The 230,686-nt window shown below is 62.5% G+C and carries 183 protein-coding genes, 2 pseudogenes and 3 riboswitches (2 of these 188 running past the window's edge); of the genes and pseudogenes, 76 read left to right on the forward strand and 109 right to left on the reverse strand.

Annotation, left to right across the window (positions count from 1 at the left end; genetic code table 11):
* The 3 genes in view from EKO19_RS30210 to EKO19_RS30220 are tightly spaced (at most 57 nt apart) and all read left to right on the forward strand, a layout consistent with a single transcriptional unit that may run on beyond the window.
* Positions 1-360: the 3' portion of a response regulator transcription factor gene (locus tag EKO19_RS30210; protein ID WP_217705704.1), read on the forward strand. It extends 60 nt beyond the left edge of the window; the window shows 360 of its 420 coding nt (coding positions 61-420); its start codon lies beyond the left edge, outside the window; its stop codon occupies positions 358-360.
* On the forward strand, positions 350-799 hold the full coding sequence (locus tag EKO19_RS30215; protein ID WP_116807827.1) for a chemotaxis protein CheX: 450 nt from the start codon (positions 350-352) through the stop codon (positions 797-799). The genes EKO19_RS30210 and EKO19_RS30215 overlap by 11 nt, the downstream gene beginning before the upstream one ends.
* A 57-nt stretch (positions 800-856) precedes the next feature.
* Positions 857-2,791 carry a TonB family protein gene (locus EKO19_RS30220; RefSeq protein ID WP_129781142.1) on the forward strand — a complete coding sequence of 645 codons (1,935 nt, stop codon included), beginning with the start codon at positions 857-859 and terminating at the stop codon, positions 2,789-2,791.
* Positions 2,792-2,910: 119 nt separating this feature from the next.
* Here EKO19_RS30220 and EKO19_RS30225 read toward each other — a convergent pair whose 3' ends face one another.
* From EKO19_RS30225 to EKO19_RS30265, 9 genes are all read right to left on the reverse strand, one after another.
* Positions 2,911-4,095, reverse strand: coding sequence for a hypothetical protein (locus tag EKO19_RS30225; RefSeq protein ID WP_129781143.1), 1,185 nt, complete (start codon positions 4,093-4,095; stop codon positions 2,911-2,913).
* A gap of 119 nt (positions 4,096-4,214) precedes the next feature.
* Positions 4,215-5,537 (reverse strand): NTP/NDP exchange transporter, encoded by a 1,323-nt coding sequence (locus tag EKO19_RS30230; protein ID WP_129781144.1) that lies wholly within the window; start codon positions 5,535-5,537, stop codon positions 4,215-4,217.
* A gap of 23 nt (positions 5,538-5,560) precedes the next feature.
* Positions 5,561-7,027 (reverse strand): M16 family metallopeptidase, encoded by a 1,467-nt coding sequence (locus EKO19_RS30235; RefSeq protein ID WP_129781145.1) that lies wholly within the window; start codon positions 7,025-7,027, stop codon positions 5,561-5,563.
* 11 nt (positions 7,028-7,038) lie between these two features.
* Complete coding sequence (locus EKO19_RS30240; RefSeq protein WP_175597249.1) at positions 7,039-8,397, reverse strand: M16 family metallopeptidase; 1,359 nt, start codon at positions 8,395-8,397, stop codon at positions 7,039-7,041.
* Positions 8,398-8,667: 270 nt separating this feature from the next.
* Positions 8,668-10,518 (reverse strand): putative Ig domain-containing protein, encoded by a 1,851-nt coding sequence (locus EKO19_RS30245; RefSeq protein WP_129781147.1) that lies wholly within the window; start codon positions 10,516-10,518, stop codon positions 8,668-8,670.
* A gap of 226 nt (positions 10,519-10,744) precedes the next feature.
* Positions 10,745-10,848, reverse strand: a riboswitch (cyclic di-GMP riboswitch).
* A 120-nt stretch (positions 10,849-10,968) separates the two neighbouring features.
* Positions 10,969-11,053: riboswitch (cyclic di-GMP riboswitch) on the reverse strand.
* A 342-nt stretch (positions 11,054-11,395) separates the two neighbouring features.
* A complete protein-coding gene (locus EKO19_RS30250) occupies positions 11,396-12,568 on the reverse strand; it encodes a fibronectin type III domain-containing protein (protein WP_129781148.1) in 1,173 nt (390 codons plus the stop codon).
* 179 nt (positions 12,569-12,747) lie between these two features.
* Positions 12,748-12,849: riboswitch (cyclic di-GMP riboswitch) on the reverse strand.
* 179 nt (positions 12,850-13,028) lie between these two features.
* Positions 13,029-15,650: an HD domain-containing phosphohydrolase gene (locus tag EKO19_RS30255; protein ID WP_129781149.1), complete on the reverse strand. Its 2,622-nt coding sequence runs from the start codon at positions 15,648-15,650 to the stop codon at positions 13,029-13,031.
* Positions 15,651-15,795: 145 nt separating this feature from the next.
* Complete coding sequence (locus EKO19_RS30260) at positions 15,796-16,230, reverse strand: response regulator (RefSeq protein ID WP_129781150.1); 435 nt, start codon at positions 16,228-16,230, stop codon at positions 15,796-15,798.
* The gene (locus EKO19_RS30265; protein ID WP_129781151.1) at positions 16,227-18,266 is read right to left on the reverse strand and encodes a S9 family peptidase; all 2,040 of its coding nucleotides are present in this window, start codon (positions 18,264-18,266) and stop codon (positions 16,227-16,229) included. Before EKO19_RS30265 ends, EKO19_RS30260 begins: the two co-directional genes overlap by 4 nt.
* Positions 18,267-18,667: 401 nt before the next feature.
* On the opposite strand from EKO19_RS30265, the gene EKO19_RS30270 reads away from it, so the two are divergent.
* The 3 genes from EKO19_RS30270 to EKO19_RS30280 all read left to right on the forward strand — a co-directional run bounded on the left by EKO19_RS30270 (position 18,668) and on the right by EKO19_RS30280 (position 23,217).
* Positions 18,668-20,716 (forward strand): energy transducer TonB, encoded by a 2,049-nt coding sequence (locus EKO19_RS30270; RefSeq protein WP_129781152.1) that lies wholly within the window; start codon positions 18,668-18,670, stop codon positions 20,714-20,716.
* 270 nt (positions 20,717-20,986) lie between these two features.
* Positions 20,987-22,426: an MATE family efflux transporter gene (locus EKO19_RS30275; protein WP_129781153.1), complete on the forward strand. Its 1,440-nt coding sequence runs from the start codon at positions 20,987-20,989 to the stop codon at positions 22,424-22,426.
* Positions 22,427-22,554: 128 nt separating this feature from the next.
* Positions 22,555-23,217, forward strand: coding sequence for a cytochrome b/b6 domain-containing protein (locus EKO19_RS30280; RefSeq protein ID WP_217705705.1), 663 nt, complete (start codon positions 22,555-22,557; stop codon positions 23,215-23,217).
* A gap of 127 nt (positions 23,218-23,344) precedes the next feature.
* On the opposite strand, the gene EKO19_RS38465 is transcribed toward EKO19_RS30280, so the two are convergent.
* From EKO19_RS38465 to EKO19_RS30315, 8 genes are all read right to left on the reverse strand, one after another.
* Entirely contained in the window at positions 23,345-23,515 is a 171-nt protein-coding gene (locus EKO19_RS38465; protein ID WP_157995506.1) for a hypothetical protein, read from the reverse strand.
* A gap of 119 nt (positions 23,516-23,634) precedes the next feature.
* Positions 23,635-24,015 (reverse strand): VOC family protein, encoded by a 381-nt coding sequence (locus EKO19_RS30285; protein ID WP_129781154.1) that lies wholly within the window; start codon positions 24,013-24,015, stop codon positions 23,635-23,637.
* Between the two features lie 104 nt (positions 24,016-24,119).
* Positions 24,120-26,312 (reverse strand): 4-alpha-glucanotransferase, encoded by a 2,193-nt coding sequence (malQ, locus tag EKO19_RS30290; RefSeq protein WP_129781155.1) that lies wholly within the window; start codon positions 26,310-26,312, stop codon positions 24,120-24,122.
* Entirely contained in the window at positions 26,313-28,478 is a 2,166-nt protein-coding gene (gene glgX, locus EKO19_RS30295) for a glycogen debranching protein GlgX (protein ID WP_129781156.1), read from the reverse strand.
* Positions 28,479-28,548: 70 nt separating this feature from the next.
* The gene (glgB, locus tag EKO19_RS30300; protein WP_129781157.1) at positions 28,549-30,447 is read right to left on the reverse strand and encodes a 1,4-alpha-glucan branching protein GlgB; all 1,899 of its coding nucleotides are present in this window, start codon (positions 30,445-30,447) and stop codon (positions 28,549-28,551) included.
* 69 nt (positions 30,448-30,516) lie between these two features.
* Positions 30,517-32,988: a glycogen/starch/alpha-glucan phosphorylase gene (locus EKO19_RS30305; protein WP_129781158.1), complete on the reverse strand. Its 2,472-nt coding sequence runs from the start codon at positions 32,986-32,988 to the stop codon at positions 30,517-30,519.
* 12 nt (positions 32,989-33,000) lie between these two features.
* Positions 33,001-33,597 (reverse strand): Cif family virulence factor, encoded by a 597-nt coding sequence (locus EKO19_RS30310; RefSeq protein ID WP_129781159.1) that lies wholly within the window; start codon positions 33,595-33,597, stop codon positions 33,001-33,003.
* 87 nt (positions 33,598-33,684) lie between these two features.
* Entirely contained in the window at positions 33,685-34,146 is a 462-nt protein-coding gene (locus tag EKO19_RS30315; protein ID WP_129781160.1) for an OsmC family protein, read from the reverse strand.
* Between the two features lie 157 nt (positions 34,147-34,303).
* Between EKO19_RS30315 and EKO19_RS30320 the strand changes: the two genes are divergently transcribed.
* From EKO19_RS30320 to ybaL, 3 genes are all read left to right on the forward strand, one after another.
* Positions 34,304-40,180 carry an alpha-2-macroglobulin gene (locus tag EKO19_RS30320; RefSeq protein ID WP_129781161.1) on the forward strand — a complete coding sequence of 1,959 codons (5,877 nt, stop codon included), beginning with the start codon at positions 34,304-34,306 and terminating at the stop codon, positions 40,178-40,180.
* 100 nt (positions 40,181-40,280) lie between these two features.
* Positions 40,281-42,599: a penicillin-binding protein 1C gene (gene pbpC, locus EKO19_RS30325; RefSeq protein WP_129781162.1), complete on the forward strand. Its 2,319-nt coding sequence runs from the start codon at positions 40,281-40,283 to the stop codon at positions 42,597-42,599.
* Between the two features lie 110 nt (positions 42,600-42,709).
* The gene (ybaL, locus tag EKO19_RS30330; protein WP_129781163.1) at positions 42,710-44,464 is read left to right on the forward strand and encodes a cation:proton antiporter domain-containing protein; all 1,755 of its coding nucleotides are present in this window, start codon (positions 42,710-42,712) and stop codon (positions 44,462-44,464) included.
* A 222-nt stretch (positions 44,465-44,686) separates the two neighbouring features.
* Here the strand turns inward: ybaL and EKO19_RS30340 are convergent, their stop codons facing one another.
* The 10 genes from EKO19_RS30340 to EKO19_RS30385 all read right to left on the reverse strand — a co-directional run bounded on the left by EKO19_RS30340 (position 44,687) and on the right by EKO19_RS30385 (position 57,245).
* Positions 44,687-45,064, reverse strand: coding sequence for a type II toxin-antitoxin system VapC family toxin (locus tag EKO19_RS30340; RefSeq protein WP_129781165.1), 378 nt, complete (start codon positions 45,062-45,064; stop codon positions 44,687-44,689).
* Positions 45,061-45,267, reverse strand: a complete 207-nt coding sequence (locus EKO19_RS30345; protein WP_129781166.1) for an AbrB/MazE/SpoVT family DNA-binding domain-containing protein — start codon at positions 45,265-45,267, stop codon at positions 45,061-45,063. The genes EKO19_RS30340 and EKO19_RS30345 overlap by 4 nt, the downstream gene beginning before the upstream one ends.
* A 228-nt stretch (positions 45,268-45,495) precedes the next feature.
* Entirely contained in the window at positions 45,496-46,275 is a 780-nt protein-coding gene (locus tag EKO19_RS30350; RefSeq protein ID WP_129781167.1) for a DUF4261 domain-containing protein, read from the reverse strand.
* 56 nt (positions 46,276-46,331) lie between these two features.
* A complete protein-coding gene (locus tag EKO19_RS30355; RefSeq protein WP_129781168.1) occupies positions 46,332-47,741 on the reverse strand; it encodes a M48 family metalloprotease in 1,410 nt (469 codons plus the stop codon).
* Between the two features lies 1 nt (position 47,742).
* Positions 47,743-49,242 carry a glycerol kinase GlpK gene (gene glpK / locus EKO19_RS30360; protein ID WP_129781169.1) on the reverse strand — a complete coding sequence of 500 codons (1,500 nt, stop codon included), beginning with the start codon at positions 49,240-49,242 and terminating at the stop codon, positions 47,743-47,745.
* A gap of 8 nt (positions 49,243-49,250) precedes the next feature.
* The gene (locus tag EKO19_RS30365; RefSeq protein WP_129781170.1) at positions 49,251-49,670 is read right to left on the reverse strand and encodes a hypothetical protein; all 420 of its coding nucleotides are present in this window, start codon (positions 49,668-49,670) and stop codon (positions 49,251-49,253) included.
* Entirely contained in the window at positions 49,667-49,987 is a 321-nt protein-coding gene (locus EKO19_RS30370) for a hypothetical protein (protein WP_217705707.1), read from the reverse strand. Before EKO19_RS30370 ends, EKO19_RS30365 begins: the two co-directional genes overlap by 4 nt.
* A gap of 70 nt (positions 49,988-50,057) precedes the next feature.
* Positions 50,058-52,124, reverse strand: a complete 2,067-nt coding sequence (locus EKO19_RS30375; protein WP_217705708.1) for a putative bifunctional diguanylate cyclase/phosphodiesterase — start codon at positions 52,122-52,124, stop codon at positions 50,058-50,060.
* 326 nt (positions 52,125-52,450) lie between these two features.
* Positions 52,451-54,346, reverse strand: coding sequence for a gamma-glutamyltransferase family protein (locus tag EKO19_RS30380; protein ID WP_129781172.1), 1,896 nt, complete (start codon positions 54,344-54,346; stop codon positions 52,451-52,453).
* 109 nt (positions 54,347-54,455) lie between these two features.
* Positions 54,456-57,245, reverse strand: a complete 2,790-nt coding sequence (locus EKO19_RS30385; protein WP_217705709.1) for a TonB-dependent receptor — start codon at positions 57,243-57,245, stop codon at positions 54,456-54,458.
* Between the two features lie 303 nt (positions 57,246-57,548).
* On the opposite strand from EKO19_RS30385, the gene EKO19_RS30390 reads away from it, so the two are divergent.
* Complete coding sequence (locus tag EKO19_RS30390) at positions 57,549-58,328, forward strand: FadR/GntR family transcriptional regulator (protein WP_129781174.1); 780 nt, start codon at positions 57,549-57,551, stop codon at positions 58,326-58,328.
* 57 nt (positions 58,329-58,385) lie between these two features.
* Here the strand turns inward: EKO19_RS30390 and EKO19_RS30395 are convergent, their stop codons facing one another.
* Entirely contained in the window at positions 58,386-60,128 is a 1,743-nt protein-coding gene (locus EKO19_RS30395; RefSeq protein ID WP_129781175.1) for a M28 family peptidase, read from the reverse strand.
* Positions 60,129-60,187: 59 nt separating this feature from the next.
* Here EKO19_RS30395 and EKO19_RS30400 point away from each other — a divergent pair, with 59 nt between their 5' ends.
* The 12 genes and pseudogenes from EKO19_RS30400 to EKO19_RS30455 all read left to right on the forward strand — a co-directional run.
* Positions 60,188-60,664, forward strand: coding sequence for a flavodoxin family protein (locus EKO19_RS30400; protein WP_129781176.1), 477 nt, complete (start codon positions 60,188-60,190; stop codon positions 60,662-60,664).
* 260 nt (positions 60,665-60,924) lie between these two features.
* Entirely contained in the window at positions 60,925-61,992 is a 1,068-nt protein-coding gene (locus EKO19_RS30405; RefSeq protein ID WP_129781177.1) for a hypothetical protein, read from the forward strand.
* Entirely contained in the window at positions 61,989-62,543 is a 555-nt protein-coding gene (locus EKO19_RS30410) for a GTP-binding protein (protein WP_129781178.1), read from the forward strand. Before EKO19_RS30405 ends, EKO19_RS30410 begins: the two co-directional genes overlap by 4 nt.
* Positions 62,540-62,944, forward strand: coding sequence for a roadblock/LC7 domain-containing protein (locus tag EKO19_RS30415; RefSeq protein ID WP_129781179.1), 405 nt, complete (start codon positions 62,540-62,542; stop codon positions 62,942-62,944). The genes EKO19_RS30410 and EKO19_RS30415 overlap by 4 nt, the downstream gene beginning before the upstream one ends.
* 43 nt (positions 62,945-62,987) lie before the next feature.
* Positions 62,988-63,347, forward strand: a complete 360-nt coding sequence (locus tag EKO19_RS30420; protein WP_129781180.1) for a hypothetical protein — start codon at positions 62,988-62,990, stop codon at positions 63,345-63,347.
* 97 nt (positions 63,348-63,444) lie between these two features.
* On the forward strand, positions 63,445-63,798 hold the full coding sequence (locus EKO19_RS30425; protein WP_129781345.1) for a hypothetical protein: 354 nt from the start codon (positions 63,445-63,447) through the stop codon (positions 63,796-63,798).
* A 13-nt stretch (positions 63,799-63,811) separates the two neighbouring features.
* Positions 63,812-65,422, forward strand: a complete 1,611-nt coding sequence (locus EKO19_RS30430) for a GTPase domain-containing protein (RefSeq protein ID WP_129781181.1) — start codon at positions 63,812-63,814, stop codon at positions 65,420-65,422.
* Positions 65,423-65,589: 167 nt separating this feature from the next.
* Positions 65,590-66,159 carry a hypothetical protein gene (locus EKO19_RS30435; protein WP_129781182.1) on the forward strand — a complete coding sequence of 190 codons (570 nt, stop codon included), beginning with the start codon at positions 65,590-65,592 and terminating at the stop codon, positions 66,157-66,159.
* Between the two features lie 130 nt (positions 66,160-66,289).
* On the forward strand, positions 66,290-68,665 hold the full coding sequence (locus tag EKO19_RS30440; protein ID WP_129781183.1) for an Ig domain-containing protein: 2,376 nt from the start codon (positions 66,290-66,292) through the stop codon (positions 68,663-68,665).
* A gap of 42 nt (positions 68,666-68,707) precedes the next feature.
* On the forward strand, positions 68,708-71,131 hold the full coding sequence (locus EKO19_RS30445; RefSeq protein ID WP_157995507.1) for an Ig domain-containing protein: 2,424 nt from the start codon (positions 68,708-68,710) through the stop codon (positions 71,129-71,131).
* 95 nt (positions 71,132-71,226) lie between these two features.
* A complete protein-coding gene (locus EKO19_RS30450) occupies positions 71,227-71,850 on the forward strand; it encodes a DNA-3-methyladenine glycosylase (RefSeq protein WP_129781346.1) in 624 nt (207 codons plus the stop codon).
* A gap of 68 nt (positions 71,851-71,918) precedes the next feature.
* Positions 71,919-74,321: pseudogene (locus EKO19_RS30455) on the forward strand (YgiQ family radical SAM protein); the annotation flags it as partial.
* Between the two features lie 427 nt (positions 74,322-74,748).
* On the opposite strand, the gene EKO19_RS30460 reads toward EKO19_RS30455, so the two are convergent.
* The gene (locus EKO19_RS30460) at positions 74,749-75,936 is read right to left on the reverse strand and encodes a lipid A deacylase LpxR family protein (RefSeq protein WP_157995508.1); all 1,188 of its coding nucleotides are present in this window, start codon (positions 75,934-75,936) and stop codon (positions 74,749-74,751) included.
* Between the two features lie 405 nt (positions 75,937-76,341).
* Between EKO19_RS30460 and EKO19_RS30465 the strand changes: the two genes are divergently transcribed.
* Positions 76,342-77,271, forward strand: coding sequence for a LysR family transcriptional regulator (locus EKO19_RS30465; protein WP_175597250.1), 930 nt, complete (start codon positions 76,342-76,344; stop codon positions 77,269-77,271).
* A gap of 47 nt (positions 77,272-77,318) precedes the next feature.
* Here the strand turns inward: EKO19_RS30465 and EKO19_RS30470 are convergent, their stop codons facing one another.
* Positions 77,319-77,915: a class I SAM-dependent methyltransferase gene (locus EKO19_RS30470; protein ID WP_129781188.1), complete on the reverse strand. Its 597-nt coding sequence runs from the start codon at positions 77,913-77,915 to the stop codon at positions 77,319-77,321.
* A gap of 112 nt (positions 77,916-78,027) precedes the next feature.
* Between EKO19_RS30470 and EKO19_RS30475 the strand changes: the two genes are divergently transcribed.
* The 5 genes from EKO19_RS30475 to EKO19_RS30495 all read left to right on the forward strand — a co-directional run bounded on the left by EKO19_RS30475 (position 78,028) and on the right by EKO19_RS30495 (position 86,218).
* Entirely contained in the window at positions 78,028-78,432 is a 405-nt protein-coding gene (locus EKO19_RS30475) for an Hsp20/alpha crystallin family protein (protein ID WP_129781189.1), read from the forward strand.
* Positions 78,433-78,565: 133 nt separating this feature from the next.
* Complete coding sequence (gene lon, locus EKO19_RS30480) at positions 78,566-80,968, forward strand: endopeptidase La (protein WP_129781190.1); 2,403 nt, start codon at positions 78,566-78,568, stop codon at positions 80,966-80,968.
* Between the two features lie 552 nt (positions 80,969-81,520).
* Entirely contained in the window at positions 81,521-83,518 is a 1,998-nt protein-coding gene (locus EKO19_RS30485) for a PrkA family serine protein kinase (protein WP_129781191.1), read from the forward strand.
* A gap of 104 nt (positions 83,519-83,622) precedes the next feature.
* Complete coding sequence (locus EKO19_RS30490) at positions 83,623-84,804, forward strand: DUF444 family protein (protein WP_129781192.1); 1,182 nt, start codon at positions 83,623-83,625, stop codon at positions 84,802-84,804.
* Positions 84,805-84,811: 7 nt separating this feature from the next.
* Positions 84,812-86,218, forward strand: coding sequence for a SpoVR family protein (locus tag EKO19_RS30495; protein WP_217705711.1), 1,407 nt, complete (start codon positions 84,812-84,814; stop codon positions 86,216-86,218).
* Between the two features lie 8 nt (positions 86,219-86,226).
* On the opposite strand, the gene EKO19_RS30500 is transcribed toward EKO19_RS30495, so the two are convergent.
* Positions 86,227-87,102: an NmrA family NAD(P)-binding protein gene (locus EKO19_RS30500; protein ID WP_129781193.1), complete on the reverse strand. Its 876-nt coding sequence runs from the start codon at positions 87,100-87,102 to the stop codon at positions 86,227-86,229.
* Between the two features lie 181 nt (positions 87,103-87,283).
* Between EKO19_RS30500 and EKO19_RS30505 the strand changes: the two genes are divergently transcribed.
* Genes EKO19_RS30505 through EKO19_RS30515 form a run of 3 tightly spaced genes read left to right on the forward strand, consistent with a single transcriptional unit; the run spans position 87,284 to position 89,760 of the window.
* Complete coding sequence (locus EKO19_RS30505) at positions 87,284-88,270, forward strand: LysR family transcriptional regulator (protein WP_129781194.1); 987 nt, start codon at positions 87,284-87,286, stop codon at positions 88,268-88,270.
* Between the two features lie 13 nt (positions 88,271-88,283).
* Entirely contained in the window at positions 88,284-89,198 is a 915-nt protein-coding gene (locus EKO19_RS30510) for a hypothetical protein (protein WP_129781195.1), read from the forward strand.
* Between the two features lie 52 nt (positions 89,199-89,250).
* A complete protein-coding gene (locus EKO19_RS30515; protein WP_129781196.1) occupies positions 89,251-89,760 on the forward strand; it encodes a hypothetical protein in 510 nt (169 codons plus the stop codon).
* Positions 89,761-89,769: 9 nt separating this feature from the next.
* On the opposite strand, the gene EKO19_RS30520 is transcribed toward EKO19_RS30515, so the two are convergent.
* Positions 89,770-90,447: a glutathione S-transferase gene (locus tag EKO19_RS30520; protein WP_129781197.1), complete on the reverse strand. Its 678-nt coding sequence runs from the start codon at positions 90,445-90,447 to the stop codon at positions 89,770-89,772.
* A gap of 243 nt (positions 90,448-90,690) precedes the next feature.
* On the opposite strand from EKO19_RS30520, the gene EKO19_RS30525 reads away from it, so the two are divergent.
* From EKO19_RS30525 to EKO19_RS30545, 6 genes are all read left to right on the forward strand, one after another.
* Positions 90,691-91,911 carry an efflux RND transporter periplasmic adaptor subunit gene (locus tag EKO19_RS30525; protein ID WP_129781198.1) on the forward strand — a complete coding sequence of 407 codons (1,221 nt, stop codon included), beginning with the start codon at positions 90,691-90,693 and terminating at the stop codon, positions 91,909-91,911.
* Between the two features lie 126 nt (positions 91,912-92,037).
* Entirely contained in the window at positions 92,038-95,220 is a 3,183-nt protein-coding gene (locus tag EKO19_RS30530) for an efflux RND transporter permease subunit (RefSeq protein ID WP_129781199.1), read from the forward strand.
* Complete coding sequence (locus EKO19_RS30535; RefSeq protein ID WP_129781200.1) at positions 95,213-96,655, forward strand: efflux transporter outer membrane subunit; 1,443 nt, start codon at positions 95,213-95,215, stop codon at positions 96,653-96,655. Before EKO19_RS30530 ends, EKO19_RS30535 begins: the two co-directional genes overlap by 8 nt.
* A 90-nt stretch (positions 96,656-96,745) precedes the next feature.
* Complete coding sequence (locus EKO19_RS38470; protein ID WP_157995509.1) at positions 96,746-96,922, forward strand: hypothetical protein; 177 nt, start codon at positions 96,746-96,748, stop codon at positions 96,920-96,922.
* Positions 96,923-96,966: 44 nt separating this feature from the next.
* Positions 96,967-98,376 (forward strand): dGTP triphosphohydrolase, encoded by a 1,410-nt coding sequence (gene dgt, locus EKO19_RS30540; RefSeq protein WP_129781201.1) that lies wholly within the window; start codon positions 96,967-96,969, stop codon positions 98,374-98,376.
* A gap of 126 nt (positions 98,377-98,502) precedes the next feature.
* On the forward strand, positions 98,503-102,888 hold the full coding sequence (locus EKO19_RS30545) for a DEAD/DEAH box helicase (protein WP_129781202.1): 4,386 nt from the start codon (positions 98,503-98,505) through the stop codon (positions 102,886-102,888).
* On the opposite strand, the gene EKO19_RS30550 is transcribed toward EKO19_RS30545, so the two are convergent.
* Positions 102,885-103,688: a GIN domain-containing protein gene (locus tag EKO19_RS30550; RefSeq protein WP_129781203.1), complete on the reverse strand. Its 804-nt coding sequence runs from the start codon at positions 103,686-103,688 to the stop codon at positions 102,885-102,887. The two genes, EKO19_RS30545 and EKO19_RS30550, sit on opposite strands and share 4 nt — an antisense overlap.
* A 381-nt stretch (positions 103,689-104,069) precedes the next feature.
* Between EKO19_RS30550 and EKO19_RS30555 the strand changes: the two genes are divergently transcribed.
* The 4 genes from EKO19_RS30555 (at position 104,070) to EKO19_RS30570 (ending at position 110,072) form a co-directional block, all read left to right on the forward strand.
* Entirely contained in the window at positions 104,070-105,314 is a 1,245-nt protein-coding gene (locus tag EKO19_RS30555) for a diguanylate cyclase (protein WP_129781204.1), read from the forward strand.
* Between the two features lie 175 nt (positions 105,315-105,489).
* Complete coding sequence (gene fbp, locus EKO19_RS30560; protein WP_217705713.1) at positions 105,490-106,506, forward strand: class 1 fructose-bisphosphatase; 1,017 nt, start codon at positions 105,490-105,492, stop codon at positions 106,504-106,506.
* A 182-nt stretch (positions 106,507-106,688) separates the two neighbouring features.
* Positions 106,689-108,536, forward strand: a complete 1,848-nt coding sequence (locus tag EKO19_RS30565; protein ID WP_129781205.1) for a beta-ketoacyl-[acyl-carrier-protein] synthase family protein — start codon at positions 106,689-106,691, stop codon at positions 108,534-108,536.
* 321 nt (positions 108,537-108,857) lie between these two features.
* Positions 108,858-110,072 (forward strand): GGDEF domain-containing protein, encoded by a 1,215-nt coding sequence (locus EKO19_RS30570; RefSeq protein WP_129781206.1) that lies wholly within the window; start codon positions 108,858-108,860, stop codon positions 110,070-110,072.
* A gap of 55 nt (positions 110,073-110,127) precedes the next feature.
* On the opposite strand, the gene EKO19_RS30575 is transcribed toward EKO19_RS30570, so the two are convergent.
* The 3 genes from EKO19_RS30575 to EKO19_RS30585 all read right to left on the reverse strand — a co-directional run bounded on the left by EKO19_RS30575 (position 110,128) and on the right by EKO19_RS30585 (position 112,568).
* Positions 110,128-111,279: an ATP-binding response regulator gene (locus tag EKO19_RS30575; RefSeq protein ID WP_129781207.1), complete on the reverse strand. Its 1,152-nt coding sequence runs from the start codon at positions 111,277-111,279 to the stop codon at positions 110,128-110,130.
* A 205-nt stretch (positions 111,280-111,484) separates the two neighbouring features.
* Entirely contained in the window at positions 111,485-112,366 is an 882-nt protein-coding gene (locus EKO19_RS30580) for a LysR family transcriptional regulator (protein ID WP_129781208.1), read from the reverse strand.
* Positions 112,367-112,370: 4 nt separating this feature from the next.
* On the reverse strand, positions 112,371-112,568 hold the full coding sequence (locus EKO19_RS30585; protein WP_129781209.1) for a hypothetical protein: 198 nt from the start codon (positions 112,566-112,568) through the stop codon (positions 112,371-112,373).
* On the opposite strand from EKO19_RS30585, the gene EKO19_RS30590 reads away from it, so the two are divergent.
* The 4 genes from EKO19_RS30590 (at position 112,567) to EKO19_RS30605 (ending at position 116,975) form a co-directional block, all read left to right on the forward strand.
* Positions 112,567-113,700 (forward strand): citrate/2-methylcitrate synthase, encoded by a 1,134-nt coding sequence (locus tag EKO19_RS30590; RefSeq protein WP_129781210.1) that lies wholly within the window; start codon positions 112,567-112,569, stop codon positions 113,698-113,700. The two genes, EKO19_RS30585 and EKO19_RS30590, sit on opposite strands and share 2 nt — an antisense overlap.
* Before the next feature lie 281 nt (positions 113,701-113,981).
* On the forward strand, positions 113,982-115,694 hold the full coding sequence (gene ilvB, locus EKO19_RS30595) for a biosynthetic-type acetolactate synthase large subunit (protein ID WP_129781211.1): 1,713 nt from the start codon (positions 113,982-113,984) through the stop codon (positions 115,692-115,694).
* Positions 115,694-116,050 (forward strand): tRNA-binding protein, encoded by a 357-nt coding sequence (locus EKO19_RS30600; RefSeq protein WP_129781212.1) that lies wholly within the window; start codon positions 115,694-115,696, stop codon positions 116,048-116,050. The genes ilvB and EKO19_RS30600 overlap by 1 nt, the downstream gene beginning before the upstream one ends.
* A 136-nt stretch (positions 116,051-116,186) precedes the next feature.
* Positions 116,187-116,975 (forward strand): acyl-CoA thioesterase, encoded by a 789-nt coding sequence (locus EKO19_RS30605; RefSeq protein ID WP_157995510.1) that lies wholly within the window; start codon positions 116,187-116,189, stop codon positions 116,973-116,975.
* 64 nt (positions 116,976-117,039) lie between these two features.
* On the opposite strand, the gene EKO19_RS30610 is transcribed toward EKO19_RS30605, so the two are convergent.
* On the reverse strand, positions 117,040-117,696 hold the full coding sequence (locus EKO19_RS30610) for a MarC family NAAT transporter (RefSeq protein WP_129781214.1): 657 nt from the start codon (positions 117,694-117,696) through the stop codon (positions 117,040-117,042).
* Between the two features lie 31 nt (positions 117,697-117,727).
* The gene (locus tag EKO19_RS30615) at positions 117,728-118,441 is read right to left on the reverse strand and encodes a TetR/AcrR family transcriptional regulator (protein WP_129781215.1); all 714 of its coding nucleotides are present in this window, start codon (positions 118,439-118,441) and stop codon (positions 117,728-117,730) included.
* Positions 118,442-118,744: 303 nt separating this feature from the next.
* On the opposite strand from EKO19_RS30615, the gene EKO19_RS30620 reads away from it, so the two are divergent.
* The gene (locus EKO19_RS30620; RefSeq protein WP_129781216.1) at positions 118,745-121,054 is read left to right on the forward strand and encodes a TonB-dependent receptor; all 2,310 of its coding nucleotides are present in this window, start codon (positions 118,745-118,747) and stop codon (positions 121,052-121,054) included.
* Between the two features lie 81 nt (positions 121,055-121,135).
* Positions 121,136-121,894 carry a 3-hydroxybutyrate dehydrogenase gene (locus tag EKO19_RS30625; RefSeq protein ID WP_129781217.1) on the forward strand — a complete coding sequence of 253 codons (759 nt, stop codon included), beginning with the start codon at positions 121,136-121,138 and terminating at the stop codon, positions 121,892-121,894.
* 160 nt (positions 121,895-122,054) lie between these two features.
* On the opposite strand, the gene EKO19_RS30630 is transcribed toward EKO19_RS30625, so the two are convergent.
* Entirely contained in the window at positions 122,055-122,330 is a 276-nt protein-coding gene (locus tag EKO19_RS30630; protein ID WP_129781218.1) for a hypothetical protein, read from the reverse strand.
* 475 nt (positions 122,331-122,805) lie between these two features.
* Here EKO19_RS30630 and EKO19_RS40055 point away from each other — a divergent pair, with 475 nt between their 5' ends.
* The gene (locus EKO19_RS40055; RefSeq protein ID WP_129781219.1) at positions 122,806-122,910 is read left to right on the forward strand and encodes a SymE family type I addiction module toxin; all 105 of its coding nucleotides are present in this window, start codon (positions 122,806-122,808) and stop codon (positions 122,908-122,910) included.
* Between the two features lie 134 nt (positions 122,911-123,044).
* Here the strand turns inward: EKO19_RS40055 and EKO19_RS30640 are convergent, their stop codons facing one another.
* A complete protein-coding gene (locus tag EKO19_RS30640) occupies positions 123,045-123,224 on the reverse strand; it encodes a hypothetical protein (RefSeq protein WP_129781220.1) in 180 nt (59 codons plus the stop codon).
* A gap of 265 nt (positions 123,225-123,489) precedes the next feature.
* Between EKO19_RS30640 and EKO19_RS30645 the strand changes: the two genes are divergently transcribed.
* Positions 123,490-124,719: an MFS transporter gene (locus EKO19_RS30645; RefSeq protein ID WP_129781221.1), complete on the forward strand. Its 1,230-nt coding sequence runs from the start codon at positions 123,490-123,492 to the stop codon at positions 124,717-124,719.
* Here EKO19_RS30645 and EKO19_RS30650 read toward each other — a convergent pair.
* The 10 genes from EKO19_RS30650 to EKO19_RS30695 are packed head-to-tail and all read right to left on the reverse strand — an operon-like array spanning position 124,716 to position 140,792.
* The gene (locus tag EKO19_RS30650) at positions 124,716-126,539 is read right to left on the reverse strand and encodes a sensor histidine kinase (RefSeq protein WP_129781222.1); all 1,824 of its coding nucleotides are present in this window, start codon (positions 126,537-126,539) and stop codon (positions 124,716-124,718) included. The genes EKO19_RS30645 and EKO19_RS30650 overlap by 4 nt on opposite strands.
* 27 nt (positions 126,540-126,566) lie before the next feature.
* The gene (locus EKO19_RS30655; protein ID WP_129781223.1) at positions 126,567-126,749 is read right to left on the reverse strand and encodes a hypothetical protein; all 183 of its coding nucleotides are present in this window, start codon (positions 126,747-126,749) and stop codon (positions 126,567-126,569) included.
* Positions 126,750-126,762: 13 nt separating this feature from the next.
* Positions 126,763-127,599 (reverse strand): DUF4159 domain-containing protein, encoded by an 837-nt coding sequence (locus EKO19_RS30660; protein WP_129781224.1) that lies wholly within the window; start codon positions 127,597-127,599, stop codon positions 126,763-126,765.
* A gap of 25 nt (positions 127,600-127,624) precedes the next feature.
* Positions 127,625-131,377: a coiled-coil domain-containing protein gene (locus tag EKO19_RS30665; protein ID WP_129781225.1), complete on the reverse strand. Its 3,753-nt coding sequence runs from the start codon at positions 131,375-131,377 to the stop codon at positions 127,625-127,627.
* A complete protein-coding gene (locus EKO19_RS30670; RefSeq protein ID WP_129781226.1) occupies positions 131,374-133,452 on the reverse strand; it encodes a vWA domain-containing protein in 2,079 nt (692 codons plus the stop codon). The genes EKO19_RS30665 and EKO19_RS30670 overlap by 4 nt, the downstream gene beginning before the upstream one ends.
* A gap of 3 nt (positions 133,453-133,455) precedes the next feature.
* Positions 133,456-134,355 carry a DUF58 domain-containing protein gene (locus EKO19_RS30675; RefSeq protein WP_129781227.1) on the reverse strand — a complete coding sequence of 300 codons (900 nt, stop codon included), beginning with the start codon at positions 134,353-134,355 and terminating at the stop codon, positions 133,456-133,458.
* Positions 134,352-135,353, reverse strand: coding sequence for an AAA family ATPase (locus tag EKO19_RS30680; RefSeq protein WP_129781228.1), 1,002 nt, complete (start codon positions 135,351-135,353; stop codon positions 134,352-134,354). Before EKO19_RS30680 ends, EKO19_RS30675 begins: the two co-directional genes overlap by 4 nt.
* Positions 135,353-137,608: a tetratricopeptide repeat protein gene (locus EKO19_RS30685; protein ID WP_129781229.1), complete on the reverse strand. Its 2,256-nt coding sequence runs from the start codon at positions 137,606-137,608 to the stop codon at positions 135,353-135,355. Before EKO19_RS30685 ends, EKO19_RS30680 begins: the two co-directional genes overlap by 1 nt.
* Positions 137,605-138,549 carry a caspase family protein gene (locus EKO19_RS30690; protein ID WP_129781230.1) on the reverse strand — a complete coding sequence of 315 codons (945 nt, stop codon included), beginning with the start codon at positions 138,547-138,549 and terminating at the stop codon, positions 137,605-137,607. The genes EKO19_RS30685 and EKO19_RS30690 overlap by 4 nt, the downstream gene beginning before the upstream one ends.
* Positions 138,516-140,792 carry a hypothetical protein gene (locus tag EKO19_RS30695; RefSeq protein ID WP_129781231.1) on the reverse strand — a complete coding sequence of 759 codons (2,277 nt, stop codon included), beginning with the start codon at positions 140,790-140,792 and terminating at the stop codon, positions 138,516-138,518. The genes EKO19_RS30690 and EKO19_RS30695 overlap by 34 nt, the downstream gene beginning before the upstream one ends.
* A gap of 117 nt (positions 140,793-140,909) precedes the next feature.
* On the opposite strand from EKO19_RS30695, the gene EKO19_RS30700 reads away from it, so the two are divergent.
* The 5 genes from EKO19_RS30700 (at position 140,910) to EKO19_RS30720 (ending at position 144,629) form a co-directional block, all read left to right on the forward strand.
* A complete protein-coding gene (locus EKO19_RS30700) occupies positions 140,910-141,335 on the forward strand; it encodes an encapsulin-associated ferritin-like protein (RefSeq protein WP_129781232.1) in 426 nt (141 codons plus the stop codon).
* Positions 141,332-142,159: a family 1 encapsulin nanocompartment shell protein gene (locus EKO19_RS30705; protein WP_129781233.1), complete on the forward strand. Its 828-nt coding sequence runs from the start codon at positions 141,332-141,334 to the stop codon at positions 142,157-142,159. Before EKO19_RS30700 ends, EKO19_RS30705 begins: the two co-directional genes overlap by 4 nt.
* A 192-nt stretch (positions 142,160-142,351) precedes the next feature.
* Positions 142,352-143,287, forward strand: a complete 936-nt coding sequence (locus EKO19_RS30710; RefSeq protein ID WP_129781234.1) for a LysR substrate-binding domain-containing protein — start codon at positions 142,352-142,354, stop codon at positions 143,285-143,287.
* Positions 143,288-143,583: 296 nt separating this feature from the next.
* Positions 143,584-143,934, forward strand: coding sequence for a hypothetical protein (locus EKO19_RS30715; RefSeq protein WP_129781235.1), 351 nt, complete (start codon positions 143,584-143,586; stop codon positions 143,932-143,934).
* A gap of 230 nt (positions 143,935-144,164) precedes the next feature.
* Positions 144,165-144,629: a DUF5658 family protein gene (locus EKO19_RS30720; protein WP_129781236.1), complete on the forward strand. Its 465-nt coding sequence runs from the start codon at positions 144,165-144,167 to the stop codon at positions 144,627-144,629.
* On the opposite strand, the gene EKO19_RS30725 is transcribed toward EKO19_RS30720, so the two are convergent.
* Positions 144,630-145,034: a hypothetical protein gene (locus tag EKO19_RS30725; RefSeq protein WP_129781237.1), complete on the reverse strand. Its 405-nt coding sequence runs from the start codon at positions 145,032-145,034 to the stop codon at positions 144,630-144,632.
* Between the two features lie 217 nt (positions 145,035-145,251).
* On the opposite strand from EKO19_RS30725, the gene EKO19_RS30730 reads away from it, so the two are divergent.
* The 3 genes from EKO19_RS30730 to EKO19_RS30740 all read left to right on the forward strand — a co-directional run bounded on the left by EKO19_RS30730 (position 145,252) and on the right by EKO19_RS30740 (position 148,217).
* A complete protein-coding gene (locus tag EKO19_RS30730) occupies positions 145,252-147,309 on the forward strand; it encodes a response regulator (RefSeq protein WP_129781238.1) in 2,058 nt (685 codons plus the stop codon).
* A 15-nt stretch (positions 147,310-147,324) separates the two neighbouring features.
* Complete coding sequence (locus tag EKO19_RS30735) at positions 147,325-148,005, forward strand: alpha/beta hydrolase (protein WP_129781239.1); 681 nt, start codon at positions 147,325-147,327, stop codon at positions 148,003-148,005.
* 74 nt (positions 148,006-148,079) lie between these two features.
* A complete protein-coding gene (locus EKO19_RS30740; protein WP_129781240.1) occupies positions 148,080-148,217 on the forward strand; it encodes a DUF3096 domain-containing protein in 138 nt (45 codons plus the stop codon).
* A gap of 73 nt (positions 148,218-148,290) precedes the next feature.
* Here the strand turns inward: EKO19_RS30740 and EKO19_RS30745 are convergent, their stop codons facing one another.
* Positions 148,291-148,683, reverse strand: a complete 393-nt coding sequence (locus EKO19_RS30745; protein WP_129781241.1) for a UrcA family protein — start codon at positions 148,681-148,683, stop codon at positions 148,291-148,293.
* Between the two features lie 299 nt (positions 148,684-148,982).
* On the opposite strand from EKO19_RS30745, the gene EKO19_RS30750 reads away from it, so the two are divergent.
* Together EKO19_RS30750 and EKO19_RS30755 are read left to right on the forward strand one after the other, a co-directional pair.
* A complete protein-coding gene (locus tag EKO19_RS30750; RefSeq protein ID WP_129781242.1) occupies positions 148,983-150,053 on the forward strand; it encodes a sensor histidine kinase in 1,071 nt (356 codons plus the stop codon).
* Between the two features lie 24 nt (positions 150,054-150,077).
* Positions 150,078-150,902 carry a LytR/AlgR family response regulator transcription factor gene (locus EKO19_RS30755; RefSeq protein ID WP_129781243.1) on the forward strand — a complete coding sequence of 275 codons (825 nt, stop codon included), beginning with the start codon at positions 150,078-150,080 and terminating at the stop codon, positions 150,900-150,902.
* Here the strand turns inward: EKO19_RS30755 and EKO19_RS30760 are convergent.
* Entirely contained in the window at positions 150,853-151,767 is a 915-nt protein-coding gene (locus EKO19_RS30760) for a DMT family transporter (RefSeq protein WP_129781244.1), read from the reverse strand. The genes EKO19_RS30755 and EKO19_RS30760 overlap by 50 nt on opposite strands.
* A 113-nt stretch (positions 151,768-151,880) precedes the next feature.
* Positions 151,881-153,452: a proline--tRNA ligase gene (gene proS / locus EKO19_RS30765; RefSeq protein WP_129781245.1), complete on the reverse strand. Its 1,572-nt coding sequence runs from the start codon at positions 153,450-153,452 to the stop codon at positions 151,881-151,883.
* Positions 153,453-153,609: 157 nt separating this feature from the next.
* Between proS and EKO19_RS38965 the strand changes: the two genes are divergently transcribed.
* The gene (locus EKO19_RS38965; RefSeq protein WP_217705714.1) at positions 153,610-153,852 is read left to right on the forward strand and encodes a helix-turn-helix domain-containing protein; all 243 of its coding nucleotides are present in this window, start codon (positions 153,610-153,612) and stop codon (positions 153,850-153,852) included.
* A 3-nt stretch (positions 153,853-153,855) separates the two neighbouring features.
* Here the strand turns inward: EKO19_RS38965 and EKO19_RS30775 are convergent, their stop codons facing one another.
* From EKO19_RS30775 to tagH, 3 genes are read right to left on the reverse strand one after another with little or no spacing between them, the layout of a single operon-like run.
* Positions 153,856-155,562: a serine/threonine-protein kinase gene (locus EKO19_RS30775; protein WP_129781247.1), complete on the reverse strand. Its 1,707-nt coding sequence runs from the start codon at positions 155,560-155,562 to the stop codon at positions 153,856-153,858.
* 42 nt (positions 155,563-155,604) lie between these two features.
* Positions 155,605-156,330, reverse strand: coding sequence for a PP2C family protein-serine/threonine phosphatase (locus EKO19_RS30780; protein ID WP_217705715.1), 726 nt, complete (start codon positions 156,328-156,330; stop codon positions 155,605-155,607).
* A 5-nt stretch (positions 156,331-156,335) separates the two neighbouring features.
* Entirely contained in the window at positions 156,336-157,709 is a 1,374-nt protein-coding gene (tagH, locus tag EKO19_RS30785) for a type VI secretion system-associated FHA domain protein TagH (RefSeq protein WP_157995511.1), read from the reverse strand.
* A gap of 206 nt (positions 157,710-157,915) precedes the next feature.
* Between tagH and EKO19_RS30790 the strand changes: the two genes are divergently transcribed.
* Complete coding sequence (locus EKO19_RS30790) at positions 157,916-158,485, forward strand: SRPBCC family protein (RefSeq protein ID WP_217705716.1); 570 nt, start codon at positions 157,916-157,918, stop codon at positions 158,483-158,485.
* 117 nt (positions 158,486-158,602) lie between these two features.
* Positions 158,603-159,379 (forward strand): hypothetical protein, encoded by a 777-nt coding sequence (locus EKO19_RS30795; RefSeq protein WP_129781250.1) that lies wholly within the window; start codon positions 158,603-158,605, stop codon positions 159,377-159,379.
* 2 nt (positions 159,380-159,381) lie between these two features.
* Here the strand turns inward: EKO19_RS30795 and EKO19_RS30800 are convergent, their stop codons facing one another.
* The gene (locus EKO19_RS30800; RefSeq protein ID WP_157995512.1) at positions 159,382-161,871 is read right to left on the reverse strand and encodes an ABC transporter permease; all 2,490 of its coding nucleotides are present in this window, start codon (positions 161,869-161,871) and stop codon (positions 159,382-159,384) included.
* On the reverse strand, positions 161,868-162,545 hold the full coding sequence (locus EKO19_RS30805; RefSeq protein WP_129781252.1) for an ABC transporter ATP-binding protein: 678 nt from the start codon (positions 162,543-162,545) through the stop codon (positions 161,868-161,870). Before EKO19_RS30805 ends, EKO19_RS30800 begins: the two co-directional genes overlap by 4 nt.
* On the opposite strand from EKO19_RS30805, the gene EKO19_RS30810 reads away from it, so the two are divergent.
* Positions 162,544-163,275 carry an arylesterase gene (locus EKO19_RS30810; RefSeq protein WP_217705717.1) on the forward strand — a complete coding sequence of 244 codons (732 nt, stop codon included), beginning with the start codon at positions 162,544-162,546 and terminating at the stop codon, positions 163,273-163,275. The two genes, EKO19_RS30805 and EKO19_RS30810, sit on opposite strands and share 2 nt — an antisense overlap.
* Positions 163,276-163,298: 23 nt before the next feature.
* Complete coding sequence (locus EKO19_RS30815; RefSeq protein WP_129781253.1) at positions 163,299-164,993, forward strand: AMP-binding protein; 1,695 nt, start codon at positions 163,299-163,301, stop codon at positions 164,991-164,993.
* A 60-nt stretch (positions 164,994-165,053) separates the two neighbouring features.
* Here EKO19_RS30815 and hemE read toward each other — a convergent pair whose 3' ends face one another.
* From hemE to EKO19_RS30870, 11 genes are all read right to left on the reverse strand, one after another.
* The gene (hemE, locus tag EKO19_RS30820; RefSeq protein WP_129781254.1) at positions 165,054-166,139 is read right to left on the reverse strand and encodes a uroporphyrinogen decarboxylase; all 1,086 of its coding nucleotides are present in this window, start codon (positions 166,137-166,139) and stop codon (positions 165,054-165,056) included.
* 367 nt (positions 166,140-166,506) lie between these two features.
* Entirely contained in the window at positions 166,507-166,692 is a 186-nt protein-coding gene (locus tag EKO19_RS30825) for a hypothetical protein (protein WP_129781255.1), read from the reverse strand.
* Complete coding sequence (locus EKO19_RS30830) at positions 166,689-168,374, reverse strand: anti-phage dCTP deaminase (protein WP_129781256.1); 1,686 nt, start codon at positions 168,372-168,374, stop codon at positions 166,689-166,691. The genes EKO19_RS30825 and EKO19_RS30830 overlap by 4 nt, the downstream gene beginning before the upstream one ends.
* Positions 168,375-168,431: 57 nt before the next feature.
* Positions 168,432-169,595, reverse strand: coding sequence for a deoxyguanosinetriphosphate triphosphohydrolase (locus tag EKO19_RS30835; protein WP_129781257.1), 1,164 nt, complete (start codon positions 169,593-169,595; stop codon positions 168,432-168,434).
* A complete protein-coding gene (aroB, locus tag EKO19_RS30840; protein ID WP_129781258.1) occupies positions 169,592-170,692 on the reverse strand; it encodes a 3-dehydroquinate synthase in 1,101 nt (366 codons plus the stop codon). The genes EKO19_RS30835 and aroB overlap by 4 nt, the downstream gene beginning before the upstream one ends.
* Complete coding sequence (gene aroK, locus EKO19_RS39605) at positions 170,689-171,237, reverse strand: shikimate kinase AroK (RefSeq protein WP_129781259.1); 549 nt, start codon at positions 171,235-171,237, stop codon at positions 170,689-170,691. Before aroK ends, aroB begins: the two co-directional genes overlap by 4 nt.
* Before the next feature lie 180 nt (positions 171,238-171,417).
* Positions 171,418-173,619, reverse strand: a complete 2,202-nt coding sequence (gene pilQ, locus EKO19_RS30850) for a type IV pilus secretin PilQ (RefSeq protein WP_217705718.1) — start codon at positions 173,617-173,619, stop codon at positions 171,418-171,420.
* Between the two features lie 20 nt (positions 173,620-173,639).
* On the reverse strand, positions 173,640-174,161 hold the full coding sequence (locus tag EKO19_RS30855) for a pilus assembly protein PilP (protein ID WP_129781261.1): 522 nt from the start codon (positions 174,159-174,161) through the stop codon (positions 173,640-173,642).
* A gap of 15 nt (positions 174,162-174,176) precedes the next feature.
* A complete protein-coding gene (locus tag EKO19_RS30860; RefSeq protein ID WP_129781262.1) occupies positions 174,177-174,845 on the reverse strand; it encodes a type IV pilus inner membrane component PilO in 669 nt (222 codons plus the stop codon).
* The gene (locus EKO19_RS30865; protein ID WP_129781263.1) at positions 174,842-175,468 is read right to left on the reverse strand and encodes a PilN domain-containing protein; all 627 of its coding nucleotides are present in this window, start codon (positions 175,466-175,468) and stop codon (positions 174,842-174,844) included. Before EKO19_RS30865 ends, EKO19_RS30860 begins: the two co-directional genes overlap by 4 nt.
* A gap of 1 nt (position 175,469) precedes the next feature.
* Entirely contained in the window at positions 175,470-176,531 is a 1,062-nt protein-coding gene (locus EKO19_RS30870; RefSeq protein ID WP_206606496.1) for a pilus assembly protein PilM, read from the reverse strand.
* 501 nt (positions 176,532-177,032) lie between these two features.
* On the opposite strand from EKO19_RS30870, the gene EKO19_RS30875 reads away from it, so the two are divergent.
* Together EKO19_RS30875 and EKO19_RS30880 are read left to right on the forward strand one after the other, a co-directional pair.
* Positions 177,033-179,510: a penicillin-binding protein 1A gene (locus EKO19_RS30875; protein WP_129781264.1), complete on the forward strand. Its 2,478-nt coding sequence runs from the start codon at positions 177,033-177,035 to the stop codon at positions 179,508-179,510.
* A gap of 33 nt (positions 179,511-179,543) precedes the next feature.
* Positions 179,544-180,167 carry a hypothetical protein gene (locus tag EKO19_RS30880; protein WP_129781265.1) on the forward strand — a complete coding sequence of 208 codons (624 nt, stop codon included), beginning with the start codon at positions 179,544-179,546 and terminating at the stop codon, positions 180,165-180,167.
* A 23-nt stretch (positions 180,168-180,190) separates the two neighbouring features.
* Here the strand turns inward: EKO19_RS30880 and EKO19_RS30885 are convergent, their stop codons facing one another.
* The 7 genes from EKO19_RS30885 to EKO19_RS30915 all read right to left on the reverse strand — a co-directional run bounded on the left by EKO19_RS30885 (position 180,191) and on the right by EKO19_RS30915 (position 187,731).
* The gene (locus tag EKO19_RS30885; RefSeq protein ID WP_129781266.1) at positions 180,191-181,486 is read right to left on the reverse strand and encodes a citrate synthase; all 1,296 of its coding nucleotides are present in this window, start codon (positions 181,484-181,486) and stop codon (positions 180,191-180,193) included.
* Positions 181,487-181,810: 324 nt separating this feature from the next.
* Positions 181,811-183,334, reverse strand: coding sequence for a M48 family metalloprotease (locus EKO19_RS30890; protein ID WP_129781267.1), 1,524 nt, complete (start codon positions 183,332-183,334; stop codon positions 181,811-181,813).
* A gap of 214 nt (positions 183,335-183,548) precedes the next feature.
* The gene (rpmE, locus tag EKO19_RS30895; protein WP_129781268.1) at positions 183,549-183,749 is read right to left on the reverse strand and encodes a 50S ribosomal protein L31; all 201 of its coding nucleotides are present in this window, start codon (positions 183,747-183,749) and stop codon (positions 183,549-183,551) included.
* Positions 183,750-184,211: 462 nt separating this feature from the next.
* Positions 184,212-185,456 carry a radical SAM family heme chaperone HemW gene (gene hemW / locus EKO19_RS30900; protein WP_407676672.1) on the reverse strand — a complete coding sequence of 415 codons (1,245 nt, stop codon included), beginning with the start codon at positions 185,454-185,456 and terminating at the stop codon, positions 184,212-184,214.
* Positions 185,413-186,036, reverse strand: coding sequence for an RdgB/HAM1 family non-canonical purine NTP pyrophosphatase (rdgB, locus tag EKO19_RS30905; protein ID WP_129781270.1), 624 nt, complete (start codon positions 186,034-186,036; stop codon positions 185,413-185,415). The genes hemW and rdgB overlap by 44 nt, the downstream gene beginning before the upstream one ends.
* 2 nt (positions 186,037-186,038) lie before the next feature.
* Complete coding sequence (gene rph / locus EKO19_RS30910; protein ID WP_217705720.1) at positions 186,039-186,764, reverse strand: ribonuclease PH; 726 nt, start codon at positions 186,762-186,764, stop codon at positions 186,039-186,041.
* A 220-nt stretch (positions 186,765-186,984) separates the two neighbouring features.
* Positions 186,985-187,731, reverse strand: coding sequence for a PP2C family protein-serine/threonine phosphatase (locus tag EKO19_RS30915; protein ID WP_157995514.1), 747 nt, complete (start codon positions 187,729-187,731; stop codon positions 186,985-186,987).
* Positions 187,732-187,871: 140 nt separating this feature from the next.
* On the opposite strand from EKO19_RS30915, the gene EKO19_RS30920 reads away from it, so the two are divergent.
* The 4 genes from EKO19_RS30920 (at position 187,872) to EKO19_RS30935 (ending at position 191,519) form a co-directional block, all read left to right on the forward strand.
* Complete coding sequence (locus EKO19_RS30920) at positions 187,872-188,726, forward strand: YicC/YloC family endoribonuclease (protein ID WP_217705721.1); 855 nt, start codon at positions 187,872-187,874, stop codon at positions 188,724-188,726.
* An 11-nt stretch (positions 188,727-188,737) separates the two neighbouring features.
* Positions 188,738-189,352 (forward strand): guanylate kinase, encoded by a 615-nt coding sequence (gene gmk, locus EKO19_RS30925; RefSeq protein ID WP_129781351.1) that lies wholly within the window; start codon positions 188,738-188,740, stop codon positions 189,350-189,352.
* A gap of 109 nt (positions 189,353-189,461) precedes the next feature.
* Complete coding sequence (locus tag EKO19_RS30930; protein ID WP_129781274.1) at positions 189,462-190,205, forward strand: SIMPL domain-containing protein; 744 nt, start codon at positions 189,462-189,464, stop codon at positions 190,203-190,205.
* Positions 190,206-190,376: 171 nt separating this feature from the next.
* On the forward strand, positions 190,377-191,519 hold the full coding sequence (locus EKO19_RS30935) for an SEL1-like repeat protein (protein ID WP_129781275.1): 1,143 nt from the start codon (positions 190,377-190,379) through the stop codon (positions 191,517-191,519).
* A gap of 38 nt (positions 191,520-191,557) precedes the next feature.
* Here the strand turns inward: EKO19_RS30935 and EKO19_RS30940 are convergent, their stop codons facing one another.
* The 6 genes from EKO19_RS30940 to EKO19_RS38475 all read right to left on the reverse strand — a co-directional run bounded on the left by EKO19_RS30940 (position 191,558) and on the right by EKO19_RS38475 (position 199,522).
* On the reverse strand, positions 191,558-191,845 hold the full coding sequence (locus EKO19_RS30940; protein ID WP_129781276.1) for an NfeD family protein: 288 nt from the start codon (positions 191,843-191,845) through the stop codon (positions 191,558-191,560).
* Positions 191,846-192,045: 200 nt separating this feature from the next.
* Positions 192,046-193,971 carry a tRNA uridine-5-carboxymethylaminomethyl(34) synthesis enzyme MnmG gene (gene mnmG / locus EKO19_RS30945; RefSeq protein ID WP_129781277.1) on the reverse strand — a complete coding sequence of 642 codons (1,926 nt, stop codon included), beginning with the start codon at positions 193,969-193,971 and terminating at the stop codon, positions 192,046-192,048.
* 66 nt (positions 193,972-194,037) lie between these two features.
* Entirely contained in the window at positions 194,038-195,402 is a 1,365-nt protein-coding gene (locus EKO19_RS30950; protein WP_157995516.1) for a DUF3999 domain-containing protein, read from the reverse strand.
* Between the two features lie 11 nt (positions 195,403-195,413).
* Positions 195,414-198,176: a DUF2339 domain-containing protein gene (locus EKO19_RS30955; RefSeq protein ID WP_129781279.1), complete on the reverse strand. Its 2,763-nt coding sequence runs from the start codon at positions 198,174-198,176 to the stop codon at positions 195,414-195,416.
* Between the two features lie 84 nt (positions 198,177-198,260).
* Positions 198,261-199,337, reverse strand: a complete 1,077-nt coding sequence (locus EKO19_RS30960; RefSeq protein ID WP_129781280.1) for a DNA topoisomerase IB — start codon at positions 199,335-199,337, stop codon at positions 198,261-198,263.
* A 20-nt stretch (positions 199,338-199,357) separates the two neighbouring features.
* Positions 199,358-199,522 (reverse strand): hypothetical protein, encoded by a 165-nt coding sequence (locus EKO19_RS38475; RefSeq protein ID WP_157995517.1) that lies wholly within the window; start codon positions 199,520-199,522, stop codon positions 199,358-199,360.
* 136 nt (positions 199,523-199,658) lie between these two features.
* Between EKO19_RS38475 and EKO19_RS30965 the strand changes: the two genes are divergently transcribed.
* Positions 199,659-201,692, forward strand: a complete 2,034-nt coding sequence (locus EKO19_RS30965) for a S9 family peptidase (RefSeq protein ID WP_217705723.1) — start codon at positions 199,659-199,661, stop codon at positions 201,690-201,692.
* A gap of 174 nt (positions 201,693-201,866) precedes the next feature.
* Here EKO19_RS30965 and EKO19_RS30970 read toward each other — a convergent pair whose 3' ends face one another.
* Both EKO19_RS30970 and EKO19_RS30975 read right to left on the reverse strand, forming a co-directional pair.
* On the reverse strand, positions 201,867-202,763 hold the full coding sequence (locus EKO19_RS30970; RefSeq protein WP_129781281.1) for a hypothetical protein: 897 nt from the start codon (positions 202,761-202,763) through the stop codon (positions 201,867-201,869).
* Positions 202,760-204,154, reverse strand: a complete 1,395-nt coding sequence (locus EKO19_RS30975; RefSeq protein WP_129781282.1) for an alkaline phosphatase D family protein — start codon at positions 204,152-204,154, stop codon at positions 202,760-202,762. Before EKO19_RS30975 ends, EKO19_RS30970 begins: the two co-directional genes overlap by 4 nt.
* Here EKO19_RS30975 and EKO19_RS30980 point away from each other — a divergent pair.
* Both EKO19_RS30980 and EKO19_RS30985 read left to right on the forward strand, forming a co-directional pair.
* Positions 204,136-206,331 carry an ATP-dependent helicase gene (locus EKO19_RS30980; protein ID WP_217705724.1) on the forward strand — a complete coding sequence of 732 codons (2,196 nt, stop codon included), beginning with the start codon at positions 204,136-204,138 and terminating at the stop codon, positions 206,329-206,331. The two genes, EKO19_RS30975 and EKO19_RS30980, sit on opposite strands and share 19 nt — an antisense overlap.
* Before the next feature lie 34 nt (positions 206,332-206,365).
* Entirely contained in the window at positions 206,366-208,369 is a 2,004-nt protein-coding gene (locus tag EKO19_RS30985; RefSeq protein WP_129781283.1) for a C1 family peptidase, read from the forward strand.
* On the opposite strand, the gene EKO19_RS30990 is transcribed toward EKO19_RS30985, so the two are convergent.
* The 8 genes from EKO19_RS30990 to EKO19_RS31025 all read right to left on the reverse strand — a co-directional run bounded on the left by EKO19_RS30990 (position 208,299) and on the right by EKO19_RS31025 (position 215,478).
* Positions 208,299-208,823, reverse strand: coding sequence for a DUF192 domain-containing protein (locus EKO19_RS30990; protein WP_129781284.1), 525 nt, complete (start codon positions 208,821-208,823; stop codon positions 208,299-208,301). The two genes, EKO19_RS30985 and EKO19_RS30990, sit on opposite strands and share 71 nt — an antisense overlap.
* A 21-nt stretch (positions 208,824-208,844) precedes the next feature.
* Positions 208,845-209,738, reverse strand: a complete 894-nt coding sequence (locus EKO19_RS30995) for a type II secretion system F family protein (RefSeq protein WP_129781285.1) — start codon at positions 209,736-209,738, stop codon at positions 208,845-208,847.
* A gap of 10 nt (positions 209,739-209,748) precedes the next feature.
* Positions 209,749-210,588 (reverse strand): type II secretion system F family protein, encoded by an 840-nt coding sequence (locus EKO19_RS31000; protein ID WP_129781286.1) that lies wholly within the window; start codon positions 210,586-210,588, stop codon positions 209,749-209,751.
* Positions 210,589-210,591: 3 nt separating this feature from the next.
* The gene (locus tag EKO19_RS31005) at positions 210,592-211,893 is read right to left on the reverse strand and encodes a CpaF family protein (RefSeq protein ID WP_129781287.1); all 1,302 of its coding nucleotides are present in this window, start codon (positions 211,891-211,893) and stop codon (positions 210,592-210,594) included.
* A gap of 7 nt (positions 211,894-211,900) precedes the next feature.
* Positions 211,901-212,449 carry a hypothetical protein gene (locus EKO19_RS31010; RefSeq protein ID WP_129781288.1) on the reverse strand — a complete coding sequence of 183 codons (549 nt, stop codon included), beginning with the start codon at positions 212,447-212,449 and terminating at the stop codon, positions 211,901-211,903.
* The gene (locus EKO19_RS31015; RefSeq protein ID WP_129781289.1) at positions 212,446-212,649 is read right to left on the reverse strand and encodes a hypothetical protein; all 204 of its coding nucleotides are present in this window, start codon (positions 212,647-212,649) and stop codon (positions 212,446-212,448) included. Before EKO19_RS31015 ends, EKO19_RS31010 begins: the two co-directional genes overlap by 4 nt.
* A gap of 63 nt (positions 212,650-212,712) precedes the next feature.
* Positions 212,713-213,870 carry a Tox-REase-5 domain-containing protein gene (locus EKO19_RS31020; RefSeq protein WP_129781290.1) on the reverse strand — a complete coding sequence of 386 codons (1,158 nt, stop codon included), beginning with the start codon at positions 213,868-213,870 and terminating at the stop codon, positions 212,713-212,715.
* Positions 213,871-213,873: 3 nt separating this feature from the next.
* Entirely contained in the window at positions 213,874-215,478 is a 1,605-nt protein-coding gene (locus EKO19_RS31025; RefSeq protein ID WP_246038999.1) for a Tox-REase-5 domain-containing protein, read from the reverse strand.
* Between the two features lie 54 nt (positions 215,479-215,532).
* On the opposite strand from EKO19_RS31025, the gene EKO19_RS39340 reads away from it, so the two are divergent.
* On the forward strand, positions 215,533-215,841 hold the full coding sequence (locus tag EKO19_RS39340) for a hypothetical protein (protein WP_246039000.1): 309 nt from the start codon (positions 215,533-215,535) through the stop codon (positions 215,839-215,841).
* Between the two features lie 147 nt (positions 215,842-215,988).
* Here the strand turns inward: EKO19_RS39340 and EKO19_RS40060 are convergent.
* The 8 genes and pseudogenes from EKO19_RS40060 to EKO19_RS31055 form a co-directional block, all read right to left on the reverse strand.
* A pseudogene (locus EKO19_RS40060) lies at positions 215,989-216,096 on the reverse strand (TadE/TadG family type IV pilus assembly protein); the annotation flags it as partial.
* A gap of 36 nt (positions 216,097-216,132) precedes the next feature.
* Positions 216,133-217,182, reverse strand: coding sequence for a type II and III secretion system protein family protein (locus tag EKO19_RS31030; RefSeq protein WP_129781292.1), 1,050 nt, complete (start codon positions 217,180-217,182; stop codon positions 216,133-216,135).
* Positions 217,179-217,982 carry a Flp pilus assembly protein CpaB gene (gene cpaB / locus EKO19_RS31035; RefSeq protein ID WP_129781293.1) on the reverse strand — a complete coding sequence of 268 codons (804 nt, stop codon included), beginning with the start codon at positions 217,980-217,982 and terminating at the stop codon, positions 217,179-217,181. The genes EKO19_RS31030 and cpaB overlap by 4 nt, the downstream gene beginning before the upstream one ends.
* Positions 217,983-218,008: 26 nt before the next feature.
* The gene (locus EKO19_RS38480; RefSeq protein ID WP_157995518.1) at positions 218,009-218,161 is read right to left on the reverse strand and encodes a hypothetical protein; all 153 of its coding nucleotides are present in this window, start codon (positions 218,159-218,161) and stop codon (positions 218,009-218,011) included.
* Positions 218,158-218,868, reverse strand: coding sequence for a hypothetical protein (locus tag EKO19_RS31040; RefSeq protein ID WP_129781294.1), 711 nt, complete (start codon positions 218,866-218,868; stop codon positions 218,158-218,160). Before EKO19_RS31040 ends, EKO19_RS38480 begins: the two co-directional genes overlap by 4 nt.
* A gap of 3 nt (positions 218,869-218,871) precedes the next feature.
* Positions 218,872-219,657 (reverse strand): hypothetical protein, encoded by a 786-nt coding sequence (locus tag EKO19_RS31045; RefSeq protein ID WP_129781295.1) that lies wholly within the window; start codon positions 219,655-219,657, stop codon positions 218,872-218,874.
* A 2-nt stretch (positions 219,658-219,659) separates the two neighbouring features.
* Positions 219,660-220,856, reverse strand: a complete 1,197-nt coding sequence (locus EKO19_RS31050) for a pilus assembly protein TadG-related protein (RefSeq protein WP_157995519.1) — start codon at positions 220,854-220,856, stop codon at positions 219,660-219,662.
* Entirely contained in the window at positions 220,843-221,136 is a 294-nt protein-coding gene (locus tag EKO19_RS31055; RefSeq protein ID WP_217705725.1) for a Flp family type IVb pilin, read from the reverse strand. The genes EKO19_RS31050 and EKO19_RS31055 overlap by 14 nt, the downstream gene beginning before the upstream one ends.
* 152 nt (positions 221,137-221,288) lie before the next feature.
* Here EKO19_RS31055 and EKO19_RS31060 point away from each other — a divergent pair, with 152 nt between their 5' ends.
* Complete coding sequence (locus EKO19_RS31060; RefSeq protein WP_129781297.1) at positions 221,289-222,578, forward strand: metal-dependent hydrolase family protein; 1,290 nt, start codon at positions 221,289-221,291, stop codon at positions 222,576-222,578.
* Between the two features lie 5 nt (positions 222,579-222,583).
* Here the strand turns inward: EKO19_RS31060 and EKO19_RS31065 are convergent, their stop codons facing one another.
* Both EKO19_RS31065 and ada read right to left on the reverse strand, forming a co-directional pair.
* Positions 222,584-223,432: a dienelactone hydrolase family protein gene (locus EKO19_RS31065; protein WP_129781298.1), complete on the reverse strand. Its 849-nt coding sequence runs from the start codon at positions 223,430-223,432 to the stop codon at positions 222,584-222,586.
* A gap of 93 nt (positions 223,433-223,525) precedes the next feature.
* Positions 223,526-224,602: a bifunctional DNA-binding transcriptional regulator/O6-methylguanine-DNA methyltransferase Ada gene (gene ada / locus EKO19_RS31070; protein ID WP_129781299.1), complete on the reverse strand. Its 1,077-nt coding sequence runs from the start codon at positions 224,600-224,602 to the stop codon at positions 223,526-223,528.
* A 221-nt stretch (positions 224,603-224,823) separates the two neighbouring features.
* Between ada and EKO19_RS31075 the strand changes: the two genes are divergently transcribed.
* Entirely contained in the window at positions 224,824-225,729 is a 906-nt protein-coding gene (locus EKO19_RS31075) for a c-type cytochrome (RefSeq protein WP_217705726.1), read from the forward strand.
* Between the two features lie 10 nt (positions 225,730-225,739).
* Here EKO19_RS31075 and EKO19_RS31080 read toward each other — a convergent pair whose 3' ends face one another.
* The 6 genes in view from EKO19_RS31080 to rnpA are tightly spaced (at most 54 nt apart) and all read right to left on the reverse strand, a layout consistent with a single transcriptional unit that may run on beyond the window.
* On the reverse strand, positions 225,740-226,828 hold the full coding sequence (locus tag EKO19_RS31080; protein ID WP_129781300.1) for a hypothetical protein: 1,089 nt from the start codon (positions 226,826-226,828) through the stop codon (positions 225,740-225,742).
* Positions 226,829-226,882: 54 nt separating this feature from the next.
* Entirely contained in the window at positions 226,883-227,263 is a 381-nt protein-coding gene (locus tag EKO19_RS31085) for an eCIS core domain-containing protein (RefSeq protein ID WP_129781301.1), read from the reverse strand.
* A 14-nt stretch (positions 227,264-227,277) separates the two neighbouring features.
* A complete protein-coding gene (mnmE, locus tag EKO19_RS31090; RefSeq protein WP_129781302.1) occupies positions 227,278-228,639 on the reverse strand; it encodes a tRNA uridine-5-carboxymethylaminomethyl(34) synthesis GTPase MnmE in 1,362 nt (453 codons plus the stop codon).
* Between the two features lie 17 nt (positions 228,640-228,656).
* Positions 228,657-230,372 carry a membrane protein insertase YidC gene (gene yidC, locus EKO19_RS31095; protein ID WP_129781303.1) on the reverse strand — a complete coding sequence of 572 codons (1,716 nt, stop codon included), beginning with the start codon at positions 230,370-230,372 and terminating at the stop codon, positions 228,657-228,659.
* Entirely contained in the window at positions 230,365-230,607 is a 243-nt protein-coding gene (gene yidD, locus EKO19_RS31100; RefSeq protein WP_217705727.1) for a membrane protein insertion efficiency factor YidD, read from the reverse strand. Before yidD ends, yidC begins: the two co-directional genes overlap by 8 nt.
* Positions 230,592-230,686: the final stretch of a ribonuclease P protein component gene (gene rnpA / locus EKO19_RS31105; protein ID WP_157995520.1), read on the reverse strand. The gene runs 271 nt beyond the window's last position; 95 of the gene's 366 nt are visible here — the last part of the coding sequence; its start codon lies beyond the right edge, outside the window; the stop codon is at positions 230,592-230,594. The genes yidD and rnpA overlap by 16 nt, the downstream gene beginning before the upstream one ends.

Below are 230,686 nucleotides of genomic sequence, written 5' to 3' on the forward strand. Positions count from 1 at the left end.
TGTGACGATTCGAACATCATTCGCCGCAAGATCGAGCGGGAGCTGCAGATCGAGAGGCTGCAAGTCATCGCCACCGCGGCGAATGGCAAGCTGGCCGTCGAAGCATTCCGCAAGGACCCCGCGGATGTCGTCACCATGGACATCACGATGCCCGAGATGGACGGCATCGAGTGCGTCGAAAACCTGGTGAAGATCAAACCGGATGTTCTCATCCTGATCATATCGGCGCTTTCGGACAAGGCTACCGCCATCGAAGCATTGAAGAAGGGCGCCAATGGCTTTCTCTGCAAACCATTCACAGATCGCCAGCTTACGGAAGCGCTGGAAGAGCTGTTGAGGGGCGCCGGCAATGATGACTAAAGTTGAATTGGAAACGTTCGTCGAGGGAACGACGCACTACTTCGCGACCGCGGCCAACCAGCCGGCGTCGGTCGGCTCGCCCTATATCGTGCAGGAAGGCAAGCCCACGATTCAGGAATTCACCGGCATGATCTCCATCGCCGGCAAGCGTCGCGGCATCGTCTATTTCACGGCGTCGCGGCCGATGCTCACGGTCATGCTGATGCGCATGGGCGAAACCGAGCTCACCCAGGAAAACATGTGCGACCTGGTGGGCGAAGTCGCCAACACGATTTCCGGCAACGCCCGTCGCGATTTCGGCAAGGACTTCATGATCTCGGTGCCGACCGTCGTGGCTGGCGAACCCGAGAAGATCGTCACTCCCGACAACATCCGCTCGTTCGTCATTCCGATCAATTGGCGCAGTCATAGCGCGCAGCTGGTCGTGTGTCTCGAATGATCGGTCTTGTCAGATGATCGAAAGCGGCCCGGAGGGCCCTTTCGATTCGAGAATGATGTGCACAGTACGAAGTCCGAAGATTTCCTCAACACGGTCCGCACCACTGCGGCGCGGCCGGGTCAGGTCGTCGATGTCGTCGTAGTCACGTCAGATGCAAGTCTGCTCGAGGCCCTGCGGTCCTCCGCGGGGTCCGAGCACGCTCTCTGGGATGCTCCTTCCGCCGATGCTGCCGTCGACTATCTGATCGGCGGCCGCTGCGACGTGCTCATAGCCGACCTCGGCTCGCTTCACGGCGACGTTGGGCCATTGCTGGAGCGTTTGCAGGCGCAGTTTCCCGAGCTGATCTTCATGGCGATCGGCCGGCGCGAAGACGAAGGCACGGTCGCGTCGTTGCTCAGCACCGGTCGTATCTATCGTTATCTGCACAAGCCCATCTCGCCGGGCCGTGCCTTTCAATTCTTGAATGCAGCCACGCGTCGCTATAACGAGCTGCGCGATGGCACACCCGTCGCGTTGCAGACGGTGCGCACGATGGCTCGCAAACGGCCGTATCTCGGCAAGGCCATCGCGGCCGGCAGCGGAGTCGTCGCGGCGGTGGTGGCATTCGCGATCTGGTGGCAGTCACGCGAGCAAGGCTTGCCCGCGACGTTGCAGACCACGCATGTCGCTGAAACTTCAGTTGTAGATCAGGTGAAGTCCAAGCTGGGCAGCGCGCAGATCGCGTATCTGAGCGGCCGTCTCATCGATCCTCGCGGCGACAACGCGCTCCAGTATTACCGGGACGTGCTGACGCTCGATGCGAAGAACGCCGAGGCGAAGGCCGGTATGCAGAAGGTCTTCGATACGCTCGAGCAGCGGGTCGTCAAAGCGCTGGATGAGCGGAATGCTGCTCGCGGCGTGACTGCCTGGACGGCATTGCAACGAGCCACCCCGAATCATCCGCGACTCGATGCTCTGCGAGCGCAATTGTTGGCGCTGTCGCGGACGGCGCCGAAGACGCAGGCGGCGGTTGCGAGCAATGCCCGGCCGCTGACCGACCCGGGCACTCAGCCTGGCGCGGTCGGCACGACAGGGGCCGCCAACGCTGGGTCGGCTGCATTAATCGCCGCCGGCAACGCGTCGTCTGCTGCGTCAACTGCCGTCTCTCGCGATGCAAGCACCTCTGCGAGTTCTTCCGAGGCCGAGCGCCTCGCTGCGGCCGCCGCCGAGCGCGAGCTGGCGGACGCGATTGCGCGTGAGCTTGCCGATCAGGAGGCGGCGGCCAACGCGCCGCAGACCGAGCAGGCCGCCAGAACGACCGCCGCGACAGATGCGACCGGCCAGCAGGTCGCTGACGCCAATGGTACCGGCACGCCGGGCATCGCTACGTCGGAGGCCGAGCCGCAGGGTCCTTCGCTGGCCGAACAAGTCGCCGCCGTCAGCTCGCTTCGCGAGCGCGGCTCTTTGATCTCCCCTGCTGGCAACAACGCATTCGACAGCGTGATCTCACTTCGCGAACGTTATCCGGATGCGGAGGAAGTGCGCAGCGAACAGCAACGCCTGGCCTTCGTTCTGTTGGATCGCGCTCGTACCGCACTGGCTGCCAACAACGTCGACGAAGCCGCAACACTGATCGACCGCGCCAACACGCTGATCCCGGGCATGCAGGCCGTTCGCACGCTGCAGGAACAACTGTTCATCGCTCAGGAACAGCGTGACTTCGCCAAGAACGTCGCGCAGGCCGCTTCGTTGAAGCGCGTACGTGAAGTGGCGCCGGTTTATCCAAGAGACGCGCAACGCACCGGTACGGAAGGCTGGGTGCAAGTTGAATTCACCATCTCCGCCGACGGCAGCACTCAAGACCTGCAGGTTCGCGACTCCGCGCCCAAGGAAGTCTTCGACAAAGCCGCGCTCGACTCGGTGAGCAAGTGGCGCTTCGAGCCCATTCGCAAAAACGGCACGCCGGTGGCTCAGCGCGCCGTGTTGCAACTCAAGTTCGTGCTCAACAACTGAACCACCCGTTTGCTCGAACAGCGCCCGCTCGCATGCGAGTCAGCCCTGTCTTTGATAGCTGGTCGGGTCGGTTTACCCGAGCAGCCCGGACTGCTCATCGTTTCGGTTGATCTCGTCGCCTACGGCGCGACGTCCGGCTCACGCAACGCGGGCAGATTCACCACCGTCGGGAACGTGCCGAATCGCGTGCCGATCACGTCGACCATCACCGTGTTCCCTGAGATCTCCGTGCCCATGCCGTCGCCGGCCAGCGAGCCGCGCGCGACCCAAGCCGACTCGCGCAAGCCGCGTTCGAACAGGAAGCCTTTGGGTCCTTCGAAGAACGGATAGCTGTTGTGAGCACTGACCACGAGGCGACGGTCGCGCAAGGCCAGCGACGTGCCGAAGTTGCTGTCGCTGCCCAGCGGCTCCGCGATCTCCTGGCTGACCGCCCAGTTCTCACCGACGCCGGTGTACATGTAGACGAGGCCACGCCCCGTGCCTGACGAAGGCACCGCGCCCGGCGCGCCGATCGCAACGTTGTACTCATAAGCACCGACCGCCGTGCCGAAGCCCGTGCCCGCCCCTGCCCCGTCTGGCACCAGCGTCTTCGACAGCGACCACTCACCCTCGCTACGCTGGAATATATAGGCCGCGCCGACGCCTGAGTTCTCTTGCGGCTTGCCAACCACCAGCGTCCAGTTATTCAGCGCCAGCGACTTCGTCGCATTGAAGAATCCCTCGCTCGGTGGCAGCACGCGACTCTCTTCCGTATAGAGACCGTTGCTGCCTCGTACGTAGATGGGCATCGCTGCATTCGTGCCGAACAAGACGCGATTGCCATCCTTCGCGAATTGATTCGCGCAAGCGGGGATGATCTGTCGCACGGTCCAGCGCGTCCCCGAATGAGTGAGCAGATGAGTGACACAGGTGGTCGGCACCGAAGGGCCGGATTGATAAGCCGTCGCAAGAATTTCATCGCCGACCACGGCGATCGGCCATCGATAGCCTTCGCTGTCGTACCCCGCCGGCAGCGGCGTGATATTTCTCAGCACGGCCGCCTCATACCAGGGCCCGGCCTTGATACGAAGAAACACATAAACGTGCGGCAACTGCGCGCCCAGGGCCGCGAGCATGTTGGCGTCGTAGGACGAGCGATTGAAACAGGCGAATTCGAAACAAGGGCTGGGCTCGACCGAGTTTCGCGCGACCATGGTCGTGCGAATGCTGGGCAGAGTCTGAGCGAACGCAGCGGGCGCGCTGGTAAAAATTGCCAGCACGCCGACCCAAGCACGAACCAAACCGGCAAACCGATGGGGCGCCATGGCTCTCACTCCCTGATTTAACAAACGAAGTGGGCCCGGACCTCTCCCATCGAATGTGAGTTGTCGATCCGGCCGCGATGCGCAGTGAAGCGCTCGCGGCCGTCGGTTGCCATCGTGGTTTATCGCTGCGCGACTGGCGCGGCTTCGACTTGTAACTTTTCTTTGTCTTCGAAGCGACGACCCAACCAATAGCCGAGCAGCCCCCACAGCGCGGCGACCGCGGCGCCCAGCCAGGCCACGGCGGCGATGCCGAAGCCCGCGCCCGCGACCCAGTTGTTCAATTGAGCGGACAACGCATCGGCGCCCCGATACACCGGTACGTCGACGGTGTTCTTGGCCTTGTACTTTGTTTCTTTGTCCAGCGGGCTCCACAACATCTCGCGGCCGGGGCGCACGAACGCATATTCCATGGCCCGACGACCGATCACGACCATGGTCAGCACCGCGAACGAGCCGGACAACGCCAGGCCAGCGAACGCGAACACCATGATCACCGGCACGAAGGTGATCAGCGCCTTCACACCGAACTTCTCGGCGATGCGCCCGGTCAGGAAAATCTGCGACGCCACCGTCAGCGCCTGCACGACCCAATCGAAGCGCGCGAAGATCTGAGTGCGATTCTTCAGGTCCGGAAAATGCTCCTCGACCAGGCGCAGCTGTTCGAAGTACAGCAGCGTGTTCACGCAGGAAATGCCGACGACGAACAGTGCGATGCCGAGCACGTAAGGAGAGCGCAGGATGATGGTCACGCCCGCGAACGGATTGCCACCGATGGGACGATCGTCCGCCTTGTTCGTGGCGTCGGTGCGGCCGGACCAGACGTTGAGCAGGATGCGCTGACAGAAGATGGCCGCGACGAACAGCGCCGCGCCGAAGAACAACACGCCGCTGTTGCCGATGTGAGGCACAGCGAGATCCGAGATGAACGGCCCCATCAGTGCGCCCGCGCTGCCGCCCGCGGCGATGACGCCGAACAGCCGCTTGGTCTGGTTCCGATCGAACAGCTCGAGCAGGAAACTCCAGAACACCGACAACAGGAACAAGTTGACCACGCTGATGAACACGTAGAAGAACTTGCCGGCGTTCATGTTGATTTCATCGCCGCGCAACGACAGCCCGGTGATCACCAGCACGATTGCGACGATGCCATACGCGGCCGGCAGGAACACGCTGCGACGGAAGCGCGCGACCACTTCACCGTAGACGGGAATGATCAGGATCGACACGATGGAGGTGACGATCCAGATATCGGCCAGCTTGTCGCGGCCGATGATGGTGCCGATGGTCTCGCGCACCGGACGCACCGAGAAATAGCCGCTCCACATGAAAAAGAACAGGAAGAACGCGGCCACCACCGCGCCGGTCTCCGCCGGCTGAATCGGCGCCAGACGTGACAGGAAGCGACCGAACGGCGACGGCGGCGGGTGGGCGGGTGTGTTCATGGCGGTTGGTTATAGTTGTGACGTTACATCGGGGTGGCGGGCTCGACGGTGCCGTATTTCTTCAGCACTTCATTGACTTGCCTGGCATCGCCCACGGCGACGATCTGCAAGCGGCCGGGGGCGTAATATTTCTTGGCGACGCGCTGGATGTCGGCGGGCGTGATGGCAGCCACGCGTTGCGGATAGGTGTCCCAGTAGTCCGCCGGCAACTTATAGATCTTCTGGGTCGCCAGATTGCCCATGAGCGACGCCGGCGAATCCAGCGACAACGCAAACCGGCCGATCAACGCGCGCCGTGCATTGGTCAGCTCGACGTCCGAGACGGGCTCATTCGAAATCCGTTGCAGCTCCAGATCGAGCTCATGCATCGCGCCCTCGGTCACCTCCGTGCGCACATCGGTGGTCGCGACCACCACGCCGGGGAACGTGGTCCCGGTGAATGAACTATAGACTCCGTACGTATAGCCCTTGTCCTCTCTCAAGTTCATGAAAAGTCGCGAAGCGGGACCACCGCCGAGGATGTGATTCATCACAAGCACGGCGAAATAATCGTCGCTGTTTCTTTCGATGCCGATCGAACCCACCCACAGCGACGTTTGCACCGACCCGGGCCGGTCGACCAGCAGCACGCGTGCCTTTTCCGGCCCCTTCGGCTGCGCCAGCGACACCTTGCTCAGATCCGCCTTGGCCCAGTCGCCGAAATGACTTTCGAGTTTCTGGACCAGATCCTTCAACGAGATGTCGCCATGGGCGATCAGAAACGCGTTGTTCGGTCGATAGCGTGCGGCATGGAAGGTCGCGAGATCGGCGCTGGTCAGTCCTTTGATAACTGCCTCGCTCGGCACCACCAGCGCGCCGGGATGCTCGCCGTAGATGGCGCGCATGAACTGTTCCTGCGCTTGAAAGCCCGGGTTGGCGCGCTGGATCTGCAGCTGAGCCAGGAAACGGGCGCGAAACTTATCGAGCTCGGCGGCCGGGAACGAGGGATTGCGAATGACGTCGGACGCAATCTCCAGCAGGGGCTCGACGTTATCGCTCAGCCCCGTGATCGAAACGGTGCTCTCACCCGAAGCCGGCCCGGCACTCGATGACAGGCCGGCGCCCAACGTCGCGAGCTGTTCGGCGATCTCACGGCTGGAGCGCTTTTTCGTTCCTTCACGCAACAGGCTCGCCGTGACCATCGCGAGACCGCGCTTGTCCGCCGGATCGGCGAGACCGCCGCCGTTGAAGTACAGCTGCATCGAGAACGTCGGCAGTTTGTGATCTTCCAGCAGCGACACGCGCAGGCCGTTCTTCAGCACGGCTTCCTGCGGCTTCGGCAGCTGGACTTTCAATGTCTGCGGATTGACGGGCACCTTGCCTTTCAACTCGACGCCCTTGGTAGACGCGCCGGCCGGAGCTTGTTGCGTAGGCGCCTGCGCGGACGCCTGCATGAACAGCAGCGCCGACAGCAGCGCGAGCACGGTTTTCTTGTGAGTGAGTTTGTTCATGGCGTGCTCGCTTACGGACCCGGTGCAGTCGGTGCGGCCGGCGCAGGCAGCGTCGTCAGCACAGTGCGCCCCGTGGGGATCAGATATTTCTTCGCGACCCGCTGCACGTCGGCGCGCGTCACTCCATCGATCTTCTGCAGCCGCGTGTTGATCAAGTTTGGATCCTTGAACAGGATCGTGTAGCTGCCGAGGATGTTGGCGCGATTCTGCGCACTGCGAATGCTCTGCAGATAACCGAGGCGGGTGGCATTACGCGCCTTCTGCAATTCCCAATCGGCGATGGGCTGTTCGCTGATGCGCTCGATCTCTTCATAGATTGCCGCTTCGACGACTTCCGGCTTCTGGTCGGGCCGCACGGTGGCGGTGATATAGAAACCGCCGGTGCCGATGCGCTCTTCGACGTAACCGCCGATGCCCGAGACCAGCTCTTTTTCCTTGCTGATGCTTTGATACAGCCGCGAGCTGTCGCCGCCCTGGAGCACCGACGACAACACCTGCAACGCCGCCTGATCCACGTCGTTGCCGACGCCGACCTTGTAACCGATGAGAATCTGCGGCGCGCGTGCCAGCGGATCGGTCAGGTTCTCGCGACGCTCCGCGGTTTGTGGAGCCTCGACCAGATCGACCGGCGGCGGCGCGGGCTGACTGGGAATGTCCTCGAAATTCTTGCCGATCAGCGCCAGCGCGTCGTCGCGCTTGAAGTCGCCGACCACGGTCAGCACCGCGTTGTTGGGCGCGTAATAGATGCGGAAGAACTCGGCCACGTCGTGCACGCTGGCCGCGTTCAGATCTGCCATCGAGCCGATGGTCGAATGTTTGTAGCCGAACTTGTCGTAGAACACTTCGTCGAAGCGCTCATAGGAACGGCCGTAGGGCTGATTGTCGACCCGCATGCGACGCTCCTCCTGCACGGCCTTGCGCTGGTTGTCGAGCTTGGCCTGGGTGATCTCCAGCGAGCGCATGCGGTCGGCTTCGAGGAACAGCGCCATCTCCAGCTGATTCGCCGGCAGCGCTTCGTAGTACACCGTGATGTCGGAGTTGGTGGTGCCGTTCATGGCGCCGCCATTGGTGAACACTTGATAGAAATGTTCGCCGTCGCCGACGTTCTTCGAGCCCTTGAACATCATGTGCTCGAACAAGTGCGCGAAGCCGGTGAGGCCGGGCCGCTCATTGCGTGAACCAACGTCGTAAGTGACGTTCACCGCGATCACGGGCGTGGTGTGATCTTCGACGAGCTGAACGCGCAGGCCGTTCTTCAACGTGTGCTCAGAAAAATCTACACGCACCGCCGCGGGTGTCGCAGCAGTTGCTCCGGCTATCGGGAGCACGGCGAAAGCAAGACCGAGGCAGACGCCGACAGCACGACGCATAGTGACCACTCCGTTATCGCGGCGAGGCAGGACCGATCCGGCCGAGAATACAACATTGGCCGATCCGAAAGGCTGCGCGACGCAAGGAGCGCGGCCGTCGAAATCCCGCGGGAGACCGGTCGGACATCCTGTCAGAGCCGTAAGTTGCCGCTGCTCTGACACGCGCCGGACCCGCGCAAAGAAAAGGCCCGCGCGAGGGCGGGCCTTAGAAGAAATTCGCGGCAGCTCATGCGTGCTGCCTGCGGGCATCCTGCCCGCCGCGGAACGACGTTACGGGATGGTCTTCTGCCCGCCGTTCGACACGGCGCTCTCTGCGCCGCTCGAGTTGTACGCCTTCACCGCGAAGTACCACGTGCCGGAGGTCAGGCCGGTGACGGTGTAGGTCGAGATGCCGGCGTTCGCAATCTGCACCGTCTGATCGAGGGTCGAGGAGCTGCGGCCGTACACCACGCGATAGCCCGCCAGGTTGGTCAGCGACGAACCGTCGGTGTTGGCGGTGGGCGGCGTCCAGGACAGCGTCGCGCTGCCGTTGGTCGCCTGCAGGACCGTGATCGCGAACGACGGCAGCGACGCAGTCAACGTGCCATCGCTCACCGAGATCACGATATTCGAGTAGCTGCCCGCGTTCGCCGAGGTCGGCGTGCCGGACAGACGGCCCGTCGAGGTGTTGAACGTCGCCCAGCTCGGACGATTCGCGATGGTGTAGGTCAGCGTGTTGCCATCCGGATCGCTCGCGGTCGGCTGGAAGCTGTAGGTCGCGCCCGAGGACACCGTCGTCGCCGGCGTGCCGCTGATGGTCGGCGCGCGATTGCTCGCACCGGTGACCGTGATCGCGAAAGCCGGCAGCGTCGCGGTGAGATTGCCGTCCGTCACGCTGATGCGAATGTTCGAGAACGTGCCCGCCGCGGTCGGCGTGCCGCTCAAGCGACCCGTCGAGGTGCTGAAGGTCGCCCAGGCCGGCGCGTTCTGAACCGTGAAGCCCAGCGTGTTGCCATCCGGATCGCTCGCGGTCGGCGTGAAGGAATACGCGGCACCGACGCTGGCGCTGGTCGCCGGCGTGCCGGAAATCGTCGGCGCGCGATTCGGCGCGGCGCTGACCACGATCGTGAAGGCCCGCAGCGCCGTCGTCGTGCGACCGTCGCTGACGCTGATGATCAGGTTCGAATACGTGCCGATATCGGTGGTGCCCGGCGTGCCCGCCAGGCGGCCGCTGGCGGTGCTGAAGGTCGCCCAGCGCGGCAGATTGTTGATGCGGAAGACCAGCGTATCGCCGTCAGCATCGCTGGCGCTCGGCACGAACGTATACGTCTGCATCGCCTGCACGCTCGTTCCCGGCGTGCCGCTGATGGTCGGCGCACGATTGGTCAGACCCTGCACCTGGATGGAGAACGCCGGCAGCATCACGGTGCTGGTGCCGTCGTTGACGCTGATGATGATGTTCGAATACGTCGCGACGTTGGCCGTGCCCGGCGTGCCCGTCAACGCGCCGGTCGAGGTGCTGAAGCTGGCCCACGACGGACGATTGGAGATCGAGAAGCGCAGCCGATCGTTTTCCGGATCGGTCGCGGTCGGACGGAACGAGTAAGCCTGATCCACGATCACCGACGTGGCCGGCGTGCCGGAGATGGTCGGCGGGCTGTTGACCGGCGTCGGCCGGTTGCGCGGGTTCACCTTGATGGTGAACGGACCGATCGAGCGCGTGTCGCGGCCGTCGGTGACGCTGATGGTGATGTCGCCGCTGTCGCCGACGTTCGTGTCCTGCGGAATGCCGGTCAGCGTCCCGGTCTCGGTGTCGAAGTTCGCCCAGCTCGGCTGGTTGGTGATGAAGTATTCGAGGAAGTCGTTGTCGGCGTCGACCGCGTCGGGTTTGAACGAATACGTCTCGCCCGCGACGATGACCGCGGCCGGAGTGCCACTGACTTCGGGAGGCTGGTTCGCCGGAGTCGGCAAGTCATCCGCTTGGTCGGAGCCAGTGCCGCCGCCCGCGGGTTGCTCGCTGACCGCGCCGCCCGTCAGGCCGCCGCTATCGTCATCGCCGCCACCGCATGCGCTCAACGACGCCGCAATCAACGCCAGCAGCGCTCGCTGCAGGAAGGTCTTCCCGAAAAGTGTTGGAATCATTGCTCGTACCTTGGCTTCGCACGCGCCAACGACGATCCGAGGACCGGCGTTGAATGGCGTTGCTGTGTTCCGGAAGTAATGCAGCCAGCGCGTTGGCGACGCGAGGCTCGAAGCGCAGGGAAAGGTGTGTGCGCGCACAGTGGTGCGCGATCGGCAGCTCGTTCTTTACACCCTCGCTCGTGCACGCGCTCGCAAGGGGCCTTGCGAAGCTCGTGTCGGTGGCGAAAGTGGCAACCCCGCTGTCATGGGAGCGCGGCGCATCGCACGCTGCGTTCCAGTAGACCGGAGGCTTTGCGTCCCCGCCTTTCGACGGGTTTGCCGATATCACTTTCTGCTGCTCCCAATATTCTGATCGACTCGAGGTCGACCCCGGAGCCGCAAGGCTTAAGTCAAACAGCAGCAAGGAAGGCGGGAAGGATGACAGCTAGCTCGGTGACGCAAGAAGAGCTGGCCGGCAACCCCGCTATCCCCAGCACATGCTGTAGGACCGGAGGCTTTGCGTCGCCGTCTTTCGACGGTTATGCCCTGGTGAAGTGTTGTTCTTCCGACTTCTGCGTCGGCACCGCTCCCGCTGCCGTGAGGCCGCGTCCAGTGAAGCGAGTGCGCTTCGACAAATTTCGATTGAACAAAACTTCGTGGTCGGAGCGGAGTTAATCGTAGGAAATTTGTTTTTGCAATTGTCGGTAGTGGCCGACAGCGCGGCGGTGGATTTGTCACCGCGAATTCACATAACCACGTCAGAATCCGGACGGGCATGAAACAAACCGCGCATGCGCATGCAGCGTCCGCAACCGCCCATTCAACAGTCCAGAAAACGCAAAACGGCGGCTGGATCGCTCCAGCCGCCGCTGTTTCATCGACGCTCCGCCAGGATCAGTTACTGAATCACCTTGGTCGAGACGTTGGAGTTGTTGCTCTCCGTGCCGTTGCTCGTGTAAGCGCGCACCGCGAAGTAGTACGTGCCCGGCGAGAGGTTGCTCAGCGAGTACGTGGTGACGCTCGGGTTGGAGATCTGCACCGTCTGCGTCAGCGCACTCGCGTTCGTGCCGTAGGAGATGCGATAGCCAGCCAGGTTGCTCAGCGTGCTGCCGTCCGTGTTCGAAGTCGGAGCAGTCCAGGTCAGCGCCGCACCACCGTTGGACACATCGACCACGGCGATCGCGAACGCCGCCAGCGAAGTGGTCGCACGACCGTCGCTCACGCTGATGGTGATGTTGCCGTACGAGCCGACCTGCGACGCGCTCGGCGTGCCGGTCAACGCACCGGTGCTGGTGTTGAACGCGGCCCAGCTCGGACGATTCGCGATCGAATACGTCAGCGCGTTGCCATCCGGATCGCTCGCGGTCGGACGGAAGCTATAGGCGCTGCCCGCGTTGACCGAGCGAGTCGGCGTGCCGCTGATGACCGGCGCGCGGTTCGAAGAGTTGGCGACGGCGATCGAGAACGCCGGTAGCGAAGTGGTCACACGACCGTCGCTCACGCCGATCACGATGTTCGAGAACGTGCCGGTCGCGGTCGGCGTGCCGGTCAGACGGCCCGTGGTGGTGCTGAAAGTCGCCCAGCTCGGACGATTCGTGATCGTGTAGCCGAGCGTGTTGCCATCGGCATCGTTCGCGGACGGCTGGAAGCTATAAGCAGTGCCGACCTGGGCGGTGGTCGCCGGCGAGCCGCTGATCGTCGGCGCGCGGTTCGCGGTGGACGTGCCAGTGGCATTCGCAGTGATGGAGAACGCCGGCAGCGACACGGTGTTCACGCCGTCGCTCACGCGCAGCTGAATGTTGCTCCAGGTGCCCGCCGACTTCGGGTAGCCCATGAGGCGGCCGCTGTTCGGGCTCACCGCCATCCAGCCCGGCTTGTTGACGACGGTGAACTTCAGCGCACTACCTTCCGGATCACGGGCGGTCGGGAGGAAGTTGTAAGTGGTGTTGATCTTGATGACCGTCGGCGGCGTGCCGCTGATGGTCGGCGGCTGATTGACGGTCTGAGCGGACGCGATACCGGCGAACGAAGCGAGGGCCACGACCGCGGCGAAAGAAGAAGAAAAGCGCATGAATTAACTCCAGCAAAGCACTTGTGTTCCGATGCCAGCTCGCGCGTCCGACCCATGTGTGTCGGTGCGAGCACCTTTGTCTGGCAAGGGAAGCTGGCTTTGCTGGGCCGGCGCTAAAGTGCGCGGGCGGCATGCCGAAAAACTTCACGAGACAACCCAAGAGTTCAGGCTCAGGCTGAAACGGCAACCCCGCTATCTTTGGTGCGGCTGCTGGAACAGCGGCATCAGAGGACCGGAGGCTTTGCGTCACCGTCTTTCGAACGGCTTTGCCCTTACAGACGAGGCACATTGTGCCGAAGCGGAGGGTTGCGACCTATCGGGCTGGCCCCCAAACGAGTTCAGGAAAACCTGCAAGCCCGAGCCGGGAAGTTTCAGCGACGCTTAATAGCGACGCTCATCGGCGACCCAGGTACGGCCTTAGGCGGAGTTACAAAAGGCCGGTTTTTCCCGGGAAATACTGTTATGCGGGCAGGGTGAAGCCGTGCTGCCGGATGAGCCGGGTGCATGCGGCCACTAAGTGTTCGTCGTAGCGTTTGCCGGCCCCGCGGTTGATCTCGTCGAGGGCCGCGTCCATGCCGGCGGCCGGGCGATACGGACGTGGCGAGCACATCGCTTCGACCGTGTCCGCGATCGCGAGAATGCGCGCTTCGATCATGATCTCCTCGCCTTTCAAGCCGCGCGGATAACCGCTGCCATCGAAACGTTCGTGCGACTGGTAAACGATGTCGGCCACCGGCGCGCCGAGATCGATATCGGCGAGCAACTGGCAGCCCTCTTCGACGTGAGTGCGCATCAGCGCGGTCTCCGCCTCGGTCAACGGCGCGGGCTTGCTTAGAATGGAAGCCGGCACGGCGACGTTGCCGATGTCGTGTAACAGAGCTGCAACACGCAGGCCGTGCTGACGTTCGCCATCGAGCCCCGCCTCGCGCCCGATCGCAACTGCCAACGCCGCCAGGCGACGCGACGAGCCGGCGGTGTACGGATCGTGCCGCTCGCTCATGCGAACGTACGAATCGATCATGCCCTGGAGCGCCACATCGGTACGCTGAAGGGCGCTCAGCGTCACGGCATGCGCACGCTTGGAGTGCAATACACGCCATACGCCCTCGGACAACGCAGCGAGCGCACGCTGTTCCTCGTCGCCATAGTTCGCCTCGCGATTGCCGACGCCGAGGACGGCGACCACTTCGTCACCGGACAGCATGGGCACGGCCATGAAACGCATCAGGTCTGGCAGGCCATCGTTCTGCGGCTTGCGGGCAATGTCGTTGGTCCAGGTCGCGTGCTTACCGCGCACGCATTCGCTGAGCATCATGGCGCGGCCAATGGGCTGCGGCTCCGAATCGGCCATCACCACTTGCGGCCGACTGCCATCGCGCCAGGCGGCAAGCGTCATGGTCTTGTGGGTGTTATCGACGAAATACAGATAGGCCAGCGGACTGCGGGTCACTTCGAGCGCCTGCTCGATGACCCGGCGCACGATCGCGGACTCGTCGAGCGAGTCGGCTTGCTTGAACAGATCGACCAGGAAATCGGCCTGGCGCTGGAACAGCCGGTTGACGATCGAGTCGCGACGGCGCTGCGCGGTATCGCGAATCAGCACGATGCTGTCGCCGCGCGTGTTCTCCAGCAACCCGACGCTCACTTCGACGTCGAACAGCGTGCCGTCCTTGCGACGATGCTTGGTCTCGTAACGGCCGCCACCGCGCACGCGACCCAGCTGCAATCGCAGCGTGGTCTCGCCGGAAGACGGATCCTCGATGTCCGCGGCGTTCATGCCCAACAGCTCGTCCTTGCTGTAGCCGGACATGCGGCAGTAGGTCGCGTTCACGTCCTGAATCTGGCCGTCGCTGCCGAGCAGCCACGAACCATCGGCCGCCTGGTCGAGCAATGCGTTGCCGGCCTTCGCCTGTTCCTGCAACTGGCGCTCGCCCTCGACTCGCTGCGTCAGATCGAACGCGGCGACCAGGTCGGCGTTGCGACCGTCGAATTCGATCTGCTGCGAGGAGATCGACAACGCGAGGCCACTTCCGTCCTTGCGCTGATGCATGCGAACCGCCGCGTCGCGCGACTCGACGCCCGACAGCTCCAACGCAGCGGCTTTCAAACCGAGGAATTCGGCGCGCGAATAACCATACATGGCCAGCGCCGTGTCGTTGACGGCAATAAAGCCACCGGTGGCATGGTCGGCAATCCACATCGGCTGCGGATTGTTTTCGAAGACGCGACGGAACCGCGCTTCGCCGGCAGCCAGTCGCTGATTGCTCGCCTCGAGCTCGCTGACGTGCGAGCGCAGACGCGCATGACCTTGAGTCGCCCGTTCCAGCGCTTCGGCCTGAGCTTCCGCCTGTTGAGCTTTCTCAGCGGCTTCGACCTGCAATCGATCGGCACGCTCGACCGCTTCGATCTGTGCGCGCTGTGCCTTTTCCAATGCTTCAGCTTGAGCGGTCTGCGTGCGTTGTACGCGCTCCAGCGCCTCGGCTTGCGCGGCTTGCAGACGTTGCGCCTTGTCGAGCTCCGCCGCCTGCACCGCTTGCACGCGCTGTGCGGCCTGCGCTTTCTCGAGCGCTTCAGCCTGGTTTTTTTCGAGCACGGCGAAACGCTGCATGGCTGCCGTGTCGAGCATGTTCATGGGACGGGTGTTGCCACTCGCACCGTTACCGTGACCGTTGGCCGGAGCAGGCTGCGCACCCGCGCGCGCACCGTTCCCGTGACCCGGCGGCAGCAACTCATCGAGCGCGCTCAGCAGTTTTTCCGGCGGCGTCGAGCGGGCGAGAAAGCGTTCCGCGCCGAGCTCCAGGGCAAAGCGTTCGTACTTGGGGTCGTCGTGCCGGCGGGTATAGAACAGGAAAGGGATGTTTTGCAGGCGCTCGTCCTGCTTCCATTTGCGGCACAGGGCGAAGCCGTCCATGCGGGGCAAGACAATGTCCGACACAATGGCCTGAGGCGCCTCGCGACGCGCAACGTCCAGGGCCGCGAGCCCGTTGGCGGACTTCAGAACCCGATGACCGCGACCCGACAGCAGAGTCTCGAGCGCGCTTTGCTCGGACTCGCGCTCGAATGCGATCAGGATGACACCCATGCCTAGTCTCCCGGCGCGAGCGCGCCAGCCTTAGTACTGTCCTTCGGAGCCCCCGAAGTATGCCCGGCGCCCCCGGGGATTAGCACGACTAGGGGGAACTCCGAGCCGCAAAGGGAGACACAGAGCACATTCTGTGTCCGGACGTTCAGGGACCGGCGCGATTGATCCGGGTCCAGTACTGGCCGAGCAGCGACACCTGGTCGGTGAACTGTTTGAAGTCCACCGGCTTGACGATGTAGCTGTTGGCGTGCGCTTCGTAGCTGCGCATCATGTCCGACTCCTGATCGGAGGACGACATGATCACCACCGGGGTCGAGCGCGTCTTGGGATCGGCCTTGATCTGCGCCAGCACGTCCAGGCCGTCGATCTTCGGCATGTGCAGGTCGAGCAGCATCAGTTTCGGATTGCCGGACAGGCGCTGCGCGTAGACGCCCTGACGAAACACATAGTGAAGCGCCGCCTCGCCATCCTGCACCCACACCACCTGTTGTGAAACGCCGCCGATCTCCAGCGCGCGAATGGTCAGCTCCGCATCCGTTGGATTGTCATCCGCCAGCAGAATGTAGCCGGTATGGCTCATGGCGCGGCTCCAATGCTGGCACCTTCCGCCAGAGCGATGACGAATCCGTATTCTCGCGCCACTTCTCGCATGTGTTCATATCTCCCCGACTTGCCGCCGTGACCCGCTTCCAGGTTCACGTGCAACAGCAACGCGCGGCTGCCGGTATTGTGCCGTCTCAATTTCGCGACCCATTTTGCGGGCTCGTAATACTGCACCTGACTATCCCATAGTCCGGTGGTGACCAGCATGGCTGGATAAGGCTGGGAGCGGATATTGTCGTACGGCGAATAGGAAAGCATATAGGCGTAGGCAGCGGCTTCGTTCGGATCGCCCCACTCGTCGTATTCGAGTGTGGTCAAGGGAATGCTGGTATCGAGCATGGTGGTGACGATGTCGACGAACGGCACGTGCGCCACCAGCGCGGCATATCGATCGGCCGCGACGTTGGCGATCACGCCCATCAGCAGTCCGCCGGCGCTGCCGCCCGCCGCGAATACTTTGTCCGGTGCGCAGTAACCGCGCGCCACCAGATGATCGGTCACATCGACAAAATCGTTGAACGTGTTCCACTTCTGTTCCAGACGTCCGGCGTCGTACCAGCGCCGGCCGAGTTCCTGACCGCCGCGGACGTGCGCCATCGCATACACGAAGCCGCGATCGAGAATCGACAGCCGCGAGGAGCTGAACGCCGGCTCCATGCTCAGCCCGTACGAGCCGTAGCCGTATTGATATAACGGCGCCGTGCCGTTCAGCGGCGTGCCTTTGCGATACACGATCGAGACTGGAATGCGCTCGCCATCGCGAGCAGGCGCCCAGACGAACTCGCTGACGTAGTTGGCTGGATCGAAATCGCCGAGCACCGGCTCACGTTTCAACACGACACGCGAGCCGTCGGCAAGATGGTATTGATACGTGGTGCCGGGCGTGGTCAGCGACGTATACACGTAACGAAGCTGCGTGGTGTCGAGCTCGGGATTCGAGCCGAGCGCCATGGTGTACGTCGGATCGTCCGCGGTCAGATGAAACGGCGCTTCGCCCCAGCGCTGCACGCGAATGTTCATCAGGCCACGCGAACGTTCGCTGACCGCGACGAAGGTGCGGAACAATTCGAAGTCCTGAATGAACACTTCCGGATCGTGCGCCATCACGTCGCGCCACTGAGTACGATCCGCGGCCTGCGTCACCGGCACGGCGACCAGGCGGAAATTCAGCGCCTGCCAGTTGGTGCGGATGATGAAGCGCTCGTCGAGATGATCGAGCTGATATTCGTGATCTTCCTCGCGGGGCACCACCACTTTGAAATCGAACGTAAGGTCATCGGTGCGCGTGTACCGCCACTCCGACGACGTGGTGCTCTCGGAGGCGATCAACAGATAACGTTCCGACTTGCTGCGCTCGACGGTGAGATCGAAGCTTTCGTCGGGCTCTTCGTAGATGAGCGCATCGGCGCCGGTGTCGCCCAGGCGATGACTGCGGATGCGCCGGCCGAGCAGCGTCACCGGATCCTTCTCGACATACAGCAACGTGCGATTGTCGTCGGCCCAGGCGATGCCGCCGTCGACGTTCTCGATCACATCGGGCAGCAAGGTGCCGGTGGCCAGATCCTTGATCCTGAGCCGGTACTGCCGACGACCCACCGTGTCCTCGGTGTAAGCCAGCAGCCGATTGTCGGGACTGATCTCATATCCGCCCAATTGATAGAACGGCAGCCCGGAGGCGAGCGCGTTGCCGTCGAGCAGGATCTCCTCCTCCGCCGTCGCGCTGTCTGCCCGGCGCACCACGATGGGATATTCCTGCCCGGTCGCGAACCGGATCGAATACCAGTAGCCGCGGTAACGCACCGGCACGGTCGAGTCGTCCTGCTTCAGCCGCGCGACGATCTCGGTGTAGAGCCGATCGATCAGCGGCTGGATCGGCGCCAGCTGCGTCTCGGTGTATTGGTTCTCGGCTTTCAGATAGCTGAGGACGTCCGGATCGGTGCGCGTGTCGTCGCGCAGCCAATAATAAACGTCGTCGCGTGCGCCATTGGGAGAGGCGACGCGATGTGATCGCATCGATGCGAGCGGCGGCTTGGACACGTTGCTGGGAGTCGAAAAAATAACTGAACAAAAACGGTTAACTGAACGGATCGTGCAGCGCCGGCGGCGGCGTGGCAACTGTGGCCCTCATCCATTCCCCTATTCGCACCACAAACCGGTCGCGTAGCCACTTGCCAACAACTTTCGCGCTGGCAGCCGACGCACAAAGGGGTAGGATCACGCCCGCCACCCGATCCGGAGCAGCGGCATCGTACAGGGCATCAAACCGGGGGCGGCATCAGACATTGGATGAACGGCGCATGGCAATTTTGCGCGTCAGTTCACGCGAGCGAGCCGGAAAAGACAGATACAGTTCTCAGCTGTTCCATCTTGCATAAGTAGTATTACGCGACAAGCAAAAACCCCCGGAGGGGTCTATGGCCAACGCGCAACAGGGTCGTTCGTCGGGACACGGCAATACTCAGGACGAGGTCAACTTGGAGATCGACGATTCACAAGCCTTGCGGCAGCTGGAAGAAGGCACGTCGCCGCCCATCCTGGTCCTGAGCCGTGACGCCAATCTGGTCGAAACGGTCAAAAAGGCCGCCCCCCGGGGCGTTTCGGTGGCATTCGCGCCCGACCTGGACCATGTCGCGGAGAAGCTTTCCAACCTGAAGCCAGGCGTGCTGGTCGCGGACACCGCGAGCACCGCCGACGTGGCTTCGATGGTGGCGCAGCTGACTCAGCATTTCCCTGAGCTGGTCGTCGTGGTCGCGGGCAAGCGCGAGGACAGCTCCGCGCTGATGCAGCTCACCGCCGCCGGCCGGATCTTCCGATTCCTGCTCACACCGTTGTCACATGGCCAGACGCGCCTCGCGCTGGAAGCCGCGGTCAAACAGCATCTGGATCTCTCGGCCGCCGGTCAGCGCCTCAGCACCGCCGGCGCGTCCGGCGAAGGCGGCAGCAAGAATTACGTGATGACCTACGGCGCACTGGCCGCGGGTCTGCTGGTCGTCATCGGCGGTATCTGGTTCGGCGTCAGCCGTTTCACCGGTGAGCCCGAAGTGCCGCCGGTCGTGAATGTGCCAGTCGCACCGGGGGCGCAGCAGCCGGGCGGCGTGCCGGAACGTCCGGATCCGGTCAAAGCCGAGCTGGCGTTGGCCAAGGACGCGTTCGATCAGAACAAGTTCATCGAGCCGCAGGGCGAAAGCGCACTGGATCTGTATCGAAGCGCGCTGGCGCTGGATCCGACCAGCCAGGCCGCGAAGGACGGCATTCGTTCGGTCGTCGACAAGATTCTGGAACGCGCCGAAGCCGCGCTGCTCGCCGAACGTTTGGAAGAAGCCATTCGCACGATCGAAACCGCGCGCGATATCGATTCGACTCATCCGCGCCTGGCGTTCCTGGATACGCAGGTCGCGCGCGAACGTGAACGTTTGAAGCTGTCGCAGGCTCAGGAAGTCGGCAATCGCGTGCGCTCGCTGGTCAACAGCGCGAACGATCGCATGGCCAACGGCCGCCTGCTGACACCGACCAATGGCAGCGCGAAGGACGCGCTGTTGGAAGCGCGCCGCCTCGATCCGACGGATCCGACGGTGCTGTCCACGATTCGTGAGTTCAGCGCACAGCTGACCGAGGAAGCTCGCAAGGCACTGGCCAGCGGCAACGTCGAGGCGGCCACTGCATACGTGCAGGGCGCGCGTCAGATGGGTTCCGCGGGTAGCGCGCTGGCTGCTGTCGAACGCTCGCTTGTCGAAGCCACTCGTACTGCAGGTCCGGGCGCGGGTCCGAACACCGCTGCGGGCTCCACGGCGCAGTCGGCTAGCGCACGCCGTCCGGCGACCAATGCGCCGGCCGCGGGCGCAGGCCCGAACGTCGACGCCATGGTGGCTGACGTTCGTACACGCCTGACCGAAGGCAAGCTGATCGATCCGCCGGGCGACAGCGCTCGCGATCTGTTGGCGAATCTGCGGACCACCGCGCCGAATCGTCCGGAAGTGGACGAGCTGTCGCGCACACTCTCGCAGCGTCTGCTCGACTCCGGTCGTCAGGCCATGAATGCGAAAGCGTACGAGCGCTCAGCGCAGCTGATCGCCGCGGCCAAGGATGTTGGTCAGCGCTTCAACGGCGCGGCCATCTCGCAGGCTGAAGCGGATCTCACCGCGGCCCGCGACGCGAACTCTCAGCAGACGAACGTCGTGTCCGCCGCTTCGCTGAAGCGCGTGCGCATGGTGTCGCCGGCGTATCCGGATGCGGCCCGTAAACGCGGCATCGAAGGCTGGGTGGAACTGGCCTTCACCGTGCAGACCAACGGCACGGTCGATCAGGTGGAAGTGCGCAACGCCAGCCCGGCCGATGTGTTCGACGACGCGGCGATCCGCGCCGTGCGCCAGTGGCGCTTCGAGCCGGTCGAACGTAACGGCGAGCGCATCGAACAGCGCGCCATGGTGCGTCTGAAGTTCTCGCAGCAGGCGTCGCAGAACTAAGCCAGACAGCTGCTCTGTTCCGTTACCAAGGCGGCCCCATCGGGCCGCCTTTTTATTTGCCTCCTCCAGCCGGCCCGGCACGCCATGTGGCCACTGCAAACGTCGAACCGAGCCGGTACGCCCGCATGGCCACGGCACTTGCTCGTGCTGCCGAGTACATTCGAGCACTCGCCTCGGCACCGCCTCGACCGAGCCAAGTCGTGTCAACTTCAGGCGGGTGACGTGGCCGCGAGTTGACGCTACGCTGCGCGTCCTTTTTGGCCTGGTGCCATGGATACCGCAACTCCCGCCGTCGCTTCTCCGACCTCGTCCTTGCCCGCGCAGCGGCTGGACGCGTCGGGTCGTGCGCACGTGGATGTGCGGGCCATCGTCGCGCTCGCCGTGCCGTTCGCGGCGAACAGTGCGATTCAAGCGATCCTGAATCTCACGGACACCTGGTTCATCGGGCGCATCTCCACCAGCGCGCTCGCCGCCATTGCCTCGATTCACTGGCCGGTGATCGCTTGTATCGCGTTGTTTGGTGGCGTCGGTCTGGCGGGACAAACATTGGTCGCGCAAGCCTTCGGCGGCCGACGCCTCAAACGCGCGGCGCAAGCCGGCTGGATTTCGATGTGGGCGGCGCTGCTGGTCGCACCGCTATTCTGGTTCATCGCCATGAACGGCGACGCCGTGCTCGATCCGTTCGGCCTCGCGCCCGATGTGCAAGCGTTGGCGGTTCAATTCTGGCAGCCGCGAATGTTTGGTGCGCCGCTGGGCGTGGCGCTGTGGGGCATGCTCGGATTCTTCAACGGCATCGGCCGGCCGAAGATTTCCTTCATGGTCGACGCGCTGGTCTGTATCAGCAACGCCTGCTTCGCGCAGTTGTTTATTTTCGAGTGGGGCTGGGGCATCGCCGGCGCCGCGTGGGCCACCAACTGCGCGCAGGCGCTGGGCCTGCTGGTGGGGTTGAGTATCTTCGCCGGCCCCAGCATGAATCGCATGTTTCATTCGCGCTTGATGTGGCGGCCGCGCGCTCACAAGATCGCCGCGCAATGGAAGCTCGGCATGCCGATGGGCATGCTGATCGCCGCCGACGTGCTCGGCTTCGCGATGTTTCAACTCATGCAAGTGCATCTGAGCACGGTGGACGGCGCCGCGACTCAGATCGTCATGATGCTCACGTCGATCTCGTTCATGCCGGCCATCGGCATCGCGATGGCGGGCACGACCCTGGTCGGTCAGTCGATCGGCATGGGCGATCGCGGCTGGGCCCGGCGCATCGGCAACAGCATCATCGTGATGTGCACGACCTATATGGGCACGGTCGGCCTGTTGCTGGGACTGGCCGCGCCCTGGCTGATCCCGACCTTCGTCGCCGACAACGATCCGCAGGCGCTGGCGGTGATTCAGCTGGGCGCGACGCTGATGTGGGTGGCGGCGGCTTATCAGTTGTTCGACGGCTTGAACTTCGCCTGCTCCTTCAGCCTGCGCGGCGCGGGTGACGCGACGGTGCCGGCGGCCTGCGTGCTGGTGCTGTCCTGGCTGGTGTTCGTACCGCTGGCACACAGCCTGTCGTTCAAACCCGGCGGCGGCTGGGTCGAATGGCTGCCGCAATTCGGCCTGGGTGCGCTCGGCGGCTGGCTGGCGGCGCTCACCTACATCATCCTCATTTCGGTCGTCCTGTTGCTTCGCTGGCGCTCGGGCGCGTGGCAGAAGATCCGGCTTCGCTGACCTGACCGGGAGGCTGTGCGCCCCTGGGAGCACGGCCGAGGATATCCCGCGGGAGACAGACGAGTAAGCCATGACGAGGCCGGCGATGCTATGGTCTGCATTCGACGCCGGGCTGACGGGACCACACTGTGAACGACACTGCTTCAAACGAGACATCTGCGATTCGCATCTGGGACTGGCCGGTGCGGCTCACGCACTGGTTGTTTGTTTTCTGTATCACGCTGTCGTGGTGGACCGCCGAACAGAACGCGATGGACTGGCATCGCTACAGCGGCTACGCGCTGCTGGGCCTGCTGGTGTTTCGTATCTATTGGGGCTTCGCGGGCAGTTCGAGCGCGCGCTTCGCCAATTTCCTGCGCGGGCCGAGCGGCGTCATGACTTATCTCCGCGAATCGCGAGAAGCACATCGCGACGCCGGCCACAATCCGCTCGGCGGCTGGAGCGTCGCGTTGCTGTTGACGCTGATGCTGTCGCAAGTGGCGATCGGTTTGTTTGTCAGCGACGTGGACGGCATCGAGTCCGGTCCGCTGTCGCATCTGGTGAGCTTCGATGCCAGCCGCACCCTGGCCGAGATTCACGAAGTCGTGTTCAACGTGATCCTGACCTTTGTCGGCCTGCACATCGCGGCCATTCTGTTTTATCTGCTGGTGAAAAAAGACAACCTGGTGATCGCCATGCTCACCGGCCATCGCCGCAATGTGCGCGTCAAGCCGATGCAGCCCGTGCCGGCGTGGCGCATTCTGCCAGGCATCGTGCTCGCCAGTGGCGTGGTGTGGTGGATTGCAAACTGAGTTGAGGCCGGCTCGTGAGTACGGTCGCCGTCGCTATCGCGACGGCTCCGGCATAGAAAAATAAAAGGGGCGATCGACCTCGATGGATCGATCGCCCCGTTGTCTCGTCGTATGCGCTGTAGTTGTTCTACTTCACCAGTCGCAGAGCAGGCCGCTCAGCCTTCCCCTGCAGTCGGTCGCGATGAAACCCGATCTCGGGCCGGTACTGAAGCGCCTCCATGCGGCGCTGCAATTCGGCGGCTCGCTCGGGATCCGGAGTGACTCGCGGACGCACCGGCAAAGAATCGGTCTTGGTCATTCTGAACATCACATTACCTCCCAGGCGGTGTTCCCTTTTCGCGCGGCGGTGTAACGCACCACAAAGCGAAATGGATCCACCGACAATCGAAACTCTTGCATCCCCTAATACGGATGGCGCTATGTCCAATGATTCGCAGTGTCCGCGAAGTTCTTGTTTTGTGGCCGGACTATACAGAATCGCTGGCCTGTAGGTGCTTCCATGACGATCCAGGTATGCACCTTCTCGATGCGCCGGGCGCCAAGCGCCTCGAGCCGTTGGGCTTCCGCCTCGATGTCATCGGACTCGATGTCCAGGTGCACGCGACTGTCATGCTCGACGGTTTGCACTTCGACGTGCAGACCGAGCTCGTCGGTGAGCATGCAGCGGTACAGGGGGCTGGGCTCTTCGCTCTTGGCGCGCAGCTCGTACCCGAGCGCGGCGGACCAGAATTGCGCGGCCTGTTCGAGATCGTCGGTCTTGCAATCGATGATGAATCCAGCGAGACGGCTGCGATGCATGGCTTCCCCCACTATCAATGATAGCCCCGGCGTCCATTCAATTTGACGATCGCTAAGACGACATCAATGTGGTGGCGCGCACGATACCAAAAGCGGCGTGCGACTCACGCGTTCGGGTTCACACCTTTGCGAGCCGCATCCATCGCCGCGAGAATATCTTTAGTCTCGGGGCTGGAGAATATGTCAGTTAGTGACGCGGAAACCTTGCGTTGCCAGTTGGCATGCTCGGTGTCCGTGCCTGGCACGTTGACCGGATCCGTCATACCGATCAGATCCTCGATCTGCAGCAGTGCAATGTTCGAACTGGACAAACCAATGAAAGCATGCACCGCTCGCGACAACGCAGCTGAGTACTGCGGCAGCGGCTCACCCTCGTTCCACCGCCACAAGTCCGCCGCCACCAACGCGCGCAACAAGCTCACTCGATCTCGAACACGCGAGTCGTGTGCTTGCAGACGCAGCTCATCCGACGGATATAGATCGAGTTGCGCGCGCAACGTCACATCGCTGCCTTCCCACCAGCCCCGCAACGTCGGCAAGTCGTGCGTCGTGACGACTGCCATCGCATGCGGAACGTATTCATCCGGTCGCTTGAACGTGCCGTCGGGCCGCTGTTCGAACATCAACACCTTGTAGTGATAGGCGTGATAGTGCTCCATTGCCCCGGTCATCGCTTCCGGCACGGTGCCCAGATCTTCGCCGATCACGATGCAATGATGGCGCTGACTTTCCAACGCCAGAATGGCAATCAAGTCGGCCAACGGATAGTGGACATAGGTCCCGTCCTTCGACAGCAGGCCGCGCGGCACCCACCACAATCGATACAGCGTCATCACGTGATCGAAGCGCAGCGCTGCCACGTAACGCATCATGTTACGGACCAGCCCGACGAACGGCTGGTACTGTTGTGCTCTCAGTTCGACCGGATCCTGCGGCGGAATGCCCCAGTCCTGGCCTTTCAGCGCCAGCGCATCGGGAGGCGCCCCCACTGAAGCGCCCTGCAGATACAAATGGCGGTTGGACCAGGTTTCCGATCCCGCCGTATTCGCGCCGACAGCCACGTCGCCGTAAATGCCGATCGCCATGCCGACTTCGCGAGCGGTGCTCTGAGCCGCGGCCAGTTGTTCGGCGGCGAGCCATTGCAGATATTGAAAGTATTCGACGTCCTCAGTGCGCTCGCGTGCGAAACGCTGCACGGCCGGCGACGCTGGATCGCGATATTCCTCGGGCCAGCTCGGCCAGCCCCAGTACTGCGGACCTTGCAGACGGAAGTGTCCGTCGAGCGCATCGTAGATCGCGTGCAGCTTCAGTGGCTCGCCCTGGATCTCCTGGAACTGTCGGAATGCCTGACCGCGCGGCGTGTGCTCTTTGAGATGGCGCGTGCGGAAGCTCGCGTACAGCAACGAGAGGATTTCAAACTTGGCCGCCGCCACTTTCACGTAGTCGACGTTGCGAGTCGCGCGCGCTTCCTCGAGCGTCGCCTGGAATTTCGGCTCGGCAACCCGCTTGTGCGCCGGCTCGCACTCGGTGAAGTCGGGCACATCCTCGACGCTGATATACAGCACATTCAAGAACTGTCGATTCGACGGCGAATACGGGCTGATGTGCGCCGGATTGGCCGGCATCAACGCGTGCAGCGGATTCAAGCCGATGATGTCGCAGCCCAGCGGCGCGGACAGACGAATCAGATTGCGCAGATCGCGAAAGTCACCGACGCCCCAATTGTCATCGGCCCGTAGCGAATACAGCTGGACCGCGATGCCCCAGAGTTTCTTGCCCTCGGCAATCGCGTGCGCTTCGAAACATTGCTCGGGAGTAACGACGACGCGAAGGGTGCCTTGCAGCCCGGTGTCCAGAGCGAACGACGCGGTGTGATAACCCAGCGGCAGCGCGGGCAGCTCCACCGTCAGGCGTCGATAGGAAAGGTCATCGATCTTGGCTTCCTCGACGGCTTTCAGCTTCGACAGCGGCACGCTGCCGGAGCGCGGCTCGCCACTCTCGAGCGTGACGCTCCAATCGACCTTCTTTGCCGCCAGATCCACCGGCACGGCCACCGGCACCGTAACCGGCAGCCCTTCGCTCGCGACCACGACCGGCGGCACGAAGCCCGTCCACCGGCGCGTCTCATATTCATGAATGGACTTCTCGGCGGCCGTGTCGTCGGCGGCTGCGACACCCAGCGCCGCCAGGATGGCGACCTGCGATTCGACCGACACCGTGGTGGGCCGGCCACGAAAATCCAAATAGGAATCCGCGATTCCGTACAACCGGGCGAGTTGGCGGATCGGTTGTTCCATTTAAGTCTTCAGCGTAAATCCACTGCGAACGACTCCCGGCGCAGCGCCATCGGCGAGCAATACGCAGGAATGGGGCGCGACCACGCAATTCTCACCGGCGCCAAGCCGGTCACCGAGATCGTTCGCCCGCCACCGCGACGTGTCGAACACGATCTGCCACACCACACCGGTGGTCGGCGCGGGCAAACGGAAGTCGCAAGGTTGATCGCCGGCATTGCACAGAAACAGCAGATGTCCGTTCGGTGTTCCATACGGATCGGTGAAAGCATGGCCGATCAGCACGCCGATGGCGCGAGCGTTGGCATCGTGCCAGTCCGCGGCGTTCAACTCGTGCCCGAGCGGATGCCGCCAGCTGATGTCCTTGTGCTCGCGATCCAACTGGCGTGCACCTTTGAGGAAGGTATCGCGCCTGAGCCCGGCCGCGTACCGGCGCAAGGTGAGCAGTTGCCGGACGAATGCGGTCAACCAGCTGCGGCGCTCGGCGAGCGACCAATCCACCCAGCTGAGCTCGTTGTCCTGGCAGTAGGCGTTGTTGTTACCGCGTTGCGTGCGGCCGAACTCATCGCCGGCCAGCAGCATCGGCACGCCCTGCGACAGCAACAAGGTCGCGAGCAGATTCCGGATCTGCCGTTCGCGCAGCTCGATCACCGTCGGATCGTCGGTCGGCCCTTCGACGCCGCCGTTCCAGCTCAAGTTGTGATTGTGACCGTCGCGGTTGTCTTCGAGATTGGCTTCGTTGTGTTTCTGTTCGTACGCCGTGGCGTCATACGCAGTAAAGCCGTCGTGACAGGCAATGTAATTGATGCTCGCCGTCGGCCGGCGGCCGCTGGCACGAAACAAATCGCTGGAACCGGCGAAGCGCTCGGCGAAGTTGCCAAGAATGCCGGGGTTGCCGCGCCAGAAACCGCGCACGGTGTCGCGATACAAATCGTTCCATTCCGACCAGCCGGCCGGGAAGCGTCCGAGTTGATAGCCTTCCGGACCCACATCCCACGGCTCGGCGATCAGCTTCACGTAACGCAACGACGGCTCGTTCGCGACCGCTTTGAAAAATGCGGCGTCGGTGCGGAACGGCGCGTTGTCTCGACCCAGCACGGCGGCCAGATCGAAACGGAAGCCGTCGACGTGCATTTCCTCCACCCAGTACTTCATGCAATCGATGACCAGATTGCGGGCGGCGGCATGGCCAATGGACAGCGTGTTGCCGGTACCGGAACGATCGACGTAACGGCTCAGATTGGTGCTGTCGAGTTTGTAGTAGGCAACATTGTCCAGGCCGCGCAGGCTCAGCGTCGGCCCCTTCTCGGTGCCTTCGACGGTGTGATTGAACACCACGTCGAGGATCACTTCGATGCCGGCCGCATGCAGCGTCTTCACCATGGTGCGGAATTCGGCGACCGGATCCTCGACGCCGAAGTCCGGATGGGGCGCGAACCAGGCGAGCGAGCTGTAGCCCCAGTAGTTCACCAGGCCTTTTTTGGCCAGGAACTCCTCGGGAACGAACGCTTGCACCGGCAGCAGCTCGACGGCGGTGATGCCCAGCTGCTTCAGGTAATTCACCACCGCCGGCTGGGCCAGGCCGAGAAACTTGCCCCGCTCGCGCTCGGGCACGCCGGGATGCAGCTTCGTGAATCCTTTGACGTGCAATTCATAAATGACGGTGTCACGCCACGGCACGGCCGGCGGACAGTCCTCGCTCCATGCGAATTCAGAGTGCACGACCCGCGCCTTGTACATGTATGGCGCACTGTCGGCGGTGTTTATTTGCTCGGTCGGTTGATCCGGCAGATGACCGAACAGCGCGGGATTCCACTCGAACTTGCCCGCCACCGCGCGTGCATACGGATCGAGCAGCAACTTGTTCGGGTTGTAGCGCAGGCCGTACGAAGGATCGTACGGGCCATGGGCACGATAGCCATACACCACGCCCGGCACGCCATGCGGCGCGGGCAGAAAGCCGTGCCAAACATTTTCAGTGCGCTCAGGCAACGTGAGACGGACCAGCTCGTGCTCGCCGCTGTCATCGAACAGACAAAGCTCGACTCGCGCGGCGCCGCTGGCATGGACGGCGAAGTTCACGCCGGCGCCGGTCCAGGTTGCGCCCAACGGCGAGGGGGACCCGGCTTGCAGGTTGGCGGCGGAGAAGTCAGCTGGTACGGCGTTCATCGGGGGAATGGTGACCGATTCGGGGGCCGTGTGAAAAGTAGCGAATCGCGAAAGCGACGATTGATCGGCCTCAATCGCGCGCCCAGATGACGACCCCCAGGGGCGGCAGGTTCAAAGTGATCCGCGCCGGGAAGTCGCGCCACGGCTCGTCATACGCCTGCGTTTCAGTCTGCGGTGCATAGCCTGAACCGCCGAACGCCGCGTCGTCGCTGTCGAGCAGTTTTCGATAGCGGCCGCCGGCCGGCGCACCAAAAGTGTAATTGTCGCGTGGCACGGGCGTGGCGTTGAAGACGATGAGCAATTGCGTGCCGCCCTCGCCCTGCAAGCGCTGTCGCATGAACGCGAACACGCTTTCGTTGGCATTGTCCGCTTCCAGCCAGCGAAACCCTTCCCAGCTGTGGTCGCTGCCATGGAGCTCGGGATAGTCGCGATACAAACGATTCAAGGCGCGCACCCAGGCCTGCAGCTGCCGATGATGCGGGTGTTGAAGCGCGGCCCAGGCCAGATCTTCATAGTCGCGCCATTCGTGCCATTGCCCGAACTCGCCGCCCATGAACAACAGCTTCTTGCCCGGGTGCATCATCATGTAGCCCATCAGGAAGCGATGATTGGCCAGCTTCTGCCATTCATCGCCCGGCATCTTGTCCAGCAGCGAACGCTTGCCGTGCACCACTTCGTCATGCGACAGCGGCAGGATGAAGTGCTCCGAGAACGCGTACACGAACGAGAACGTGATCAGGTTGTGATTGTGCCGGCGGAAGATCGGATCGAGCGCCATGTAGCGCAGCGTGTCGTTCATCCAGCCCATGTTCCATTTGAAATGAAAGCCGAGCCCGCCCAGATGCACCGGCCGCGTCACACCGGCGAATGAAGTCGACTCTTCCGCCATGGTGACCACACCCTGGTGGTAATGGCCGACCGTCCAGTTCAGCTGCTTCAGGAAATCGATGGCTTCGAGATTCTCGCGGCCGCCATATTGATTCGGTGTCCACTCGCCCTGCTTGCGCGCGTAGTCGAGATAGATCATGGACGCGACCGCATCCACGCGCAGCCCGTCGATGTGATATTGCTCGATCCAGAAGAGCGCGTTGGCGATCAGAAAATTACGCACCTCGTGGCGGCCGTAATTGAAAATCTTCGTGCCCCATTCCATGTGCTCGCCACGATGCGGATCGGAGTGTTCGTACAACGCCGTGCCGTCGAAATCCGCCAGGCCGTGACCGTCGCGAGGAAAGTGCGCCGGCACCCAGTCCATGAACACGCCGATGCCGGCCTGATGCAGGCGATCGACGAAGCGCATGAAATCCTGCGGCGTGCCGTGCCGCGCAGTGGGCGCGAAGTGGCCCAGCACTTGATAGCCCCACGAGCCATCGAACGGATGTTCCGCGACGCCGACCAGCTCGACGTGCGTGTAGCCCATGTCGACGACATAGGGAATCAGCTGGTCGGCCAGCTCATCCCAGGTCAGGAATGCCGGCTTGCGATGCCACGAGCGGCGCCACGAGCCGGGATGCAATTCATAGATGGCGATGGGCGCGCGCAACGGATCCCAGTTGCGGCGGCGGTCGAGCCATTCGGCATCGCCCCAGTTGTAACCGCTGAGGTCGGCGATCACTGAAGCACTGTCGGGGCGCAGCTGCATCTGGAATGCATACGGGTCCGCTTTCATCAGGTGCTGTCCGTGCGCACCGACGATATCGAACTTGTACAGCGAGCCGACGGCGGCGCCGGCAACAAAGGTCTCCCACACGCCCGACTGACCGCGACGCTGTAACACGTTGCGATTGCTGTCCCAGTGGTTGAAGTCGCCGACCACACTGACCCGCTGCGCATTCGGCGCCCACACCGCGAAGCGCGTGCCGGCGACGCCGTCGTGCAGTTCGAGATGCGCACCCAGCTTCTGCTGAATGTGGTGATGGTTGCCCTCACCGAACAGGTGCAAGTCGAGATCGGAAAGACCGGACGTCATAGCGATACGAATACTAGTTCGGTTGCCAGCTGTTCCTTCACAACACCGCCCGGCCGCCCGGGTTCCCGATCACAGCACCGGTTTGATGGACCAGATATTGTCCGCGTACTCGCGAATACTGCGATCGCTGGAGAACGGGCCCATGCTCAGCGCGTTGATCACCGACTTGCGGGTCCATTCTTCCGAGTTCAGGAACAGCTCGTCGACGCGCGCCTGCGCGGCCATGTATTCATGGAAATCCGCCAGCACCATGAAATGCTCGCCGTGGCCGAGCAGCCGGTCGCTGACCACCTTCGAGTCGAAGATGTTGTCCGGCGTGAAATGGCCGGAATCGAGCAGCTCGATGGCCCGTTTCAGAGCTGGATTCCTGGCCACTTCGTCCGCGGGCGAGTAACCATGGGCGCGGCGCTCGACCACTTCTTCGGTGGTCATGCCGAAAATGAAAATATTATCGTCGCCCACCGCATCCTTGATTTCGATGTTGGCGCCGTCGAGCGTGCCGATGGTGAGCGCGCCGTTCAGCGACAGCTTCATGTTGCCGGTGCCCGACGCTTCCATGCCGGCCGTGGAAATCTGCTCCGACAGATCGGCGGCCGGCATGATCTCCTGGGCCAGCGACACGTCGTAGTCCGGCAGGAAACACACTTTCAGCTTGTCGCCGATGCGCGCGTCGTTGTTGATGACGTGCGCCACGTTGTTGATGAGCTTGATGATGGCTTTCGCCATGTGATACCCGGGCGCCGCCTTGCCGGCGAACATCACGACGCGCGCGGGCATCGGGTCGTTCGGGTTGTCCAGCAACTGCTGGTAACGGCAAATGACGTGCAGCAGGTTCAACAGCTGCCGTTTGTATTCGTGAATGCGTTTGACCTGGACGTCGAACATCGCATCGACGCTCACCGTCACACCGAGCAGCTGATGAATGGTCTTGGCCAGCCGCTCCTTGTTGGCGCGTTTGATCTCGCGGAACCGACGGCGGAAATCGGCATCGTCCGCGGCCCATTTCAAGCGCTCCAGATCCTCCAGATCGTTCTCCCACGCCTGGCCGAGCTTCTCGGTCAGCAGCGTGGACAACAGGGGATTCGCCTGCTTCAACCAGCGGCGCACGGCGATGCCATTGGTCACATTGGTGAAGCGCTCCGGCCACAGCTGGGCGAAGTCGGCAAAGATGGTCTCGCGCATCAGCCGCGAATGCAGCTTCGCCACGCCGTTGACTCGATGGCTGCCGACCACCGACAGATACGCCATGCGCACGCGACGATCGCCATCCTCGTTGATGAGCGACATGCGACGACGGCGATCCAGATCCTGCGGAAACCTGGCGCTGACCTCTTCGAGGAAATCGCGGTTGATCTGATAGACGATCTGCAAATGACGCGGCAGCAGTCGCTCGAAGAACGACACCGGCCAAGTCTCCAAAGCCTCGGGCAGCAGCGTGTGATTCGTGTAGCTGCAGATCTCACGCGTGAGCTTCCACGCGGGCGCCCACTCCATATCATAAGTATCGGTCAGCAGACGCATCAGCTCGACGACAGTCAACGCCGGGTGCGTGTCGTTGAGCTGCACGGCGATGGCGTTCGACAAATCCTTCCACGGCCGGCGCTCGGCCAGATGTTGGCAGAGCAGATCCTGCAACGAGGCGCTGACGAAGAAGTACTGCTGCTTGAAGCGCAGCTCCTTGCCTTGCGGCGTCGAGTCGTCCGGATACAGCACGCGCGTGAGATTCTTCGCGTCGACCTGCTCGGCGACGGCGGCCGCGTAGTTGCCGTGATTGAACGCTTCGATACGGAATGGCGTGATCGCGCGCCCCGACCACAAGCGCAAATGGTTCACGGTGGGACTGCGGTTGCCCGGAATCAGCAAGTCATAACCGACCGCCCACACATCCTGGGTATCGACCCACTCGTAACGCACTCGACCGTTCTCATCGCGAGCCGCGCGACACTGACCGCCGAATCGCACACGGTGGCGCACGGAGCCCTGACTGTTTTCCCAGAAGTTATGAAAGCCGAGCCAGGAGCTGGCGATTTCGCGTTGCGCGCCGTCTTTCTCGATGACCTGAGTAAAGATGCCGTAGTCGTAGCGAATGCCATAACCGGTGGCGGCATAGCCCAGCGTCGCCAGCGAATCCAGAAAACACGCGGCGAGACGACCGAGGCCGCCGTTGCCCAGACCGGGATCTTCTTCCTCGGCGGCGATGTGATCCAGATCCTGACCGAACGACTGCACGGTCTCGCGCACTTCAGTGAGCAACTCATCCTCGAACGAGGACAGCGCGTTGACGAGGCTGCGACCGAGCAGAAACTCCATCGACAGATAGCAGATGCGCTTTACGCGGGCACGGGCGACCCGCTGGCCGGTGGCGATCCACCGCTCGGTAAGTTCTTCACGGACGGCAATGGACAAGGCGTCGTAGATGTCGCGGCGGGTCGCATTCTCGGTCGACTTGCCGAGCACTCGCTCGAGGCGATCGACGATCGCCTCACGGACGGCACCGAGGCGCAACGGCACCGCCGAACGAATCGCAGAAGTCTGCGCCATGAAAATCCTCGCTTACTTAACGTCGGCCACCTTCTCGGAGACGATGCGCCACGAAGCGCCCTCGCGCACCAGGGTCAACTCCTTACGCAACGAGTTGGTGCCGAACTTCTGCACGAACCGCACGACGCGCTTGTCGGCGCCATCGGGCTCGACACGCAGGCCTTCGACGACTGGATCGGGCACCGGGCCGGTGGCCACCTGCTCACGACGCTGTTCCAGCCAGGCCGAACTGCCGGCCGAATCCGTCGGCGCGGTGAAGCTGCCAGAATAAAGCGCAACCACCGCATCCGCTTCGCGGTTTGCCCAAGCCTGGGCCCAGCTCGCGACCACTTCCTCGGGTGTGCGCGCCGTGGTGCCGCTGGAGCGGAAATACGAGGGTGGCTCATCCAGGCAACCCGTGCCGCTATGCCGGCCCGCGGTCGGTTCCGGAATCGCCAGCGCCTCGGCCCGGTTCGGCTGGGTCATGCCGTCCGGCACTTTTAGCTGGGGATTATTACGGGACGCCATATAAGGCTGCTCCTTTTCGACGCACACCGTCGCCTTCTCGCCGCCACCACAGGCGGTCAGCAACGGCAGCAGCAGGGCACAGCACGCGAAAATCTTGTTCATGCAGCCAATCCAACCCGTAATGTTTATGGTCGAGGGCGACCCCGCGCCTCCCGACGGCGAACGGGGCATGCTACGCGGCGGAAGGATTTACGCAACCGGCTCGCAACGCACGTCGGTTTTGACCGACGAGGCGATGAAACATTCATCGTGCGAGCGATGGTGCAATTGGGCCAGCTGCCCGGCGCTCGGCACCTTCCCGGAAAACACCACTTTGGGCCGCAAGGTAACGACCGTCATGGCCATCCTGCCGGCCTCGTTCCTGGCCAACACACCCACAGCCTGGTCTTCATAAGTGTCCACGACAAAGCCCTCGGCCGCGGCAAAGGACAGGAAGAACAGCATGTGGCAGCTCGATAACGACGCAATGAATGCCTCTTCCGGATCGACCGCGCTCGGATCGGACAGCGGCACGCGGACAACGTGCGGCGAACTCGAGCCCGGCACAGTCACGCCGCCGTCGAAACGCCATTCGTGGGCCCGGGAATACTTGTTGTCAGTGAACACGGCGCCGAGGCGCTGCCAATAAACGGTCGCGGTGTACTCGCTCATGCGCGGATCCAGTAGCGGCGGGGAGCCATTGTCCCGCGCCTGCCACGGCTTTGCCACATTCCTGTCTGCGTTCGGGCAGAATCGCCGCCCAACATGCCGGTTAACGCCGCGATCTGGCTGATTCTGGCGCAAATACGTCTCGCCATGAGGTTGTGAAATGGACCGCTTTCGGAGCGCTTTACGGACGATCTTCGGAGAGCTGAACTGGCAGCCGCCGGGGTGGGTCACCGCATCCAGTGGCGCAGTCCGCCAGGGCGCGGGCCGGCTCAACACCTCGGCGCGAGCCAATCCCCGTGGCGCGGCCCTCGTGGTCGCGGGAATTGCGGCTCTGATCGCCGCGGCTTGGTTCGGCTGGCACTGGTACAAGAACCGTCCGCAACCTGTGCTCACCGAGTTCGCGGTGACCGCGCCTGGCCTCACCTGCTATGCCTGCGAGCCGCCCGGTCCGCCGAATCCGCTCGTCGTGAACTTCTCGGCATCGACCGCGACCTTGGAACGCGCCGGCCATCCCATCGACCCGATGCAAGCCGGCATCGATATCAGCCCGGCGGTGGCGGGCCAATGGTTCTGGGACGACGACCGCACGCTGCGCTTCCAGCCGGCCGCCGACTGGCCCATCGGCCAGCGCTACAAAGTCGAGCTGTCGCGCAAGCACTTCGCGGCCGCGCACGTCACGCTCAAGGACTACCAGTTCGAGTTCGAGTCGCCGGCGTTCGTCGCCAGGCTGGCCAATACCGAGTTCCATCAAGACCCGGTGGTCGCGGGCAACAAGAAAGTCGTCGCCAGCATCAGCTTCAGCCATCCGGTCGATCCGGAAAGTTTCGAGAAGCGGGTCAAGCTGAAGATGTTCAACAAGGTGACCGACACCATCGAGAAGGAACTGACCGCGCCGGCTTTCACCGTCATCTATGACAAGCTGAAGTTGAACGCCTTCGTGCACTCCGCGCAGCTGGAAGTGCCGCCCAAGGCCGGTCGCCTGCAAATCACCATCGAGCCCGGCACGCGCGCCGCACGCGGTGGCAACGAATCGAAGGACACCCTGAATGCGAGCGTCGAAGTCCCCGGCCTGAACAGTTTGAAGATTTCCAACCTGGGCCTGGACATCGTTCGCGACGAGCGCAACGAGCCCGATCAGGTGATCCTGATCAACACCTCGTTCTCGGTGCTGGAAAAGGAACTGCCGCCGAAGGTCCACGTGTGGCTGCTGCCGGAGAAACATCCGGATCCGAAGGTGCAGGGGCAGTTCAGTGGCAACAGGCCGTTCCCGTGGACCAACACCACATTCCGTCCCGAAGTGCTGACGGCGCAGACCGCGCTGAAAGTCGAACAGATTCCGGGCGAGCAGGAACACTACGAGCTGCACAGCCTGCGCTATCAAGCGGCGCCGGGCCGGTATCTCTATATCAAGATCGATGCGGGCCTGAAGTCGTTCGGCGGCTACGCGCTCGGCGATAGCGTCGAACGCATCATTCAAGTGCCGGAGTTCCCGCGCGAGCTGAGCATCCTGCACTCCGGCTCGTTGCTGTCGATGTCGGGCGAGAAGACGGTGAGTCTGTTCGCTCGCAACGTGCCGGCCATTCGGGTCGAGATCGGCCGGTTGTTGCCGCGTCAGTTACAGCATCTGGTGACGCAGACAAGCGGTAACTTCGGTACGCCGCAATTCAACAACTGGGCATTCGAATCCGCCAACATCACCGAGCGCTTCTACGAAGTCATCCGGTTGGAGACGACTGATCCAGGTAAAGCCCAGTACGAATCGGTCGACCTCGGCAAATATCTGGACGACAACGCCGGCGACCGCCGCGGCGTGTTCCTGTTCCGCGTGCAGGCGTGGAATCCGGAGAACAATCAAGCGCTGGACTACGCGCCGGAGGCTTGGAATCAATCGCTCGGCACGCAGCTGGCGGACGCGCGCCTGATCGTCGTCACCGATCTCGGCCTGGTCGTGAAGCGGTCGGTCGATGGCTCGCAAGATGTGTTCGTGCAATCCATCGCGACCGGCGCGCCGATCAGTGGCGCGTCGGTGGAAATCATCGGCCGCAACGGCTTGCCCGTGCTCACTGAGACCAGCGATACCGACGGCCACGTGCGCTTCCCCGAATTGAGAAGCTTCCAGCGTGAGAAAGCGCCGGTGCTGTATCTCGCACGGCGTGGCGGTGACAGTTCATTCCTGCCGCTCGACTATCGGGGTCGGTCGCTCGATCTGTCGCGCTTCGATATCGGAGGTGTCGAGAGCAATGCCGATCGCGCGGCGCTGTCGGCTTACATTTTCTCGGATCGCGGTATCTATCGGCCCGGCGAAGAAATTCGCGCCGGCGCGCTGGTTCGCAAGCAGGATTGGAGTCGCGGGCTGTCCGGCTTGCCGCTGCGCCTGGAAGTGACCGATCCGCAAGGCACCGTGATCCGACGCGAGACGTTCAAGCCGGGCGCGGCAGGCTTCGGCGAGATTCTGCAGCCGACCAAAGAAACATCGCCGACCGGCACGTACACGTTGGCACTGTCCATCGTGCGCGATCAATACAACGCCGATCTGATTGGCTCGACGACCGTACAGGTGCGCGACTTCCAACCGGACCGTCTGCGCATGAAGGCAACGTTCTCCGCGACATCGGCGGACGGCTGGGTGCCACCGGACAATCTCGAAGCGACCGTGCAACTGGAGAATCTGTTCGGCACGCCGGCGGAAAACCGGCGCATCGTGTCGAATCTGACACTCACGCCGAGTATTCCTTCGTTCCGCGCTTATCCGGACTATCAGTTCCACGATCCCCAGTACGCACGCGAAGGCTTCAGTGAACAGCTCGCGGACACGACGACGGATGCGCAAGGCAAGGCGACACTGTCGCTGAATCTGCAGCGCTTCGCGAAGGCGACGTATCGCGTGCACCTGGTATCGCAGGGCTTCGAGGCGGATGGCGGTCGTGGCGTCACGACCGAAGCCGCGCAACTCGTGTCGAACATGCCCTACCTCGTCGGCTACAAGGCCGATGGCGAGCTCGGTTATCTGTCGCGTAACGGCGAGCGTAACGTGCACTTCATCGCGATCGATCCGAAGGCTCAACGCACGGAGGTCAGCGGCCTGGTGCTGACTCGCTTGGAAACGCGCTTCGTCTCGGTGCTGATGCGTCAGGCGAACGGCACTTATAAATACGAGTCGCGCCGCAAGGAAACCTCGCTCGGCGACACGCCGCTGACGATCGCCGCGACCGGCTATTCGCTGAAACTTGCCACGGATGCGCCGGGCAACTTCGCCTACGTGGTGAAAGACGCGTCGGGCCAGCAGCTGGCCCGCCTCGACTATCAAGTGGCGGGTGAAGGCAATGTCACGCGCACGTTGGAAAAGAACGCCGAGCTGCAGCTGACTTTGTCGAAACGCGACTACGCGCCGGGCGAAGAAGTCGAAGTTTCGATTCGCGCTCCGTACGAAGGCGCCGGCTTGATCACTATCGAGCGCGAGCGTGTGTATGCGTGGAAGTGGTTCAAGACTTCGACCACCAGCTCGGTGCAGAAGATCACATTGCCCGCGGGGCTGGAAGGCAATGCCTATGTGTCGGTCACCTTCGTGCGCGACTCGGCGTCGTCCGAGATCTACACCAGCCCGATGTCCTACGGCGTGCAGCCGTTCTCCATCGCGGTGGATGCGCGGCGCAATCCGGTCACCGTTGAAGCGCCTACGCTGGTGAAGCCGGGTCAGGATGTGACATTCCGCTATCGCACCGAGAAGCCGTCGCGGCTGGTGTTGTTCGCGGTCGACGAAGGCATCCTGCAGGTCGCCGCGTACAAGACGCCCGATCCGCTGGGGTATTTCTTCCAGAAGCGCGCGCTCGAAGTGTCGACCACCCAGATCCTGGATCTGATCCTGCCCGAGTTCCGCCAGCTGGGTCTGGCTGCGGCGCCAGGTGGCGATGCGGAAGGTCTGCTCGGTAAGCATCTCAATCCGTTCCGTCGCAAGGGCGAGAAGCCGGTGGCATATTGGTCGGGTATTGTCGATGCGGACTCGACGACGCGCGAACTGAAGTACACGGTGCCGGACTACTTCAACGGCACGCTGCGCGTGATGGCGGTGGCGGTGACCGATGATCGCGTCGGTGTACATGAGAGTCGTACGCTGGTTCGCGGCGACTTCGTGTTGTCGCCGAACGCACCGACGACGGTGTCTCCGGGCGACGAGTTTGATGTGAGCGTCGGCGTGTCGAATAACGTCGAAGGCTCGGGCGCGAGCGCCACGGTGACAGTGACGTTGGAAACGGATGCCGGCCTCGAAGTCGTCGGCGAACCGAAGCAGGACGCAAGCATTGCCGAAGGACGCGAAGGCTCGGTGCGATTCCGGCTGCGAGCGAAAGACGTGCCGGGAGCGGCGAACATGAGCTTCACCGCTCGCACGGGCAACGCGAGCGGCAAGCGTCGCATCGATCTCAGCGTGCGGCCTGCGACGCCGTTCATGACGCAGCTGAGCGCGGGTGTCCTGCAGACGGGCGAGAAAGAGATTCGCGTCGAGCGGCAGATGTATCCGCATCACCGCACGCTGGACACCGGCGCATCGATGCTGCCGCTGCAATTCGCGCATGGGTTCGTCGCGTATCTCTCGAACTATCCGTATGCGTGCACGGAGCAGATCGTCAGCATGTCGATGCCGGCGGTATTGCTGACGTCGCGGCCGGAGTTTGGCTACGTGAAGACGCGTGACGGCTCCGACGTTTCGGCGCTGATCGGCGAATTACGTTCGCGTCAGACCGAGACCGGTGCCTACAAACTCTGGCCGGGCGGCAACGAGGTGGTCGAGTTCGTGTCGCTGTATGCCCAGCAGTTGCTGCTCGAGGCCGGCGAGCGAGGCCAGGCGATTCCGGGCGACCTGGTCGCGAATGGCAATAACTATTTGCATGAGGTCGCTCAGCGCGATGGCAACAACCTCACCGATGAGCGGCAGAGCGCGTATGCGATTTATCTGCTGACGCGTCAGGGACAGCGCATGGCGGCGGAGATCACCGCGGCTCGCAAGCGGCTGGCCGAACGCTATCGCGGGCAATGGGAGAAAGATCTGACCGCGGCGTGGCTGGCCGCTTCGCTGGATCTGATGCGGCAGGATCGTGACGCCGAGAGCCTGATCTCCGGCACTCGCTTCGATGCGACAGGCGATGAGCTGTACAACGATCCGATGACCCGCGACGCGTTGCTGCTGTTCATAATCTCGCGTCACTTTCCGGAACGGTTGAAGACCGTGCCGGGCGAAGTGTTCACGACGATGGCGAAGCGCGTGACTGACGGTTACTACCATTCGTTGTCGGCGGGCACGACGTTGCTGGCGCTGGACGCGTATGCGTCGGCGACTGAAGGCGCGGCTCGCAATCTGGCGATTGCGGAAGTGCTGAAGAACAAGAGCGTGCGTGCGCTGACGTTGCCGGAGGGCTTGTTCCCGACGGTGAAGTTCACGGATCAGGCGGCGGCGCTGAGATTCACGAACAACACCAACCTCAATGCGTACTACTTGATCGAACAGTCCGGCTTCGATCGCAAGCCTCCGACGCAGGCGATCAAGCAGGGGCTGGAAGTGTTGCGTGAATACACGGATGGCAGCGGCAAGCCGATCACGTCGATCAAGATGGGACAGCAGATCGATGTGCACCTGAAGTTCCGGGGCTTGAAGGAAGGCGCATATTCGAACATCGCGCTGGTCGACCTGTTGCCCGGTGGCTTCGAGCTGGTGGTACCGACGGAAGCGGCGCAGGCGCCGTTCAGTGAGGCTTCTTCTGCTTCTGAAGGTGAAGGCGATGGTGAGTACGACCCGTCCTATGAGGGGTGGCAGTGCCAGGTGTGCGTAGGCAACGTGAAGGCGGCCCTGCAGTACGCCGATATGCGCGAGGATCGTGTGGTGTTCTACGCGAATGCGAGCGGCGAGGTGTCCGAGATCGTTTATCGGATCAAGGCGACGAACGTCGGCTCGTATGTCACGCCGCCTGCGTATGGCGAGGCGATGTATGACCGGAGCGTCGTTGGCCGGTCGGCCGCCGGTCGCATTGAGGTATCGCGGCCGTGAGAGAAGAAGGGAGCGTCAGTGGCTCGCAGCGGGAGGGGCCGGTAGGTCCTCCCGCTGCCGATAGCGCCGTGGAACCGGTCAGGCCGGGAGCTATCTGATCATGCGCTGGCGGCGAGCACTCGGCGTAGCTGTCTTGGTCGTGATCGTAGCGGCGACGCTCGTCACGATCCGGCTGTGGCCGCGCGAGCCGCTCGCCGCCAAGATTGCTTCTTCGACGGCGATCTTCGATCGGCAAGGCCGGCTGCTGAGACTCACATTGGCGAGCGATCACCAGTATCGCTTGTGGACGCCGATCGAAGACATCTCGCCCGAACTGGTCGATGCCCTGCTGCTCCACGAAGACCAGCATTTCTACTGGCATCCCGGCGTCAACGTCGCCTCGTTGGTACGCGCGGCGACGTCGACGTACTCCGGCGGCCCGCGCGTGGGCGGCTCGACGATCACGATGCAGCTCGCCCGGCTGATGTACGGACTGAACACCAAGAGCATCAGCGGCAAACTCCAGCAGATCGTCCGCGCCGTGCAACTGGAGCTCTGCTATTCCAAGCGGGAGCTGCTCGAAGCGCATCTTAACCTGATGCCCTACGGAGGAAACATTCAAGGCGTCGGCGCCGCCAGCCTGATCTATTTCGACAAGTCGGCGAAACGGCTCGGCTTGGCTGAGTCACTGACGCTCGTACTCATCCCGCAATCCCCCGCGCGTCGTGCGCCCACCCTCGACGAACCCGCCGACCTCCGCGACGCGCGCTTGCGCCTCTTTGCCCGTTGGGTCGAGGAACATCCGGACGCGGCCAGCTCAGCCGACCACATCGCTACGCCGCTGCGTTACGCCTCCCTGCGTGACCTCCCCTTCGCCGCACCTCACTTCACGAACGCCATCCTGCAGCGACCCCGACCGGCGTCGGTTCATTCAGTAAACACGACGCTCGATCTTCGAACCCAACGAACGCTCGAACGAGTCATCACGACCTACGTCCGCGAACACAGCAACATCGGCATTCACAACGCCGCTGCCATGCTGGTCGACTATCGAGACCTTTCCGTAAAGGCGATGATCGGTTCGGCCGATTTCTTCGCGGCCGACATCGAAGGCCAGGTGAACGGCACCCTGGCCAAGCGCTCGCCCGGCTCGGCGCTGAAACCGTTCATCTACGCGCTGGCCATCGATCAGGGCGTGATCCATCCGCAAACGGTGTTGAAAGATACGCCGACCGCCTTCGGCCCCTTCAACCCGGAAAACTTCGACGGCCGTTTCGTGGGCCCGATCACCGCGCGTGAGGCGTTGATCCGCTCACGCAACGTCCCGGCGATGACACTCTCATCGCAACTCTCGACGCCCTCGCTCTATCAGTTCCTGCGCAGTGCCGGCATCACCAAGATGGCGAGTGAGAAACATTACGGCCTCGCGCTCACCCTGGGCGGCGGCGAAATCACGATAGAAGAGGCCGCGACGCTGTATGCGATGCTGGCGAATCGCGGCCGTCTCGCGCCCTTGCGCTATCTCACCGCCGAACCCCGAGCCGACGGGCTCCGCATGCTGTCGGAAGAAGCGAGCTTCATGACGCTGGACATGCTCCGCTCGGCGCCGCGTCCCGAAGATTCATTCGCTCGTCGTCGCAGCGGCGTGCAGGCTGCGTGGAAAACCGGCACGTCGTGGGGCTTCCGCGATGCCTGGACCGCCGGCACATTCGGCCCTTACGTTCTGGTCGTGTGGGTCGGCAACTTCGACGGTCGAGGCAATCCCGCATTCGTTGGGGTGCAGGCAGCCGCGCCGCTGTTCTTTCGCCTGCTCGATGCGCTCGCGGCTCAGGAAAAACTCATCGAGCCGATCTATCGACAGCCGCCGCGCATGGAACGAGTGGAAGTCTGCAGCGCATCGGGCGATCTGCCGAATTCGGAGTGCCCGCAGGTGGTGAGCACCTGGTACATCCCCGGCGTGTCACCGATTCGTGTGAGTCAGATTCACCGGCGCGTCTGGATCGATACCCGAACCGGCGAGCAAGCCTGTCCGCCGTACGATCCATCGCATACACGCAGCGAGGTTTATGAATTCTGGCCTACGGACCTGTTGCAACTGTTCGCGCAGGCCGGCATGCCGCGTCGACGGCCGCCGCCGCCGGCGGATTGCCAGCGGGATGTCCCGAGTGGTACGCCACCCCAGATCACATCGCCTGTCATCGCTGTGACATACAGCGTGCGCAGTGGACGCGTCGGCAGCGAAACCATCCCACTGGCCGCCAATGCGGACAGCGAAGTGCGACGACTGCATTGGTTCGTCGATGAAAGCTACGTCGGCACGGGCACGCCCGGCGTGGCGATCGGCTGGCACCCGCAGCGCGCGGGACATTACATGGTACGCACAGTGGACGATCGGGGTCGCGCCGACAGCCGGGCGCTGGCGGTCGAGATCGTTCGCTAGCCCGGTCCATATAAAGGAACGATTAACCTCGCGAGCGGAGCGGTTACTATGGAGTGCCTCGCGGGTGCCGCTGCGCTCGCGTTCACTCGATCCCAGGTGACCCCTAGCGCATGCCACATCAATCCGACCTGATTGCACTCATCGCCATCGGCTTCGTGCTGGCCTTGGGCTTCGGCTTCCTCGCCGCCAGACTGCGCATGCCGCCGCTGGTGGGCTATCTGGTCGCCGGAATTGCAATCGGGCCGTTCACGCCGGGCTTCGTCGCGGACGCGGGTCTCGCCGGGCAACTGGCGGAAATCGGCGTCATCCTGTTGATGTTCGGCGTCGGTCTGCACTTCTCCATCGGCACCTTGCTCAAGGTCCGTAACATCGCGCTGCCCGGCGCGATCGTGCAGATCGCAGTGGCAACCATCATTGGCCTCGGCCTGGCGCGGCTGTGGAATTGGAGCACGACCTCGGGAATCGTGTTCGGCCTGGCGCTGTCGGTCGCCAGCACCGTCGTGTTGTTACGAGCGCTCGAACAACGTAACGAGCTGGATACCGAACAGGGTCGCATCGCTGTGGGCTGGCTGGTGGTCGAGGACCTGGCGATGGTCGTGGCACTGGTGTTCCTGCCCGCCCTCGCGCACACCGGCGACAGTGCTGGTCAGAGCAGCTTGTTTGTGAGCCTCGGCGTGACGTCTTTGAAGGTCGCGATATTCGTGGCGCTCATGATGGTTGGCGGCCGACGCATCGTGCCTTGGCTACTGCTGCAGGTCGCACGCACTGGGTCGCGTGAGCTGTTCACTCTGGCCGTGCTGGGAATTGCGTTGGGCATCGCTTACGGATCGGCCATGTTGTTCGACGTGTCCTTCGCGCTCGGCGCATTCTTCGCGGGTGTGATGCTGGCCGAGTCGGACCTGAGTCATCAGGCGGCGGAGAATTCGTTGCCGCTACAGGATGCGTTCGCGGTGATGTTCTTCGTGTCGGTCGGCATGTTGTTCGACCCCGCGGTGATCCTGCGGCAGCCGCTGGAGTTGCTGGGCGTGCTGTTCGTCATTCTGGTGGGCAAGTCGCTCGCGGCCTTCGCCATCGTGCTCGCGTTCGGTTACGCCGTGCGCACGGCACTGACGATTTCGGCGAGCCTGGCACAGATCGGTGAGTTCTCCTTCATTCTCGCCGGCCTCGGCGTCGGCCTCGGTCTGCTGCCGCCCGAAGGGCGCGATTTGATCCTGGCTGGTGCGCTGTTATCCATTACTTTGAATCCCTTCGCCTTCGCGACCATTGCGCCGATCGCGCGTTGGCTGAATGAGCGGCCGAAGCTGCTGGCGTTTTTCACTCGGAAGGATGGCAAGCTCTCGTCACTGCCGCCTGATCAGCAAGTTTCGCGGCTGCGAAATCATGCGGTGATCGTTGGTTACGGACGCGTCGGCAGCGTCGTCGGTTATGGATTGCAGGCGCAGGGGCTCGAGTATGTCGTGATTGAGATGAGCCGTCGGGTCGTCGATCAGCTGCGTGAGGACAAGATCACGGCGGTGTATGGCGATGCGACTGCGCATGGCGTGATGGAGCTTGCGCAGATCGAACATGCGCGGTTGTTGGTGATCGCTTCACCCGATGGCTTTCACGCCCGCCGGATTCTCGAACTCGCTCGCGCCAAGAATCCCAAGATTGCGGTGGTCGTGCGGACCCACAGCTCGTCGGAGCTGAAGTATTTGATCCGCCAAGGCGTCGACCGCGCCGTCATGGGCGAGCTCGAGCTTGCATTGGAAATGACCGACTACGCGCTACGCAGCCTCGGCGTGTCGGAGGAGCGATGCAAGATATTGACGCAGTGGTTGAGGAACGAAGGGGTCGCGGGGTCGCCGAAAGATCCAGGGGCGTAACGAGCCGGAGGTCCTGGATGTCGCTGTTCAACTTCTGGCGCAAGCGCCGGCCCCGAAAGAAGCCCTCCGTAAGCGGCTTCGCCTGGGCCCTGCTCTTTCTAAGCGGCGGCCGCATGCCCCCGCCGCCGCCTCAGTCGCAGATCGAACAGGAGGCGGGAGAAAGGAAGAATCGAGCGGTGGGGCGGGACAAGGAATAGGACTCAGCCCACGTTCTCTTGTGAGCTACTTTTCTTTGGCGATGTATTTGATACCGGGAATGGGCGCGAAGTCCGCATCCTGAGTCCAGAGAGTCGCATCACGCAACGTCGCGGTAGCCAACATGATGCTATCCGCCATGGGTAGAGCCAAGGTTCGAGAGAGTCGTGCCGCGTTCAGTGCCAGTGGCGCAGTCAAGCTCACGATCTCGCCTTGATGCATCAGCGCAACCGCGTGCAAGGCAGCAGCTTCGTCCCGCTGCTGCAGAATGCGCTTGAAGACCTCATAAATGGAAATCGTGGGAACGACGAGTTCTTCGATCTTCTCGACCGCCGGTGCGAAGAAGCTGGCGTTCGGACCATCCGCGAAGTATTCCAGCCAGCCTGAGGAATCAACCACATTCATGCGCGATCGTGTTCTCGCTTCACCGTGGTATCGATTCCCTTGAGCATGCCGCGTGCCTTGCGCATGGGGCGCAGCGGGATGAGTTCGATTCGATCCTGATACTGCAGAGCCTGAATGCGTTGCCCCGGCTTTATGCCGAGGGCATTGCGGATGACCTGAGGGATGACCACCTGGAATCTGGGCGAAACGGTAACTGTCGTCATATGACTTCCTCGACGCGGTGAACGTTTTGCGGTCATGGTAGGAAGCCCTTCATCTGATTGTCTAGCATCTCTAAGCTCGACGCTCCGCGGCACTTGCCGCGCGTCTCTCCGCGGACACAGTACGACGAATTGCGACGAGCACAAAGAGAAGGATTCGCGCAAGCAGTGACCAGCGCCATCGAGGTGCATGAGAAACTCAGCGACGAAACGCTTCAGCGGAAACGCCCTTCACCACAGCTTCCACCAAGGCTTCGCCGCCGTTTCATATTGAAGTTGCATGACCCGTTTGTCGCTGCCGAACGCCGAGTCCGAATAGACGATGCGGATCTTCTCCCTCGCATTCTGGCCGATGGTGTGTCCGTCGCGGATCACCGGGCCGTTCTCCAGGAGATATCCGGCCAGGCCATGCAGGCGTTGACGCAGGTCGCTGGGTTTCTCGGGCGATTCCTGAGTTTCCAGTTCCATGTGCCCGAGCGCCTCCATGCCCTGGGTGAAACCGCCGCTGGAGGCCTTGGTTTGCCAGCCGACGCGGAAGTCGATCCAGATATCGAGCGGCGGGCCGTGAGGCAGCACCTCCGTGCAGAAATCGAGGAACAGGTTTTTAGGAACGACCAGAGTGGCGTTGCCCCAGTACACGCCGATCGCGCCCTCGCAGGCGGCGAGCACGGCGGCGGTTGCCTTGGTGAGCAGGATCGCTTGCTCGACTTTGGTGAGATCGCTCATCACCGTCACGATCAGATGAGCCTGGTGACCCTGGACCTCCGCGGCGGCGTCCTTCCAAAGCAAACTGGTGGTGCAGGGTCCTTCCAGATCGGACCAGGGAATGGGGGCGTCGATATTCCCAAGCACGAGCGTGCCATCCTTCAGCTGGAACGCCCGCGCGCCGCTTTCATCCGTCTCCGAGACCAGGCCGAGCTCGGGATAACGACTCTTGAGCTCGCGCTCGATCGCGGCCGAGGGCACCTCGATCGGCTGACGCAGCAGGATCATCGAGATCATCACGGACATTTATTGTTAACCCGCCCATCGACCGCCCGGGTGAATACTATGTCCGCAGCAGGAAGTCACCGCAACAGAGCATGCAAAAGGACGGTGGGCAGCAGGGTAAACAGCCCGGACAGCGCGATCGACACCATCACCAGCAAATAAATCGCGACGCTCAACAACGAAACAACCACCACGCCCAGCACTCCGACGAGGAGCTGAGCCCACAGCGGCATGCGACGCGGAGCAGACAGAACGACCGTCGCGCCCATTCGCGCCAACGCCTTCAGACGTTTGTCATGCGCGGGATACATGGGCACGCTCGAGCCACTGAGCAATCCGCCGCGACGGGCGCCGCCGGCGACGAGCATGTGAGAGCACCAAGCGGGGAAGCCGCCGCCATTACCGACGTCACCGAGTGCATCGCTGAGGGCTTGGGGATCGCGAGTCAGCTGGACCGCGATGGCGTCAGCGAGATATTTGCGACGACGCCAGATCAGGGCGAGCAGCGGCTCGAGCAGGAAGGTGCTGACCATGCCGCCGAAGAAACCGCTGATCACGACGGGCCCGAACAGCGGCATGCGAATCCATTCACGCCACGTCATCTGATTCGACGTATTCCCGCCGGCGGAGCGCGAGCTCTGAGCATTACCAAATGGATTGGTGAGCTCCAGAATCAATCGGGAATCCGCACTCGACGCGCCGGGTTTCAAGGCCACGCGCAACGTCTGCCAAAGTCGCGACCAGGCGGGCGGGTCGACGATGCCGTCGCTCAAGCGCGCGACGAAGCCGAACAGACTCAGCGTCTGCGCCACTCGCATCCCTTGCACGACATCGCCGTTGGCGATGAGCCCGACGAGATGCCCGGCGACCGCCTGCATTCGCGCGCGATCCAGTTTTTCGAGCAGCCCCGTGGACACCAGCACAGTCACCGTCTCATCGTCGGGCCCATACACGGCCGCGTTGACGACCGGAGTGTCGATGATGGCGACCTTCGGCATCTTGATGTTGGCGGCGAGGGCCATTTCGGCAACGACGTTCGCGAGCCGCTGCTCCGAAAGCACCGAGAGATTTGGCGCTCGCAAGGCCAGTTCCTGCGCGCCGCCCTCTTCCGCTTCGCGCACGATACGTCGCAACGTCAACAGAACGATGAACACCGCCACCAAGCCTGGCAGCGCGGCGATGATCGCAAGCTGCAGCCAGCTGCCGACCGATTGGGTCTCGATGTTATCGACGGCGTGGCTCAGCATCGCGCCGACCGTGCCGAGCAGATCGGGCATCGGCACGACCAGATTGATCACGTCGAGCAGCAGCCCGATCACCGCATAGAACAGCGGCGACGTGAGCGTCGCAACGACGAACGCGAGAATTGCGACGCAAACACCGGCGACCGCGCTGACCTGCCACGCCGCGCGACGATGACGCGCGATGGCGGCGAAAAAACTCTCGCGTTCTTCCGCGGTCCACAGGGGGAGCTCGGCCGCCGACATGTCACTCCATCCAATTGAACGAGCGCGTCACCGCTTTCTGCCAGGACGAATACAAATGCCCGCGATCTTCCTTGCTCATACGCGGCCGCCAGGTGTGCGACACACCCCAGTTGCGACGCAGATCGTCGGTGCTCTGCCAATAACCTGTCGCCAGGCCCGCGGCATATGCCGCGCCCAATGCCGTCGTTTCGGTCACTCTCGGGCGCACCACACTCGCGTCCAGAATGTCCGATTGAAACTGCATCAACAGCTCGTTCACGACCATGCCGCCATCCACACGCAGTTCCTGCAATTGAATGCGGGAGTCCTGCTCCATCGCCGCGACCACATCGCGCGTTTGATAGGCCGTCGCTTCGAGCGCCGCGCGAGCGATGTGCCCACGATTGGCATAACGAGTCAGTCCCGTGATCACACCACGCGCGTGATCCTTCCAATACGGCGCATACAGCCCCGAGAACGCCGGCACGATGTAAACGTCGCCATTGTCCTTCACGCTCGCCGCGAGGGCTTCGATCTCGCCGCTGTCGCGGATCAGACCCAAGTTGTCGCGCAGCCACTGCACCAGTGCGCCGGAAATCGCTATCGATCCTTCTAACGCAAAGCAGGCGGGATTCCTGCCAAATTGATAGGCGACGGTAGTCACCAGGCCGGCGGCCGACGATACCGGCTTGGGTCCGGTGTTCATGAGCAGGAAGCAACCGGTGCCATACGTGTTCTTGGCTTCGCCGGGCTCGAAGCAGGTCTGGCCCACCAAGGCGGCTTGCTGATCGCCAAGGATGCCGGCGATGGGCACGCCTTTGAGCGGGCCGTCGGCGACCTGACCGTAGACTTCACTGGATGACTTGATCGTCGGTAGCACACTGCGTGGAATCGAGAACGTTCGCAGCAGCTCGTCATCCCATTGCAGTGAGTCCAGCCGCATCAGCTGCGTGCGACTCGCGTTGGTCACGTCGGTGAGATGCAAACCGCCCTTCGCCCCGCCCGTGAGATTCCATAGCACCCAGGTATCCATCGTGCCGAACAGCAGATGGCCGGCGTCGGCGAGCGACCGCGCATTCGGCACGTTGTCGAGCAGCCACTTCAATTTCAGACCGCTGAAGTAGCTCGCGAGCGGCAGGCCAGTGGCCGCACGGAAGCGATCCTTGCCGCCTTGTCCGGAGAAATACGCGACGAGCGGATCGACACGAGTGTCCTGCCACACCAACGCGTTGTGTAGCGGCTCACCCGTGCGGCGATCCCAGATCATCGTTGTCTCGCGCTGATTGGTGATGCCAATGGCGACGATGTCTTTCGCCGTGAGCTTCGCGGATCGCAAGGCTTCGGCGATCACCGCGTCGGTGTTGCGAGCGATATCGACTGGCGAGTGCTCGACCCAGCCGGGCTGCGGAAAGATCTGCGGATGTTCCTGTTGAGCGCTGGCGACGATGTTGCCTGCCTGATCGAACACGATGAAGCGCGAGCTGGTCGTCCCTTGATCGACGGCACCTACGAAGGAGCTCATGGCGAACCTCACTCAGTGGCGGGCAACATGAACACGCACCGAGCCTCGGGCGAGTCGAGCTGCGATTTGCGGTAGCTCCGGGCGATCGGCCCGTTGCGATGATCCAGCAGCTCGGGGCGCCGTTGAATCATCGCATCGAACGACTCGCCGGCCGGCGACCGCAGACACAGCTCCTCGTTCAACAACACCAGGTAAGCCCAGGTGATGGTCTCGTGATACTTGCCCTCGGCGCCGACCTTGGCAACGTAGTTTTGCAAATGCCGGCGAAACTGCAGCGCGCCTTCGGGAAAGCCGTCCCGCTGCAGATAGCTCCAGGCAACCGACAAGTGCTGGCGATGGCTGAACCGCGCCGGATCGAGCGAGCCGTTCTCGAACGCGACCAGGATTTCGTCCACGGGCGTCGGCTGACGCGCTGGCTGAGCACTCATGTGCGATTCCTCCCACTGCGATGTTTGCTGGCCGCGCCCACGCGCTTCGCCGTCGCACGGGTGACGGCGCGTTCGGACTCGACCAATTGGTGGCTGTCGGCGGCGGTCAGATCCAGTCCGTAAATCTTCTTCAGCTCGGCGATCTGCGCCAGGGTCGGCGCGCTGAATGCCTGCTCGCCTTCGAAGGCATGCAACACGATGCCTTCCAGCAGATCGCCCAGCGAGGTGTTCTTCAGGGCCGCCAAGGCCTTGAGCACATTGAGCAAACGAGCTTCCAGACGAACGCCGGTCTGGACCCGGGTGACGGTGGTGGTCATGGCGGGTACCTTGGTAACTTGGTACCAAGGTAGCAGTCGGACGGAGGCGCCGCAAGCCGCGGCGAGGAAGCTAGAAGCCGCTGCTCGGGAAGTGCAGGAACTCGCGCATGAATTCGTCGCCGGGCAGCGGGCGGCCGAAGTAGAAGCCCTGCAGTTCGTCGCACTGATTGGCGCGCAGGAAGTCGAGCTGTTGCTCGGTCTCGACGCCTTCGGCCACGACTTTCAGGCCGAGGTTGTGACCGAGCGCGATGATGGTTTTGACGATGGTCATGTCGTCCAGGTCGCTGCCGATGTCCTGCACGAAGGAGCGATCCACTTTCAACCGGTCGACCGGGAACCGTTTCAGATAGCTCAGGCTGGAATAGCCCGTGCCGAAATCGTCGAGCGCGATCTGCACGCCCAGGTCGTTGAGCTGACCGAGCATGGCGATGAACTGATCGGCGTCGTGCATGACCGCGCTTTCGGTGAGCTCCACTTCGAGATACTGCGCATCGAGACCGGTCTCCCGCAGCACCTCGGCGATGGTTTGCACCAGGTTGTCCTGCCGAAACTGTCGCACTGAAACGTTCACCGATACGACGAACGGCGGCAGCCCTGCATCCTGCCACGCCTTGTTCTGAGCACAGGCGGCACGCAACACCCATTTACCGATGGGCACGATCAATCCGATCTCTTCCGCGACAGGAATGAACCGCGACGGCGGCGTCACTTCCTCATCCGATACGTGCCACCGGATCAACGCCTCCGCGCCGGTGATTCGGCGCGTCCGCATATCCACGCGCGGCTGATAGTGAAGCGAGAACTGCTGACGCTCCAGCGCACGCCGCAGCTTGTTCTCCAGCTCCAGGCGCTCGGTGATGAGTGCATTCAGCTCGGCGGTGAAGAACTGGAAATTGTTCCGGCCTTTTTCCTTGGCCCGATACATGGCCTGGTCGGCATGCTTGAGCAGAGTCTCCGCATTGGTGCCGTCGTCCGGATACAAAGCGACGCCCATGCTGCAGGTGATGCTGAAATCGCCCTGCGGACTGGCCCAGGACTGCGAGATCGCATGCAGCATCCGCTCGAGCACCAGCGCGACCGCATCGGGTCCGCGTTGGCCATTGATGAGCAGCACGAACTCATCGCCACCCAAGCGCGCCACCGTGTCGCCTTCACGCACGCTGGAACGCAGTCGTTCGGCCATCTCACGCAGCAGCTCATCGCCGACGTGATGACCCAACCCGTCGTTGATGAACTTGAATCGATCCAGGTCGACGAACACCACCGCCAGGCGCGTGCCGTAAGCGCCAGCGGAACGAATACCTTGTTGCAATCGATCGTGGAGCAGCGCGCGATTGGCAAGTCCGGTGAGGGTATCGAAGTTGGCTTGCTGCTCGATGCGCGCCTGATAGACCTTGCGCTCGGTGACGTCTTCGACCGTACCTTCATAGCAAGCGACGTGACCGGCCTCGTCGAACACGGCGCGGGCATTCTCCGAAATCCAGATCACCTCGCCACTCTTGCGATACACCTGCGATTCGAAACCGCTGACGGAGCCCCGCGCCTTCGCCAGCGCCATGAACTCTTCGCGACGCGACGGTTCGACGTACAGCTGATTGCGAATGTCCTTCAGCTGAGCGATGAGCTCGGCGGGACTGTCGAATCCATAGATCCGCGCCAGCGCCGGATTGGCGTCGAGATATTGGCCGTCGATGGTGGTGCGGAAGATTCCCTCGATGGCATTTTCGAACAAGTTGTAATAGCGCCGCTCGGCCTCACGCAGCGCCTGGCTCGACGCTCTGCGAGCCGTGATGTCTTGAATGAGACCTTCGATGGCCTGCAGCTTGCCGTGACTGTCATAGATGCCGGAGCCCCGCTCCCACACCCAGCGGACCTCGCCGGTCGCATGCACGATGCGATACTCGCAATCGAAGCGGCCTTGCGTGCGCAGGCCGGTGTATATCTCGGTGCGAACCCGCTCGCGATCGTCGGGATAGGTGATCTGCTCGTAAGAGACGCGTTTGTTGAACAGCAGGTCGGCGGCGTCGTAGCCGGTCAGACCTCGCACGCCTTCGCTGACGAGCTCCATGGTCCATTCAGCGTCGTCACGGCAGCGATACACCATACCGTCGAGGTTGCCGAGCAACGTACGGAGCATGCGCGCGGTTTCGGTGCTCCCTGCGGTGTCGTAACTGACAGTCGGTGTTTCGTGGTTGACGAGGGGGGTGGCCGTGGACTGCATGCCTTTTAGTTGTCGTGACAAGAACCGCTGAATAGCAGCTGCTTACGCACCATCGCGCGGGGCTTTGTCACAGAAATGATGAGCAGCGTCAATGGTCATGGCAGCTGATTTGAAGTTGTGATGGCTGTCAAAAGCGCTCGCCCCGCGAGAGTGCAGAGGCCCGCCCCAACACGGCGCATATGTGCTGGGCAGGGAGCCCGAATGCAGCGGGCGCATGGACGCGCAGGAGCTGCCTTCAAAAGTTACCAGGCGATGCCGTAGTCCTCGCCGTGATACGCGGCCGCGCCCCAGAAGGTGCCGTGCTTCGCATCGATCTGAATGGCGGTGATGGGGCCGGAATTGTTTGCCGAAAATTCCAATTTGTAACCTTTCTTGATCAGCTCGTTGCGAACCCAAGCGGGCACCGAGTCGGCGAGCGTCAGGCGGCCCGGAATGGACTCATGAGCGCCGAACGAATCGCGCAGCTGATAGGTCGTGATGTTGGCGCCTTCGGCCGCCTCCTGCGGCGTCATGCCGAACTCGACCACGTTCAAGAAGAACTGCAGCAGGTTCTGTTCCTGCGTGTCGCCGCCTTGCACGGCGAACGCCAGATACGGCTTACCATCCTTCAACGCCATCGATGGCGTCAGCGTGGCGCGCGGCCGTTTGCCCGGCGCGACGACGTTGAACGGATTGTCGTTCGGATCGAGCACGAAGCTTTGCATGCGCTGGCTCATGCCGATGCCGGTCTTGCCCGCGATGGTGGCCGGCAGCCAGCCGCCGCTCGGCGTGACCGAGACGACCCAGCCTTCCTTGTCGACCGCCTCGACGCTGGTGGTGCCGAGCCGGAACGTGCGATCGAACTCGGCGAGCGCGGTCGGGCTCCACTGATTGGGCTTGGACTTGTCCTTGCCCGGCTTCACCGTGTGCCACGCATCGAGTTGCGCCTGGAACGGATTGGTCCCGCCCTGGAAGGGATACGGATCGCCGGGACGAATGTCGGGATCGTTGCGATCTTCCTTGATCAGCTTGGCACGCTCGCGCGCATAGTCCTTCGAAAGCAGGCCTTTGATGGGCTCCTCGGGTGGAAAGCGCGAGTCGCCGTAATAGAAATCTCGATCGGCGAACGCCAGGCTCATGGTCTGATACAGCGTGTGGATATAGCGCGTGCTGTTGTAGCCCATGGCCTTGAGATCGAAGTTCTCGAGGATGTTCAGCGCCTGGAGCATCGACGGGCCCTGCACCCAGCTCGTCAGCTTGTAGACATCGATACCCTTGTAGTTCGTGCTCACCGGCTCTTCGAGATAGACCTGCCAGTTGGCAAGATCTTCCGGTGTGTGCAGGCCGCCGAGCGCCTGCGAGCCGCGCGCATATTCCTTCGCGATGTCGCCCTTATAGAAACGATCGTAGGCGGCCATGATGGCCTGCTTGCGATTCTTGCCGGCCTTACGCGCCTTCGCTTCGGTGTCGACCAGCTTGCGCAGGGTCACCGCGAGGTCGGGTTGACGGAAGATCTCGCCCGCTTCCGGACCGACGCGAGTAAAGCCGGGCAGCGGCTTGCCATCCTTGCCTTCGTGAACCAGGAACGTGCGGCGGGAGTCGGGCCACTTGCGCAGCTCATCCTTCCATTTCTCGATCAGGTCGGCGGTCTGCGCTTCGATGGGATAGCCGTCGGCCATTTCGATGGCCGGCGCGAGCACGTCGGCGAGGCTGAGCTTTCCGTACTCCGCGAGCATCACCATGATGCCGCCGGGTGTCCCCGGCGTGACCGCCGCGAGCGGGCCGAACTCGGGCGGATAGTCGTAACCCTTGGAGCGATAGAACTCGGGAGTCGCACCGGTCGGAGCGACACCGAGCGCATTCACGCCGATGACTTTGCGAGTATTCGGGTTGTAGATCAGCGCCTGGGTCTCGCCACCCCAACTCAACACGTCCCACATGGTGGACGTCGCGGCAATCATCGCGCAGGCCGCGTCGACCGCATTCCCTCCCTGCATGAAGATCCGCGCGCCCGCGGTCGCTGCCAGCGGCTTACCGGTGACGGCAACCCAGTTCTGGCCGTGCAAAGGCGGCTTGACGGTTTTGGCTTGAACCGGCGCGGCGACGGTTGCGATGAACGCAGCCAGCGCAACGACCACACGTTTGGCATCGAACGGCATGACCCTACCTGTCTGGTGACGGCCGCAGGCGGCGGCGCGAAGGCAGGATCTTAACGCGATGAGTTCGAAGAAGGAGCGGCGCGCGAACGGCGCCGCTCCTGCGGGGCTATTACATCCGCCAACGTACGCCGAGAGCGAACGAACGGCTCAGCAACAGGTTGCCGAAATTGGTCGTTCCGGGGCTGCCGGCCGAGCCGAAGTGGTAGTAGGCCTGCTGCATCTCTTCGGTGAGATTCACCGCGTCGAACGAGATCGCCAGCTTGTCATTCACCTCGTACGAGACTTGCAGATCCAGGCTCGCCTCCGATTTGCGCCAGATGCCGATCGGGTTGGCGAACAGGCGCGCTTCGTTGTTGTTCAGGAAATCGTCGCGCCACACGTAGGACAGACGCGCACCGACACCGGCCCGGTCGTACGCCAGCGTGATGTTGTACGAAGTGTCGGAAACACCGAAGAACTCGGATTTCTCGGTGCCGACGATCTGGCCTTCCGCATTGGTGCGTGGAATGGTCTGCTCCGAGTCGAGCTTGGTGAAGCTGCCGGTGACACCCAGGCCTTTCAACACGCCGGGCAGGTAATCCGGGAAGTACACGAAACCCAGCTCGATACCTTCGAGCTTGCCGTCGGAGGCGTTCACCGGCTGCGTGACCACGAACGAGTCGGTGTTGTAGTTGTCGTTCGGAATCGTGAGACGACGGGTCAGCGGCACCACCAGGCCATCGATGTCGCGACGGAACGCAGTCGCGTACACCGCGCTGTCGGTGGCGAAATACCACTCGGCGGTCAGATCGTAGTTCTTCGCTTTGGTCGCCTCGAGATCCGGATTGCCGCCCAGACCCGTGCCGTAGCCCACGTTGGTCAGATCGCCGGTGAGCGTGAAGTTCGAGTCCAGGTCGAAGAAGTTCGGCCGGCGCAGGGTTTCGCCATAATTGAAGCGCAGATTGAAGTCATCGGTCACCGCATAACGCAAGGTGAACGACGGCAGCAACTCATTGTCGCTCTTGCTGGCCGAGGACCGATCGCCGTTGAGCACATTGGTGAACTGCATGTCCGTAGCCACCGAGACGTAACGCAAGCCGAATTGACCCTGTAACTTGCCCATCTCGATGTCGGTCTGGACATAGGCGGACGAGGTACGCTCCTTGACCTCGAAGCCGCGGAGCAATTGCGGGCCTGCCGGATCCACGCCATACATGGCGCGCACTTCGGCGGCGTGATCGTTCAAGTAGTAGCCGTTCACGACCGCCCAGGCCGTCGGAACGTCGCCTTCGCCATCGAAGAAGCCGCTGTTGGCGTAAATCATCCCCGAGGGCAGCGTCGACATGTTTCGACCCAGGAACGGCTCGGGCGTGGCACGCGGGCTATACGACTCGGCCGAGCGGTCGTCGTAGCGCACGCCGAAGCTCAGCAAACGAAACAGGCCGTCGCCCAGTTTATAGTCGCCATCGACCTGCGCCGTCTGCGCGTCGCCTTTCTGACGACCGCGGTTCTGGAACAACGCCCCGACATTCCAGACATTCGGATCGAGCAGTTCAGCATCGTTGTTGAAGTGCCAGGACGGAATGCCGTTGCCCGCGTTGAAATCGACCGTGATGGAGCCGGGCACGCGCTCGGTGCGCACGGCGATGAAGCGGCTATTGAACTCGCTGTCCTGCATCGACAGATCGGCCGCCAGCGCGAAACGATCGTTGATCTGCCATTTACCGTTCAACGCGTACACGAACGTGTCGGTGTCCTGCTTGGTCGCATCACCGCTGTTGAAACCGAAGGGCGCGCCGACCACGCGCGTCTTGATCATGTTGGTGCCCGGATAGAGCGTGATCGTCGATGCGGGATTCGGGCCGAGCGTGCCCCACCAATCCGCGAACGTGAAATGCAGGTTGTTGAACATCTCCTCGCGGTAGCCCTGATAGAAGGCTTCGAAGGTGTACTCGGAGCTGTCGTTCGGCGCCCACTGCAGAGCGACGGTCGCGGCCGGACGCTCGCGATCGCCCTGGAAATCGCTGGCGAACAACGCGTCGCGGCCCAGCAGGTAGGGATATTCGACGCCGTTGAACGTGAGCGTCGAGCCCGGCGCGGTCGACAGACCGGCATCGGTGCCCGCCTGCCAGATCGGGCTTTCGGGAACGCGGCAATCGCCGTTGAAAATGCGCTCCAGCGGCGTCCAGTTCGGATTGTAGGGAGTATTGTCGGGACAGTTGTCGTTCAACGCGCCCGCGCCGAGCGGAGGATTGTCAGCGGTCGCGAACGGCACCAGCGCGCCGGCGGTCACGCTCTGATCGCGATAACGCACCCGCGAATAGCTGGCGTTCGCCATCACGCCAAATCTGCCTTCGCCCACATCCCAAGTGTTGGCAACCAGCAAGCTGGCGTTGGGGTCGATGTCTTCGCGCTGTTCTTGAGTCGTGGCCCGAGCGTTCAAGGAAACTTCCAGGCCGTCGAAGTCGAACGGCCGGCGCGTGGTCACGTCGATCTGACCGGCCAGGCCGGTTTCGAGCTGGTCGGCGGCGCGTGTCTTGTACACGTCGACTTTGCCGATCAGGTTCGCGGGAATGTCCTGCAGCGCCACTTGTCGAGCCGACGCGGGCCGGCCCTGGGCAGTGAACACGTTGCGACCGTTCCATGTCGTGGTCACGTCGTTCAGACCACGGATCACGATGCCCTCGGCTTCGCCGCCACCGCGATCGGTGATCTGCACACCGGAGATTCGCTGCAAAGCTTCGACGACGTTGTTGTCGGGCAGCTTGCCGATGTCCTCGGCGACGATGGACTCCACGACCTGCGTGGAATTGCGCTTGTTCTCCAATCCCTGCACCAGGCTCTGGCGCACACCACTGACGATGACCTCTTCGAGCTCGGTCGGCGGTGTAGTGGTGGTTTGCTGAGCGAGTGCGCTCATCGATAAAGAAAGCGCCGCCATAGCGGACGCAGAACGAATCCTGACTAGCTTCGCCACGATTGCTATCCCCCAAAGCTGACCGATGACCCCGGCCGGATGTATTTCTCAGACAAATGCTATATTTAAAATGTCGGACAAATCAAGATTCGAATCGCAACAGCACCCCCCGGAGTCGCGCGCCGGGCTCGTAACGCTGGAAAATTTTCAATAGAATTGGCTAGTTACAAAATCTCCCAGGATTTGTAAACACACTCCCGCCGGCTTGGCTTGTGATCGCGACGGCGCGCCCGGACAATCCTGCCGATGCTCGCCACCAAGCCGAACAAAGTCGCCGCCGCCAGCCCGCGGCTGAAGCGCAAAGAACTGCGTCTGCACAGCTCCATCGCGCGCGATCTCGGCATGCACATCGTGTCGGGGCACTACCGACCGGGTCATGTGCTCGCCGGCGAGATCGAAGCGAGCGGTCAGCTGAAAGTTTCACGCTCCGCGTATCGGGAAGCTGTGCGCATGCTGGCGGCGAAAGGTCTCGTGCAGAGTCGAACTCGCACAGGCACGCGCGTGAGTGCGGTCGAGCAGTGGCATTTGCTGGATCCCGACGTTCTGGCGTGGGTATTCGCGGGCGAGCCCGAGCTGGAAGTGCTGCAAGGTTTGTTTGAATTGCGCACGATCATCGAGCCGGAAGCCGCGGCACTGGCGGCGGCACGACGCAACGATAAAAACATCGGCGTGATGCGCGGCGCGCTCGAAAGAATGGCCTTGCATACGGTGAACGTCGAAGCCGGCCGCATCGCCGACAAGGAGTTTCACTCCGAATTGCTGCGCGCCACCCGCAACCCTTTTATCATTTCACTGACAAATGGCGTGGCCGCGGCCGTGCACGCACTGACTGAATTTAAACAACGCGCCCAGGCATTGAAGCGCGACCCCCTGCCGGAGCATTGGCGCGTGTTTCATGCGATCGCAGCGGGAGATACGGTGGAGGCGCGGGCGGCGATGACCGAGCTGATCCGGCTCGCCATCACGGACATGCCGGTGAAACGCTGGCCCGAGAACTGGACCGACAGCCGGCTGATGCAGGATTGAGGCTGGAAAAAAGGGCCCATCGACGCATCGATGGGCCCCGGTTCAAAACAGAAACATTTACTCGGCCTTGCTGCTGAGCTGTTCCTGCGACGCCTTGCGCGCCGCTTCGAACTCATCGCCCGGCAACCACTTCGGCAGATCCGCCTCGGCCGCGTTTGCGATGTTGTCGCCGACGTAGAACAACAGCTGCGCGTCCTGGATCATGCCGTCGTAATTCCAGCTGTCGGAGATCTGGTCCGACTGCTGGTGATAATGATGCTCTTCGTAGTCCGCGTGCTGTTGCTTGCCCCAGCCCGGCGGCTTGCCGATGAAGTCGGTGCCGGCGTCCAGATACAACGCAGGCACGCCGATCTTGGCGAAGTTGAACTGGTCGGAACGATAGAAGAAGCCGCGATCCGGGAATTGATCGGGCGTCACCACGCGGTCCTGCATCTTGGCGATGGCGTTCACGTAGTCGTCGATGGTCGACTTGCCCTTGCCGACGAACACGATGTCCTTGGCCAGGCCGAAGATGTTGCCGCCGTCGATGTTGATGTTCGCGGCGATCTTGCCGGGCGGCACGGTCGGATGCGTCGCGTAGTACTGCGAGCCCAACAGACCCTGCTCCTCGGCAGCGACCATCAACAACATGATGGAGCGCTTCGGCGGCTGCGGCATTGCCTTGAATGCCTTGCCGATCGCGAGCACCTGGGCCACGCCGGACGCGTTGTCCATCGCGCCGTTGAAGATCTTGTCGCCATTCGCATCGGGCTCGCCGACGCCGAGGTGATCGTGATGCGCGGTGTAGATCACATACTCGTTGCTGAGCTGCGGATCGCTGCCCTTCAACACACCGTAGACATTCGCAGTGCTGGAGCGATTCAGCTGGTTCTTGAAGTCGAACGAGGTCGTGACTCCGAGCGGCACGGGCTTGAAGTCCTTGGATTGAGCGGACTTCACCAGCGCATCCAGATCCTGCCCGGCGAGCTTCACCAGCTCGCGTGACGCATCCTCGGTCAGCCAGCCTTTGACTTGAATGCGCGGCTCGTTGTTGGCCGGCAGCTCAACCTGCTCGCCCGACCAGGAACTCTGCACGACCTGGAACGGATAACCCGCCGACGGCGTGGTGTGAATGATGATGGCGCCAGCGGCACCCGCGCGCGCGGCACTCTCGTACTTGTAGCTCCAGCGGCCGTAATAAAGGCGCGTGTCACCGGCGAACAGCTGTGGATCCCAGTCGGGATCGTTGTTCAGCATCAGCAGCACCTTGCCCTTCAAATCCTGGCCTTTGAAGTCGTCCCAACCGAACTCCGGCGCTTGAATGCCGTAGCCGACGAACACCACTTCGGCGTTCTTGACCGAGCCCTTGTCGGACTGCACGCCGCTGCCGGCGATGTATTGATCCCACCACTTGAACGACACCTTCCTGCCGCCCTTGTTGAAGGCCCACTGCTTGGGCATTTGCGCGGTGATGCCGACCACGTCGAACGACTGTTGATAGCTGCCATCGCTGCCGCCCGGCGCGAAACCGATCTGCTGCAACTGGTCCGCGATGTACTGACGAGCTTTCACATCGCCCGGCGTCGCGGGCGCGCGGCCCTCGAATTCATCCGATGAAATCTTGGTAATCTGAGCGCGCAGATAGTCGGCGGCAATCTGATTCGCGGCGGTTTTCTGCTGCTCGTTGACCGGGCTACTGGCGGCGGCTTCCGGCGTCGGCACCGGCTTCGGCTCTTTGGGCTTGCAGCCCAGCGCGGTAAGCATCGCCGCTGAAATAATCAGAGCGGACAGCGACCGCATCGGTTGCGAAACGGTATACATTCGGCACTCCCCGTGAGTCGGGTTACGGTGACTCAGAACTGTAACAGATGTCTTCCGCAATGCCGCCCTCAACTCGACCTCATCTGCTGTTGATCTACGCAGGCCACGCCGGTGGCCGCACCCACGCCATGGTGGAGTGGGTGAAGCAAGGCGTGGCGGACGCAGGCGAAGACGTCGAGCTGCGCGCGCTATCGGCGCTCGACGCGGGCGTCGACGATTTGCTCTGGGCGCATGGATTGCTCATCGGCACGCCCGAGCATTTCGGCTACATGGCGGGCGCCATCAAGGATTTTTTCGACCGCACGTTCTATCCGGTGCAGGGTCGGGTCGATGCCCTGCCCTATGCGATCTTCGTCAGCGCCGGCAATGACGGCACCGGCGCGGTCACGTCCATCGAACGAATCGCGCTGGGCTATCGCTGGAAACGATGCGCCGAACCGCTGATCGTCACAGGCGAGCCGGGTGACACGGATCGTCACCGATGCGCCGAGTTGGGTCAGACCCTGGCGGCCGGTCTCGCGCTCGGGGTGCTGTAACCGAACCTGAATGTGACGCTGCCGGATATTCGTTATCAAATGATTGAATTTCACGTCACAGAGTGATTTTGGTCACAGTCGGCGCCCCCTCCCGCCTCTAATGTTTCGCCGCACAAAAGGTTACTCGCGAAGGACCAGCGAGACCACTCGCTGATTTTTTCTCGAGGACCTATGGCTGTCGCTGCGCCCACGCCCTGGCGGTGTGGATCTCCATGGCATGCGCTGGGACTGGCGTCGATCGACGCCGGTTGCACGCGGCCGTGAGCACACGACAGTCTGCAGCGCCCGGTTCGGGCCCCGAGCGACGGATCGCGCTGATCAAGCCATCCGCTGCCGAAGAACAGGCCGGTCACGCCGTGCAGCTGTTCGATTCAGTGCTGTGGGTATTCAAGGGCACTACGCGTTCGAGCTGGGTGACCACTCCAGCCGCCGCGGCCGACATCATCGTCGTCCATCACTCCGAGCCCGCTGACATCATCGCCCGCTGGCGCGATGAGGGTAAGCACATCGTCGTGCTCAGCACCGACGAGAAGCATCACCCCGCCGGCCCACGCACACTCGTCTATCCATTTCCCGCCGTGAAGGTGCTCAGCATGCTGGAGCACGTGGAAGCGGAGATGGGGAACAACGCGACCGTTGCACCGAGTGCGCCTGTGGCCGCTGCGCCGATCAAGCCGCGCGTCAGCTCATCCAATGCTGACCCGTGGTCGTTCGTCGAAGCACTGCGCACGTTACGCACCGTCAACAACAGCACGTTGTGGCTGATGTGCAAGGGACCGCAAGGCCCGTTCCTTTGGTTGCGCGGCGACGTTGGTTGTTACTACTGCGACAGCGCGACCGCCGGCGCAATCCGCGCGGGCACGTTGGACTTGAGCGGTCTGTCGTTACAAAAAGGCACACCGCCGCCAGGCAATTTACCAGCGCGATCCGGCGCGGAGTTGTTCTGGTTCGCGACGTATCACGCGAGCGCATCGCTCGCCCCGTGGTTGAACGACAAGACGGTTTATCGATTGATTCGCTGGCCGGATCTCGGGCGCGTGCGAGCACACGATGCAGCCGAGCTGACCACGCAGATTCGCGTCGTCGCCGCGCTCGCCGCTGAAGCCTCAGCACCCGCCAAGCTTGCGACCCGAGCACAAACAGACATGGACGCAGCGGCACGCACGCTCAACGCACTCGCCAGCTGCGCGCTGATCGAGACCACACAACCCACTCCAACCGCACCGAAAGTGACGCGCACAGAACGCAGCGCGCCCACGCCGGTCGGCGGCTTGAAACAATTCCTGCGCAATATGCGCAAGCATCTGCGACTGGGAGGGACCTCATGAGCATCGCATCCGAGCTCAAGATCGTGTTCACGGGGCCGATGGGCGCCGGCAAGACCACGGCCATCACCGCGGTCAGCGATTTTCCGCCGGTGTCGACGGAGATGCAGAACAACGATCAGCAGAGCTTCGCCAAGGAATCGACCACGGTCGCGCTCGACCTCGGTCAGATCGGACTGGGCGACGGCACTGTGGTGCGCCTGTACGGCACGCCCGGCCAGGAACGTTTCTCTTTCATGTGGGAGATCGTGGGCCGCGGCTCGATGGGCGTGATCCTGCTGCTCGATGGCACCAGCCCGACCCTGCTCGCGGATCTGAAGACCTACACCGAAGTGTTTCGACGGATCGCGCCGGACCAGCCATTCGTGGTCGGCGTCGGCCGCACTCGCCCGGATGACTACACCCAGATCGACGCCTGCCTGCGCGTGATCGAGTCGCTGCAGTTCTCCGCCCCCGTTTTCAGCGTCGACGTGCGCAAGCGTGAAGACGTGTTGTTGTTGATCGAAACCCTGCTGGCCACGCTCGAAGTGAGTCAGCCCGAGTTTGCAACATGACCCTGCCCAACTCACGGTTCGATGCCGACCTGGTGCGCCTCGGCGCCCATCATCTGGAAGCGTTCGCGGCGGCGAATGCGGACGTGCTGCTCGCGGTGCTCACTTCGGGCGACGGTTTCGAAGTGGCGTCGTATCCACCGAATCAGACGATGACGCCGAAGATCGCCGCGATGAGCAGCTCCATGCAGGCCTTGTCCGAAGCGCTGACGCGCGAGGCCGGGCTGGCGAAGAACCGCAATGTGATCATCGAGACCGACAGCGGCACAGTGCTGATCCTCGGTCTGGCGGGCACGCAGCGACTGTCGCTGGCCATCGTCGCCAAGAGCGGCGAGCTGCTCGGCAAGTTGCTGTGGGCCTCTCGCAATCTCTGCAAGAAGCTGGAAACCAGCCTGCAGAAGTAAGTCCCGGTACGTGTTTGTCAAATCTGTTGAAGGAGTACTTTCGATGGCTTCCGTCTCTGAATCCTTGAATGGCCTGTTGCGCACCGATGGCGCGCTGTGCTCGGCGCTGGTGGATGCGAACAGCGGCATGATGCTGGGCAGCGCCGGCACCGGCCTCGATCTCGAGCTCGCCGCCGCCGGTAACACTGAAGTGGTGCGCGCCAAGATGCGCACGATGAAGAGCCTCGGCCTGACCGACACGATCGAGGACATCCTGATCACGCTGAGCAAGCAGTACCACATCATCCGTCCGGTTGCCGCCAAGCCCGGCATCTTCATGTACCTGGTGCTCGACAAGAGCCGCGCGAACCTCGCGATGGCGCGTCGTGCGTGCCAGGACGCGGAAAGCTCGCTGACGTTCTAACTCACCATCGCGGGCGGCGGACTCCGGTTCGCCGCCCGATTTCATCCTTCGAGACCAAGGGTTCGGGAGCGCATTCGTGGCCAGTGAAAGAAGCCTCATGGACGCCATCATGAAGATCGAAGCCGACGTGAACGGCGTGATCGCGACGGCGGCGGTGGATCTGGAATCAGGAATGACGCTCGCGGCAAAGTCCAACCGCGGTGATTTCGATTTGACGGTGGCCAGCGCTTACAACAGCGAGCTGGTGAAACAGAAGCTCAAGATCATGCGCGCGCTGAACCTGAAGGTGCAGCTCGAAGACATGCTGATCACACTCACGGACCAGTTCCATCTGATCAAGCTGCTGCCGGGCGGGCTGTCGTTCCTGTACCTGGCCGTGGATCGCAACACCACCAACCTCGCGATCCTGCGCAACTCCGTCAACAAACATTGCAACGGCCTCGAGGCCTGAGCAGCGGCGCCGTATGGCGGTGATCGCTCCCAACGACGACTGCGTGGTGATCCGCGTCGTCTACGACGGCGCTCCCATGGCGGGCAAGACCACCAGCGTCGCGACGCTCGGTCGCGGTCTGGGCGCGGGCGTGTATTCACCGGCGGATCTCAACGGCCGCACGTTGTATTTCGATTGGCTCGATTACACCGGCGGACTGTTCGAGGGCCGGCGCATTCGCTGTCAGATCGTCAGCGTGCCGGGACAGGCAACGCTGGCACCGCGCCGGCGCCGCTTGTTGGAAAGCGCCGATGTCGTCGTGTTCGTCGGCGACAGTTCTCCCTCTGGTTTCGAAGCGGACCGTCGCTACCTTGGCGCGCTCCGAGGCGTGCTGAATAGCGTTGGCGGTCCGCCCATCGGCATCGTCCTGCAAGCAAACAAACGCGACCTGACTGATGCGGTGTCGCTGACACAGATTCGCGGCATGCTCGACGAGCTCGAATTACGCAGCGCCGTCATCGAATCGGTCGCGACGGAAGGCGCGGGCATTCGCGAGACGTTCGTCTTTGCCGTGCGACTGGCGTTGGATCGGGTGCGCGAGCTCATGCGTACCGGCGCACTCGTCACGGCTCAACCGAAAATCAACAGCGCCGCGGATCTGCTCGAGGAAATGCAAAGCGCCGAGAGTGGCGCGCTCGACCTGGCGGTCGAGTCCGGCAAGCTCACTCACACCCGCCTGCACGACTTGCAGCAGCAAACATCGCTGGCGTCGCAAGCGTTCCAAGAAGCGATGCGGGCGAATGTCGATGCGCCGGTGAGCCCAGCAGCGCCACACGCGCCGGGCGCTAAAACGACTTCCGCGGCGGAGATGCATGATGAAAGCGCGCGGGGCTCATCTGGATCGGATGACTCGCGCGCTCCCGCCGTGCCCGATGCAAAGGTCGCCAGCGGCATGGTCTGGCCGCCGGTCGACGGTCGTTTGATCCTGCATGAGCTCGGCTCGAGCCAGACCAGTCTGCGGCTCGATGCGGCAGGCGCCTGGACCGGTGCGATCGACCATCGCTGGTGGCTGCACTCCGCGGCCGACGCTGTGTTTGACAATATCGACGCCGGCCGCGCCGAGCTGGTCCAGTGGGCCCGTCAGCACGTCGCTGGCAGCGAGCTGCTGTCGAGACAGCGCTGCATCGTGCTGGCAGCCGACGGCCAGGGCCGTTACCGGCTTTGGCAAATCGTTCGAATCGAAGGCTCGTTGCGGACACAGATGGAAGAAGCGCTGCTCGGCGACGCCCGCATCATTGCCAATGCATTGATGACGGTCGCGCGCTCTTTCATGACCGCGGCCGAACGCATGCCGGCCGCAATGTGTGAGCTGCAACTCACTTTGGGCAATGTCGGCGCGTCCGTCACCGGCGCGACCTACCTCGGCTTCATGCCGTTGCCCTCGCGGATGCGACCGGCTCGATCGTGGTCGATCTCACAGGCCAGCGAACTGTTGCTGTCGGAACTCGCCTTCGCGCGCCCCACCCTTCGTGCGCGTCGCGGCGATCTGCTCGCCGAGCTTTGGAAAGTCTCCCGTCATGGCGAAGGCCAGCCAGCGCACGAATGGCGTTTGTTGCAACGCCTGGCGGCGCTCGCGAAGGAATGAGCAAACAAACGCGTCACAAGCTGTGACGCAGTTGCTCGATTTTTTGTCGCTTGCTGCGGACACTCCGGCGACAGGTGAGGTTGCCTTCGCTGATTGTCGCCCTCAGTCGCGACAGCAACCTGTCGATAACAAGGACAAGGACGCTCCTTCAGCGCCCGCGATGTGAAATGGAATACGTGTTGCAACAGTTATGGCTCGTGATTGGCCTGATGGCCTTCATCGTCGGTGCGATGTACTGGCGACGCCATCACCTGCCCGTAACCGCCACACGCACCCCGGCTCGCCCGCCCGCTCCCATCGTTTACCGCGACTCTCCGACCGTCCGCGTCGCCGACGCGCAGCGCGTCGACCGCATACGCAAGTTGGCCCGCCTCCGGGCCGGCGAATCTGTCGATATCCTCCCGCACGTCGCCGGGTTGCCGCCGCGGTTTCGTATCACCTGCAAGAATCTGATCGACGGCAGCGATCTGGAGGCCGCCCACATCGTCGTCGAGCTCAGCGGCGCACAGCTGAGCTGCGGCCCGCTCGTGCACGAGACTGCATTCAACGAATTCGTCATTCCTCGCGCCACCCGCGATGAACATCGCAGCTCGGTGTTCTACTACTACGAGCGCGGCGACTCGCTGGAATTCATGCGCATCAAGTTGAAATCCGCCGATCTGAGCAACGGCCAGGTCGAGCTGGACGTCATGCAGGTGCACGGCCACTGGCCGACGCATTTCGACGGCAACGACTGAGCTCAGTCCTCTGCGACTGGCCCTAGCGAATCCGATGTAGAATGAATGCCGGAAGGAATACCCGGTTGTCATAACATCGGCGGATGCCAGGGGAGATGCCTTGCGCCCACTCATATGGATTTTGTCAGCAATGTTGCTGACCGGCTGTGGCGGTGGCGGTGGCGGGAATAGCGAATCTCCAGGCCCCATCGCAGCGCCGAGCGGTCTCAGTTACCCGTCGCCCCCCGACTTCGAAGCTTTCAGACAAATCACGCCGCTGACCCCGTCGGTGAACGGCACCGTCACCAGCTATTCGGTGAGCCCGACACTGCCGACCGGACTGACGCTCGATAGCACCACCGGGATACTGTCCGGAACACCCACTGTGGCCGCGACAACCGCCGTCTACACAGTCACCGCGGCCAATTCATCCGGCTCGACCACCACTGGCATTTCGGTGACGGTGACTGGTGTCGCGCCACCGTCCATCAGCTACCCGAGCCGGTCGTACTCACTCGCCATCGGCAGGCCGATCGAGTCGATCTCGCCTCAGCGTACCGGCGGCAACCCGCTCAGCTGGTCCATCAGTCAGCCGTTGCCTGCCGGACTGAGCTTCGACAGCACCACCGGCCGCATCACCGGCACTCCCACCGCGACCGCCGCCGCCGCGGTGTATGAAATCACCGCATCGAACCTCGCCGGCTCCGGCACTTTCGCGCTGACCATCGACGTGAGCGCGAGAGTGATTCTCGAACTGGGGCATGTCGCCGAGATCATTTCGATCCAGCGCGAAGGCAACCGGATCCTGAGCGTCGACGAGACCGGTCATTGGGTGCTCTGGAACCAGACCGACGCCGAGATCGTCGCCCAAGGCGAGTCCAGCTGCGGCCGCTACTGCGACACCAAGACCGTGAAGCTCGCAGGCTCGACGGTGTTATCCAAATTCGACACCCAGCTGCAAGTGACCGACACGACGGACGGGCGGGTGCTCGCGACCATCGATTCAGGAGACAGTTGGGCAACGCTGGCCTCCGACGGAAGTTACATCGCCGCCGGTACGACAGCGCACGTCCGGGTATGGAGTCGGTCGGGAGATCTGTTACTCACCCGACCCGGCGACTACCGCTACGCGCGGCCGTTCGCCGCTCCGACCGAATTGCGCATCGGCGCGGGACCGGCCGGCAACGATCGGGTCGAAAAAATCTCCGTGAGCACCGGTGCGTCGACGACGGTGCCGCACGCGGGCGCGTTCCATTCGTGGTTCAGCGATGGCAGCCGCTTTTTCAGCAATGTCTCCAATACGGTCTGGGTCTACGACAACGCCGACGGCCATCAGTTGGATCTCAGAGCGCTTGCATCCACCGAGCAGCTCACCGGTCAGGGCGATTGGTTCTGGACCGCGGACAACTCTTCGCCCTATCGAGTCGAGATCTATGAGGTCGGGGCCAGCGCGACGCCGACCGCCAGCTACAGCTTCCCTTACAACTACGAAGCCGTCGCTTCGGCCGATACCATAGGTATCTTGAACAGCGGCACCGGCCAGATCAGCATCATCGACCTGTCGGGCGCGACACCGGTAAAGGTCGATCACGCCACTTCGCTGGATCGTCCCAGGGCCTACGGCGCCATCTCCAGCACACAGTGGTTGACCGGCAGCCAATACGGCGTGCTCGCACGCGAAGACTCGATGCCGGGCACACCGGCGTTTTTCGGCTGGGGCGCGGTGCGGTCGCTCGCCGCGAGCATCCAGCGCATTGTCGTTGCCACCGCCTCCGGAAGAATCGTGTATTTCGACGCGGCAACTCACGAGCAGGAAGGCGTCATCGATTTCGCCGCCGACGACGTGCAGCTGTCGGAAGATGGCTCGGTGCTCGGCGCGCAGGGCGATGGCCTGCGCTTCTACTCCTTGCCCTCCGAGAACGTGCTGCTGAGCCGGCCTGAATCGGCGTCGTTCACCCTCGCAACTTCCGGCGCCGTATTCAGCATGACGCCCTCGACCGCCCAGCCGACACAAGTCATACGAATGAGCGATGAGGCTGTGCTCTGGACGCGCACGAGCCCGAGCAGCGCCCCACCCCGATTGTCGCCCAGCGGCTCATCGCTCGCCGAATGGAACGGTGATACCCAGGCAAACAGCGGCACCGACGTTTATGTGGACCTCGGCAGTCAGGCGAATGGCACGCTTCATACGGCGTTATCGGGACGGGCAGTGGACTGGTTCGACGACAATCGTTTGCTGGTGAGTCAGTCCATCATCACCACGGCCCCCACTCCTCAGTATGTCGGCACTATCATCTACGACCTGTCGTCAGGTCAGCAGAGCGCGCGCCTGCCATTTCCGGTCATGTCACGATTTCAACCGATGACATCGGAGCGCATTTATTCGCCGTCAGGAAACCTGATCGCTTCGATGAGCGACGGCTCGACTCTCTGGCAAGGCCCCTATCCGATTTCGAGCCACGGAGGAGTGACGCCGACGCATGTGATATTTGTATGGGACGCGACCGTACGCGCGGCGCCCTATTGACGGTTGTTGTTGCACGGAATGGGTTTTCAACGGAGTCTGTATATGCGATCTCGAATCTGGTCGTCGTTCGCATTATTTCTATTGGCCGCATGCGATGGTGGCGGTGGCGGAAGCCCCACCAGTCCGGCGCCCGGCAACCTCAGCTACCCTTCGCCGCAGGTATTCGTCATCTCGGAAGCCATCACGGCGGTGACTCCGACAGTAACGGGGACTGTCACCGGCTACTCAATCAGCCCGGCACTGCCCGCGGGACTGGCGATCGATGCCACGACCGGAAGAATCTCGGGCACACCAACCGTGCCGACGGCGGCCACGACATACATCGTGACCGCGTCCAACTCCGGCGGCTCGACCACCGCTGGAATTTCAGTGACGGTGAACGATGTCGCGCCGGACATCGCATATGAGCGCGCGTCCTATTCCTTTACCACCGGCCTGCCAGCACCCTCGATCACGCCCACGCACGGCCGCGGTACCGCGACCTGGTCCATCAACCAACCCTTGCCGGCCGGCCTCACGTTCAGTACCGCCAACGGCTCCATCGGTGGCACGCCTACCGGGATCAGCCCTGCGACGGATTACGTGATCACGGCGCAAAATTCAGCGGGCACCGATACTGTCACGCTGTCCATCGCCGTGACCTCGGGCGTTCTGGTCGATCTCGCCCATGCCGACGACATCGTCTCGATCTACCGCGGCACCAATCGCTTCGTGACCACCGACACCACCGGCCATTGGGTGCTCTGGAATTCGAGCAACGACACCATCGTGGCGCAAGGCGATGGCGCCTGTCTCAGGGCGGGCTGCGAAGATCCTGTGATATTCGCCGGCTCGACCATCCTCGAACAAAGCCCCACGCGACTGCGAACCTACGACGCGACGGACGGCAGCCTCGTCGCCAGTGTCGACACGGCCAGCGGCTGGGCGGTGCTGGCTTCGGATGGCAGTTACATGGCCGTCGGCACGCAAACGGAAGTCAAAACGTGGAGCCGATCCGGCACGCTGTTGTTCTCACATGCTGGAGACTACCGCGGCGGCGCGCCCTTCGCGGCGCCCTCGGAGCTGCGTATTGGCAACAGGGCGACTGGAGCCGATCGCGTGGAAAAAATCACTGTCAGCACTGGCGCCACCACGACCGTGCAGCACATTGGCCAGTTTCATTCCTGGTTCACCGATGGCGACCGTTTCCTCACGAATGTATCGAACACGGTCTCGGTCTATGACCTCAATGGCACGCAGCTGGACCTCCGTGTGCTGCCGACCATCGAGAGTCTCACCGGTCAGGGCAACTGGTTCTGGACCTTCAGCAATCAGCAGCTCAACGTCCATGAGGTCGGCGCCAGCATGACGCCAGCCGCCAGCTACACCTTCACACCTCCCTTCGCCTCGTTCCAGGCCAAGCCATCGGGGCAGACGATCGGCGTCTTCAACTCCGACCAGGTCAGCATCATCGATCTGTCGGGCGCGACACCGGTCAAAGTCGATCACCCCATCGCCTCGCGCAGGCCACGCAGCGCCGTCGCGGCGATCTCGACCACGCAGTGGCTCTCCGGGACTCGGATGGGACTGGTGACCAAGGAGAGCTCGGCTCCGAGCACGCCAACCTATCTCAACTGGGGCCAGGCCCGCTCGATCGCGGCCGGCTCCGAGCGGATTGCGGTTGCCACGGCATCGGGACACATCCTGTATTTCGACGCGGCGACTCAGGAACTGGAAGGCACAGTCGACTTTCCGGCCAAGGAAGTGCAACTTTCCGCCGATGGCGCCGTACTCGGTGCCTGGACCGACTCCGATGCGGATCTGACGATTCGTTTCATTTCCCTGCCCTCCGAAAGCGTGCTGCTGAACCTGCCGTACGCGGCACCGGGCTATCCACAGCCGCTGGCATTTTCGCTTGCTGCCTCCGGCACGGTCTTCAGCAGATCGCTCGATACCGGCTCGTCCAACCTCACGAGAGAAGTCCTGCGGGTGAGCGATGGAACGGTCCTCTGGTCCGATACCGTCGCTGGCACTTTCGGGACGGCAGCAGAGGTGAGCCTTCGCCTGTCGCCTGGTGGCACCGCCTATGCTGCTGCCACCGAGGGCCGTACCACGCACTCCGCGACCAATATCTATGTCAACGGCACTCTGCAAACCGCCGTCGCAGGCTGGCCGTTGGGGTGGCTCGATGAGACACGTTTGCTGGTCATTCCATTCGCGTCGACTTCGGCACCGGGGCCTCAATACCAGGGCACCCTCATCGCGAATACTTCCGGGCAGCGCGGCCCGCTCATTGCTCTTCCCAATCTGCTCGACTTCCAACTGGTGTCGTCGGACCGGATCTACGCGCGGCCGCAAAATTCGATCTATTCGGTGACCGACGGTGCGTTGGTGTGGCAAAGCCCCAATGCCGCGTACGGCGGCGGCGTGACTTCTTCGCATGTGATCTTCGCGTTCGGCGCGACAGTTCGCGCGGAGCCTTACTGAGCCGTCAATCACTCGCAGTCGTCATGAGCTCATGGCGACTGGCGCCGATGCTACTGGTTGTCGGTCGAGCCGGCCCGGATCCTTATACTGTGCCGATGCCCGCCAAACTCAGCCGCGACTTCTACGCCCGAGAGACCCTGCTCGTGGCCCGCGATCTGCTGGGCATGCATCTGATTCACGCCGGGCCGGAAGGCGAGCAGGTCGGGCGCATCGTGGAGACCGAGGCGTACAAAGGGCCGCACGACCTGGCGGCGCATTCCTCGCGGGGGCGGACCAAGCGGACGGAAGTCATGTTCGGCCCGCCGGGGCATGCGTATGTGTACTTGATTTATGGGTTCTGGAACTGCCTGAACATCGTGACGGCGGCGCATGGGACGCCGCATGCGGTGTTGCTTCGGGGATTGGAGCCGGTCAAGGGAATCTCCACGACCAGCCACGGGCCGGGGCTGTTATGTCGTGCCCTGCATATCGATCGGGGCCTGAATGGCGCCGATTTGCTGGGCGACACCTTGTGGCTGGAGCAGCCGACCCGATATCGGCCGCCGAAGATCGGCCGGGCGACCCGGATCGGTGTGGATTACGCCGGAGACTGGGCGCAAAAGCCCTGGCGGTTCTTCGATAAGGATTCGCCCTACGTCTCGACCGTGAGCGCCGCTGTCCGTAAGCGGGCGCTGGCGCCGGATCAGGGGGCCGTCCGGGCCAAGTTGGCCCGTAAATAGCGTAAGATCCACGCCCTTTCCGCGTTGCCCCTGTTGGGGCCGCGGGATTCGTGATCGACTGTTCCCCCATGCAGCCAGCACCCCGCGAACTCTTCTCCTATCGCAAGCACTGGGCGTCCCGCTTCGGGACCGCTCCGTTCCTGCCCATGTCGAAGGAGGAGATGGACGCGCTCGGCTGGGACAGCTGCGACATCATCGTCGTCACCGGCGACGCTTACGTGGATCACCCCAGCTTCGGCATGGCCATCATTGGCCGCGTGCTCGAGGCGCAAGGGTTCCGGGTCGGCATCCTCGCTCAGCCCGATTGGCGCTCGACGGAGGATTTCACCCGCCTCGGCAAACCGAATCTGTTCTTTGGCATCACCGCCGGAAACATGGATTCGATGGTGAATCGCTACACGTCGGATCGACGCATTCGTAGCGACGACGCGTACACGCCAGCGGGCGAGGGCGGCAAGCGGCCGGATCGCTCGGTGATCGTTTACTCGCAGCGGGTGCGCGAGGCGTTCAACGATGTGCCGATCGTGATCGGCGGCATCGAAGCCAGCCTGCGCCGGATCGCGCATTTCGATTACTGGTCGGAGAAAGTGCGGCGCTCGGTGCTGCTCGACGCGAAGGCGGATCTGCTGGTGTATGGCAACGGCGAGCGCCAGATCGTCGAGATCGCGCATCGCCTGGCGAAGGGTCAGCCGATCGATCAGATCAACGATCTGCGAGGGACGGCGTTCGTGCGACCGGCGACGCCGGAAGGCTGGACGGAGATCGACTCGACCTCGATCGACGAGCCCGGGCCGCTGAATCCGCCGATCGATCCATATGCGGCGAACGATGCGAAGTCGAAGGCGGCCATGGCCGCGGCATCTCATAACGCATCCACTGCAAATATTTCGTCAGCTGGCGCCGCGCCCGGAACGGAGACGGCGGCGCGTGACGCGGCAGTTGGAAATGATTCGGCGGCCGGTGCCGGGCTCGGAACGGAAGAGGCGGCGAATGCTTCGTCGGCTGGCGGCGTGACCGGAGCGGAGGCGGCAGCGGGCGCAACGGCGGTTGTGGGCGAGGCGGCAGCGAGCGCGCCAGCGTGCGCGACGGCTGCGAAGCAGCCCGTCGCGAAGGTCGTGAAGTTTCATCGGCACGTTCCGACCGCCGATCGCTCGCAGTCCGTGATTCGCATGCCCTCGTTCGAGGCCGTGCGGGACGACGCTGTTCTATACGCGCACGCCTCGCGCATCCTTCATCTCGAATCGAATCCGGGCAACGCGCGTGCGCTCGTGCAGCGTCATGGCAACGTAGACGTGTGGCTGAACCCGCCGCCGCTGCCGCTCTCGATGAAAGAGATGGATGCGATCTACGAGCTGCCTTATCGCCGCATTCCGCATCCGTTCTATGGCGAGCAGAAAGGCACCAACAAGATCCCCGCGTACGAGATGATCCGTTTCTCGATCGCGATCCAGCGCGGCTGCTTCGGTGGCTGCACGTTCTGTTCGATCACCGAACACGAAGGCCGCATCATTCAGAACCGCTCGGAGAACTCGATCATCAAGGAGATCGAGACCATCCGCGATTCGGTGCCGGGCTTCACCGGTGTGATCTCGGACCTGGGCGGGCCGACCGCGAACATGTATCGGCTCGCATGCAAGTCCCGCGAGATCGAGACGGCGTGTCGCCGGCCTTCATGCGTATTCCCCGGGATCTGCCCGAATCTCAACACCAACCATACGCCGCTGATCAATTTGTACCGGCGCGCGCGTGCCTTGCCGGGCATCAAGAAGATTCTGATCGGCTCGGGGGTGCGGTACGACCTGGCGGTCGAGTCGCCGGAGTATGTGAAGGAGCTGGTTCAGCATCACGTCGGCGGCTATCTGAAGATCGCGCCCGAAGCGATCGGCGAGGGGCCGCTGTCGAAGATGATGAAGCCGGGGGTGGGCACGTACTACCGCTTCAAGGAGCTGTTCGAGAAGTTCTCCAAGGAAGCGGGTAAAGAGCAGTACCTGATTCCTTACTTCATCGCCGCGCATCCGGGAACGACCGATGAAGACATGCTCGAGCTGGCGCTGTGGCTGAAGCAGAACGGTTATCGCGCGGATCAGGTGCAAGCGTTCCTGCCCTCGCCGATGGCGACGGCGACGGCGATGTGGCACTCGGGCAAGAATCCGTTGCGGAAGGTGACTCACGGCAGTGAGGAAGTGCACATTCCGAAGGGCCTGAAAGTACGCCGCCTGCACAAGGCGTTCCTGCGCTGGCATGACGCGAACAACTGGCCGATTCTCCGCGATGCGCTTCGTCGAATGGGACGAGCGGATCTGATTGGCGCGGGCAAACAGCATTTGATTCCAGCCTGGCAGCCGCTGGGCACGGGTGAGGCGCATGAAGGGCGTCGCTCGAAACATTCGCCGGGCGCGCACGAAAACAAGCCGGCTCATGACAAGCGGCGCCATGGCGCGCCATCGACAGCATCGTCTACACAGCGACGCGAAGATCCCCGCGCCGCCGCCTCGAACGGACAGCGTAGGTACGATTCGTCTGCCACCGGCCCCGGCGCGAAGCGTGCGGGCGCGCAGACTGCTGTCTCGAGCGCAAAGCATAAGGCCGCGCAAGCTGCGGTCTCAAACGCGAAGCATGCCGACCCGCGGGCTGCGGTCTCGAACGCGAAGCATGCGGACCCGCGGGCTACGGCATCAAACGCGAAGCGTGCGGGCGCGCCGCAGGCAGCGCCGAAGCCGATGAAGTTCCGTACTCAGCACACCGGCCTCAAGGGTGTGCGCATGCCTCGCTCCAAATAAGAAGCCGCTTCCTACTTCACTGCTGCTGCGTTAAGCGACGCGGCTGAATCCCGCGCCTAAAAAAAGGCCCACCAGAGGTGGGCCGATTGCAGGGAGCAGGGTCGAGGAAATCAAAAAACTAGAAGCTGTGGGTCAGCTGTACCGCGCCCCACAGGGTGTCGCGGGATGCCGGGCCGTCGCGCAGTTCGGCGGTCTGATAGTGCAGGGCATAGCTGAGCTGCGTCTGGTCCAGGATCTGCGTCACCACGCCGATCCACGCTTCGGCCAGCAGCGGCTGCACCTCATCCGAGGTATAGCGGACCTCACTATCGCGAAACTGGCCTTGCAGGAACGCGTTGTAGGCGCGCGCCTTGACGCGGGCGCCGGCGAACACATACAGCTCACGGCCACCGCGATAACTCTCAGTTGGCACCGGCGCCGACATGTAATCGGTCAGCTCGGGCGCGAAGCTCCACCAGGGCGAGTTGAAGCGGCCGGCGCGCACCGAAATCGAGGCGCTCGTCTCGGTCAGGAAGCCGACGCTTCCCTGGACCGTGGTCTTCACATCGATGTGACCGGTCGGATCGGCGATCCAGAGTTTCTGGCGGGCGAGGGTGTAGCGCGCCGTCGGCTCGCCGCCCGCGGAGATCTGATGATCATACCCAAGCGGCTTTTCCGACCCGACCAGCTCGTGAACGGCACCGTGCACATCGCTGGTCAGCGACAAGCCCAGCACACCGACAGTCAGGCTGCTGGTCCAGGCACCGCGATCGTCTGCATCCACGGTCACCCGGCCGTTGGAAACGAACAGCAGGCTGGCGTACGGGCGATCGTCCGGTTGCACTTCGCGGACCAGTGTGTCCTTGGGAGTGAAGGCCAGCAGGCCAAGCTGGCGCGCATGGTGAACGCTCGTGCCCTCACTACGTACGACGAACTGATCCAAACGACGCAATAAGGGATCGAGTGACAACATGCCGTCGCGAGCGCGGTCGCCCGAGATCGTGATGCTCATGCCACCGGTGTAGTCGCGGTCCTGGTTGTCGCCGGCGAACAGGTCGTTGTCGATCTGCACGCGCACTGCGTCAACGCCGTCGAGCCAACCGATGCGCTGATCGGACACGACCACTTCGGCGATGGCATCTTCGATGTCACCAACCGACTGAGCCACTGTCGCTTCATTCACTGCCATTACCGGCGTGATTTCGAAGGAGGACAGCGGCTCGGCGCGCGCTTCATTGCCAGTAACTGCCAATGCAGCGGTGCCTAACGCCGCGAGTACCGTCCATCGCAGCTGTGCTGCCCATCCTGTGTCGTTCGTCGTCGCCATAGCCTTACCCATCCCGTACGCGCTGCGTTCAGTGCCACGCTGCCGCTACCTGTTGCTGTTATTCCGTGGCGCCTAATGTCTCCAAACAGGCGGCCTCGATAAACGCGGTGAAGGGAATGACATTCATGAATCTCTGGTCATGAATCTCATCGGGCTGCTTCGTTCTTACTACTCATGCGGCAACCCCACCGTCGCTTCGTTATTGCAATCACACTGCTGCAAGTGCACTAATCCGCTTGTGATGCACAGAAATTAGCGGGGCGGCGTGAGCATGTTGTTGGCCCAGCCGTGAAGGCGCCGTGAAATGTCAAACCCACTGATTGGTGCCGGGGGCGAATGGGATTTCGCTGCGCTTATGGAGCGATGCCTGCTGGGCAATGGAATCTTTCCTGGGGGGAAAGAAAGATGGATAAGTTCACCTGCATGGTGGCGTTGGCAAGGGTGGTTGAATTAGGGAGCTTCGCCGAAGCGGCGCGCCGGATGGGAGTGTCTGCGCCGATGGTGACCAAGTACATCGGGCACCTCGAGAAGCAACTCGGCTCGCGTCTGCTGCATCGATCGACTCATTCCCTGAGCCTCACCGACGTCGGACAGCTTTATCACCAGCGTTGTGTCCAGATTCTGGAAGATATCGAGGAAGCCGAAGCGGTCGCCGGCGCCAACACCGCGGCGCCTCGCGGCGCGTTGAAGATCTGCGTTTCGGGAGCCTTCGATCTGTCGCATGTCGGACCGGTGCTGCTGGAATACTCGGCGCGCCACGGCGATGTGCGGCTGGAAGTGACGGTCACCAACAATCACTTCATGGATCTGGTCGAGGAAGGGTTCGATGTCGCGGTTCGCGCCGTCGACGAGATGCGCACCAATGCGCTGCTCAAGACGGTGAAGCTCGCCACCTCGCGACTGGTGGCGTGTGCATCGCCGGCTTATCTGAAAAAGAACCCGCAACCGGAGATCCCGGAGAATCTGCTCCATCACAACTGTCTCGCATACACCGATACCGCGCCCACGGTTCAGCAGTGGCGCTTCGAGCGCGATGGGCGCAATTCGATGGTGCAGGCATTGGGAACGTTGCGCGCGACCAGCAATGAACTGCTCAAGCAGGCCGCGCTTCGGGGGCAAGGCGTGATTCTGCAGCCGACCTTCAATGTTTATGAGGAGCTGCGCGCGGGGACGCTGCTACAGGTGCTGGCCGACTACGATGCCGGCTCACTGGCCATCTATCTGGTCCATCCGCAGCGACGCTATCTCGCGACCAAGGTGCGCAGCTTCATCGAGTTGTTGGAGGGACGCTGGGGTACGGATCCAGACGCGGATCCATTTTGGAGTAATAGCTAGCGGACGGCGCGCGTGGTCACGCAGGCTACTGTTATTAAGTAGCCTACTCATCCGCCGTGCCCGCTGCGCTCCAATTCCCATTGTCCCCACGGCACGCCCCGGCGCACATGGACACCGAAGCCGGCGTGTTCGAAATGCCGTGCGAGCCGCGAGCGATACCAGCTCGCCGCTCGCAGAGTGATGTCGCTGTCGCTGGTGTCGCGATCGGCGTTGTCGCGCCAGTCCTCTCGGGTCGGCGCGTGAAAGTACAAGGCACCGCGTGACAACCGCGCAAGATTCGCCATCGCCTGGGCGCTTTCCCGGTCAGACAGGTACTGCATCACGTCATAACAAATGATCAGATCGAACCGGCCGCGGGGCCGATAGTCGGCCAGCGACTCGTTCACCCAGCCGTGCTCCTCGCACAGGTGCTCGCTCACCTCCAACCCGATGTACGCAGCGCCGGGAAAGGCATCGAGCAGAGGCTGACGCAACCACCCAAGTCCACAGCCCGCATCGAGAATCCGCTTCACCGGCAGCTCCAGCTGCTTGACCAGCGCGGCCACCATGCCGGCGCGGCGGGCCATCTCCTCGCGGCTTGTAACCCGCGTGCGCGGATTCATATAGAAGCGCTGATAGAACCGGGCGTCGAAGCGATTGGACATCGATGGATGGACCTGACTGGCGTCGGCGAGAGTTTACTTGGCTTGCGGGTCGTTCTTGATAGTCGTTGCCTCGACCCCACCTACTTCGCCATGCCAACCCTGGAACTCAATCATGGCCATTCGTAACCCGCCGTCGTGGATGTGGGCCGAAGCCTGCGAAATGATGGAACGCGCGCAACAACTGCAGCGCCAGTTCTTTCGTTTTGGCCGCGTGGCCGCCTCCGCGCCTCTGTGGGAACCGCCCATCGACATCCTCGCTCATGGCAACGAGGTGCATGTCGCCGTGGCGCTCCCGGGTGTTGCCGCCGACCACATCGAGGTCCGCACCGACAGCGGGCTGTTGATCGTCAATGCCACGCGCGCATTGCCGGTGACCAGTCGCGCCACCGCGGTCCATCGGCTGGAAATTCCATACGGACGCTTCGAACGGCGCATCGCGCTGCCCGAGGGTCGTTATCAATTGCTGGAGCAGGCTTATACCAACGGGTGCCTGTTCCTTCGTCTGGCACAACGCTAAAGGCGGGGTACGACATGAAACCTGGCACCGAGAGTTTCAGCTACCCAGGGCCTGAATCATCCACGGGTCGCAAGACCCTGTTTGCTGAACCTCTTCGCCTCCAAAGCCCTGCAAGGGCGGGTGGGACTATTCAATGAGTACCGACGCTAATCGAAAGAATTCTCAGCAGCCTCAGAGCGACGCGGATACGCACACCATTACCGATGACATGCTGGTCATCGTTCCGGTGCGCAATCTGGTGCTGTTCCCGGGCACCGTCGTGCCGGTAGCCATCAACCGCGACCGCTCGCTGGCGGCCGCGCAGGAAGCCGTGCGTAACAATCGCAAGGTCGGGTTCCTGTTACAGCACGACCCCGATCTGCAGGCGCCCACCGGCAGCGATCTGTATGCGACCGGCACGGTCGCGAACATCGTCCGCTATGTGACAGGCGCCGACGGCACGCATCACCTGGTCGTCCAGGGTGAGCGTCGCTTCCGCGTGCTCGACTGGCAGAACGGTCTGCCTTACATGGTCGCGCGTGTGGAATACCTGCCCGACCCGAGCAATGTCGGCAGCGATGTCGAAGCTCGCGCGCTCAACTTGAAGCGTCTCGCGGCCGAGGCCATCAGCCTGTTGCCGCAAGCGCCGGCCGAGCTCTCCAACGCCATTCAGTCGGTCGAGTCGGCCTCGACGCTGTCCGACCTGGTGGCGAGCTTCATGGACGTGAAGCCCAACGAGAAGCAGGAGCTGCTCGAAACCCTGGACCTCAAGGTGCGCCTCGAGCGCGTCAGCACCCTGTTACAAAAGCGCATCGAAGTGTTGCGACTCCAGCGTCAGCTGGAGGAAAAGACCCGCGACGCCATCGACGAGCGCCACAAGGAAGTTCTGCTGCGCGAACAGCTGCGCCAGATCCGCAAGGAGCTGGGCGAGGAAGGCGAGCAGGGCGAAGAGATCGCCGAGCTGCGGGAAGCCATCGAGAAGGCCGGCATGCCCGAGGAGGCCAAGGAGCAGGCCGAGAAGGAATTGAAGCGGCTGGAGCGCATGTCGGATGCCAGCGCCGAGTACTCGATGCTGCGTACCTGGCTCGACTGGATGATCCAGCTGCCCTGGTCCAAGCTGGATAAGGAGTCGATCGAGATCGAGCATGCCCGCAAGGTGCTCGACGAGGATCACTTCGGCCTGGACAAGATCAAGCGGCGCATCGTCGAGTACCTGGCCGTGCGCAAGCTCAATCCGCAGGGTCGCAGCCCGATTCTGTGCTTCGTCGGCCCGCCGGGCGTGGGCAAGACGTCGCTGGGTCAGAGCATCGCGCGCGCCTTGGGCGTGAAGTTCGCGCGTGTCAGCCTGGGTGGCGTGCATGACGAGGCCGAGATTCGCGGTCACCGTCGCACGTACATCGGCGCGCTTCCGGGCAACATCGTTCAGGCGATCCGGAAGGCCGGCACGCGTAACGCGGTGCTGATGCTGGACGAAATCGACAAGCTCGGTGCCGGCATCCAGGGCGATCCGTCGGCGGCGTTGTTGGAAGTGCTCGATCCGGAGCAGAACAACACGTTCCGCGACAACTACCTGGGGGTGCCGTTCGATCTGTCGAAGGTGGTGTTCATTGCCACGGCGAACATGCTCGACACCATCCCCGGCCCGTTGCGCGATCGTATGGAAGTGATCGAGCTCACCGGCTACACCGAGGACGAGAAGGTCGAGATCGCCAAGCGCTACCTGATGCGTCGTCAGCTCGAGGCCAACGGTTTGAAGCCCGAGCAGGCGTCGATCACGGACGATGCGCTCCGTCAGATCGCGCGGGATCACACCCGCGAGGCTGGCGTGCGCAGCTTCGAGCGCATGATCGGCTCGGTACTGCGTAACGTGGCGGTGAAGATCGCGGAAGGCTCGATCAGTCAGCAGACCATTGGGGTCGACGACCTCGCGGCCATTCTCGGCGCCCCGCGCTTCGAGAACGAGGTGGCGATGCGCGTCAGCGTGCCTGGCGTGGCCACGGGTCTGGCGTGGACGCCGGTGGGTGGCGACATCCTGTTCATCGAGTCGACGCGCGTGCCGGGCAACGGCAAGCTGATCCTTACCGGTCAGCTCGGCGAAGTGATGAAGGAGAGCGCGCAGGCAGCGCTGTCACTGCTGAAGTCGCAAGCGGCGCGACTGGGCATCGAGTCGACCGTCTTCGATAAGAGCGACGTGCACATTCACGTGCCCGCCGGCGCAATTCCGAAGGACGGCCCGAGCGCGGGTGTGTCGATGTTCACCTCGCTGGTCTCGCTGTTCACCAACAAGACGGTGCGCAGTGACCTGGCGATGACCGGTGAGATCAGTCTGCGAGGCCTGGTGTTGCCGATCGGCGGCGTCAAGGAGAAGACGGTGGCTGCGCACCGCGCGGGCATCCGTAAGGTGCTGCTGCCGGCGCGCAATCGCAAGGATCTCGAGGATGTGCCGAAGAGTGTGCGCGACGACGTCGAGTTCGTGTTCTGCGAACGTGTCGACGACGTGATCCGCGAAGCGCTCGGCATCCAGTTGAACGTCACGCAGGTCAACGCGGCCGCCTGATGTCAAATGATGAGCCGCGGGTGAGGCCTTCACCCGCGGCGCTGAATCCGCCCTGAATCCCGTCCTGACTCTCGCCCTGACTATCGACAGGGCCCGCTGGCACGCGTGATGCAGCCCAATCAGCATGAATCGCATTGCAAGATTGGCGCGAAGAGAGTAATCAGTGAGTCATGTTCCGCACTCAATCGAGTGAGATGCGCAACTTAAGCGCGTTCCAGCGTCGCATTCCGCGAGCTGCGCGGGTCTTCATTATTCCTTCTTTTATTACCGCCGCCGATCATGACAGCGCGGCCTCGCGGTCGAACGCACCCGCTTGGCGCACGAGCTTACGGAACATGTTCGGCCATGGATCAGTCTTTGAGTGTGGGGTTGTCGGCAATTGCCAGAGGCAACGACGAGCAAATCCCTCAGCCACTCGCGTCGAAAGACCGGAGTATGCTGGTGACGAATCCGGACAGTGTGAACTGCGTGCACGAGCACGCTGTCGTAACAGGTATATAGAACCCGCGAGCCCCTGACATTTTCATGGCTCGCTGATTGGAGGGCGGTTCGATGACGTCAGACAGCCCCAGAGGAAGCTCGCAACGCGGCGAGAGCTTCGTCGAGGCCTTGAGCGCCTACAGTCGATTCCACCGAGCCCAACACTGGTCGGGCACCTTCGGGGAATTCCTTCGCACCGTTGTTCCCGGTAACACGCGGCAGCTGGCTCGCAGCAGCCACGAATATCTATGGGACATGCTCAACTGGTTCGGCAAGACCGCACCAGGCGCCAATGTCGGCAACGGCAATGGCAACGGAAATGGTAACGGCAACGGTGAAGGCGCGGGCTCGAAGGAGTTGTTCAAGCGCGAGCTGTTCGGCATCGACGAGCCGCTCGGGCGCATCGTCGATTATTTCAAAGCCGCCGCGGCCGGCTCCGATGTCGGCAGACGCTTGTTACTGCTGCTAGGACCGCCTTCGGGTGGCAAATCCACCATGGCCATCCTGCTCAAGCGGGGCCTCGAGGAATATAGCCACACCGACGAGGGGGCCTTGTATGCCTTGCAAGGCTCGCCGATGCATGAATCGCCACTCAATCTCATTCCCGCGAGCATGCGTGGCGAGTTCCGCGACACATACGGCGTAGAGATCAAAGGCGAGTTGAGTCCGTGGGCACGCGATCGACTCGAGCGCGAGTTCGAAGGCGACTTCCTGCGCATGCCGGTCGAGCGCGTCTTCCTCTCGGAAGCATCGCGCGTGGGTGTTGGCACTTACGCACCACATGATCCGACCACCGCCGATCTCGCAGACTTGGTCGGTTCCGTTGATCTGTCCAAGGTTGCGCAGTTTGGCGACGAGGGCGACCCGCGCGCATGGTCGTGGTCGGGCGCCGTGTATGCCGCTAGCCGCGGCGTGCTGGAGATGATCGAAATCCTCAAAGTGAAGCGCGAATTCCTGTATCTGCTGTTGACGCTGACTCAGGAAAAGAACGTAAAGGTGTCGCGCTTCCCGCTGATCTATCTGGACGAAACCATTCTGGCGCACACCAACCTGGCGGAATTCCACAAGTTCCTGCAGGAGAAGGAGAACGAGGCACTGCTCGACCGCATGGTCATCGTCAAGGTGCCTTACACACTCTCGTACAACGAGGAATCGCGGATCTACCACAAGCTGGTATCGGCGGCGCCCGCGTTTCGCGATGTACATCTGGACCCGCATGCACTGAAGCTCGCGGCGGTGTTCGCGGTGCTGACGCGCCTTTACAAGCCCGAGCGCGAAGGCTTGGACCTGTCGAAGAAGCTGCGCCTGTACGCGGGCGAAAGCGTGGAAGGCTTCCCGGAGACAGAGATCACACGACTGCGCGCCGAAGCGCCCGAGGAAGGTCTGACAGGTGTCAGTCCGCGCTTTATCGTGAATTCGATTTCCAACGCCATCACGCGCACCGACAAGAAGAGCCTCACCAGCATGGAAGTGCTGCTCGCGCTCAAGGACTCCATCGAAACCGATGCGCGCATGGATGCGAAGGCCAAGAAGCTATGGATCGATTATCTGGTACTGGCGCGCAAGGACTTCTACAACCGCTGGGTGAAGGAAGATGTGCATCGCGCGCTGTTCGCCTCGTTCGAGGATGAAGCCCAGCAATTGCTGGACAAGTATCTGGATGAAGTGGAGGCCTCGCTGGATCACCGCGAAGTGACCGATCCGATCACCGGCGAGTCGCGTCCGGCCGACGAGCGTTTCCTGCGCTCGGTCGAGGACAAGATCAAGGTATCGGAATCGGGCAAGCTCACCTTCCGTCAGGAAGTGGTGCGCAAGGCCATGGTGGCGTACAAAGCGGGTGAGAAATTCACTCTCAACAGTCATTCGCGCATGCGCGAAGCCATTGAGCAGTATCTGTTCGAGGAGCGCCGTGACGTGTTGCGCCTGGTGACATCCGCGGCGCGGCCCGACGACGAAGCCCGTAAGAAAATCTCCGCGGTTCAGGATCGCCTGACCTCGGAGTATGGTTACGACGATCACAGCGCTAAGGAAGCGCTGAGTTATGTGACGACTTTGCTCGCCCAGGAATGAACCGGATGGTGTTTCCAGGAGTAGTCTCTTAAAGACCGGTCCACGGCGCACCTTCCAGGAGTACTGTAGCAGCTGGGTCGAACGAGACGGGGGTTGCGAGCGACATGAGCGACAACGCAACGGGAAGTGATTCTGGCAATCGCAGCCCGGGCGAGGCCGGTTGGTACGACCTCTTCTCGCGCGGAGCGAGAGATTGGCTGCGACACAACGACAAGGTGCGCGATGCCGTGCGCCAGCATCTGCCACAGATCGTGGCGGGCGCGGACGTGCTCACCGGTGGTGCAAGCACTGTGCGTGTGCCGGTGAAGATGCTGGAGCATTATCGTTTCCGGCTGCGCAATTCCAACGAGCAACAAGGCGTCGGGCAAGGTCAGGCCAAGCCCGGCGATCGCATCGGCCGCCCGCAACAGGACAGCGAGAATCAGCGCGGTCAGGGTGGCAATGAAGACGGCGGCGTGCAGTACACCCTGGAGTTCCGTATCGACGACATCGTCGACTGGCTCTGGGAAGAGATGAAGCTGCCGAATCTCGAAGCCAAAGCCGGGCGCGCCAAGGAAGACGACTGGACGCGCGAGGGCTGGGATCGCCGAGGCGCGCGCTCGCGACTCGACCGTCGGCGCTCCATGAAGGAATCCATCAAACGTCGCGGCGTGCAATCGGCGAGTGGCGCCGAGTCGCCTTCGTTCACCGATGACGATCTGCGTTATCGCCAGCTCGCCAAGCGCGAGCAGCCGGCGATGCAGGCCGTCGTGATTCTGTTGCTCGATGTTTCGGGCAGCATGGGCGAACGCGAGCGGCAGATCTCCAAGACCTTTTTCTTCTGGGCCATTCAGGGCCTGCGTCGCCAGTACCGCCATCTGGAGCTGGTATTCGTCGCGCATACCTCCGAGGCCTGGGAGTTCGAGGAGGACGAGTTCTTCAAAGTCACCGGCACCGGTGGCACGGTCGCCTCGGCGGGCTTGAAGAAAGTGCGCCAGGTGATCGAAGAGCGGTACAGCCCGAGCCAGTACAACATTTATTTGTTCTACGCCTCCGACGGCGAGAATTTCCCGTCCGATCAACCGCAGGCGCAGGCCGCGCTGGAAGAAGTATCGGGCGATTGCAACTACTGCGGCTTCCTAGAGGTGGCACCTCTGGCCGGCGCGGCGCCGGACAGCGAGATCGGCAGATTGTTCGTCGACCTGTCGCGGGATGACGATAGCGTCGGCGCGTATCGCGTCAGCGGTACGGATGACATCTGGAATGCCGTGCGGCATTTCTTCACCCACGCTTCGCAGGGTTCCTGAGACCTCAATGCCCAACACGATGCACACAGAAGACTGGCAATCCCATATCTCGCGCATCGAACAGTTGGCTCGCGCGCAGGGATTGAAGTACCACCCGGTCGAGTTCGAGGTGGTGCCGGAAAGCTTCATGACCGAGATCGCGATCTACGGTCTGCCGGTGCGCATGCCCCACTGGTCGTTCGGCGTTCGTTATATCTACCAGCTGATTCAGCATCGCATGGGCTTGTCACGGCTGTTCGAAGTCGTGTTCCCCGGCAATCCCGGTCGCGCTTATCTGGCGAAGAGCAATAGCGCGGCGGAGAACGTACTGGTGACCGCGCACGTGCTCGGCCATGCGGACTTCTCCGCGAACAACATGCTGTTCCGTCGCAGCCAGGACCAAGTCGGCGAGCACATCGTCGAACAGGCCGCGGCTCATGCTCGTCAGATCGCGATGGCGATCGAAGAGCATGGGTTGGAACGCGTGGAGCTGGTGCTCGACGCCGCGCTGTCGTTGGAACAACACATCGATATCGATCAAGGTCTGCGCCGGCCGCGTTACCCTGAAATGATCGCGGAACGTGGTCCGCCAGTGAACGATGAGTTTGCGAAACGTTTCGCGTCGCTCGGCCCGGACACCGCGCGCCCCGTACACAGTGGGCCCGCGAAGAAAGCGCCGATTCCGCCGCATCCCGAAAGCGATCTGCTGTGGTTCATCGCGCAGTACGCGCCGGAAATGGAGCCGTGGGAGCGGGATATCTTCCTCGCGGTCCGCGAAGAATCGTTTTATTTCTATCCCGTGTTCGCCTGCCAGATCATGAACGAGGGCTGGGCTTCGTACTGGCACGCACGGCTGCTGCGCGAGGCGGATTTCCTGCCCGCGGCCGCGTACGTCGACGCAATCAAATGTCATTCGGATGTCGTACGCCCGACGGCCACGGGCGATAACGTCGCGCTCCAGACCAATCCTTATCACCTCGGCTTTTCGATCTGGGAAAAGATCGTGGAGGCACAGGGCCTGGAGGCGGCGCGCCGGATCATGGCGGAGGACGACGACTTCTCGTTCGTGCGCAACCATCTCACGCATGATCTGGCCACGGAGCTCAAGCTGTTCCGCTTCAAGGGTCCGGCCACGGGCACATTAACGGTTCAGGATATGGATCTGCCGTCGCTGCACGAAGCGCTGCTGCATCCGAAGTACGGTTTCGGCGCGCCGCGAGTGAGCGCGGCTCGGGTGCATGTAGATGGCAAGCTCGAGCTACATCACGATCATGTCACCGACGGCCGGGGTCTCGATCCGGAACGGGCTCGAAAGGTGCTGGAGTACGTCGCGAAAGTGTGGCGACGTCCGGTGAGCATGGCCACCGTCGACAACGATCAACGCAGCGTCGAGATTTCCGTTTCGCCCGGCCTGACGCCGAGCTTCAGTCGCTGAGCCTGCCGTCAGGCCGCGGACGCCGACAGGAACCGCGCCTTGTAATCCTGCACGAACGCTTCGAGCGAGCGCGGCGGACGGCCGGTCACGTCCTGTACGACGGTATTGGGCGGGACATTGAGCATGTTGGACGCGCACGCGTCCCAATATTCCAGCTTCGCTTCAATCATCACCGGCGACAGCCCCTTACCCTGCAACCAGCCACGAGCCTCGTTGGCGGTGATGTCATGGTAGCGGACCGGTTTGCCGAGAATATGACTGAGCCTGTCAGCGATTTGCGGAAAGCTAAGCGACTCCGAACCGGTCACCGTGTAGATGCGCCCCGCATGCGAAGGATCTTTCAAAGCAGCGACCGCGACGGCAGCCACGTCCCGAGCGTCGACCCAGCTCCAGGCATTGGAGCGGAACGGGCCGGCAATCAGGCCTTGCTGAGCAATGGTGGGCGCGAATTCGAACAACAACTGGAGCATGTAAGCCGGACGCAGTCGCGTGACGGCAACATCCGGACAGGCGGCCACGCCGCTTTCGGCCTGGCCCAGCCAGCGAAGCATGCGGGCACAACACATCTGCGGATTGGCACCGACGCCCGACAGCTGCACGAAGCGTTTGACGCCCACCGCCTTGGCGGCATTGGCCATCTTCAGATGGGCTTCGGCAATGTGAGGGGAAAAATTGGAGGCCAGGAACGCGGCCTCGACGCCCTCGAAGGCGCGCTGCAGACTGCCCGGATCGTCCGGATCGAGGCGGACCACCTCGATATTCGGGGCCTTGATCGGCAGATCGACGGCTTCCTGTAATAGCGCACGGACCGCTACGGGCTGATTGGCTAGCTCGGCGAGCACTGCTCGGCCTACATGGCCCGTTACGTCCGTCACCAGAAACATCGTTCAATCCCCCAGTAGCAGGTCTTGATCAAGGGTTGCGAAATTGGGCGATACATTAAGCAAGGTTCCCACTGCGGTAAACCACCGCGAGAGCAAAAACTTCGTGCGTTACGGTCATCAATTCCGAGCCTACAATGCACCCACGTCATGGTTCCGTGACTGCAGGGAAAGAATTCATTGAATGAACAATTTCAGTGACATCGTAGCGTTCGTGCGTGTCGTTGAAGCCCACAGCTTCGTCGCCGCCGCACAGACACTAGGTATGTCCCCTTCGGCGATAAGCAAGGCGGTGAGCCGCCTGGAGGAACGCCTGGGGGCGCGCCTACTCAATCGCACTACCCGTTCGCTGAGTTTGACCGACTTGGGCACGGGCTTCTATGAGCGCTGTCGCGAGGCGCTCGGGCAGCTCGACCAGGCGGAAAACGAGGTGTCGGAGTCGCGTGGTGTTCCGCGGGGCAAACTCCGCGTCGACGTGCCCATCTCCCTGGGCCGCAAGATCATCGTGCCCGCCTTGCCGCGGTTCATTGAACAAAATCCCGAGCTGACGGTGCAGATGAGCATGAACGACCGGGTGATCGATCTGGTGCAGGAAGGCATCGACGCCGCCCTGCGGGTCGGCAATCTGTCCGACTCCAGCCTGATCGCGCGCCGTGTCGGCAATCTGCGCGGCGTGACCTGCGCCTCGCCTGAATACATCGAGCGCATGGGCGGTCCGCCGAAGTCCCCCGAAGACCTCAAGCCCGAGCAATGCATCGCCATGTTCCGGCCCGGCAGCAATCAGATTCGTGACTGGATGTTCCGAAAGAACGGCGTCGATCACACGCTCACGCCGGCCGCGCCGCTGTCGTTCAGCGATCCTGAATCGGCGGTGGCGGCTGCTGTCAGCGGCGCGGGCTTCGTCCGCACCTTGGACTTCACTGCTGAAGCGCAGATCGCGTCGGGATTGTTACAACCCGTGTTGGAAGATTGGAATGACGGCGCGTGGTGGCCTGTTTCGGTGGTCTATCCCCAGCATCGGCAACCGACCGCGAAGATCCGCGCTTTCATCGAATTCGTGAGCGGCCTGTTCCCGCAGCTCACCCCCGATCGAATGCCCGCAACCAACGGCGCCAGCACCGATGCCCCTCCGGCGCGCGTCTCACGCATGGCCGCCGCCGCGCCGCCTTGATGCGACCAAACTCATGAAGCAATGGACGGTGGTCCTGTTCCTTCTGTCATCGGTAGCTCTGGCTGAAGATCTGAAGTTCGATGCATCCGCGACGCGCGCCGGGCCTGACGTCTGCGCATTCACGAATCTCACACTGCCGAGCGATGTGCGCGTTTACGCGGCCGGCGGCTATTCCGGCCGCCGGCTGGGCTATCAAATCGATGAGAGCGGACACGAGGCGACCCGATTCGACATCACCGTGAACAGTCCTTTGCAACCGGTCGTGCTGCTGCTCGGCGCGTACGAGCCGTCCGTTTGGAATGTCGGCTGGAGCAAAGGTACGCGGATCGTCGCGGTAATGATTTCCGGTTATCACAATCAGGCGGTCGCCGGTCTCGAAGAGTCGGTGCCGGTGCTGAACAGCAGCTACGACAACCGAGGTCCGTGCGGATATTTCTATGTGAGCGGCATCCAGAGCGCTTCGGCCAATTACATCGCCAGAAAGGTCTTCCAACAGTCTGTCGACCAGGTTTTCCCAGGCGGCGGCGACGGCAAGATATTGGTCGGCGATTCGTTGTCGGCCGACTCGGAGCTGCTGACCTCGGGCTCCCGTCCGCCCGAATCGTTTCGTGATCGAGATGCACCGTTGGCCGGGCAGGCGGGCATCGATAGTGCCGTCGCGAAAGGAGTGCTCCGTCCAGCCACGCCCGCCGACGCGGACGCCTGGGTCATCGTCGCGCCGGCCCCCACAGCCAGGCCCGGATTGTCCAAAGCCTACGTCGTGCTGGCGCCCTTCACCTATCCGAGCGGCCTGTTGGGCGCCGATGCGGCGACCTTCTTCATTCTGCGCGGCGTCCCTCGACCCGCCGGCAACCCCGGTCATTCCGCCGTTTACGATTTCAATTCGCTGACGTGCAGCGGACAGCAGTGTCCGCCGTCTCATCCGTGATTATCTTGCTGAGTTAGGATTCGCACTAACAATCGGATTGCCGGGGGCCAGGATGCTTTCAAACTTGCGCGGGTTGCTCATAGCTGCAGTGTTCGGCGCCGGCATTTCGCAGGCGGCGGATACCGAATTCGGCGCGGCGGCGACGTTGGGGTCCAGGATCTCGGTCGCGACGTTCAAACTGGCGTCGGAACATCGCCCCAATCCGAACCTGAACGCAGAGTGCATCGCCACTATCGACGACACGCAGCTGGCGCCCGAGCATGAAGCGATGTTCCGGCGATTGTTCAGCCCTGCCGACCTCGAAAAGTTGAATACGTTCGCGTCGACCACGGCGGCGGCGAAGTATGTGGAGGAGGCGCTGAGCCTGGTGGGCAGGCAGGCTTTTGGCGTCGAGGCGAAGCCGGTCGAATACACGCCGGAAGAGCGGGCTCAGATTGAACGGCTGGCCGCCTCCGCGCTGGGAGAGAAGTTCTTCGATGTCCTGAATACCTCGAATGCGGAATGGCAGATGTCCGTCGGGCCGGGGCTGAGGCAAATGCTCCTGGCCTGCAAGAAACAGTGACCGGGCCGCTCATTCCTGCGGCCCGAAGTCATATCGCCCACCCCGCTCCAGCGCCCGCCGATACGCCGGCCGCGAGTGAATCTTTTGTAGAAACGCATGGAGCCGAGGCCGGCTCTGATCCAGGCCGCCGCGCATCGCGGCTGCCTCCAAGGGAAAGCTGAGCTGAATATCGGCGGCGCTGAATTCATTACCGACGAACCACTCGCTGCGCGACAGCTCACTTTCCAGATAGTCCAGGTGCAGCTGTAACTGGGGTGTAATAAACGACTGCTTCACCTGCCGCGCAATGCCCCGGGCGACCGGCCGGATGAAAAAAGGCATCGGTCCATTCTCGATCCGATCGAACACCAACTTTAGTAAGAGCGGCGGCATGGCCGAGCCTTCGGCGTAGTGCATCCAGTATCGATACCGCAATCGCTCCTCCGAGCCCGGTGGCGGTGCCAGTTTTCCGTCGCCGTAGCGTTCGACCAGGTATTCCAGGATCAATCCCGACTCGGCAATCGTGCGCCCCTCGTCGGTAATCACCGGTGATTTACCCAACGGATGCACTCTCTTGAGCTCCGGGGGCGCCAGCATGGTGCGGGTATCGCGCTGATAACGCTGAATCTCATAAGGAACGCCCAACTCTTCCAACAACCACAACACCCGTTGCGAGCGCGAGTTGTTCAGGTGATGCACCACAATCATCCGGCGTCTCCATTACCTGTCACGTTATTGCCGCGATGCCGTCATTGTCGCAATTTCTTGCGACGTTTGATTACGGCATATCGAAATAACCGATCGAGTTAATCGTGATTCCTGATCCGACTTCATCAATGTCGTGCGCTCAACCCGATTTCTCCGCTTGCGTCCGATGCCTAAAGTCGCACCCCAGTCAGGCAGTGCCCCTGCCTACGGGGATTTGTCTTTAAGGATTTGAGGGAGTCTCGAATGAACAATGCAACTCGTGACAGCCAGCCCGCCGGTCGTTTTGTGACCGTGGTGTTGCCAGCACTCGCCGCCGCCGTGCTGACACTGCTGCTGCAGGGCTGCTCTAGCGAAGCGCAGACGCAAGCTGCCGCTCCGCTACCGCAGGTTTCAATCGCCGCCGCGCTCGAGCGTGACGTGCAGGAGTGGGATGAATTCACCGGCCGCCTCGAAGCGGTGGAATCGGTGGAGATCCGCCCGCGCGTGACTGGATATATCGAAAGCGTGAACTTCACCGAAGGCAGCATCGTGAAGAAAGGCGATCTGCTGTTTGTAATCGATCCGCGTCCGTATCGCGCCGATCTGTCGAAGGCGGAGGCCGAGCTCGCTCGCGCCGTCGCCCGCGCCGAATTGAGCAATACCGACGTGGAGCGCAGCGAGAAGCTGCTCGGCGTGAAAGCCGTCTCTCGTGAAGAGTACGACCAGCGCCTGAACGCGCAGCGCGAATCGCAGGCCAACGTCGAAGCGGCTCGTGCGGCCGTGACCACCGCGAAGTTGAATCTCGAATTCACTCGCGTCACCGCGCCGATCGGCGGTCGTGTCAGTCGCGCGGTCGTCACCTCGGGCAACCTGGTGACGGGCGGCTCGACGCAGGCGACGCTGCTGACCACGGTGGTGTCGATCGATCCCATCTACGTGACCTTCGAAGGCGACGAGCAGGTGTACCTGAAGTACTCCGAGCTGGCGCGTCGTGGCGATCGTCCGAGCTCGCGCGATGCCGCCAACCCCGTGTTGATGGCGCTGGCGAACGAGCAGGGCTTTCCGCACAAGGGTGCGATGACGTTCGTGGATAACCAGGTCGATCCGCGCACCGGCACGATCCGCGCCCGCGCTTCGTTCGACAACAAGGACGGCTATCTCACGCCGGGCTTGTTTGCCCGAGTGAAGTTGCTCGGTCAGTCCTCGCGCAAGCTGGTGCTGGTCGACGATCGCGCCGTCGGTACCGACCAGAGCCAGAAGTTCGTCTACGTGCTCGATGGCGACAACAAGGTCGCCTATCGCACCGTGAAGGTCGGCCGGCTCACCGATGGCCTGCGCATCATCGAGGACGGCCTGCAGCCCGGCGAGAACGTGGTGGTCAACGGTCTGCAGCGAGTGCATCCCGGCGTGGTCGTCGCTCCTGAAAAGGTCGCGATGGACGCGCGCGTGATCGAAGGCGCGATGCTCGCCTCGGCCAAGCCTTGAGAAATCGGTGCGCCCGCACTGTTAGCGGGCGCATCTCCAGCTGAAGTTTTGCATGACCTGTCTGGCTGCTGCCCCGCGCAGCGGCCCTAGGGGACGCTTTCGCCCCCGTTTTGTGGGGAGTTCTTTATGAAATTCGCACGCTTCTTTATCGACAGACCGATCTTTGCCGCGGTCGTCTCGATCATCATCTTCCTGGTCGGCGCCATCGCCATGTGGAAGCTGCCGATCAGCCAGTACCCGGAAGTCGTGCCACCGACGGTGGTGGTCACGGCCTCGTATCCGGGCGCCAATCCCAAGGTGATCGCCGAAACGGTCGCCGCGCCGCTCGAACAGGAAATCAATGGCGTCGAGAACATGCTCTACATGTCCTCGCAGGCCACGAGCGACGGCCTGATGACTCTGACCGTCACCTTCCGTCTCGGCACCAACGTCGACACGGCGCAGGTGCAAGTTCAGAACCGCGTGGCGCAAGCCTTGCCGCGATTGCCTGAAGACGTGCGGCGAGTCGGCGTCACGACGCTGAAAGCCTCGCCCGACCTGCTGCTGGTCGTGCACCTCACTTCGCCGGACGGCCGCTACGACACCGTCTATCTGCGTAACTATGCGACCCTGCAGGTTCGCGACGTGCTCGCGCGTCTGCCCGGCATGGGTGACGTGCGCTTGTTCGGTTCGGGCGATTACTCCATGCGCGTGTGGCTCGATCCGGAGCGCATCGCCAGCCGCGGCCTCACCGCCGGCGACGTGGTGAATGCAATTCGCGAACAGAACGTGCAAGTGGCCGCCGGCGTCATCGGCGCCGATCCCGCGCCCGCCAATGTCGATTATCAATTGAACGTCACCGCGTCGGGCCGCTTGATCACCGAAGAGCAGTTCAGCGACATCGTGGTCAAGGCGCTGCCGGACGGCTCGGTCACGACGCTGAAAGACGTGGCCCGCATCGAGCTCGGTGCCGGCCAATATTCCCTGCGCAGCTTGTTGAACAACAGCTCGGCGGTCGCGATTCCGGTGTTCCAGGCGCCCGGCGCCAACGCGCTGGAGCTGTCGGACGCCGTGCGCTCGACCATGGCGGAGCTGAGCAAGAACTTCCCCGAAGGCATCAAGTACGAAATCGTCTATGACCCGACGGTGTTCGTGCGCGACTCCATCACGGCGGTGATTCATACATTGCTGGAAGCGCTGGCGCTGGTCGTCATCGTGGTCATCGTGTTCTTGCAGACCTGGCGCGCTTCGGTGATCCCGCTGCTCGCCGTCCCCGTGTCCATCATCGGCACGTTCGCGCTGATGCTCGCCTTCGGCTTCTCCATCAACGCGCTGTCGCTGTTCGGCCTGGTGCTGGCCATCGGTATCGTGGTCGACGACGCCATCGTCGTGGTCGAGAACGTCGAACGAAACATCGAGGCTGGACTGGCGCCGCTGGAGGCGACGTACAAGGCGATGGATGAGGTCAGTGGCCCCATCATCGCGATCGCCCTGGTGCTGGTCGCGGTGTTCGTGCCGATCGCGTTCATCACCGGTCTCACCGGCGAGTTCTACAAGCAGTTCGCGCTGACCATCGCCATCTCGACGGTGATCTCCGCGATCAACTCGCTGACCCTGAGCCCGGCGCTGGCCTCGCTGCTGTTGAAGCCGCACGGCGCCAAGCCGGATGCGCTGACTCGGGGCATGGACAAGGTGTTCGGCCGGTTCTTCCGCGCCTTCAACAACTTCTTCCATCGCTCCGGTGACAAATACGTCGGCGGCGTGCGTGGCGTGCTTCGTCACAAGAGCATGACGATGGGTGTGTTCGCGCTGCTGCTGGTCGCCACCTGGGGCCTGTTCCAGGCGACGCCGAAGGGCTTCATTCCGGTGCAGGACAAGCAGTATCTGATCACGCTGATTCAATTGCCGAACGCGGCTTCGTTGAATCGCACCGACGATATCGTTCGTCAGGTGGGCGAGATCGGCAAGAAGATCCCGGGCGTGCGCGATGCCGTGCAATTCCCCGGCCTGTCGGTCGCCGGCTTCACCAACAGCCCGAACTCGGCCATCGTGTTCTTCGGCCTGGAGGACTTCGACAAGCGCAAGACGCCTGAGCTGTCCGGCTTCGCGATCGCGCAGCAGTTGAACGGTGCGCTGAGCGCCATCAAGGAAGCGCAGATCGTGACGTTCCCACCGCCGCCGGTGAATGGTCTCGGCACGCTCGGCGGCTTCAAGCTGCAGCTGGAAGATCGCGCCGACCTGGGCTACGACGAGTTGTACAAGGCGACGCAGGCGGTGATGGCGAAAGCGCGGCAGGCGCCGGAGCTCACGGGTGTGTTCTCGAACTATGAAGTGAACGTGCCGCAGATCCTCGCCGACGTGAATCGCGTCAAGGCGAAGGAACACGGCGTGCCGCTCAACAACGTGTTCGAGACGTTGCAGGTGTATCTCGCGTCCCAGTACGTGAATGACTTCAATCGCTTCGGCCGCACCTACAAGGTGATCGCGCAGGCGGACTACGACTACCGCGCAAAGCCTGAGGACATTCTGCGATTGAAGACGCGTAACGAAGCGGGCGAGATGGTACCGCTGGGCTCGGTCGTGCAGGTGTCGCAGACCTACGGCCCGGATCGAGTGTTCCGTTACAACGGCTATCTGACTGCCGACATCAACGGCGGTCCGGCGCTGGGTTATTCGACCGGTCAGGCCAAGGCGGTGATGGAGCGCATCCTCGCCGAGAACCTGCCGAACGGCGTGAAGTACGAGTGGACCGATCTGACCTATCAGGAAATCCTGGTCGGCAACAGCTCGGTGTTCGTATTCCCGCTGTGCGTGCTGCTGGTCGTGCTGGTACTCGCTGCGCTGTATGAGAGCTGGACGTTGCCTCTGGCCATCGTTGCGATCGTGCCGATGGCGCTGCTGTCCGCGATCTTCGGTGTGTGGATCACCGGCGGCGACAACAACATCTTCACTCAGATCGCACTGTTCGTGCTGGTCGGCCTGGCGAGCAAGAACGCGATTCTGATCGTCGAGTTCGCCAAGGACCGCGAGATGGCCGGCGTCGATCCGTTCAACGCCGCGCTGGAAGCGGCCCGCCTGCGACTGCGCCCCATCCTGATGACTTCGATCGCATTCATCATGGGTGTGGTGCCGCTGGTGCTCGCGTCGGGCGCCGGTGCGGAGATGCGTCACGCCATCGGTATCGCCGTGTTCTCCGGCATGCTCGGTGTGACTTTCTTCGGCCTGTTCCTGACCCCGGTGTTCTACGTCCTGCTGCGCGCGGCCGTCGTCAAGAAGTTCCGCACGCATAAACAACCAGAGGCCATCGAAGGAGCGGCCCATCATGCGTAACCTGAAACAAGTGACGTTGAGTCTGAGCAAGAAGTTGTCCGTCCTCGCGGTGAGCGCCGTGCTCGCCGCATGCGCGGTCGGACCGGATTACAAACAGCCCGAGACCAAGTCGCCCGATCAATTCGTGAGCACCGATCCGGCGCAGTTCGCGACGGCTGAGGTCGAGGGCGATTTCTGGAAAGCCTTCAACGATGAACAGTTGAACTCGTTGATCGAAGAAGCGCTGACCGCGAATCATGACATTCGCATCGCGACTGCCAGCTTGCGGGAAGCGCGTGCCATTCGAGGTGAGTCACGACTGGACTTCGCGCCGACAGTGACCGCTTCGGGCGGTAAGACCGAATCACGAGGCAGCGTACGTCAGGCCGCTGGTTTCGCGCGTGATCAGGACTATTACGATGCGGGCTTCGATGCGTTCTGGGAGCTGGACTTCTTCGGTCGCATCCGTCGCAACGTCGAGGCGAACTCGGCGCTCGTACAGGCGGCCGAGGCGGGCGTGTACAGCACTCAGGTGAGCATCACGGCTGAAGTCGCGCGTAACTATTTTGAGTTGCGTGGCTCACAGCAGCGGCTCGAAGTTGCTCAACGTAACGCTGAGAACCAGCGTGAGACGCTTCGAATCACGACTGCCCGGCTCGATGCCGGCCGTGGCACGCAACTCGATACGTCACGCGCGCAAGCCCAGCTGTCCGCGACGCTGGCGACGATTCCGGATTTCGAATCCGCGATCACCAGCAGCATCCTGCGACTGGGCGTGCTGACGGGCAAGTCGCCTGAAGCGCTGATTCCGCAGCTTTCGAATGTGCAGAAGCTGCCCACGTTGCCGACCGCTCAAAACATCGGCACGCCGGAACTGCTGTTACGTCGTCGGCCTGACATCAAGGTCGCCGAGCGCCAACTGGCATCGGCCACCGCACAGATCGGCGTCGCGGTCGGTGATTTGTTCCCGCGCATCTCGTTCGTCGGCCGCTGGGGCTTCGACGCCATCGACAGCGGCGACCTCGGCAAGGCCAGCTCCGAAAGCTACGCCTTCGGCCCGAGCATTCAGTGGGCCGCGTTCGACCTCGGTCGCGTCCGTCAGCAGATCAAACAGCGTGAAGCCGCGACTGATCGTGCCTTGGCCGTGTACGAGCAGACGGTATTGCAAGCATTGGAAGAAACCGATGCGAGCATGACTGCGTACGTGAAGGCCAAGGTGAAACAAGCTCACCTGCAAGACAGCACCACCGCTTCCCTCGAAGCCGTAACGCTGGCTCGCGCCCGGTACGAGAGCGGGGTCGCCGATTTCCTCACCGTCCTCGACGCCGAGCGCAGCGCTTTAACGGCGGAAGACCAACTCGCTCTGAGCGAGACGCAGACGGCGACCGCGCTGCTCGCAACGTATAAGGCGCTGGGCGGCGGCTTCCGGCCGCTGGATGCTCAGGCGAAGCTGTAACGCAATTCTGCAAGCCAACGCCGGCAGCAAGTGATAGCATTTTCTGCTATCACTTGCCCTATCAACGGCGTCGCCAGCCAGGATTACTGAATGAGCAACAACAAAACCGTCGCTGCTTCGGCCAATCGGGAACAGCTCAATGCCCCGTATGAAGCGATCAAGGGGGTACAGCAAGAGGCTCAAAAGCGCATGGAGCGCGTGAATCGTATCTTGCGTGAATCCAAGGACGCAGTTGCCGCAAGGAAAGCTGCCGCTCAGCGCGGCTAGCACTTTATGGGGGCCACTACGCTCCCGGCTCTGGTCTATGGCAGATGCCAGAGCTCTACACTGCAGGTGACATCACACGAATAAGCGGCGCGGATGGCGCCGACGCGACTCGCGAGCCTGGTCGCAGCCCATTTAGAAAAGATTACTCCCGGCTGCTGCACGCACCTTCCTTTCGACGCCTGCAAGGCAAGACCCAGTTATTTCCAGGGACCGAGTCGGATTTCTTTCGGAACCGGCTGACACATTCGCTGGAAGTGGCGCAGATCGCCGGTGGCATAGCGCGGCGACTCAACTCCCTCGACGCGCAGCGACCTCAAATCGATCCTGACCTGGTGGAGTTCGCGGGCCTGGCTCACGACTTGGGTCATCCACCTTTTGGCCACAACGGGGAACGTGCTCTCGACGAGTTGATGCGTCAGTTCGGCGGCTTCGAAGGCAACGCCCAGACCCTTCGCATTCTCGGTCAGGTCGAGCGCAAGGAGATCATCGACCGGGCAGGCATACGACGGTACGACTGCGGACTGGACCTGTGCCATCGAACCCTTGCATCGATTCTGAAGTACGACAAAGTCATTGCACTCGAGCGGCCCACGGGAGCCCTGATCGAAAAGGGCTACTACGAGACCGAAGCTGCTCTCGTCGAAAGAATCAAAGCCGCTGTGAGCCAGGGCTACTCGGGGAGGTTCAAGACACTGGAATGTCAGATCATGGATCTGGCGGACGATATCGCGTATTCGACCTACGATCTCGAAGATTCGATGCACGCCGGTTTCGCGACCCCGCTCACCTTGATGGACTCGCTGATAAACGACGAACAAATCTGCGTCGCCGTCCTCCGAAGGACAAACAAGAGCCTCGCCGAGAACGGCTATGAGGGAATTGCAGCCGGAGAACTTTGGGAGTTCGCCGCTGAGATCTTCGGAGACGCCGGGTTCGGCAGCAGCTGTCCAGCGGAGCCGAACGCAAGCGAACTGCTAAAAACCGCGCTCGCGGGAGTGCAGTGTTTTACTGTCGATCGCAACCTGAGTTCCAACGGCACTTCGCGCACATTCTTCACCGCGGACCGAGTTGGAAGACTGATAAGCAATGTCGAGCTTGCCTGGAACGAATCCTACCCAGCCTTCTCGACCGTGCGCCTGACCCGCGACGCCTTGATTCAAGTCGAAATCGTAAAACATCTGAATTTCGAGCTGGTGATCCGGTCGCCGCGCCTCGCTGTCGTGGAGTACCGAGGCAAGGACATCGTTCGAGATATCTTCACGGCGCTGCGCGAAAGCAAGGGCGGCTTGCTGCCGCAGGATTGGAAAAGCAGATACCACTCGGCCCAGCATGAAAGCGAGGCGGCCACATGCCGCGTCATCTGCGATTTCGTCGCGGGGATGACGGATCGGTATGCCGTCGAATTCCATTCGGCCATCGCGGGAGAGGGAGCGAGCATATTCAGGCCGCTATAACGGCGCCCTGGGCGAAACAAGACGCCCCTTGGCAGGAATCAGGGGCAGCATGCCATCCGTCCCCAGACCCGCTCTTGAACTCGCGTCATCGTTCTCAACGTCTGGGGTATGCTCGACGCTGCCCCCATGAGTCACACCCCTTATTTCCATCCGGCGGTCGACGCCTGGTTCAACAGTCGCTTTCCTGCGCCCACGCCGGCGCAGGCGGATGCGTGGCCGGCGATTCAGTCGGGAAAACATGTACTGATCGCGGCTCCCACGGGTTCAGGCAAGACGCTGGCGGCGTTTCTGGCGGCGATCGATGAGCTGATCCGGGAAGGCGAGCAGTTCGGGCTGCCGGATGAGACGCGTATCGTTTATGTCTCGCCGTTGAAGGCGCTGTCGAACGACATCAATCGCAACCTCGAAGCACCGCTCGCGGGCATTCGCGACAAGTTGCTCGAGTTGGGGATGCGCGATGTCGATCTCCGCACCTGGGTTCGCACGGGCGACACGCCTCAATACGAGCGCACGCAGGCGGCGCGCAAGCCGCCGCACATTGTTGTAACGACGCCGGAGTCGCTGTACATCCTGCTCGGCTCGGAGTCGGGTCGTGAGATGTTGAGCACGACGCGCACAGTGATCGTCGACGAAATCCACGCCGTCGCGGGCAGCAAGCGCGGCTCGCATTTGTCGCTGTCGTTGGAGCGGTTGGAAGCACTGGTCGGCCGGCGCTTGACGCGCGTCGGTTTGTCGGCGACTCAGCAGCCGATTGAGGAAGTCGCGCGCTTTCTGGTCGGCGGTCGTTATCTGCTGCCGAACGGCGAGGCCGATTGCACCATCGTCGACAGCGGTCACATTCGCAAGCGTGATCTGGCCATCGAGCTGCCCGACGAGCCGTTGGAAGCGGTGATGTCGAATGAAACCTGGGGGCAGGTTTACGACCGTCTCACCGAGCTCATCAAGGAACATCGCACGACGCTGATCTTCGTGAACACGCGACGGACGGCCGAGCGGATCTGTCGTCAGCTCACCGAGCGCCTGGACAAGGACAAACCCAAAGACGCGCCACCCTCGGTCACCGCCCATCATGGCAGCCTGGCGAAGGAGCTGCGTTTCGACGCCGAGCAGCGGTTGAAATTCGGCCAGCTCAAAGCGCTGGTAGCCACTGCATCGCTAGAGCTCGGCATCGACATTGGCGATGTCGATCTGGTGTGTCAGATCGCCTCGCCACGCACGATCAACGCATTTCTGCAGCGAGTCGGGCGCTCCGGTCACGCGGTCGGCGCGACGCCGAAAGGGCGTTTGTTTCCTCAGTCGCGCGACGATCTTCTGGAATGCACGGCATTGCTCGACAGCGTGCGTCGAGGCGAGCTGGATCGACTGAAGATTCCGGTCGCACCGATCGATGTGCTGTCTCAACAAATCGTCGCCGAAGCCGCTGCCCGCGAGTGCACGGAACAAGTGCTGTTCGACCTGATTCGCTCCGCGTATCCGTTCAGAAGCGTGACGCGCGAGGCGTTTGACGAGATCGTGCACATGCTGGCCGAGGGGTTCACGACCCGTCGCGGTCGGCACGGCGCCTTGCTGTATCACGATGCCGTCAATCACATCATCAAAGGCCGCAAGGGCGCGCGCCTGACCGCGATTACTTCAGGCGGCGCGATCCCGGACACGGCCGACTATCAGGTGATGCTCGAGCCAGAAGGCGTTCTGGTCGGCACACTCAACGAAGACTTCGCAGTCGAGAGCATGGCCGGCGACGTGTTCCAGCTCGGCAACTCGTCGTATCGAATCCTGCGCGTCGAGCGCAACACGGTGCGGGTACAGGACGCGAAGGGTGAAGCCCCGAGCATTCCCTTCTGGCTCGGCGAAGCGCCGGGGCGGACGGATGAGCTGTCTGCTGCCGTCTCGCGCCTGCGCGAAGAGATCGAAGGCCGGCTCGACGAACACACCTATAACGGCGACACGGCCAGGTCCGGTGCGTTCAAGTGGCTGACCGAAGACGTTGGCATCGGCGACGTTGCCGCCGGTCAGATCGTTTCCTATCTGGCGGCGGCGCAGGCCGCGCTGGGCGCGCTGCCGACCCAGAAGAAAGTGATTTTCGAGCGTTTCTTCGACGAGTCCGGCGGCATGCAGCTGGTGATTCACTCGCCGTTTGGCAGCCGGATCAATCGCGCGTGGGGCCTGGCACTGCGCAAGCGTTTCTGCCGCACGTTCAACTTCGAGCTGCAGGCCGCGGCCACCGAAGACACCATCATCCTGTCGCTGACCGGCTCGCACAGTTTCGAGCTGCTGGATGTCGCGAAGTATCTGCATCCGAACACCGCGCGCGACATCTTGATTCAAGCCATGCTCGATGCGCCGATGTTCAACACGCGCTGGCGTTGGGGCGCATCGATCGCGCTGGCGCTGCCAAGATTCCGCGGCGGCAAGAAGATCCCACCGCAGATTGCGCGCATGAATGCGGAAGATCTGCTCGCGTCGGTGTTTCCGGATCAAGTGGCGTGCGGCGAGAACATTGTCGGCGACATCGTGGTACCCGATCACCCGCTGGTCCGACAGACGGTGCGCGACTGCCTGGAAGAAGCCATGGACATCGAAGGCTTCGAACGGCTGCTGCGGGCACTCACCGGTCAGCAGATCCAGGTGGAAGCGCGCGATCTTACCGAGCCATCGCCGCTCGCTCTGGAAGTGTTGAATGCGCGGCCCTACGCCTATCTCGACGACGCACCGCTCGAGGAGCGACGCACCCAGGCGGTGATGAGCCGTCGCTGGATGGACCCGCAGTCCGCTTCCGACATCGGCAAGCTCGATCCCGCCGCGATCGCGCGGGTTCGTGAAGAAGCCTGGCCCGACGCCAGTAACGCCGATCAGCTGCACGATGCATTGCTGTGGCTGACCTTCCTGACGACTGAAGAAGTCGAGAGCCAACCGGCCTGGCCGGCGTTGTGTCAGGACCTCATCACACAGAAACGACTGACCAAGCTCGACACCGGCGATACAACCGTCTTCGTCGCGACGGAGCGCGTGCCTTACTTCGAGTCGCTGTTCCCCAATGTCTCGATGAACCCGCCAATCGTCGTGCCCGCCGTCTACGCGGCCAAACGTGATCGCGACGAAGCGGCCCGCGAGATCGTGCGCGGCAGATTGGGCGGACTCGGCCCGACCACCGCCGCACAACTCGCCGCATCGTTCGGTGGGAACATCGAAGATGTCGACGGCGCGTTGCTGGCGCTCGAAGCAGAGGGCACCGCCATGCGCGGCACCTTCGAGTCGGAAAGCACCGCTGGCACTCAATGGTGCGATCGTCGCCTGCTGGCCCGCATTCATCGCTACACGGTGAAACGGCTGCGCGCCGAGATCGAACCGGTGCAGGCGCGCGATTTCCTGCGCTTCCTGTTCGACTGGCAGCGCGTGACGCCGAACCATCGCATGCAGGGGCCGGACTCAGTGCCTGCCATCCTTTCTCAACAGGAAGGCTTCGATGCGCCTGCCGGCGCGTGGGAAACAGAAATATTGCCGGCGCGCATCGCCGAGTACGAACCCGCGTGGCTGGACGAACAATGTCTCGCCGGTCGCATCATCTGGACCCGTCTCGCCACTCGCAGCGGCGACTCGGAGCGGGGTGCCGCGCCGGTGCGCTCGACACCGATCGCGCTGCTGCCTCGACGCAATGTGAAACAGTGGTCGCAGTTCTCCACCAGCGTCGAACGCTCGCAGCTCACCGACAAAGCTCAGCGCGTTGCCGAGTACATCGAAGAGAACGGCGCCTCGTTTTACGATGAGATCGTCGATCACGTCGGGCTGCTGCCCGTCCAAGTGGAAGAAGCATTGGGCGAACTGGTCGCGCTTGGTTTGGTGAACTCCGACAGCTTCGGCGGCCTGCGTGCGTTGTTGATGCCAGCGGATCGACGCCGCAACAGCGCGCGCGATCGGCGCCGACAGCGCCGCATCGCCATCTTCGGCATGCAGGATGCCGGCCGGTGGGCGCTGGTCCGGAGAAAAGAAGCAAAGCTCGACGACACGAAGCCCATGCCTCCGCGCAATGACGAGGCCATCGAGCATATCTGTCACACGTTGCTGAGGCGTTGGGGCGTCGTGTTCTGGAAACTGCTGGAGCGCGAAGCCGATTGGTTGCCACCGTGGCGCGATCTGCTGATGTGTTTCCGTCGATTGGAAGCCCGCGGAGAAATTCGTGGCGGCCGGTTCGTTGCGGGTTTCTCGGGCGAACAGTTCGCACTACCGGAGGCGATCGGTCAGCTGCGTGAAGTGCGTCGACGTGAGAACGATCTGCAACTCGTGTCGTTATCCGCCGCGGATCCGCTGAATCTCGTCGGCATTCTCACACCGGGCGGGCGACTGCCGGCGCTGACGGGCAATCGTGTGTTGTATCGAGACGGTGTGCCGGCGGCCATCTATGTCGGCGGCGAAGTGAAATTCATCGAACAGCTCGAAGCGGCCGAGCAATGGCAGGTTCGCGGCGCGTTGTTGAGGCGCCAGGTGCCGGCGCCGCTCGCCGATCTGGCTTAAATGACGATGATCCGGCCTTCCTTACGATCCACTTTTTCCTGCTTCGGATCTTCGCGCTCCAACGGCTGTGAGTCCGGGTCGGCGGGTTTCGCTTCGGGTTCCGGCATGGGCTCGGCATTCGAGGCTTCGCTCGGATCCTGACGGGAGATCGTGCCCAAGCCGTTCATGCGCGTGTTCACCTTGCGCGGCGAACCGGTGTAGAAGATCGCGCCGACGCCATTCATCGTCGCATCCAGCGATTCCTGCGGGTTCACGACCACGCTGCCCACGCCATCGACCGTTACTTTCGCGTCCGCCACCGTGAGTTTGCTCAGATCGGCATGACCCGCCCCGGCCAATCGCACCGTGAGCTCATCCAACCGACCGTTCGCGATGATATTGGCCGCGCCGGCCGCTTTGATTTTGGTGTCCCCGCCATGCAAGCCGACCAGGCTCACGTCGTTGCCGCCTTCCAGCTCCAGGGAGTCGAGCTTGGGCACCGTGATCTGAATGGTGAGGCGCGAGTTGTTCCGGATCACCCAGTCGCGCGCCTTGTTCTTGATATGGAGCGTGCCGCCGCTGACGCTGGTCTCGGTGCGGCCGACGGAGGTTTCGTTGCCGCTGACCAGCACCGACACCGGCTCGCCCACCTTGATCTCCAGCTTGGCCGCGCCCTGCAGGCTGATCGAGTCGAAGGACTGGACCTCGCGGCGTTCGCTCACCACGGGACCTCCGTCACCGCCGCCGTCATGACCGCCGTCGCTGCAGCCGCCTAACAGCGCCAGAACGACGAGCCCGCCCAGCATGGGAAGTTTGTTCATGACCCGACCTCGGAGGGATTTTACATAGCCCCTGATGGATCATGATGGGCCGGCCGGTCCGGCGGAAGACGATGCCGGTGAATCGCGGCCCGACACCGGCGAGGCCGGGAGGCTGTGCGATGCAAAGAAGCCCAGCCGCGGTCATCCCGCGGGAAGCCGGGAGCAAAGCTTCGACTACATCCGCGCGGCCGTAACATGGGTGTGCGAAGGTGCCTCCCACGCCAGCCGACCCCCTTCTGGGGCTCCAGCCGATTGTGACTCAGGTCACAACTTTCCAACTTCGACCCGCTGCCGCGACGATTTCGACCCCATGCTGTGAGGGTAATGCGATTTTCGTCCGTGCTCTTGGAGCGCGTACAGGGTTAACCTACTTCCGTGCAGATGAAGCCTCCCCCAACCAAGCACCGCAACTTCCTACGCGAGCGCTTCGCGAAGCTGTTGCCGCCGCTTTCCTTCGCCGAGCCGCTCGAGAGTCAGTATCGGAACTGGCATACGGAGCACGTGCGCGAGCGGGTGAAGTACACGATGCTGCCCGCGATGGGCCTGCTGTTGATCGTGTCAATGGCGGGCGGTCCCTTCCGGGCGCTGCGCGAATCGTTGTTCGCCCCGGACCAGATGTTCATCGTCGACCTGCTCCGCTTCGGCGTGGTGTTGCCGACCTGCACGGCGATGCTGTTGGTCACCTACACCAAGCTCTATTCCCGTTGGTTGACGTTCGCCGCGCCCGTCGTGGCGCTCCTGCAGAGCCTCTGTATCGTAGCCTGTGACTTGCTCATGCATCGCCAGGGTTATTCGCTCAGCTCGGTGCTGCCAATGCTGGTGCTGTCGGCCTACATGCTGTTCGGCATGATGCAGGCTCAAGCGACCATCACCGCAACCGCCATCGTCGTCGCTTACGGTCTGACGGGCTGGGTCGCCGGCTTGAACAGCGGCCAACGTCTGTTCGATCTGGCCATGACCTCGTTCGCGCTGGTGCTGGGATTTTTCTTCTACTACAGCTTCTCGCGCACGCAGCGGTTGAACTGGTTCCGAAACATGATGCTGACCGACTCGGTGCATCGTGACGCCCTCACCAACATCGGCAACCGTCGCATGTTCGACGCGCACATCGAACGTTTGTGGAATCAGGCGATCCGCACGCGCGCGCCGATCGCGCTGCTGCTGGTCGACCTCGATCATTTCAAGGCGTTCAACGATCACGCCGGCCATCAGGCGGGCGATCATTGTCTGGCACGCGTCGCCAGTGCCATCGCGCAGTCGGCGCGGCGGCCGTTGGACATCGCGGCTCGCTATGGCGGTGAGGAATTCGTCGTGCTGTTGTTCGATGTGAACCGCGATCGCGTCGAAGAGCTGTGCCGCGAGATGCATAACAATCTGGCGGCGCTGGAGCTGCCGCATCCGGCGTCGTCGGTCGGTCCGCATGTGACTGTGAGCATCGGTGCCGCATGCGTGGAGCCGCAGACCGGCCGCAATCACGATGGCCTGATCCAGCTCGCCGACGAGGCGCTGTACGCGGCGAAAGAAGGCGGCCGCAATCGGACCGTCGTGATGGACCGCGAATATGCGACGCTCAAAACCGGTGCGTTCCGCGTACCGCGCAAACGCGCTCGAAACGAAGCCGCCTGACTCTGTATTGCGACGGCGGCGCCGTTCGACCGCCCATTATTTCTCATGGACAGCGTTATCAAGTGACGCGGTCCCTCGGCGCGCGGTTTTCTGATGATACATTTCGAGTGACGCCACGGATCCATCCGGTCCGCCGGTGCATTACATCGAACTTCAATCGGAAGCCCCACGCCGCATGTCCGCCATGATCGATACGCCCGCCGTCGCGCCCGCCCGGCCCAACGAGATCGTTACGCTCCAAGCTCACATCTTGCAGCAGCAGACCCGTTATCCCGAGGCGAGCGGTCAGTTCTCCTGGATCCTGTCGGCGCTGGCGATCTCGGCGAAGATGATCGCCTCGCATGTCCGCCGCGCGCGGCTCGACGACGTGCTGGGCACGGTGGGCAATCAAAACGTTCAGGGTGAGCAGCAGCAGAAGCTGGACGTCATCGCCAACGACATCCTGTTGCGCACGCTCGGCGGCCGCGAAGGCGTGGCCATCGTCGCCTCGGAAGAAAACGAGGAGCCGGTGATCCTGCGCACCGACGACGCCGACGAGCGCAAGTACTGCGTGCTGTTCGATCCGCTGGATGGCTCGTCGAATCTCGATGTCTGCGGCGCCGTCGGCACCATCTTCTCCATCCTGCGCAAGGATCGTCGCTCGCCGACCGCGCAGGCGTCGCTGCTGCAACCGGGCGTCGAGCAGGTCGCGGCGGGTTATGTTCTATACGGCTCGTCGACCGTGTTCGTGCTGACCATCGGCAACGGCGTGGACATGTTCGTGCTGGACCCGGCATACGGCGCCTTCATTCGCGTCGCGCAGGGCCTGCGCATACCGAACGCTCACAAGTGCTACTCGGTCAACGAGGGTAATCGGCTCAGCTTCCCCGAGGGCTATCAGAAGTATCTGGCGTGGGCGCAGGAGCGCGGTTATTCGAGCCGCTATGCCGGCGCGATGGTCGCCGACGTTCATCGCATCCTGTTGCAGGGCGGCGTATTCATGTATCCGCCGACCCGCAAGGCGCCCAAGGGCAAGCTGCGGCTGATGTACGAAGCCAATCCCATGGCCATGATCGTGGAACAGGCCGGCGGCAAGGCGCTGAGCGCGCCGGGCGAGCGCATTCTCGAGGTGCGGCCCACCGACATTCACCAGCGCGTGCCGGTCATCATCGGCAGCAGCGAGGAAGTGGACCACGTCGCCTCGCATTTGTGAGACTTCGCGGGGGGCAGCGGCCCGCCCCCCGCCGATCCAGACTCATTTCAGCCATCTAGAATATCTTCCCGGGGGTATCCGCAGACCCCAGTAATTCATTGTGGATGTCCGCGCGTTGCAGCAACCTGTGACGGCGGAGTGTATTCTTCTATCCTGGTGGTTTGAGTCTTTCGGGAAGCTAAGTGCTCACGGCCGACAAAGTTCTGGTCACGGTAGGAACGCCCTGCTCGATTTCGGCAGTAGGCAGCACGGAGACCTATCGCGCGCGCGTCACCAACGCGCCTGAATTCATCGCGCTGGCCGCGTTCGACGCAGGCCTCGTCGATATCGATCCCCAGCTCGACGGCTCGCTGAAATTGCGCTGGGTCAATGGCGAGAGCACCACCGTCGCCGAAATCGAGCGGCTGCACGGCAAGCAGCTGCGCGCGTCGCTCGGCATCCGTTATATCGACGAGCTCACCGCGCTCGGCAATGCCGTGGTCACCGACGTGGCCGCGTGCCTGCCCCATGACTTCGATCGCGGCGGTTTGCGCAAGCTGGCCGGGCTCACGTACCGCGATGTCCGCGATTCGGCGCTGAAGGACATGTATGGCTTGTTCGATGACGACCCGCGCCTGGGTCCGTCATTGCAGGCGCAGCTATTTGCCTACAGTGGCTTGGGCGCCCTGGCCGCCCTGCCGGTGTCGCTGTCCGAGCTGATCCCGAATCCGTATGAGTTTCGGGTCGCCGGCGCGACCGCCTTTCCGGGCCTGGACGCGCACGGTCAGTTGCGCCCGGCGGGCACGGTCACGCCGGAGAACGACAAGCTGCGCGACAAGTTCGCCATGCGCCTGGCGAACTCATTGTCGTCGCACGGTCCAGCGCTGCTGTCGACGATGCTTGCGCCGTCGTACTCGCTCAGCAAGTCGCTGAAGCATCCCGAGCTGCTCGACACGCTGCGCTCGGCCAGCGGCTACATGCGCGTACCGCAGACTCCGCTGAACGCCGTGGGCGCATGCGCGTCCAGCTCCATCGTGTTCTCCGAGTTCGCGCCGCAGATGGTGCTCGACTATCCCGGCTATCAGCGACCGCAGCTGGTGTTGTGGACCGCGGCCGACGCGGCGACTCGCCCGAACTGGCAGATTCTCGACGCATTCGGTCCCGGCGCGCTGATGACCCGAGGCAAGCTGGAAGCCATCAACGCGGGCCGTAGCCCGGCTGAACAACGCTCGATCGCGGACAGCCTCGCGCCGTTCGACATCGATGCCAACGGCACGGTGGTGGGCGAGGGCGGCTCGGGCCTGGTCGTCACGACGCTCGACTTCGCGTTGCGTAATTTCCTCGATATCACATCCATCATCGTCGGCTGGGGTCAGAGCGGCGAGGCGGGCGGCAAAGCGCACTTCGCGGGTGTGGGCTTCGGCGGCGAGAACGCGTTGATTCACGCGTTGGAGCTGGCTTATCGCGGTCACGGCTATCGCGTGTCCGACTTCCAATATCTGGTCGCGCACGCCACCGGCACGCGTACGAATTCGAAGACCGACCTCACGACCGCTGCCAGCGCGCGAGCCACGGCCGCAGAAAGACAAGGCATCAAAGGCGCCTTGCCGACGGTGGCCGTGGGCACACCGAAGGCGGTGGGCGACGGTCACACCATGGGCGAGACGGGCTTGAAAGCAGTCTCGCAGGCATTGCAGTTCCTGCTCGGCAAACCCACGGTGGGCGTGCCGACGCTACGACATCTCGATCCGGATCTCGGCGCGGTGGCTGAATCGTTCAAGCTGCAATCGGCACCGGTGATTGGCAATGCCGATGGCGGCGCGTTGTGTGCGACTCAAGGCTTCGGCGGTTACAACGGCGCCATGGCTCTGCGCGCGGCGCATGCTGAAGCGTTCGCCCGTTACTCCCCGGATCGCAACGTGCTCGCGGCGTATCTCGAGCGCTGGCCCGAGCTGCGCCGTGAACGCGAACAGCGCGAGCGCTCCGCACGCCTGCGCCGTCGCAGCGCCATCGAGCTGGCGCAATTGCATTGCTGGAAGGGGCTGGATTGAGCCCGGAAGAAGTCGCGCCTTTTTCCGGGCGTGTCAACAGGGCCCTCGGCCGCTTTTGACGAGAAAATCAGTTAGCCGGGCTGCTTGCTGCCGGTGAACGTGCCTTCACCCAAGCCCCCCAGTCTGACGGTGCCTTTCATGGTCGCGCCGTCCACCGTACCGCTATAGATGACCGCCAGGTCCGTGCCTGGCCTGTGACTCGACGGTCATGACGTGACGCGTTTTGCCCTGCGGTCCGGCCTTGTATGCAACAATGGCTCCCAGGAAATGAACAAAGGGACATACGGACGTCCTCGCTGAGAGTGCTTAAATAGCGACCTGATGTTCCGCGACTTTCGAAAAATCTCGCCACGCATTTTCTGGCTGGTCACGCTCGCGGCGCTGGCCGTGCTGCTGACCGTGGTGGCAGTCCCGCAATGGCTGTCCAAGCAGGCACGGCTGGAAGTCCTGCGCTTGCACGTCGCCGAGATTGCGCAGATCGCGGCGAGCGTCGTCGATGGCGATCTGCATCGGCAGCTGCTCGATCCCGCGAACTACACGCCCGAGCTGTACGAGCGCGTGGTCGCCCCGCTGGTGCGCTTTCACTCCGCGGACCCCGAGATTTTCTACGTCTACACGATGATGGAGCGTGGCGGTAAGAGCTACTTCGTCGTCGACACCGCCGCCTCGAACAAGCTGAAGACCCCGCGCAAGCTGCGACCGTCGGCTTACATGGAGCCGTTCGAGAGCATCGACGCCGAGCCGGATCCGGACTATCTGCAGCGGATCGCCGCCGGCGAAACGTATGTCTACCCGAAGTTTCAGCGCGACGTTTACGGCACGTTCCTGTCCGGTCACACGCCCATCTACGACAGCCAGGGCCGTTACAGCGGCTTCGTCGGCGTCGACTTCGACATCAAGTATTACCTGGCGCTGGAATCGAGCTTCCGCGCCATCTTCTACGGCTCGGTGGCCGGCGCGGTGCTGATCGCGCTGCTGATTGGATACATCGTGTCGCGCTATCACTATCACGTGCAGGATCGCATCGACGAGCAATATCGAATCTCGATCCGCGACGAGCTGACGCAGTTGCTGAACCGCCGTGGCGCGCTGAGATTCTCGCGCGAGGCGCTGGCGGCACGGGCCTCCAGTTACGCGGTGATCCTGGTCGACATCGACGACCTGAAAGGGATCAACGATCTGTACGGCCATTCGGCCGGCGACGAATTCATCATGAAGGTCTCGGACACCATCCGTAACAGCGTGCGCGAGAAAGACATCTGCGCGCGCATGGGCGGCGATGAGTTCCTGATCTTCGCCACCGGCTGCGACCTGGACGCGGCGACCGAAATCGCGCGTCGCATTCTGGGCAAGGTGTACGCGCACGACGAGAATTCGAGTCGCTCGCACTTCGGCGTGTCGATCGGCATCTGCGTGGCGCCCGGCGCCGATACGACGTTCGAATTGTTATATCGCCAGGCGGACGAAGCGCTGTACAAGGCCAAGCAGGCCGGCCGCAATCGTTTCGTGATTTTCGACCCGGTGGTGGCCGCCTGACGCCGCCGCCTTGGTATTTTTATTTTCCCCGCAGGGGAAAAATCAAAAGAGGCTGTCAGGAGGGGCTCTGAGCCCGACTCTGCAGCATCAGGCGATGTAACACATCGCCCAGCTCTTCCACCGTATTCGGCTTGAGCAACAGATCGCGCACGCCGGTCTTCATCACCGACTCGCGATCCTTGGGACGCACGTAACCCGACGTCATCACCACGGGCACTTCAGGACGCAACTGCAGAACGTGTGTTGCGAACTCGATGCCCGACATGCTCGGCATCGACAGATCGGTGACTACCACTTCATACGCCGCCGGATCGGAACGGAACGCCGCGAGTGCTTCGTTCGCATCGGTGAAACCCGCCACCCGGTAGCCCAATCGTTGCAGCACTCTGCTTATGAGATATACAAGCGATTCCTCGTCGTCGACGTAGAGAACGCTCTGGCCTTCGCCACGCGGCACTTGCGAGGTGCGCGACGGATGCTTGGCCGCCGCGTCGTGGAATAACACGATGTCTTTCGAGGTTTCTTCTTCATTGCCGCTGAACGCCAGGATTTGATTGATGATGCCGGCCGCGCGGGCGCTTGCCCGCTGCACCTCGGTGAGCGACAGCTGCGCCGGGTGATCGACCGGTAAGTCTTCGGAGGCGAGCCGGGCATTGCCACAGATCGCCAGCAGGATGTTGTTGAAGTCATGCGCGATGCCGCCCGCCATGGCCGATAGCGCGCGGCTCTTCTCCAGCAGCTCGCGATCCCGCTCGGCCTGCAGGCGGGCAGTCACGTCGCTGGCGAATGCGATCACGCCTTCGTCGGCGGTACCGCGATCGACCAGCGCGAGATGCCAATGACAGTGCATCTGGCTGCCGTCCTTGCGCCGGGTCTCGAGCATCACTCCGTCAGGATATTCGACACCCGACAGCAACCTGGGGCAGACCTCGTCGATGACCGGCATGCTGGTCGGCGTGGCGACCAGTTCATGAATGTGACGGCCGATGGCTTCCGCTTCGGTGTATCCAAACGTTGCGGCCGCCGCGGGATTCCAGGCGCGCACCACATGCTGGGTATCCCAAACAATACAAGCGAGCGGCGCGCGATCGAGATACAGCTGCAAGCGCTTGTTGATTGCCTGCAGCTGCTGCACGCCGCCGTCCGCGTCGAAATCGTTGTGACTCGCAGGCCGGCGTCGCCGCCACCACTGCGTGAACCCGAACATAACGCCCCGCTGAAAGTAGGTTGCTTATCGCGTCTGCGCTGGACGCGGCTCTTTCTTCTGCCCCGACGGCAACGTATCACAGCGGATACGTCGGGCGCGTTGAGCAACTCTACCGGCTATTGCTTAGGCGAATGGAGTAAGCACCCCGGACCAAGGGACAGTGAGTTATCAGCGCACGATTGCAAATATTCCAGTAAATGGGTGTTCAGATATTCCAGCGCTCGCGGCACAGCGCAAGGAACCGGGCGCCGGCTTGCGACAATGGCTGATGACGAAGGTGATAGACGCCCACCTGTCGCTCGATACTGGAGAACGGCAGGCCTTCGATGAGCTCCAGCTCGGGCGGCAGCTCAGTCACCAGATTGGAGACATAAGTCACGGCCTTGCCCTCGGCGACCAAAGCCAGTCGCAATTCCATATGGCTGACTTCCCAGACCGACGCGAACGCATTGCGCAGCCGGTCGCCGCTGGGACGGCGGGCCGCTTCGTCGAGATAAGAAGTCACTAGAGGCAATGTCCGCAGCGTGGCTTGCGGATCGCGCTTGAGCGCATCCCGGCTGGGATGGTCGCGAGCAATCATCAAACGTCGTGTCTCGGCGAAACAGGAGTAGACCGTGAAGTAATCGGGCATGGTGTGCTGTAACGGCCCGAACCCCACTTCCCATCGGCCATCGGATACGCCGTGCACGATCTCGCGGCTGGGCGCGACTGTGACTTTGAAACGGGTGAGCGGATTGCGTTCCGAGAACTCACGCAACAACGCGATTCCGAAACGGGCATTGGTGGCGGGCGACATCGCGAGCGACAAAGTACTCAATGCGCCGGTCTTGATCTGCGCAATGTCCGCTAATGTCTCGCGCTCCTCGTTCAGCACCGTCTCCGCATAGCGCAGCAGCCGGATGCCGGCTTCGGTCAATTGCGGCGGATTGCCTCGACGTAACAGCACCGCGCCGAGCCGATGCTCGAGATTGGCGATGGCCTGGCTCACCGCCGACTGGGATAAGTTCAATCGTTCAGCGGCGCGACTGAAGCCACCGGCCTCCACCACGGCATGAAAACAACGGACTTCGTTACGCTCGATCTGCATGTGGTCAATTTTCGCGCAGCCGTTGCCGGTACTGCAAATTCATCGTCGCAAGCGCTGCGTTTTCAGCGCGGGCGATAAGGTTATCGCGCCTGTCGATGCGATCACAGCCGCTGATGAACGCATCGTTGCCGCGGCGTCGTGAAGCGCGGCCGTCAAGCGTAGCTTGAGCAGTCATCGGACCGGGTGTGGGAGAGGGCGTCATGAGCGAGTCTTTGCAACACGTTCACAAAGGGTTGGAAGGCGTGATCGCCGATACCACGTCGGTCTCGCTGGTCGATGGCGAAGCGGGGCGACTGTATTACCGCGGCTACGCCGTCGAAGAGCTGGCGCGCAAACGCTTCGCCGAAGTGATGCACTTGATCGTATTCGGCACGCTGCCGGACGCCGATCGCCTTCAGGAAGTCGAAGACTATCTGTGGGTCGCGGGTCGGTTGCCGCCGGATCTCGCCGCCTCGCTCAGACAGCTCGCACGGCACGGTGAGCATCCCATGGCGACGTTGCAATCGATCACGTCGCTGCTTGCATTGGACCCGCCAGCGATCAGCTTGGGCCGCTCACAGCAGGAAGAGGAGGCACTCATCGTCGCCGCCCGCCTGCCCGCCGCCATCGCGACGGTTTACGCGGCGTTACAGGATCATCCCGAGCATCCATATCCAGCGTCGCTTCGCTATGGCGAGCGCTATCTGCAACTGTTGCACGGCCGTCAGCCGTCGCCGAACGAAGTATCGGTGTTTGAAAGTGCGCAGATCTTGCAACTCGATCATGGCTTCAACGCCAGCACATTCACGGCGCGCGTGGTTACTTCGACGCTGGCTCCTGCAACTTCGGCGCTGGCGGCCGCGATGGGCGCGCTATATGGGCCACTGCACGGTGCCGCCGATCAGCAGGCACTGGAAATGGCACTGGAAGTCGGCGAGCCTGAACGCGCCAACGAATTCGTGGCGCAATGCCTTGCGACCGGGCGCAAGGTGATGGGCATGGGGCATCGCGAGTATCGCGTGGTCGATCCTCGCTCACGCATGATCCGGGCGCTGGCTCAGCAGGTCGCGCATCGACCCGAGCATGTGAAGCTGCTGGACGTGTTGAGCGCGGTCGATGAAGCCTTCATCGAACAAACCCGTGAGAAACGACGCACGCTGCGCGCCAACCTGGAGTTCTACAAAGGTGTCGTTTATCTGGCACTGGGCATTCCCAAGGAATTTTTCACCGCGAGCTTCGCCGCCTCGCGTGTGTTCGGCTGGATCGCGCATGTGATCGAGCAGCGACAGGACAACCGCATCATTCGACCGGCCGCGCATTATGTTGGGCCTGCGCCGCGCTCCCTGACGCAATAAGTGAGCTTCTGCACGTCGGCGCACTTGTTGGTTGCGCGCGGGGTGGCTATAGTGGGGTCACGTGACTCAAGTGACTAACCCGCACGTGTCCCATACTTCCTCCCCCATCGCCGTGATCATTACCCTGATCAACGTCGTAGTACCGGTCGTAGCCATCAGTTACGCGCCGTAGGGGAATTATTAAATTACGAATCAACGACCCCCGTCGGCGCAAAGCCGGCGGGGGTTTTTCGTTTTAGACGCTGGCTAGAGTCGACGAGGGTTCCAACCCAGGAGCCTTGATGATCGCGACACAACCGGCCAGCGCACCGAAACGCAGCGGCGCCGACCTCATCATCCACCTGCTCGAACGGCAGGGGGTCGATATCGTTGCCGGCATTCCCGGCGGTGCCCTGCTGCCGCTGTATGAAGCGCTGGGCCGTGCGACGCGCCTTCGCCACATCCTGGCGCGACACGAGCAAGCGGCGGGCTTCATCGCGCAAGGGATGTCGCGCATCACCCGCAAAGCCGGCGTCTGTTTCGCGACTTCGGGCCCCGGTGTGACGAATGTGGTGACCGCGCTGGCCGACGCGAAACTCGATTCGATTCCGCTGGTCTGCATCGCCGGACAAGTGCCGCAAGCGCTGATCGGCACCGACGCCTTTCAGGAAGTGCCGACCGTCGACATGGTGCGACCCATCACCAAGGCGAGTTTTTTCGTGCGGAAGGCGAGCGAGCTGTGGCACGTGATCCCCGAAGCATTCCGGATCGCCGAGGGCGGGCGCCCCGGACCGGTGCTGATCGATGTGCCCAAGGACGTTCAGCTCCAGCTCGCCGACCCGGAACCGCTGCATGAAGCGCCGCGCGAGCACCGCTCCATCTCCGTGCTCGACACGCGACAACACTTCGATCTCGCCGCCCGACTGATTCACGCCGCTCAACGGCCGGTGCTCTATGTGGGCGGCGGCATCGTCAAAGCCCGTGCGCATGCCGACCTGCGCAAGCTGGCTGAACGCGCCGGCTTGCCCGTGACATCGACACTGATGGCATTGGGCGCGTTGCCCGCGGGCCACACCTTGGACATCGGCATGCTCGGCATGCACGGCGCGCGTTATACCAACCTGATCATCGACGAGTGCGATCTGCTGATCGCCATCGGTGCCCGCTTCGACGACCGCGCGACCGGCGATCCCAGGAAGTTCGCGCCGCACGCTCGCATCATTCACATCGATATCGACCCACGCGAGTTCGGCAAGATCAAAGCGGTCGACGTCTCGATCTGCGCCGACGCCGGTGCCGCGACGCGCGAGCTGCTCGAGCGCGTGCAGCCCACTCAACGAACGCTTTGGCTGTCCCGAGTGAATCAACTGAAGCAGGGTCATCCGCTGAAGACGCCGGGCGCCGGCGAGTTGTGCTCGCCTTACGGCATCGTCGAGGCCGTCGGCGCGCTCGCACCGGACGATGTCATCGTGACGACGGACGTGGGCCAGCATCAAATGTGGGTGGCGCAACGTTTCCCGTTTGCGCGGCCGGACCGCTGGCTGACCTCGGGTGGCCTGGGCACGATGGGCTTCGGCCTGCCCGCCGCGATCGGCGCGGCGCTGGCCGAACCCGACGCGACCACCGTGTGTTTCACCGGCGATGGCAGCCTGCTCATGAACGTGCAGGAGCTGGCGACGCTGGCCGAGCTGGATTTGAATGTGAAAATCGTGCTGCTCGATAATGCCGCGCTCGGGCTGGTCCGGCAGCAGCAGGAATTGTTCTATCAGCAGCGCTTCGTCGCCTCGCTGTTTTCCCGGCCGAGCCGCTTCGTGGCCATCGCGCAGGCGTTCGGCATTCCGGCCTTGGACCTGGGCGAGGTGGACGATCCGCATGAGGCGCTATCCCGTGCGATGTCGACACGCGGCCCGGTGCTGATCCGCGTGCCGATCGACGCCACTCAGCATGTGATGCCGATGGTGGCGCCAGGCCGCGCCAATACGGAAGCGCTCGATCACGCATTCGAGGAACTGTGATGACTCAAGTACCGCTCGCGCCACCCATCACCTGGGACGATTTCGAAAAGGTCGAGCTGCGCGCCGGCACCATTCTGGAAGTGATGGAGTTTCCCGAAGCGCGCAAGCCTGCCTGGAAACTGCGCATCGATTTCGGCCCGCAGATCGGCGAGCGCGTGTCGAGCGCGCAGATCACCGCGCTGTATGGCAAGGAAGCTCTGGTCGGACAGCAAGTGATGGCGGTGGTGAACTTCCCGCCCAAGAAAATCGGCCCATTCCGCTCTGAAGTACTGGTCACCGGATGCCACGATGAGCAAGGCCGCGTGGTGCTGGTCCGTCCGGAAAGACCAGTGCCGAACGGCGCGAAGCTGCTGTAATGTCGAGCCTGACGCAGATACTGCTGACCAATATCCTGGGCCGCTCTGTACGGCTTCGATTGGCGAAGCATTTCGACCAGCGAAATCTTGCAGAGGTCAGGGCAGACGACCACTCCGCGCTTGCGTAGGCTTATCGATGCAGTTCTCCGAGATTCTCGATTCGATTAGTGCGACGGGCGAAGAAGGCACGGTCACGGTCAGCGATGATTGGATGCAGGGACGCGCCACCTTCGGTGGCCTGGTCGCCGCGGTAGGAAACGAAGCGATGCGCAGGCTGGTGCCTCGCGACCGACCGCTACGTTCGTTACAAACGACATTCATCGGCCCCGCCACCGCCGGCACCTGGCGCACACGAGCACGAGTATTGCGCGTCGGTCGAGCAGTGACTCTGGCTCAGTGCGAAGTGCTCGATGGCGATCAAGTGGCAGCGGTACTGGTCGGCGTCTATGGCATGGACCGCGAGTCGGCCGTGCTCGTCAAACCTGTGGCGGTCGAGCCGCCTCGCAAGGTCGAGGACATCAACGAGGTTCGTTACGCGCCGGATAAATTCCCGGCGTTCGTTCAGCACTTCGCGCTGCGCTGGGCCCTGGGCGCCAAGCCCTTCACCGGCACGCGCTCGGCGTCGAAAGTATTTATTCGTCACCGCGATCCGGCGCAGCTGACCGAGTCGCACATCGTCGGTCTGGTGGATTGCATACCGACGCCCGCGCTGTCGATGTTCCGGGCGCCAGCCCCTGGGAGTTCTCTGGTGTGGATGCTGGAGTTCTTCGAGCACGACCTGGGATTCAGCCCGGGCGCCTGGTGGCGCATCGACAGCGATATCGATGCCGCGACCGGCGGCTATGTGAATCAAACCGGGATTCTGCACGACCCGAACGGTCGGCCGGTCGCGCTGTCCCGGCAGCTGTTCGCTGTTTTTGGCTAGACCGGCAAAAGTCACGCCTTTTGCCGGTCGTGTCGAAAGGGCCTCGGCCGCTTTCGACCAAAAATTAGACCGTGCGCGCCAGGCGGACCACGTCCAGCACGCCATTGATCATGAACTGCACGCCGATGCAGATCAGCAGGAAGCCCATGATCCGGGCCATCGCGTTCATGCCGGCGATGCCGAGCACTTTCGACAACCTGGTCGCGGCCCGCAGCGTGATGTAAGAAATCACACCGACCACGGCGATGCCCAACGCGATCAACACGTGACCGAGCACGATGTGATCGTTCTGCTGTGCCGAGGCCGACAGACCGATGACGACGGCGATCGAGCCCGGGCCGCTCAAGCCCGGCATGGCCAGCGGCGTGAACGATACGTCCGGTTTAGCGGCCGCCTCCATCTGCTCCTGCCGCGACATCACGACGGTATCCGGAAACAGCATCCGAAAGCCCAGGTAGCTCACGATCATGCCGCCGGCGATGCGCAGCCCAGGAATGGAAATGCCGAAGAAGTTCATGATCAAGCCGCCCGCCACCAGGAACGACGTGAGAATGAAGAACATGTAGATACAGGCGCGCTTGATCTGCTCGGTGCGCTCATGCTCGTCGAGGTTGGCGGTGATGGTCACCACCATGCCGACGGCGGACAGGGGATTGACGATGGGCAGCAGCGCGCCGATCGTGCTCAGGACCAGGGTGAGACCTTGGACGAACCAATTCATGGGCCGACGTTGTACCTGAAAGCGCCCGCCCTCAGGGGATCTTTTTGCGCTTTGCGGTCTGCGGTTTGCACAGACGCTCGAAGCCGCTGGCGATGAACGGCGCCATGCGCCGGCCGATGGCTTCGAAATCGCTGGACTTACACACTCCCTCGGACAGCCGGTCGATACGACCGGTCTGCGACAGCGTCAAGGTCAGCGCGCCGGACAGGAAGTGATAGCTCCAGTACAACTCTTCCTCGCTCACATCGGGCAGCGCCTTGCGAAGCGCGTCGATCAGATGATGAATCACGTTGTCGAAGGTGCGCCCCATGGTCTCGCCGCCCCAGACCGGGGTGTTGTTCACCTGAGCGATCAAGGCAAAGTAGTTATGCCAGCGCTGATCGCCGGTCGCGGCCCGCTGCAGAATGGGCTGCAGGAAAGCATCGATCACGCCTTCCACGGTGATGGCGCTGCCAGCCGACTTCACATACGCGTCGATGGAGTCGCTGCGCTCTTTGTTGATGATCTCCGCCCGGCGCTCGAACACCGCGTCGAACAGGCCGCGCTTGGTGTTGAAGTAGTAGTGCAATAGGGCGGTGTCGACCTTCGCTTCCTGCGCCACCTCGCGCACCGTCACGCCCCAAAAGCCATGGCGTGAGAAGTGATCTTCGGCGGCGTCCAGGATGCGCTCCCGCATGTCGGGCGCGGCATCGGTCTTCAAGGGCCGGCCCCGGCGGACCTTGCGGCGTTTGGTGCTCACTTTCATCCCGACACTCTTTGGCCCGCTGTCAATCTTCCCCCGCGACCGCTTCGATTGCCGAAGCATTCCAACCGGCTGTAACTCTGCCGAGGCCTGGGTGATCGCCCCAACAACGCTTCCTTAGGTAATTACCCTAACAGCATACTCGTTTAGGGGGCGTTTGCCCCATCCCGGTGCGTCGGATAAGTATTCATCATCTGCTGAATAATTGACAGCGAGCCCGGCCGGAGGCACTCTCGCCAATAATCATCAACTGATGAATAAATTCAGACCTGCCTCGAATAACGGGTCAATTAGGGGGACTTGAGCATGACTGCCTGTGCATCTCGGGGCGCCTTGCGCCTGTCGATCGCCGCCATTCTCGCCACGCAACTGCCGACGGTTGCCGGCGCGCAATCCAGCAATGACGAATCCGTCACCAGCATCGAAAGCGTCGTCGTCACCGCGCGTCGACGTGAAGAAAGCCTGCAGGATGTACCTGTGGCGATCTCCGCGCTGACCGCGGATCAGCTGCAGACACAAAACGTCCGCACGCTCGAGGACATGACCGCGTTCGCACCCAACATCAAAGTGAACGCGGGCCGCGCCACCACCAGCACGATCAACGCCTACATTCGCGGCGTCGGCCAGAACGATCCGCTGTGGGGATTCGAGCCCGGCGTCGGCATCTACATCGATGACGTGTATGTCGCCCGCCCGCAAGGCGCATTGCTGGACGTTTACGACGTGGAACGCATCGAGGTCCTGCGCGGCCCGCAGGGCACGCTGTACGGCAAGAACACCATCGCCGGCGCGATCAAATACGTCACCCGCGACATCGCCACCGACGAGGCGAAGCTGAATGTTTCAGCGACCGGTGGCAGTTATAACCAGCGCGAAATCAAGGTGGGCGGCTCGATCCCGGTGATCGATGAGCACGTCTTCCTGGGCGCCGCCGTGGCCTACCTGCGCCGCGACGGTTATGGCGAGCTCGTCGATGACGGCCGCGCCCGCCCCTATAATCATGTCGGTCAGGATGTTTCAGACAAAGACGTGCTCGCCGCGCGCGCCAACGCAACGTTTGTCTGGGGTGACAGCTCCAAGCTGCGCATTCTCGCCGACACCGTCCAGGACAACTCGAATGCCGCGGGCGGCCAGCGCCTGAACAATCTCACCATCGCCGCCGGCCCGGCGGCAGGCACCTATCCGCGCCTGAACGACCGCTACGATCAGCGCACCGACATGCCGGTGGATCGCGATCGGTTCATCAACAAAGGCGTCGCCGCGACCTATACCCAATCGCTGACCGATGCGCTGGATCTGAAGATCGTCGGCGCGTATCGCGAGGGCAAGGGCCGCCAGTTCATCGATTTCGACGAATTGAACCAGAACCTGTTCCAGGTGCCGGCGGAATACAGCGACGATCAGACCAGCGGCGAAGTGCAACTGACTTACACCAGCGATCTGGTGAAAGGGGTCGCGGGCGTTTATTACTTCACTGGCATGGCCGAAGGCGCGTTCGACGCGTCGCTGGGCTCGCTGGGACTGACCTCGCTGACCAAGGGCAGCGTCGATACCGACAGCATCGCCGTTTATTTCGACACCACCTGGTCGCTCACCGATCGCATGAACCTGAACGTCGGCGCGCGTTGGAACCAGGACGACAAGGAAGCCAGCGTGTTCGTCGCCCAGTACGTCGGCGTGCTGGCACCGAACGCAACGTTGTTCGATCAGAACAATGTGCCGCCCGGATTCACGCTGGCGGCGGTGCAGAGCAACTACACCAACGACCGCAGCTTCTCCAACGTCTCGCCCCGCCTCGGCATGGACTTCAAGCTCCAGGACGACCTGATGCTGTATTTCAGCTACGCCGAAGGCTTCAAGAGCGGCGGCTTCGACATGCGTGGCAACCAGCTCGCCAACCCGAACACGAGCAACGGTTACGACGCGGAGACCGCGGACAACTTCGAAGTGGGCATGAAGTCGGCCTGGTTCGACGATTCCCTGCGATTGAACCTCACGGTGTTCTACACGCCGTACAAGGACATCCAGATCACCACGCAGGAATTCGTGATCCGCGGCGGCATTCCGGTCAACGCCACTGCGGTGCTGAATGCGGGCAAACAAGTGAACCAGGGCGTGGAACTGGAGACGATGTGGCGACCGATGGCGGGGCTGACGCTGGTCGCGAACGTCGGTTACCTCGACGCCGAGTTCAAAGAATTCTTCACCTCGTGCCCGACGCCGGCGCCTGGGTGTCGTGTGGATCTGAGCGGCTTCAACGAGCCGATCAATTCCCCGGACTGGACGACGTTCGTTGGCGGCACGTATGAGTGGTCGCTGGGCTCGGGCGACATGAGCATCCACGCGGGCTACCAGTACCGCAGCGCCACCAAGGTCGCGAACACGACCGCGAGCATCACGGATCAAGGGGCTTACGACATCCTCGATCTGGGCGTTGCCTACACGACCGCCAATGACACCTGGCGATTCGCGGTCGAAGGCAAGAACATTCTCGACGAGGAATACCGAGTCGCGGGCTACGACTTCGGCGCGACCGGGGCCACGGGCGGGTTCAGTCAGATCGGCTTCTACGGACCGCCTCGCACTGTGTCGGTGACGGCGACGTACCGTTACTGATCGCGGAACGAATGTTTCAGGTGTCGTGTTTCAGGTCTTAATGGCAAAACACGGCACCTGAAAAGCTGATCTACTGGTTTCATGGCTTCGAAACATCGCATCCTGATCACCGGCGCCGCCAGCGGCATCGGCCTCGCCCTGACCGAACACTTCGCGGCGGCCGGCCACGACGTCATCGCCTGTGATTTGCAGCGCGAGGCGCTCGAAGCGTTGAACAAGAAACTGCCGGCGGTTCGAACGCTGGCGTTCGATCTATCGGATGCAAAGCAGATCGAGACGGCATTCGCGTCACTGGGCGATGCCACGCCGGATGTGCTGATCAATAACGCCGGCCTGCAGTTTGTGTCGCCGCTGGAGGACTTTCCGCCGGAGAAGTGGCAGCTGCTGATTGCGGTGATGCTGACGGGAACGGCGTTGCTCACGCGAGCGGTGTTGCCGTCGATGCGGAAGAAGAACTTTGGCCGCATCGTGAATATCGGCTCGATTCACGCGCTGATTGCGTCGCCGTTCAAGAGTGCGTACGTGGCGGCGAAGCATGGTCTCGTTGGATTCAGCAAGACGGTTGCATTGGAAACGCACGATGTGGATATCACGATCAACACGGTGTGCCCAGGGTATGTGAAGACCCCACTGGTGGATGCGCAGATCGCATCGCTGGCGAAGACGCACAACATGACGGAGCAGCAGGTCGTCGAGGAGATCATGCTGAAGCCGATGCCGAAGCGGCAGTTCATCACGACGGAAGAGCTGGTGGGGAGCGTTGAGTTCCTGCTCGGCCCGGCGGCTCGGAATATTACGGGTCAGTGCCTGGTGCTCGATGGCGGGTGGACTGCGCAGTAGTCGTTAGCCAGCATTTGCTGGCGACTCCACGCTTGCGCCGCAGAGAGGGCGCTTGCTCATCGATGTGATCTCTTTGAGGTCCAACAGGCCAAGTGCTCAACGAGCGCAGATGTGAGTGAGAGTGTCCATGCGGCCTAACGCCGCCGCTTGTTGGGCAGGTTCACGAGAGCTTCCCCTCTTGGACCCTGATTCGCTTCTTGTCGAAATGGACGATAAGCATCAGGCCGGCTCGCTTCCCCGCTGATGTCGCTCGGTTGTATCGACCCAGCTTTCTTACGGCCTCGTCAATTGCCAGATTGAGCTTCAGCGCTTCCTCGAAAGACAACACCATGTTGACCGCGCGTGTCGTCTCGGCGAGTTGCTGCGGACTGGTCTTCTCATACGAACACGCCCCGAACGCACCTTCCTTGAAGACTTTTGCCTTCCTTTCAGCCATCGTGAATCTCCGTAGTAAGCGCCCAACGCCGCAGCGAATGAGCCGCGAACAAAAGCCGCAGGCTTTTGCGAGTCGGGCGACCGAAGGGAGCGGACTCGATTCGCTTGTTAGGCATTCTTATTGACCCTACATCCTTATGTCCGCTAGATTGTTTGGCGGGTGCTGAACACACCTTCTACTAGCGGCTGACCGTACCCGAAAGCCTACGGTTTTTTTGTGCCTGTCGTTTACGACTATGGTCGGGTAGCGCGCAGCTATACAACACCCGAAAGGGAAAAACTGCGGGCCGTCTAGTAGCGGTGTTCAAGTACCCGGCCGCCTCTCTGAACAAGAGGCCCGATGAACAATCTACTAGGAGGCCATCATGGCTGCTCACGTTTCCGTCTCGCACAAATCCCGCCTGCTGAGTATCACCGGCTCCTGTTACGAATATCAACTAGATGGCCGCTGACCACGACCACCCGAAGTTCCCTATTTGCGCTTGCGCGGATATTGGCTGCAGCAGGCCGGCTTCTCCGTGGGACAGCGCGTGCAAGTTCACATAGCTGACCAGCACATCACTATCGTTCCGGCGCTGTGACGCGTTGAATCCGAGCGGCAGGCGGATAAGTCTTAGCTCTTGTCCGTCTGCCTAACATGTATGTAGACGACCAAAGTGACCCGATACATCACAACTGCGCTGGAGTTATGCCACTTCTCAACTCCCGATATTCATCAGATACGGCCGATTTCGAAGCCGACGCGGCTCGCAGAATAGGCGGCCTCGGGATCGATGATTTTCGGCGGTGCCGGTACATTCTGCATCCTGGCAGGCGTGATCCAAACAACAGCAACATGAAGCAGAAACTTGTCGCCGAGGCTTACCGATATCGCGCTATTTATCGACACTTCCAAAGGGCTATACCTTGATTGCGTCGTGCGATCGTGCGGTGCAGACCGGCTTCGCCTCGCCATCCGGACGCCAGTGGAATTTAACATTCGGCACTCCACGTGGAGTTTTTCCCCTGGTTGGCTCCGCTTCACGCCGATGAGCAGCAGACCTGGCAACCGGCTCGAGTTCGCGCTCGTTGCGTGCCGACTCCTTGATTTGCTCCTCGGCCCAAGCTCTGGACCCGCGTAAAGTACCATTGCCATTGGACACGCAAGCCCCGTCTCCCGGATGACCCGCACCTACAAGATCACCCTGCTGATTGCCCTTTACATGGCGCAGGGCCTGCCATTCGGCTTCTTCACCCTCGCACTCCCCGTGCTACTCCGCGAAGCCGGCTATTCGCTGACTCAGATCAGCGCTCTCAGCCTCGTCTCGCTCCCCTGGATATTGAAGTTCTTCTGGGCGCCAGTCCTGGACCACACCGGCACTCGCCGCGCCTGGTTGCTGTTCTTCCAGTTCGCCTCCATCGCCGGCGCCTTACTCCTGACTCAGGCCGACCCGAAGCACGGCCTGATGATCCTCATCGTCGCCGCGTTCGCCTTCAATCTCATCGCAGCTTCGCAGGACGTGATCACCGACGGTCTCGCCGTTCGCATGCTCGATACAAAAGAACGGGGCCTCGCGAACGCCATTCAAGTCGGCGCGTATCGTTTCGGCATGATCCTCGGCGGCGGTCTGCTCCTCAGCGTCTTCGCGCGTGCAGGTTGGCAGGTGACCTTTCTTTGCATGGCCGTCCTGCTGGCACTCACCACCCTGCCGACATTCCTTCTGAAAGAAACAACGACCACCGACGGCGGCCCCAAATACACCGCCGCCGAACTACTCATCGGCTGGCTGCGCCGATTGATGCAGCCGGGCATTCTGCGCTTCGCCTTGATCATCTTTCTGTATCGCTACGGCGATCAAATGGTCGCAACACTGCTCGGTCCCTTCCTCATCGATCAAGGCATGAACAAGGAAGCCATCGCTTTGATGAAAGGCACCGTCGGCTCCGCCACCAGCCTCCTCGGCGCAGTCATCGGTGGCTGGCTCGCCTACAGTGCCGGACGGCGAACGGCGGTGCTTGCGAGTGGTATCGCTCAGGCGCTCTCGTACACGCTCTATATCGTCGCGGCACTTGGCATGGGTGGTGTGACGCTGCTATGGATCGCGACTATCTTCGAGGGCGTCATCGGCACGATGGCGACAGTCGCGCTGTTCACGTTGATGATGGACGCCTCCGATCCCGAGCACGCCGGCACCGACTACACCCTGTTCGCCAGCCTGGTCGTCGTGATGGGTCCGATCGGTAACATCACGGGCGCTGCCATCGCCGACGCCATCGGCTATGCGCCCGCCTTCACGTTGGGATCGATCCTGGCGTTGGTCGGCACGCTGCTGGTCGTTCGCATGCTGGATCACAAGCCCGTGCCCGCTCGCATCGAGCAGGTGTGGCGGCGTGCGCCGGCGAATTCCTAGCCCGGCAACTCGATCGTGAACGTCGAGCCTTCGCCCGGCTTGCTCTGTGCCCACACCTTGCCGCCGAGTCGTTCGATGGCCTTGCGCACCAGGGCCAGGCCGATGCCCGTGCCGGGGTATTGATCGTCCCGGTGCAGTCGCTGGAACAGCTTGAAGATGTGATCGTGGTACTGCATGTCGAAGCCGATGCCGTTATCGGTGACGGCCAACAGCACGCCACCATCCTTGCGCCGGCACACCACGGCGATGCGCGGGCTCGTCGTATCGCGCGTGTACTTCAACGCGTTTTCCACGAGATTGCGCAGCGCCAGCGCCAGACCACTCGCATCGACGCGCACCGTCATCGGCTCGACGACCACCGTCATCGCGATGCCTCGACGTTGAATCTCGTCCTGATACGGATTCAACACCTGATCCACCAGCGACGGCAGACTCACCACGCTGGCCTGCATGCCGCGACGATCGATGTGCGAGTACGACAGCAGATCGTCGATCAGCGTCGCCATCTTCAGCGAACCATTACGGATGCGTGACAGATGCTCGCGGGCGCGATCCGTCAGCTGGCCTTGCAGCTCCTGCTCGAACAAGTGCGCGAAGCCGTTGATGGCACGCAGCGGCGCCTTCAAGTCGTGCGCGACCGCGTACGAGAATCCTTCGAGCTCGTCGTAAGCGCGCTTGAGCTCGGTGGTCCGCTCGCCGACGCGTTGCTCCAGAGCCGTCGTCAGCTCGCGATAGCGCTGTTCGCTGTGGCGCAGCTCGATGTTCGCATCCTGCAGCTGCTGATTGGCGTTCATCAGCTGGTCCGTCAGCTCCTGCGATTCGTTCTGAATCCAGGCCTCGCGCGCCCCCAGGATCACCGCGAACAGGATCGAGATCGTCGCCGACAGCCAGATGACGCGGGGGGTGAAGGTCGCGGAGCTGCTCAACACCACGACGATCATGATGACGATCAGCAACGCCGGCATCACCGCTTCGAGCCAACGCTCGCGCACGCGGATCTTTTGAGTGATGTCGCCTTGATCGCGCTTGCTGATCCACACCTGCTCGTGGGCCGCGCCGGCGACCAGACCGAACATGAGCAGCCAGCTGACATTGACCACGTCGTCGGGCAAGTAGCTTTCGGTCAGCAGCGCGTGTGCGTAGGTGAAGTTGGAGACGGCGTAGACGCAGGTGCCGATGACCATCAACAACATGGGTGTCCACGAGGCGCCCCAGCGGAAGGTCCACAGAGCACTGAGCGTAAATAGAAACGTCCCGGCGACCAGCACGGTGTGCGCGACGCCGATCCAGAGAAATGTGGCGGTCATGCTCGAGTTCTGGAGCGCCGGCTCGAGCATGCCCAACACCACCGTAACCGCCAGGCAGCAAGTCACCAGACCGAGGTTGCCTGCATGCTTCAGAGTAAACGGCTCGCGGTTGCGCGCCTCGGGCAGCTGAGTCACGCCGATCACGATGAAGAACGCAAAGCCGCTGTAGAAAATCTGGTTGAGGCTGGGAAAGGGCTGCGCGACCTTCAGGATCAGATGCACGTAGTTCCAATGCAGTTGCCCTAACAACCAGCTGCCGCAGGCGGCGGTGATCCACAGCCACGCGCGCCGACGTTCGGGCTCGACCTGACGAGCGGTGCGGAAGCAGCAAGACGCAGCGGCGGCAGCGGCGAGGGTCCAGGCCAGATCGTTGATCCACACCTGGGATTCGTTGCTGGTGAGGTAGATGGCGACGGCGTATGCCACCAGCCCGGCGCACCACGCATAGCCGAGCGCCAGACGCGAACGCGTCGTGTCGATCTCCGTGTTGATCTTGTCGGCCTCGGTTATCACGGCCGGTAGTATGCCTGTCGACAGGCTTCAGGTCAGTTTGATGCGCTCTTCGCCGCAGCGCTTGCAGCGCTCGGTGCTGACCAGGCGGCCCTGCTTCACATCGAAACGGCGCCCCGCGAGCAGCTCCCACTTGTGAAAACCCGAGGTGCACAGCGTCTTGCCGTCGGCGCGCTTCTGCTTGGCTTTTTTCAGATTGATGACATTGGTCATGGGGCGCGGAGGATCAGTGCGTCATTGCATACACAACCACGTTCACACCGACCATGTAGGAGCGCGTGGAGAAGGTCTCGAAGTACCAGTCGCCGTAGGCTTCGCGCTCCCAGCCGTCGCCGATGTCGGTGTTGTGGGTGGCGAGCACCATGATACGGCCATCGTCGTCCAGCCACGCGCGCATTTCCGGCGTATCGAGCGAGCCGGCGGGATACTTGTGCGCGCCCGGCGATTCGGCGGTGGGGCCGCCCGGGCTGGCGAAGGGCAGTGCCGGAATCTGCGGCATCTCCTTCAGATCGAACACGGTGTGAAAGATGGGATGGTCGGTCGAGAGCACGCGCCACTCACGATTCGGCAATACGGTGCGCATCACATTGGCGAACTGTTGCCACTCGGCGTCGCCCCAGAAGTCGTCGACCCACACGAAGCCGCCGCGCTCCAGATAGTTCTCGAACGCGGCGCGCTCCTCTTCCGTCAGCACCATGTAGCCCGGGTCGGACATGAACAGCATGGGGAAGTCGCCGAGATCGGGCGCGGTGAGCAGGCGGCTCGCGGCCTTGGGGGCGACGTTGATGCGAGTCAGTTGCTTGAGGCGATGGCTGAAATTGTCGTCGCCTTCCGGAAAGTCCGTCTCCCATCGCGCCCACACACGACCGTCATAGGCATAGTAGGCCTCGCCCATGCCGCCTTCGCTGTCATAGATGGCGCGAACCATATTGAGTCGCGACATATCGGCAGGCGTGGAGGCGCGCCCGCCATCACCGGTAATGAGATTGTTACCCGCAACCGCAGCCAGCGTCGCGAACGCGGCGCCGGTGGCAAGAATCGTGAGCGGCAGCAAGTTCGTCATGAGTTGCGCCTGCGACTCTCACGTTTCAGCGATTCCCCAGGCGACGGTAGTACTCGGCCACAGCCTCGCGATAACGCGGCGAGTCCGGCGACGGCAGCTCTGCGTGCGCCGGCGAATCGCCCTTCGCGCGAGCCGCGGCATTCAACGCGGTCAGCTCAATTTGATCGATGACTCGCATCATCTCGCCCGACTCCGCCAGGGGATCGCCGTTGAGCCGTCGAAGTTGATTGGCGTTCCGGCGCAAGGCGTCGATTTCGGCAGCAGTGAGCTCGCCATTGGTCATGCGATTCGTGAGATCGCGAATGCGCTGACTGATCGCGGCCGTCTCCCGGGCCAGCGAGCCGCGACCCTCTTCAAGCGTGTTCAACCCGCGCGGGGGAATGATGGGGTTCCAGGCGGAGAGTCCATGCTGAGCGCCAGCGGTGCCGCCGCGAGAGCCTTCGGCTTGTGATGTTCCCCCCTGACGCGAGCCCGACGAGCCCTTGCTGCCGTCGGCCTGCTGACCTTGACTGCTATCGCCGCCTTGCTGGTTCTCGCCATTCAAGCGCGCGGAACGCGAGTCACCCTTGCCGGATTGATCGCCTTGCTGGGCCTGACTGGAATTCCCCTGCCCGGATTGATCGCCTCGTTGACTCTGACTGGAGTTCGCTTGGCCGGGTCGATCGCCTGATTGACCCTTGCTCGAGTCACCTTGCTGGCCCTGTTGACCGTTCTCGGATTGCTGACCGCCTTGTTCCTCGCCAGTGCGCTGAGCGCTCCGGACCGCGCGACGCAGCTCCGCAACTTGCGCGAGCAAGTCGTCCGTCGTCGCCGAGTCGCGCTTCTGGGTACGTTCGTTGGCCGCTTGAGTCGCGGCTTCGCGCAGATCGTGCTGGAGTGAGTCGAGCGCATCAGTGATCAATCCTTCGCGGGGTGCAGCCTCGCGAGCGCGACCGTAGTACACCTCGGCGGCGCTGCGATTGAGCCGATACATCACGTCGGAGCCTTCGATGTCGCGCACGATCTCGCTCAGGCGCTGCGTGGTCTTGGGCGTTTTGGCACGATGCTCATGCACGGCGCCACGCATATCGCCCTGCAGCTCCGACAGCTCCGACGCCATGCGCTGTTTCGCTTCCACCAGATCCTTGACTTCACGCTGACTCAAGCCACCGCGGCCACTGGAACGGAACGTCGACTCATTGCCCTGCGACAGCGACTTGTACAACTCATTTTCGATGCGCTTCTGATCCTCCAGCATCCGGCCGCTGCGGTCGGCGAAGCGTTCGAGCGTTTCATCCAGGCGCGACGAATCCGGCTTGTCGATCTGCTTCAATGCCTGGCGCAGATGCTTGCTCGCTTGCTTGGCCGACTCGTTGTTGGGGGAGCCTTCGCCCTTGGACTCATTGGCCGCGCGCATGTCGTCGAGCGCCTGATTCACCGATTGCAACGCCTGCTCGACTTCGGAGCGTTCCTGCGAATTGTTGCCACTGCTCTGCTTGCCCTTGCTGCCGGAGCTCGAACCGCTGGCGCCGCTCTGGCCTTGCCGCGACGAGTTGCTGTTGGCCTGCTGCTGTTGTGAGCCCTGCTGCTGACGATTCAGCTCGTTGAGCCGACGGCGCAGATCCTCCGCCTCCCGTCGCAGCTGTTCCTGCTGCCAGCGCTGCTCCTGCAACTGCTGGGCGGTGCGTTGCTGTTCGGCGAGCTTCTCCTGACGCTCGGCCAGCTCCTTCAACTTGCGAATGGCTTCGCTCAGCTCCTGCTGCTTGTTCTGCTGAGAGAGCTGCGATTCGCTCTCGTACTGACTCTTTTCGACGTCCATTTCGAGTTCGAACATCTCGCCGAAGTTGCGGGCCGCCTGCGAGCCTTCGCCGCCACCATCCTGCTGCATGGAGACTTGAACTTCACGGAACGCCGACTCGGCACGCAGCAGTTGTTGAAGCGCCTGCTGCTCGGGAGTGACGGCATCCTGCAAACGGAACGCGGACAGATGTCCGGCGGCGGGTTCCATCAATCCCGCCGCGCGTTCGAGGCTTTCGACAAACGTCTTCACGCGTTCATCGGAATCGACATCCATACGTGCACGAGTTCGTTGCGCCAGCGTGCGAGCCTGCGTCGCGAGTGTCGTCTGGAAATCGGCCAGCATTCGTGCGCTGTCTTCGAGTTGTTCGCGCGTGCGGTTGTTGCGTTCGTCGCTGCGCTGCAAGTTCCAGGTCGCCAGCAGGATTTCGCGCTGCCGCTCGGAAATCGCGCCCTGCTCATCGGACATGCCGCCACCGCCGCCGCCCCCTCCGCCGCCTTGTTTGAAGGTGCGTTCGAACGGCTGGACCTGCACCATGAACAGGTCGGTCTGCACGCTCTGGCTGCGATCCTTCGCGACGGCGTAGTACGACACCAGATCGCCCGGCACCAGCCGCTGCGAATCGGCGGCCTTCTCGCCCAGCTCTTCCATGCTCAGCAACGACTCGTTCTCGCTGCGCCTGGCACCGCCGCCGACCGGCATTTTCCGCCATTCGCCGCCGTTGACGGAGTAGAGCAACGACACGTCGCGCAGCTTGAAATCGTCTTCGGCCTGGATGTGTACCGGCACTTCTTCGATGCTGGTGGCGCGCCAGTCGCGACCCGGCTTGCGGATTTCGATGGTGGGTTTTTGGTCGGCGACGATCTCGATGGTGTACTCGTCGCTGAGCGCCACGAACTCATCCGCGACCCGGGCCCCGATCTGATACTTGCCCGGCTCATTGACCGCAATGGTGCCGACGTTGGCGGCGCCTTTCTGATCCAGTTCCTGGCTGCGACCGTCGACGATCAGAGCGGGCGCATCGAGGGGCGCATCGGCGAAGACTTCGACTTTCACATCCGTGCCCGCGACGGCGCGAATATCACGCGACTCCTCATCCGTCATCGCATCGAGCCCGGTCCACTCCGGATACTGATACGTCAGTCGCACGCGCTGGATCTTCGGCAGATCGACGACGCCGATGGTGTGCTCGGGGCTGCGAACGCCATCGGCCTGAACGTAATAAGTGAGCGGACCGCGCACGGCGTAGAGCTTGAAGTCGAACTGGCCTTCTTCGGCCGAACGCATGGGCGCGGCTTCCCATTGCGCCTGATCGGCGAAGCGCACGAAGACCTGGGTCTGCTCGGGCCGGAACCCTTCCACCGTCGCCTGGATCGCAATGTCGCTGTTGCGCCGGATGGTCGTGTCGCCCGGTTCAACGCTGACGCGCTTCAACGTGATCGCTTCACGCGGCAACTCGGCGCCCAACAACAAGTGGCGGCTGCCGAATCCCCAATACGACGGACCGACCGTCAGCATCAACGCGAGCGCGACCACCGCGGTACCGGCAATCGAAGCGGCAAGCGCGAAACGTCGGTGGGAAACAATGGTCGTCGGTGGCGTCTTCTCGGCGATCGTCGCGGCATCGGCGGCGAGCAGTTCGATCAATGGTGAGGCGTGGCCTTCAGCCTCACGTCGTTTGCTATCGAGATACGTTTGGATACGCCCGTGTTCTTCCGGCAGGTGCTGCTCGAACACTTTCGAGCCGTCATCGCGTTTCAGCCGGCGCAACGGCAACCACAGCAACATCACGGCCACGAGCAACAACAGGAGCACCACGGCCAGGCGGGCGGAAACCGCGATGGACGATGCAAAGCCTTCGCGATTGAACAGCCAGACGGCGAGGGCCGTCAGCAACAACGTGCCGGCCGCACCGACCGCACCGGCGCGTAAATAGATATGAGCTCGCAGCCGGCTGCGCAATTCAGCCAGATAGCTTTCGAGTCGTTCACGTGAGGTCATTTCGGCACCTCGCGACGAATGGCCAAGTGACGGTTCGCCAGCAACGTTTCTGCGATCAGCAGGATAGCGGCCAACCAAAGCAGCCAGGGGCCGAGCGATTCCGGCTTGACCGCGGGAGCAGGCGTCGAGGCAACAGTCGGCGTCGGCTCCTGCGCACGCAATGCCTGCCAGCGACCGACGAAGTCCGGTGGCAACGTGGCGAGATCCGACTCACGCGCGTCCACGTTCACCGCCAGCCAGCGGGCACCTTCGCTGCCGCGAATCTCATAAAACCCGGCTTGATCGGGGATCAGGCGGTCTGTCGTACTCTGCGCCAGCCCCAGCACCCGACGGCCCTGAGGATCGAATATCTGCCCGCCGCCGCCCGCGGTCAATCCGGTGGTGACGGTTGCGCCGACTAGAGCATTAGTCCCAGTGGCCTCGGCTTGGGTCAGATAGCTCGCGGCCGCGCCGATGAACTGCACGAACAGCGGATGAATGGCCAGATCGCTCCAGCGCCGGTCGACCGGCACGGTCAGGATCAGCATCCGGCCGGCGCCCAGCGTGCGCTCGATCAGCAGCGGCGTGCCATCGTCGAGGGCGATCAGGGTCTTGTCCTCGGCGGCCGGCTGAATCGTACGCTGTCGGAAGAATCGCACTCGATTCCAATCGGTCGCCTCGCGCAGCACCGGATGCGTGCTCGCAACGTCGCCGACCTTGCCCGTCCGGTTCTTCACCTCACCGCTATGCAGGTCGCCGAGCAAATGATCGTTCTTGTCCTCCGCGTCGCCCAGCGTCGCCAGCACCGCACCGCCGGCGGCCACATAAGAAAGAATGCGTCGAGCCGCGGCGTTCGAGAGTGCGCTCGGATCGGAGACGACGATCAACGAATACTTGCCGAGCCCGCCGGAGTCCATGGAGTTCGCCACACGCTGCTCGACAGTGAGCCGAGGCGCGGACAAGGCACCAATCGCCGCACCGAAATAAGCGGTGTCGTCCGATTCCGTATCGCGCGAGATCAACAGCGCGGCGGGATTGGCCTGCTCGATGACCGCGAAGAAACGATCGTCTTGCGGCAGCTCATCGCTGGGATCGAGGAGGACTTCGATCCGATGCGCGCCGGCGCTGAGATTCAGATCGCTGAATGTGACTTTCGTGAATGAGGTGCTGTTGCCATGGGTGGGCTGCGAGGTCGGATGCAGCGAAAGCTCAGTGCCGGGCGCATTGCCGCCTTCACCGGCCACGATCTCGGGCTGAGCCGCAGCCGCCGCCAACGTCACGCTCTTCCTCGACACTTCCTTGTCATCGACGCGAAGAATCACGTTGCGTTGCTGAGGCTCGGTGACCGAGCTGCCCAGCGTCGCTTGCAGCGAATGCGTGTCGAGCGGCTCCATGGCGGCGTTGGCGATATAGATGTTACCGGCGGGACCATCGCTCACATCGTGCATGACGAGCTGGGTCTGCGCGGGCAGTTGCAGATCGGCGAAGCGCAGTGGCGCGGCACTTCGCTGCAGATCCGAGATCAAATGCAGGACGACTTGGGGTCGCGGCGACCCGAGCCACGAGTTCGCGGTGCTCATCGCGAAACCGTAGTCGAGGCGCTCGATACCGGGCTTCAGATTCTGAAGCGCCGCGCGCACGGCGCCGACGTTTCCGGCGGTCGTGCTCGGGCTCACGACCTGGATTCGACGCCCGGAGCCTGACAGCAACATCACTCGATCGGAGGAGGGCAGGTCGGCGATGACACTCTCGGCCTCATCCAACGCTCGCTGCCAGCGCTTGCCGTGCTGCATGGACAGCGACGAGTCGAGCAGGATCGCATGCAACTGCGCGTTGGCATCCGGCTGCGGCACGATGCGAGCGGTCAGCAGCGGCCCGGCGAAGGCGAGCACCAACGCGATCAGCAACAGGATGCGAGTGATCAACAGCAGCCAATAGCGCAGCGTTCGCTTCGCCGTGCGCTGGGTCTCGCTCGCCTCCAGCAGCATGAGCGATGCGAACTGATGCTGAGTGGGATTCGCGCGCGCCACCCGGTGCAGCCACAGCGGCAAGCCGATGGCCAGCAATCCGAGCAGCAGTGCAGGCGCGAGGAACATGGCTTAGGTCCGGCCTTCCCTGAGCAGCAAGTAGCGCCGAAGCGCGTTGTCGAGAGGCTCGTCCGTGGTGATCAGCATCTGATGCGCGCCGACGTTCGCAGCGGCACGTCGCAACGACTGTAGATGCGCATCGAGCCGTTGTTTGTATTCGCCGGCCAGGTACTCGGGCGAAACATTCAGCGTTCGCTGCGTCTCGACGTCCTCGAGCAGTACGGACTCGCGCCAGTTCGGATTCATCTCCTGCGGATCGAGCAGCTGGAACAACATGATGTCGTGGCCGCGATACGCCAACGGCTGCACGGCCCGACTCATCTGCTCCGGGTTGCAGTAGAGATCGGAGATCACCGCGACCAGGCCACGGCGCGACAGATGCTCACCGAATCGCTGGAAACAAGCTTCGAGATCGGTGCCATTGCCGGGCGTTACCGCGTCGATGGCATGGATCATCGCGGTCAGGCTGCCTGCGCGGCTGGTCGCCGGCCGGAACGTTCGCACCTTCTCGTCGAATACGATGAGCCCGACCGGATCGTGCTGACGCGCGGCCAGGTAGGCGAGCGCGGCGGCGAGAAACTTCCCGTACTGAAGTTTGGTGACGGAGTGCGAGCCGTAACCCATCGACGCGCTCGCATCCAGCAAGACCATCAATCGCGTGTTGGTCTCGCCTTCATAGCGGCGGATGTACGTGCGCTCCGTGCGCGCGTACACGTTCCAATCGACGAAGCGCGGATCGTCGCCTTCGACGTAGGCGCGATACTCCTTGAACTCCTGACTGAAACCGTAATGCGGCGAGCGGTGCAGACCGGTGAGAAAGCCTTCCACGGCGGTGCGCGCGATCAGCTCCAGATTCGCAAGTCCGGCCAGCGTTTCCGGCGGCAGCAGACGATTGGAGACGGCGGCGTTCACCGGTTGACGACCTCTCGCAGCACTTCGTCGACGCTCTTGCCGTCCGACTCGGCCTGATAGTTGGTGAGCACACGATGCCGGAGCACGGGCAGCGCCAGCACTCGCAGATCGTCCTCGGTCACGTGATAACGACCTTCCATCAATGCACGTGCCTTGCCAGCCAGGCACAGGAACTGAGTCGCACGAACGCTGGCACCGTAACGAACGTAGCGACGCACAGCTTCAGGCGCATTCGCTTCACGTGGCCGAGTGGCACGCACCAACTCCACAGCCTTCCGTCGCACTTCGGTCGAGAGCGGCACCTGTCGCACCAACCACTGGAACTTCACGATCTCCTCGGCGTTGGTGCACGGTCGCAGCTGCGGCCCTTCCAGTCGCGAGGTGTTGCGATCGACGACTTCCATTTCCTCCTCGGCGCTCAGGTAATCGAGCAGCACGTTGAACAGGAAACGGTCGAGCTGCGCTTCGGGCAAGGGATACGTGCCTTCCAGCTCGATGGGATTCTGAGTCGCCAGCACGAAGAAGGGCTCGCCGAGCGTGTGGGTCGTGCCACGCACGGTCACCGAATGTTCCTGCATGGCTTCGAGCAACGCCGCTTGGGTCTTCGGCGGCGTGCGATTCACTTCGTCGGCGAGCAGCACGTTCGCGAACAACGGGCCCGGCACGAACGTCCAGCGACGATGCCCCGTGGTGATGTCTTCTTCGATGATGTCGGTGCCGGTCACGTCGGTGGGCATCAGGTCGGGCGTGAACTGGATGCGCTTGAACGACAGGCCCAATGCCGACGCCAGCGTCTTCACCAGCAACGTCTTCGCGGTGCCAGGCATGCCGGTAATCAAACAATGGCCGCCGACCAGCAGCGTCAACAGCAAGTAGTCGACCACTTCGTCCTGACCGACGATGACGCGGCGGACCTGGTCGCGGATCGCGCCGATGCGATCGCGGAAAAGATTCACCAGCGCGGCGGTTTCCTGCTCGGTCGCGACCACGTCGTTCATCAAGTGCGCTCCTCGATCATTTTCAACAGCAGGGCCTGCGCCGGTTTGAAATGAGGCGCTGTGGCGAGTGCATCCAGCAAGTGACGGCGGCTGCCCGCCTTATCGCCCATCTCACGCAAGGCGCGCGCCATTCCGTAGTGAGCCGGCGCTTCATCCAGCGTATTGAGTGCGAGCAGTGCCTGGAACTCGCGTAACGCTTCTTCAGCGCGGCCCGCGGTCAGCAACCGTTCGCCCAGTTGTGAGTGCACGTCGGCGTTCAGCGGATCCGAATAGTTCAGAGACACCATCAAGTCGGTGGCTTCCTGGGCCCGACCCGCTTCGTCGAGCCAACGTGACAGCTCACGCAGAGCGAGCGGATCCCAGCCACCGGCGCGATGGTAGGCCTCCAACGCGGCGATGGCTTCGGGTCGCCGATTCAACTTGTCGAGCGCCTTGGCCAGCATCAGGTGCGGGCTGTCGCCGCCGACGTGTTCGGGATAGAGCGCGACCGCGCGACGCGCGGGTTCGATCGCATCGGCCCACCGTTGTTTCTGAATGGCCTGACCCGCCGCGCCCTGTTGCTTCTGCCAGTCCTCGAAGTTCGCGAGCACGGTCTGGAAGCGGTTGCGCACGAAGGCATCGAACTCCTTGTCGAAGGCCGCCGGCGCGATCTTGAACGTGGCTTCGATGGCCTGCGCCGTCGTGCGCTTGCCGTCGAACTGCCGCAGCAGTGCGCCGAGCTGCTCGAAGCCCCAGCGCTGCTCGATGAACAGGCACACCAGGCCGGACTGCATGTACGACACCTGCACCTGGCCGGGATAACTCGGGCGAATGAATCCGGAGTCCAGATCGGCGACCGGCAGGAATTGTTTCTTTTCGAGCGCGGCAATGGCTTCCGGCGGGACCACGACACCCGGCGTCGGGCCGGTGCGCCACTCTTCGAACACCGAGATGCCTTCGCTCAACCAGCGCGGCACGTAATGATCGGTGAGCTCCAGCGTGAACACGTGCGCCATCTCATGCCACAGCGTGCTGCCCCAGTGGAACTCACTCGTCGAGCGACTCGACGGACTGTCCATCGCAACGACATAGCCGAAGGTGACACCCAGCAGCCCGATGCCGGGCAATGCCGCCACACGCACGGCAAAGTCGTCATGATCCGGATACAGCTCGACCGTCACCGTTTCGCGCGGCTTGAATCCGTAACGCTGCGTGAAGCTTTGAATGCTCCGGCCGGTGAGATCCAACACATACGGCCGCAGGATTTCGGACTCCTTCTTATGCAGGCGCAGCCGGACTTGATAAGTATCCGGGCCGATGACGACCGGATCCTCGCTGATCGAGAACTCGTCGATGCGATCCAGCAGGCGCAATGAGTTCACCGTCGTCGGGCTGTAAGGATCGCCGGAGTAGGCGGCCTGCAAATGCGTACGCGCTTCGTCGACGATCCCGAGTCTGAGCAGATTCGAACCCAGCTCGGCATGCGCGGCCCACAGATCCGGCTGCACCTCCACCGCCCGGCGCAACAGCACGGTCGCTTCCTTATAACGACGCCGCATGATCTCGAAGTGCGCGAGCTGCTGATACACGGCGCCATAGCGCGGGTTGTAGTCGAGAATGCGCTTGATCCATTGATCGGGATTGCCACCGCGCGACATCTCCAACGACGCGCGCAGCGTGTAGACCTCGAGCGGCGGCAGCTTGTCCTTGTTGACCACTCGCATGGCGCGATCGAGCGCTTTCTCGGCGTCGTCGAGCTGGCCTTCCTCGAGATCCATCGAAGCGGTGAGCAGATGGCCTTCGACCAGATCGCTGTCCTGCTTCAGCGCGTCCTCGACCAGCGGCCGCGCCTGCCCTTCGAAGCGCTCGGCATAGACGCTGGCCAGACCGAGCTTGGCATGCACGTCGTTGGGAAAGACCTTCAGCGCTTCGTTGAACAGGTCGGCGGCGTCGGAATACTGATGCGTCTGAAGAAACAATCGCGCCCAGCGCACGCGGGGCTGCACGGCGCGCTCATTGCTTTGTACAGCGTCACGGAAAATCTGATTGGCACGCTGAATATCACCGAGCGCCCAGGCGGCTTCCGCTTCGACGATGGGCGTTTGCGATTCGAGCAGCTTCGTGTAGCAAGTGCGGGCTTGCTCGGTACGACCGCGATACCGATGTTCATCACAGGACCGCAGCTCGACGGCGCGGCGGGGGTCGTAGTCGATCGACTGCGCGCCAGCCGTCGTGCCGAGTAACAGCAATACCAAAGTGGCAGTGCGGGTCATCATGGCGTCGCGCCTCCACCAACTTTGGCATCGATCTCCCGCTGCAGCAGCGCCAGGCGCACCAGCACTTCTTCCAGCTGGTCGTAATACTGTGTATCCGGCAGCGAGGCTTTTTGTTCCTTCACCCGGTTCAAGTCCTGCTCGATGGTGCCTCGTTGGGTCAGCAACGCCGCCACTTCCGGGTTGTCCGGCGCCAGCGCGGCGGTCCCCAGCCGTGCAATCGTAAAGCGGGCGGAGTTGTCGCCCTCCATACGTGCGTGCTCGGTCGCCATCGATGTCTCCGCCTTGAAGGCGGCTTCGACTTTGCCGTTCGCAAACGCATACGCTTCAGCGGCCGTGACGATCTGATCCTTGTTCGTGTCCGCTGCGTCCGACGCGACCGCTTCCGCCCAGTACTGAGCAAAGCGGGTTGCGGTCTTTTCACCGCCGCTCTTGGTCGCCGTAATCACCACGCGTTTCGGTTTCCGCCAGCGCTCGATAACGGCGCCGCTGGCGCTGGTGGCATTGATGATCAGTTGATCGCGCGCGGGCAGCTCGTCGAACAGGCGCGCCAGATCGGTGTCGGTGAGATCGGGACCGGGCAGATTGAATCGATAGTTCTCGCCGTCGAAGCTGCCGTGACCGATGAGCACGATCACGACCGAGTCGTTTGCATTCATGCGCGAGGCGAGCGTCTTGAATTCGCGCCGGACCGCGTCGGCCCGGGCCGCATCGCCGCTCAACGCAATGACATTGTTGGTACTGCCGGCCGCCGTCTCGGCCGCGCCAGCGACCGCCGCCGCCTGCTCGCGAAATTTCTGTTCGTACGCCGGCTCGCCGCCCAGACCGGCAACTACAAACGTGTAGGTCGCGGCGGACGCCGGCAGTGCGCAGGCCGTCGCGAGCAAAGCGGAGATGAAGCGCGCCTCGTTCACAGTCGCCCCCAGCGCAATCGGAGCAGCCATTCACCCAGCTTCAGCGCCAGCAACACCAGGAACACGATGGGCAGGTTCCACAGATCCAGCGTCTGCCGCTCGACGATGCCGGCCTTGGAATAGGGAATGGCTTGAGACAACGCGGCTAGATCGCGCAAGGGCCAGTAACGTCCGCCGGTGACATTCGCAATACGTTCCAGCAGAGCGCGATGCTGATAAGTGGCGAAGTGCTCGGCCACGCCGTCGTTACGCAGCACGTGCGTCACGGCCGACCCGACCTCTTTGTCTCCTGAACGTGCGCTCATCTCGATGCGATACAGGCCGGTGGAAGCGGCATCGAGGGTCGTGGTGTAACGGCCATCGTTCTGCCCGGAGGGTTGCATGAGCTGCTTGAACGGCGTGTCGCGTTCAGGCGCCACCTGTAATTCGACCGTGGCATCGCTGATGGGTTCGAAGCGCTCGTCATGCACTTCCGCTTCCAGCCGCACCGTGCGCTCGTCTTCATACACCGTGCGCTCGCCGTTCAGGGTGACGCGAGCGGGCGCGGTCGCTGAGATGGCGTGCAACAGCTGCCGCCAGAATATTTCATGACTCTGATCGTCGGACGGCATGCGCATCTGCCAGCGCATCGTGCTCGCCGTCGCCAACACATAAGTAGCGCCGCGCCCGTAATGCTGCCAGATCAGCAAAGGTGAACGGCCTTGTTCACCGTTCGCTTCGAGCAGCACGATGGCACCGGGCTTCAAGCGCCCCAGCGCCTGGTAATCGGCCAGCGGCGGCAGATTTTTCCAGCGTTCCAGATTCTTGCGCGGATCGATGTCGAGCCGGGGTATCGACGACTCGGCGCCATACAGGGTCAGCACCGCCTGACCCGGACGCTGAACGAATTGTGACGGTTGCTTGCCCGTGAGCTGAATGGGCAGCGTCTGCGCCAACGCGGCGTTCTGCCAGCCGCCGGCCGCCAATCCATAGCGGCCCGCCAGCATCAACACCGTGCCGCCGCGCTTGTCGACGAACTCTTTCAACAGCCTGTGTTGCTCGGCGCGCAGCCCGGCCGCTTCATAACTGCCGATGATGACCGCGTCGTAACCGAACAACTCGGCCGGATCGGACGGAAAGCCGTCGACCAGCTCGTCCGGCGTGTTCACGCCCTGGCGATAATGTTTATTGGTCGTGGTGCGGACGATGCTGGCGACTCGCAACGCGCGATCGTGATCGACGGCCCGGCGCAGGAACTTATATTCCCAGCGCGGCTCGCCTTCGACGTACAGGATGCCGCGTCGGGTGGCGGGGACATTCACGACCTGAGTACGCGAGTTGTTGATCACGTTACGCTCGCCTGCCAATGGGTCGAGCACGAAGCGCAGTTCATGCGTGCCGGCCTGGCCGGCGGGCAAGTCCAACGAAAGCTGAGTGGTGGCGGCGTCGGGACGCAACTTGATGTCGCGAGCGGCGACCAGATTGTCACGATCGTAAACGCGCAGCCGGGCTTGTGACGCACCGTTGTGACGAATGCCGATCTGCGCGTCGATGGTGGAACCGGCTGGCGCCGAGCCCGCCACTGCGACGCGCTCGAGCTCCAGATCGTCGGCCACTCGCTCAGGGCCGAGACCTACGGTATGAACGGGCACGCCATAGGACGCGATCTCGGCGAGACGCTCTTCGCTCAAGGTGTCGCCATTCTCCGCGCCGTCGCTGAACAAGATAACGCCGGCGAGGGGCGCGCTGCCTGCACTTTGTAACACTTGATGAAGCGCGTCGCCGATGCGCGTCTGCCGGCCGGGCGGCGGCATCGCTTCGAGATTGTTCAGCGGCGTGGTGGACTGCGCGAATCCAAACAGGCGCACGGCGAAAGTTTTTTCCAGCCGCTGCAAGGTGCCGTTCTGTAACGCGGCCGCGACTTCCTGAAGCCGCGATGTACCGGCATCGCCGTACGCCATGCTGGCGGACGCGTCGACGGCGATGGCCAGTTCGTTCTCACGATCGCGTACCCGTTCGACGTTCAGGACCGGACGCCACAACAGACACAGGATCAGTGCCAGCAACAGCGTCTGCAGAACACCGACCGGCACCACCATGCGCCAGCCGAGCGCGCGTCGCCGCCACAGCGACCAGGCCACCAGCGCGGCGGCCACCAGAATCGAAGTAATGAGCAGCCCTATCGGCCATGCGCTCGCAAAGGCGAACGTGCCGGTTCGATACGCCCAAAGGGGGTGAGTGAACAGCCGCTCGAACACCGTCCAGTAATAGTGGATGCGCCGCCTCAAAGGCAAGCCACAATCCTGCTCAAAATCGTGAAGAAGCGGTGAGGGGCAGTTTTCCTTCAGGAACCACGGACGAGTTCATGCGTACTGGTTTGACGTACCCGAACCCGAGCGCGTTCAGCCACCATGTCTAGCGAATCCTTGCACGAGAGCGCCAAGGCGCTGCAGCCCGAGACCATCGACCGGCATCGCGCCGTGTCCTCGTTGATGGAGGAATTGGAGGCGGTCGACTGGTACGACCAGCGCATCGACGCCGCCACCGACGAGGAGCTCAAACGCATCCTGGCGCACAACCGCGACGAGGAAAAAGAGCACGCCGCCATGGTGTTGGAATGGCTGCGTCGGAAAGATCCGAAGCTCGACGAGCACCTGCGCACCTACCTGTTCACCGACAAGTCCGTGCTCGATATCGAGCATGAAGCCGAACATGGCGGCGCCGACGGCGGAACGGATGCAGGCAATGGCTGCCTGGGCATCGGCAGTCTGCGGGGGGAACACCAGAATCCGACTCGGGAAGTGGCCAAGCTGGCGGGCACAGGAATCAAACCATGAACGAGCTGTTGCGCGAGCACGCCCCGATCTCCTCCGAGGCGTGGCAAGAAATCGACGCCGAAGCCAAGCGCACCCTGAAAACGTTGTTGGCCGCGCGCCGTCTGGTGGATTTCAAAGGTCCGCTGGGCTGGAGCTGCGCCTCGGTCTCGACCGGTCGCACCCGGACGTTGTCGCCGTCGTTGCAGGATGGCGTGGTGTCGAAGCTGCGGCTGTCGCTGCCATTGATCGAAATCCGGATTCCTTTCGAGGTGGATCGCGAAGAGCTGGACGCGATCGGCCGCGGCGACACCAATCCCGATCTCGATTCAGTTCGCAACGCGGCCCGGGCCGCAGCGATCGCCGAAGATCGCGCCATCTTCCGCGGCTATGAGGCCGGACACATCGACGGCATCTTTCCCGCCGCCGGCGCTCATGGGCTGACGATCCCCACCGATTACGGCGCGTATCCCGACGTGGTCGCCGAAGCCACCCATCGATTGCGCAGTGAAGGTGTCAGCGGTCCGTATGGAATTGCACTCGGCCCTCGCTGTTATACCGGCCTGACTCGCAGTACCTTGCGCGGCTATCCCATCATCAATCATGTGCGCGAGCTGGTGGATGGCCCGATCGTCTGGGCGCCGGCTGTCGATGGCGCGGTCGTGATGAGTCTGCGCGGCGGCGACTTCGAGCTGATCGTCGGGCAGGATTTCTCGGTGGGTTATCTGGATCACACCAGCACCTCAGTGCTGCTGTATTTGCAGCAGAGCTTCACGTTCCGAGTACTGTCACCCGAAGCCGCCGTGCCACTGACTTACGCGGCGGTGGATGTCACTCCCGCGAAGTAAATGCGCGGCTGAAATTGACGAATTATTAACAAAGCGTGACATAAGCCTTTGACCGCACTGTATTTGCGCGCGGTCTGATCGAGCTGCCAGAGCGTGGGGCGGCCGTCGCGCTCCACGCCGGCCGATCACGGCCGGAGCCCGCGGAAATCATGGGTTCTGCGGGACGGCACGGGACTTGCTCTCCGGAAACCCGTGACCACCTTTCCCGTGCCCGAGTTGCCGCTTCGACGGCCTGCGACCATGCGCCTCCCCTCGCTGAAGTTCCTGAAGACCTTTCAAGTCGCTGCCGCGCGCCTGAGCTTCAAGGCTGCCGCGGAGGAGCTGTGCATTACGCCGTCCGCGGTCAGCCACCAGATCAAGGGGCTCGAGGAGCAACTCGGCGTAGCACTGTTCGAGCGCGGCCCGAGCTCGCTGACGCTGACGGAAGCCGGCGAGAGTTATTTGCAGCACCTGGAGACGGTGTTCGCACGACTCGAAGCGGTCACCGAGCAGTTACGCATTCGTTACGGCCGCGATGTGGTTCGTCTGCACATCCCGCCGTTCTTCGCGACCGAAATGTTGTTGCCACGCCTGCCGCTGTTTCTGGAAGTGCGACCGGATACGGACGTACATATCAATACGGTGTCGGGGCCGTTGCAGTCGCATCCCCCCGAAGCGGATCTATCCATCGTCGTCGGCGCCTCGCCGGAAGAGGCGCACGACCACAACTGTCACAAACTGTTCTCGCAATCGTTTGTACCGGCGTGCTCGCCGAATTTGTTACAGCGCGTGCCGATCGATTCGGTGCAGGATCTGAACAAACATACGTTGATCATTCACGAAGCGCGCCGTGACGGCTGGCAGCGCTGGGCGCAAACGCTCGGCATCAATCTGCGACCGAAGAGCATCGTACGTTTCGACTCCATGAATACAGCAGCGGAAGCCGCCGAGCACGGCGTCGGCGTCGCGCTGGTTTCGACGCGCCTCGGCAACGAACGCTTCGCGCAAGGCACTTTGGTGAAGCTGTTCGATCGCGAGCTGGAAACCGGTGAGAGTTATTTTCTGATTCTGCGCAAGGAAGATGCGGCACGGCCCAACGTCAAAGCACTGACGGAGTGGCTGATCGAGGAATTCAGCGTCGCGGCCTGATCCCGCGCACGGCTTCTTAGATGCACCCATCGGCCGCGCCGCAGGCGCAGGCCGATGGAATATCCAGATTCCCAGGGGCGAGTATTTGTTTCAGCCGCGCTTCAGCGGAGGCGGGCGCGCGCCCATTTGTTTCTATTTTGTTTCCGAGTCAGGGAATGTCTGCATGAGCGCGTTTGTTGCCAGCATGAAATCTTCTCGTTTGTCGGCCTGACTCGCGGGCTCTAGATTGGCCCCATTCCATAAAGAAACGTTCCAGGGGATTGGAGTTTTTCTTTTAACCCTTTGGAGTGATCGTCATGAACAAGCTCAGCACCCGTCTCACCAAGTCGATATCCCTGGCCGCCGCCACGCTCGCGCTCGCCGCGCCGTTCACCACCCAGGCTCACAACTACGATGCCGCGATGGACTCGTGCATCAACGCGTTCGTCGCCTCCAGCCTGCCGAAAGAACAGCCGGTGAAGATCAAGAAGGAAGACGCCGTGAACAGCCCGATCAGCATTCACTCGCGTGCCTACAAGATCGTGGTCAGCGCCAAGGGCTTGGAAAGCGGCAAGAACATTGCCCGCGGTACCTGCATCGTCGATCGCAGCGGCGCGGTGATCGCGCTGAACGGCAAGCCCATCACGCAGAAGCTGGCCGCTCGTTAATCACAGCCTGATCACTCCGGGAGGCGTGCGCGTCTGACATCCCCCTGCAGTAACGCGCTCGCAAGGACGCTCCTCCCGGAGTGTTTTCTGATAATTTTCTCGACAACCTCCCCTGGTCGCGACTTTCTTTCGCGACTGATTACGGTAACTTCAGCCCATCGCATTGCACTCTTCGCGCACACTGACCGGGCCGAATTGTCGAGAGTCGAGGCTCCTGATCCATGCACGCAATGGAACGCGTCCCCCATGAACGTCGCAGCGGTGTAGAACGCCGTGAACACAACGTCGCTGCTTATTGGCGAGGCGCGCTGAATCCGCGTCGCCGAGCGGGACGTCGTGCGACCGATCGCGTCTATACCATCATCGATTGGCACTCACCGCGCGTGCTGGCGCTGGTGCTGCTGATCCTCGGCATGTCGTCGCTCGATGGCGTGCTGACGTTGATGCTGATGTCGCAGGGGGCGAGCGAAGTGAACCCGGTGATGGCGCTGTTCGTGCCTCACAACCTGGGCTGGTTCGCGGCGATCAAGCTGACGCTCACCAGTCTAGGCGTGGCCGTGCTGGTGATTTGCGCGCGGATGAAGCTGTTCAGGTTGTTCCCAGGCGAGCTGTTGCTGTACCTGGTCGTCGCCGGTTACGCCGTACTGATGGGCTACGAGCTGCACTTGCTCGCGAACCCACCGCTGGCACTTTGATTATTTGCTGGTGGCGCCGGCCCGATAGCCGCCGACATACCAACGGAAGGCGAAGTAGGTCCACGCCGAGAGCGTGCCGCAAACCACCGCCGTCACGAAGTGCGCGCCGTCGAACAGGCGCGCCGCGATCACGATTCCACCGAGCATCGACAAGGTCGCCTGCCCCAGGCGCAACTCCCAACGATCCACATAGTGCATGTACGCCGGCGAGGATTGGGCGATACGGGTGCGATGGGGATCGAAACCAAACACATGAGATAGCGCGGTATAGCTGCCGACGCCGACCATGCTCCACAGCGCGACGCGCCACAGATCCACGGGCTTGCCGGACAGCGCGGCATAAACGACCGCGGCCACCAGAAACAAAGCAAAAGCGATCAGTGCGTGCAGCTTGCGCGATTGCATGGGATGAAACCGATTGAGGGAAGTGCGGCCAGATATAGCGCCATCACTTTGCCATTTCTGTGAGCGCGGTCAAAGCGCCGCGCCCTGAGTCTGCGGTTGCCTCTTTCCGCAAGGCGCTCCCGGTGGATTACCTACGTCGCGCATCCAGTTGCCTACAGCTATCTCACAACCGGCGCGCAAGGCAAAATAGCGGCCTTTGGCCGGACGAGAACAACTAATGCGATTCTTCCGGCGCTCGCTGATCACTCTGGGGGTTGCCGCGACGCTGCCCACAGTAGTGTTCGTCGCGGTCGGCGCTTTTTATTTTTTACGTGCGGAGCGGGCTCGTGTCGAAGCCGACACGCTCGGCCGCAGCGAGATCGCGACCATGCTGGTCGACGGTCGCCTGCGCCGTGATCTGGCGGCGCTCGGCGTGCTCACCAGTTCGGTGGATCTGGCCAAGGGCAACATGCGGGAATTCTATTTTCGCGTGCAGCGAGTACAGACGGCCAATCCCGCGTGGCGCACGATCGTTCTGATCGATGCACTCAGCGGGCAGGAATTGTTCGATCTGCGCCGCCCGTTCGGCGAGCCCGCGCCACTCAGCGAAGTGCACGCGCAGGCACTGAAGGACATGCGCCAGACCGAAATGCCCATGGCCGGGTCGATTTCGCCGCCGCCTGAAAAGCTCGCCTGGGTGTACGCACCCGTCAGCGGCGAAGGTGAATTGCGTTACATGCTCGGCGCGGGCATCGAGCCGCAGGCCTTTCAGGAACTGCTGAAGGCAGTGGCCGTGGCCGGCACGACCGCAGCTGTCGTCGATCGGCACGGTCAGTTCGTGGCGCGAACCCTCAACTTCGAGACCCGCGTCGGCACGCCAGCCACCGAGTTCGTGCGCAAGGCCATCAAGGAAGGAGCCAGCGGCTTCTATCCAGGCACGACCTACGAGGGGCTGAAGAACTACACGGCGTTTCATACCTCGCCGTGGTCGCAATGGTCGGCGCACCTGGCGGTGGCGTCGACGGCCATCGATGCGCCGACCACGTGGTCGTTCGTTGCCGCCGCCCTGGCCGCACTGGGGGCATTGATCCTCGGCGGCACGCTGGTTCTGCTGATGGCGCGAGACATGGCCGAGCGGCGCCGTGCCGAAGAAACATTGCGTCAGTCCCAGAAAATGGAGGCGGTGGGCCAGTTGACGGGCGGCATCGCCCACGACTTCAACAATCTGCTCACGGCCGTGATCGGCAATCTCGATCTGATTCGCAATCGGGTGAAGGACAACGAACGGCTCAGCAGGCTCGCGGACAACGCACTCGAAGCCTCCCGGCGTGGCGCCAAACTCGCATCGCAATTGCTGGCGTTCTCCCGCAGCCAACGGATGGCGGTCGGCCCGGTGGATCTGCAGCAACTCTTCAATGGCATCAGCGGCCTGCTGGCGCAGTCGGTCGGTCCCGCGATCGAGGTGCGCATGGAACTGGACCCCGATGCACGCGTGGTGATGAGCGATTCCAATCAGCTCGAGCTGGCGCTGCTCAATCTCGCGGTGAATGCGCGCGACGCGATGCCCGGCGGCGGCAAGCTGATCATCAGCGCTCGTCGCGCCAACGTCGTCGATCGACATCTGCCGAAGGGCGACTATGTGCAGCTGTCAGTGACTGACACCGGCGTCGGCATGACTGAAGAAGTGCGAGCACGCGCCATCGATCCATTTTTCACCACCAAGGCGGTGGGCCACGGCACCGGCCTGGGCCTGTCGCAGGTTTACGCGGTGACTCGCGAGTCGGGCGGCTCCCTCTACATCGACAGCGAAATTCACCAAGGCACCACCGTTTGTCTGGTGCTGCCGCTCGCACCGAGCGATGCCATTGTCGTGCCGACGGCAATACCGGATACAGCAGCACCGTCGGAAGCTGAACCGGAGCCATCGACCAAGAGCGCTGCCGTGCTGGTGGTCGACGACGACAAGCTGGTGCGGCGATTCATGAGCGAGTCGTTGCGTTCGCTGGGCTACGAGGTGCGGGACACGGATAATGGCGTCGATGCGTTGATCCTGCTCGACGCCCAGCGCTTCGATCTGCTGCTGGCCGATTTCGCCATGCCCGGCATGAACGGCGCGGATCTGGGCAAAGCGGCGCAGATGAAACAACCTGGACTGCCCGTGCTGATCGTCTCGGGCTATGCCGACAGTGCCGCGGTGGAAGCGGCGCTCGGCACGGCCCGACAATTGCGCAAACCGTTCGACATGGCCGAGCTCGGCGCCGCCGTGGCGGAACTATTGCGATCCCGCGAGCCTTGATGACTCGGAGCTGACATGCCTCATACGACTCGAGAATCCGCTGATGCCGTGGTGTTGACCCCGGCCACCGCGCCCGTCGCGACGGTCATCTGGCTGCACGGGCTCGGCGCGGACGGTTTCGATTTCGTGCCCATCGTCGATGAGTTGCATCTGCCGGCGAGCTTGCCGGTGCGATTCATATTTCCGCACGCCACACCGCGCCCCGTGACCATCAACAACGGCTACGTGATGCGTGCCTGGTACGACATCAAGGGCTTCGGTCCCGAACGTGCCGAAGACGATGCCGGTATTCGCGAATCCGAAGGCGTCGTGAAGAAATATATCGAACAGGAAATTGCGCAGGGCATTCCGGCCAGCAAAATCGTGATTGCCGGTTTTTCACAAGGGGGCGCCATCGCGTTCCAGACCGGCCTGCGTTATCCGCAACGCCTTGCCGGCGTGATGGCGTTGTCCACTTATCTGCCATTGCGCGCCTCGGTCGCTACCGAAGCGTCGGCCGCGAATCGCGATGTGCCGATCCTGATGTGCCACGGTGTGCACGATCCCATCGTCCCGGCACAGCTGGGCGAGGCGTCGCGCGATGAGTTGCAGAGCCTGGGCTATCGCATCGAATGGCACACCTATCCAATGGAACATTCAGTCTGCCTGGAAGAAGTCACAGACATCTCCCACTGGCTGCAGGCGCGCCTCGCCTGAGTGTTCGAGGGGAACAATCCGCCGGGTTCTGACGTACCGCCTGTGATCCTTTCATCACAAACAAAGGCGCGGGTATGTACGTCAGCATCGGTCCCCTGGTTGCCCTGGTCGCCGGCATTCTGATCCTGGTCCTGCCGCGGCTGCTGAATTTCATCGTCGCCATCTATCTGATCATCGTCGGCCTGCTCGGGTTGTTCGGGCCGCGACTCTAAGTCCGGCGACGCGCCAGTCGCAGCTGGCAACGTCGCCTATACAAGCAACCATCTACCGATGCTGCAACCATCGTTAGATGCTGGCTTGGGACTTCGTGGAGCGGCGGGCGAACCGATACTTGTCATCGGCCGCGTAAGCCGCTTTTACCGCTGCATGGCCGACCGTATCGACGGCGCGGGCCAGCGCGTCCTGATAGCAGACGTTGTACAGCTTCATCTTCTGAAGATTCCGCAGTTCCTTGTACTCGCCGCAGACATTGTCCGAAGCGCGCTGCAGACGGCCGTACAGTTTCTGCGCGTCGGCCTGCTTGGAAAGATCGAGATCGCCGTAGCGCACCGTGGTGGTGGCGGGTCCGACCACATCGGTGGACACTTCACCGGCATGAGCGGCGACGCCGAAGCTCAGGGCAGTGACGGCACAGGCGGCAACGTAACGCGCAACGCGGAAGGTCTTGTGGCTGGACATGATCGAGTCTCCTCTAACTTCGCTTCTCTTTGGCTACCGTTCATCGCGCGCTTGTCCTTGAGATGCGAGGCATCCGCCAAGGGTTGCAAGCGTCGCGAGAATTTTTCCGGGCGCGAAGTTTGATCGGTCGCGGCGCGCACTCATTCCTTCTTCTCATCGCGCCGGCGCATCGCTTGGACGCACACGCAATTGTCGCCACAACGAGCTGAAATGGGCGCCTGAGCACGGCTTGCGACCGGGCGTGCCATCAGCGCGACGAAACGATGGAATGCGTTGCGGCACTTGCTTACAGTGGCCGCATGGACCTCGCCCAACTGAAACAAAATAGAAACGCGCTGTTCTGGTCCCTGCACGTGCTCGGCTGGAGCGGTTACGGCGTGTCCCAATACGTCGGCGCTTTGCTCTACGGCAAGCCGGTGTCCTATGTGCAATACATCGCCGTCGCCGCGACGGCGGGCTGCATTCTCACGATGCCGATGCGCTACATCTGCCGGTGGCTATGGATGAAGCAACCGGTTGTCACGTTCGCGGGCAGCCTCGCCGCCGCCTGGGCTACCGCCTGCGTCCTGCGTGTGATCATGAACTGGTTCTACCATCGCTACGTGGAGCCAGAATGGCCCATGATGCACTGGCACGAATACCTCAGCGGTGCCTTGAGCTCGACTTATCTGATCATGTGCTGGGTCGGCTTGTACTTCGGCGTGCGGTATTACGAGCTGTTGCAGTCCCAACGCATCGCCACCCTGCAGGCAACCTCGCTGGCGCAGGAAGCACAGCTCAAGATGCTGCGTTATCAGCTCAATCCTCACTTCCTGTTCAATACGCTGAATGCGATTTCCACCCTGATTCTCGACAACCGCAACAGCACCGCGAACAACGCGGTCACCGGTCTGTCGGAGTTCCTGCGCTACACGCTCGACCAGGACCCGATGAAGAAAGTGACCGTGGCGCAGGAGATGGACGCCCTCAATCTGTACTTGAACATCGAGAAGATGCGGTTCGGCGAACGGCTGCGCCTGGTCTACGCCATCGAGGATGCGGCCAGTGCCATGCTGGTGCCGAGCCTGCTGATCCAGCCTCTGATCGAGAACGCCATCAAGTACGCGGTCTCGCCCCGGGAGCCGGGCGGACAAATCCGGATCGGCGCGCACGTCACCGGGGGTATGCTCCAATTGGAAGTTGCCGACGACGGCCCGGGCATGATCGATGCGACCCGTTTGGCCAATGGTCGTGGCGTCGGTATTCGTAATACTCGCGAGCGCCTGCAGGTGCTGTACGGAGAACGCGGCACCGTGGCAGTGACGAACACCGACCCCGGTCTGCGGGTGTCGCTGACGTTTCCAGCGGAACGCGCCACGACCCCGGCCTGAGCGGGCAGTGGCATGAGCAGTGCCATGAACGACCCACCAATTCGCACCCTCATCGTGGACGATGAAGAGCTGGCCCGGCGCGGCATCGAGCTGCGTCTGCAGGGACATGCGGATATCAGCATCGTCCGTCATTGTGTCAACGGTCGCGAAGCCATCGAAGCCATCGTGGCGGAGCAGCCGGATCTGATGTTCCTGGACATCCAGATGCCGGGGCTGTCGGGCTTCGACGTGCTGGCCCGAGTGCCTCAGGAATCGTTGCCCATGGTGATCTTCGTCACGGCTTACGATCGCTATGCGCTGGATGCATTCGAGGCCCAGGCCATCGATTACCTGCTCAAGCCCATCAACGACACACGCTTCGTTCAGGCGCTGGAACGGGTGCGCAGCCATTGGCAGCAGAAGAATGCGCTCAGTCAACGCGAGCAATTGATGAAGTTGCTGGCGAGCACACAAGGGAGCGGCCAGGTGGACGAGCAAACGTTACGGGAATATCTGCACGCCGAGCGTCAGCCGCAGTATCCGCAGATCCTGCCGATTCGCGATGACGCGGGCACGGTCCGCATCGATGTGAAAAGCATCGATTGGATCGATGCTGCCGGCGACTACATGTGCGTGCACGCGGACGGGCGCACATACGTGTTGCGGGAGACGATGAAGTCGCTCGAGGCCGTGCTCGATCCGAAGCTGTTCCAACGCGTGCATCGCTCGACCATCGTCAACGTGTCACGCGTGCGACGGCTGCGACCTCACACCAATGGCGAATACTTCCTGACGCTCGACGACGGGCAGGAAATCAAGCTCAGCCGTTCTTATCGGGATCGGGTAGATCAGCTGCTGCAGCGTCGTTAGCGGGACGCACCAGCCAGGGATGCAGGAACACCGCCGACACCACGATGGCCACGCCTAGATAAAAGCTGGGGCTGAGCTCGCGCTGCTCGCCCAGCAAGACGATCGCCATCACGATCGCGTACACCGGCTCCATATTGAGCGCGATCGCCGTGGAGAAGGCGCTCACGTGACGAAGCGCCGCCAGCGACAGGGCGAAGGGCAGAAGCGTGCAGCCCATCGCAAGCACGGCGAGCAACCACGCGTCGCGCACCGGCGGCAAAATGAACACGGTGTCCGGCGACAGCACCGCCGAGATCACGGTCATCAACAGCAGACCCGCACCGATTTCCAGGCCGGTGACCGCGAGCGCATCGGAGTTGCCGATGAAACGTTTGTTGAGGCTGGCGAAGATCGAGACCAGCAGGGCGCCGAACACTCCCACCACGATGCCCAGTCGCATTTCCGTGGGCGTTCCGCCCACCACCAGCGCCACGCCCGGAATGCAGGCGAGGCCGAACAGCAGTTCGCGCATGTCGAAGCGGCGACCGACCAGGAACGGCTCGATGAAGGCCAGGAACACCGGCGACATTGCCAGGCAGGTCGCGGCGACCGAGGCGTTCGCCAACCGGATGGAGCCATAGAACGCCAGCCAATGCAGCGCGACGACCATGCCGATGCCGGCGTAGATCGCAATCATCCGGGGCGGCAGCGTAGACAACCCTCGCCAGAAACGCGGCACCAGCACCAACGCACCGGTCACGAGCAGCATGCGCCACCACACCAACGCCAGCGTGCCCAGGGAGATCAACTTGCCCAGGATGGCAGTGAATCCCCACAGGATGACGCAGAAATGAATTTGCCAATTGGCGCGGGAGACCGCGGACATGGAAAGACCTTGGGCGACAGTCGCCATCCCGGCCAAGGATGGCGACTGACAATTGACGTTGGTCGCGGCCGAAACGCCGGCGCTCGCTGGCAGCGCCGGCGTGCGGGATCAGTTCAATACGCCTTGGCCCACACCACCCGCTGCGGGCTCGGCTTGCCGGTGAACGGGCAGGTGCCGGGCTCGCTCTTTTCCAGCGGGATGCAGCGGACCGTCACGCCCAGTTCCGACTTGATCCGCTCTTCGACATCGGCATCGCCGCTGAAGTGGGTCAGCGCGAAGCCGGCGTGAATCGGCGTCGGTGCGTTCTCGGGCACGCTGGGCGCGGTGAAATATGCGTAGAACTCTTCCTTGGTGTCGATGCGCTTGGTGAACTGCTCGCGATACGCCTTCGCGCGCTCGTACAACCCATCTTGAATGGACTGCAGCGTCGCGCCGATCGACGCCACGAACTCGCTGCGCGGGATGCTCTGTTTGTCCTTCGGCGCGCGATCACGACGGGCGACGAACAACGCATCCTTCTCCAGATCGCGAGGGCCGACTTCGATACGCACCGGCACACCTTTCTTGATCCAGTTCCACACCTTGTCGCCGCCGCGCTCATCGCGCTCGTCGACCACGACGGCAACCGGACGATCGACGTAACGCTGCGCGCGCAGCTCGCCCGCGACCTTGCGGCAATACTCGATCACTCGAGCCTTGTCCTCATCGGAGCGGTAGATCGGCAGGATCACGACCTGCACCGGCGCCAGCTTGGGCGGCAGCACCAGACCGTCGTCGTCGGAATGCGTCATCAGCAGGCCGCCGATCAGGCGGGTCGACACGCCCCAGCTGGTGGTCCAGGCGTGCTGGTGCTGGCCGTTCTGATCCAGGAACTCGATGCCGCTGGCCTTGGCGAAGTTCTGGCCCAGGAAGTGGCTGGTGCCGGCCTGCAGCGCCTTGCGATCCTGCATCATGGCTTCGATACAGAAGGTCTGCTCGGCGCCGGGGAACCGCTCGCTGGCGGTCTTCTCGCCTCGAACCACCGGCACGGCCATCCACTCTTCGGCGAACGTCGCGTACACCTCGAGCATGCGCATGGTCTCTTCCACCGCTTCTTCCTTGGTCGCGTGCGCGGTGTGGCCTTCCTGCCAGAGGAATTCGGCGGTCCGGAGGAACATGCGCGTACGCATTTCCCAGCGCACCACGTTGCACCACTGATTGATCAGCAGCGGCAGGTCGCGATAGCTCTGCACCCAGCGCGAGAACGCGTCGCCGATGATGGTCTCGGAGGTGGGACGGACGATCAGCGGCTCTTCCAGCTCGGCGGCCGGGGCCGGGCGCAGCTTGCCGTCCGGGCCGGCTTCCAGCCGGTGGTGCGTGACCACGGCGCATTCCTTGGCGAAGCCGTCCACGTGCGCCGCTTCCTTCTGCATGAAGGACAGCGGGATGAACAGCGGGAAGTAGGCGTTCTGATGGCCGGTGGCCTTGAACATATCGTCCAGCGCCCGCTGCATGTTCTCCCACAGCGAGTAGCCCCACGGCTTGATGACCATGCAGCCGCGCACCGGCGAGTTCTCGGCGAGATCGGCGCCGCGAATAACCTGCTGATACCACTCGGCATAGTTTTCCTCCCGGGTGGGAGTGATGGCGGTCTTGGCGGCTTTGCCGCCCTGGCCCGGGGCGGCGGTCTGGGGTTTGCTGCTCATACTCTCGAGGAACTTTGCGTGCGCTGCCGGCATAGCACCGGAAAGGGCGCGATTACAGCAGATTTTCGCGGCCAGACGAAATCCGGCGACGGTATCCGAAGTTGGGATAACCGGAGCGCCGGAATATAGACACGGGCGTCATACGGAGCCCGCCGTCTTGAAGTCATTGCGCACACCTGCTCATTTCCGCCTGCTCGAGTTGCTGCTCGCCGCGCGCGAGAAAGCCGGTTTGACTCAACAGCAGCTGGCGGATCGTCTCGGCAAACCCCAGAGCTTCATTTCGAAGTATGAAGGCGGCGAGCGCCGCATCGATGTGATCGAGTTCATCGCCATCGCGGATGCGTTGAACCTGGATGCGAGCCGCGCCATCCGGGATGTGCGCTCCAAGTATCGCGCTTGATCTTTATCTGGCGGCGTCGACGACCGGCGCGTACTTGCGGAAGTGAGCGCTGAGGTCCTGGAGTTTGTTTGCGATCTCGTGGCGCCGCGCCGGATCCTGTTTGGTGACCCGTAGCGCTTCATCCGCCGCACGGTTCAGTGCTGCAACAGCTTCTCGATTGCGCGGGTGCAGGTCATACGCCTTGGCGTAACTTGCCAGTGCCACTTCGATCGCATCGGCGAAACCTTCGCGCTCATAGAATGCCCACGCTTCGTTGCCATCGTTCATGGCGCTGCGAAACAGCTGCTGATCCGCCGCCGGCAACTCGCTGAAGGCGATGGCCGGGCTGGTTTCCAGGTAGTTTTGATACCAGAAATAGCCGGCCGTCAGCGCCAGCACGGCGCTCGCCGCCAACGTGATCTTTTGCAGTCGCGTGACGCCGCGAAATGCCTTGAGGAACTCACCCGCGTTCTGCGGCCGGTCCTTGCGCTCGAACGACAGGCAGCTTTCGATCGCGCGCGCCTGCTTGCGCTTCAGCCCTTTCAGCGGCGCGGGCTTGATATTGAGCTTGCGAGCGTTCGGCGCGCTGTGCCGCTGATACGGATGAAAACCCGTGACCAACTCGTACGCGATGATGCCGAGCGCATACATGTCATCGGCGGGATGCGGGTCGATGCCTGCGACCATTTCATCGGTCGCGTACGCCTCGGTGTACGCACCGAGCTCGCCCGCATCGAACTCATCTTTGTTTTCTTCGGTCACCGAGCTCGGTACGGCACGCGCGATACCGAAGTCGAGAATCTTTGCAGTGCCATCCGCGGCAATGAACACGTTGCCGGGCTTGAGATCGGAATGGACGATGCCTTTGCGATGCGCGTACGCCAGGCCTTCAGCGATGCCGCGAATGATGGGCAGCGAAAATTCGGCACCATTGCCCTTGCCGCGACCCTCGCGAACGATCGAGTCGAGGGAACGGCCTTTGAGCAGCTCCATCGTCATGTAGACGGTGTCGCCGTCGCGATCGAAGTCGAACACCGTGACGACGTTCGGATGCGCGAGCGTCTGCGCCTTGCGCGCTTCCCGCTGCAAGGCCATGAACGACTGCGGATGACGCGCGAAGTCCGAGTTCAGCACTTTCAACGCAACGTGCGGGTTCGGGTCGCGCGCTTCCAGCTTGCGCCGGTCGATGGCACCGAACACCAGGCCCATGCCGCCTTTGCCGAGCATGTGTTCGAGCACGAAACGCTGTTTGATGACCGAACCCAGCTCGAGTGGCCCCGCCTGCTCGGGCTGCGGCGGTTCAGAGTGAGCCAATGTTCCAGACGGCCCGCGCTCTGGCGCCTTGAGGGTAGCGGCGAACGCCGGATCCTGGAGCGTGGCCGCAAACGCCGCGTCCGAATCCTGAGCCCGGCGGCCAGCCTGAAGCGTGGCTGCGAACGCCGCGTCTGTATCCTGGACCGGGCGGCCGGCCTGAAGCGTGGCGGCGAACGCCGCGTCTGAATCCTGGGCTGGGCGGCCCGCCTGGAGCGTGGCGGCGAACGCCGCGTCTGAATCCTGAGCCGGGCGGCCCGCCTGGCGTGTGTTGGATGCCGTGTCCCGGTCCGGCTGGCGGACGAGCGTTCCGTCGGGCTCCGGACGCACCAGCGTGTGCAGCTCCGTTCCTGAGCGCACCAGGGTGGCGTTGGGTTCGGCCGGGCGCAGCTGGGTTTGTTCTTCGTCCGTGGCTTTCATGGGGACGCCGACTCTTGCAAACGTCAGCCGCTTCTATGCCGGTCAGGTCGCTTCGACCACGACGACCGTCACATTGTCGCGGGCGCCCGCTTTCAGAGTGGCGTCGATCAGTTTCCGGGCGGCGGTCTTCACCTCGTCGGACGACAACGCCGACGCGATCTGCGCGTCGTTCAGCTCTCGCGTCAGACCGTCGGAGCACAGCAGGTAGCGATCCCCGAGGCGCACGCGATCCTTGCGGATGTCGAGCGTCAACGTAGCTTCACCGCCAACCGCGCGAGTGATGGCATGGTCGGCTTCTTCGTCGGGATGCTGCAGGTTCAGTTCGGCGGCCCAGGTGTGATCCGTGGTCAGTTGCGTCAACTGACCCTGGCGCCAGCGATACACACGACTGTCACCGGCCCACAGCACGGCAAGCTCGGTGCGCCGGACCACCATGACGGTCACGGTGCTGCCACTGACGATGGGATTGATGGGCCGCACCGACGCTTCATATAGACGACGATTCACATCGCTCATGCGCTGGCGCACGGCGCTCACCGCTTCATCGAGCGAGCCGTCGCCGGTCAGCAGCTGCAACCCTTCGCATACCATGCGGCTCGCGACATCACCATCGCGATAGCCGCCCATGCCGTCGGCCACGGACCAGACGCCGGCGGCGTGCAATTCAACGAATGCATCCTGATTCGTCGCACGGAGCTTGCCGACGTCTGTCAGGCCCGCGGAGACGTAGACGGGGTGAATGTCCTCTTCCACCAATGTTTCATCCATGAATGTCACTGCCCTACCGACCGGCCGGATTTCTTCAGCCGCTCCAGTTGCTCTTCATAGGCGCGCGTGAAGGCGTCACCGAACAAAGTACGGAAGCCGGTTTCGGCGTCCTTGCTCAGCTCGCCGTACTTGTCCCGGAACAGATCCCAATACCGCATCTTGCCCGGCACGCCGATGATCGAGCCCTTCATCTGCCGGTCGAACTCCTCCTGCATCCGCTGCGGATCGAACTGCGACAGCATGGACTCGAACGCCAGGCGCATCGCGGTCTGCAACGCCGCCTGATGATCGCGCACATCACGGAACGCATCCTCGAAGGCATCCGCCGGCTGCAGATACGCCGGATTGTGCTTCACCAGCAGATTGTGGAAAGCGTCATCGACGTTGGCGGAGAACTTCAACGGGTTGTTGGCCGCCGCTTTGAAGGACGTGCCACGCATGCGCAAGTCGTCTTTCATGCGTTCGCGTGCTCGCAGCGCTTCCATCACGCCGCCGAGCGCGATCCGCAAGATCTCACCGAGCATGCGCGCCGATTCAACGCTCGGTTCGAGGCCTTCGATGCCCGCGGCATCGAAGAGAGATTTCATTTGAGCGTCGCCACTCTCGGCACGCGCGCGCGGCGTGGGCGCGCTGGGCGCTTCTTTGACGGCCGGCTTCGGAGCGACCTTGGCCACCGGTGATGGCGGTCGTTGCGGTTGCGGACGAGGCGGCGGAATCGCGACCGTGGATTTCACAACCTCAGGCCGGTGCCGTGACGGAACCGCTGGCGGCGCCGGCTTCTTCGGCTCTGCCACTTCGGCCATGCCGAACCATTCGGTGGCGTGATCTTCGCCGGCCTCCTCGTCCTCGTCTTCCTCCTCATCCTCGTCGTCATCGCGCCCTACATCGCGGATCGTTGAGTCCTGCAGGATGGTCTTGTTCCGGTTCGCCAGCAGGCTTTCAGTTCTGTCTTCCGCGGCCGCCGGGGTCGGCGCGGCACCACGACGGGGCGGCGGCGAGACGAGCTTCGGCCCGCCGTTCTTCAGGACCGCGAACGGATCGTTCCGCAAGTCTTCGGTGACGTCTTTCTGGATGGAAACATTGATCTGATATGCATCGATGTAAAGCAGATCGCCATCGCGCAGTTGCTGCGGCTGTCCCCGTGTCAGTCGATTGTCTGGCGAATTGATGAACACCCCGTTGGTGCTGGTGTCCTCGACGAAGTACTTGCCATTGACGTAGCGGATCAAAGCATGCCGGCCCGACACATACGGGTCGGGGAATACCCAGTCATTGTCCGGCAGGCGCCCGATGGTGCCGCCGAGGGCCTTGAAGGTCTTGCGACCGGCGGTGCCCATCGCCTGGGCCTGCGGGCCGGTCACTTCGAGGGTGAGAATCATGCGAACCCACTGCCAGTCGATGGATATCCAGTCGATTGAATTACTATTTATCCGAGCCGTGACGCTACGGCCCCGTCCCGGTGTTGACCGGTTCGGCATTACACCAGCTGACCAAGCATCGCAGTATCGGCCAGAGGTCTGCAAGAATGATGAGTAAAAGCCCACAGTTCCCAAGCAGAACAAGGATTTCGGCGCGTCGCGCTGGATTGTTACAAGCACTGTCCCGCGCACTCGCCGCGGTATTTCTGTGCGTGGCGGGGCTATGGTCGCAGACCGCACCGGCCGCCGAGCCGCAGGTTACCGAGGGATTTATCAACGCATCGCCGGCCGAGGTATGGCGAATCTTCACGACCGCCGAAGGTTACAAACAGACCGGCGCCGCGGCTGCGGATATCGATTTCAAGATCGGCGGCACCATCCGCTCGCACTACGATCCCAAGGGCCGGCTGGGCGATGCCAATACCATCGTCAATGAAATCCTGGCCTTCGAGCCGGAGCGCATGCTGGCGATCCGGATCAAGCAGGCGCCGGCGGACTTCAAATATACCGACGCGATCGCGGGCACCTGGACGGTCATCTATCTGACACCGGCCGGGGACATGACCCAGGTGCGCATCGTCGGGCTGGGCTACACCGATGCGCCGCAGTCCCAGGCCATGCGCAAGTTCTTCGCCGAAGGCAACCGCTGGACCCTGGACCACATGGCCAAGCCTTATTGGCCGAAATGCGCAAAGTGTGTGGCGGACCAGGAGGCGGCAAAGTCAGGGACGCCCTGACACTGACCAAAGTGTGTGCCGCGTCTCACTCTTGTGGGATTTTGCGGACTCTCTCGACATTTCCGCCTACTGGCATTTGTTAACCTCCGCCGCGTTATGGCAATCGAGCCGGCGCGGATGGATCGCAAGTACATCGAAAACGAGCATGTGGTGGATCGCTACCTGTCCGGCGATCTGACCGTGCGCGAAGCGCGCGACTTCGAGAGATTCTGCCTCGACAACCCGGCCTTCCTGCAGGCGCTGCCCATTCCAGTGCGTTTGAAAACGCGGCTGGCGCGCCGGCCGGTGGACGGCAGCGAAACGGGCGTGTTCGACGCCATTCCCTCCAGCTCCACCCGGGCCGTGCTGGAAGAAGCCGACGATGGTTTCGATCCCGAAGAAGCACGCGAGGAAATGCGCCGGAGCAGCGGCGGCGGCGCCAGTCGCGTCCTCGTGCTGGCGCTGGGCCTCGGCATGTTGATCGCCGCCGGTGCGGCAGTGATCTTCGGTCTGCAAGCGCGCGCACTCACCGAACAATTGCAAGGCGCACACAACGAGCTCACCAGCGCACAGATGCAGCCGCCGGGCAGTGTGCAGCGATACAAACTGCAGATGGTGAAGAACAAGCCGTCGAGTCCGACCTTCGCGCTCGGCTGGCTCGACCCGGCACAATTGCTGGACATCGCCGTCGACGCCACCGAAGGCAAGATCCAGCAGTTTCAAATCACCATCGACAAGTCCGACGGCGTGCGGGTGATGCAGATCAAACGCATCATGCGCGACTCCAACAAGGAAATCCGTTTCAGCCTGAACTCATCCGCGTTCGGCCCGGGCGATTACCTGGTGAAGGTCGAAGGCTACAACTGGCGCGGTCAGACGGAAGACGTCGGCTGGATGATGCTGGGTTTGAAGTAGCGCTAGCCGCCTCGCAACGTGGCGATGGGCGGGTGATTGACGACTGATCGCGTCGCCAAGGTTCCGCTCAGACCGACGAGCACCGCGCCTGCAATCAGGCCCACCGCCCACACGGTGATATCGAACGTGTATTGGAGATTGAAGATGCGCGTCGCGAGGAAATACCCAGCGGCCGTCGCGCCCATCGCCGCTAACGTGCCCGACAGAATTCCCAACGTGGTGAACTCCGCCGCCACGCCTTGCAATACCACGCGACGGCTCGCGCCCAACGTTCGCAACATCGCGCTTTCGTAACGTCGCTCATCGCGCGTCGCCTGGATCGCAGCGAGCAGCACGGTGATGCCCGCGAGCAGCGTGAATCCAAACACGTATTGAACCGCCAACGAAGCCTTGTCCATCACGCCACGCACCTGCGTGAGAATCGCTTCGAGATCGATCGCGGTCACCTCGGGAAACTTGCGTACGAAGTCCAGCAGCACGGGCCGCTGCTCGCGAGGGATGTGCACGCTCGTGATGTAGGTACCGGTGCTGTCGTTCAGCGTGCCGGGCGAGAACACCATGAAGAAGTTCGGACGGAACGAATCCCACTGCACTTCGCGGAAGCTGCTGACCCGCGCGGTGATGGTCTCGCCGGCGACATCATAAGTGAGCTCGTCGCCGAGCTTCAGACCCAGGGCATCGCCCAGCTCTTTCTCCACCGACACGCGTGGCCCGCCGCCATCGTTGGGACGCCACCACTGGCCCGAGATCAGCTTGTTGTCGTCCTGCAGGGTCTGCGCCCAGGTGAGATTCGCTTCGCGCTCCAGGAAGTCCTTGCCCCGATCGCTTTGGATTTTCAGATCGGTCGCCGACTTGCCATCGATCTTGATCAGGCGGGCGCGAATCATCGGCACCAGTTGCGGCGGCGTGATGCCATGCTCGGCGAAGAAGTCCCGGACCTGGTCGGTCTGATCGGGACGAATATTGATCATGAAATGATTGGGCGCGTTCTCCGGCAGGCTGGCGCGCCACTCCTGCATGAGGTCGTTGCGAACCACCGCGAGCAGCAACAGCACCATCAGGCCCAGACCGAAGGCGACGATCTGGATCACGCTGTCCCGGCCGCGGCGGGCGATGTTTGCCATCCCATAACGCCAGGACACACCCACGCTGCCGCGCAGCCCGCTCAGGCCTCGAACCAGCAACCAGCCGGCGAGCATCAGCACCGCGAACGTGACAAACGTTCCGCCGAATACATACAACAACAGCTGAGCATCGCGAACCAGCCATGCGAGCAGCGCGACCAGAGCCGCAAGCGCCGTCCCGTAGACGGTCGCATAACGCAACGGTGGCGGCTCGAGATTTCGTCGCAACACTCGGGCCGGCGGCACGAAGCGCAGCTGTAACAGCGGCGGCAGCGCAAAGCCGATGAGGATCAGCACCGACGTGACGATACCCAATCCGCCAGCGCTGAGCGACGGAGGCGGCAGCTCGTTGCGCACCAGATCCTTCAACAGATACGCGATGCCCTCCTGAGCCGCGTAACCGATGACCGCGCCAATCACGCCGGCGATCAAGCCGATCATCAACAGCTCGAGCACGCTGATGGACAGCACCAGCCGCTGAGGCGCGCCCATGCTCTTCATCAGCGCGACGGTGTCGAGATGGCGGGAAACGTAGCGGCGCGCTGAAATCGCGACGGCGATCGCGGCCAGCAGGATCGTCACCAACGCGGCCAGATTCAGAAATCGGCTCGCCCGATCGATGGCGGAACGAATCTGCGGGCTGGCGTCCGCCAGGTCGACGATGCGCTGGCCGGGCTTCTTGATTTTATTGAGCCGCTCCTTGAGCGCCGTGACGGCCTGCGGCTGGCCGGCGAACAAGGCGAAATGAGAAATGCGACTGCCTTCCTGCGCCAGGCCAGTGGCTTCGACATCCTGGAGACGCATCAGCAAGGTCGGCGCGAGATCGACGAACTGCGAGCCTTGATCGGGGCGATAGTCGAGCACCTTGGTGGCGGTGAGCTCGCTCGATCCGACGCGAATCTTATCGCCGACTTTCGCACCGAGTTGCGCGAACAGGCGCGCTTCGAGCCACGCTTCGCCCGGCCCCGGCATGGTCGTGACTTCCTGCGCCGGACCAAACGGCACATCCGCGACTTTGACCCGGCCTCGCAACGGATATTCGGCAGAGACGGCCCTGATCGCCGTCAGTGCGCTGTCGTCGCCCTTGAACACGACGCTCGGAAAATTGGACAGCTCGGCGGTTTGCAGGCCCGCGTCCCTGGCCATCTGAAAATATTCCGGCTCGAGCGCCGAGCGCGATTGCAGTCGCAGATCGGCCGCGAGCACTTCGCCCGCTTGCTGATCGACCGCCAGACTGACGCGGCTCGTGAAGAACCCGACTGCGGTGAGCGCCGACACGGCGACCAGCAGCGCCAGCATCAGCACTCGCAGCTCGCCCGATTTGCCATCGCGCGCCAGTGCGAGAATCGCGAGCCTCAGCGCTTTCATGCAGCGACCTTGCCGGCGTCGATGCGAATCGTACGTCCGCATCGCTGCGCAATGGCGTTGTCGTGAGTCACGACCACCAATGTGGTCCGCGTGGCGCGGTTCAGCTCGAACAGCAATTCGATGATGCGTTCACCGGTCGCTGAATCCAGATTGCCGGTCGGCTCGTCCGCGAACAGCAGCGCAGGTCTGGTGACAAAGGCGCGAGCGATCGCGACTCGTTGCTGCTCGCCGCCGGAAAGTTGCCGGGGATAATGCTCGCGACGCGGCGTCAAACCGACTTTCGCCAGCACTTCGGCGGCGGCCTCGCGCGCGCCGGATTTGCCCGCCAGTTCCAGCGGCAACATCACATTCTCGATCGCGGTCAGCGAAGGCACGAGATGAAAGCTCTGGAACACGAAGCCCACATGTTGGGCTCGCACCGCGGCGCGGCCGTCCTCATCCAATGCGGTGAGCTCCGCACCGTTCAGCCAGATTCGTCCGTCAGTCGGTTCATCCAGCCCGGCGAGCAAGGCCAGCAACGTCGATTTGCCGGCGCCCGAGGCGCCGATGATGGCAACGGTCTCGCCGGCCTGAATGCTCAGATCGACGGCCGCGAGGATGGTCAGCGTTCCCTCCGGACTGCTAACCTGCTTGCTGATTTTTTCCGCTCTGAGGACCGGTTGCGCAATGCTCATGTCGAGATCTGAATCTGGATCGTTGGGCAAGTCGGGTACGGCGATGGCCGCCGCAGTTTGCCAGCGCAAACTTAGCGGAAACTTACGCTGGGCTGTCACGATCGGTTTCAGCCTGGCGCTGTTCAGTCTGCTTGGGCTGGGACTGAGCCCATCCGGTTTGGTTCACGCCGCGACCGCGCCCAGAGCCATCCTGGTGCTCGGTGACAGCTTGAGCGCCGGCTATGGCGTCAAAGTGGATGCCACCTGGGTGGCCTTGCTGGAACAGCGGCTGGCCAAGCAAGGTTACGGGTACCGCGTAGTCAATGCCAGTATCAGCGGCGAAACCACCGGCGGCGCGCGCGGCCGTTTGCCTCGTGCCCTGGATTTGCACAAACCCGCGGTGGTCATCATCGAGCTGGGCGGCAATGACGGGCTGCGCGGCCTGCCTTTGAAACAGGTGCGCGGCAACTTCGAATACCTGATCGAGACCAGCCAGGCCGCGCGCGCCAAGGTCGTGCTGGTGGGCATGCGCATGCCGCCGAACTATGGAGCCGAATATGCCAACTCGTTCCATGCGCTGTACGCCGAGCTGGCGAAAAAGTACGACGTGCCGCTGGTGGATTTCTTTCTGGACGGCGTGGCGCTCGACGACACCCTGATGCAAGCCGATGGCATTCATCCCAATGCGACGGCACAACCCAAATTGCTGGACAATCTGTGGCCGGCACTGAGCAAGGTACTGAAGCAATGAACGCAATCGCGCAGGGCGCGCCAATGACGGCCGCATCCTCCAAGCCCTGGCTGAAGAGCTATCCGTCGGGCGTGCCGGAGCTGATCAATCCCGAGCAATACAGCTCGGCGGTCGAGCTCATCGACGGCGCCTGCGCCCGTTTCGCCGAGAAGCCGGCGTTCACCAGCATGGGACGCACGATCACGTACGCCGACTATGAGCGCCTGTCGCGAGACTTCGCCGCTTATCTGCAATCCATCGCGCATCTGAAGAAAGGCGATCGCATCGCCTTGATGATGCCCAACGTATTGCAGTATCCGATCGCGCTGTACGGCGCGTTGCGCGCCGGCTTGATCGTGGTCAACACCAATCCGCTGTACACGGCGCGCGAGCTGGAACATCAGCTCAGCGATTCGGGCGCCAAGGCCATCGTCATTTTCGAGAACTTCGCGCACACGCTCGATCATGTCATCGCCAAGACCCAGATCCAGCACGTGATCATTACCGGCGTCGGCGATCAGTTGCATTTTCCGAAGTCGGTGCTGGCCAATCTGGTGGTGCGCCAGGTACGCAAACAGGTTCCCGCCTACAACCTGCCGACCGCCGTGCGCTTCAACAAGGCGCTGCAGGCCGGCCGCTATGAAACATTCACGCCGGCGTCGCTGACGCTCGAAGACATCGCCTTCCTGCAGTACACGGGTGGCACGACGGGCGTGGCGAAAGGCGCGATGCTGACCCATCGGAATATCGTCGCGAACGTCTTGCAGGCCGAGTCCTGGATCGGCACGGCGGGGCGCGTCGGCCAGGATACGATCATTACGGCGTTGCCGCTGTATCACATCTTTGCGCTCACCGGAAATTGGCTGGTGTTCGTGAAGCTGGGCGCGAACAACGTACTCATCGTCAATCCGCGTGACTTCCCCGCGTTCGTCGCCGAGCTGAAGAAAGTCCGCTTCACTTACATCAGCGGCGTGAACACGCTGTTCAACGCGCTGCTCAATACGCCGGGTTTTTCAGAGGTCGATTTCAGCGCGCTGGCCATCACGCTGGGCGGCGGCATGGCCGTGCAGCGCCCGGTCGCGGAGCATTGGAAGAAGGTCACTGGCAACGTGCTGACACAAGCGTGGGGCTTGACCGAGACGTCGCCGGCGGCTTGTATCAATCCGTTCGGCGAGGATTTCAACAACTCCATCGGCCTGCCGATTTCTTCAACCGAAATCAGCATTCGCGACGACGACGGCAACGATCTGGGCATCGATAAGGTCGGCGAGATTTGTATCCGCGGGCCGCAGGTGATGCGCGGTTATTGGAATCGTCCGGACGAGACTGCCAAGGTGATGCTGGGCGATTGGCTGCGCACCGGCGATATCGGGCGGATCGACCAGAAGGGCTATGTGTTCATCGAGGATCGCAAGAAAGACATGATCCTCGTGTCCGGCTTCAACGTGTATCCGAACGAGATCGAAAGCGTCGTCGCCGCGCATCCCGGCGTGCTCGAAGTCGCCGCGGTCGCGCAGGCGGATGAGCATTCGGGTGAGGTGCCCGCGCTGTTTGTCGTGAAGAAAGATCCGTCGCTCACCGAGCAGCAGTTGATCGATTTCTCACGTCAGCAGCTCACCGGGTACAAGGTGCCCCGGCACGTCTATTTCAGGACCGAGCTGCCGAAGACCAATGTCGGCAAGATCCTGCGACGTGCGCTGCGCGATGAGTTGAAGAAAGAGACCGGCCAACGCGCCTAGCGCGAACTGAAATCAACCATTCCGCGCTTCAACGGGAACAACAACCATCCATCCCGCGCATCAGCGCGGGATGTGATATTGGGGACTCAGCTCGTGCACGGCGGCGATCATCGCGCCGGCGTGCTCGGGCGGAATCGCCGGATGAATGCCATGTCCCAGGTTGAACACATGGCCAGGGCCTTGTCCGTAACTCGCCAGCACTCGCGCCACTTCCTCGCGAATCTTTTCGGGGGCCGCGTACAAGCAGTTCGGATCGAGATTGCCCTGCAGCGCCACGCGGTCGTTTACGAGACGGCGCGCGTCGCCAAGATCGGTCGTCCAGTCGACACCGAGCGCATCGCAGCCGGTCTGCGCCATGATGCTCAACCAATCGCGCGCGCCCTTGGTGAACAAGATCACCGGCACGCGCCGGCCTTCGGCTTCACGCGTCAACCCGTCGACGATGCTCTGCATGTAATGCAGCGAGAACTCTCGATACTGCGCCGGCGTGAGCACACCGCCCCATGTATCGAAAATCATCACCGCCTGCGCTCCGGCCGCGATCTGCGCGTTGAGATAGGCGCGTGTGGAATCGGCAAGCAGCTGTAACAAAGCCCGCAGCGTCGCTGGCTCGTTGTACATCATCGTCTTGATGCGAGAGAACTCCTTCGAGCTGCCGCCTTCGACGATGTATGTGCCCACGGTCCACGGACTGCCGGCGAAACCGATCAGCGGCACGCGCCCATTCAGCTCTTTGCGAATCAAGCTCACTGCATCCATCACATAGCGCAGCTCGACCTGCGGATCCGGCACGCCCAGCTTCTCCACATCCGCTTTCGAGCGCACCGGCCGCTCGATGCGCGGCCCTTCGCCCGTCTCGAACTGCAATCCCAGACCGAGCGCGTGAGGAATCGTCAGGATGTCGGAGAACAGAATCGCCGCATCGAGTGGATAGCGCGCCAGCGGCTGTAATGTGACTTCGCACGCCAGCTCCGGCGTCATGCACAGCTTCAGGAAACTCCCGGCGCGCTCGCGCGTGGCGCGATACTCCGGCAGATAACGCCCGGCCTGACGCATCATCCACACGGGGGTGCGATCAACCGGCTGCCTCAGCAGGGCGCGGAGGAACCGGTCGTTGGTTGGAGCGGGCTTGGAATTACCAGTCATCGTGACTGGTAATTTACCACTTGCGCGCTGCAGCGGCGCAAATCAATCGTGCTGTCGACGGCGAGATCTAGGGCCTGTTAACACTCATTGGATGGGCTGCGACGAGCTATTGCGGTTCAGGGCTAGGCGGGACGAGCGCCGTGTGCTCTCTGCACATAAGGGAGGAGCAACGACGTCCTGAACCGCAATAGCTCGTCCCATCTAAGGATATTTATTCACTAAACGGGTTGCGTCTCCCGATTCTCATGAAACATGGGCCTGCCGCTGCGTTACAAAGCTTGCCCTCGCTACGCGAGGGCTGCGCTTTGCGCCTTGCTGCAGGCGATTCGAGACGCAACGCAGCCCATCCAATGAGTGTTAACAGGCCCTAGTCATCGAGAAAATCAGAGAGATGCGGTGCCAGTCTGGTGGCGGAGGCATTCTGGTCGCGGGCATCGACGGTTTTCCTGTCGCCAATGCCGGAGGCGTTCTTCAGCCATTGCGGCCAGCTTTCAAGCTCCCGACGGGCCAGCTCGATCTGTCTTTCGAGGTCGGAACCCTTGACTGGACTCATATTGAGGTCTCCTCCAACACCCGAGAAACTGCGCTGCGCGCAAGTATGACGGGAAGAACGTTACCAAGCACCCTCCCCTCGATCAACAGATACGAGGGTACGAACCGATTGAGTCGCGGCTGTGCCTTTCCGCCAATCCAAGCGATGGCGTTTCCGCGCGAGTCTTTGCGCTCAGTCGCGCGGAACATTTCTGTATAGATACTCGGCGCAACTCCGACGAACGGCTCGAACGTAACGCGATCCGGTCGTGCGACACATGGGTCGACATCTATCATGTCCTCATACAACTCGCGCGCGAGACTCTTCGGATAGGGTTCGATGTACACCACACGGCGTATGCCAGCCGAAATGATATGCCTGGCACACAAGTGACAAGGAAATGTAGTGGTGTACATGTTGGCGCGCTCGACGGCGATGCCGCGGTGCGCGGCTTCGGAGAGCGCCGACATCTCAGCATGCACTGAACGGCCGAACTCCAGCAGGTTCTGGATTTGCGTGCCGTTGAGCATGCCAGCGGCAAGCAGCGAATCGGCATCGCCCGGAGAATTCTCCGGCGGACGCCACCCCGCATCGCGTAGCCGAGCGAGCGCTTGCGCGAGCAGCTGGCGCTTGAACCTGCTGGTGCTATCGACGCCCTTCACGAAATCCCGATGATCCGGACTTTCCCCGCTCCAGTACAGACCGCCGCCCACCTTCGGGACGTCGTTGCATCCAACCGCGAGAATGCTGCCATCCTGATTTGTGATAGCAACGCCAACCTGTCGGCCGAGGTCCGCGGATCGAAGTGCTGCCGAGTGTGCGTGAAACATGGCGAACTCGTCTCGCGTCGGCGTCTCGAATGGATGGCCGAATAGCAGGCGAACATAGCGTGCCAGGCCTGCCTGCAAACGCTCTAATGAGCGTGCGTCCACGAAAAAATCGCCACAGGGAAACGAATCTCGAACGCTCTGTCCAAGTTTGTTCTGTTCTTGCTCATCGATCTGAATCAGTTCTTCCGCCTGTGCGCGAAAGCGGTCGGTGTACGTCTCGCCGCGCGATTCGGCGATGGTCGCAGCAAGCTTTTCCACGCGGTCCTGTCGAGGTGCGTACGTCGAAATAACATTGAAAGCTCTGCCATAGACGTACCGAAGCATCTGGATCTCATCGGGATGCTTCAGCGAGCGAATTATGAAGGCGGTTCTTTCCAGGGGTTGGTTGCCGGCCTGTTCCTGTGGAAGATCGGGCTGCAGCAGGATTCGACGTTGACGAATTGCGGATATGGCGAGCACCGCCATGACTTCGCCGGTGCCCATTCTATTGCGCAGATCGGTGCCGCCTTTCATGTGCTCCCGAATTCGATCGAACTCGGACGCGAAAGCACTCGTGCCGAGGTGTGCATACGAATCGAGCTGGTGAAGGAGCGAGCTGACATGGATTTCTTCGACTCTGTAACGCACACGTTCCAACTCCGCGGTTAGCGTGCGCGTCACAGCTCCGAGATCGGACCCCACAGCCCCGACGAGACCGAACACCAGCTCGGGCCCCGAGAGCGCCAGCAATTGGTTCATGCAACTCTCCACCGGTTCTTGATGAGCCATCGACTTCGTACTTTGATCGTGCTCCCAGACGAGTTCGCCCCTCGTTGAGACAGGAATATTTTCTGTAATAGCCGCGAGAAATGGCGCGCTTGCGCGCGGAATCACACGCGCGCGCAGCTCTACGTGCGTCGAGCCACGTAGCTTCGATACGAGGGAGAGAGATCAGCTGCGCTTGGAGGGATCGAAGATGCGTTCGTGTTCGACGATGGCGTAGCGGTCGGTCATGCCGGCAATGTAGTCGGCGACGGCGCGGGCGCGGCCGGACTCGCCGGATTGGGATTCCATCTGCGAGGCAATCTGCTGATGCTCGGGAGGCAACAGCTCGGGACGTTTGAAGAAGGCTTCGAACAGGCTGCTGATGACGGCGTCCGCCTTGTTGGTCATGCGCAGGACGCGATAGTGGCGATAGACGTGATCGAGCAGATAGCGCTTCAGCTCGAGATGTTCCGCGACCACGGGATCGCTGAATTTGACCAACGCACTCGGCGCCGCGCGTACCGCTTCGACGTCGGCCGGGGCGGCGGCCCGGAGTTGGGCGGCGGTGTTTTCGATCAGGTCGGTGACGACGTACGCGATCATGCGCCGGATCACTTCGTGAATGAGCCGACGCCCGTTCAAGGACGGATAGGTGGCCATGACGACGTCATACTGCCGCCGGAACAGCGGCACTTGTTTCAACTCGTCGACCGTGATGATGGCGGCGCGCAGGCCGTCATCCAGATCGTGATTGTTGTAGGCGATCTCATCGGCCAGATTGGCGATCTGTGCCTCGAGCGTCGGTTGCCGGCGCTGGATGAAACGTTCGCCCAGCTCGCCGAGCTTGCGCGCATTGTTCAACGAGCAGTGTTTGAGAATGCCTTCGCGCGTCTCGAACGTGAGATTCAATCCGGCGAAAGCGGCGTAGTGCTCTTCGAGCTCATCCACGACCCGCAGCGACTGCAGGTTGTGCTCGAAGCCGCCGAAGTTGCGCATGCAGGCGTTCAGCGCATCCTGACCGGCATGACCGAACGGCGTGTGGCCCAGGTCGTGCGCCAGACAGATGGCTTCGCACAAGGTTTCGTTGAGCTGCAGCGCCCGCGCGATGGTACGGGCGATCTGGGCGACTTCGATGGAATGGGTCAGGCGCGTGCGAAACAGATCGCCTTCGTGATTGACGAACACCTGGGTCTTGTAGACCAGGCGTCGAAACGCCGTGGAATGCACGATGCGATCCCGGTCGCGCTGATACTCGCTGCGATAGCGCGGCGCGTCCTCGGGATGCTGACGGCCCTTCGACCGGGCGTCCCAGGAAGCGTAGGGAGCGAGCGGCGATGGCGCGACGGTCATGCGGCGGTGTCGAAATGCGTTCGCAGGGTGGCGGCGAATGCTTCGCCTGAGTAGTCGCTGACGACATCTGCCTTGCCGAGACTGCGTAACAACACCAGCCTCAGCTTGCCGTCGAGCACTTTCTTGTCGAGCCCCATCAGCTCGCGCGCGCGTTCGGCGCCGATGCGCGGCGGTTCGACAGGCAGCTTGAATCGTTTCAGCAGAGCGATGGCGCGCTCCTTATCCGCGCTCGGCAACCAGCCCAGCCGCTCCGACAGATCCGCCGCCATCACCATGCCGGCCGCAACCGCTTCACCGTGCAGCCAGTTGCCGTAACCCGACGCGGTCTCGATGGCATGACCGAACGTGTGACCCAGATTCAGGATGGCGCGCAAACCATGCTCGCGCTCATCGACGCCAACGACCTCGGCTTTGATCTCGCAAGAACGGCGCACAGCGTAAATCACGGCAGCATCGACGCGCGTCAACAAGCTCTCGGCATGCTCTTCGAGCCAGGCAAAGAACGCCGGATCGTAGATCAGGCCATACTTCACGATTTCAGCGATGCCGGCGGCAAACTCACGTTCCGGCAGCGTGTGCAGCGTCGCGGTGTCCGCGATCACACAACGCGGCTGATGGAACGCACCGATCATGTTCTTCGCGCTCGGATGATTGACGGCGGTCTTGCCGCCCACCGACGAATCCACTTGCGACAGCAGCGTGGTCGGCACCTGGATGTAATCGATGCCGCGTTGATAACAGGCGGCCGCGAAACCGGCCATGTCACCGATGACGCCGCCACCCAGCGCGACCACGGCGGCATCGCGGTTCATGCGCTCGCTCACCAGCGCATCGAAGATGCGCGACAGCGTGTCCAATGTTTTGTATTGCTCGCCATCCGGCAACACGACCGAAGCGACGCGACGGTGCTTCAACGCCGTTGCCAGCGGACGCAGATACAACGGTGCGATGGTTTCGTTGGTGACGATGAGCAGATTGCGCGCGGCGACGTGCTCGCTCAGCAGCGAGTCGTCCTCGAGCAGATGCGGCCCGATCAGAATGGGATAGCTGCGTTCGCCCAGGGCGATATCGACACGTTCGTGCGGTTGGTGACTCATGTTACGGACAGCTCCTGCAAACGCTGCACGACCTCGTCGGCGACCGCGCGAACCTGCCGGCCGTCGGTGCATACGACGATGGTGGCAATGGATTCGTACAGCGGACCGCGAAAGGTCAGCAACTCGCGCAGCTTGCGCTCGGGATCAGCGGTGTACAGCAGCGGGCGCTGGCGGCCGTGCCGGGTGCGCTCCAGTTGCTGATCGACGCTGGTCTGTAGATAGACGACGCAGCCCCGATTGGCGAGGTGCTCCCGATTCAGCTCGGACAGCACCGCGCCGCCACCGGTGGCGACGATCACATCCTGCATCTGGGTGAGCGAATCGATCACTTCACGCTCGCGATCGCGAAACCCGGCCTCGCCTTCCTTCTCGAAAATATAGGGAATGTCGACGCCGCAGCGGTGCTCGATTTCGGCGTCGCTGTCATAGAAATGAAGATGCAGCAGCCGCGCCAGCTGCTTGCCCACGGCGGTCTTGCCCGAGCCCATGGGCCCGATCAGGAACACGTTGTTGCCGCGCGCGGGCTTGGTCGGTTCGGAGGTCATGCAAGGCGGGACTATAAACGAAAGAGGCCGCCCGAAGGCGGCCTCAACAGTCCACTACCTATCCAGGACCACCCTTGGGTACAGGGATGTACCCCGCCGCTTCAGCGGCGGACGAGCGGCAAAAGTCACGCCTTTTGCCCAGCTCGCATGAGGGTCGGGCCAGGATGGCCCGATCCCGAATCAATACAAACTGCTGCCTTCGCGCAGGATGCGCGGGGTCACGAAGATCAGCAGCTCGTCCTTGTTGTCCGTGGTCGTGTTGTTCTTGAACAGGCGGCCGACGACCGGGATATCGCCCAGGTACGGCACCTTCTTCTCGGCGTCGCGGCGCTCGGTCTCCAGGATGCCGCCAAGCACGACGGTCTGGCCGTCGTTGACCAGCACCTGGGTCACGATCTCGCGCGTGTCGATCGAGGGCACGAAGCCGCCGGTGGCGCTGGCGACCAGCTGACCGACGCTGTCCTTGGACACTGTGAGGTCCAGGATCACGCGGTTGTCCGGAGTGATCTGCGGCGTCACCTTCAGGCTCAGCACGGCCTTCTTGAACTGCGTGGTCGTGGCACCGCTGGACGAGGACTCCTGGTAGGGAATTTCCACGCCCTGCTCGATGGTGGCTTCACGCTGGTTGGCCGTGATCAGGCGGGGCGAGGAGATGATCTCGCCGCGGCCTTCGGCCTGCGCCGCCGACAGTTCCAGATCGACCAGGTAATCGGAGTCGATCAGGGCCAGGGCCAGGCGACCGGCCGGGTTCGCGGCCGGCAGGTTCACCAGGTAACGATCCGCGGCGTTCTCGGGGAGGATGAAGCCGCCGAGCTGATTGTCGGTGCCGTTGGTCGGCGTGCCGATCGTATTACCGTCGTTGTCGAGCAGCCCGGGATACGGGCTGATACCAACACCGTTCTCGCCGTTCAGCGGACTGCCCAGCAGGCCGAGGCCGTCTTTGCCGCCCTGATTGAAGGCAACGTTGGCACCGAAGCGCACGCCGAGGTCGCGGCTGTAGTCATCGCTCACGATCACGATGCGCGCTTCGATCATCACCTGCTTGACCGGAATGTCGAGCGTCGACACCAGGCGGCGGATGTCCGCGAGCCGCTCCGACGTGTCCTGCAACAACAGGGTGTTGGTACGTTCGTCGATCGCGACGCTGCCGCGGTCGGAGATCAGCGAGCCGGCGCCAGACTTGATCAGCGTGGCCAGATCGGCGGCCTTGGCATAGTTCACCTGCAGGTACTCGGTACGCAGCGGGGAGAGCTCCTGAGCTTCCTTACGCGCGGTCAGCAGCTCTTTCTCGCGGGCGGCGATTTCGGTGGCCGGCGCGATGAAGATGACATTGCCTTCCTGACGCGAGTCGAGGCCCTTGGTACGCATCACCACGTCCAGCGCCTGATCCCACGGCACGTTCTGCAAGCGCAGGGTGACGTTGCCGGCGACCGAGTCGCTGATGACCATGTTCTGGCCGCTGGTGTCGGCGAGCAGCTGGAGCACGGCGCGGGTTTCGATGTCCTGGAAGTTCAGGGTCAGACGCTCGCCGACGTATTCCTTCTTGTCGCGCAGCTCGGGCGGCAGCTTCACGACCGGCTTCACTTCGATCGTGTAGATGTTGTCGGACTGATAAGCGAGCTGCTCATAGTCGCCGGAGGCGGAGATCACCAGGCGCGCACCGTCGCCGACGCGCAGGGCATCGACGCTGCTCACCGGCGTGGCGAAGTCGACCACGTCCAGACGCTGCAACAGATTCTCGGGAATCGCGGTCTTGGCGAAGCTCACCACGATCTTGCCGCCTTCCTGGCGCAGGTCGGCGGGCACCTTGGAATCGGTCAGTTCGACGATGATGCGGGCCGAGCCGTCGCCACCGCGACGGAAGTCGATGTTGTTGACGCTGCGGACACCGGAGATCGTGGCGGCGGCGGCGGGGCGCTGCGTGGCGGTGGCGAAGCCGCCGGGCTGGGCGCTCGATTGCAGGGAGCGGCCGGTGCCGGAGGAGGCGAGCGACACCACGATGGTGTTGCCTTGAACGCGCGTCTCGTAGGGAACCAGCGAGTCGACGTTGAGCACCACCCGGGTGCGGCCGTTGGCTTCCGCGACGTTGACCGTATCCAGCACACCCTGTTTCACATCGACCCGGCGCGAAGTCATCGCAACCGAGGTGGCGGGCAGATCGAGCGCGATGCGCGCCGGATTGTCGACCGTGAAGGTGAGCGGAGTGGGCGCGTCGGAGGCCAGGCGGAGAGTCAGCTCCACCTTGTTGCCGGCGGTGACCTGCGCCTGGATGCTTTCCAGTCGATTGGTGGACTGCGCCAGTGCAGCCTGGCCGAACCCGGCCAGCGCGGCCAGGGTCAGGACCAGTCTCGCGGCAGACCGTTGCACGCTTGAGAACAACATTCTGTGTGTCTCCCTGAGAATCATTCGTTCAGCGCCAGCGCCGCTGGCCGCTCGATGTATCCGCCGAGGCCGTCGGGGACGATCTCGATGATGGAAATCCGCGTCGGCGTGATGCTGACCACGCGGCCGTCGTTCTGCCCCATGAAGTTGCCGGGCACCACGCGATGAACCAGGCCGTCCTTGCCCTGGACCAGTCCGTAGTTGGTCCCCTGCAGCTGCAGGGTGCCGACCATGGACATGGTGTCGAGCGGGAACTGTTCGAGGAATTCACGCGTGCGCTTGCTGTCCGGACGCACGGCGCTCGCCACGTCGTTGCGCGCCGGCGCGCTCGGCACGAACGGCGAGCGCATGCTCGATGCGTTGTACGCGAAGCTTTCGTATGCCTTGATCTCCGGCAGCGGCTCGATGCGCTCGCCGGGACGGGCCTTGATGTCCTTGACCTGGTTCTGCAGCTTGTCCATGTCGGTCGAGCAGCCGCTCAGCCACACCAGGGCGAGCGCGCCAGTCGCGAGAGTTCGAAGATGCTTGTTGTGTAACGTCATAAGTGACTGCTCGCGTTACTTCGCATTGGGCGGACGGCCGCCTTTCTGCGGTTTGCCCTTCTGCGGTTGAGGTTGCTGGGCAGCCTGTTCCTCGGCGTCGAGATAACGATAGGTCTTGGCGGTCACGTTCAGCTGCAACTGATCGTTGCCGCCGTCCTTGGTCGGCACGATCTCCACGTCGTGCAACGTCACGATGCGCGGCAGGGCCGCGATACCGCTGACGAACGCGCCGATGGCGTGGAAGCTGCCGGTGAGCTTCATCTTGATCGGCAACTCGGCATAGAAATCCTTGTTGACCTGCGCTTCGGGCTGGAACAGCTTCTGATCCAGACCGGCACCCGCGCCCTGCTGGGAAATATCGGTCAGCAGGTTGGGCACCTCGGTCTTGTCCGGCAACTTGCGCAGCATGGCGCCGAACGAGCGCTCCATCTCGGCGAGCTGCGCCTTGTAGGCATCCAGATTCGCCGCTTTACGCGCCTTGGTTTCCAGAGTCTGCAACAGCTGCGCTTCCTGCGCGCGTGCCGTATCGAGCTCAGGCTTCTTGTCCTTCCACGCCAGGAAGTAGGACATGAAACCGGCGGCGAGAATGAAGATCAGCGCGATCGCGCCGAGCCGGAATGCCAGCGGCCAACGGCTCGGGTCGTTCGGGTCGAGGTCGCGCAGTTGTTCGACGAACGTGCTCATGACGCACCTCCGTTCGGCGCCTTCGGCTTGGTCACCGGGCCTTTCTTGGCCGGCGTGGCTTTCTCCTCGGTCGCGGCGGCCACCTGCGGAGTTTCCTGGGTCGCGTTCAGCGTGAACTGCGAGCCCGCGTCGGTGTTGCCCTTGGTCTCGAGAATCTGCAGCGCCGGGTCTTTCAGCCACTCGGAGCTGTCGATGTTGCGCATGTAAGAGGCCACGCGCGTGCTCGACTGCGCGATGCCTTTCAACTCGATCTTACGGCCGGTCTGTTTCACTGAAGTGAGATAGATGCCATCGGGCGTGGTGCGAACCAGTTGATCGAACACATGCACGATCTCCGGACGGCTCAGCTCGAGCTGCTCGATCACTGTGATGCGCGCCTGCAAGCGCTTCTTCTGCTCTTCCAGATCCAGGATTTCGGCAATCTGTTTGTCGAGCTCCTTGATCTCCTGGTTCAGATAGTTGTTGCGCGCCATCTGTTCGTCGATCGCCGACTGCATCTGCCAGTTGACCGCGAAATACACCAGCGCGGCGCCCAGCAGGGCGGCCACCGCACCGACCCCGAACTCCTGACGTTTGCGTTTGCGTTCCGCTTCACGCCAGGGCAATAGATTGATTCTTGGCATGTCAGTCGAAGCTCCGTAACGCCAGCCCGCATGCTGTCAATAATGCGGTCGCATCCTTCTTCACCGCCTGCGCCTTGGCTTTCTGACTGACCTTCATCTGACCCAACGGGTCGCCTCGTTGTGATTCGATGCCGACCCGACTTTGGATCATTTCGGCGGCACCGGCGATGTTGGCGCAGCCACCGCAGATCAGAATCTGTTCAGGCTGCTCGCGGCCCGCCCCGGAGGCGAGGAAGAACTGCAACGAGCGGCTCACCTGCTGGCACATATCGTCGATGAACGGGCCCAGCACTTCAGTCTCGTAATTGCCAGGCAGCCCGCCTTCTTTCTTGGCACGGCCGGCTTCTTCCATGCTAAGGCCGTAGGTGCGCATGACTTCTTCGGTCAACTGCTGGCCGCCGAAGGCGAAGTCGCGCGTGTAGATGACTTTCAGATCTCGCAACACGCTGAACGTGGTGGAGCTGGCGCCGAAGTCGACCACCGCGATCACTCGACCGAGGCCGCCATCGGGCATCTGGTGAGTCAGCAGGCGGCAGGCATTCTCGAGCGCGAACGCTTCCACATCGACGATCTTCGCGGTCAGACCGGCGGCGGCGCAGGCGGCGATGCGCTGTTCGACGTTCTCGGAGCGGGTCGCGACCAGCAGCACGTCGAGCATGTCCGGATCCTTCTCGGAGGGTCCGATCACTTCGAAATCGAAGCTGACCTCTTCCATGGGAAACGGGATGTACTGGTCGGCCTGCATTTCCACCTGGCCTTCCAGCTCGTTCTCGCCCAGCGTGCGGGGCATCTGGATGACCTTGGTGATGGCGGCGTCGCCGCTGATGGCCACGGCCGCTTCCTTGGCGCGCGCACCTGAACGCTTTACAGCTCGCTTGATGGCCTCGCCGACGGCATTGGCGTCGACGATGGCTTTTTCGTTGATGGAATTCGGCGGAGTGGCCTCCGCAGCATAGGATTCGACGCGGTATTGACCGCCGCTCATGCTCAATTCAATGAGCTTGACCGAGGACGTAGTGATGTCCAGGCCCAGGATGGGTCTGGATTTTGCGGTTAACAGCACGCTGGTTCCCTTTCTTGATCAGACACTTGAGTGACGATCGGAGATCGGACACGAAACACGGGCGGCAACTATATACAGCCGTGACTTAAGTTGAATGTGAGGAGCCTCACGAAATACCATCGCGGTATTCCCGCAGCAAAAGTGCTGTTTTTGCAGTAATAAGCACCTGTTAACCGCGTTCATCCGCAGGAGCTGAGGTAGATCAGGGCCTTATCGCCCGGGCGGCGCAGCTCCACCACCCCGGCGCCATCGTCTTCTGCCGTTATCCCCGAATGCCGTTTGCGGTTTCGCGTCGCCGGCGCTCCGGTGTGAAACCTGAGAGTCGTGTGCAACGATCTTCAGGGTCTGACCTCAAAGTCACTTGGACCAGCATCCGGTACTATCGGCCTGACTCCTGAGCCGATATGCGATGCCGCACCAGATTATGTTCACGGGCTAATATTGCCTAGCAGCTTTTGATATAGCAACCGGCAAAGCAAGGACTTAGGATTTTTAGTTGCCATGCGACGTTACCTCAAATCCCCCCTCCGGCTGATCATTGCAGGCGTACTCGGGGCGACCGGCGCGGCGGTTCTCGGACTGGCCGGCGCCTATCAGTACCTGCATCCGGCGCTGCCGGATGTCAGCGCCATCAAGGACATCCGGCTGCAGGTGCCGTTGCGCGTATTCAGCCGCGACGGACGGCTGATCGCCCAGTTCGGTGAGCAGCGCCGCATTCCCCTGTCTTTCGCCGCCATCCCCGGCCAGATGGTCAATGCGGTGCTGGCGGCCGAGGACGACAACTTCTTCCAGCATGGTGGCGTCGATTATCCGGGCCTGGCGCGTGCCGTGATCGCGAATCTCGTGTCGGGCAACAAGTCCGAGGGCGGCAGCACGATCACGATGCAGCTGGCGCGCGGCGTGTTCCTGAGCCCCGAGAAGAGCTATCGGCGCAAGCTGGTGGAGATCTTCACCACCCTGCGTATCGAGCAGGAGCTCTCGAAGCAGGAAATCCTCGCGCTGTACATGAACAAGATGTTTCTTGGCCAGCGCGCCTACGGCATCGGTGCCGCGGCGGAGGTGTACTACGGCAAGAGCGTCGATCAACTGAACCTGCCCGAGATCGCGGTGATCGCCGGCACGTTCCGCCTGCCATCGCGTGACAATCCGGTGGCAAACGCGGAGCTCGCTCGTCAGCGGCGCGCCTATGTGTTGCGTCGTATGCGCGAGAAGGAATTCATCACGCAGGCGGAGTACGAGGCGGCGCTGAAGGCGCCGGTCGAGTCGAAGTTGCACGGTCCGGCGGTCGAAGTCGAAGCGCCGTACATCGCGGAGATGGTGCGAGCGGATCTGTTCAACCGGCTCGGCGCCGACGCGTACACCGCGGGCTACGAAGTCATCACGACAGTCGACAGTCGTTTGCAACATGCCGCGGTGAAAGCATTGCGAGGCGCGTTGCTCGAATACGATCAGCGCCATGGCTATCGCGGTCCCGCTGGGCGCGTCACATTGCCGTCGGGGGCTCGCGAGAAGGAATGGTCGCAGGCGCTCGAAGAATATGCAGTGCGCGGCGGTCTCGAACCCGCAGTCGTGGTTGCGACGGAAGAAAAGAGCGCGGTCGCTTATGCGCGTGGCTCCGGACGCGTCAACTTGGGTTGGACTGGATTGAGCTGGGCGCGCGCCCCGTTGCCCGACGGCAGTGTCGGGCCGCAGTTGCAACGCGCGGCGGATGTGGTCGCGGTCGGCGACATCATCTATATCGCGCAGGAAGTGTCCGGCAACTGGCGCATGGTGCAGGTGCCGGAAGCGCAGGGCGCATTCGTCGCGCTCGATCCGCAGGACGGCGGCATTGCCGCGCTCACCGGCGGCTTCGATTATTTCGCGAGCAACTACAATCGTGCCGTGCAGGCCAAACGCCAGCCGGGCTCGTCGTTCAAACCTTTCCTGTATTCAGCAGCGCTCGATCAAGGCTTCACCCCCGCGAGCATCGTCAACGATGCGCCGCTGGTGATCGAAGACCCGACGCTCGAAGGCAGCTGGCGTCCCCAGAACAACACGCGTGAATTTCGCGGCCCGATGCGATTGCGTGAGGCGCTGGTCCGTTCACGCAATCTGGTCTCGATTCGTGTGATGAATTCGTTGGGACCGGCTTACGCAACCCAGTTCATTCAGCGCTTTGGTTTTCCGGAAAACACGCTGCCGCGCAATCTGTCGCTGGCGCTCGGCACCGCGCAGGTTTCTCCGTTGGAGATGGCGAGCGCGTACTCGGTGTTTGCCAACGGCGGCTTCCGCGTCGAGCCGTATTTCATTCAGCGCATCGTCGCTGCCAACGGCAAGGTCGAATTCGAAGCGGAACCGAAGTTCGCCTGTGCCGACTGCGTGCAGCCGACGCCACCCGCCGGCGAGACCGAAGGTGGTGTGACCAATCTGATCGATGCGCCGATCACCACCGCCACCAACGACGAGACGCGCTGGGGCGGCCGCACGTATCTGCAGGAGAAGTCGCTGGCGCCGCAGGTCCTTTCGCCGCAGAACGATTATTTGATCACCGACATGATGGCGGACGTCGTCAAGCGCGGCACCGCCGTGCGCGCGTTGCAGTTGAAGCGCGGCGACATCGCCGGCAAGACCGGCACCACCAACGATCGTCGCGACGCCTGGTTCTGCGGCTTCAACAGTTCGCTGGTCGGCACGGCCTGGGTGGGCTTCGATCAGGAACGTTCGCTCGGCCCCGGTGAAGAAGGCAGCCGCACGGCGCTGCCGATGTGGATCTACTTCATGTCCGAAGCGTTGAAGGGTGTGCCCGAACAAAAACGCACTCCGCCGCCGGGACTGGTGTCCATGCGGATCTCGGCGGATACCGGCCTGGCCGCGCGGCCCGGCGATCCAAACGCTATTTTCGAGACATTCATGGCGGGCCATCTGCCGCCGCAGGCGGAAGTCGATTCGGCGCTGCCTGGCGACGACCAAGAAGAGAAAAAGGACGACTCGCTGTTCTGAAGACCGCGGGTCGTGCTGATTACGGGAACGAAGATGAGCAAACGAAGCAATCCACGCGCGGAGCAGCTGCGCATGGCGTTGGCGCAGGAAGCGGCCCGCATCATGTCCGAGCAGGGCATCGACGACTACGGTTTGGCCAAGCGTAAAGCCGCCGAGCGCCTGGGCGCGACCGACATCGCGGTGTTGCCCAAGAACACTGAGATCGAAGCGGCACTGGCCGCGCATCACCGATTATTCGAAGGCGACAAGCATTCGACGGCGCTGAGTGCGTTACGGCGCACGGCGCTGCAGGCGATGAAATTGCTGGACAGCTTTCAGCCGCGCCTGGTCGGGCCGGTGCTCAGCGGCACGGCTTCAGCGCACTCCGAAGTGAATCTGCATCTGTTCGCGGACAGCCCGGAGCGGGTGACGCTGCATCTGGTGGACAAGAATATTCCGCATCACCTGGCCGAGCGGCGGCTGCGCTACGAGCCCAATCGACTGGTCGCATATCCGGTGGTGCAATTCGTCGCGGGAGATCGGGAAATCGACGCGGTGGTGTTTCCCATCGACGGCATCCGCCAGTCGCCAGCCAGTCCGGTGGATGGCCGGCCGATGCGCCGCGCGGACGCGGCCGAGCTGGAGTCTTTGCTGGAATCGGAGAGCAGCGACTACTGAGGTCGCTGCTCTGTCGAGCCAAATCAACGCTTCTCGATCTCGACGTACTGACGCGTCGCCGGGCCGGTGTACAGCTGGCGGGGGCGGCTGATCTTCATCGCCGGGTCGGCGATCATTTCCTGCCAGTGCGCCACCCAGCCGACGGTGCGCGCGATCGCGAACATCACCGTGAACATCGACTGCGGAATGCCGATCGCGCTGTAGATGATGCCGGAATAGAAATCCACGTTCGGATACAGCTTGCGCTCGACGAAGTACTCGTCCTTCAACGCGATCTCTTCCAGCTTCAGCGCCAGCTCGAACAGCGGGTTGTCGGACTTACCGAGCTTCGCCAGCACCTTGTGGGCCATGGCGCGGATAATGGTCGCGCGCGGATCGAAGTTCTTGTAGACGCGGTGGCCGAAGCCCATCAGCTTGAAGTGGTCGTTCTTGTCCTTGGCCTTGGCCAGGAACTTCGGCACGTTGTCGACGGTGCCGATCTGCTCGAGCATCGCCAGTACCGCTTCGTTCGCGCCGCCGTGAGCCGGGCCCCACAGCGCCGAGATGCCCGAGGAAATCGCGGCATACGGATTGGTGCCGGTGCTGCCGGCGAGACGCACGGTCGAGGTGCTCGCGTTCTGTTCGTGATCGGCGTGCAGGATGAACAGCAGATCCAGGGCCTGCGCCTGCACCGGATCGATGTTGTACTGCTCGCACGGCACGGCGAAGAACATGTGCAGCAGGTTCGCGCAGTAATCCAGATCGTTGCGCGGGTACATGAAAGGCTGACCCAGCGCATGCTTGTAGGCGGCGGCCGCGATGGTCGGAATCTTCGCGATGATGCGATGAGCGAAGATCTCGCGATGACGCGGGTTATTGATGTCCATCGAGTCGTGATAGAACGCCGCCATCGAGGCGACTACACCCGACAGCATCGCCATCGGATGCGCGTTGTACTGGAAGCCGTTGAAGAATCGCAGCAGCGATTCGTTGATCATCGTGTGGTACTGGACCGCGTGCGTGAATTCGGTCTGCTGTTCGGAAGTCGGCAGTTCGCCGTTGATCAGCAGATAGGCCACTTCCAGGAAATTGCTCTTCTCGGCCAGTTGCTCGATCGGATAGCCCCGATACATGAGCACGCCTTCGTCGCCATCGATGAAAGTAATTTTACTTTCGCACGACGCCGTGGCCATGAAGCCCGGATCGAACGTAAACATGCCGTGATCCTTGGCGAGGCTCGCGATGCTGAGTACATCGGGCCCGAGCGTGCCGCTCTTCACGTCGGCGAGCGACTTCTTGCCGGTCGCCAGGTTGGTCAATTCAAACTTCTTCTCGGCCATGGGGCTACTTCCGCAAACAGATGCCACAGGGAAAGCCTGACCGGGCGCATCGTGAGGGAGCATCGGCCAGGCCGTGGAAAACGATCGAGCCTGTCCCTAGGCCTGCGATCGTCGCGGCTTTTTGCAAGCGCAAAAATCGGAGGCGCAGACTTACACGTCGTCGCCAGCGAATCAAGCATGGAGACCGGCGATGAGGCATTAGTAATGTGCATCGCTGCGCTTGCGACGCTATACGTGAAGCAAGTCCGCCGTTGTCTATTAGGCGGACTTATCGCGCGTTCGGCGAGATTAATTCGCTCGCACGCGCCGACAGGAAAACTCCGATTATTGAACGATCTTGATCAGCTGACCGGGCTGCGGCTCTTTGTTCGGATACAGATCGTTGAGCAGCCGCAATTGCTGTTCGGCGTAGCTGGGCAACGGTGAAGTTTTCGCCAGGTCGGCGACGCGCGTGGTCTCGGTGGCGCGGATCGTCTTGATCTTGTACGGCTCGGCCAGCGCGAATTCATTCTGCTTCAGACGCCGAAAGGTTTTCACCGTCGACATGAACAGCGGATCGGCCTTCGGCGTGCCGGTCGAACCCTTGCTGGCGCCCGCGAAAATATAGGCGAGATTGTTGTGATACAGGACCACGTAGCGGGCCGGCATCAGGCCGAACGGCGTATTGGTCGCGCGCACCACCGCGGTGTAACCCTGCAAACCATTCACTTCGATGGGCTCGGACTGCGCGGCGCTGGCACGCGCCAGCAGACGTGAAAGAAATTCACGCGGACCGGTGTTCGGCGGCGGCGCCTGGGTCTGCATCTGCAGAACGCTATCTTTCTGCGGTGACAGCGCCACCAGACGATCCGCCTGATTCTCGACCGTCCAGCCGCTCGGGAACGCGATCGTCAGTCCCAGATCGGCGTGATAGAAGCGATTGCCCTTGAGCACGCCCTGCGAGCGGCTCGGTCCCATCGGCAGGCCTTCGATGGCCTTCAGATATTTCTCGCGGCCCGGATCGAGATTGTCGGTCGGACCGCCCTTGAGCGTTTCAGCGGCCTTCACCACTTCAGTGAGACGCTCGTCGTTGTCCGGGTGAGTCGCGAACACGCCGTGATAGACCCGCGGCTCGCGCTTTTCCTCTCGAGCCCGCGCGATCTCGAACATCTCCTGGTTCTTCAACAGCCGCACCACGTCGATCATGCTGGTGGGCGCGAAGCCGACGTTCTTCAGATATTTCGCACCGAGCCGATCGGCTTCGAGCTCCTGATCGCGACCGTAGCCGCTGACCAGTGCCGCGCCGGCGTAGTTGGCGAGACCGGCGATATCGGCGCTGCCGGTAAACAGACCGACCGCGGCCGCACCGATATTCGACAGCGTCGACTTGCTCTGTTGCCGCGTCGGATGACGCGCGCTGACGTGGCCGATCTCGTGACCCAGCACGGCGGCCAGCTCGGCCTCCGAGTTGAGGTAATTCATGATGCCGCGAGTGATGTAGACGTAACCACCGCCGGTGGTGAACGCGTTGATGTCCTCGCTATCGAGCACCATGAAGTGATATTCGAGCTCGGGACGATCGCTGGCCTTGGCGGTGCGCTGGCCGACTTCGTTGACGTAGCCCTGCAGCTGCTGGTCCTCATAGGGACCGCCGAACTGCTGCATGATCATCGGATGCACTTCCTTGGAGCGCTTGATCTCGCCAGCTTCGCTCTGGAACACCAGATCGGGCCGGCCAGTCACGGGATTGGAAGCGCAGCCGCTCAACAGCGCCGCCGGTCCGGCGAACGCGGCGATGAGCAGCACGGCACGAACAGAGTTTTTCAGCGGCATGGCGGCGTCCGACTCGCAACGGCTCGGGATGGCCATTGCACTCCATAGCTCTATGTCGATGCAAATCGTCGCGAGTTCCCCGACTGGATTCCCCAGTTACGGTGCCGGGGTCGCAAACGACAAAAGGGCGCCCCGGAAAACCGGAGCGCCCCTTCGATGTAGAGCCCGCTGGCTGAACGCGTGCTTAACGCCCGCCGTTCAGCTGGCCCGCGAATCAGAGTGGCGGAACCGACTCCCGCCCGACCGATTCTTAGCGAGCGTACTTCTTGCGGAACTTGTCCACGCGACCGCCGGTGTCCAGCACCTTCTGCTTACCGGTGTAGAACGGATGGCAGCTGGAGCAGACTTCGATCTGCAGATCATGACCCAACGTGGAGCGGGTAACGAAGGAGTTACCGCAGCCGCAGACCACGTTGATCTCTTTGTATTCAGGATGGATGCCGTCTTTCATGGCGCTGTATCTGGGGCCGAGCCGGCCGGAAAAAAGGGGGCGAAGTGTAGCGACGCAGATCGGCCCCCGCAAGAAAAAAACTTCTCGCTCGATGGGGGCGAATGGATTCGTAGGTACTTGACGGCGGTTATCCACAAAGTCTGTGGATAAGTGTGTGGATGACTGACCCGCGCGGCACCCTCGAACCTTGCAGAATTGTGACGCTGTCAAATTGCTCAATTTTTCACCAGGGTATTTCACCCTGCGCAATCAATGGCTTACGAACGCCTCCTGATATATCGCATTTGATTTTGTCATCAACGTGGGGCGCGGACGACAAGCGCTGGCGCGTGTGCATAACCCCTTCGTGTGCGGCGCTAAGAGAGCGGTTTTCAAAGAAAATTTTGTGGGACAGTTCACACTGGAAATGCACGGTGGAGGGAACTTTTCGTTCCCTCGCCACGCATGGATTCGTCCGACACCTCAGCCGTCCGAGCGCTCGGGCAGGAACAGCTCCTGCAGGTCGTTGAGGAGCCGCTGACCATCCGGGGTGGCGCGCCAGCGCCGCTGCGCATCGTGCTCGAGCAATCCTTTGCGCCTGGCCGCCGCGAGGTTGGCGTCGAGGGTGGCGAACGGCAACCCGGTGCGTGACTCGAACGCCGGCTCATCGAAGCCCTCGATCAGCCGCAAGCCGTTCAGCATGAACTCGAACGGCAGATCTTCCAGCGGCACGACGCGCCGTTCGCTCACGCGCAGATCCGCGGCGCGGGCCAAGTACTCACGAGGTTGCTTCACCCGGGTCGTCCGGACGATGGTCGCGCCGTCATCGAGTCGCGTCAGCTTGCCGTGCGCCCCGGCGCCAATCCCGATGTAGTCGCCGAATTGCCAGTAATTCAGATTGTGGTGGCTTCTGCGCCCCGCTCGCGCGTAAGCCGAAACCTCGTATTGCTCGAAGCCGCGCGTCGCCAGCAGCTCCTGAGATTCGATCTGCATCTGCCAGCAGTCGTCGGGATCGGGCAGCGCCGGCGGCCGGTGATAGAACACGGTGCCGGGTTCCAGCGTCAGCTGGTACTGCGACAGGTGCGCGGGCTGAAGCGCCAGCGCGCTTTCGAGATCTTCGAGCGCTTGCGCGACGCTTTGCGCCGGTAATCCGTACATCAGATCCAGATTGAAGTTGTCGAGCCCGGCCTGGCGCAGCTCGTCCACCGCGCGCCCGATGTCGCCCGCGCCGTGAATGCGCCCGAGCAGCTTCAGCTGGTCTTCGTTGAAGGTTTGAGCGCCCAGCGAAACTCGATTCACACCGGCATCGCGATAGCCCGAGAAGCGGCCGTGTTCGATGGTGCCGGGATTGGCTTCGAGCGTGATCTCGATGCCCGGATCGAAAGGAATCTGCCGGCGCACCCCTTCCAGCAGTCGGCCGATCTGATCGGGCGCGAACAGACTCGGCGTGCCGCCGCCGAAGAAGATCGAGGTGAGTGCCCGCCCTTGCGCCGCCGACACGTCGCTCTGCAGATCTTCGAGCAACGCATCGATGTACTGGGCCTGCGGCACCAACTCCGGCGCCGCATGCGAGTTGAAATCGCAGTACGGACACTTGCGCACGCACCAGGGCATGTGCACGTAGAGGGACAGCGGCGGCAGGGCGAGAGACACGACTATCCAGTTACCACGCGATGTATCGGGCTTACGCGGAGCGGGACTGCGCAGCGTAATGCCCGATCCCGAGATTCAATTGAGCGACGAGGCCTCGCAGTGCCTTGCCGCGATGGCTGAGCTGATTCTTCTCCGCCGCGGGCAACTCCGCCACTGTCATCGGCCGGTCGGCGAGCTCGAATATCGGGTCGTAACCGAAGCCGCCCGTGCCGCGACGATCGTTGGTGATGCGCCCCTCCCAACTCGCCTGACAGATCAGAGGCGACGGATCACGCGGCGAACGCATGTACACGAGCGCGCATTGATAGCGAGCGGTGCGCTGTGCCGGCGATTTGCCGTCGAGCGCGGCGAGCAACTTACGCAGATTGTCTTCATCGCTCGCGCCTTCGCCGGCGTAGCGCGCGGAGTAAATGCCGGGCGCGCCGTCGAGCGCATCGACTTCGAGTCCCGAATCGTCCGCAATCGCCGGCAGGCCGGACGCCTCTGCCGCGTGCCGCGCTTTCAAAATGGCGTTCTCGACGAACGTCAGCCCCGTTTCCTCGACATTGATCGACGTGAACTGCGACTGCGGCAGGACATCGAACGCGGGCGGCGGCAACAGCTCGCGCAGCTCCTTCAATTTGCCGGCATTACCGGTGGCGATCACCAGACGCATGTTCAATCCTCGTTGAGCGCTTCGAGCTGACGAGCCAGCAGCTGGCCGCAGCCGTTCGCCGCCAGATTCAGCAGCGCATCGAGCTCATCGCGCCGGAAAGCATGACCCTCGGCGGTGCCTTGCACTTCGATGAAGCCGCCGCCGTTGTTCATGACGATGTTCATGTCAGTTTCGGCCTCGGAGTCTTCGGCGTAGTCCAGGTCCAGCACCGGTTGCCCGGACCAGATACCGACAGAAACCGCCGCCACCTGGCCATGAATCGGGCTGTCGCGCAGCGTGCCCTTGCGTATGAGTGAATTCACGGCGTCGACCAGGGCCACATAGGCACCGGTAATCGAAGCCGTTCGCGTGCCGCCGTCCGCTTGCAACACGTCGCAGTCGACCGTGATCGTGCGCTCGCCGAGCGCCTTCGTATCCACCACCGCACGCAGCGCTCGACCGATCAAACGCTGGATTTCCAGCGTGCGGCCGCCCTGTTTGCCCGACGCGGCCTCGCGCTTGTTGCGTGTGTGAGTGGCGCGCGGAAGCATGCCGTATTCGGCGGTCACCCAGCCCTTGCCGGAATTGCGCAGGAAGGACGGGATGGTTTCTTCGACGCTCGCGGTACACAGCACGCGTGTATCACCGCACTCGATCAACACCGAGCCTTCGGCGTGACGGGTGAAACGACGGGTAATGCGGATCGGCCGCAGCTCATCGGGAGCGCGGCCACTGGGTCTGGACTTCATCAAACGTTACCTCAAGCAGCCTTCCCTGGAGCGTGGGCCAGCCGTTACATCCATGTACCGGCGTTCGTGCGGTTCGTGGCGACGTTACAAAACGGCAGGACGGCCGTTTTGCGCAGCCTTCAGGGCTGCCCGGAGGGCGAGGCACATGGATGTGCCGAGTGCAACTCGCCCCGAAAAGGCATCCGCACTCACCCTCCTCGGAAGCGAATGGAGCTGCGGCTCAGGCGCCGATATAGCGCATGACCGCGGCGGTGGAATTATCGCTGAAAGGGGACGACGCCTGAACTGCGCGCCGGCCCAGGGCTTCCAGCCAGGCTCGCAGCTGCTGCGTGTCGTCGCGGAAGAACGCAGCGATGTCGGTATCGCGCAGGTTGGCCCAGATACCGTCAGTGCACAGCAGAATCACATCGCCGGTCTGCAGCGTGTGCCGGCCGCTGATGGTCATTTCGGGAATCGCCGGGTCGCCGCCGAGACAGCATTCGACGAAGTTGCGCATCGGGTGATTGGGCAGCTCTTCCTCGGTGATCTTGCCTTCGCGCAACAGTAGCTCGACGTGGCTGTGATCGCGGGTCCGCGTCACCATCTTGCCGTGCCGGATGTGATAGATGCGGCTGTCGCCGACGTGCGCCCAGTAGGCTGCCCCCTCCTGGACCAGACACACGGCGATGGTGGCGCGCGGCCGCGCGTCGATGCTCTGACCGTTGCCCAGGCGGGCCACGTCGTCATGCGCACGACTCAGCGACAAATGCAGGAAGCCGATGGGATCGAACATCGGCAGGGGCGTTTGCTGGAAGGAATCGATCAGGCTCTTCAGCGCCGTATCGGCGGCGCGGCTGCCATCGGAATGGCCGCCCATGCCATCAATGACCACGAGCAGCGCGGCCTTCTCGGTGGCAGCGACGGTTACTCGGTCCTGGTTGTCCTCACGATCACCGATCAGACTTAAATCTGCATGCTCGATCCGCAAGCGCGGGCTCCGGCCGGAAGGCTCTTCTGCTGTTACACTTAGCCCCTTTCCAAGGCGTCGCTTTATAGCATCGCGTCACGCACCGTGTAAGAAGCGTTTGCCTTAATCTTTCCAACGGCACGAAATAAATGATCCGCAGCATGACAGGTTTCGCCCGGCGCGAGCGCCAGGGCCCATGGGGTACGCTGGTGTGCGAGGTGCGCACCGTGAACCATCGCTACCTCGAAACCTCGCTGCGTCTGCCCGAAGAGCTGAAGGCGCTGGACAACGACGTGCGCCAGGCCGTCGCGGCGGCACTGCGCCGGGGCAAGGTGGACGCCAACCTGTATTTGAAGTCGGCGGCCGGCACACAGCGCTCGCTGGAGCTGGACCCGCAGTTGCTGGAAGAGCTGATCGCCCGCGTCGACCAGGTGCGCGGTCAACTGAAGTATCCCTCGCCGGTCAGCCCGCTCGACCTGCTGCGCTGGCCCGGCGTGGTGCGCGAGGCCGAGGTCGACATCAAGCCGGTGCTCACGGCCGCATTGGAGCTGGTCCAGGAAGCACTGAACGAGTTGAACGAGACCCGCCTGCGCGAAGGACAACGCATTCGCGAATTGTTGCTGACCCGGTGTACGACCATGCGCACCCAAGTGCTGGCCGTCCGCGCGCGCCTGCCCGAAGTCTCGCGACGCATGCGTGAACGCATCGTCGAACGTATCGCGCAGCTCGGCACGACGCCCGATCCGGAGCGCCTGGAGCAGGAACTGGTGCTGTATGCACACAAGATGGACGTCGACGAAGAGCTGGATCGCCTGGGCGCGCATCTCGAAGAGGTGACGTCGGTACTTGGCTCCGCCGAACCGGCCGGCCGTCGTCTCGACTTCCTGATGCAGGAGCTGAACCGCGAAGCCAACACGCTCTCCTCGAAGTCTCAGGACAGCGAGACCACGCGCGCGGCGGTGGACATGAAAGTCGCGATCGAGCAGATGCGCGAACAAGTACAGAACGTGGAATGAGTGCAGTGTCGGTGACCCGGGGAAAATTATTTGTGATCGCCGCGCCGTCGGGCGCCGGCAAGACGACGCTGGTGCGCGCGTTGATGGCGCGCGTGCCGTCGCTGAAGTTTTCGATTTCCTACACCACGCGCAAGCCGCGTCCCAACGAACAGCACGGTCGCGATTATTTCTTCGTCGATCACGCCGAGTTCGAGCGCATGGTCAATGCCGGTGAGTTCCTCGAGCACGCGCGCGTGTTCGACAATTACTACGGCACCTCGAAGCCGCAAGTCGAAGGCATGCTTCGCGATGGCGAGAACGTGCTGCTCGAGATCGACTGGCAGGGCGCGCAACAGATCCGTCACGCTCTGCCTGAATGTCAGTCGATCTTCATTCTGCCGCCGTCGCGCGAGGCGCTGGAGCAGCGTCTGCGCGGCCGTCAGACCGACAACGACGAAGTCATCGCACGCCGCCTGCGCGACTCCATCGCTGATATGTCGCATTGGAACGAATTCGACTACGTGGTCGTTAATGACGACTTCGAGCGCGCCACCGCCGAGCTCGAATCCGTGGTCGCCGGTCGTGGCGCAGCGCTCAGACGCGATCGCCCCGAGCTACAAACGTTGATACGTCGGCTGCTGGGTTAGCCCGAGCGATATTTTTTTCCGACCGGCTCGGGCGCTGAACTTGCCGGGGTGGCAACAGACAAAGCCTCTGACTGCCGCGGATGAGCGGCTTCATCAAGGAACAAGCAACATGAAACTCAGAACCCTTCAGCTCACCACCGCCGCCGCTTGCGCGTTACTGGTGTCCGGCTGGGCCGCTGGCGCGGATGCCGAACGTCCACGCACGATCAGTGTCTCCGGTTCAGGCGAAATTCAGGCCGAACCCGATCGCGCGCTGGTAACGCTGGGCGTCGAGTCGCGCAAACTGAAGATGGAAGACGCGCGCAACGAAGTGTCGAAGACCGTCGACGCCGTGCTGAAACTGACGCGCGATCTGAAGATCGATCAGAAGTACGTGCGCACCACGCGCGTGAACGTTCAGCCGGAGTACAACTGGGACAACAATGCGAAAGAACGCAACCTGATCGGTTACTTCGTGTCGCGTCAGGTCGAAATCGAATTGCGCGATCTGGACAAGCTCGGTCAGCTGATGGAGAAGTCGTTCGACCTGGGCGTGAACTCGGTCGGCGATCCGCGTCTGGACTCCACCAAGCGCCGCGATCTGGAACGTGAAGCCCTCGCGAAGGCCGTGGCTGATGCGAAGCTGAACGCCGAAGCAGTAGCGAAAGCCGCCGGTGCCCGCCTGGGTGCGCCGCGCACCATCTCCGCCAGCTCCGGCTACTCACCGCCGCCGATGCCGATGATGAAGGTCAACATGGCGCGCGCTGAAATGGCCTCCGATGCGGCGGGTTCGTATCAGAGCGGCCAGATGGGATTCAACGGCACGGTGCAAGTGGAGTACGATCTGATCCCGAATGAACAGGGTCTCAAGTAGCCATCCCTGGAGCCTCGACCAGCCGGTACTTCCGTGTACCGTCGTTCGCGCGGTTCGAGGCGACGTTACAAAACGGCAGGATAGCCGTTTTGCGCAGCCTTCCAGGCTGCCCGAAGGGCGAGGCACATGGATGTGCCGAGTGCAACTCGCCTCGAAAAGGCGGCAATTCACATGAATCGCGGCTTTCACGGAACGACACTACGCAGCGCTGCCCTCGCGGCAGCGCTGTTCTTGATTCAAAGCCCGGCCGGCGCCATCGAAAAGCCGAAGCAGGCGCCGCCTCCCGAAGCGCCGCCGGAAGCGCCCGCCATCACCGTCGCACCGACGGACGAAACTCAGTTCCTGCAAGTCCTGCAGCGGGTCTCGACCTTTCGTGAATTTCGTGGCTTGAAGATCGGCGACGACGTCATCGATCAACTCTCGCGTGGCGAGGCGGACAAAGCGGTCGCGTCGCTGAGCGGGCTCGCCGCCCAAGGCGATCGGGATGCAAACATCGCCCTCGTGCGCATCCAGCACTGGTGCAATTCCGTTTCTCAATCGCGCCAACAGGATTGGGAGGCGCAGCTGCCGCAGGTCGCGAAGCAGTTTCCGCCGGAGCGGGCCGGGCGCGTCGCCGGCGTGCTCAAAGCTCAGGCCGAATTCAGCCCGCGCGCCAAACAAGGTTGCAGCCAGGCCCGGTTCGACTTCGGTGGCATTGAAGCGCGCTTGCGTGCGGCCGCCGATGCTGGCGATCCAGCAAGTGCGACGGAGCTGGCGCCGTTCGTTCGAGATCCGGCCAAGCGCGAGGCATTGTTACAGGCGGCGATCAGTAAAAATTACGCACCCGCGATGTATGCGGCCGCGAGCAATCTGCTGATGGCCGTTCAACGCGGCGAGACGACTGAGAACGTCAGCAAGATTCGCGACCTGCTCAAGGTCGCGGGTCGCACCATGCCCAAGGCAAAGCTGGATCTGGCGAACTGCATGGCGCTCGGCTGCGATGGTCACCCGGCCGATGCACGAACTGCTCTCGTATTCGGTACCGACGCCGCGCGCGATGGCGAGCCGACCGCATTTTTGTCCATGGCACGCATGCCCTGGGGCCGGCAGATGCCGCGCGTCCAGTTGCTGGCGTGGCAATACTTTGGCGATCAGCTGAATGAGGCGGGCTGCATGGGCGACGCGTATATCGTCACGTCGCTAGGCTTCGCGCAGAGCATTCCAATGCTGGAAAAAGGCCAGCCCACGCAGGTATTGGAGGCGGCGAAGTCGCAGGCCGAGACCTTGTGGAAAGAGAACGGCGAGCGAGCGAAGAAAGAGAATGGCTGTCGCTGATCTGATCGTCGAAAGCGGCCAAGGCCCTTGCGGCGACGTTAAGCAGCGACGCGATCGACCAGCAACACCGTGCCGTCCACACCCGTGACGCGCGCCTTCGCGCCCGGCGGCAGATTCGGACCGCGAATCGGCCAATCCCGATTGCCGAGCCGAATCCGGCCCGCGCCGTTCTGCAGCCCCTGCTCCAGCACCACCACCTGGCCGATGTGACTATGGCCGGAGCGATGGCTGGCGAGCGGGCTGTTCAACTCGCGCTGCTTCTGGACATATTGTCTCCAGAAGTACAAAGCGAACACCGTGCAGGCAAACAGGGCGAACCAGATCATGGACGTGCAAACAGTTAAATGGTGAAGGAAGCGTAGCAGCCGGCCCTCGGGGAAACGACGAATGAGATCACAGCTGCGCGGTGCTCTCGCTCAACCCATCGACCCGGGACAGACGGAACTTTACGGAATGACAGGCGCCATCGCCATGCCCCTTCCAAGACTTGTGAAACGACTTCGAGTTCCGCGGCAAAAGCGCGCAATCAGCCCGCCCGTTGTGAGGGAACACCTTGCCGGCGCTTCAGATGAACCAGCAAAAGTGAAATCGCCGCAGGAGTAACGCCGGGAATCCGCGCTGCGCGACCGACTGTATCCGGTCGCGCTTCCTGCAAGCGCTGACGAACTTCCATGGACAATCCACGCACCTGCGCGTAGTCGATATTGTCCGGCAGTCGCGTGTCTTCGTGACGCCGCTGACGCTCGATCTCATCCTGCTGCCGATCGATGTAGCCCGTGTACTTCGCCTGCACTTCGACTTGCAGCTGCACCTGTTCAGCGAGCCGCTCATCGACGTCGACTGCGTTCATCCACTCCGGCTTGCCGACCTGCTCGATCGAGGTGAGCGCCTCGTACGACAGTTCCGGCCGTCGCAACAAGTCGAAGCCATGAGCCTCGCGAGCCAGCGTCGTGCCGAGCAGTTCGATCGAACGCTCCTCAGTGAGGTGCTGCGGACGGACGATCGCCTTGTCCAGACGCGCCACTTCGGCATCGATCGCTGCGCGCTTGGTGTTGAAGAACGCCCAGCGCTCATTGTTCACCAGGCCGAGCTCGCGGCCCTTCTCGGTCAGGCGCAGATCCGCGTTGTCTTCACGAAGCAGCAGTCGATATTCGGCGCGGCTGGTGAACATGCGATAAGGCTCGCTGGTGCCGCGAGTGATCAAGTCGTCGACCAGCACGCCGATGTATGCCTCGTCCCGACGCGGCGTCCACGCCTCGCGCTCCTGTGTCAGCAACGCAGCGTTCAACCCCGCGAGCAAACCTTGCGCGGCAGCCTCTTCGTAACCGGTCGTGCCATTGATCTGACCGGCGAAGAACAAACCGCCGATGAACTTCGTCTCCAGGCTGTAACGCAGATCGCGCGGATCGAAATAGTCGTACTCGATCGCATAGCCCGGCCGCGTGATGTGCGCGTTCTCGAAGCCCTTGATCGAGCGCACCAGGTCCAGCTGCACGTCGAACGGCAGACTGGTGGAAATGCCGTTGGGATAGATCTCGTGGGTGGTCAGTCCTTCGGGCTCGATGAAGATCTGATGCGAGGTCTTGTCGGCGAAGCGATGGATCTTGTCTTCCACCGATGGGCAATAGCGCGGTCCGACGCCTTCGATGACGCCGGTATACATCGGAGAACGATCGCAGCCCGCGCGAATGATGTCGTGCGTGCGCTCGTTGGTCGCGGTGATGTGGCAGTTCACCTGACGAGGATGATCGCTGCGCCGGCCGAGATAAGAGAACACCGGCGCCGGCTCATCGCCCGGCTGCATCAGCAAACCTTCATAGTTGATGGTGCGGCCATCGATTCGCGGCGGCGTGCCCGTCTTCAACCGACCGACACGGAACGGCAGTGCGCGCAACCGTTCGGCCAGACGATTCGACGGCGGATCACCGGCGCGACCGCCCTGATAGTTGGTGAGACCGACATGAATCTTGCCCGCCAGGAACGTGCCCACCGTGAGCACCACGGCCCGAGCGCGAAATTCGATGCCGGTCTGAGTCACGACACCGTGCACGCGCTCGTGCTCGACCACGAGGTCGGCGACTTCCTGTTGAAACAGCGTGAGGTTCGGCTGGTTCTCCAGCATGAAACGAACCGCCGCCTTGTAGAGCACGCGATCGGCCTGCGCGCGGGTGGCGCGAACCGCCGGGCCCTTGCTGGCATTCAGAGTACGAAACTGAATTCCGCCGCGATCCGCGGCCTGCGCCATGGCGCCGCCCAACGCATCGATTTCCTTCACCAGATGGCCTTTGCCAATGCCGCCGATGGCGGGATTGCAGCTCATCTGGCCGAGCGTCTCGATGCTCTGCGTGAGCAGAAGCGTGCGCGCACCCATCCGGGCCGAGGCCAGAGCAGCCTCGGTACCGGCGTGACCGCCGCCTACCACGATGACATCGAAATCTTGCGGAAAGCGCATGGCGATAAAACACCAAAAGGGCGGCCATTCTAGTTCAAGCCGCCCGGTATTGCCTCGGCCGGCCCGTCAGTTCGTGGGATGCCTTACGCGCCTGAGCAGCGACAGGGCCATTCCGACCAGCAGCGCCACCCCGACCACCAACACCCCCCACAAAATCACTACTTTGGCCGGCGTCTTCTTGGGCAGGGGTTTCAGGGCCTCGGCACCGCCCAGCACCACCACCGGATCCACGAATCCCTGCTCGACCATCCGCTCGCGGTCGGCGGCGCTCATGTTGGCCAGCAGGCCGTCGCAAACGGCAGGTTGGGCCGGTTCCGCCCGGCGGCTGCCGAAAGCAACCATGAACGGGCCGGGCCCCTGCGCCAGGAACCGCAGCTTGGCCGGCCGATAGCCCAGCTCGAGCATGCTGTCCTGATACACCTGCGGATCTTTCAGTATCTGCAGGCGCCAGTATCGATCGCTGGTCGCCTGGAACTGCGCCGGCGGACTTTCCCGGCGCACCGTGTCCGAAACGATGACATAACTTTCACCGGTCCAACGGCTGCGCCACGGCGACTCTTCATCCGGCCGGCTCTGCAAACTCACGCTGACCGTGCTGTTCTCCTGTGGCAGACGCACGCGCGCATAAGTGATGGGCGCCACATGCTGCGAATCGAAGTACAGAACATCCGCTTCTTTCGAGTCCACATGAGTCGCGTTGAACCACAGAGGTTCGATCTCTTCCGCCGCGGCCAGCTCTTCTGCCGTCACCGAGTTGACGATCAACGGCGGCCCACTGTCGACCCGCTGCACCCGCAAATACTGATATTCCCGAGTCGGCAGCACGATGCGTTCGCGACGCAGCTCCTGTCCGTCCTGCCGCGCGAGTAGCAACGTCGTCACGTGCACGACGGTCTGCCATTGATCCAGATCGTCGCTGGCCTCGATGCGAACCTTCACTTCCGACACCCCGTCCGGGGTGCTCCAATCGAAACGAATGGCGCGCAGAGGCTGCGTGTCGCGCGCGTCGATGATGTGGATCAGACCGCTCACGACTTCCGGTGCGGCTGCCGCCGGTTCCTCCACATTCACTCGCGTGCCCGACGACGTTTCGACGGCGACGCGCGAGTTATCGGTGTAGATCTGATCCCGACCCTTCAGCACGAATACCGGCAACGACTGCTCCGTCACCTGCGGCGCCATGCTCGACGGAGCCTCGCAGAACGCGTGCGGCACCGGCGTCCCGTTGGCATTGAAGACTCTGAGATCGCCGAGATCGGCGCGGGTCACGGCGCGATACACATCGTCGGGCAGCACGGCTTCGATCATCGGCTGCGAGTAGTTCGCCCGGATCGACATGCCGCTGGAATAGTCGTTCTTGCTGGGCGGCGCCGCGCCGACGCTCGCCGCCAGCAAACAACCCATCGAGACAACCATTGAACGCACGGTCATAGACGCTTCCATTACTGCGTTACCTGCTCGCCGACCTTGCGCGGTGGCAGAGGCGCGAGATAGCCCGTCACCAGCAGCAGCGCGCCCACCGTGAGGAACGAGGTGATACGCGCGACAGTGCCAACATTGGACAGATCCACCAGGAACAGTTTCGCCACCACCACGATCATCAACGCCGCCCCCACGATCCAGACGTAGCGCCAGCGCTGACGCGCGGCGACCGTCATGGCGGTGAAGCCCAGCACACCCCAGAAAATCGAGATCGACGCCTGCACCAGGGTCGAATGCGCCATGCCGTAAGTGGTGATCGGCGCGCCGAAGTTGTGATGAAGCGTGCGGATCAACGCGGCATTCAACCATACGAACACCAGCGCGGCGATGACGCCAATCAAGGCACGCGGGTCGAATTGCCAAACGGTCGCGCGCTGCCGCTCGTTCAACGAGCTCCACCACATCGCGAGCGATGCGAAACCGAGCGCGACACTGATATCGAGCGGGTTCAGCAAGGCCATGTAGGGCAGCCAGGTCGAATCGCCGGTACTGCTCACATTGATCATGAAGATCCAAAGCATCAGGCCCACTGCGACCGGCAGCGCGCCGTAGACTCGATACGCTGGCTCGCGTGCCGCCACTGGCCAATGCGGTCGCAATTGTTGGCGTCCGAGCCAGGCGATTACCAACGCCGGCACCACCCCCCAAGGCAACAGCGCCCACACACCGGTCGTCAACTCAGCGATTTGATAGTTGGCTTCCCAAGCAACGACCAGCGTGAACACCCAAACCGCGCCGGCGTGCAGCCAGTTGAGGCCTTGAACGTCGCGGCTCTCACCGAGACGCAACATCGAGAAGTGTGCCGCGAACAGCAGCACCCAACCCACGGCGCCCCAGCGAATGAACGGATGAACGAAGTCGAGCGCGCCCGCCAATGCAAACAAGGCGAACAGCGGCGGCAGATAAGTTGCGATGAGCAGCGGCAAGCGCCACTCGCGTTTCAAGCTGAGCCAGGCGAGCAGTGCGACCGTCAGTGCCACGAAGCTCAACGCTCCGCCATACGAAGCACTGGGCAAATACATGTCCACTTCGCGAAGGCCGCCCAGTAACCACCAACCCACGCCCCAGAGCGTGAACGCCACATCCGCGCCGCCTTCGTAACGCGCTTGTCGGGCGCGATTGCGAAACAACCAGTAGCCCGTGCAGATGCCCGAGATACTGAGCATCACCGCGCCCAGGAATGCGCTGTTGAGGACCGGCCAATCATCGGCATTCCGGTAGTGCATGCCGATCAGATAGCCAATGCCGGCCATGATCTGCAGCAGCGCCCCGAACGCGCGCGCGAGCTTGCGTTCCTGGCGTACCCCCAGCCACAGCAAGCCCGCGCCCTCGACGGCCCACATCGCCGCCGTCGTGCGCGTGTCGAACGCGAGAGGAATCGCGAGGCTGCCGAAGATCACACCCAACGCGGCGAACGCTTCGACCAGCAGGCGGAAACTCTCACGCCGCGTCTGATACAGCACCCAGCCGAGCAGCAAATAGAAGGCGCCGAGCGCAAAGGCACTCCACGCCATCGCATATTCGATGCGCGAGACCATCGACGCGTGCAAGCCGAACGCAACGATGGGCAGTCCGAACACCAGAGAGCCCGATACGTAGCCTTTCAAATCCGGTGGCTGACGCACGCAATTCAAGATCGACACGCCGACGTACATCAGGAAGAACAGGATCAGGAACGCATCGGCCGCCAACAGATCGTCGCTTTGATAACCGTTGACGCGCCACAGCCCGGTGATCGTGAACGTGAACAGGAAGCCCAGCACGTTGAGCACTTTCCAGGTGCGGAACCAGGCCACCGCGAACACGCCGAGATTGAGCACGGCGTAATAAGAGAACAGGGCGATGAAATTGCCGCTGCCCGTCGACACCATGATGGGCGCGAGGAAGCCACCGGCCGTGCCGATGACGGCGAGCGACAGCGCGTTCTGTCCGACCGCGAGAATGGCCGCGGCCAAAGCGATGACGACCAGCAAACCAAAGGCCAATCCCGTCGGCAGCAGATCGAAGCGCGTCGCTGCGTAGACTGTCAGATACAGGCCCGCTATGCCGCCGCCTTGTAGCAGCTGCGCATAGACAGCTCGTTTCTCACGCAGCCGCCAACCAACGATGAGCAGTGCGAACGCGCCAATGGCAATCGCCACGAAACGCAGCTCGATCGGGAACAGGCTGTTCTCGGCCGCGTACTTCGCCAGAAACGTCGCGCCGAAGAACAGAATGACGATACCGATACGCGCCAGCGGATTGCCGCGCTTGAGCCAGCCGATGAACTCGCCCAGCAGCCGATCGATCGCGGTAGGCTCCGGCGGTGGAGCAGGACGGCGTGGAGGTGGCGGAGGCGTGGGCGCCACTCGCTCGCGAGGCGGCGTCGCTGGCTGAGTACTGCTCGGCGGCACCGGCGATGTGACTTGCGCTGCCGGCGCCTGAGCGGCGACGGGCGCAGGAGCTGCCGGCACTGGTGGCAGCGTGCTTTCAGCCGCTGCTTGCGAAGGCGTTGCACGCGGTTTGGCCACGCTCGATTCGACCAATGCCCGCAGCGACTGCAACTGTCCATCCAATGCCTGCACACGCCCGCGCAGGTGAAAGATCTGCGCCAGCAGGGCGCCCAGCAAGGCACCGAACCAGAAGTTCTCCAGATCCGACGTCAATGAGGCACCGACCACGCCGAACAGCAATGCCAGGCCGAGGGTCGATCCTTTGGAGGACGTTTGTTTTTCCGGCTGCATGCGCGTACCGCTTCTGTGCCGGGGGCCCGGCGCGCGCATCTTGCTGGAGAGCCGCCCGAAGCGCAAACGCGCGGGGCTCGCTATTTAACGTTTGACCTTATGCTGAACTTTGAGCAACGCGAGCGCGGCCAGCTCCATGCGTCGCGGCGACATCGACTTGCGCGGCACGCGTTTGTCGATCACCCCCGCCTTCCAGGCATCGAACACCACCGGATTGATATATGACTTGCGGCACACCGCAGGCGTGTTGCCCAACGTCTCGGCCACACTGCGGGCCGTCGCGGCGACACAGCCATTGAAGGCGCGCTGACTCATCGGATCCTGCCGCTCCTGGCAGGCGAGGAAGGCGATCGCTCTGACCGTACCGCCCCAGGTGCGAAAATCCTTGGCGGTGAAATCGTTGTCGCCGCCCATCGCTTCGCGCAGATATTCGTTCACCATGCCGGAGTCCACCGGCTGACGCTGGCCGTCATCGTCCACATACTGGAACAGCGCCTGTCCCGGCAGTTGCTGGATGTGTTTGATCAGCCGCGCAAGCCGTCGATCGTCCAGCACCACTTCATGCTGGCGTCCGCTCTTGCCCCGGAAGTTGAAGGACGCCCGGCCGTCTCTCAGAAACTTCACATGTTTGTTTCTGAGCGTCGTCAGTCCATAAGACTGATTGGTGCGTGCGTACTCCTCGTTGCCGACGCGTATCAATGTTTCATCGAGCAGGGTGACGATGACGGCGAGCACCTTGTGCTTCGGCAGCCCGGGCAGCGCCAGATCCTGCTTGAGCCGTCGTCGCAGCTTCGGCAATTGGGCGCCGAACTCGATCATCTTGGAGAACTTGCCATTGTCGCGAGTGATGCGCCACTCCGCGTGGTAACGATACTGCTTGCGCCGGCGAGCATCGCGCCCAGTCGCCTGCAGATGACCGCGCTCTTTAGTGCAAATCCAGACTTCGGTATACGCCGGTGGAATCGCCAGCTTGCGAATGCGCGCCAGCACCCGCTCGTCGCCGATGCGCTTGTGATCCGGCCCGATATAGTAGAACCCGGTACCGCGCTTGTGACGTTCTATCCCCGGCTCGGCGTCGGATACATAAAGCAAGCCGTTGGCGCGTGCGTGGCGATGAGCCTGCAACACCGACTCGGGTAGGTCTGGCGGCAGGTCACGCATCGCCGTGGATCAACTGAAGTTCAAGACGGATTGTCGGCATGCCCTCGATGCAGCAGGCCCCAGCCGATCAAAGCCACGCCGATCAATAGCAATGCATGAACCGCGAGCACGGCCATTTTGATCCCCAGCCACAGCACGGCCCACGCCACGACCAATGCCAATCCCAGCCACACCAATGGTTTCATAGTCTCGCCTCTTGCCGGATGAAACGGCTGCCGTGGCAAAACGCCCGGAAATAGCCTTGGTTCCGATTGGCTGAATTGACGCAGCAATTGCCGTACGACACTCTCGCGGTCCTCTTCCTTCGGGAGCGCCTTTCCTATGTTGAATGCCCCGTTGCGTGCCCTGCTGCTCGGCTGGGTGGCGTGCCAGTTTGTTCCGTCAATGGCCCTGGCCGCGGCCGAACGCCGCGCCCTCACCGCCGAGGACATCAACGCCGTGCGGGAGGTGAGCGATCCACAGCTGTCCCCCGATGGCCAATGGGTCGCTTATGCGGTTCGCACCGCCGATCCGGTCAAGGACAAAGGCAACAGTCATCTCTGGATGTCGAGCTGGGATGGCAAACAGAGCGTGCAGCTCACCAATTCCGAGGACAGCGAGACCACGCCCCGCTGGAGCCCCGACGGCAAATATCTGGGCTTCCTGACCGCTCGCGGCGCAGACGAGCCGCCGGAGCAGGTGTGGTTGCTCGATCGACAGGGCGGTGAGGCCAAGCCGCTGACCGGCTTCAATGGCGACGTGGTGGATTTCCGCTGGTCGCCCGACGGCAAGAAGCTGGCGCTGATCGTCAGTGACGAAGATCCCCGCAAACAACGCGGCACCGACAAGGACAAGACGCCGCCACCCATCGTCATCGATCGTTACTACTTCAAGGAAGACGTCACCGGCTATCTCGGCACCCAGCGCCAGCACTTGTATGTATTCGACATGGCCACGCGCAAGGCGGACAACCTCACGCCGGGCCGCTTCGACGAAAGCATGCCGAGCTGGTCGCCCGATGGCAGCCGCATCGCTTTCTATAGCAATCGCAACGACGATCCGGACCGGAACAACGAGTTCGGCTTGTATACGATCGAGCCGCGCGCCGGGGCGACGCCGACACTGGTCACCCAGTTTCAAGGTGACGAGGGCGATTCCTCCTGGATGAGCGCGCCCAGCTGGCGACCCGACGGACGCGAGCTCGCGTTCGTGACCGCGGGCGACCCGAAGCTCATCTATTACTCCATTCACAACCTGGCTGTGGTCGCCGCGACCGGCGGCACTGCGCGCCTGCTCACCCAGTCTCTGGATCGCAATGTCATCGAGCCGCGCTGGTCGGCCGATGGCAAGTCGATCTATTTCATGCTGGAGGATGATCGCAATCAGGTGTTGGCACGCATCGCTGTGGCCAGCGGCAAGGTCGACCGGCTGCTCGATGGCCGGCGTGAGACCACGGCGTACTCTGTAGGCAGCAAGGGTCGCATCGCCGTGCTCGACAGCACGGTCGACTCGCCCGACGCGGTGTATGCATTGGACGGCAAGCAGCCGCGCCTGCTGTCACATCACAATGACGAATGGCTGGCGAGCGCGAAGCTCGGCACGACCGAGGAGATTTCGTTTCCGTCGAAGGATGGCACTCGGATCAGTGGCTTCGTCGTCACGCCGGCCAACTACGACCGTAACAAGCGGTATCCAACCTTGTTGTGGATTCATGGCGGCCCGGTCGCGCAGTACGCGAACTCCTTCACGCTGCCGTGGCAGATCTTTGCTTCCCAAGGCTACGTGGTCGTCGCCGCCAATCCGCGCGGCAGCTCGGGTCGCGGTGAAGCGTTCACGACAGCGATTTATAAAGATTGGGGCGGCAAGGATTCGGAAGACGTGCTCGCTGCCGTGGATCACGTGGTTCAGCAGGGCATCGCCGATCCGAATCGATTGGGCGTCGGCGGGTGGAGCTATGGCGGCATTCTCACCAATGTCGTGATCGCCAAGGACACGCGCTTCAAGTCGGCGACCAGCGGCGCGTCGATCTCCAACGTGCTGGCGGGTTACGGCACGGATATGTACGTGCGTGAATACGAGATGGAGTTGGGCGTGCCGTGGAAGAACCTGGACACCTATCTGCACAATTCGTATGCCTTCCTGCATGCGGATCGGATCAAGACGCCGACGCTGTTCCTGTGCGGCGATCAGGACTTCAACGTGCCGCTGCTGAATTCAGAGCAGATGTATCAGGCGCTCCGCAGCCTCGGTGTGCCGACGCAGCTGGTGATTTATCCGGGGCAGCATCATGGGATTCGCAAGCCGACGTATTTGAAGGATCGGATGCAGCGATATCTGGATTGGCACGGCAAGTATTTGAACCCGCCGCAGACCTGACGCGATCGACGCATACCGTTCTCGACGCCGCAAACGCTGCTGGCCTGGACACGGCACGATTGCTTGAACGGCTGCAGCTCGAAGACGACCTTACACGGCACGATCGCTTGAGCGGCTGCAGCTCGAAGACGGCCTTGCGGCACGATCGCTTGAGCGGCGCCGGTCGTGGCGCGGTTACTTCTTTTTAGTCGTGGAGCGACGCTTGGGGGAAGACCGCGAGGGCGGCGATTCGACTTCGGCGCGCTGACGCAGGCCTTCAAACAAATCGTCATTCCGCGTCGTACGCACGATCTGGTCGCCTTGTACGTCGTCGCGGATACCCAGCGCCGCGGCGGCGGGTTGGCGAATGAGGTAGGCGCCGCGCGGCGTAAATGCCTTCGACGACGGCTCCGGTCGGTCATACGCCTCATACCACCATCGCGCCGCCTGCCAGATCGCCTCGGGGCAACTCGACGCCGACGGCAACCCCGGACTGAGATCGATGTTGGCGAGACCGTGTGCCCGCTCGAGCAGCGTCGCGGATGGAATGCCATGCCCCTGCATCAGCGGATTGCCGCGATCGCCGACCGCCCAGCAGTAACCCAGCCACGCGACGATCTGCGCCAGTAGATCGACAATGTTCCGTTCCTGCCCGATACGCGCAACATGCTCTTTGATAGCGGCATGCGCATCCGTGAACTGCAACACCGCGATGTTTGGATAGAACATCGAATCGCCGTAGCGTGATTCGGCATCGAGCTTCACTGCTTCCAGACCGTTCCGCTCCACCCGCGCACTGCTGTTGCTGATCGCATCGACCCGCGCGGTCATCAGAACATCGCCATCGATCAACAGACCGCAGGTCGACCAGAAGCTCGGCAAGAGATCCTGCCGCAACTCCGATTGCGCGACCCGCATCCGAAAATCGACGATGGAGGTGCCGCCGAGCAGCACCACGCCATCGCGATATCCCGTCGAAGTCAGCCAGGCGAAATTCGCCACCTCGCCTTGAGGGGCCGCAGTCGACGGCGTCTCCACCAGCAGAGGATTGCCCTGGGCAACGTCGGAACGGCGCAGTCCGGATAGATTCATGAGCTGATCCCCAGGAAATAGTCCTGACGAAATGACGGACGACTGGCATCGAGATCATCCAGCCGCCACTGCGAAACGGTACAGAACACTCGCTGCCCGCGCCGATAGAACTCCAGCAACATCGTGCCTTCGGCGGAGGAGCGCAGTGCTGCTTCGGTATGCAGCGTCGTGCCGTTGAACGGATGCCGCGCCGGCAGACTCGCCTTGGCCGGTGCCGCGACCCAGCCGCCGAACAACGACAACAACTGCCCGCCCGCCACCAGCGACAGCGGTGAGCTGATCAATTCAGTGACTCGACGCTCCTTGCCGCCCGCGGGAAACGAGGACCAGGCGATGCGACTGAAATGCAGATCGCCCGTGAGCACCGCCGTGCTGCGCGTCGAACGTCCCAGCAGGTCCATCAACTCCACATAGTCGCGCTCATAGTCCGCGAGACGGTAGTCGCCGAAGTCTCCTCTGCGTTTCGAGGCGCCTTCGAAGATCGGCTGACCCAACACCAGCACGCCCAAACCCTGCGGCTCGCCAGCCCAAGCCCGAAGTTGACGCCACTGCGTTTCGGAAAACAAACGGTCACAACACTCGCCGCGATTCACTCGTGTATCGAGCACGAAGAAATCCAGCGGCGGCACGCGGAATCGCTGGCCATTGGCCGTATCGCCTTGAAACGTTTGTCCGAGCGCGCGGGCCATCGCCTGCCACGCCTTGCGCTTGGTCGAATCACTCGTGTCGCGAGCGGTCGCGCTGGGATGGGGCGCGTTGTTCCAAAGCTCATGATCGTCGGTACAGAACACGTTCGCGCCTTGCGCCAGCACCGTTTTCAGCCCCTGATCGGCAAACCAGGTGCGGGCATAGGTCGAGCAGTGACGCTGCTCCAGTTCCGCGACGCTGTGAGATTTGATCGCGAACTCATACCAGGGCGCGTCCAGATACACTTGATCGCCCGCCCAGATGCGCAGGTGCGATCGCAGTCCATTGCGATCGAGCTGCGAGAACAAGGACGAAGCAAGACGCGAGCGCTTGTTCCCGGTGAAATAACAGGACGACAGCAACACTCGCAGCGGCCTGGTTTCGTCGCCCAGCTGCTCCGGCAACGTCTCGAAGCGCGCTTGCACTGGCTCGCCGTCATTGAGACTGGCGCTGGCCTCGTACCGCCGATCGGATTTCAGCGCGCCTTTGTCGATGAACTGATAGTGCAGCGGCATGGCACCAGTCGGCTGCCAGGAGGCGGAGCTCTTTGGCGGGAAACCCTGCCAGTCTTTCACCGGCACGGGCACATCGATGCCGTTTACTCGCAAGCAGATCGAGCCCAGCTGCGTTCTATCGACACCCCGCGCGCACAGCCAGAGACGAGCGCTGTGCTGAGTGACCAGATGTGGCAGCAAGTAGAGCATGGCGCGATATTTCGGCGGTCAGTCAGCTCTGTCGTTATATACAGTTTTGCGCCATTATAGCCGCGATGAGTATTGCAGCCAGCACCGCCCCCACGTCCTCGGCCACCTTTGGAGAAACCCTGAACGCCGCTCAACGGCGGGCTGCTCTCTATGGTGCGCGCTCGGCCGATGGATTCAGTGCCGGTCCGTTGCTGATCATCGCCGGCGCCGGCACCGGCAAGACCAACACGCTCGCCCATCGAGTCGCGCACTTGCTGCTCGAGGGCGTACCGCCCGAACGCATCCTGCTATTGACGTTCACACGTCGTGCCGCTCAGGAAATGCTCCGCCGAGCGGAACGGATCGCCACTCAAGCCTTGGGTAACTCGGAGCGCGCCGGTGCGATTCATATCAATGCCGCTCGCCTGCTGTGGTCCGGCACGTTCCATTCCATCGGCAACCGACTGATCCGCGAGTACGCGCACGTCGTCGGGCTCGAACCGTCGTTCTCGGTCATGGATCGAGGCGACGCCGCCGATCTGCTCGACGTGGTCCGCCAGGAGCTGGGCGTCTCCAAGAAAGAGAAGCGCTTCCCGCGCAAGGACACTTGTCTTGCGATCTACTCACACAAGGTGAACAGCCGCGCCCCGCTCGCGAAAACGCTGCAGGACGTGTTTCCCTGGTGTGTCGAGTGGGCGGATGATCTCACTAAACTGTTTCGCCGGTATGTCGAGCTCAAGCATTCACAGCAGCTGCTCGATTACGACGACCTGCTGCTCTACTGGCACTTGCTCGTTCAGGAATCGGAGCTCGCACAGGCCATCGGCGCGCGCTTCTCGCATGTGTTGATTGACGAATATCAAGATACCAATGCGCTGCAGGCCGAGACCGTGATGGCCATGAAGCCGCACGGGGCTGGTGTGTGCGTCGTCGGCGATGACGCGCAGGCCATTTACTCGTTTCGGGCCGCGACCATCGAGAACATTCTCGAGTTCCCCGCGCGCTTCACGCCGGCGGCCGAGGTCATCAAGCTGGAGCACAACTATCGCTCGGTGCAGCCCATCCTCGATGCGTCCAATCTGTTGATGCGCGACAGCCCCCGGCAATATGAAAAGGAACTGCGCTCGGGGCGGGATTCATCGCGCCGTCCTTTTTATGTTTCGGTTCAGGATGACAAGGCGCAGGCGCTCTACATCGTCGAACAGATCCTGGCCGCACGCGAGCAAGGCGTCGCGCTACGCAAGCAAGCGGTGTTGATGCGCAACTCTCATCACGGCGACATGCTCGAACTGGAACTGATCCGGCGGAACATTCCCTACGCCAAATACGGCGGCCTGAAATTCCTCGAAGCGGCGCACGTCAAGGATGTGCTGGCGCTGCTGCGCTGGGCCGACAACCCCCGCCATCGAATCGCTGGCTTCCGGGTGCTGCAATTGTTGAGCGGCGTCGGCCCTGCCGTCGCGGATCGCTGTTTGAAAGTGTTTGAAGCCAGCGGCTATGCATGGCCGACACTCGCTTCCTATCGCATGCCGTCGGCGGCGGAGCGGGATTGGGTTGGCTTAGTGGAGCTGGTCAACGATCTGACCCAGGCGCGCGAATGGATCGGTCAGCTGAGCCGACTTCGCAAATGGTACGAGCCGCAGCTCGAACGCATCTACGACGCCGCGCGCGTGCGCATCGGCGATATCGAGCAATTGGAACGGCTGGCGGGTCAGTACGCCTCCCGCGAGCAGTTCATTACCGAGCTGACGCTGGACCCACCGCAGGTCACCAGCGATCTCGCCGGCGATCCGGCGCGGGATGAGGACTACCTGATCCTCTCGACCATTCATTCGGCGAAAGGCCAGGAATGGGATTCGGTGTATGTGTTGAACGTGGCCGACGGCAACTTCCCCAACGAACACGCGACCGGCCGGCCCGACTTGATCGAAGAAGAGCGGCGGCTGTTGTATGTGGCGATGACGCGCGCCAGGCACGATCTGCATCTGGTCGCGCCTCTGAAGTACTACATCACTCAGCAAAGCCGCACCGGCGATGCGCATGTTTATGGCGCGCGCAGCCGCTTCCTGACCGATCGGCTCATGCAATGTTTCGAGCAGCGCGCGTGGCCGGCGACGCCTCAGACGCTGAATAACAAGGCCTCTGATACCAAAGTACGAATTGACGCAGCGGCGGCGCTACGCGCAATGTGGGACTGACTCCTCTTTCCATAACAACACTCAAGGTCCATCTATGGCGAAGCGCACGGCCCGCGCTGCGGCTGGCAGCAAGCGCGCGAAAACGAGAACCTTCGACGTCCGCCGCGACACTCTCGATTTCCGCGACAAGATGTATGTGCCGACGCTGATCGAAGTGCCGACGGAACGCGAACTGCAACGCTATCGCGAGCTCCGTATCCCCATCCTCAATCAAGGTTCCGAAGGCGCGTGCACCGGCTATGGCCTCGCGACCGTCGTGAACTACCTGCTTACCACGCGCAAAGTGGTGAGCGACTGCAATCCCTGTAGCGCGCGAATGTTGTACGAGCTCGCCAAGCGCTATGACGAATGGCCCGGCGAAGGCTATTCAGGCTCGAGCGCGCGTGGCGCGATGAAAGGTTGGCACAAACACGGCGTGTGCTCCGAAGCGGTCTGGCCTTCGGAAGCCAGCAAGAGCAAGAAGGGCCAGTTACTGACGGGCCTGAACGATGCGCGTACCGCCGACGCCCTGCGCCGTCCGCTCGGCGCGTACTACCGCGTGAACCACAAAGACCTGGTCGCCATGCATTCCGCGATTGCCGAGGTCGGCGTGCTGTTCGCCACCTCGGCCGTGCATCAAGGCTGGTCCGAATGCGGCGACGACGGTTTGATCGAGTATTCCGAAACGGTGCTCGGCGCGCACGCCTTTGCCATCGTCGGTTACGACAAGCACGGGTTCTGGATTCAGAACTCGTGGGGCGAGGAGTGGGGCTACCAAGGCTTCGCGTGCATCAGCTATGACGACTGGTTGCAGAACGCGACCGACGTCTGGGTCGCCCGGCTTGGCGCGCCGATCGAGTTGAAGAAGAGCACATCGACCGCGGTCGCGCACTCCGCATCGGCAGGTCAATCGGCTGCGTATTCGTATCCGGACCTGCGGCCCCACATCGTCAGTCTCGGCAACAACGGTGAGTTCAAAGCTGGCGGCAATTACGGCACCTCCGCTGAGGATGTCGCACAGTTGTTCAAGACCGAACTGCCAATGGCCATCGACAACGCCGGCTACAAACACGTCCTGCTTTACGCACACGGCGGCTTGGTGAGTGAGAACTCGGCGGTGCAACGGCTGGCCGACTACCGGCCGACCATGCTGTCGTCAGGCATCTATCCGTTCACCTTCATCTGGCACAGCGACTACTGGACCACGGTGAAGAACGTGCTCGACGACGCGTTCAGCCGGCGCCGTCCCGAAGGCGCGCTCGATGCGGCCAAGGACTTCATGCTCGATCGACTCGATGATGCACTCGAACCGCTGGCTCGAGTGCTCTCGGGCAAGGCGGCGTGGGATGAAATGAAAGAGAACGCGCTCGGCGCGACCCAGAACACCAAGGGCGGCGCGCGTGCGGTGGTGGGTCATCTCAAGCGGCTGTTCGAGAAACTGCCGGCCCAGCAAGTGCCCAAGATTCATCTGGTCGGTCACAGCGCGGGCAGCATTTTCCATGCGCCGCTGGTCACCGCACTGAATGAAGCCGGCATCGACGTCGAGTCGTGCACGCTGTGGGCACCGGCCTGTACGGTCGAGCTGTTCAAACAGCACTATCTGCCGGCGATCAAGAAGAAGCGCATCAAACGGTTCGCGTTGTTCGCGCTGTCCGATAAGTCCGAGCAGGACGACAACTGCGCCAGCATCTATCACAAGTCGCTGCTGTACCTCGTCTCGCATTCCTTCGAGGAAAAGCCGCGCATTCCGCTGTTCCGCGACGGTGTACCCATCCTCGGCATGGAGAAATTCCTGCGTAAGGATGCGGAGCTGATGGCGTTGTTCAAAGCGGACAATGCCAGTCTGGTGATCTCGCCCAACAACAAACCGCTCAACTCCATCGACGCGTCGACTTCGCTCCATCATGGCGATTTCGATGACGACGACGCGACCGTGCGCGCGACGTTGCGCCGGATTCTGGGCGACGGACTGGGCAAGACCGAGAGCATCAGCTTTCAACGCTCGGCTTCGTCGCTACGCGAGCGTCGCGTGCGGGCCGACAAGGCTGCAGGCTTCTGACCGCTCTCGGCAGCCGCAACGAAAACTGGATGGGCAATCGCTCGCACGGCGTGTGATTGACCCTCGGCTGCTTGATCGTCGGCCGCTCACTTGGATCATCCGAGAAGCGGTCGACGATCAGATACGTGCCGGCAGTGAGTCGCGTCGTCGCGATCTTGCCGGCGGCCAGCTCCAGAACACGCGTCGTGTCCTTCGGCGCAATCACAATGCGCCAGGGCGCGACGTTTTCCGCCAGCCTCAGCACCCGCATCTGCCGGTTCAGAAATACGACGTCGATATTGAATCGCATGCCGAGCGTGTGAACGCTGCCTCCCGGCACGAGCAGCAGGCCTTCCTGCTCGGGGATGTTCCGGCGCCGTAGCAAACCGACGCAACGTGAGCGAAATGAACAAGCCATCTGCACGTGACGCGCGACGCATCGGCCATCGGCCGTGCGCAGTTCCAAAGTTCTCATGAGCTTCCTTGCACTCCTCGATCAAAACAAGCTGAGCGCCCCCGCCTCCAGCAGCTGAATCACGATCGGAAAGCCGATGATGATGAAGGTGGTGGGAAACAGCAGCGCGATCAGCGGGAACAACATCTTCACCGGCGCCTGGTTCGCCAGCTTCTCGGCGCGCAGGAATCGTTCCTGTCGACGCTGACGCGCTTGATCCGCGAGCACGTCGCCGAGTGAGCCGCCGGTCTGCTCGGCCTGGGACACGGCGGCGGCGAAGTTCGTGACCGCCGGGAGCATGACTCGTGCGGCCAGCCGGTCTAACGCCGCCCGGCGTGAAAGGCCGGCGCGAGATTCACGCAGGTAGCGCGAGAACTCCTGCTTCACCGGTCCTTCACGGAGTGAGTTGACGGCCTGCTCCAGGGCGGCAATGAAGTTCAGGCCCGCTTTCATCGCGAGTACCAGCACGTCGAGGAAGAAGGGGAACTCCTTTTCGAATCGCGCCTGGCGTTGCTTTGTGACTTCGCGGAGTCGCAGATCGGGGTAGAGGAATGACAGCGGAACGAGAGCAACTGCGATGGTGATGTGCAGCGGGTCTCGCAGGTTGAAGGCGGTTATAGCGATGACCGCTGCGGTCGCGCCGACTACGCCGACGACGCGGCGAATGATCAGGAATTCGGCTGGATTGATCAGGTACGCGGCACCCGCCGCGTCGAGCTGAGTTTGCAGCACTTCACGTCGCTGGGTTGTCAGTGACGCGTCGACCGCCTCGCTGTACCAACGCATGGCGGGACGAAGGACTCTCAGGAACCAGGGCAGCTGATCGCGCCAGGCGTCATCGCGAATTGCCGATGGCTCCTTTCCAGTGCGCAGCGCTACGGGCAGTAGCATCACCAGGCAGCAGCTCAAGCCGGCGAGCATCATTGCGACGTACATGGGTGTGCCTCTACACGTCGATGCGCACGATCTTGCGGATCATCCAGGCCGCGATCGTCATCATCACCGCGATAATCGACAGCACGACCCAGCCATACCACTGCGTGAATAGCAGGCTCATGCGCGCCGGCTGCTGCTGATATAGAACGAAGCCAATGAAGACGGGCAACAGCCCGACCACCCATCCTTGCGCTCGACCCATCGAGGTCAAGGCGTCGATCTTGCCTTCCATGTGTGCTTTCTCTTGCAAGGTCCTCGCCAGGGATTCGAGCGTATCGGCGAGGTTGCCGCCCACACGACGGGAAACATTCATTGCCGTGTTCATGAGATCCAGCTCGGGCGCACCGACGCGTCGGCGCAGATCATCGAGCGATTCCGCCAATGGCCGGCCGACGCTCTGCTCGGCCAGCACGATGCTGAATTCCTGGCTCAGCGGCGCCGGCTGGCGTACGGCCATCAGCTCCAGCCCACGTGCAAGAGTGCAGCCGGCACGCAAGGCCGAACTGAGGGCGAGAAGTGCATCTGGAAGTTGATGAACAAAGCGTTTGCGCCGTTGAGTGACGATGCGCCTCGCGAGCAGCCACGGGCCGACGAGACTCGCGATCGTGGCGGCGACCAAACCGGTGGGTCCCGTTGAAACGTAGGCGAGTGAGCCTGCGGCCACCGTCATGACTGCGCTGATCGCGAACAGTGAACGTGGATTTGTCAGCACAAAGCTTTGTTTCAGGCTGGCGCCAATACCGGCGATAAAGGAGCGGCGGTAACTGAGCACAGCTCTGAATAGCAGCGTCGCCACCAGGATCGCGGCGACGCCTGTGCAGACGATGGGTGCGAGCAGTGTGCGTTCCATGCTTCATTGCTCCGATCGAGCATCGGCGAAGATGCTTCGGTCCAACCGCACACCCGCTTCGTCCAGCGCTTCATAGAACGCCGGCGGCTGCCCGCAGCCTTGATAACTTCCGATAACGGCGCCTCGCGCCCCGATGCCTTTCTGGCGGAAGTTGAACAACGGCTGCGTGAGAATCACATCGCCTTCCAGTCCCTCGACTGCAACGATGGCCGTGACCCGCCGGCGACCATCGCTGAATCGGGAGAGCTGCACGATGATGTCGACCGCCGACGCAATCTGTTCCCGGATCGCGCGCACCGGCAGCTGCATGCCTGCCATCAACACCATCACTTCGAGGCGCGACAGCAAGTCTCGCGGCGAGTTCGCATGTCCGGTCGTCAGCGAGCCATCGTGGCCGGTATTCATGGCCTGAAGCATGTCGAGCGCCTCTCCACCGCGGCACTCGCCGACGATGATCCGATCGGGTCGCATGCGTAATGCATTCCGCACCAGATCCCGAATCGTGACTTCGCCGCGGCCTTCGACGTTTGCCGGCCTGGCTTCGAGTGAGATGACGTGTGGCTGCGCCAGTCGCAGCTCGGCGGCATCTTCGATGGTCACGATGCGCTCGTTGCCGGCAATGTATTCGGACAGCGCGTTGAGAAACGTCGTCTTGCCGGTACCGGTGCCGCCGGAAACGATGATGTTCTTCCGGTACTGCACGCAGATTTTCAGGAACTCGGCCATCGATGCAGTCAGCGCGCCGATATCCACCAGCTTGACCATGGAATAGCGCTGTCCCGCGAAGCGACGGATGGTCAGGATCGGCCCGATCAACGACAGCGGCGGAATGATCGCGTTCACTCGTGAGCCGTCCGGCAATCGTCCGTCGACCATGGGCACGCCTTCATCGATACGCCGCCCCAGCGGCGCCACGATACGCTCGATCACGCGCATCAAGGATTCGGCACTGATGAAGCGCGCGGGAACGGCGGAGAGCAGGCCGTCCCGCTCCACGTAGATTTGATTGGGACCGTTCACCATGACTTCGCTGATGGAGTCGTCGTGCAAGTACGGCTCGATCGGGCCGTAACCCATGATTTCCGCTGTCATCTCCTGCACGAAGCTGCTGACATCGATGCTCGCGGGCAGCCGTACCGCGCCGGATGCGAGGATGGTCTCGATCGCCTGCTTCGCTTCGGCACGCAGGTCGGTATCGACGAGCAGGTTCAGCGCCGTGCGCCGGAATAGATCCAGCTCGCGCAGGACCAGTGGCTGCAGCTGTTCCTTGAGTGCTGCTGAGAGTTCGGCGTGCGGTGTCGTCATCGTGCGCTCAATCGAGATAGCGGAGATGGGTCCATGAGCGGCGCACGTGCTCGGCGACGTGCGCCAACTTCCCTTTCAATGTCACGGCCTGCATGACCACCATTGGCATGCCCTCGCGGTGGCCAAAGAAGACGCGTACATCGATGGGAATGTGGTGCGGCTCGGCCTGAAAGGTCGCCTCGTATCCCGACAGTTCACCGTACTGTGCCGGAGTGAGTTCCTGTGGCGGTAGCGTGCGGTAGTGAAGTGCCATTTGATACATCACACCGCGTGCAGCGTCCTCGAGCTCGGCCGGCTCGAACTTCAGCCGTGGCGCGATCGTCCAGCTCATCTGGGCCGGCGGATAGACCAGCGCGGGTGTTTCCGCGGTGAAGGTCAGCGCGCTCACGCTTTTCCTCAGACTGGTTTGCCACTCTGGATCTTGCTCGGTCCAGATTTCGAGGTTCATTTCAGACAAGCGATGAATGATCATTGGACGACCGACCCTGGTTTCCGCGGTGACTTCCTTCGAGCTGATTGCGCACAGTGCCGCGATGAGCAGCGCCGCGCGCCTCACGGGCCGGCCCCGTTTGTTTGGGCGGCTATCAGGCCGATGAGGAAAGTGGTCGTGGTTGCGACCAGGCCGGTCCAGTGATTGGTTCGTCGGAATGCGTCCCGCCATTTCAGGCGGGACAACATTAGAAACATGACCAGCCAGATGAGGGCGTACGAGAGTACGAAGCGGCCGATGAGATTGCCGAGCAGGTAGGCGCTCATGGGTGTTGCAGTCCTTTGCGGGTGGGGGTCATTGGCGTTCCTTGCCGTGTGACTTTCGTTTCGTCAGGTTTGGCTTAGGGCGTCTTCCAGCGGGGTGTGGATTACGCGGAGCTTGTCTTCGGTAATGTCGGTGTAATCGACGAGGAGCTGGCGTACTTGGTGTGCCGGCTCTTCCAATCCGATGTGCCATTCAATCGGCACGCCGCCGGCTTTCGCCGCGGCTCTCACCTGCCGCTTCGCTTCGTTTATCACTGGGCCGTCCCAGTTACGCAGGCCCCATTCCTTGGGGTGTCTCTTGAGGCGCCGGAAGAGTTTGGCGTAGAGCAGGACTTTGCGGTCGGGGTCGTAGCCGTCGAAGTTGATGCAATGAACGGTGTACTTGCGATTCGCCGGGGCGCCGGTGATGTACTGCTCGTAGATTGTTTCTTCCCGATCCGGCGGCCAGCCTTCGATTGCGTACGTGGCGTCGTTCACTAAACCGAATTCATCCAGCACATCTCGCACGCGTTTGCCGGCCTCTACGTCGGCCGGGTTGTTGGCGTCGGGCATGTGAGGGGTTGTTTCAATGAGGATGCCGTTGGCGAAGGGTTCGTGGTGGATGTCGGGAGGGAGGCATTTTGCAAGGTGCGGGAAGGGGAGGTAGAAGAGCCATTGGCCGGCGTAAGAATTTCGGCCCTGGCCCTTCACTGCACGCTCGTAGTCGTAAAGTGCCACCCCGCCGACCCTGCATTCCCAAGTTTGGATGAGCGCTCCCAACAGCTGGCGAAAGCGAACTGAGGTTCGAGAATCATCGGCGGGCAACTCTATTACAGCCCCTGCATCGGGCTCGTTTGAAGTGGAGCCTCCCCGCAGCCGCAAATAAACACCGCCACTGTTCGACGGCAGAACTGAGCGGCCATCCTTGTACGCGCAATACGAGACGGCAAATCCGCTGCGGCTAAGCGATTCGCTGCTCAGCCCTTCCTCAGGTGATAAATTCAGATAGTCGCCTGCACGGCTCTGGTCAAACGCGTACCTGCGAATAAGTTCTGCTAATGGATGCTCGTCGAGCGACGGCGGTAGTGCCTCCTGAGTAACTACCGTCAGCTTCTGAAAGGACGTATCCAATTCTGCAAGCGTCGCAAGAGCATTGAGACTCTTCTGCTGATACACACCGAAGGTGGTCCTTGACCAGGCACCGCTCGAGGACCAAATGGAAACAATACTGTTAGCTTTCTTCACTCGTCATCCCTGTATGTCGGTCATAGGAGTGTAGATCACAATGATCCTGTCTCTGTCGACGCGACGGCTGATCCCTCTATCCAATATCCCGCTGATACGCAGTGCCATTTCCTCGTCCACTACGCGCCATTCGATGGATGTTCCTGCTGTTCTCACAGCAGCAATCTGACGCTCAGCTTCTTCGACCAACTTATCCGTCATCGCCTGCTTCAGCGGCTCATACCGACACTTATCCCCAAGCGGACACTCCTGTGTCCAATGTTTCGCATCCAACAACACATCGCGGTTCGCATCGTATCCATCAAAATTCACGCCGTTCACATTGTACTCAACGCCGCGTGGCGCGCCGGTGATGAGTTCCTGATAGCGGTAGGCATCGGTATCGGGGCGGGTAATGGAAGACCACGCGCCGGGGCCGCCGTCGGTGGCGCCGAGGGTGAAGTTGCTGGGGCTGCGGGGGACGGGGTAGCGGACGCGGAGGGTGCAGGTGGCGTTGTGGGCCCAGACGCGTTCGTCGCCGACGAAATAGCTCGAATCGTTGGCGACAGTGAGATTGAAAACCTGCAGCGCCGAATCGACGCGGCGGTTCGAAAGTACGAGCGTGTCGCCACCGACAGTGGCGATCGGCGCGCCGATCTCGACGTCGCGAACGGCGGTCCAGCCGCGGCCCTGCACCCACAACGGGTGCTCCTCCGTAACCGCAAACCGCGACGCCTCTGTCTCAACAACCCGATAAGCGTCCGCCCGGCGCGAGAGGACACGAGTAACGAGCTGCGAACGATCGAGATAATCGCGATCGCTACGCGCATCAACCCACTCGCCCGGCGCGAGCGATTGAATAGGAACACTGCGATCCCCAATCCAAACCGGCGTGTCAGCCGCAAAGCTCGCGCAACCGAGCTCGTGTTTGGTGGCATCAGCGGCGGCACGAAGGCCGGCGCGACCGAAACGGGCGAGCTTGGCCGCCAGCTTGAGCATGAAAGCCGGGCTGACGTAGCTGCCCAGCACGCGGCCGCGATCGAACGAATCGCATTCGATGAGCTGGCTGAGGTCGTGACCGAGCGCGGCGCCGATGGTCTGCGCGGTGCCGACGGGGTCCTCCAGGAAGGACATCGCCAGCTCATAGATGCCGCGCGCCGTCTCGATCGGATCAGTGATCGCAGCGACGAGGTCGCCGATCTGACCGCGCAGTCCTTCCCAGAAACCACGAACAAATTCGTAAGCGTCGGCGGCGAGACCACGCAGTTCGTCCCAGACTCGACCGAGCGCGCTTTGATCTTCCGCCGACGTCGGAACATCCGTGTCGGCCGGAGTGCAGAGTGGCGCATCGATGCCAGGGGCAGAATTGCCGCTGGACTCGGCGCCTTCAGATGAGTCGTCGGAAGAAGCATCGGACGGCGGCGGCGCCTCGCCTTCACCGAACCCAAAGAATCCATCGCCCAGCGAACTGCCAGATCCAGGCGAACTCCGCGTCTCCCCCGACGCATCGCCGTCATCGCCATGACTTCCACCACCACCCGGCTCACCATCGCCAACAGCGACTCGAGCAACGCTCGGAAGATCCGATCTCGAAACCAGCAGCTCGCTGAAGCGCAGCGGGCTCTGCATGCGCACGGTTGCGGTCGAGGTAACCGGCAACCGATTCCGACGCAGCAACTGCTGATGAAACGCATCGCCATCTCGCGTCAGACGAAGCAGGCGCGAGAGGAAGCCGTTGACCAGCGGAACCTTCAGCTCGTATCCATACGTAACCTCGACGCGCAGCAGATTCGCGTCTTGGATGTTGAGTCCGCCGCTCGCACCCAGCCGCGTATCGCGAGCGTGCAGGCGATCATTCGGCAGCTCACGAACGCCATCGATTTCAACCGCGAAGTCATCGAACGCTTCGCGCGTCGGATTGAGGATGCGAATGCGCGCATCGGTGAGCAGCTCACCTTCGAGTCGCGCGACGAATGCGGCGACGCCTTGTAACGAAGCATCCGGCGAAGTGAGCGGCGCCAGTCCCCGAGCGAGACCGTGCCGAAGGGCAGCAGGCGTCGCATTGGCGACGGCACCCGCGCGTGCCGTTTGCAGAGCCGCATGATTCAGCGTCGCCTTCGCCTGATAGACAAAGCCGAACTGGATCACCGCCAGCAGGACGACCAGCAACAGCGGCAGCGCAATCGTCGCTTCGACGATGGCAGCTCCACGTTGCCGACGGCCGCGGCTTGTTCGAGTCACATCCATGTGACGCTGGGCTTCCTGGCGAGTCGTGAGTGAGCGCTAGTCTTTCAACCGCGGTTTGAGCGCTTGATCCGATTCGCGTCTGAGACGATCGAAGCGCTGCACGCCTTCGTTCACCACAGTTGAATCGGTGCCGATGATCTCCGGCGTAACGAGCACGACGAGTTCGGTCTCGCCGCGACGAAACTGTCGTGACTTGAAAAGCTCGCCAATGACAGGCAGCGCACCGAGTCCCGGCACCTTCGCGACGGTTTTCGCATCGTCGGCGCTGAACAGACCGGCGACGACCATGGGCTCGCCGGAATGCACGTTCATTTCCGTGTTGGTCTTGCGAGTCGCGAAGCCAGGAATGCCCAACACGGAGTTGGCTTTGTCGACGCTGCTGACTTCGACGCCGACCTTGGTCCGAATCAGCCCGGCATCGTTGGCGCGAGGTTCGACATTGAGCAGGATGCCGAACTGCTTGAACACGACGTTGAGTGCGCCGTCCTGGTTCTGAACCGGAATCGGCACTTCACCGCCGACCACGAAGTCCGCCTGGCCGCCGCTGATGCAGGTCAATGTCGGCTCGGCGAGCAATCGCGCATCCCCGCGACTCATCAATAGATGAATCACGGAATCGAGAGATGAAGTGATATTCACGCCGTCGTCGGTGCTGAGCACGGGGCCAGCGGCGACATCAGCCCAGTCCACGCCGATATCGCGCAGTGCCGATTTCCGAACTTCGATGAGCTTCGCCTTGATCAGAATCGTAGTCTCGGCCTGAAGCGTCGGCGCGGACGCGACGATCGGATCGACGATGCCGAGCACTTGCACGAGATACGCGATGCTCGACCCATCGCGGGACCAGATGCGCAAGTCTGTGGTGCCGGCCTTGCGCCCGAGCACGAGGATTTCCTGCGTGTCATCGAGCACTTTGATATCGATCGTCGCGCCATCGCCGGCCGACACGCGCTTCGCGCCAGGCGAGCGGATCAACAGGCTTTGACCGACCGGCACTGACAGCACAGACACCGGCGCTTGTTGAAGTGCCTCGGGTGTCGGAGTGGCGAGCGTCAGCGCGCTCATCAACCAGGCACTGATGCTCATGATTCCACCCCGCCCAGAATCACTTGCACACGCAGCCGCGGCCGTGAGGGTGCGATCGGCGCATCGCCTTTCAGCAAACTGGTTTTGGTAACTCGGGCGATGCGCGGAATCGTTTGATCATTCGTTTGCCGGAGCGCGACCGTGATTCTTCCCGCCTCCTGAGCGAGTGTGATCTTGGCTGCGTCCGCGGGATCGACGGCGACTGTGATCGTGCGAAACGGCCCTGATTGCAATCGATCTGGCAACGAATGTTCGTTGGCTTGCGTTCGTATGCCAGTGGCAATGACCGGCACGGAGAACAGCAGCGGCACGGTAACGCTGTCGTTTGCGGCGGCAGTCGTGAAGAGCAAATCGATGCGATCGCCCGGCGCCAGCATTCCTGCAATCGACGCTTCCTCGTCGACGGGGAATGTGAGCGCCCGCATTCCCTCGGGCAGCTGCGCCGAGAAACCGGCGCCGGCGCCTTGAGCGAGATGAGAATTGAGAATGGTCTCACCACTGCGCACGGGGCGCGATAGCACGCGCCCGGCGATCTCTCTCCAATGCTCGGACCTCACCGCATCGGCATGCAGGAATGTGTTTGGCACTTCGCGAACCGCGACGGTTTGGCTCGAGAGCACCGAGCCCGATGCGAGGTCCACTTTCGCGACCACGGCGTCCACGAGCCGGTACTGCTTTTGCAGCTGCTCGCGCTCGGTTTGTACTTCACCGTGGATGTAACGTTTGACGAAGTACGCCGAGCCGCCGCCGGCTGCGAGTGCGCCGCCCAGCATGAGTGTGGTGATCCAGAGACCTTTCATTGCTCGTTCCTTGAGCGAGTGGACGGTTAGAACGGAATCATCAATGCCCAGGAGAATTCATCGTGGTGCTCTACGAGCAGCGCCAACGCGGCCTGCGCACCTCGCCACACCACCATCAAGCCCGCGAGAATCGCGAGGTATTCGGCGGTGCCCCAGCCGCTTTGGCGGCGGCGGCTCATGATTTCTTCCAGGTGATGACGACGGCGGTGTTCGCGGGGCGGGCGGCGTCGGGAAGGATGACGAGCAGTGCCTGCTCCGATTGACGCTGCGCTTCAAGCACAAAGCCGCGATGAACTTGCTGCGTCGGACGGGTGTCGATGATGTTCCAACCGCTCGTGATCAACAGCTGCGAGAACGCCTGCGCTTCGGCAAACGGCGTCCGGTCGCTCGACAGGCTGATGTGCTCCGACTGAATTCCCGCGTCGTCGTACTGCTGCAGATTGACGATGCGAGCACCCGGCGGCCGGGGGAATTCGGTGTGCAGCCTGAGCGCGTCAGGTCCGAGCGCAGGGCTCACCAGGATTGTCCCCTCGCTTCCCGCCGCCACCGGACGAGCATGGACGGTGACAAAATGGTCGTGAGACTTGAACATCAGCACGCGCCACGGCGAGTTCATCGAGCGCCGCACGTCGTGGCTGCCCAGCGATTTCAGCTGAGATTCGTAGTGATTGAGCACGGCATCCGGCGACAACCGCGACTCGAACGCCTTGAGCGTCATCGGCAGACCGTTCATCCGCATGCTGCGAGCAATCCACTGCGCGCTGCCATTGGGTGGAGCGGCGAGATCGGGGAGATGCGCCGTTGTACGAGCCAGGCGCTCGGCGTTTGCCGGCAAAACCAACAAAACGAGTAGCACTGCGCCGATTCGGAGTATTTGAATGGGCATGACTCACTCTCCTTCCTGCTCGACGACATAGGCGGAGGGCAGAGCGTTGGAACTCGGCCGCAGTTGCGGATCCCAACCGAACTGGCCCTCGCCATACAGCGGCCCGCCTTTGCCCAGCGCCTGAAGCGCGATGACTCGGCCTGGCAGCTCCAGACCTTCGATCAGCTCGTTGGCAGTGATGCGATCCACTCTGCGACCGAACTCGCTTTCGTCGCGCGGTGACCAGGTGTCGCTCAACAAGGCCCCGGTGGCTCGTTGAATGAGCGGCACATCGGAATGGGCGAGCAGCGGCCGGACATTGGCTTCGATGGTCGAGCTGGCGAAGGAGCGAGGATTCAACTGGAGGTCGTCCATCCTCAATGCCGCCGCCATCGCGGCGACCGGTCCCGTTCCGTGCGCCAATCCGGGCATGAGCAAGTAGCCCGCGTCGACAGGCGATGCACCGTCAGCGGACTGGAATGACATCGGCGTCGTCAGCAATGACTGCCGATAGTGTCGCCAGAATGAATTCTGCGAGACGCCGTCCGCACGCAGCGAGTCGATGGCGATCACGCCCGTGCTCGGATCGCCGAACGCACGATCGAGCGCTTCGATCCGGACAGCCGTATCCGTCTTCGCATTCCCGCTCCACACAGTTCGCTCCCACACCGAGTAGCGGAGCGCATCGAAGCTTTTGTGCTTCAAATCCAGCTGTTTTCCGAGCACCGCGATGCCACCGAGGAAGGGCGTAAGCACCGCGACGGCGACGACAGTCTCGACCATGGCGTTACCGCAATTCGTGGCACGCATGATCAGAAACTCCAGGTGACGGGCGCGAGCTTCGCTTCCCAGAACGGGTTGAATAGATTGGCGTACTCGTGCCTGCGCTCGCCGAGCGATACGAATGCCGAACCGCGCGGCCGACGGAATTCCACGCTGGCAATGGCGGCGACTGCCAATGGATGACCCGTCGCGGTCATGCCAAGCAACTGCGCCGTGGCAACGTTCGCTTGAGATTTGGTGGCAATCGCCGCAATCCGAAGCGACGCATCCCGGGGCGAGCCAGACACGTTGTAGTACGCCGGCACACCGGAATAGTCCGAATCGAATTCACGCGCGCTGGCGCTGCTGACTCTATCGCCGATTCGTTGCCAGCGGTGCCACCCGAACACGCCACGCGTGCGAAATTGCAGCTGATCTTCCGCGCGCCAGTCAGCGACACCGACCGGCGTCGCTCCACGTTTGCGCAGCTGTACCGCGAATAAGTTCTCTCGCCAGCCTCGTTCGCCTGCAATCCAACGTCGCAGATCGGAATTGCCGCGCAGACTGGCATTCACCAGCTGTTGCATGGAGTGGCTGTCGCGACTCGTGGTGTAGCGTTGGATGAATGTGGGCACGGCCGCCGATTGCGTCATCAGCTGCGTTTCGAGCAGCGCCTGCAGTTCCTCCGGCATGCGCGAGAGCGCGTCGCCATCGTTGATGCGAATGTGCGGGTCGTACGTCCGCCCTGTTTGATCCATCAGACTCTGCACGTTGCGGAAAGCGAGCGACGCCTGTGCCTCCGCCTGAGCGGCGCGGATATTCGTGTTCCAGGCTTCCATAGCGGGAATGCTGATGTCGGCGGCCTGCTCGGTCGCGTCACGTACTTGAGCCGAGATCTGCTCGACCAGATCCACGTATTGACCGACGTATGGGATCCACTGGGTCACGCGATCGATGGCCTCGATCGAGTCATTGATGTAACGAACCCAGCTCACATAGGAAACGAAATGCCCGACGGCGAGGTGATTGGCGATCATGGCTCGGTTCGTATAGGCAATGAAGTTGAGATGGCGTGCGGTCCAGACCGCACCGCTATACGCCGCGGCATCCGCGGCGTTAGCGACCTGCGATCGCTCCGTGATCTTCTGCCCGGTGTTGAACATCACCGTCAGCACGGCGCTGCTGATCAAGACACCGAACAGCGCGACCGGCGCGATCTGTCCGCGAGGACGCTTACTGAGCAGCATTGGTCTGCTGGTTGTAAGTCGAGAGGCTGTCCGCTTGAGCGGCCCGGTTTTGGGCCGTGGTCGCGGAGGCCTGGGCATCGGTGATGTCTTGCGTGGCCGATTGGCCCGCCATCTCACGGCTCATGCCTGCCAGCTGGTTTTGAAGGACGTCGCCGAAGGCGGCGAACAGTCCGATGCCAGCCACCGCCACCAGCGCGGTGATGATGATGTACTCGCTCATTCCCTGGCCGCGCTGTGCACTGCGCGAGTGCGCCAGCGAAATCATCTGTTTGCTATCCATAGCGGTCTCCTTGGGTTCGGAGACGACACAGTAATGGCGCGAGGCTGGCAAAAAACGCCAAATACTTGCGCGTTCATCGAGAAATTGGCGTCCTGTTTTCCTTTGAAACGTGAAGGGGTATGGTGCCGCACCAGCAAAAACGGGAGGACGCGATGCGGTTAGCAGTGAAGTTGGCGTTGGGATTGGCGGTCGTGGTCGGCTCGGCGCAAGCCGCCGAAACGCCTCAGCCCATCGTGTTGAAGGCGGCTTATCTGTTCGACAGCAAGTCGGGCAATCTCACGAACGGCGGCGCCGTGCTCGTGGAAGGCGACAAGATCAAGGCGCTCGGCTCACAAGCCGTGCCGGCCAATGCGAAAGTGATCGATCTCGGCGACGCAACGCTGATGCCGGGCTTCATCGATGCCCACACGCACATCACCATGGAAGGCCACAATGATTTCTACAAAGGCTTCCACGCGGACATGTATCGCTTCCCCGCGGAGCAGTCTTTCTTCGCCGCGGTGTATGCAAAGCGCACGATCGAAGCCGGCTTCACCACCGTCCGCAACGTGGGCGCGGGTGAGTTCGTCGACGTGGGTTTGCGTAATGCCGTCAACGCCGGCCTGACTCCGGGCCCGACTATTCTCACAGCGGTTCATTCGGTGGGCTCCACCGGCGGTCACTGCGATCAGGGCCCGTTCCCGCCCGACCGTATCGCGCCGCTCGGCGTGCAAGACGGTGTATGCAATGGCGCCGACGAGTGCCGCGCGGCCGTGCGTTACCAGCTGAAGTGGGGCGCCGACGTGATCAAGATTTGCTCGTCCGGTGGCGTGCTCTCGGAAGCCGATCCGGTGGACGTGCCGCAGCTGACGCCCGATGAGTTGAACGCGATCATGTCGGAAGCGCACGCCTGGAAGCGCAAAGTGGCCGCGCACTCGCACGGCGATCTCGCGGCCCGTCAGGCCGTCGAAGCCGGTGTGGATTCCATCGAGCACGGCAGCTTCCTCAGCGACGAGACACTGAAGCTGATGAAGGCGAAGGGGACTTACCTGGTGCCGACGCGGTTGGCGGTGTGGTGGGTGAACCAAGTGGCCGACAAATTCCCGCCGGCGATTGCCGCCAAGGCGCGCGCGACGCTTCACGAGCACGAACGTATGTTCCGCTCGGCGTTGAAGATCGGCGTGCCGATTGCGTTCGGCACCGACTCCGGCGTGTCACCTCACGGCATGAACGCCAAGGAGTTCAAGCTGCTGACGGACATCGGCATGCAGCCGGCCGCGGCGCTGGTTTCGGGCACGCGTGAATCGGCCAAGCTGCTCGGCATCGCCGATCAAGTCGGTACGCTCGAAGCGGGCAAGATCGCCGACATCGTCGCCGTCAAAGGCAACGTGCTGAACAACATCGAGGCGACCGAACAGCCCGTGTTCGTGATGAAGCACGGCGTGGTGGTCAAGCAACCGTAACGGGTCTAGCTGAAGCGTCTGGCAAGGAACTCTTGCCAGCGCTTCCGCGCCAGCACTTGATAGCCCTTGTCGAAGCCGGTCGACGAGGGCAGGTAGAAGCCCGGGCCGGCCCCCCCATATAAATAGAGTTCTCGCCGGTCCGGATCGACCGCCACGAACCGCCCCAGCCAGTTCAGCTGCTCGCGATCGATCGCCGGATCCGCGGTCCCGGCATGAAACTGAACGGGCACATTCAAGCGAGCAAGCAACGTAATCAGGTCCGGGCGCGGATCGGTTTTGGATTTTTCGGTCGTTTCGATGGGTGTGGACAGGGTGATCACGCCAACCACGCCGAGCGGATCGTTCAGCGCCATGCGTAACGCGGTGTAGCCCGCCGCTCCGAATCCCAGAATCACGACAGGATTGGCATTCGGCCCGCTGCCGTTCAACGTCACGATCCCGGCACGCACGTCGCCTTCGACGTCGAGTGTGAAGGCCTCGCTCAGCAAGGCATCTGGATGAGTGGAAATCTTGGCTGTGCCCCGCTGGGCGCAATCGATCACCAATGCGACGTAGCCGGTTCGGGCAACGTCGCGCGCCAACTCCTGCAGGTCTTTGGGAATGCCCGGTCGATCGTGAATGATCACGACCGTCGTCTGATTGCTCGCGCCCATGGGAATGGCCTGGTACGCGGGCAGCAGCGTTGCGCCATTCTCAACCGTGAGACCACTAGCCTCGATGTCCCACACTTGAGTGGCGGCTTCGACCACCGTCGTCGCGCCGAGAGCCGACGCGGCGGTCAGTTGCAGAGCCGTCGCGAGGAACTCCCTTCGCGTCGCCGGTGGCTCATCTTCGTCTAAACAACCCAGGCACATACCGCCTCCTGCAGCATGCTCGTCGCATGCGCGCTCATTATCAGCACGAGAGGCGGGTGCGCAAGGATCAGACCCGAAGATGTGAACTGCAGCTCATCGCTTGCTGGCCGCGCGCTCGGTGTCGAGCAACACCCGCTTTCTCTGCATGCCCCAGCGATAACCGCCCAGCTCGCCGGTGCCGCGTACGACGCGATGACAGGGGATCAACAGCGCGACTGAGTTGGTGGCGCACGCCCTGGCGACTGCCCGAGCGGCGCTGGGTTTGCCGATGGCGGCCGCGACTTCCGCATACGATCGGACTTCGCCATACGGCACCTTCTGCAAGTAGCGCCACACGATCAGCTGGAACGCCGTGCCTCGCACGTCCAGTGGCAGATCGAGCCGCGGCTCGAGGCCTCGCAGATGACGGTTGAGCGCGGCGATCCACGACTCGAACTCATTGCGCGAGCTGTCCGGCATCGCCTGCACTTTGGCGGCGGGAAATTGCAGTCGCAGATCATCGAGCAGGGCTGCGTCGTCGTCGCCGAACTGCAGAAAACAAATGCCGCGATCGGTGGCGCCGATCATCATCAATCCCAGCGGGGTCTGGCCGCTCGCATAAGAAAGGGTCAGGCCTTTGCCACCGCTGCGATATTCGCTGGGTGTCATGCCGAGCTGGCCGTCGGCTTTCTCGTACACGCGGCTGCCCGAGCCGAAGCCCGCCTGATAGATGGCATCCGCGACCGGCGCTTCATTGCGCAGCTCCTTTTTCAGCATGCGAACGCGGGCCGCCGTCTGATATTCCTTCGGGCTGCTGCCCATGATGGCTTTGAAGCTGCGTTGCAGATGGAACGGGCTGTAGCCGGAGCGTTTGGCGAGTTGTTCCAGGCTGAGCTTGCTGTCCGGCGCGGCATCGATCTGCCGGGCCAGATCGTGCACGACCTGATTCAACACATTCGCCGAGGCGCCCGTGGGGCGGCAGCGCTTGCACGGCCGCAGGCCGGCGCGTTCCGCCGCTTCGGTCGTAGTGAAGAAACGAACATTCTTGCGCAACGGCCGGCGCGAGTTGCAGGAAGGCCGGCAATACACGCCGGTGGTCATGACGCCGTAGAAAAACTCGCCGTCGCGGCTGGCGTCACGGCTCTGCACGGCGTTCCACAATTCTTCGTCGTTGACTGGGGCGTTGGACATGGCGGTTCTCCTGTTGGCTTGGGTCGCAGTGTTGCGTGCGGCCGGCTCGGAAGATTCCCGCCTCTTGCTGAGTAATTTGGTGGGCTGCTTGGCCATGTCAGGTGGCTTCAAGTGTAGCCCGCCCCTGGCGAAAGTGAGCATTGCGCATGGCTCTTCCGGGCCACGGCCCGCTGCCCGTTGGTACGCTGTAATCCCGCGGGCGATATGCAGAATACGCCGCCATGAACAAGCTCATGAAAATCGTCGGGGGCTCGCTGGCGGTGCTGGCTGCCGGAGTCGGTATTGCTGCTGGCGCAGCGGTGGTGCTCAGCGAGCGCAAGATGAACCGGGTCGTCGACGTGCCGATCGCGTCGGTGAATTTCGCCTCATTCAATCCCAACCTGGAACGCGGCGAATATCTGTTTCAGACGCGGGGCTGCACGGAATGTCACGGCACCCGCGGCGAGGGCAAGGTCGTGATAGACGATCCGAGCGGCGGTTTGTTTATCGCCTCGCCAAACATCACTCGGGGCGGTGGTGGTGCCGCTGCGAGATACAGCGACACCGATTGGGTCGCACTGCTTCGCCACGGCCTGAAGCCGGGCCGCGTTCCCGCCTTTGTCATGCCGAGCGAGGACTACGCGCAGATGGCTGATGAAGATGTGGCGGCGCTCGTGACTTACATTCGCTCCATGCCGCCGTCGGCCGAGCGCAAGACCGAAATGCGCATCCCGCTGTTGGTGAAGGCACTCTATGTCGCCGGCATCGCTCAGGATGCGTCGGAGAAGATCGATCACACGAAACCCGCACCGACTCGCGTTCCGGTCGATACGCATGCACAGGGGGAGTACATCGCCAAGACCTGCGTCGGCTGTCATGGTCAGGGCTTTTCTGGCGGCCCGATTCCGGGTGCTCCGCCGGTGTGGCCAGCCGCGGCGAATCTCACTTCTGCTTCGGATAGTGCGATGACGACGCGCTACGGGTCGATAGAGCAATTCCGTCAGATGATGCGTTCCGGCAAGCGCGCGGATGGCACCAGCATCGGCGTGATGCCTTTCGAAAGCCTGCGCGGCATGAGCGATACCGAACTGGATGCCTTGTTCGGGTTCTTGAAGACCCTGCAACCGAAGACGTCCGGCACTCGCTGATCGGCGTCGTTTACTGGCCGGCGGCGACCTTCTTGTAGCTCGCCGGCGGCTCGAACGATTGCGGACTCACCGCATCGGTGCTCACCGAGACCAGCTCGGTGCTCATGTTCATCAGGGAGAACAAGCCACCCGGCAATTGCGTGGGTGGCGCCGCCTCGGGTGCAGGCGCTGCCGCCTTCTTCTTTCCAAACATTCCGCCCAAAGCACCGCCGAGTGCTTGACCGAGACTGGCGGGTGAAGCGGTGCTCTCCTGCTGACCGCCGGCCTGCATCTGCTGAGTGCTTTGACACTGCGGCCCGCCCACACCGAGCCCGAAGCTCAGCCGCACCGGATACCCTTTCACGTCGCGCATCTTGGTCGCGACTTCACTCCACAGCCCTTTGTAGCGACCGAACATGGTCTCCGCGCGCTCCGCGAAATCCTTCGAACCGCCGGTGCCCATGCCCATCTTCTGTGCAAACGCCAGTTGATACGCCTGCGCCTCGGCGGAGGCCTGGAAGTCCGGCGCGACCCACTGATCGAACACGAGCCCGAAATCACAGACCTGACCGGTCTTCTTGTCCTTGCAGGATTGGGTGGCGGTCACGGTGACGCGCTCGGCCTGATGACCGGCAATCGAGGCTTTCTCGCCCGAACGAATCACTTCGCTCTTCGGTTCGGACCATTCGCATTGGGATTCATCGACACCGGAAGTGCCCTGCTGCTGTGCCGCCTGCGCGTCCTGCATCTGTTTCGACACCTTCTCCATCTGCGCGCGCGTTTCGGCGAACGTGGTTTCGGTGTAGGTCTTCTTCTTGTTGTCGAGCGAATACATCTTGTCCTGATCCAGTCGCACGATCTCGGTGGAGTCGCCGCCCACACCGCGCGCGAACGTCCGCATCAAGCCGGACTCGAACTGCAGGTTGCTGTCGGTGCGCGCTCGCTGGCCCGAAATCGACGTGGTCGTCGTGCCGCTCATGTTCGCCATTTTCATCATGCCGGCACCGCTGATGCTCATGTGCTCGGTGATGATGACGTCTGCCTGCGCTGCGGGGCTCAGAAGCGCGGCGAGGGCGCCTGCCAGAACGGCGCGTGTAGGAATAGTTCTGAACGTTTGCATCGTAACCTCCATCTCCAGCGGGCCTGGTCGAAGGTAACTAACGCAATCCTCCGCTCAATCCTGCCACTTTTGCAATCGCGACTTCAGCGCACGCCAGTGCATCGCCGCAAACGCTCGCGCTTCGATTTCGTAGCAGTTGTGCCAATAGCCTTTGCGGGCCGACTCCTTGAGATATTTCCAGATCGTGAGTCGACGCGGCTGCCACTGACGCAGCACATGGAAATATTCGTGAAGCACGAGTTCGGGATCGTTCCAGAAATCACTTGCTGAACCGCGGAGCAAGATGCGGCTGCGTCGTGTCGTTGCGCGTGCGCCGAAATGCATGCGCGCGTACAGAGAGTTTTCGATCACGCGGATGTGATCGACCGATTCGCCGAAGATGTCGCGGAGGGCGGTGGCGAGAGAGGCGGGAATGGTGGAGCGATGGCCGAGCATTGGGCCGCCGCTCGTTACTTGCCGATACAGAACGTCGTGAAGATCCGACCGAGCAAATCATCCGGCGTGAACTCGCCCGTGATTTCGCCGAGACAGTGCTGAGCCTGGCGCAGCTCTTCGGCCATCAGTTCGCCGGCGCGCTTGTCCATGAGCTGGCGTTGCGCTTCATTTAAATGGGCGGATGCGCGACCCAGTGCATCGAGGTGGCGGCGGCGGGCGGAGATGGTGCTCGTGCCAGCGCCCTGGAATCCCATGCATTCTTTTAAATGCTCGCGCAGCAAGTCGATGCCTTCGCCAGTAGTCGCGGACACGTGCAGTCGCGGCGGCTGTGACTGTTCATAGCGAGACTGTGCCTGCGCAAGATCGATCTTGTTCAGGACGACGCTCACGGGAATATCCGCCGGCAAGCTGGCGAGCTCGGCCTGCATGGCTTCATCGTCCAGCGCGCGGGTCGCATCGATCACATAGAGAATGCGATCGGCGCGAGTCATTTCATTTCTGGCGCGGCGGATGCCTTCGGCTTCGACGACATCCGCATCTTCACGAAGGCCGGCGGTATCGGCGATGTGCAGAGGCATGCCGTCGATGTGGATGCGTTCGCGAAGCACGTCGCGAGTCGTGCCGGGAATGTCGGTCACGATGGCGGCTTCGTAGCCGGCGAGGCGATTCAGCAAACTGGATTTGCCGGCGTTCGGGCGGCCGGCGATCACGACCGTCATGCCATCGCGAAGCAGCGCGCCTTGCTGGGCCTTGGCCGTGATCTGCTCGCACAGGTCGATGGCTGAAGCGATGCGTTCATGCAAAACCGTATCGGCCAGGAAATCCACTTCCTCTTCCGGGAAATCGATCGCCGCCTCCACGTGCATGCGTGTTTCGGTCACGGCCTCGGTCAATGAATGAACGGCGACGGAAAACTCACCTTGTAACGATCGAAGCGCGGCGCGTGCCGCCTGACTCGAGCCGCTGTCGATGAGGTCGGCAATGGCTTCGGCCTGGGTCAGATCGATCTTGTCGTTCAGGAAGGCCCGCTGTGTGAATTCGCCGGGCTGCGCGACACGCGCGCCGAGGCTGACGACTCGAGCGAGCAGCATATCCATGACGACCGGACCGCCGTGGCCATGCAGTTCGAGAACATCTTCGCCGGTGAATGAGTTCGGCGCCGGAAAGTACAGGGCGAGGCCGCCGTCGAGCATTTCGCCGTCGGCATCGCGAAAGATGCGCAGCACCGCGTGACGCGGTTCGGGAAGATCGCCGAGCACTTCGCTGGCGATCGTCGGGGCCAGGCGGCCGGAGATCCGCACCATCCCGACACCACCGCGACCCGGCGGCGTTGCGATTGCCGCGATGGTGTCAGTGTCGCCGGGACGGGTCGTCATGGATCGAGTCGACCGGGTCAGCTCCGGTCTTTCTCTTTTTTATCTTCCGCCGCGACCAGCTTGTTGATCCGGTATTGCTGAGCGATCGACAACAAGGTGTTGGTCAGCCAGTACAGCACCAGGCCGGCCGGGAACCAGGCCATGGTCACCGACATGATCAGCGGCATGAACATGAAGATCTTCGCCTGCACCGGATCCGTGCTCGGCATCGGCTGCAGCTTGAACTGCGCGAACATCGCGCCCGCCATCAGGATGGGCAGGATGAAGAACGGATCGCGCGACGACAGGTCGGTGATCCAGCCGAGGAACGGCGCCTGGCGCATCTCGACGCTTTCCAGCAGCACCCAGTAGAAGGCCAGGAAGAACGGAATCTGAATCAGGATGGGCAGACAGCCGGCGAGCGGATTGATTTTCTCGCGCTTGTAGATCTCCATCATCTGACGGCCGAGCTGTTCGCGGTCGTCCTTGTAACGTTCCTGAATCTGTTTGATGCGCGGGCCGAGGTTGCGCATCTTCGCCATGGAGCGGCCGCTCGACGCGGTCAGCTTGTAGAAGGCGAGCTTGATCAGGAAGGTGACGATGATGATCGCCCAGCCCCAGTTGCCGACCACGCCGTACACGAACTCGAGCACGGTGAACAACGGCTGCGCGATGATCGTCAGCTTGCCGTAGTCGGCGACCAGCTCCAGACGCGGACCGGCCTGCGCGAGCTGTTCCTGCAGCTTCGGGCCGACGAAGATCGTTTCATTGAAGGTGTGCTTGCCGCCGGCCGGCACAGCCGTCAGCGGACCGCGATACGACAGCACGAAATCGTTGTCGGCATCGAGGCTGAGTTGATAATCGTAGGTCGCATCTTTCGGCGGCACCGCGGCCGCGACGAAGTGGTGCTGCAAGGACGCCATCCAGCCGCCGGCGAAATCGCCCTTGAACTTGCGATCGTCCTCATCTTCGATCTTCAGCTTGCGATAAGCCTTGCCGTCGAAGATCGCCGGGCCGCGATACGCGTAGGTTTCGACGTTGAAGTACGAGCGCTCGATGTGCTCGTAGTGACGGATCAGCTGCACATAAGAAGCGGCTTTGTAGTCGCTGCCCGACTGGTTCTCGACGTCGTAGCTCAGATCGACCTGGTAGCTGCCCGGCTTGAACTTGAAGATCTTGGTGACCGTCACGCCCTGGCCGTCGGTCCAGGTCAGCGGCACGACCAGCTCCTGCTGGCCCGCCTCCAATTTGTATTCGCTCGACGTGGATTGATAAGTGACCTGATGCGTCGGCTCGGCACGGCCGTCGGCGGCTCGCAAACCGGAGCGCGCCACATACAGCGGCGGATTCGGCGTGAACAAGCGCACCGGCACATCCGGCTGATTCTTCTTGACCGGATACTTCAGCAGCTCGGCGCGAACCAGCTCGCCACCGCGAGTGCTGATGTCCATCGAGAGCACGTCGGTGACCACCCGAATGACAGGCGCATTACCCGCAACCGTCTCGGTGTTGCTCTGATTAATAGTAGCGGCCGAGGTACCGCTGGCCGAAGCCGGGGGCGCGGTCGGATCGCTCGACGGCAATGCCGGCAACGTGTCGTTGACTGCCGGAGCAGTGCTGGTGCCCGGCTGCGTCTGCGTAGTCGCAGTGCTCGCGGGCGCCGGCGGAGGAGCGTAGTCCTTCTGCCAGGTGATGAAATTGAGGTACAGGACCAGCGCAAGCGCGGCCCAGATGAATACGCGTTGGTTATCCATGAGGAACCGGCTTGGTATTGTGAGGAGGTGGCACCGGATCGAAGCCGCCTTCGTTCCAGGGATGACACCGCATCAGGCGGCGCACCGTGAGATAAGTTCCGCGAGCTGCGCCATGTCGTTGCAAAGCTTCTTCGGCGTAGCAGGAACAGCTCGGGTAGAAGCGGCAGGTCGGCCCGAGCATGGGGCTGATCAAGTAGCGATAGACGCGAATCGGGGCGATCAGGAGGCGGCGCATTGCTTCACTACCGTACGCCAATGCTTTTCGAGGCTGCGCACGATGACGGCATTATCCGCATCGCGAGCACCCGAGCGCG

It is taken from the genome of Peristeroidobacter soli (assembly GCF_004138485.1).
GTDB lineage: Bacteria > Pseudomonadota > Gammaproteobacteria > Steroidobacterales > Steroidobacteraceae > Steroidobacter > Steroidobacter soli.

What these genes read in the sequence shown, in the direction of transcription:
- EKO19_RS30215 (WP_116807827.1), top strand. Translation starts at nt 350, where the DNA reads ATGATGACTAAAGTTGAATTGGAAACGTTCGTCGAGGGAACGACGCAC.
- EKO19_RS30225 (WP_129781143.1), bottom strand. Translation starts at nt 4,095, where the DNA reads ATGGCGCCCCATCGGTTTGCCGGTTTGGTTCGTGCTTGGGTCGGCGTG.
- EKO19_RS30230 (WP_129781144.1), bottom strand. Translation starts at nt 5,537, where the DNA reads ATGAACACACCCGCCCACCCGCCGCCGTCGCCGTTCGGTCGCTTCCTG.
- EKO19_RS30235 (WP_129781145.1), bottom strand. Translation starts at nt 7,027, where the DNA reads ATGAACAAACTCACTCACAAGAAAACCGTGCTCGCGCTGCTGTCGGCG.
- EKO19_RS30240 (WP_175597249.1), bottom strand. Translation starts at nt 8,397, where the DNA reads ATGCGTCGTGCTGTCGGCGTCTGCCTCGGTCTTGCTTTCGCCGTGCTC.
- EKO19_RS30245 (WP_129781147.1), bottom strand. Translation starts at nt 10,518, where the DNA reads ATGATTCCAACACTTTTCGGGAAGACCTTCCTGCAGCGAGCGCTGCTG.
- EKO19_RS30250 (WP_129781148.1), bottom strand. Translation starts at nt 12,568, where the DNA reads ATGCGCTTTTCTTCTTCTTTCGCCGCGGTCGTGGCCCTCGCTTCGTTC.
- EKO19_RS30255 (WP_129781149.1), bottom strand. Translation starts at nt 15,650, where the DNA reads ATGGGTGTCATCCTGATCGCATTCGAGCGCGAGTCCGAGCAAAGCGCG.
- EKO19_RS30260 (WP_129781150.1), bottom strand. Translation starts at nt 16,230, where the DNA reads ATGAGCCATACCGGCTACATTCTGCTGGCGGATGACAATCCAACGGAT.
- EKO19_RS30265 (WP_129781151.1), bottom strand. Translation starts at nt 18,266, where the DNA reads ATGCGATCACATCGCGTCGCCTCTCCCAATGGCGCACGCGACGACGTT.
- EKO19_RS30270 (WP_129781152.1), top strand. Translation starts at nt 18,668, where the DNA reads ATGGCCAACGCGCAACAGGGTCGTTCGTCGGGACACGGCAATACTCAG.
- EKO19_RS30275 (WP_129781153.1), top strand. Translation starts at nt 20,987, where the DNA reads ATGGATACCGCAACTCCCGCCGTCGCTTCTCCGACCTCGTCCTTGCCC.
- EKO19_RS38465 (WP_157995506.1), bottom strand. Translation starts at nt 23,515, where the DNA reads ATGACCAAGACCGATTCTTTGCCGGTGCGTCCGCGAGTCACTCCGGAT.
- EKO19_RS30285 (WP_129781154.1), bottom strand. Translation starts at nt 24,015, where the DNA reads ATGCATCGCAGCCGTCTCGCTGGATTCATCATCGATTGCAAGACCGAC.
- malQ (WP_129781155.1), bottom strand. Translation starts at nt 26,312, where the DNA reads ATGGAACAACCGATCCGCCAACTCGCCCGGTTGTACGGAATCGCGGAT.
- glgX (WP_129781156.1), bottom strand. Translation starts at nt 28,478, where the DNA reads ATGAACGCCGTACCAGCTGACTTCTCCGCCGCCAACCTGCAAGCCGGG.
- glgB (WP_129781157.1), bottom strand. Translation starts at nt 30,447, where the DNA reads ATGACGTCCGGTCTTTCCGATCTCGACTTGCACCTGTTCGGTGAGGGC.
- EKO19_RS30305 (WP_129781158.1), bottom strand. Translation starts at nt 32,988, where the DNA reads ATGGCGCAGACTTCTGCGATTCGTTCGGCGGTGCCGTTGCGCCTCGGT.
- EKO19_RS30310 (WP_129781159.1), bottom strand. Translation starts at nt 33,597, where the DNA reads ATGAACAAGATTTTCGCGTGCTGTGCCCTGCTGCTGCCGTTGCTGACC.
- EKO19_RS30315 (WP_129781160.1), bottom strand. Translation starts at nt 34,146, where the DNA reads ATGAGCGAGTACACCGCGACCGTTTATTGGCAGCGCCTCGGCGCCGTG.
- EKO19_RS30320 (WP_129781161.1), top strand. Translation starts at nt 34,304, where the DNA reads ATGGACCGCTTTCGGAGCGCTTTACGGACGATCTTCGGAGAGCTGAAC.
- pbpC (WP_129781162.1), top strand. Translation starts at nt 40,281, where the DNA reads ATGCGCTGGCGGCGAGCACTCGGCGTAGCTGTCTTGGTCGTGATCGTA.
- ybaL (WP_129781163.1), top strand. Translation starts at nt 42,710, where the DNA reads ATGCCACATCAATCCGACCTGATTGCACTCATCGCCATCGGCTTCGTG.
- EKO19_RS30340 (WP_129781165.1), bottom strand. Translation starts at nt 45,064, where the DNA reads ATGAATGTGGTTGATTCCTCAGGCTGGCTGGAATACTTCGCGGATGGT.
- EKO19_RS30345 (WP_129781166.1), bottom strand. Translation starts at nt 45,267, where the DNA reads ATGACGACAGTTACCGTTTCGCCCAGATTCCAGGTGGTCATCCCTCAG.
- EKO19_RS30350 (WP_129781167.1), bottom strand. Translation starts at nt 46,275, where the DNA reads ATGTCCGTGATGATCTCGATGATCCTGCTGCGTCAGCCGATCGAGGTG.
- EKO19_RS30355 (WP_129781168.1), bottom strand. Translation starts at nt 47,741, where the DNA reads ATGTCGGCGGCCGAGCTCCCCCTGTGGACCGCGGAAGAACGCGAGAGT.
- glpK (WP_129781169.1), bottom strand. Translation starts at nt 49,242, where the DNA reads ATGAGCTCCTTCGTAGGTGCCGTCGATCAAGGGACGACCAGCTCGCGC.
- EKO19_RS30365 (WP_129781170.1), bottom strand. Translation starts at nt 49,670, where the DNA reads ATGAGTGCTCAGCCAGCGCGTCAGCCGACGCCCGTGGACGAAATCCTG.
- EKO19_RS30370 (WP_217705707.1), bottom strand. Translation starts at nt 49,987, where the DNA reads ATGACCACCACCGTCACCCGGGTCCAGACCGGCGTTCGTCTGGAAGCT.
- EKO19_RS30375 (WP_217705708.1), bottom strand. Translation starts at nt 52,124, where the DNA reads ATGCTCCGTACGTTGCTCGGCAACCTCGACGGTATGGTGTATCGCTGC.
- EKO19_RS30380 (WP_129781172.1), bottom strand. Translation starts at nt 54,346, where the DNA reads ATGCCGTTCGATGCCAAACGTGTGGTCGTTGCGCTGGCTGCGTTCATC.
- EKO19_RS30385 (WP_217705709.1), bottom strand. Translation starts at nt 57,245, where the DNA reads ATGAGCGCACTCGCTCAGCAAACCACCACTACACCGCCGACCGAGCTC.
- EKO19_RS30390 (WP_129781174.1), top strand. Translation starts at nt 57,549, where the DNA reads ATGCTCGCCACCAAGCCGAACAAAGTCGCCGCCGCCAGCCCGCGGCTG.
- EKO19_RS30395 (WP_129781175.1), bottom strand. Translation starts at nt 60,128, where the DNA reads ATGTATACCGTTTCGCAACCGATGCGGTCGCTGTCCGCTCTGATTATT.
- EKO19_RS30400 (WP_129781176.1), top strand. Translation starts at nt 60,188, where the DNA reads ATGCCGCCCTCAACTCGACCTCATCTGCTGTTGATCTACGCAGGCCAC.
- EKO19_RS30410 (WP_129781178.1), top strand. Translation starts at nt 61,989, where the DNA reads ATGAGCATCGCATCCGAGCTCAAGATCGTGTTCACGGGGCCGATGGGC.
- EKO19_RS30415 (WP_129781179.1), top strand. Translation starts at nt 62,540, where the DNA reads ATGACCCTGCCCAACTCACGGTTCGATGCCGACCTGGTGCGCCTCGGC.
- EKO19_RS30420 (WP_129781180.1), top strand. Translation starts at nt 62,988, where the DNA reads ATGGCTTCCGTCTCTGAATCCTTGAATGGCCTGTTGCGCACCGATGGC.
- EKO19_RS30425 (WP_129781345.1), top strand. Translation starts at nt 63,445, where the DNA reads ATGGACGCCATCATGAAGATCGAAGCCGACGTGAACGGCGTGATCGCG.
- EKO19_RS30430 (WP_129781181.1), top strand. Translation starts at nt 63,812, where the DNA reads ATGGCGGTGATCGCTCCCAACGACGACTGCGTGGTGATCCGCGTCGTC.
- EKO19_RS30435 (WP_129781182.1), top strand. Translation starts at nt 65,590, where the DNA reads ATGGAATACGTGTTGCAACAGTTATGGCTCGTGATTGGCCTGATGGCC.
- EKO19_RS30440 (WP_129781183.1), top strand. Translation starts at nt 66,290, where the DNA reads ATGTTGCTGACCGGCTGTGGCGGTGGCGGTGGCGGGAATAGCGAATCT.
- EKO19_RS30445 (WP_157995507.1), top strand. Translation starts at nt 68,708, where the DNA reads ATGCGATCTCGAATCTGGTCGTCGTTCGCATTATTTCTATTGGCCGCA.
- EKO19_RS30450 (WP_129781346.1), top strand. Translation starts at nt 71,227, where the DNA reads ATGCCCGCCAAACTCAGCCGCGACTTCTACGCCCGAGAGACCCTGCTC.
- EKO19_RS30460 (WP_157995508.1), bottom strand. Translation starts at nt 75,936, where the DNA reads ATGGCGACGACGAACGACACAGGATGGGCAGCACAGCTGCGATGGACG.
- EKO19_RS30465 (WP_175597250.1), top strand. Translation starts at nt 76,342, where the DNA reads ATGGATAAGTTCACCTGCATGGTGGCGTTGGCAAGGGTGGTTGAATTA.
- EKO19_RS30470 (WP_129781188.1), bottom strand. Translation starts at nt 77,915, where the DNA reads ATGTCCAATCGCTTCGACGCCCGGTTCTATCAGCGCTTCTATATGAAT.
- EKO19_RS30475 (WP_129781189.1), top strand. Translation starts at nt 78,028, where the DNA reads ATGGCCATTCGTAACCCGCCGTCGTGGATGTGGGCCGAAGCCTGCGAA.
- lon (WP_129781190.1), top strand. Translation starts at nt 78,566, where the DNA reads ATGAGTACCGACGCTAATCGAAAGAATTCTCAGCAGCCTCAGAGCGAC.
- EKO19_RS30485 (WP_129781191.1), top strand. Translation starts at nt 81,521, where the DNA reads ATGACGTCAGACAGCCCCAGAGGAAGCTCGCAACGCGGCGAGAGCTTC.
- EKO19_RS30490 (WP_129781192.1), top strand. Translation starts at nt 83,623, where the DNA reads ATGAGCGACAACGCAACGGGAAGTGATTCTGGCAATCGCAGCCCGGGC.
- EKO19_RS30495 (WP_217705711.1), top strand. Translation starts at nt 84,812, where the DNA reads ATGCCCAACACGATGCACACAGAAGACTGGCAATCCCATATCTCGCGC.
- EKO19_RS30500 (WP_129781193.1), bottom strand. Translation starts at nt 87,102, where the DNA reads ATGTTTCTGGTGACGGACGTAACGGGCCATGTAGGCCGAGCAGTGCTC.
- EKO19_RS30505 (WP_129781194.1), top strand. Translation starts at nt 87,284, where the DNA reads ATGAACAATTTCAGTGACATCGTAGCGTTCGTGCGTGTCGTTGAAGCC.
- EKO19_RS30510 (WP_129781195.1), top strand. Translation starts at nt 88,284, where the DNA reads ATGAAGCAATGGACGGTGGTCCTGTTCCTTCTGTCATCGGTAGCTCTG.
- EKO19_RS30515 (WP_129781196.1), top strand. Translation starts at nt 89,251, where the DNA reads ATGCTTTCAAACTTGCGCGGGTTGCTCATAGCTGCAGTGTTCGGCGCC.
- EKO19_RS30520 (WP_129781197.1), bottom strand. Translation starts at nt 90,447, where the DNA reads ATGATTGTGGTGCATCACCTGAACAACTCGCGCTCGCAACGGGTGTTG.
- EKO19_RS30525 (WP_129781198.1), top strand. Translation starts at nt 90,691, where the DNA reads ATGAACAATGCAACTCGTGACAGCCAGCCCGCCGGTCGTTTTGTGACC.
- EKO19_RS30530 (WP_129781199.1), top strand. Translation starts at nt 92,038, where the DNA reads ATGAAATTCGCACGCTTCTTTATCGACAGACCGATCTTTGCCGCGGTC.
- EKO19_RS30535 (WP_129781200.1), top strand. Translation starts at nt 95,213, where the DNA reads ATGCGTAACCTGAAACAAGTGACGTTGAGTCTGAGCAAGAAGTTGTCC.
- EKO19_RS38470 (WP_157995509.1), top strand. Translation starts at nt 96,746, where the DNA reads ATGAGCAACAACAAAACCGTCGCTGCTTCGGCCAATCGGGAACAGCTC.
- dgt (WP_129781201.1), top strand. Translation starts at nt 96,967, where the DNA reads ATGCCAGAGCTCTACACTGCAGGTGACATCACACGAATAAGCGGCGCG.
- EKO19_RS30545 (WP_129781202.1), top strand. Translation starts at nt 98,503, where the DNA reads ATGAGTCACACCCCTTATTTCCATCCGGCGGTCGACGCCTGGTTCAAC.
- EKO19_RS30550 (WP_129781203.1), bottom strand. Translation starts at nt 103,688, where the DNA reads ATGAACAAACTTCCCATGCTGGGCGGGCTCGTCGTTCTGGCGCTGTTA.
- EKO19_RS30555 (WP_129781204.1), top strand. Translation starts at nt 104,070, where the DNA reads ATGAAGCCTCCCCCAACCAAGCACCGCAACTTCCTACGCGAGCGCTTC.
- fbp (WP_217705713.1), top strand. Translation starts at nt 105,490, where the DNA reads ATGTCCGCCATGATCGATACGCCCGCCGTCGCGCCCGCCCGGCCCAAC.
- EKO19_RS30570 (WP_129781206.1), top strand. Translation starts at nt 108,858, where the DNA reads ATGTTCCGCGACTTTCGAAAAATCTCGCCACGCATTTTCTGGCTGGTC.
- EKO19_RS30575 (WP_129781207.1), bottom strand. Translation starts at nt 111,279, where the DNA reads ATGTTCGGGTTCACGCAGTGGTGGCGGCGACGCCGGCCTGCGAGTCAC.
- EKO19_RS30580 (WP_129781208.1), bottom strand. Translation starts at nt 112,366, where the DNA reads ATGCAGATCGAGCGTAACGAAGTCCGTTGTTTTCATGCCGTGGTGGAG.
- EKO19_RS30590 (WP_129781210.1), top strand. Translation starts at nt 112,567, where the DNA reads ATGAGCGAGTCTTTGCAACACGTTCACAAAGGGTTGGAAGGCGTGATC.
- EKO19_RS30585 (WP_129781209.1), bottom strand. Translation starts at nt 112,568, where the DNA reads ATGACGCCCTCTCCCACACCCGGTCCGATGACTGCTCAAGCTACGCTT.
- ilvB (WP_129781211.1), top strand. Translation starts at nt 113,982, where the DNA reads ATGATCGCGACACAACCGGCCAGCGCACCGAAACGCAGCGGCGCCGAC.
- EKO19_RS30600 (WP_129781212.1), top strand. Translation starts at nt 115,694, where the DNA reads ATGACTCAAGTACCGCTCGCGCCACCCATCACCTGGGACGATTTCGAA.
- EKO19_RS30605 (WP_157995510.1), top strand. Translation starts at nt 116,187, where the DNA reads ATGCAGTTCTCCGAGATTCTCGATTCGATTAGTGCGACGGGCGAAGAA.
- EKO19_RS30610 (WP_129781214.1), bottom strand. Translation starts at nt 117,696, where the DNA reads ATGAATTGGTTCGTCCAAGGTCTCACCCTGGTCCTGAGCACGATCGGC.
- EKO19_RS30615 (WP_129781215.1), bottom strand. Translation starts at nt 118,441, where the DNA reads ATGAAAGTGAGCACCAAACGCCGCAAGGTCCGCCGGGGCCGGCCCTTG.
- EKO19_RS30620 (WP_129781216.1), top strand. Translation starts at nt 118,745, where the DNA reads ATGACTGCCTGTGCATCTCGGGGCGCCTTGCGCCTGTCGATCGCCGCC.
- EKO19_RS30625 (WP_129781217.1), top strand. Translation starts at nt 121,136, where the DNA reads ATGGCTTCGAAACATCGCATCCTGATCACCGGCGCCGCCAGCGGCATC.
- EKO19_RS30630 (WP_129781218.1), bottom strand. Translation starts at nt 122,330, where the DNA reads ATGGCTGAAAGGAAGGCAAAAGTCTTCAAGGAAGGTGCGTTCGGGGCG.
- EKO19_RS30645 (WP_129781221.1), top strand. Translation starts at nt 123,490, where the DNA reads ATGACCCGCACCTACAAGATCACCCTGCTGATTGCCCTTTACATGGCG.
- EKO19_RS30655 (WP_129781223.1), bottom strand. Translation starts at nt 126,749, where the DNA reads ATGACCAATGTCATCAATCTGAAAAAAGCCAAGCAGAAGCGCGCCGAC.
- EKO19_RS30660 (WP_129781224.1), bottom strand. Translation starts at nt 127,599, where the DNA reads ATGACGAACTTGCTGCCGCTCACGATTCTTGCCACCGGCGCCGCGTTC.
- EKO19_RS30665 (WP_129781225.1), bottom strand. Translation starts at nt 131,377, where the DNA reads ATGACCTCACGTGAACGACTCGAAAGCTATCTGGCTGAATTGCGCAGC.
- EKO19_RS30670 (WP_129781226.1), bottom strand. Translation starts at nt 133,452, where the DNA reads ATGTTCCTCGCGCCTGCACTGCTGCTCGGATTGCTGGCCATCGGCTTG.
- EKO19_RS30680 (WP_129781228.1), bottom strand. Translation starts at nt 135,353, where the DNA reads ATGAACGACGTGGTCGCGACCGAGCAGGAAACCGCCGCGCTGGTGAAT.
- EKO19_RS30685 (WP_129781229.1), bottom strand. Translation starts at nt 137,608, where the DNA reads ATGATGACCCGCACTGCCACTTTGGTATTGCTGTTACTCGGCACGACG.
- EKO19_RS30690 (WP_129781230.1), bottom strand. Translation starts at nt 138,549, where the DNA reads ATGGCTGCTCCGATTGCGCTGGGGGCGACTGTGAACGAGGCGCGCTTC.
- EKO19_RS30700 (WP_129781232.1), top strand. Translation starts at nt 140,910, where the DNA reads ATGTCTAGCGAATCCTTGCACGAGAGCGCCAAGGCGCTGCAGCCCGAG.
- EKO19_RS30705 (WP_129781233.1), top strand. Translation starts at nt 141,332, where the DNA reads ATGAACGAGCTGTTGCGCGAGCACGCCCCGATCTCCTCCGAGGCGTGG.
- EKO19_RS30715 (WP_129781235.1), top strand. Translation starts at nt 143,584, where the DNA reads ATGAACAAGCTCAGCACCCGTCTCACCAAGTCGATATCCCTGGCCGCC.
- EKO19_RS30720 (WP_129781236.1), top strand. Translation starts at nt 144,165, where the DNA reads ATGGAACGCGTCCCCCATGAACGTCGCAGCGGTGTAGAACGCCGTGAA.
- EKO19_RS30725 (WP_129781237.1), bottom strand. Translation starts at nt 145,034, where the DNA reads ATGCAATCGCGCAAGCTGCACGCACTGATCGCTTTTGCTTTGTTTCTG.
- EKO19_RS30730 (WP_129781238.1), top strand. Translation starts at nt 145,252, where the DNA reads ATGCGATTCTTCCGGCGCTCGCTGATCACTCTGGGGGTTGCCGCGACG.
- EKO19_RS30735 (WP_129781239.1), top strand. Translation starts at nt 147,325, where the DNA reads ATGCCTCATACGACTCGAGAATCCGCTGATGCCGTGGTGTTGACCCCG.
- EKO19_RS30740 (WP_129781240.1), top strand. Translation starts at nt 148,080, where the DNA reads ATGTACGTCAGCATCGGTCCCCTGGTTGCCCTGGTCGCCGGCATTCTG.
- EKO19_RS30745 (WP_129781241.1), bottom strand. Translation starts at nt 148,683, where the DNA reads ATGTCCAGCCACAAGACCTTCCGCGTTGCGCGTTACGTTGCCGCCTGT.
- EKO19_RS30750 (WP_129781242.1), top strand. Translation starts at nt 148,983, where the DNA reads ATGGACCTCGCCCAACTGAAACAAAATAGAAACGCGCTGTTCTGGTCC.
- EKO19_RS30755 (WP_129781243.1), top strand. Translation starts at nt 150,078, where the DNA reads ATGAACGACCCACCAATTCGCACCCTCATCGTGGACGATGAAGAGCTG.
- EKO19_RS30760 (WP_129781244.1), bottom strand. Translation starts at nt 151,767, where the DNA reads ATGTCCGCGGTCTCCCGCGCCAATTGGCAAATTCATTTCTGCGTCATC.
- proS (WP_129781245.1), bottom strand. Translation starts at nt 153,452, where the DNA reads ATGAGCAGCAAACCCCAGACCGCCGCCCCGGGCCAGGGCGGCAAAGCC.
- EKO19_RS30775 (WP_129781247.1), bottom strand. Translation starts at nt 155,562, where the DNA reads ATGAAAGCCACGGACGAAGAACAAACCCAGCTGCGCCCGGCCGAACCC.
- EKO19_RS30780 (WP_217705715.1), bottom strand. Translation starts at nt 156,330, where the DNA reads ATGGATGAAACATTGGTGGAAGAGGACATTCACCCCGTCTACGTCTCC.
- tagH (WP_157995511.1), bottom strand. Translation starts at nt 157,709, where the DNA reads ATGATTCTCACCCTCGAAGTGACCGGCCCGCAGGCCCAGGCGATGGGC.
- EKO19_RS30795 (WP_129781250.1), top strand. Translation starts at nt 158,603, where the DNA reads ATGGATCGCAAGTACATCGAAAACGAGCATGTGGTGGATCGCTACCTG.
- EKO19_RS30800 (WP_157995512.1), bottom strand. Translation starts at nt 161,871, where the DNA reads ATGAAAGCGCTGAGGCTCGCGATTCTCGCACTGGCGCGCGATGGCAAA.
- EKO19_RS30810 (WP_217705717.1), top strand. Translation starts at nt 162,544, where the DNA reads ATGTCGAGATCTGAATCTGGATCGTTGGGCAAGTCGGGTACGGCGATG.
- EKO19_RS30805 (WP_129781252.1), bottom strand. Translation starts at nt 162,545, where the DNA reads ATGAGCATTGCGCAACCGGTCCTCAGAGCGGAAAAAATCAGCAAGCAG.
- EKO19_RS30815 (WP_129781253.1), top strand. Translation starts at nt 163,299, where the DNA reads ATGACGGCCGCATCCTCCAAGCCCTGGCTGAAGAGCTATCCGTCGGGC.
- hemE (WP_129781254.1), bottom strand. Translation starts at nt 166,139, where the DNA reads ATGACTGGTAATTCCAAGCCCGCTCCAACCAACGACCGGTTCCTCCGC.
- EKO19_RS30825 (WP_129781255.1), bottom strand. Translation starts at nt 166,692, where the DNA reads ATGAGTCCAGTCAAGGGTTCCGACCTCGAAAGACAGATCGAGCTGGCC.
- EKO19_RS30835 (WP_129781257.1), bottom strand. Translation starts at nt 169,595, where the DNA reads ATGACCGTCGCGCCATCGCCGCTCGCTCCCTACGCTTCCTGGGACGCC.
- aroB (WP_129781258.1), bottom strand. Translation starts at nt 170,692, where the DNA reads ATGAGTCACCAACCGCACGAACGTGTCGATATCGCCCTGGGCGAACGC.
- aroK (WP_129781259.1), bottom strand. Translation starts at nt 171,237, where the DNA reads ATGACCTCCGAACCGACCAAGCCCGCGCGCGGCAACAACGTGTTCCTG.
- pilQ (WP_217705718.1), bottom strand. Translation starts at nt 173,619, where the DNA reads ATGTTGTTCTCAAGCGTGCAACGGTCTGCCGCGAGACTGGTCCTGACC.
- EKO19_RS30855 (WP_129781261.1), bottom strand. Translation starts at nt 174,161, where the DNA reads ATGACGTTACACAACAAGCATCTTCGAACTCTCGCGACTGGCGCGCTC.
- EKO19_RS30860 (WP_129781262.1), bottom strand. Translation starts at nt 174,845, where the DNA reads ATGAGCACGTTCGTCGAACAACTGCGCGACCTCGACCCGAACGACCCG.
- EKO19_RS30865 (WP_129781263.1), bottom strand. Translation starts at nt 175,468, where the DNA reads ATGCCAAGAATCAATCTATTGCCCTGGCGTGAAGCGGAACGCAAACGC.
- EKO19_RS30875 (WP_129781264.1), top strand. Translation starts at nt 177,033, where the DNA reads ATGCGACGTTACCTCAAATCCCCCCTCCGGCTGATCATTGCAGGCGTA.
- EKO19_RS30880 (WP_129781265.1), top strand. Translation starts at nt 179,544, where the DNA reads ATGAGCAAACGAAGCAATCCACGCGCGGAGCAGCTGCGCATGGCGTTG.
- EKO19_RS30885 (WP_129781266.1), bottom strand. Translation starts at nt 181,486, where the DNA reads ATGGCCGAGAAGAAGTTTGAATTGACCAACCTGGCGACCGGCAAGAAG.
- EKO19_RS30890 (WP_129781267.1), bottom strand. Translation starts at nt 183,334, where the DNA reads ATGGCCATCCCGAGCCGTTGCGAGTCGGACGCCGCCATGCCGCTGAAA.
- rpmE (WP_129781268.1), bottom strand. Translation starts at nt 183,749, where the DNA reads ATGAAAGACGGCATCCATCCTGAATACAAAGAGATCAACGTGGTCTGC.
- rdgB (WP_129781270.1), bottom strand. Translation starts at nt 186,036, where the DNA reads ATGCGTCTGGTGATCGCCACCGGTAATGCCGGCAAATTGAAGGAGCTG.
- rph (WP_217705720.1), bottom strand. Translation starts at nt 186,764, where the DNA reads ATGAAGTCCAGACCCAGTGGCCGCGCTCCCGATGAGCTGCGGCCGATC.
- EKO19_RS30920 (WP_217705721.1), top strand. Translation starts at nt 187,872, where the DNA reads ATGACAGGTTTCGCCCGGCGCGAGCGCCAGGGCCCATGGGGTACGCTG.
- EKO19_RS30930 (WP_129781274.1), top strand. Translation starts at nt 189,462, where the DNA reads ATGAAACTCAGAACCCTTCAGCTCACCACCGCCGCCGCTTGCGCGTTA.
- EKO19_RS30935 (WP_129781275.1), top strand. Translation starts at nt 190,377, where the DNA reads ATGAATCGCGGCTTTCACGGAACGACACTACGCAGCGCTGCCCTCGCG.
- EKO19_RS30940 (WP_129781276.1), bottom strand. Translation starts at nt 191,845, where the DNA reads ATGATCTGGTTCGCCCTGTTTGCCTGCACGGTGTTCGCTTTGTACTTC.
- mnmG (WP_129781277.1), bottom strand. Translation starts at nt 193,971, where the DNA reads ATGCGCTTTCCGCAAGATTTCGATGTCATCGTGGTAGGCGGCGGTCAC.
- EKO19_RS30950 (WP_157995516.1), bottom strand. Translation starts at nt 195,402, where the DNA reads ATGACCGTGCGTTCAATGGTTGTCTCGATGGGTTGTTTGCTGGCGGCG.
- EKO19_RS30955 (WP_129781279.1), bottom strand. Translation starts at nt 198,176, where the DNA reads ATGCAGCCGGAAAAACAAACGTCCTCCAAAGGATCGACCCTCGGCCTG.
- EKO19_RS30960 (WP_129781280.1), bottom strand. Translation starts at nt 199,337, where the DNA reads ATGCGTGACCTGCCGCCAGACCTACCCGAGTCGGTGTTGCAGGCTCAT.
- EKO19_RS38475 (WP_157995517.1), bottom strand. Translation starts at nt 199,522, where the DNA reads ATGAAACCATTGGTGTGGCTGGGATTGGCATTGGTCGTGGCGTGGGCC.
- EKO19_RS30965 (WP_217705723.1), top strand. Translation starts at nt 199,659, where the DNA reads ATGTTGAATGCCCCGTTGCGTGCCCTGCTGCTCGGCTGGGTGGCGTGC.
- EKO19_RS30970 (WP_129781281.1), bottom strand. Translation starts at nt 202,763, where the DNA reads ATGAATCTATCCGGACTGCGCCGTTCCGACGTTGCCCAGGGCAATCCT.
- EKO19_RS30975 (WP_129781282.1), bottom strand. Translation starts at nt 204,154, where the DNA reads ATGCTCTACTTGCTGCCACATCTGGTCACTCAGCACAGCGCTCGTCTC.
- EKO19_RS30985 (WP_129781283.1), top strand. Translation starts at nt 206,366, where the DNA reads ATGGCGAAGCGCACGGCCCGCGCTGCGGCTGGCAGCAAGCGCGCGAAA.
- EKO19_RS30990 (WP_129781284.1), bottom strand. Translation starts at nt 208,823, where the DNA reads ATGAGAACTTTGGAACTGCGCACGGCCGATGGCCGATGCGTCGCGCGT.
- EKO19_RS30995 (WP_129781285.1), bottom strand. Translation starts at nt 209,738, where the DNA reads ATGTACGTCGCAATGATGCTCGCCGGCTTGAGCTGCTGCCTGGTGATG.
- EKO19_RS31000 (WP_129781286.1), bottom strand. Translation starts at nt 210,588, where the DNA reads ATGGAACGCACACTGCTCGCACCCATCGTCTGCACAGGCGTCGCCGCG.
- EKO19_RS31005 (WP_129781287.1), bottom strand. Translation starts at nt 211,893, where the DNA reads ATGACGACACCGCACGCCGAACTCTCAGCAGCACTCAAGGAACAGCTG.
- EKO19_RS31015 (WP_129781289.1), bottom strand. Translation starts at nt 212,649, where the DNA reads ATGAGCGCCTACCTGCTCGGCAATCTCATCGGCCGCTTCGTACTCTCG.
- EKO19_RS31025 (WP_246038999.1), bottom strand. Translation starts at nt 215,478, where the DNA reads ATGCAGAGCCCGCTGCGCTTCAGCGAGCTGCTGGTTTCGAGATCGGAT.
- EKO19_RS39340 (WP_246039000.1), top strand. Translation starts at nt 215,533, where the DNA reads ATGAAACGCATCGCCATCTCGCGTCAGACGAAGCAGGCGCGAGAGGAA.
- EKO19_RS31030 (WP_129781292.1), bottom strand. Translation starts at nt 217,182, where the DNA reads ATGAGCATCAGTGCCTGGTTGATGAGCGCGCTGACGCTCGCCACTCCG.
- cpaB (WP_129781293.1), bottom strand. Translation starts at nt 217,982, where the DNA reads ATGAAAGGTCTCTGGATCACCACACTCATGCTGGGCGGCGCACTCGCA.
- EKO19_RS38480 (WP_157995518.1), bottom strand. Translation starts at nt 218,161, where the DNA reads ATGAGCCGCCGCCGCCAAAGCGGCTGGGGCACCGCCGAATACCTCGCG.
- EKO19_RS31040 (WP_129781294.1), bottom strand. Translation starts at nt 218,868, where the DNA reads ATGCCCATTCAAATACTCCGAATCGGCGCAGTGCTACTCGTTTTGTTG.
- EKO19_RS31045 (WP_129781295.1), bottom strand. Translation starts at nt 219,657, where the DNA reads ATGCGTGCCACGAATTGCGGTAACGCCATGGTCGAGACTGTCGTCGCC.
- EKO19_RS31050 (WP_157995519.1), bottom strand. Translation starts at nt 220,856, where the DNA reads ATGCTGCTCAGTAAGCGTCCTCGCGGACAGATCGCGCCGGTCGCGCTG.
- EKO19_RS31055 (WP_217705725.1), bottom strand. Translation starts at nt 221,136, where the DNA reads ATGGATAGCAAACAGATGATTTCGCTGGCGCACTCGCGCAGTGCACAG.
- EKO19_RS31060 (WP_129781297.1), top strand. Translation starts at nt 221,289, where the DNA reads ATGCGGTTAGCAGTGAAGTTGGCGTTGGGATTGGCGGTCGTGGTCGGC.
- EKO19_RS31065 (WP_129781298.1), bottom strand. Translation starts at nt 223,432, where the DNA reads ATGTGCCTGGGTTGTTTAGACGAAGATGAGCCACCGGCGACGCGAAGG.
- ada (WP_129781299.1), bottom strand. Translation starts at nt 224,602, where the DNA reads ATGTCCAACGCCCCAGTCAACGACGAAGAATTGTGGAACGCCGTGCAG.
- EKO19_RS31075 (WP_217705726.1), top strand. Translation starts at nt 224,824, where the DNA reads ATGAACAAGCTCATGAAAATCGTCGGGGGCTCGCTGGCGGTGCTGGCT.
- EKO19_RS31080 (WP_129781300.1), bottom strand. Translation starts at nt 226,828, where the DNA reads ATGCAAACGTTCAGAACTATTCCTACACGCGCCGTTCTGGCAGGCGCC.
- EKO19_RS31085 (WP_129781301.1), bottom strand. Translation starts at nt 227,263, where the DNA reads ATGCTCGGCCATCGCTCCACCATTCCCGCCTCTCTCGCCACCGCCCTC.
- mnmE (WP_129781302.1), bottom strand. Translation starts at nt 228,639, where the DNA reads ATGACGACCCGTCCCGGCGACACTGACACCATCGCGGCAATCGCAACG.
- yidC (WP_129781303.1), bottom strand. Translation starts at nt 230,372, where the DNA reads ATGGATAACCAACGCGTATTCATCTGGGCCGCGCTTGCGCTGGTCCTG.
- yidD (WP_217705727.1), bottom strand. Translation starts at nt 230,607, where the DNA reads ATGCGCCGCCTCCTGATCGCCCCGATTCGCGTCTATCGCTACTTGATC.